The 222740-nt window shown below is 66.0% G+C and carries 207 protein-coding genes, 2 tRNA genes and 5 pseudogenes (2 of these 214 running past the window's edge); 100 read left to right on the top strand and 114 right to left on the bottom strand.

The genetic code is table 11. The features are described 5' to 3' along the window. On the bottom strand, positions 1-853 hold the 5' portion of the coding sequence (locus AC1Q7Q_RS09400; protein WP_492370594.1) for an MFS transporter. 302 nt of this gene lie to the left of the window's left edge; the window shows 853 of its 1155 coding nt (coding positions 1-853); its start codon is at positions 851-853; the stop codon falls past the left edge of the window. Between the two features lie 313 nt (positions 854-1166). Here AC1Q7Q_RS09400 and AC1Q7Q_RS09395 point away from each other — a divergent pair, with 313 nt between their 5' ends. The 3 genes from AC1Q7Q_RS09395 (at position 1167) to AC1Q7Q_RS09385 (ending at position 3763) form a co-directional block, all read left to right on the top strand. Beyond that, positions 1167-1463 carry an ArsR/SmtB family transcription factor gene (locus tag AC1Q7Q_RS09395; RefSeq protein ID WP_174427524.1) on the top strand — a complete coding sequence of 99 codons (297 nt, stop codon included), beginning with the start codon at positions 1167-1169 and terminating at the stop codon, positions 1461-1463. A gap of 72 nt (positions 1464-1535) precedes the next feature. After that, complete coding sequence (locus AC1Q7Q_RS09390; protein ID WP_174427523.1) at positions 1536-2591, top strand: alkene reductase; 1056 nt, start codon at positions 1536-1538, stop codon at positions 2589-2591. Between the two features lie 161 nt (positions 2592-2752). Continuing rightward, entirely contained in the window at positions 2753-3763 is a 1011-nt protein-coding gene (locus AC1Q7Q_RS09385) for an AraC family transcriptional regulator (RefSeq protein WP_492370458.1), read from the top strand. A 319-nt stretch (positions 3764-4082) separates the two neighbouring features. On the opposite strand, the gene AC1Q7Q_RS09380 is transcribed toward AC1Q7Q_RS09385, so the two are convergent. Further along, positions 4083-4952, bottom strand: a complete 870-nt coding sequence (locus AC1Q7Q_RS09380; protein ID WP_492370459.1) for a LysR family transcriptional regulator — start codon at positions 4950-4952, stop codon at positions 4083-4085. Positions 4953-5034: 82 nt separating this feature from the next. Between AC1Q7Q_RS09380 and AC1Q7Q_RS09375 the strand changes: the two genes are divergently transcribed. Then, positions 5035-6270, top strand: a complete 1236-nt coding sequence (locus AC1Q7Q_RS09375; RefSeq protein ID WP_492370460.1) for a multidrug effflux MFS transporter — start codon at positions 5035-5037, stop codon at positions 6268-6270. 5 nt (positions 6271-6275) lie between these two features. Here the strand turns inward: AC1Q7Q_RS09375 and AC1Q7Q_RS09370 are convergent. After that, a pseudogene (locus AC1Q7Q_RS09370) lies at positions 6276-6389 on the bottom strand (DUF2274 domain-containing protein); the annotation flags it as partial. Positions 6390-6513: 124 nt separating this feature from the next. Between AC1Q7Q_RS09370 and AC1Q7Q_RS09365 the strand changes: the two are divergent. Beyond that, positions 6514-7089: a TetR/AcrR family transcriptional regulator gene (locus AC1Q7Q_RS09365; protein ID WP_492370461.1), complete on the top strand. Its 576-nt coding sequence runs from the start codon at positions 6514-6516 to the stop codon at positions 7087-7089. Next, positions 7086-8135: a DUF418 domain-containing protein gene (locus AC1Q7Q_RS09360; RefSeq protein ID WP_492370462.1), complete on the top strand. Its 1050-nt coding sequence runs from the start codon at positions 7086-7088 to the stop codon at positions 8133-8135. The genes AC1Q7Q_RS09365 and AC1Q7Q_RS09360 overlap by 4 nt, the downstream gene beginning before the upstream one ends. A gap of 95 nt (positions 8136-8230) precedes the next feature. Here the strand turns inward: AC1Q7Q_RS09360 and AC1Q7Q_RS09355 are convergent, their stop codons facing one another. After that, positions 8231-9196, bottom strand: a complete 966-nt coding sequence (locus AC1Q7Q_RS09355) for a tripartite tricarboxylate transporter substrate binding protein (protein ID WP_492370463.1) — start codon at positions 9194-9196, stop codon at positions 8231-8233. Between the two features lie 219 nt (positions 9197-9415). Here AC1Q7Q_RS09355 and AC1Q7Q_RS09350 point away from each other — a divergent pair, with 219 nt between their 5' ends. After that, on the top strand, positions 9416-10237 hold the full coding sequence (locus AC1Q7Q_RS09350) for a class II aldolase/adducin family protein (protein WP_492370464.1): 822 nt from the start codon (positions 9416-9418) through the stop codon (positions 10235-10237). Positions 10238-10310: 73 nt separating this feature from the next. Here AC1Q7Q_RS09350 and AC1Q7Q_RS09345 read toward each other — a convergent pair whose 3' ends face one another. From AC1Q7Q_RS09345 to AC1Q7Q_RS09335, 3 genes are all read right to left on the bottom strand, one after another. Next, positions 10311-10967 carry a methionine ABC transporter permease gene (locus tag AC1Q7Q_RS09345; protein ID WP_150984309.1) on the bottom strand — a complete coding sequence of 219 codons (657 nt, stop codon included), beginning with the start codon at positions 10965-10967 and terminating at the stop codon, positions 10311-10313. Next, entirely contained in the window at positions 10948-11841 is an 894-nt protein-coding gene (locus tag AC1Q7Q_RS09340) for a methionine ABC transporter ATP-binding protein (RefSeq protein ID WP_492370465.1), read from the bottom strand. The genes AC1Q7Q_RS09345 and AC1Q7Q_RS09340 overlap by 20 nt, the downstream gene beginning before the upstream one ends. 63 nt (positions 11842-11904) lie before the next feature. Next, positions 11905-12717 (bottom strand): MetQ/NlpA family ABC transporter substrate-binding protein, encoded by an 813-nt coding sequence (locus AC1Q7Q_RS09335; protein ID WP_492370466.1) that lies wholly within the window; start codon positions 12715-12717, stop codon positions 11905-11907. Positions 12718-13009: 292 nt separating this feature from the next. Here AC1Q7Q_RS09335 and AC1Q7Q_RS09330 point away from each other — a divergent pair, with 292 nt between their 5' ends. Both AC1Q7Q_RS09330 and AC1Q7Q_RS09325 read left to right on the top strand, forming a co-directional pair. Beyond that, positions 13010-14029, top strand: a complete 1020-nt coding sequence (locus tag AC1Q7Q_RS09330) for a succinylglutamate desuccinylase/aspartoacylase family protein (protein ID WP_492370467.1) — start codon at positions 13010-13012, stop codon at positions 14027-14029. A 74-nt stretch (positions 14030-14103) separates the two neighbouring features. Beyond that, positions 14104-14946, top strand: a complete 843-nt coding sequence (locus AC1Q7Q_RS09325) for a transporter substrate-binding domain-containing protein (RefSeq protein WP_492370468.1) — start codon at positions 14104-14106, stop codon at positions 14944-14946. A gap of 124 nt (positions 14947-15070) precedes the next feature. On the opposite strand, the gene AC1Q7Q_RS09320 is transcribed toward AC1Q7Q_RS09325, so the two are convergent. The 3 genes from AC1Q7Q_RS09320 to AC1Q7Q_RS09310 form a co-directional block, all read right to left on the bottom strand. Then, positions 15071-16228 (bottom strand): ABC transporter substrate-binding protein, encoded by a 1158-nt coding sequence (locus AC1Q7Q_RS09320; protein WP_492370469.1) that lies wholly within the window; start codon positions 16226-16228, stop codon positions 15071-15073. An 84-nt stretch (positions 16229-16312) separates the two neighbouring features. Continuing rightward, the gene (locus tag AC1Q7Q_RS09315; RefSeq protein ID WP_492370470.1) at positions 16313-17272 is read right to left on the bottom strand and encodes a PDR/VanB family oxidoreductase; all 960 of its coding nucleotides are present in this window, start codon (positions 17270-17272) and stop codon (positions 16313-16315) included. Between the two features lie 6 nt (positions 17273-17278). Further along, the gene (locus AC1Q7Q_RS09310; RefSeq protein ID WP_492370471.1) at positions 17279-18316 is read right to left on the bottom strand and encodes an aromatic ring-hydroxylating dioxygenase subunit alpha; all 1038 of its coding nucleotides are present in this window, start codon (positions 18314-18316) and stop codon (positions 17279-17281) included. Positions 18317-18606: 290 nt separating this feature from the next. Here AC1Q7Q_RS09310 and AC1Q7Q_RS09305 point away from each other — a divergent pair, with 290 nt between their 5' ends. Beyond that, complete coding sequence (locus tag AC1Q7Q_RS09305) at positions 18607-19602, top strand: LysR family transcriptional regulator (RefSeq protein ID WP_492370472.1); 996 nt, start codon at positions 18607-18609, stop codon at positions 19600-19602. A gap of 7 nt (positions 19603-19609) precedes the next feature. On the opposite strand, the gene AC1Q7Q_RS09300 is transcribed toward AC1Q7Q_RS09305, so the two are convergent. Continuing rightward, the gene (locus AC1Q7Q_RS09300) at positions 19610-20482 is read right to left on the bottom strand and encodes an IclR family transcriptional regulator (RefSeq protein WP_492370473.1); all 873 of its coding nucleotides are present in this window, start codon (positions 20480-20482) and stop codon (positions 19610-19612) included. 11 nt (positions 20483-20493) lie between these two features. After that, a complete protein-coding gene (locus tag AC1Q7Q_RS09295) occupies positions 20494-21282 on the bottom strand; it encodes an IclR family transcriptional regulator (protein ID WP_492370474.1) in 789 nt (262 codons plus the stop codon). Between the two features lie 359 nt (positions 21283-21641). On the opposite strand from AC1Q7Q_RS09295, the gene AC1Q7Q_RS09290 reads away from it, so the two are divergent. The 5 genes from AC1Q7Q_RS09290 to AC1Q7Q_RS09270 all read left to right on the top strand — a co-directional run bounded on the left by AC1Q7Q_RS09290 (position 21642) and on the right by AC1Q7Q_RS09270 (position 28353). Next, complete coding sequence (locus AC1Q7Q_RS09290) at positions 21642-22601, top strand: MBL fold metallo-hydrolase (protein WP_492370475.1); 960 nt, start codon at positions 21642-21644, stop codon at positions 22599-22601. Positions 22602-22655: 54 nt separating this feature from the next. Continuing rightward, positions 22656-24389 carry an FAD-dependent oxidoreductase gene (locus AC1Q7Q_RS09285; protein ID WP_492370476.1) on the top strand — a complete coding sequence of 578 codons (1734 nt, stop codon included), beginning with the start codon at positions 22656-22658 and terminating at the stop codon, positions 24387-24389. A gap of 35 nt (positions 24390-24424) precedes the next feature. Then, on the top strand, positions 24425-24640 hold the full coding sequence (locus AC1Q7Q_RS09280) for a DUF2783 domain-containing protein (protein ID WP_492370477.1): 216 nt from the start codon (positions 24425-24427) through the stop codon (positions 24638-24640). Positions 24641-24741: 101 nt separating this feature from the next. Beyond that, positions 24742-26067, top strand: a complete 1326-nt coding sequence (locus AC1Q7Q_RS09275) for an MFS transporter (protein WP_492370478.1) — start codon at positions 24742-24744, stop codon at positions 26065-26067. 201 nt (positions 26068-26268) lie between these two features. Next, entirely contained in the window at positions 26269-28353 is a 2085-nt protein-coding gene (locus tag AC1Q7Q_RS09270) for a putative bifunctional diguanylate cyclase/phosphodiesterase (protein ID WP_492370479.1), read from the top strand. A gap of 38 nt (positions 28354-28391) precedes the next feature. Here AC1Q7Q_RS09270 and AC1Q7Q_RS09265 read toward each other — a convergent pair whose 3' ends face one another. The 10 genes from AC1Q7Q_RS09265 to AC1Q7Q_RS09220 all read right to left on the bottom strand — a co-directional run bounded on the left by AC1Q7Q_RS09265 (position 28392) and on the right by AC1Q7Q_RS09220 (position 40621). Then, a complete protein-coding gene (locus AC1Q7Q_RS09265; RefSeq protein WP_492370595.1) occupies positions 28392-28904 on the bottom strand; it encodes an MlaC/ttg2D family ABC transporter substrate-binding protein in 513 nt (170 codons plus the stop codon). A gap of 318 nt (positions 28905-29222) precedes the next feature. After that, positions 29223-30287 (bottom strand): 2-aminoethylphosphonate aminotransferase, encoded by a 1065-nt coding sequence (locus AC1Q7Q_RS09260; RefSeq protein WP_492370480.1) that lies wholly within the window; start codon positions 30285-30287, stop codon positions 29223-29225. Then, on the bottom strand, positions 30288-31469 hold the full coding sequence (gene aepY, locus AC1Q7Q_RS09255; protein ID WP_492370481.1) for a phosphonopyruvate decarboxylase: 1182 nt from the start codon (positions 31467-31469) through the stop codon (positions 30288-30290). It abuts the gene before it with no gap. Beyond that, entirely contained in the window at positions 31466-33115 is a 1650-nt protein-coding gene (gene aepX / locus AC1Q7Q_RS09250; protein WP_492370596.1) for a phosphoenolpyruvate mutase, read from the bottom strand. The genes aepY and aepX overlap by 4 nt, the downstream gene beginning before the upstream one ends. 53 nt (positions 33116-33168) lie before the next feature. Next, the gene (locus AC1Q7Q_RS09245; RefSeq protein WP_492370482.1) at positions 33169-33933 is read right to left on the bottom strand and encodes a phosphocholine cytidylyltransferase family protein; all 765 of its coding nucleotides are present in this window, start codon (positions 33931-33933) and stop codon (positions 33169-33171) included. A gap of 32 nt (positions 33934-33965) precedes the next feature. Beyond that, entirely contained in the window at positions 33966-34973 is a 1008-nt protein-coding gene (locus AC1Q7Q_RS09240; protein WP_492370483.1) for an HpnL family protein, read from the bottom strand. Further along, positions 34970-35812 carry a HalD/BesD family halogenase gene (locus AC1Q7Q_RS09235; protein WP_492370484.1) on the bottom strand — a complete coding sequence of 281 codons (843 nt, stop codon included), beginning with the start codon at positions 35810-35812 and terminating at the stop codon, positions 34970-34972. Before AC1Q7Q_RS09235 ends, AC1Q7Q_RS09240 begins: the two co-directional genes overlap by 4 nt. An 8-nt stretch (positions 35813-35820) precedes the next feature. Further along, positions 35821-36489, bottom strand: a complete 669-nt coding sequence (locus tag AC1Q7Q_RS09230; protein WP_492370485.1) for a CDP-alcohol phosphatidyltransferase family protein — start codon at positions 36487-36489, stop codon at positions 35821-35823. Between the two features lie 305 nt (positions 36490-36794). After that, the gene (locus AC1Q7Q_RS09225; protein ID WP_492370486.1) at positions 36795-39215 is read right to left on the bottom strand and encodes a penicillin-binding protein 1A; all 2421 of its coding nucleotides are present in this window, start codon (positions 39213-39215) and stop codon (positions 36795-36797) included. A gap of 125 nt (positions 39216-39340) precedes the next feature. After that, positions 39341-40621: a S1 family peptidase gene (locus AC1Q7Q_RS09220; RefSeq protein ID WP_492370487.1), complete on the bottom strand. Its 1281-nt coding sequence runs from the start codon at positions 40619-40621 to the stop codon at positions 39341-39343. Between the two features lie 344 nt (positions 40622-40965). Here AC1Q7Q_RS09220 and AC1Q7Q_RS09215 point away from each other — a divergent pair, with 344 nt between their 5' ends. The 7 genes from AC1Q7Q_RS09215 (at position 40966) to AC1Q7Q_RS09185 (ending at position 46679) form a co-directional block, all read left to right on the top strand. Then, positions 40966-41517, top strand: coding sequence for a P-loop nucleotide/nucleoside kinase family protein (locus tag AC1Q7Q_RS09215; protein WP_492370488.1), 552 nt, complete (start codon positions 40966-40968; stop codon positions 41515-41517). Between the two features lie 83 nt (positions 41518-41600). Continuing rightward, positions 41601-42128 (top strand): Rv1443c family protein, encoded by a 528-nt coding sequence (locus AC1Q7Q_RS09210; RefSeq protein ID WP_492370489.1) that lies wholly within the window; start codon positions 41601-41603, stop codon positions 42126-42128. Between the two features lie 132 nt (positions 42129-42260). Continuing rightward, the gene (locus AC1Q7Q_RS09205; RefSeq protein WP_441636324.1) at positions 42261-42881 is read left to right on the top strand and encodes a flavodoxin family protein; all 621 of its coding nucleotides are present in this window, start codon (positions 42261-42263) and stop codon (positions 42879-42881) included. 92 nt (positions 42882-42973) lie between these two features. After that, positions 42974-44071 carry a LacI family DNA-binding transcriptional regulator gene (locus tag AC1Q7Q_RS09200; protein ID WP_492370490.1) on the top strand — a complete coding sequence of 366 codons (1098 nt, stop codon included), beginning with the start codon at positions 42974-42976 and terminating at the stop codon, positions 44069-44071. Between the two features lie 224 nt (positions 44072-44295). Next, the gene (locus AC1Q7Q_RS09195; protein ID WP_492370491.1) at positions 44296-45102 is read left to right on the top strand and encodes an SDR family NAD(P)-dependent oxidoreductase; all 807 of its coding nucleotides are present in this window, start codon (positions 44296-44298) and stop codon (positions 45100-45102) included. A gap of 63 nt (positions 45103-45165) precedes the next feature. Further along, positions 45166-46143 (top strand): Bug family tripartite tricarboxylate transporter substrate binding protein, encoded by a 978-nt coding sequence (locus AC1Q7Q_RS09190; protein WP_492370492.1) that lies wholly within the window; start codon positions 45166-45168, stop codon positions 46141-46143. Positions 46144-46241: 98 nt separating this feature from the next. Beyond that, a complete protein-coding gene (locus tag AC1Q7Q_RS09185; RefSeq protein ID WP_492370493.1) occupies positions 46242-46679 on the top strand; it encodes an ester cyclase in 438 nt (145 codons plus the stop codon). Between the two features lie 50 nt (positions 46680-46729). Here the strand turns inward: AC1Q7Q_RS09185 and arsH are convergent, their stop codons facing one another. The 7 genes from arsH to AC1Q7Q_RS09150 all read right to left on the bottom strand — a co-directional run bounded on the left by arsH (position 46730) and on the right by AC1Q7Q_RS09150 (position 50939). Continuing rightward, positions 46730-47512, bottom strand: a complete 783-nt coding sequence (arsH, locus tag AC1Q7Q_RS09180; protein WP_492370494.1) for an arsenical resistance protein ArsH — start codon at positions 47510-47512, stop codon at positions 46730-46732. Then, positions 47509-47934, bottom strand: coding sequence for an arsenate reductase (glutaredoxin) (gene arsC / locus AC1Q7Q_RS09175; RefSeq protein WP_492370495.1), 426 nt, complete (start codon positions 47932-47934; stop codon positions 47509-47511). The genes arsH and arsC overlap by 4 nt, the downstream gene beginning before the upstream one ends. Positions 47935-47940: 6 nt before the next feature. After that, positions 47941-49035, bottom strand: a complete 1095-nt coding sequence (gene arsB, locus AC1Q7Q_RS09170; RefSeq protein ID WP_492370496.1) for an ACR3 family arsenite efflux transporter — start codon at positions 49033-49035, stop codon at positions 47941-47943. Next, complete coding sequence (locus AC1Q7Q_RS09165; protein ID WP_492370497.1) at positions 49022-49375, bottom strand: ArsR/SmtB family transcription factor; 354 nt, start codon at positions 49373-49375, stop codon at positions 49022-49024. The genes arsB and AC1Q7Q_RS09165 overlap by 14 nt, the downstream gene beginning before the upstream one ends. Before the next feature lie 105 nt (positions 49376-49480). After that, on the bottom strand, positions 49481-49861 hold the full coding sequence (locus AC1Q7Q_RS09160; RefSeq protein ID WP_416051034.1) for a VOC family protein: 381 nt from the start codon (positions 49859-49861) through the stop codon (positions 49481-49483). 147 nt (positions 49862-50008) lie between these two features. Further along, positions 50009-50404 carry a hypothetical protein gene (locus tag AC1Q7Q_RS09155; RefSeq protein WP_492370498.1) on the bottom strand — a complete coding sequence of 132 codons (396 nt, stop codon included), beginning with the start codon at positions 50402-50404 and terminating at the stop codon, positions 50009-50011. Positions 50405-50435: 31 nt separating this feature from the next. Next, the gene (locus AC1Q7Q_RS09150; protein ID WP_492370499.1) at positions 50436-50939 is read right to left on the bottom strand and encodes a GyrI-like domain-containing protein; all 504 of its coding nucleotides are present in this window, start codon (positions 50937-50939) and stop codon (positions 50436-50438) included. A gap of 188 nt (positions 50940-51127) precedes the next feature. Here AC1Q7Q_RS09150 and AC1Q7Q_RS09145 point away from each other — a divergent pair, with 188 nt between their 5' ends. After that, positions 51128-51625, top strand: coding sequence for a hypothetical protein (locus AC1Q7Q_RS09145; RefSeq protein ID WP_492370500.1), 498 nt, complete (start codon positions 51128-51130; stop codon positions 51623-51625). 23 nt (positions 51626-51648) lie between these two features. On the opposite strand, the gene AC1Q7Q_RS09140 is transcribed toward AC1Q7Q_RS09145, so the two are convergent. The 3 genes from AC1Q7Q_RS09140 to AC1Q7Q_RS09130 form a co-directional block, all read right to left on the bottom strand. Continuing rightward, positions 51649-51975, bottom strand: coding sequence for a winged helix-turn-helix domain-containing protein (locus tag AC1Q7Q_RS09140; RefSeq protein ID WP_043357615.1), 327 nt, complete (start codon positions 51973-51975; stop codon positions 51649-51651). Positions 51976-52186: 211 nt separating this feature from the next. Next, positions 52187-52615, bottom strand: a complete 429-nt coding sequence (locus tag AC1Q7Q_RS09135) for a TOBE domain-containing protein (RefSeq protein WP_492370501.1) — start codon at positions 52613-52615, stop codon at positions 52187-52189. A 138-nt stretch (positions 52616-52753) separates the two neighbouring features. Beyond that, positions 52754-53110: a gamma-glutamylcyclotransferase family protein gene (locus AC1Q7Q_RS09130; RefSeq protein ID WP_459374363.1), complete on the bottom strand. Its 357-nt coding sequence runs from the start codon at positions 53108-53110 to the stop codon at positions 52754-52756. Between the two features lie 223 nt (positions 53111-53333). Here AC1Q7Q_RS09130 and AC1Q7Q_RS09125 point away from each other — a divergent pair, with 223 nt between their 5' ends. Beyond that, the gene (locus AC1Q7Q_RS09125) at positions 53334-54653 is read left to right on the top strand and encodes a DUF2325 domain-containing protein (protein ID WP_492370502.1); all 1320 of its coding nucleotides are present in this window, start codon (positions 53334-53336) and stop codon (positions 54651-54653) included. A 236-nt stretch (positions 54654-54889) separates the two neighbouring features. Here the strand turns inward: AC1Q7Q_RS09125 and AC1Q7Q_RS09120 are convergent, their stop codons facing one another. Further along, entirely contained in the window at positions 54890-56065 is a 1176-nt protein-coding gene (locus tag AC1Q7Q_RS09120) for a collagen-like triple helix repeat-containing protein (protein ID WP_492370503.1), read from the bottom strand. Between the two features lie 413 nt (positions 56066-56478). Here AC1Q7Q_RS09120 and AC1Q7Q_RS09115 point away from each other — a divergent pair, with 413 nt between their 5' ends. Genes AC1Q7Q_RS09115 through AC1Q7Q_RS09105 form a run of 3 tightly spaced genes read left to right on the top strand, consistent with a single transcriptional unit; the run spans position 56479 to position 59451 of the window. Then, positions 56479-56982, top strand: coding sequence for an ester cyclase (locus tag AC1Q7Q_RS09115; protein WP_492370504.1), 504 nt, complete (start codon positions 56479-56481; stop codon positions 56980-56982). 31 nt (positions 56983-57013) lie between these two features. Next, positions 57014-58111 carry an MBL fold metallo-hydrolase gene (locus tag AC1Q7Q_RS09110; RefSeq protein ID WP_492370505.1) on the top strand — a complete coding sequence of 366 codons (1098 nt, stop codon included), beginning with the start codon at positions 57014-57016 and terminating at the stop codon, positions 58109-58111. Continuing rightward, positions 58108-59451, top strand: coding sequence for an MFS transporter (locus AC1Q7Q_RS09105; protein WP_492370506.1), 1344 nt, complete (start codon positions 58108-58110; stop codon positions 59449-59451). The genes AC1Q7Q_RS09110 and AC1Q7Q_RS09105 overlap by 4 nt, the downstream gene beginning before the upstream one ends. On the opposite strand, the gene AC1Q7Q_RS09100 is transcribed toward AC1Q7Q_RS09105, so the two are convergent. Next, a complete protein-coding gene (locus AC1Q7Q_RS09100; protein ID WP_492370507.1) occupies positions 59448-59900 on the bottom strand; it encodes a DoxX family protein in 453 nt (150 codons plus the stop codon). The two genes, AC1Q7Q_RS09105 and AC1Q7Q_RS09100, sit on opposite strands and share 4 nt — an antisense overlap. 189 nt (positions 59901-60089) lie before the next feature. On the opposite strand from AC1Q7Q_RS09100, the gene AC1Q7Q_RS09095 reads away from it, so the two are divergent. Beyond that, on the top strand, positions 60090-60989 hold the full coding sequence (locus AC1Q7Q_RS09095; RefSeq protein ID WP_492370508.1) for a LysR family transcriptional regulator: 900 nt from the start codon (positions 60090-60092) through the stop codon (positions 60987-60989). 12 nt (positions 60990-61001) lie between these two features. Here AC1Q7Q_RS09095 and AC1Q7Q_RS09090 read toward each other — a convergent pair whose 3' ends face one another. Further along, on the bottom strand, positions 61002-62519 hold the full coding sequence (locus tag AC1Q7Q_RS09090) for a sensor histidine kinase (RefSeq protein ID WP_492370509.1): 1518 nt from the start codon (positions 62517-62519) through the stop codon (positions 61002-61004). Beyond that, a complete protein-coding gene (locus AC1Q7Q_RS09085; RefSeq protein ID WP_492370597.1) occupies positions 62516-63238 on the bottom strand; it encodes a response regulator transcription factor in 723 nt (240 codons plus the stop codon). Before AC1Q7Q_RS09085 ends, AC1Q7Q_RS09090 begins: the two co-directional genes overlap by 4 nt. Before the next feature lie 225 nt (positions 63239-63463). Between AC1Q7Q_RS09085 and msrB the strand changes: the two genes are divergently transcribed. From msrB to msrA, 3 genes are all read left to right on the top strand, one after another. Continuing rightward, positions 63464-63976, top strand: a complete 513-nt coding sequence (gene msrB / locus AC1Q7Q_RS09080) for a peptide-methionine (R)-S-oxide reductase MsrB (protein ID WP_492370510.1) — start codon at positions 63464-63466, stop codon at positions 63974-63976. 47 nt (positions 63977-64023) lie between these two features. Continuing rightward, complete coding sequence (locus AC1Q7Q_RS09075; RefSeq protein ID WP_492370511.1) at positions 64024-65841, top strand: cytochrome c biogenesis protein DipZ; 1818 nt, start codon at positions 64024-64026, stop codon at positions 65839-65841. An 88-nt stretch (positions 65842-65929) separates the two neighbouring features. Then, positions 65930-66670, top strand: coding sequence for a peptide-methionine (S)-S-oxide reductase MsrA (msrA, locus tag AC1Q7Q_RS09070; RefSeq protein WP_492370512.1), 741 nt, complete (start codon positions 65930-65932; stop codon positions 66668-66670). A 42-nt stretch (positions 66671-66712) separates the two neighbouring features. On the opposite strand, the pseudogene eno reads toward msrA, so the two are convergent. Next, positions 66713-67012: pseudogene (eno, locus tag AC1Q7Q_RS09065) on the bottom strand (phosphopyruvate hydratase); the annotation flags it as partial. Positions 67013-67088: 76 nt separating this feature from the next. Between eno and AC1Q7Q_RS09060 the strand changes: the two are divergent. Further along, positions 67089-67589 carry a GAF domain-containing protein gene (locus AC1Q7Q_RS09060; protein WP_492370513.1) on the top strand — a complete coding sequence of 167 codons (501 nt, stop codon included), beginning with the start codon at positions 67089-67091 and terminating at the stop codon, positions 67587-67589. Here the strand turns inward: AC1Q7Q_RS09060 and AC1Q7Q_RS09055 are convergent. Continuing rightward, on the bottom strand, positions 67586-68071 hold the full coding sequence (locus AC1Q7Q_RS09055) for a cupin domain-containing protein (protein WP_492370514.1): 486 nt from the start codon (positions 68069-68071) through the stop codon (positions 67586-67588). The genes AC1Q7Q_RS09060 and AC1Q7Q_RS09055 overlap by 4 nt on opposite strands. A gap of 213 nt (positions 68072-68284) precedes the next feature. On the opposite strand from AC1Q7Q_RS09055, the gene AC1Q7Q_RS09050 reads away from it, so the two are divergent. Then, positions 68285-69466 carry an MFS transporter gene (locus AC1Q7Q_RS09050; protein WP_492370515.1) on the top strand — a complete coding sequence of 394 codons (1182 nt, stop codon included), beginning with the start codon at positions 68285-68287 and terminating at the stop codon, positions 69464-69466. A 69-nt stretch (positions 69467-69535) separates the two neighbouring features. On the opposite strand, the gene AC1Q7Q_RS09045 is transcribed toward AC1Q7Q_RS09050, so the two are convergent. The 3 genes from AC1Q7Q_RS09045 to AC1Q7Q_RS09035 form a co-directional block, all read right to left on the bottom strand. After that, entirely contained in the window at positions 69536-70537 is a 1002-nt protein-coding gene (locus AC1Q7Q_RS09045; RefSeq protein WP_492370516.1) for a tripartite tricarboxylate transporter substrate binding protein, read from the bottom strand. A gap of 164 nt (positions 70538-70701) precedes the next feature. Further along, entirely contained in the window at positions 70702-71019 is a 318-nt protein-coding gene (locus AC1Q7Q_RS09040) for a chaperone modulator CbpM (protein ID WP_492370517.1), read from the bottom strand. Positions 71020-71023: 4 nt separating this feature from the next. After that, the gene (locus tag AC1Q7Q_RS09035) at positions 71024-71971 is read right to left on the bottom strand and encodes a DnaJ C-terminal domain-containing protein (protein WP_492370518.1); all 948 of its coding nucleotides are present in this window, start codon (positions 71969-71971) and stop codon (positions 71024-71026) included. 186 nt (positions 71972-72157) lie between these two features. On the opposite strand from AC1Q7Q_RS09035, the gene AC1Q7Q_RS09030 reads away from it, so the two are divergent. Both AC1Q7Q_RS09030 and AC1Q7Q_RS09025 read left to right on the top strand, forming a co-directional pair. Further along, the gene (locus AC1Q7Q_RS09030; protein ID WP_492370598.1) at positions 72158-73453 is read left to right on the top strand and encodes an NRAMP family divalent metal transporter; all 1296 of its coding nucleotides are present in this window, start codon (positions 72158-72160) and stop codon (positions 73451-73453) included. A gap of 164 nt (positions 73454-73617) precedes the next feature. Then, positions 73618-73818: pseudogene (locus AC1Q7Q_RS09025) on the top strand (PRC-barrel domain-containing protein); the annotation flags it as partial. A 108-nt stretch (positions 73819-73926) separates the two neighbouring features. On the opposite strand, the gene AC1Q7Q_RS09020 reads toward AC1Q7Q_RS09025, so the two are convergent. Beyond that, positions 73927-74142, bottom strand: a complete 216-nt coding sequence (locus AC1Q7Q_RS09020) for a hypothetical protein (protein ID WP_492370519.1) — start codon at positions 74140-74142, stop codon at positions 73927-73929. Between the two features lie 97 nt (positions 74143-74239). Here AC1Q7Q_RS09020 and AC1Q7Q_RS09015 point away from each other — a divergent pair, with 97 nt between their 5' ends. Together AC1Q7Q_RS09015 and AC1Q7Q_RS09010 are read left to right on the top strand one after the other, a co-directional pair. Then, positions 74240-74590, top strand: a complete 351-nt coding sequence (locus AC1Q7Q_RS09015) for a hypothetical protein (RefSeq protein ID WP_492370520.1) — start codon at positions 74240-74242, stop codon at positions 74588-74590. Positions 74591-74800: 210 nt separating this feature from the next. Next, positions 74801-75520, top strand: coding sequence for a Crp/Fnr family transcriptional regulator (locus AC1Q7Q_RS09010; protein ID WP_492370599.1), 720 nt, complete (start codon positions 74801-74803; stop codon positions 75518-75520). Between the two features lie 72 nt (positions 75521-75592). Here the strand turns inward: AC1Q7Q_RS09010 and AC1Q7Q_RS09005 are convergent, their stop codons facing one another. From AC1Q7Q_RS09005 to AC1Q7Q_RS08995, 3 genes are all read right to left on the bottom strand, one after another. Continuing rightward, positions 75593-76894: a UDP-N-acetylglucosamine 1-carboxyvinyltransferase gene (locus tag AC1Q7Q_RS09005; RefSeq protein ID WP_492370521.1), complete on the bottom strand. Its 1302-nt coding sequence runs from the start codon at positions 76892-76894 to the stop codon at positions 75593-75595. Between the two features lie 215 nt (positions 76895-77109). Then, entirely contained in the window at positions 77110-77286 is a 177-nt protein-coding gene (locus AC1Q7Q_RS09000) for a hypothetical protein (RefSeq protein WP_492370522.1), read from the bottom strand. A gap of 137 nt (positions 77287-77423) precedes the next feature. Beyond that, positions 77424-77633: a DUF2188 domain-containing protein gene (locus AC1Q7Q_RS08995; RefSeq protein WP_492370523.1), complete on the bottom strand. Its 210-nt coding sequence runs from the start codon at positions 77631-77633 to the stop codon at positions 77424-77426. Positions 77634-77773: 140 nt separating this feature from the next. On the opposite strand from AC1Q7Q_RS08995, the gene AC1Q7Q_RS08990 reads away from it, so the two are divergent. Then, complete coding sequence (locus AC1Q7Q_RS08990) at positions 77774-78976, top strand: dipeptidase (RefSeq protein WP_492370524.1); 1203 nt, start codon at positions 77774-77776, stop codon at positions 78974-78976. Positions 78977-78991: 15 nt separating this feature from the next. Here the strand turns inward: AC1Q7Q_RS08990 and AC1Q7Q_RS08985 are convergent, their stop codons facing one another. From AC1Q7Q_RS08985 to cyoA, 5 genes are all read right to left on the bottom strand, one after another. Continuing rightward, positions 78992-79819, bottom strand: a complete 828-nt coding sequence (locus tag AC1Q7Q_RS08985; RefSeq protein WP_492370525.1) for an SURF1 family protein — start codon at positions 79817-79819, stop codon at positions 78992-78994. Next, complete coding sequence (cyoD, locus tag AC1Q7Q_RS08980; RefSeq protein ID WP_492370526.1) at positions 79816-80229, bottom strand: cytochrome o ubiquinol oxidase subunit IV; 414 nt, start codon at positions 80227-80229, stop codon at positions 79816-79818. Before cyoD ends, AC1Q7Q_RS08985 begins: the two co-directional genes overlap by 4 nt. Then, complete coding sequence (cyoC, locus tag AC1Q7Q_RS08975; protein WP_492370527.1) at positions 80226-80882, bottom strand: cytochrome o ubiquinol oxidase subunit III; 657 nt, start codon at positions 80880-80882, stop codon at positions 80226-80228. The genes cyoD and cyoC overlap by 4 nt, the downstream gene beginning before the upstream one ends. Beyond that, positions 80875-82878 carry a cytochrome o ubiquinol oxidase subunit I gene (gene cyoB, locus AC1Q7Q_RS08970; protein WP_492370528.1) on the bottom strand — a complete coding sequence of 668 codons (2004 nt, stop codon included), beginning with the start codon at positions 82876-82878 and terminating at the stop codon, positions 80875-80877. The genes cyoC and cyoB overlap by 8 nt, the downstream gene beginning before the upstream one ends. Positions 82879-82956: 78 nt before the next feature. Next, positions 82957-84036 (bottom strand): ubiquinol oxidase subunit II, encoded by a 1080-nt coding sequence (gene cyoA / locus AC1Q7Q_RS08965; protein ID WP_492370529.1) that lies wholly within the window; start codon positions 84034-84036, stop codon positions 82957-82959. A 147-nt stretch (positions 84037-84183) separates the two neighbouring features. Between cyoA and AC1Q7Q_RS08960 the strand changes: the two genes are divergently transcribed. After that, on the top strand, positions 84184-85530 hold the full coding sequence (locus AC1Q7Q_RS08960; protein WP_492370530.1) for an MFS transporter: 1347 nt from the start codon (positions 84184-84186) through the stop codon (positions 85528-85530). Positions 85531-85600: 70 nt separating this feature from the next. Here AC1Q7Q_RS08960 and AC1Q7Q_RS08955 read toward each other — a convergent pair whose 3' ends face one another. From AC1Q7Q_RS08955 to AC1Q7Q_RS08945, 3 genes are all read right to left on the bottom strand, one after another. Next, positions 85601-87208, bottom strand: coding sequence for an alpha/beta hydrolase family protein (locus AC1Q7Q_RS08955; RefSeq protein WP_492370531.1), 1608 nt, complete (start codon positions 87206-87208; stop codon positions 85601-85603). 196 nt (positions 87209-87404) lie between these two features. Further along, complete coding sequence (locus AC1Q7Q_RS08950; RefSeq protein ID WP_492370532.1) at positions 87405-88517, bottom strand: CaiB/BaiF CoA transferase family protein; 1113 nt, start codon at positions 88515-88517, stop codon at positions 87405-87407. A 7-nt stretch (positions 88518-88524) separates the two neighbouring features. Then, entirely contained in the window at positions 88525-89529 is a 1005-nt protein-coding gene (locus AC1Q7Q_RS08945) for a Bug family tripartite tricarboxylate transporter substrate binding protein (protein ID WP_492370533.1), read from the bottom strand. A 91-nt stretch (positions 89530-89620) separates the two neighbouring features. Here AC1Q7Q_RS08945 and AC1Q7Q_RS08940 point away from each other — a divergent pair, with 91 nt between their 5' ends. From AC1Q7Q_RS08940 to AC1Q7Q_RS08925, 4 genes and pseudogenes are all read left to right on the top strand, one after another. Then, positions 89621-90586, top strand: coding sequence for a LysR family transcriptional regulator (locus AC1Q7Q_RS08940; RefSeq protein ID WP_492370534.1), 966 nt, complete (start codon positions 89621-89623; stop codon positions 90584-90586). 158 nt (positions 90587-90744) lie between these two features. Continuing rightward, positions 90745-91443 carry a YceH family protein gene (locus AC1Q7Q_RS08935; protein ID WP_492370535.1) on the top strand — a complete coding sequence of 233 codons (699 nt, stop codon included), beginning with the start codon at positions 90745-90747 and terminating at the stop codon, positions 91441-91443. A gap of 882 nt (positions 91444-92325) precedes the next feature. Next, a pseudogene (locus tag AC1Q7Q_RS08930) lies at positions 92326-92945 on the top strand (isocitrate lyase/PEP mutase family protein). 131 nt (positions 92946-93076) lie between these two features. Beyond that, entirely contained in the window at positions 93077-93439 is a 363-nt protein-coding gene (locus AC1Q7Q_RS08925) for a translation initiation factor Sui1 (RefSeq protein WP_492370536.1), read from the top strand. 62 nt (positions 93440-93501) lie between these two features. Here the strand turns inward: AC1Q7Q_RS08925 and AC1Q7Q_RS08920 are convergent, their stop codons facing one another. Beyond that, on the bottom strand, positions 93502-93678 hold the full coding sequence (locus tag AC1Q7Q_RS08920) for a hypothetical protein (RefSeq protein WP_170301757.1): 177 nt from the start codon (positions 93676-93678) through the stop codon (positions 93502-93504). A gap of 446 nt (positions 93679-94124) precedes the next feature. Here AC1Q7Q_RS08920 and AC1Q7Q_RS08915 point away from each other — a divergent pair, with 446 nt between their 5' ends. From AC1Q7Q_RS08915 to AC1Q7Q_RS08885, 7 genes are all read left to right on the top strand, one after another. Beyond that, positions 94125-95342, top strand: coding sequence for an amine dehydrogenase large subunit (locus AC1Q7Q_RS08915; RefSeq protein ID WP_492370537.1), 1218 nt, complete (start codon positions 94125-94127; stop codon positions 95340-95342). Then, positions 95339-95962 carry a MauE/DoxX family redox-associated membrane protein gene (locus AC1Q7Q_RS08910; protein ID WP_492370538.1) on the top strand — a complete coding sequence of 208 codons (624 nt, stop codon included), beginning with the start codon at positions 95339-95341 and terminating at the stop codon, positions 95960-95962. The genes AC1Q7Q_RS08915 and AC1Q7Q_RS08910 overlap by 4 nt, the downstream gene beginning before the upstream one ends. A gap of 7 nt (positions 95963-95969) precedes the next feature. Beyond that, the gene (gene mauD, locus AC1Q7Q_RS08905; protein WP_492370539.1) at positions 95970-96557 is read left to right on the top strand and encodes a methylamine dehydrogenase accessory protein MauD; all 588 of its coding nucleotides are present in this window, start codon (positions 95970-95972) and stop codon (positions 96555-96557) included. A gap of 19 nt (positions 96558-96576) precedes the next feature. Beyond that, the gene (locus AC1Q7Q_RS08900; RefSeq protein WP_492370540.1) at positions 96577-97098 is read left to right on the top strand and encodes a methylamine dehydrogenase light chain; all 522 of its coding nucleotides are present in this window, start codon (positions 96577-96579) and stop codon (positions 97096-97098) included. Further along, positions 97095-97550 (top strand): c-type cytochrome, encoded by a 456-nt coding sequence (locus tag AC1Q7Q_RS08895; RefSeq protein ID WP_492370541.1) that lies wholly within the window; start codon positions 97095-97097, stop codon positions 97548-97550. The genes AC1Q7Q_RS08900 and AC1Q7Q_RS08895 overlap by 4 nt, the downstream gene beginning before the upstream one ends. Position 97551: 1 nt before the next feature. Then, positions 97552-98037 (top strand): cytochrome C, encoded by a 486-nt coding sequence (locus AC1Q7Q_RS08890; protein WP_492370542.1) that lies wholly within the window; start codon positions 97552-97554, stop codon positions 98035-98037. Between the two features lie 300 nt (positions 98038-98337). Next, a complete protein-coding gene (locus AC1Q7Q_RS08885; protein ID WP_492370600.1) occupies positions 98338-99795 on the top strand; it encodes an amidase in 1458 nt (485 codons plus the stop codon). Between the two features lie 66 nt (positions 99796-99861). Here AC1Q7Q_RS08885 and AC1Q7Q_RS08880 read toward each other — a convergent pair whose 3' ends face one another. Together AC1Q7Q_RS08880 and AC1Q7Q_RS08875 are read right to left on the bottom strand one after the other, a co-directional pair. Further along, complete coding sequence (locus AC1Q7Q_RS08880; protein ID WP_492370543.1) at positions 99862-101043, bottom strand: XAC2610-related protein; 1182 nt, start codon at positions 101041-101043, stop codon at positions 99862-99864. 108 nt (positions 101044-101151) lie between these two features. Further along, a complete protein-coding gene (locus AC1Q7Q_RS08875) occupies positions 101152-101421 on the bottom strand; it encodes a type VI secretion lipoprotein TssJ (RefSeq protein ID WP_492370544.1) in 270 nt (89 codons plus the stop codon). Positions 101422-101492: 71 nt separating this feature from the next. Between AC1Q7Q_RS08875 and AC1Q7Q_RS08870 the strand changes: the two are divergent. Next, positions 101493-101729: pseudogene (locus AC1Q7Q_RS08870) on the top strand (GPW/gp25 family protein); the annotation flags it as partial. Between the two features lie 141 nt (positions 101730-101870). On the opposite strand, the gene AC1Q7Q_RS08865 reads toward AC1Q7Q_RS08870, so the two are convergent. Further along, positions 101871-102848 (bottom strand): helix-turn-helix domain-containing protein, encoded by a 978-nt coding sequence (locus AC1Q7Q_RS08865; protein WP_492370545.1) that lies wholly within the window; start codon positions 102846-102848, stop codon positions 101871-101873. A gap of 229 nt (positions 102849-103077) precedes the next feature. Here AC1Q7Q_RS08865 and AC1Q7Q_RS08860 point away from each other — a divergent pair, with 229 nt between their 5' ends. After that, positions 103078-103290: a hypothetical protein gene (locus AC1Q7Q_RS08860; RefSeq protein ID WP_492370546.1), complete on the top strand. Its 213-nt coding sequence runs from the start codon at positions 103078-103080 to the stop codon at positions 103288-103290. 15 nt (positions 103291-103305) lie between these two features. On the opposite strand, the gene AC1Q7Q_RS08855 is transcribed toward AC1Q7Q_RS08860, so the two are convergent. The 10 genes from AC1Q7Q_RS08855 to AC1Q7Q_RS08810 form a co-directional block, all read right to left on the bottom strand. Further along, positions 103306-105687 carry a CHASE2 domain-containing protein gene (locus AC1Q7Q_RS08855; protein ID WP_492370601.1) on the bottom strand — a complete coding sequence of 794 codons (2382 nt, stop codon included), beginning with the start codon at positions 105685-105687 and terminating at the stop codon, positions 103306-103308. 52 nt (positions 105688-105739) lie between these two features. Then, on the bottom strand, positions 105740-107482 hold the full coding sequence (locus AC1Q7Q_RS08850; RefSeq protein WP_492370547.1) for a FecR domain-containing protein: 1743 nt from the start codon (positions 107480-107482) through the stop codon (positions 105740-105742). A 4-nt stretch (positions 107483-107486) separates the two neighbouring features. Then, entirely contained in the window at positions 107487-108233 is a 747-nt protein-coding gene (locus tag AC1Q7Q_RS08845) for a response regulator transcription factor (RefSeq protein ID WP_492370548.1), read from the bottom strand. A gap of 202 nt (positions 108234-108435) precedes the next feature. Next, positions 108436-109806, bottom strand: coding sequence for an exopolysaccharide Pel transporter PelG (pelG, locus tag AC1Q7Q_RS08840; RefSeq protein ID WP_492370549.1), 1371 nt, complete (start codon positions 109804-109806; stop codon positions 108436-108438). Between the two features lies 1 nt (position 109807). Beyond that, positions 109808-111409, bottom strand: a complete 1602-nt coding sequence (gene pelF, locus AC1Q7Q_RS08835) for a GT4 family glycosyltransferase PelF (protein ID WP_492370550.1) — start codon at positions 111407-111409, stop codon at positions 109808-109810. Beyond that, the gene (locus tag AC1Q7Q_RS08830) at positions 111406-112392 is read right to left on the bottom strand and encodes a tetratricopeptide repeat protein (RefSeq protein ID WP_492370551.1); all 987 of its coding nucleotides are present in this window, start codon (positions 112390-112392) and stop codon (positions 111406-111408) included. Before AC1Q7Q_RS08830 ends, pelF begins: the two co-directional genes overlap by 4 nt. Beyond that, the gene (locus tag AC1Q7Q_RS08825) at positions 112385-113830 is read right to left on the bottom strand and encodes a PelD GGDEF domain-containing protein (protein WP_492370552.1); all 1446 of its coding nucleotides are present in this window, start codon (positions 113828-113830) and stop codon (positions 112385-112387) included. The genes AC1Q7Q_RS08830 and AC1Q7Q_RS08825 overlap by 8 nt, the downstream gene beginning before the upstream one ends. Before the next feature lie 13 nt (positions 113831-113843). Further along, positions 113844-114401 carry a penicillin-binding protein activator LpoB gene (locus AC1Q7Q_RS08820; protein WP_150984411.1) on the bottom strand — a complete coding sequence of 186 codons (558 nt, stop codon included), beginning with the start codon at positions 114399-114401 and terminating at the stop codon, positions 113844-113846. Between the two features lie 59 nt (positions 114402-114460). Further along, positions 114461-118699 (bottom strand): tetratricopeptide repeat protein, encoded by a 4239-nt coding sequence (locus AC1Q7Q_RS08815; protein WP_492370553.1) that lies wholly within the window; start codon positions 118697-118699, stop codon positions 114461-114463. After that, positions 118662-121529 carry a bifunctional glycoside hydrolase/polysaccharide deacetylase family protein gene (locus AC1Q7Q_RS08810; protein ID WP_492370554.1) on the bottom strand — a complete coding sequence of 956 codons (2868 nt, stop codon included), beginning with the start codon at positions 121527-121529 and terminating at the stop codon, positions 118662-118664. The genes AC1Q7Q_RS08815 and AC1Q7Q_RS08810 overlap by 38 nt, the downstream gene beginning before the upstream one ends. A 927-nt stretch (positions 121530-122456) precedes the next feature. On the opposite strand from AC1Q7Q_RS08810, the gene AC1Q7Q_RS08805 reads away from it, so the two are divergent. The 3 genes from AC1Q7Q_RS08805 (at position 122457) to AC1Q7Q_RS08795 (ending at position 125114) form a co-directional block, all read left to right on the top strand. Further along, complete coding sequence (locus tag AC1Q7Q_RS08805; RefSeq protein WP_492370555.1) at positions 122457-123674, top strand: GGDEF domain-containing protein; 1218 nt, start codon at positions 122457-122459, stop codon at positions 123672-123674. Between the two features lie 126 nt (positions 123675-123800). Continuing rightward, positions 123801-124718: a cysteine synthase A gene (cysK, locus tag AC1Q7Q_RS08800; RefSeq protein ID WP_441636112.1), complete on the top strand. Its 918-nt coding sequence runs from the start codon at positions 123801-123803 to the stop codon at positions 124716-124718. A gap of 195 nt (positions 124719-124913) precedes the next feature. Next, entirely contained in the window at positions 124914-125114 is a 201-nt protein-coding gene (locus AC1Q7Q_RS08795; RefSeq protein ID WP_492370556.1) for a hypothetical protein, read from the top strand. A gap of 19 nt (positions 125115-125133) precedes the next feature. Here the strand turns inward: AC1Q7Q_RS08795 and AC1Q7Q_RS08790 are convergent, their stop codons facing one another. Further along, positions 125134-126867, bottom strand: coding sequence for a M14 family metallopeptidase (locus AC1Q7Q_RS08790; RefSeq protein ID WP_492370557.1), 1734 nt, complete (start codon positions 126865-126867; stop codon positions 125134-125136). Positions 126868-127483: 616 nt separating this feature from the next. On the opposite strand from AC1Q7Q_RS08790, the gene AC1Q7Q_RS08785 reads away from it, so the two are divergent. The 4 genes from AC1Q7Q_RS08785 (at position 127484) to AC1Q7Q_RS08770 (ending at position 131836) form a co-directional block, all read left to right on the top strand. Next, on the top strand, positions 127484-127774 hold the full coding sequence (locus tag AC1Q7Q_RS08785) for a hypothetical protein (protein WP_492370558.1): 291 nt from the start codon (positions 127484-127486) through the stop codon (positions 127772-127774). A gap of 289 nt (positions 127775-128063) precedes the next feature. Beyond that, positions 128064-129233, top strand: coding sequence for a 4-hydroxybenzoate 3-monooxygenase (gene pobA / locus AC1Q7Q_RS08780; protein WP_492370559.1), 1170 nt, complete (start codon positions 128064-128066; stop codon positions 129231-129233). Positions 129234-129333: 100 nt separating this feature from the next. Next, the gene (locus AC1Q7Q_RS08775) at positions 129334-130740 is read left to right on the top strand and encodes an MFS transporter (RefSeq protein ID WP_492370560.1); all 1407 of its coding nucleotides are present in this window, start codon (positions 129334-129336) and stop codon (positions 130738-130740) included. A gap of 265 nt (positions 130741-131005) precedes the next feature. Beyond that, complete coding sequence (locus tag AC1Q7Q_RS08770) at positions 131006-131836, top strand: hypothetical protein (protein WP_492370561.1); 831 nt, start codon at positions 131006-131008, stop codon at positions 131834-131836. Positions 131837-132012: 176 nt separating this feature from the next. Here the strand turns inward: AC1Q7Q_RS08770 and AC1Q7Q_RS08765 are convergent, their stop codons facing one another. Continuing rightward, the gene (locus tag AC1Q7Q_RS08765) at positions 132013-132540 is read right to left on the bottom strand and encodes a metal-dependent hydrolase (RefSeq protein WP_492370562.1); all 528 of its coding nucleotides are present in this window, start codon (positions 132538-132540) and stop codon (positions 132013-132015) included. A 161-nt stretch (positions 132541-132701) separates the two neighbouring features. Here AC1Q7Q_RS08765 and AC1Q7Q_RS08760 point away from each other — a divergent pair, with 161 nt between their 5' ends. Further along, positions 132702-133103, top strand: a complete 402-nt coding sequence (locus AC1Q7Q_RS08760) for a hypothetical protein (protein WP_183037134.1) — start codon at positions 132702-132704, stop codon at positions 133101-133103. Positions 133104-133115: 12 nt separating this feature from the next. Here the strand turns inward: AC1Q7Q_RS08760 and AC1Q7Q_RS08755 are convergent, their stop codons facing one another. Further along, positions 133116-134126, bottom strand: coding sequence for a DMT family transporter (locus tag AC1Q7Q_RS08755; protein ID WP_492370563.1), 1011 nt, complete (start codon positions 134124-134126; stop codon positions 133116-133118). Between the two features lie 158 nt (positions 134127-134284). On the opposite strand from AC1Q7Q_RS08755, the gene AC1Q7Q_RS08750 reads away from it, so the two are divergent. Then, positions 134285-134360: transfer RNA gene (locus AC1Q7Q_RS08750), tRNA-Glu, on the top strand. A 78-nt stretch (positions 134361-134438) separates the two neighbouring features. Then, positions 134439-134515 (top strand) — tRNA-Asp (locus AC1Q7Q_RS08745). Positions 134516-134663: 148 nt separating this feature from the next. Here the strand turns inward: AC1Q7Q_RS08745 and AC1Q7Q_RS08740 are convergent. Both AC1Q7Q_RS08740 and AC1Q7Q_RS08735 read right to left on the bottom strand, forming a co-directional pair. Beyond that, the gene (locus tag AC1Q7Q_RS08740; protein ID WP_492370564.1) at positions 134664-135371 is read right to left on the bottom strand and encodes a GntR family transcriptional regulator; all 708 of its coding nucleotides are present in this window, start codon (positions 135369-135371) and stop codon (positions 134664-134666) included. After that, positions 135368-136396, bottom strand: a complete 1029-nt coding sequence (locus AC1Q7Q_RS08735; protein WP_492370565.1) for an asparaginase — start codon at positions 136394-136396, stop codon at positions 135368-135370. Before AC1Q7Q_RS08735 ends, AC1Q7Q_RS08740 begins: the two co-directional genes overlap by 4 nt. Positions 136397-136513: 117 nt before the next feature. Here AC1Q7Q_RS08735 and AC1Q7Q_RS08730 point away from each other — a divergent pair, with 117 nt between their 5' ends. Beyond that, positions 136514-137854 (top strand): MFS transporter, encoded by a 1341-nt coding sequence (locus tag AC1Q7Q_RS08730; RefSeq protein WP_492370566.1) that lies wholly within the window; start codon positions 136514-136516, stop codon positions 137852-137854. A gap of 54 nt (positions 137855-137908) precedes the next feature. Here the strand turns inward: AC1Q7Q_RS08730 and AC1Q7Q_RS08725 are convergent, their stop codons facing one another. Next, positions 137909-139546 carry a sensor histidine kinase gene (locus tag AC1Q7Q_RS08725; RefSeq protein WP_492370567.1) on the bottom strand — a complete coding sequence of 546 codons (1638 nt, stop codon included), beginning with the start codon at positions 139544-139546 and terminating at the stop codon, positions 137909-137911. 80 nt (positions 139547-139626) lie between these two features. On the opposite strand from AC1Q7Q_RS08725, the gene AC1Q7Q_RS08720 reads away from it, so the two are divergent. The 6 genes from AC1Q7Q_RS08720 (at position 139627) to AC1Q7Q_RS08695 (ending at position 147536) form a co-directional block, all read left to right on the top strand. Beyond that, positions 139627-140232 carry a response regulator transcription factor gene (locus tag AC1Q7Q_RS08720; protein ID WP_492370568.1) on the top strand — a complete coding sequence of 202 codons (606 nt, stop codon included), beginning with the start codon at positions 139627-139629 and terminating at the stop codon, positions 140230-140232. Between the two features lie 173 nt (positions 140233-140405). Then, on the top strand, positions 140406-141098 hold the full coding sequence (locus tag AC1Q7Q_RS08715; RefSeq protein WP_492370569.1) for a DUF746 domain-containing protein: 693 nt from the start codon (positions 140406-140408) through the stop codon (positions 141096-141098). Between the two features lie 625 nt (positions 141099-141723). Continuing rightward, on the top strand, positions 141724-142974 hold the full coding sequence (locus tag AC1Q7Q_RS08710; protein WP_492370570.1) for a TolC family protein: 1251 nt from the start codon (positions 141724-141726) through the stop codon (positions 142972-142974). 21 nt (positions 142975-142995) lie between these two features. Then, positions 142996-144177 (top strand): efflux RND transporter periplasmic adaptor subunit, encoded by a 1182-nt coding sequence (locus AC1Q7Q_RS08705; RefSeq protein WP_492370571.1) that lies wholly within the window; start codon positions 142996-142998, stop codon positions 144175-144177. Position 144178: 1 nt separating this feature from the next. Next, positions 144179-147274: an efflux RND transporter permease subunit gene (locus tag AC1Q7Q_RS08700; RefSeq protein WP_492370572.1), complete on the top strand. Its 3096-nt coding sequence runs from the start codon at positions 144179-144181 to the stop codon at positions 147272-147274. 79 nt (positions 147275-147353) lie between these two features. After that, a complete protein-coding gene (locus AC1Q7Q_RS08695) occupies positions 147354-147536 on the top strand; it encodes a hypothetical protein (protein WP_174423480.1) in 183 nt (60 codons plus the stop codon). Between the two features lie 31 nt (positions 147537-147567). Here the strand turns inward: AC1Q7Q_RS08695 and AC1Q7Q_RS08690 are convergent, their stop codons facing one another. Continuing rightward, on the bottom strand, positions 147568-148473 hold the full coding sequence (locus AC1Q7Q_RS08690; RefSeq protein ID WP_492370573.1) for a LysR family transcriptional regulator: 906 nt from the start codon (positions 148471-148473) through the stop codon (positions 147568-147570). A gap of 157 nt (positions 148474-148630) precedes the next feature. Here AC1Q7Q_RS08690 and AC1Q7Q_RS08685 point away from each other — a divergent pair, with 157 nt between their 5' ends. Beyond that, entirely contained in the window at positions 148631-149374 is a 744-nt protein-coding gene (locus tag AC1Q7Q_RS08685; RefSeq protein WP_492370574.1) for an SDR family oxidoreductase, read from the top strand. 150 nt (positions 149375-149524) lie between these two features. Continuing rightward, on the top strand, positions 149525-150328 hold the full coding sequence (locus tag AC1Q7Q_RS08680; RefSeq protein WP_492370575.1) for a DUF3047 domain-containing protein: 804 nt from the start codon (positions 149525-149527) through the stop codon (positions 150326-150328). 118 nt (positions 150329-150446) lie between these two features. On the opposite strand, the gene pcaD is transcribed toward AC1Q7Q_RS08680, so the two are convergent. The 4 genes from pcaD to AC1Q7Q_RS08660 all read right to left on the bottom strand — a co-directional run bounded on the left by pcaD (position 150447) and on the right by AC1Q7Q_RS08660 (position 153756). Then, positions 150447-151235 (bottom strand): 3-oxoadipate enol-lactonase, encoded by a 789-nt coding sequence (pcaD, locus tag AC1Q7Q_RS08675; protein ID WP_492370576.1) that lies wholly within the window; start codon positions 151233-151235, stop codon positions 150447-150449. Between the two features lie 7 nt (positions 151236-151242). Further along, a complete protein-coding gene (locus AC1Q7Q_RS08670; RefSeq protein WP_492370577.1) occupies positions 151243-152229 on the bottom strand; it encodes a tripartite tricarboxylate transporter substrate binding protein in 987 nt (328 codons plus the stop codon). 90 nt (positions 152230-152319) lie between these two features. Next, entirely contained in the window at positions 152320-152598 is a 279-nt protein-coding gene (gene catC, locus AC1Q7Q_RS08665) for a muconolactone Delta-isomerase (protein ID WP_492370578.1), read from the bottom strand. A 36-nt stretch (positions 152599-152634) separates the two neighbouring features. After that, positions 152635-153756 (bottom strand): muconate/chloromuconate family cycloisomerase, encoded by a 1122-nt coding sequence (locus tag AC1Q7Q_RS08660; RefSeq protein ID WP_043352961.1) that lies wholly within the window; start codon positions 153754-153756, stop codon positions 152635-152637. 116 nt (positions 153757-153872) lie between these two features. Here AC1Q7Q_RS08660 and AC1Q7Q_RS08655 point away from each other — a divergent pair, with 116 nt between their 5' ends. Together AC1Q7Q_RS08655 and AC1Q7Q_RS08650 are read left to right on the top strand one after the other, a co-directional pair. Beyond that, complete coding sequence (locus AC1Q7Q_RS08655; RefSeq protein ID WP_174423471.1) at positions 153873-154769, top strand: LysR family transcriptional regulator; 897 nt, start codon at positions 153873-153875, stop codon at positions 154767-154769. A gap of 106 nt (positions 154770-154875) precedes the next feature. Further along, a complete protein-coding gene (locus AC1Q7Q_RS08650; protein ID WP_492370579.1) occupies positions 154876-155433 on the top strand; it encodes a hypothetical protein in 558 nt (185 codons plus the stop codon). 76 nt (positions 155434-155509) lie between these two features. Here AC1Q7Q_RS08650 and AC1Q7Q_RS08645 read toward each other — a convergent pair whose 3' ends face one another. Then, positions 155510-156214 (bottom strand): FadR/GntR family transcriptional regulator, encoded by a 705-nt coding sequence (locus AC1Q7Q_RS08645; RefSeq protein WP_416053329.1) that lies wholly within the window; start codon positions 156212-156214, stop codon positions 155510-155512. Between the two features lie 426 nt (positions 156215-156640). Between AC1Q7Q_RS08645 and AC1Q7Q_RS08640 the strand changes: the two genes are divergently transcribed. The 13 genes from AC1Q7Q_RS08640 to AC1Q7Q_RS08580 all read left to right on the top strand — a co-directional run bounded on the left by AC1Q7Q_RS08640 (position 156641) and on the right by AC1Q7Q_RS08580 (position 171235). Further along, complete coding sequence (locus AC1Q7Q_RS08640) at positions 156641-157888, top strand: branched-chain amino acid ABC transporter substrate-binding protein (RefSeq protein ID WP_492370580.1); 1248 nt, start codon at positions 156641-156643, stop codon at positions 157886-157888. Between the two features lie 116 nt (positions 157889-158004). Further along, the gene (locus AC1Q7Q_RS08635) at positions 158005-158946 is read left to right on the top strand and encodes a branched-chain amino acid ABC transporter permease (RefSeq protein ID WP_150984437.1); all 942 of its coding nucleotides are present in this window, start codon (positions 158005-158007) and stop codon (positions 158944-158946) included. Positions 158947-158948: 2 nt separating this feature from the next. Further along, positions 158949-160244 (top strand): branched-chain amino acid ABC transporter permease, encoded by a 1296-nt coding sequence (locus AC1Q7Q_RS08630; protein WP_492370581.1) that lies wholly within the window; start codon positions 158949-158951, stop codon positions 160242-160244. Continuing rightward, positions 160241-160999, top strand: coding sequence for an ABC transporter ATP-binding protein (locus AC1Q7Q_RS08625; protein WP_492370582.1), 759 nt, complete (start codon positions 160241-160243; stop codon positions 160997-160999). Before AC1Q7Q_RS08630 ends, AC1Q7Q_RS08625 begins: the two co-directional genes overlap by 4 nt. Continuing rightward, complete coding sequence (locus AC1Q7Q_RS08620) at positions 160996-161730, top strand: ABC transporter ATP-binding protein (RefSeq protein WP_492370583.1); 735 nt, start codon at positions 160996-160998, stop codon at positions 161728-161730. Before AC1Q7Q_RS08625 ends, AC1Q7Q_RS08620 begins: the two co-directional genes overlap by 4 nt. Beyond that, on the top strand, positions 161727-162551 hold the full coding sequence (locus AC1Q7Q_RS08615; RefSeq protein WP_492370584.1) for an SDR family NAD(P)-dependent oxidoreductase: 825 nt from the start codon (positions 161727-161729) through the stop codon (positions 162549-162551). Before AC1Q7Q_RS08620 ends, AC1Q7Q_RS08615 begins: the two co-directional genes overlap by 4 nt. Positions 162552-162609: 58 nt before the next feature. Further along, positions 162610-164799, top strand: a complete 2190-nt coding sequence (locus tag AC1Q7Q_RS08610) for an alpha-ketoacid dehydrogenase subunit alpha/beta (RefSeq protein WP_492370585.1) — start codon at positions 162610-162612, stop codon at positions 164797-164799. Between the two features lie 45 nt (positions 164800-164844). Beyond that, the gene (locus AC1Q7Q_RS08605) at positions 164845-165333 is read left to right on the top strand and encodes a VOC family protein (protein ID WP_492370586.1); all 489 of its coding nucleotides are present in this window, start codon (positions 164845-164847) and stop codon (positions 165331-165333) included. A gap of 1 nt (position 165334) precedes the next feature. Next, a complete protein-coding gene (locus AC1Q7Q_RS08600) occupies positions 165335-166567 on the top strand; it encodes a pyruvate dehydrogenase complex dihydrolipoamide acetyltransferase (protein ID WP_492370587.1) in 1233 nt (410 codons plus the stop codon). A 10-nt stretch (positions 166568-166577) separates the two neighbouring features. Continuing rightward, the gene (gene lpdA, locus AC1Q7Q_RS08595; RefSeq protein WP_492370588.1) at positions 166578-167978 is read left to right on the top strand and encodes a dihydrolipoyl dehydrogenase; all 1401 of its coding nucleotides are present in this window, start codon (positions 166578-166580) and stop codon (positions 167976-167978) included. Between the two features lie 14 nt (positions 167979-167992). Further along, entirely contained in the window at positions 167993-168733 is a 741-nt protein-coding gene (locus AC1Q7Q_RS08590) for an SDR family NAD(P)-dependent oxidoreductase (protein WP_492370589.1), read from the top strand. Positions 168734-168861: 128 nt separating this feature from the next. Further along, positions 168862-170310: an NADP-dependent succinate-semialdehyde dehydrogenase gene (gene gabD / locus AC1Q7Q_RS08585; RefSeq protein WP_492370590.1), complete on the top strand. Its 1449-nt coding sequence runs from the start codon at positions 168862-168864 to the stop codon at positions 170308-170310. Between the two features lie 88 nt (positions 170311-170398). After that, positions 170399-171235, top strand: coding sequence for a shikimate dehydrogenase family protein (locus tag AC1Q7Q_RS08580; protein WP_492370591.1), 837 nt, complete (start codon positions 170399-170401; stop codon positions 171233-171235). Positions 171236-171762: 527 nt separating this feature from the next. On the opposite strand, the gene AC1Q7Q_RS08575 is transcribed toward AC1Q7Q_RS08580, so the two are convergent. From AC1Q7Q_RS08575 to AC1Q7Q_RS08530, 10 genes are all read right to left on the bottom strand, one after another. Further along, a complete protein-coding gene (locus AC1Q7Q_RS08575; protein WP_492387146.1) occupies positions 171763-172920 on the bottom strand; it encodes a CaiB/BaiF CoA transferase family protein in 1158 nt (385 codons plus the stop codon). A 125-nt stretch (positions 172921-173045) separates the two neighbouring features. After that, positions 173046-173801 (bottom strand): lipoyl protein ligase domain-containing protein, encoded by a 756-nt coding sequence (locus AC1Q7Q_RS08570; RefSeq protein ID WP_492376762.1) that lies wholly within the window; start codon positions 173799-173801, stop codon positions 173046-173048. Between the two features lie 77 nt (positions 173802-173878). After that, the gene (locus AC1Q7Q_RS08565) at positions 173879-174655 is read right to left on the bottom strand and encodes an SDR family NAD(P)-dependent oxidoreductase (protein WP_492376761.1); all 777 of its coding nucleotides are present in this window, start codon (positions 174653-174655) and stop codon (positions 173879-173881) included. A gap of 133 nt (positions 174656-174788) precedes the next feature. After that, positions 174789-175901, bottom strand: a complete 1113-nt coding sequence (locus tag AC1Q7Q_RS08560; RefSeq protein WP_253932168.1) for an acetoin dehydrogenase dihydrolipoyllysine-residue acetyltransferase subunit — start codon at positions 175899-175901, stop codon at positions 174789-174791. After that, complete coding sequence (locus tag AC1Q7Q_RS08555; RefSeq protein ID WP_006157630.1) at positions 175901-176917, bottom strand: alpha-ketoacid dehydrogenase subunit beta; 1017 nt, start codon at positions 176915-176917, stop codon at positions 175901-175903. The genes AC1Q7Q_RS08560 and AC1Q7Q_RS08555 overlap by 1 nt, the downstream gene beginning before the upstream one ends. Positions 176918-176977: 60 nt before the next feature. After that, a complete protein-coding gene (locus AC1Q7Q_RS08550; RefSeq protein ID WP_492376760.1) occupies positions 176978-177982 on the bottom strand; it encodes a thiamine pyrophosphate-dependent dehydrogenase E1 component subunit alpha in 1005 nt (334 codons plus the stop codon). Positions 177983-177993: 11 nt separating this feature from the next. Further along, positions 177994-179118: an ATP-NAD kinase family protein gene (locus AC1Q7Q_RS08545; RefSeq protein ID WP_492387145.1), complete on the bottom strand. Its 1125-nt coding sequence runs from the start codon at positions 179116-179118 to the stop codon at positions 177994-177996. A 260-nt stretch (positions 179119-179378) separates the two neighbouring features. Then, complete coding sequence (locus AC1Q7Q_RS08540) at positions 179379-181403, bottom strand: sigma-54-dependent Fis family transcriptional regulator (protein ID WP_492374821.1); 2025 nt, start codon at positions 181401-181403, stop codon at positions 179379-179381. A 263-nt stretch (positions 181404-181666) separates the two neighbouring features. After that, positions 181667-182428, bottom strand: coding sequence for a haloacid dehalogenase type II (locus AC1Q7Q_RS08535; RefSeq protein WP_416051164.1), 762 nt, complete (start codon positions 182426-182428; stop codon positions 181667-181669). Positions 182429-182455: 27 nt separating this feature from the next. Continuing rightward, positions 182456-183421, bottom strand: coding sequence for an aldo/keto reductase (locus tag AC1Q7Q_RS08530; RefSeq protein ID WP_150992316.1), 966 nt, complete (start codon positions 183419-183421; stop codon positions 182456-182458). Between the two features lie 284 nt (positions 183422-183705). Here AC1Q7Q_RS08530 and AC1Q7Q_RS08525 point away from each other — a divergent pair, with 284 nt between their 5' ends. After that, positions 183706-185277: a methyl-accepting chemotaxis protein gene (locus AC1Q7Q_RS08525; RefSeq protein WP_253932172.1), complete on the top strand. Its 1572-nt coding sequence runs from the start codon at positions 183706-183708 to the stop codon at positions 185275-185277. A gap of 380 nt (positions 185278-185657) precedes the next feature. Here the strand turns inward: AC1Q7Q_RS08525 and AC1Q7Q_RS08520 are convergent, their stop codons facing one another. The 11 genes from AC1Q7Q_RS08520 to kce form a co-directional block, all read right to left on the bottom strand. Continuing rightward, positions 185658-186344, bottom strand: coding sequence for a DAPG hydrolase family protein (locus AC1Q7Q_RS08520; RefSeq protein WP_492374820.1), 687 nt, complete (start codon positions 186342-186344; stop codon positions 185658-185660). Between the two features lie 41 nt (positions 186345-186385). Continuing rightward, positions 186386-187504, bottom strand: coding sequence for a porin (locus AC1Q7Q_RS08515; protein ID WP_492374819.1), 1119 nt, complete (start codon positions 187502-187504; stop codon positions 186386-186388). Positions 187505-187594: 90 nt separating this feature from the next. Continuing rightward, positions 187595-188677, bottom strand: a complete 1083-nt coding sequence (locus AC1Q7Q_RS08510) for a branched-chain amino acid ABC transporter permease (RefSeq protein WP_492374818.1) — start codon at positions 188675-188677, stop codon at positions 187595-187597. Further along, positions 188674-189546, bottom strand: a complete 873-nt coding sequence (locus AC1Q7Q_RS08505) for a branched-chain amino acid ABC transporter permease (RefSeq protein ID WP_492374817.1) — start codon at positions 189544-189546, stop codon at positions 188674-188676. The genes AC1Q7Q_RS08510 and AC1Q7Q_RS08505 overlap by 4 nt, the downstream gene beginning before the upstream one ends. Continuing rightward, positions 189543-190241, bottom strand: coding sequence for an ABC transporter ATP-binding protein (locus AC1Q7Q_RS08500; protein WP_492374816.1), 699 nt, complete (start codon positions 190239-190241; stop codon positions 189543-189545). Before AC1Q7Q_RS08500 ends, AC1Q7Q_RS08505 begins: the two co-directional genes overlap by 4 nt. Next, entirely contained in the window at positions 190234-190971 is a 738-nt protein-coding gene (locus tag AC1Q7Q_RS08495) for an ABC transporter ATP-binding protein (protein WP_492374815.1), read from the bottom strand. Before AC1Q7Q_RS08495 ends, AC1Q7Q_RS08500 begins: the two co-directional genes overlap by 8 nt. 8 nt (positions 190972-190979) lie before the next feature. Then, positions 190980-192191 (bottom strand): ABC transporter substrate-binding protein, encoded by a 1212-nt coding sequence (locus AC1Q7Q_RS08490; protein ID WP_492374814.1) that lies wholly within the window; start codon positions 192189-192191, stop codon positions 190980-190982. 190 nt (positions 192192-192381) lie between these two features. Then, positions 192382-193170: an SDR family NAD(P)-dependent oxidoreductase gene (locus AC1Q7Q_RS08485; RefSeq protein ID WP_492374813.1), complete on the bottom strand. Its 789-nt coding sequence runs from the start codon at positions 193168-193170 to the stop codon at positions 192382-192384. Next, a complete protein-coding gene (locus AC1Q7Q_RS08480) occupies positions 193163-193537 on the bottom strand; it encodes a cupin domain-containing protein (RefSeq protein WP_492374812.1) in 375 nt (124 codons plus the stop codon). The genes AC1Q7Q_RS08485 and AC1Q7Q_RS08480 overlap by 8 nt, the downstream gene beginning before the upstream one ends. Before the next feature lie 11 nt (positions 193538-193548). After that, positions 193549-194370, bottom strand: a complete 822-nt coding sequence (locus AC1Q7Q_RS08475) for a cyclase family protein (RefSeq protein WP_492374811.1) — start codon at positions 194368-194370, stop codon at positions 193549-193551. Positions 194371-194411: 41 nt separating this feature from the next. Further along, positions 194412-195344 carry a 3,5-dioxohexanoate:acetyl-CoA acetone transferase gene (gene kce / locus AC1Q7Q_RS08470; protein WP_492374810.1) on the bottom strand — a complete coding sequence of 311 codons (933 nt, stop codon included), beginning with the start codon at positions 195342-195344 and terminating at the stop codon, positions 194412-194414. A 289-nt stretch (positions 195345-195633) separates the two neighbouring features. On the opposite strand from kce, the gene AC1Q7Q_RS08465 reads away from it, so the two are divergent. Beyond that, positions 195634-196548, top strand: a complete 915-nt coding sequence (locus tag AC1Q7Q_RS08465; protein ID WP_492374809.1) for a 3-hydroxyacyl-CoA dehydrogenase family protein — start codon at positions 195634-195636, stop codon at positions 196546-196548. 37 nt (positions 196549-196585) lie between these two features. Here the strand turns inward: AC1Q7Q_RS08465 and AC1Q7Q_RS08460 are convergent, their stop codons facing one another. From AC1Q7Q_RS08460 to AC1Q7Q_RS08445, 4 genes are all read right to left on the bottom strand, one after another. Then, complete coding sequence (locus tag AC1Q7Q_RS08460) at positions 196586-197419, bottom strand: IclR family transcriptional regulator (protein WP_492374808.1); 834 nt, start codon at positions 197417-197419, stop codon at positions 196586-196588. Between the two features lie 689 nt (positions 197420-198108). Continuing rightward, complete coding sequence (locus tag AC1Q7Q_RS08455; RefSeq protein ID WP_492374807.1) at positions 198109-198705, bottom strand: nucleotidyl transferase AbiEii/AbiGii toxin family protein; 597 nt, start codon at positions 198703-198705, stop codon at positions 198109-198111. Next, the gene (locus tag AC1Q7Q_RS08450; protein WP_492374806.1) at positions 198702-199205 is read right to left on the bottom strand and encodes a helix-turn-helix transcriptional regulator; all 504 of its coding nucleotides are present in this window, start codon (positions 199203-199205) and stop codon (positions 198702-198704) included. The genes AC1Q7Q_RS08455 and AC1Q7Q_RS08450 overlap by 4 nt, the downstream gene beginning before the upstream one ends. A 319-nt stretch (positions 199206-199524) precedes the next feature. Then, positions 199525-200307, bottom strand: coding sequence for an AraC family transcriptional regulator (locus AC1Q7Q_RS08445; RefSeq protein WP_492374805.1), 783 nt, complete (start codon positions 200305-200307; stop codon positions 199525-199527). Between the two features lie 115 nt (positions 200308-200422). Between AC1Q7Q_RS08445 and AC1Q7Q_RS08440 the strand changes: the two genes are divergently transcribed. From AC1Q7Q_RS08440 to AC1Q7Q_RS08430, 3 genes are all read left to right on the top strand, one after another. Next, entirely contained in the window at positions 200423-201343 is a 921-nt protein-coding gene (locus AC1Q7Q_RS08440) for an EamA family transporter (protein WP_492374804.1), read from the top strand. A 152-nt stretch (positions 201344-201495) separates the two neighbouring features. Further along, positions 201496-202083 (top strand): helix-turn-helix domain-containing protein, encoded by a 588-nt coding sequence (locus AC1Q7Q_RS08435; protein ID WP_492374803.1) that lies wholly within the window; start codon positions 201496-201498, stop codon positions 202081-202083. Between the two features lie 14 nt (positions 202084-202097). Beyond that, positions 202098-202625 carry a GNAT family N-acetyltransferase gene (locus tag AC1Q7Q_RS08430; protein WP_492374826.1) on the top strand — a complete coding sequence of 176 codons (528 nt, stop codon included), beginning with the start codon at positions 202098-202100 and terminating at the stop codon, positions 202623-202625. Between the two features lie 31 nt (positions 202626-202656). Here AC1Q7Q_RS08430 and AC1Q7Q_RS08425 read toward each other — a convergent pair whose 3' ends face one another. Further along, on the bottom strand, positions 202657-203673 hold the full coding sequence (locus tag AC1Q7Q_RS08425; RefSeq protein ID WP_492374802.1) for an LLM class flavin-dependent oxidoreductase: 1017 nt from the start codon (positions 203671-203673) through the stop codon (positions 202657-202659). Positions 203674-203754: 81 nt separating this feature from the next. Here AC1Q7Q_RS08425 and AC1Q7Q_RS08420 point away from each other — a divergent pair, with 81 nt between their 5' ends. Next, positions 203755-204414 (top strand): TetR/AcrR family transcriptional regulator, encoded by a 660-nt coding sequence (locus tag AC1Q7Q_RS08420; RefSeq protein ID WP_492374801.1) that lies wholly within the window; start codon positions 203755-203757, stop codon positions 204412-204414. A gap of 15 nt (positions 204415-204429) precedes the next feature. On the opposite strand, the gene AC1Q7Q_RS08415 is transcribed toward AC1Q7Q_RS08420, so the two are convergent. From AC1Q7Q_RS08415 to AC1Q7Q_RS08395, 5 genes are all read right to left on the bottom strand, one after another. Next, complete coding sequence (locus AC1Q7Q_RS08415; protein ID WP_492374800.1) at positions 204430-204873, bottom strand: YbaN family protein; 444 nt, start codon at positions 204871-204873, stop codon at positions 204430-204432. Positions 204874-205070: 197 nt separating this feature from the next. Then, positions 205071-206015 (bottom strand): CopD family protein, encoded by a 945-nt coding sequence (locus AC1Q7Q_RS08410; RefSeq protein WP_492374799.1) that lies wholly within the window; start codon positions 206013-206015, stop codon positions 205071-205073. Next, positions 206012-206389 carry a copper resistance CopC family protein gene (locus tag AC1Q7Q_RS08405; protein ID WP_492374798.1) on the bottom strand — a complete coding sequence of 126 codons (378 nt, stop codon included), beginning with the start codon at positions 206387-206389 and terminating at the stop codon, positions 206012-206014. The genes AC1Q7Q_RS08410 and AC1Q7Q_RS08405 overlap by 4 nt, the downstream gene beginning before the upstream one ends. 643 nt (positions 206390-207032) lie before the next feature. Beyond that, entirely contained in the window at positions 207033-208385 is a 1353-nt protein-coding gene (locus AC1Q7Q_RS08400; RefSeq protein ID WP_492374797.1) for a sensor histidine kinase, read from the bottom strand. Then, entirely contained in the window at positions 208361-209023 is a 663-nt protein-coding gene (locus AC1Q7Q_RS08395; protein WP_492374825.1) for a response regulator transcription factor, read from the bottom strand. Before AC1Q7Q_RS08395 ends, AC1Q7Q_RS08400 begins: the two co-directional genes overlap by 25 nt. Before the next feature lie 243 nt (positions 209024-209266). Here AC1Q7Q_RS08395 and AC1Q7Q_RS08390 point away from each other — a divergent pair, with 243 nt between their 5' ends. The 7 genes from AC1Q7Q_RS08390 (at position 209267) to AC1Q7Q_RS08360 (ending at position 217748) form a co-directional block, all read left to right on the top strand. After that, the gene (locus AC1Q7Q_RS08390) at positions 209267-210724 is read left to right on the top strand and encodes a TolC family protein (RefSeq protein ID WP_492374796.1); all 1458 of its coding nucleotides are present in this window, start codon (positions 209267-209269) and stop codon (positions 210722-210724) included. A 2-nt stretch (positions 210725-210726) separates the two neighbouring features. Next, positions 210727-211788 (top strand): metal transporter, encoded by a 1062-nt coding sequence (locus AC1Q7Q_RS08385; RefSeq protein WP_492374795.1) that lies wholly within the window; start codon positions 210727-210729, stop codon positions 211786-211788. 6 nt (positions 211789-211794) lie between these two features. Beyond that, the gene (locus tag AC1Q7Q_RS08380; protein WP_492374794.1) at positions 211795-214899 is read left to right on the top strand and encodes an efflux RND transporter permease subunit; all 3105 of its coding nucleotides are present in this window, start codon (positions 211795-211797) and stop codon (positions 214897-214899) included. 111 nt (positions 214900-215010) lie between these two features. Next, positions 215011-215289, top strand: a complete 279-nt coding sequence (locus AC1Q7Q_RS08375; RefSeq protein WP_492374793.1) for a metal/formaldehyde-sensitive transcriptional repressor — start codon at positions 215011-215013, stop codon at positions 215287-215289. Positions 215290-215296: 7 nt separating this feature from the next. Beyond that, complete coding sequence (gene dmeF / locus AC1Q7Q_RS08370; RefSeq protein WP_492374824.1) at positions 215297-216580, top strand: CDF family Co(II)/Ni(II) efflux transporter DmeF; 1284 nt, start codon at positions 215297-215299, stop codon at positions 216578-216580. A gap of 143 nt (positions 216581-216723) precedes the next feature. Beyond that, positions 216724-217086, top strand: a complete 363-nt coding sequence (locus AC1Q7Q_RS08365; protein ID WP_492374792.1) for a hypothetical protein — start codon at positions 216724-216726, stop codon at positions 217084-217086. Between the two features lie 149 nt (positions 217087-217235). Beyond that, a complete protein-coding gene (locus AC1Q7Q_RS08360) occupies positions 217236-217748 on the top strand; it encodes a MarR family winged helix-turn-helix transcriptional regulator (protein ID WP_477109347.1) in 513 nt (170 codons plus the stop codon). A gap of 7 nt (positions 217749-217755) precedes the next feature. On the opposite strand, the gene AC1Q7Q_RS08355 is transcribed toward AC1Q7Q_RS08360, so the two are convergent. Further along, entirely contained in the window at positions 217756-220020 is a 2265-nt protein-coding gene (locus AC1Q7Q_RS08355; RefSeq protein ID WP_492374823.1) for a xanthine dehydrogenase family protein molybdopterin-binding subunit, read from the bottom strand. 162 nt (positions 220021-220182) lie between these two features. On the opposite strand from AC1Q7Q_RS08355, the gene AC1Q7Q_RS08350 reads away from it, so the two are divergent. Then, positions 220183-220935 carry a TetR/AcrR family transcriptional regulator gene (locus AC1Q7Q_RS08350; RefSeq protein WP_183033307.1) on the top strand — a complete coding sequence of 251 codons (753 nt, stop codon included), beginning with the start codon at positions 220183-220185 and terminating at the stop codon, positions 220933-220935. A 44-nt stretch (positions 220936-220979) separates the two neighbouring features. Here AC1Q7Q_RS08350 and AC1Q7Q_RS08345 read toward each other — a convergent pair whose 3' ends face one another. The 3 genes in view from AC1Q7Q_RS08345 to AC1Q7Q_RS08335 are tightly spaced (at most 29 nt apart) and all read right to left on the bottom strand, a layout consistent with a single transcriptional unit that may run on beyond the window. After that, complete coding sequence (locus AC1Q7Q_RS08345; RefSeq protein ID WP_492374791.1) at positions 220980-221633, bottom strand: N-carbamoylsarcosine amidohydrolase; 654 nt, start codon at positions 221631-221633, stop codon at positions 220980-220982. After that, on the bottom strand, positions 221626-222684 hold the full coding sequence (locus AC1Q7Q_RS08340) for a 2,5-dihydroxypyridine 5,6-dioxygenase NicX family protein (protein ID WP_492374790.1): 1059 nt from the start codon (positions 222682-222684) through the stop codon (positions 221626-221628). Before AC1Q7Q_RS08340 ends, AC1Q7Q_RS08345 begins: the two co-directional genes overlap by 8 nt. A gap of 29 nt (positions 222685-222713) precedes the next feature. Then, a protein-coding gene (locus tag AC1Q7Q_RS08335) for an alpha/beta fold hydrolase (protein WP_492374789.1) crosses the window boundary here: on the bottom strand, positions 222714-222740 show its end. It continues 816 nt past the right edge of the window; only the last 27 of its 843 coding nucleotides appear in the window; its start codon lies beyond the right edge, outside the window — the gene reads right to left on this strand; the stop codon is at positions 222714-222716.

Raw genomic sequence — 222740 nt, 5'->3', positions numbered from 1 at the left:
ACGCCACCAGCAGCACCAGCGCGATGCCGGTGGTCCACTGTCCCAGCCCGCGATCCGCGAGGCGCCCGGCACGCGCGGCCGCCAGCGCGCCCACGGCGCCAACCAGCCCAAAGGCACCGATAGCGGTATGCGACATCGAATACGGCGGCGCGCTCAGCGGCAGCACCAGCGCGGTCCAGAACACGCTGAACGCGGCGAACATCAGCATGGCGAGCACGCCACGGACCTGCAGCGCGCGCTCCTGCGCCAGCAGCATGAACATCGACGCGAGCAGGCTGATGTAGCGCATCTTCACCGGCGCGCTGGCCTGCCGCGGCAAACGGCGCGCCAGTAGCGCGATCATCAGCAACGCCAGCACGCCCGAGACCACGTACACCGCGCGCCAGCCGGCTAGATCCGCCAGCGCGCCCGCCATAGCCCGCGCCATCAGCAAGCCGATCACCACGCCGCCCTGCGCGGCGCCCACCACGCGCCCGCGCTCGGCCGGCGCGGCGAGCGTGGCCGCGAACGCAATCAGTCCCTGGGTCATCGCCGTGCCCAGCAGACCCACGGCGAGCATGCCTGCCAGCAATGCCGTGCGCGTCGAAGCCGCCGCCACAAGCGCCAGGGCGACGGCGAGCAACAGCAACTGCAGCAGGATCAGGCGGCGCCGGTCCACCAGGTCGCCCACCGGCACCAGCAGCAGCAGCGCCAGCGCGCAGCCCACCTGCGTGGCCGTGACGACGATGCCGACCGAGCCATAGCCGAAGCCGAACTCGCGCGCCATCGCATCCAGCAAGGGCTGCGCGTAGTAGACGTTGGCCACGCTGAGCCCACACGCCAATGCGAACAGCCAGACCAGCGACGACGGCATGGCAGACGGCGCGTCCGAGGTCTGCGCCAACGGTGCGGTGGCCAGGGTGGCGGCGGTGGCTGGGTTAGGCGTCATCATGGATCCATTTGGTTTTATAAAGAAACTGAACGGAGTCTAAGTCACATTGGTTTCTTTAAGCAACCAGATAGAAATAACCATACGTCGAGTAGGCACTACCAGGTGGCGCAAAGACCACTCCAGCAGAGCCGCGACGTATATCGTATAGTCGCGATATTAATTTTGTGAGAAGCGGATATATGTTTCGCCAAAACGCGAAACAGCCCGCGCCTCCGATACCGGACAAACCCACGCAATGGACATCGACGCCATCCACAAGGCCCTGGCCAATCCCGTACGGCGCAGCATCCTCGCCTGGCTGAAAGCCCCGCAGGAGAATTTCGCCGTGCAGGACTATCCGCTCGAGCTGGGCGTCTGCGCGGGCCTGATCGACGCGCGCACCGGACTGTCGCAATCCACCGTGTCGGCACATCTCGCCACGTTGCAACGCGCCGGGCTGGTGACTTCCAAGCGGGTTGGCCAATGGATTTTTTTCAAGCGTGACGAGCAGACCATCCAGGCCTTTCTCGATCACATGCACAGCGATCTTTGATACCCGCGGCGCGCGAGCGCCTACTTACGCACCCACGGTGCGCCACTCTCCTCGACACCCAGACAAACTGACATGACCTCTCTCTTCGACCCCATCCGCATCGGCGACCTCGACCTCCCCAACCGCGTCATCATGGCGCCGCTGACGCGCTCGCGCGCAGTGGGCGGCGGCCGCGTGCCCAACGCCCTGATGGCCGAGTACTACGTGCAGCGCGCCTCCGCAGGCCTGATCCTCAGCGAAGCCACCTCGGTCACCCCGCAAGGCGTGGGCTATGCCGACACCCCGGGCATCTGGTCCGACGAGCAAGTCGCTGGCTGGAAGGTGGTGACCGATGCCGTGCACGCCGCCGGCGGCCGCATCTTCCTGCAGCTGTGGCACGTGGGCCGTATTTCCGATCCGGTCTTCCTGGACGGCGAACTACCGGTGGCGCCCAGCGCCATTGCCGCCGCGGGCAATGTCAGCCTGGTGCGCCCCAAGCGCGCGTTTGTCACGCCGCGCGCGCTGGAAACCGATGAAATCCCCGGCATCGTCGCGGCCTACCGCCACGGCGCCGAGAATGCCAAGGCCGCCGGCTTCGACGGCGTGGAAGTGCACGGCGCCAACGGCTACCTGCTCGACCAGTTCCTGCAGGACAGCACCAACAAGCGCACCGACGCCTACGGCGGCTCGCTCGAAAACCGCGCCCGCCTGCTGCTGGAAGTGACCGACGCCTGCATCGACGTGTGGGGCGCATCGCGCGTGGGCGTTCACCTGGCACCGCGTGCCGATGCGCACGACATGGGCGACTCGGACCTGCCGGCCACCTTCGGCTACGTGGCGCGCGAACTCGGCAAGCGCGGCATTGCCTTCATCTGCTCACGTGAAGCGCTGGGCGAGCCCCGCCTCGGCCCCGCGCTGAAGAAGGCATTTGGCGGCACCTATATCGCCAACGAGAAGATGACCAAGGAAACCGCCGAGCACGTGCTGCAAGCCGGTGAAGCCGACGCGGTGGCCTTTGGCCAGCTGTTCATCGCCAACCCGGACCTGCCGCGCCGCCTGCAGATCGACGCGCCGCTGAACGCGCCGCAGCCGGAGACTTACTACCACTCGGGCGCAGAAGGATATATCGACTACCCCGCGCTTGCCTGAGCACGGCTGCCGGCCCGCGCTGGCTTGCATGAGCGCGCGCGGCCGGGCGAACTGGTCGATTAGTCGAACGGTTGAACGGTTGAACGCCCCGCCCAGCGCGGGGCGTTTTCCGTTGGTCGGGACGGTTTGCGCTTGTCGCCGTCATGCCATAATCCGCAGCCATGGCACCCACCGACCAAGCAGAAGGCCCGCAGTCAGACCCATCGCAACTGCGCATCCATCGCGCGGAGTACACGCGGCGCATGAACCGCGTGCTCGACTATATCGACCAGCATCTGGACAGACCGCTCGACCTGGCCCAACTGGCGGACGTCGCGAACTTTTCCCGCTTCCATTTTCATCGCTTGTTCGCGGCCTGGATGGGCGAGACGCTGGGCGACTACGCACGCCGGCGCCGGCTCGAGTCCGCCGCATTTCAGCTGGCTTGCAAACCCGGCGCCTCGGTGCTGGAAATCGCACTAGCCACCGGATTCGGCTCCGGCGAGGCATTCGCGCGCGCCTTCAAGCTCAAGTTTGGCTGCACGCCCTCTGCCTGGCGCGCCGGCGCAGCCGAACACCGGGCCACGCAGGCCGCGGCGGCGCGCGCGCGCCTGGCCAACCGCCATAGCAATCCGGATCAGGTCCTGCGCAATGCCGATCAGGTGGATGGCGGTGCTTTCATCGACCATGGCCTCTCCTGCCAAACAGATGGAGAGAGCAATATGGAAGTCCGCGTCATCGATCTACCCGAAGCACGTGTCGCCTACCAACGCCACATCGGCCCCTACGGTCCGGCCATCGGCACCTTCTGGCGTGAAGCTGTCGCGCCATGGATGCACGCCAACGGCCTGGCCGGGCAAACGTGTTACGGCATCGGGCACGACGCCCCCGGCATCACGCCGCCGGACAAGTGCCGTTACGACGCCTGCGTGGAGATACCTGAGACCTTCCAGCCCAGCGGCCAGGCCAGCATCTCCGTCCTGCCGGGCGGACGTTACGCCGTGGCGCAATTCAGCGGCGCCCCTGCCACCATCGTCCAGGCATGGACCTGGCTGACCCGCGAATGGCTGCCGTCCAGCGGTCTGCAATGCGACGAGCGTCCGTGCTTCGAACGGTTCTCGGCAGTGTCGGCGCTGGACGCGCGAACGGGTTCACTGACCTGCGAGTTGTGTATTCCCGTGCGTGCGCTATAGCGCTGCGGAACTACCAACAGGATGAGAAGACCCACGAGACGATCTGCGCGGCGTTAAAGAGCAGGCGGGCATAGCGGACGGCCCCCCCCCCCGGACTCAAAAGAACGGCCGGAGCCGCCATGCGGCGCCCGGCCATTCTTTTCCTTACGCCACGCGCTTAGAGTGGCTTATGTGGACGCCGCCCTCAAGGAATTGGGTGGGAGAAACTACATGAAACTGTCAACTGAACCAAACCAATCCCGATTGACACGGGGAGTCATATCAGCCTCTCGACCATCGCTCCCCAAAAGCGAATACGTGGCTCGCCCATGCCTGACGTTCAATCGGCGAAAGCCGATGTGATCGCCTCCACGACGACACGCACTCTGGCCGTGCGCGCCAAGTCTTGGTGCAACACCAGCCACGCCTCGTAGGGCTTGGCCCGCCGGCACTCCGGCCATAGCCGCACCAGCGCGGGATCGCGCCGGGCCAGGTACTCGGGTAACTCGCCTATCGCCAAGCCGGCGCGCACGAAGGTCGTGAGCATCAGGCTCGAATCCAGCTCGGCAACCACGCGACCCTGTGCCCTGGATTCACCCACCAGCGTGTCGTCCTGCCGGCCGGTCACACCCTCCTGGTAGAGCGCAATGTCGTGGCTCGCAAAGCCTTTTCCGGGCTGCGGTTCACCATGCTTGGCCAGATAGCCTCGGGTTGCGTACAGGCCAACTTCCCAGCAGCCGAGTTGGCGGACGATCAAGTCCGGTTGCTCCGGCCGCAGGGTACGTACAGCAATGTCGGCCTCCCGCCGCGCCAGGTCGAGCAGCCGCGTCGTGGTGCTCAGGATCACCCGCACCTCGGGATGGCTGGCGCGCAGGCGTTCAATGGCCGGAACCACGAAGTCCACCGCCAACGCGTCGGTGGTGGTCACGCGCACCTCTCCGGCCACGCGCGCGTCGGCACCTTCGCTGCGGCGCTCGAAGGAGACGGCCATGCGTTCCATGTCCTCGGCTATGCGCAGCACTTGCTGGCCGGTGTCGGTCAGCACCAAGCCGCCCGTGGTGCGCAGGAACAGCCGGCTGCCCAGCGCCTGCTCCAATCCGCTCAGACGCCGACCCACCGTGGTCTGGTCGATGGCCAGTTGCTGCGCAGCCCCGCGCAAGGTGCTGGCGCGCTGAATGGCCAGGAATATCCGCACGTCGTCCCAGTTCATCACTACTCCATTGTCAATACTGCAAATATGCAGCCATAGGCTGCTGTTTCGTGCATTTTCACATGGAAGGCATCTCCGTAACATGGCGCCCATTCCTTCTGAACCTTTGACGCGCAGCCGGCCCGCCTGGCTGCCGGGAGCTGCCATGCCTCGCTTACCGTTCATTCTGACCGTCGCCATGCTGAGTGCCTTCGGCCTGATTGCTTCGGACGTTTATCTGCCCGCCATGCCGAGCATGACCACGGAATTCGGCGTCGCCGACTGGCAGATGCCGCAGACAATCTCGTTCTACCTGCTGGCACTAGCAATTGCCCAGTTGGCCTACGGGCCACTGTCGGACCGCAATGGCCGCAAGCCCGTACTGCTGACCGGCATCGCCTTCTACATCGTCGGCTCGGTGGGCTGTGCCACCTCGGCCACCTACAACGGGTTCCTGGCGTGGCGCATGCTTGAAGCGGTCGGCGCGGCTGCAGGCCTTGTCGTTGGCCGCGCCCTGATCGCCGACACTTGCGACAGGCGCACCTCTGCCAAGGTCTATGCGGTGATCTACCCGCTGGTGTCGCTGTCGCCAGCCCTGGCACCGGCCATAGGCGGGCACCTGGCAGCGGCCTTCGGCTGGCGGTCAGACTTCTTGTTCGTCGCCGCGTTCGGTGTCGTGGCACTACTGATGGTGATGACGCTGTTACCGGAAACGCTACCCATTGCTGCCCGCACCCGGACCTCTCCCTTTGCCGGCTTCAGTCATGTCCTGCGCGACCGAACTTTTCGCCGCTATACATTGGTGGTCTGCGCGATCTATTGCGCTTGGTTCGTCTACTTGACCCAATCGCCGTTTCTTTTCGCGCGCCAAGGCTTAAGTGAGGAACAAAGCGGCTGGCTGTACCTGCCGCTGACGGCCGGCATCATCGGTGCCAACCTGCTGGCCAAGCGGTTGCTTGATCGCTGGCTCTACGACCGCATCCTCGCTGCCGGCATCATGTGCTTCGTGCTTGGCGGTGTGGCATTCCTGGCCGTGGCGGCGCTGGGGCTCCATGGCGCGACCGCAGTGGTGCTACCGATGTGCCTGGTCAGTCTCGCCAATGGTTCGTCGCTGTCGCTGGCGGTGTCCGGGGCCATTGCAAGCGAGCACGGGTATGCGGCCACCGCGTCGGGACTGGTAGGGTTCTGTCAGATCGGCAGCGCCGCGCTGGTGGCAATGGGTGTCAGCGCGGCCTTCGGCACCGGCCTTGGCGTGCTGAGCGGCGCGGTGCTGGTGCTCGGCCTGATCGCGCTGTCCACCTGTCTGCCACGGCCTGGACGCCGGACGGGCGTGGTCTGAGGCCATCAGGTACGCCTCTTGAATCCCCGATCCCCAGCCATGAACGCCTCCAGCATGTGGGGGCTCAGTTTCGTCACATCGACGGCTTCGCCGTAGGTCTGCGTGTGGTCCAGTGCGTAGCAGGCATCGATCAGCTTTCTGCTTGCCTTGCTACCAGCACGATGCGTAAAATGAACAAACGTTCGTTCATATTATTCCGTTGTGAGCCAAAATAGACATCAGACGGATCGTCGTACCGTCATCATGCAGGCCGCCATCGACTGCTTCATAGACAAAGGCTTTCACGCGACCAGCATGCGCGATATAGCTTTGGCTGCGTCAGTCAGCCTGGGCAACCTGTACAACTACTTTCCCGGCAAACAGGCTCTTATTGCCGAAGTTGCAAATCAGGAGCAGGCCGAACTAGCGCCGCTGCTACGCACACTCGAAAGAACCACCAATCCATCAACGGAACAGGTAAAGCAGTTCCTTGCAGCATACTGGGCGCTTTGCCGGCAGCGCGAATGGGCGATACTGGGCGTTGAATGCCTGGCGGAAATCGCGCGAAGTCCTGCTCTTATGCCTGCGTTCGAGAACAATCGCAGGCAGTTGCTCGATACCCTGACAAATGCCATCGAACGTGCCACGAAGCGCGGCGTGTTCAAACCGACTGCGCCCGCGCGGCTAGTGGCACAGGCGATGCTAGATATCGTTGAGAACGATGCCTTGCGCCAGGCGTTGATGGCGCAGGCAGAAACCGCCGGCTATCAAGACAATCCCTCTGTCCAGGCAATGGATGCGCTCCATCCAGGACTCCTGCACGGCTTGCTTGGAACATGACGTCTGCTCCCCCTGCAAAACCGCGCCTGGATGGTCTGGATCTGGCTCGCTATCTGGCGCTGGCCGGAATGATACTGGTCAACTTCCGGTTAGCGATGCAGCCTGCCGCCCGTGGGCCGGCGTGGCTGGACGGACTATTGGGCTTCCTTGAAGGCAAGGCGTCAGCCACCTTTGTCGTCCTGGCTGGCTTGGGCTTGGTGCTAGCCACACGCAATCTGGAGTCGACAACGGCACGCATATGGACGCTACGCCGTTCGCTATTCCTGCTATGTGCAGGATTACTTAATCTGCTGATATTTCCCGCCGACATCATCCACTACTACGCAATGTATTTCCTGCTGGTATTGCCGTTGCTGCGAGCTAGAACAGCGCCGTTGCTCGCCACCATGTTGGCCGTGGCAACTGTTTCATTGTGGGCTTTGCTGAACTCCGACTACAGTCAAGGTTGGGAATGGGCAGCGTTACACTACACCGACCTGTGGACGCCGGCCGGCTTCGCTCGTAACCTGCTGTTCAACGGATTCCATCCGGTGCTGCCATGGTTGGCGCTGTTTCTATATGGCATGTTGCTGGCACATTTACCACTGCAATGCGCCAGTACGCAATGGGCGTTGGCAGGAGCCGGATTGTCGATGGCCTTGCTGGCTGGTGTAATCTCACACCTGTGCCAGGACAGCGCCTTTGCCTGGCTGCTAGGCATCACACCTATGCCACCGGGCCCGCTATATCTGCTCATGGGCATTGGCTCCGCCAGCGCTGCCATTGGCGTTTGCCTGCGAATTTCCAGCCAGTGGCCCGGTCGGCCGTTGAGATTCGTGCTACCCGCCGGGCGCATGACCCTCAGCATCTATCTGGCACACATTTTCATCGGCATGGGCCTGCTGGAAACACTTGGGGCGCTGGATGGCAACTGTACTCTGACCGACGCCGCGCTGGCCGCATCAGCTTTTCTGGCATTTGCAACAATCGTGGCCTGGGTTTGGAGCTTCAAGATGAGGCAAGGCCCTGTCGAACGCCTGATGCGATGGCTGACAGCTGTGCGTTAGACGCATGGATTCCGGTCACTTGCAAGCCGCTGCGCCATCGCCTCATGGCTACGCTCAACAGGCATGTGGCGATGACATGGTTTTGTTAGCCGCGCTTAATCAGCCTGCGCGCCCGAACGTTTCACCACCGCGCCCCACTTGCGGATCTCGCTGTCGACGAACTTGCCGGTTTCCTCCGGGCCCATCGGCATCGGCTCCGAGCCGCGGTCAGTGATGAACTTCGACAGCTCGGGCGACTGCAGCGCCTTCACCGTTTCCGCGTTGAGCTGGCTCACGAGCGCGGGTGGCAGGCCCTTGGGTGCCATCAGGATGGCCCAGCCCAGCGCTTCGAAGCCGGGAACGCCTTCCTCGCGCACCGTGGGCACCGACGGCAGCTGCGGCGTGCGCTTGGCCACCGTGACCGCCAGCGGCACGGCCTTCTTCGACTGGATCAGGGGCAGCGCCGCCGTCACCGAATCCACCATCAGCGGGATCTGGTTGCCGAGAAAGTCGGACTGCGCCGGGCCGCTGCCCTTGTAGGGGATGTGCACCATGAAGATGCCGGCCTGGGCCTTGAGCATTTCGGCCGACAGATGCTGGGTCCCCCCCACGCCCGCGCTGGCGTAGCTGTACTTGCCTGGCGCGGCCTTGGCCTTGGCGATCAGGTCGCGCAGCGAGACGATGCCGGAAGCCGGCGTGGCGAGAAACACCAGCGGCACCGAGAACACGCCGGAGATCGGCTGGAAATCCTGGCGCGGATTGTAGTTCAGCTTCTTGTACAGCGTCTGGTTAACTGCCATCGCGCTGCCGGCCATCACCAGCGTGTAGCCATCGGGCGCGGCGTGGGAAGCGATCTCCATGCCGAGGTTGCTGCCCGCCCCGGCACGGTTGTCCACCACCACCGGCTGGCCAAGCTGCTTGCCCAGCCGCTCGGCCAGCGCGCGCGCAAAGATGTCGGTGGCCTGCCCCGGCGGGAAGGGCACGATCAGCTTGATGGGCCGCTCGGGATAAGCGGCGTGGGCAAAGGTGGCAGCCGTCGTCAATGCGGCTGCGGCGGCGATGAGGGAAAAGGGCTTCTTCAAGGGGGGGCTCCTGCGTTATTGGTTTTATGTGTGGTGCTGGGTATGTGCATGGCGTGCGGCGCATGAGAGCGGCCGCGCAGGGGAGGATTCTACGGGATGGCGCATCGCCGCCGCATCGCCACCTGCCGCCCTTGCATTTCCATATGCCGATTGCGGCGTTGGCAAGCCCGAGAGGCAGCCGTATGATGTTCCGCTCCCCCCCTTCTTCCGGAGCGCCGCATGAACGCCGTCACCGAACCGCCGCTTGCCTTGTCGGACCCGAGCGTCTCCCTCCCCGCGCTGCACTTCCCCGCCGTCCAGAGCGAGGTCTCGCCCGCCGAGTGGGCCGTGCGCGTGGAGCTGGCGGCGGCCTACCGGCTGGCGGCGCAGTTCCGCTGGACCGATCACATCTACACGCACTTCTCCGCGCGCGTGCCGGGCCCCGATGCGCATTTCCTGATCAACGCCTATGGCCTGACCTTCGAAGAGATCACCGCGTCCAACCTGGTCAAGGTCGATATCGACGGCGAGATCCTGCGCGACGACACCGGCCTTGGCATCAACCCGGCCGGCTACGTGATCCACAGCGCCATCCACGCCGCTCGCCACGACGTGGGCTGCGTGCTCCATACCCACACCGCCGCCGGCATCGGCGTGTCCGCGCAGCGCGATGGCCTGCTGATGATTTCGCAGCACGCCATGCGCTTCTTCGACAGGGTGGCCTATCACGACTACGAAGGCATCGCCATCGACCTGGACGAACGCTCCCGGCTGGTGGCGGACCTGGGCGAGCGCGACATCTTCATCCTGCGCAACCACGGTCTGCTGACCTGCGCGCCCACCATTGCGCAAGCCTTCCAGGAACTGCATATGCTGGAGCGCGCCTGCGTAGCGCAGCTGGCCGCGCAGTCCGGCGGTGCGCCCCTGGTGATCGCGCCGGATGCCGTGGCGCGCAAGGTGGCGGAGCTGGTGGTGAGCAATGCCGGCGGCCCCGTCACGCGCAAGCACTGGGCCGCCCTGCTGCGGCAGCTCGATCGCAGCGATCCGTCGTATCGCCAGTGACCGGCAGTAATCGCCAATAACCGCCAGTCACTGTCAGTGCGGCGGTAACGACGGCGCGCGCTCCGTGGCCGACTCAGCGCCGGTGGTCGAAGCGCCGCGCCAGCCGCTCGCCGCCGAACTGCACCAGCGTGACCAGCGCGACCAGGATCACGATCACGTTGAACATCACCGCGGTCTCGTAACGCTCGTAGCCGTAGCGGATGGCCAGGTCGCCCAGGCCGCCGGCGCCCACCGCGCCGGCCATGGCCGACGAGCCGATCATGGCGATCACGCTGACGGTTGCGCCGCCAACGATGCCGGGCAGCGCTTCGGGCAGCAGCACGTGGCGCACGATGTGCCAGCGCCGGCAGCCCATGGCGCGCGCGGCCTCGATCAGGCCCGGATCGATCTCGTTCAGGCTGACCTGCGCAATGCGCGCAAAGAAGGGAATCAGGTGCACGCTCAGCGGCACCACCGCCGCCCACGTGCCCATGGTGGTGCCGACGATCAGCCGCGTCACGGGCAGCATCGCCACCAGCAGGATGATGAACGGGATCGAGCGGAAGGTGTTGACCAGCGCCGACAGCGTACGGTGCAGCCGCGGACGCGGGCGCAAGCCGCCCGGCGCGCTCAACGTCAGCACGATGGCCAGCGCCATGCCGCACACGAACACCACCAGGCAGGCGGCGCTCACCATCAGCAAGGTCTCGCCCAGCGCCTTCACGTACTTGTCAGCCATTGGCGGGAACATAAGCCTGTATCTCGATATTGGCGCGCGCACGCGCGTACGACGCGTTGGCCGCATTGGCGGCATGCATGGCATTGGCAAACTCGCCGCCGGCCGGCACTGGCAAATCCAGCCGCAGCGGGCGCAGCAGCGCCAGCGTGGCGGCGGCCTGCGGCTCGGCAAACACCTGCCACACCGTGCCTAGTTCCACCGCACGGCCTTGATCGAGCACCAGCACGCGGTCGCAAGCCTGGCGGATCACCGCCATGTCGTGCGTGATCAGCACCACGGTCAGTCCAAGCGTGCGGTTGATATCCCGCAGCAGGGCCAGGATCGATTCGGTGGTCTCCGGGTCCAGCGCCGAGGTAGCCTCGTCGCACAGCAGGATCTCCGGGCGGTGCACCAGCGCGCGCGCAATGCCCACGCGCTGCTTCTGCCCGCCGGACAGCGTGGCCGGATAAACCTGCGCCTTGTCGGCCAGGCCCACCAGTTCCAGCAACGCCATCACGCGCGGCACAATCTCCGCGCGCGGCACGCCGGCCACGCGCAACGGCAAGGCCACGTTATCGAACACGGTCTTGGCCGACAGTAAATTGAAATGCTGGAAGATCATGCCGATGCGCCGGCGCAGCGCCACCAGGCCATCTTCATCCAGCGTGCCCACGTCCACGCCATCCACGCGCACCCGCCCAGCGCTGGGGCGCTCCAGCATGTTGATGGTGCGCAACAGCGTGGACTTGCCCGCGCCGCTACGCCCGATGATGCCGAAGACCTCCGCGCGCGCCACCGTGAACGACACTTCCTGCAAAGCGGCCGCGGGCGCGCCCGGGTAGTGCTTGCCAAGCTGCTCGAAGACGATGTGCGGCGGACTTGATTGCAGCGGGGGCGCCTGTGACACGATGAAAATCCTCCGGGAACGACATGAACAGCATGAACAGCGTGAACAACGACATCCACCACATCAGAACGCCGGGATCACCGAGCCCTGGTACTTGGTCAGGATGAACTTGCGCACCTCGTCCGAGTGGTACGCCTTGATCAGCGGTGCCACCCACGGCGCGGCCTTGTCACGCTCGCGCACGGCGATCACGTTCACGTATGGGTTGTGCTCCTTCTTCTCCACCGCAATGCCATCGCGTGTGGCGATCAGCCCAGCCTGGTAGGCAAAGGTGTTGACCACGGCGGCGGCATCCACGTCCGGCAGCGAGCGCGCCAGCACCACCGAGGCGCTTTCCACCAGGTCCAGCTTCTTCGGGTTGGCGGTGATATCGCCCAGCGTGGCCGTGCCGGTGTATGGGTCGAAACCCTCGCGCAGCTTGATCAGGCCATGATCGCGCAGGATCACCAGCGCCCGGGTCTGGTTGCTCGGATCATTGGGAATGCCCAGCCGCGCGCCCTGCGGCAGCGACTCCAGCGACTTGTATTTGCGCGAGTAAAAGGCGATCGGCGAGATCAGCGTATCCGCCACCGCCACGATCTTGTAGCCGCGCTGGTTGATCTGGTCACGCAGGAACGGCTTGTGCTGGAACGCGTTGGCGTCGAGATCGCCATTGTTCAGCGCCTCGTTGGGGCTGGCGGTGCCGGTAATCACGATCGGCTCCACGTTGAGGCCCTGCTTCCTGGCCACCTTGGTCACCACTTCCCATATCTCTTCGTCCACGCCGCCGCGCACGCCGACCTTGATGGGCTTGTCGGCGGCCAGCGCCGGGGCCGCGCCGATGGCGAGCGCCGTCGTGGCGGCGAGGACCGTGGAGAAAATTGCACGCAGGTTCATAAGCCGTTCACCTTGAAGACGTTGCTGGCATTGATTGAGCTGGCGAGATGCCAGGCAACCAGTCTAGGTAAGCGACGGCATGCCGGTCCAAGAATAAAACCGCAGTAGCAAATCCGGAAAACCTGCCAGCATGGCAGCCGTGGCGACCGGAAGTCAAAGCGTGCGCGCGCCGTACGCATATCCATGCGCCGAATTGTTCCTTCCGCACGCCGGGCCGGCTGCGTACAGTGACGTGTTTCCGTACGCCGCGCGAGCTGCACGGCTCGCGCGGCCATCACCCGAAGGCTTCTCCATGGCTTCCTCCCCGGGGCACGCGCCCGCCTCCCCCATCCACAGCGAAGTCGATTTCGGCGCGCCGGGCAAGCACACCGGCTACCTGCGCCTGCCGCACTCCGCGCATCGCTCCGCCTATGGCTGGCTGCCCATCCCGATCGCCTCGGTACGCAACGGCGAAGGCCCCGCCGTGCTGGTGATGGCAGGCAACCACGGCGACGAATACGAAGGCCAGATCCTGGTCTCGCGGCTGATCCGCGCGCTCACGCCGGAGATGGTGCAGGGCCAGGTGATCCTGCTGCCGATGGCCAACTATCCGGCCGCGCAAGCGGGCCTGCGCGCCTCGCCGCTGGACGGGGGAAACCTCAACCGCAGCTTCCCCGGCGATGCGCGCGGCACGCCGACGCAGGTCATCGCGGACTATATCGAGCGTTCGCTGCTCACGCGCGTGAGCCTGGCTATCGACCTGCACTCCGGCGGCAGTTCACTGCAATACCACGGCGCCACCTTGTTTGCCCAGGCTGCGCAAGACGCTGCCGCCAAGGCGCGACTGCTCGACGCGGTGCATGCCTTCGGCCTGCCGCACACCTTCATCAATGAGGTTCCCAACCCGGTCGGCTTGCTGGCGGCGGCGCGCCGCCAGGGCGTGCTGGCACTACTGACCGAACTCGGTGGCGCGGGCATGGTGGATGCCGTGGCCCTGCAAGATGCGTGGCAAGGCCTGCTGCATCTGCTCGGGCACCTTGGCGTTGTGCGCGGCCCGCTGGTGCCTGCCGCGGCGCCGCACACCACCCGCCTGCTGCGCGTGGACCGGGAGCGCCATTATGTTTACGCGCGGGAAGACGGCATCTTCGAGCCACTAGTGCAGCTTGGCGATCGCGTGGTCGCCGGCCAGCCTGCGGCGCTGCTGCATACGCCGCACAGCCTCGCGCGCGAGCCGGCGATCGCCCGCTTCCCGGCAAGCGGGCAGGTGATCTGCAAGCGCGTGCCCGCGCTCACGCAGCGCGGCGATTGCCTGTTCCAGCTGGCCGACGATTGACAAGCGCTTGCTCCGCACAAGGCGCGCATGCCGGCATCACGCCGTCGCTCTACACCTCACCAGTATGCATTCCCATGTCCAGGCTATCTGACTCACCACGCCGCGCCCTCCTTGCGCTAGTGCTCACCGCCCTGCTCGGCAGCGCCGCCGCCCACGCCGACCCCACGCTGGATCGCATCCACCAGCGCAATAAAGTCAGCATCGGCGTCATCGTCAACGGCACGGGCGGCTTCGGCTCGATCGATCCGGCCAGCGGCGAGATGATCGGCTTCAACCCGGATCTGGCCAGGCAGATCGCCAGGGACCTGGGCGTGCAAGCCGAACTGGTACCCGTGCTGCCAGCCAACCGCGTACAGTTCCTGCAGCAAGGCAAGGTGGACCTGCTGGTTGCCAGCATGCTGCTCACGCCAGAGCGTGCCACGCAGATGGATTACGCACCCACTCCGTACTATCGCAACGGCGGCACCGCGGTCTTTCTCAAGCGCAGCGGCATCAAGCGCTGGGAGGATCTGCGCGGCAAGCCGGTCTGCCTTTCGCAGGGCAGCAGCTATGCCAAGCCGCTGAGCGCGCAATACGGCGCCGAGCTCAAAGGCTTCAAAGGCATGTCCGAATCGCTGCTGGCGCTGCGCGGCGGCGCCTCATGCGTGGCAGCCGTGCATGAGAGCGTGACACTGAACACGCTGGTGGCGCGCGATCCGGAATGGCGCGACTACGCGGTGCTGCCCGACGAGGTCGATCCCGCCCCGCAGGTGGCCTGGGTGCGCAAGGGCGAGAAAGACACGGCGGCGGCGGTGGACCGCATCATCCAAGACCTGCACCGCTCCGGCCGGCTGATCGAACTGGAGAGCAAGGCCGATCTGCTGCCGCGCTCGCCGCTGCTGGCGCAATTGCACCGCAAGTTCAGCGGCAAGCCTTAGAGGCCGTTTCAAAGAGATTCTGGCGTCGTTGCGCGGCCTTGGCCGTACCGCTTGTACTGTCTGCGGCCGCGCGCCTTGCCAGAACCGCTTCGCTTCATGTTGAAACAGCCACTTTGGCAACGATCTACTTCAGGTATTTCCATACGCCATTCTGGATCTGGACCAGCACCGCGGCCCGCTTGTCGTAGCCAACATGGTCGGTCCGGGACATCGTCGTCACGCCTTGGGTCGTCACGACGCCGCTGGTGCTCTCCAGCGCGTCGCGCAGCGCAATGCGGAACGCCTCGGTGCCCGGTTTGCCCTTGCCAAGGGCGGCGGGAATCGCCGCGCGCAGCACCAGGCCCGCATCCCAGACATTAGCCGAGAAAATCGAGGCTGAGTTAGGGCCGTACGCGGCCTCGTAGCGCTTGACGAAATCCTGCGCCACGGGTCGCATCGGGCTGCCTGGCTCAAGCTGGTCCGCTACCAGCACCGGCCCAACCGCGAAGATTGCGCCCTCCGCATCCTTTCCGGCAACGCGCAGGAAGTCCCGGTTGGCGATGCCGTAGGTCTGGTAGACGCTTCCTTTGTACCCGCGCTCGGTGAGCGCCTTCTGTGGCAGGGCGCCGGGTGTGCCGGAAGCGGCGACAAGGACGGCGTCCGGCTTCGCGGCGATGATCTTCAGTGTCTGCGCAACGATGCTGGTGTCCGTGCGGACATAACGCTCCGTCGCCACAAGCTTGATGCCGGCCTTGTCCGCCAGCGGCTGGAGTGCGGACAGCCACGCGTCGCCATAGGCATCCGAGAAGCCCATGAATGCCAGCGTCTTCGTCCCGGCCTGTTGCATATGGTCAAGCGTGGCGCCGATCATCAGGTTCTCATTCTGGATCGCCTTGAATGCCCACCGTCGTTTCTCGTCCTGCGGCTCGACGATCTTGGCGCTGGCGGCCAGGCTCATCAACGGCACCTTGGTCTCGGCGGCAACGTCGACCAGCGCAATGGTGGACGGCGTGACCGAGGAGCCCATCACCACATCCACCTTGTGCTCATCCACCAGGCGGCGAAAGTTACGCACGCTGACGCTCGGATCCGAGGTGTCATCGAGGAGGATGAAGTTCAGCTTCTGCCCGGCGACCTCCTTTGGCAGAAGGTCGATCGCGCGCTTTGCCGGCATGCCGAGCGACGCCGCCGGACCGGTCAGCGACAGGGTGACGCCGACGTTGATATCGGCACGCGCGGGGGTTGCTGCCAGGCCGGCCATGGCGAGCACGGCAGCCAGTACTGAGCGAGTGGGATGGAACATGGTCTTGTCTCCTTGGATGATCGCGGCCATCTGGGTGGCGCGTGTTGTGGTGCTTTTTCCAGGCGGCGGGGCTGCGCGGCGTGCTCAGATATCCAGTTCCAGCTCGGGAGTCAGCGCCCGGGAAACGCAGATCATGATGGCGGTGTTGGCCTCGCGCTCTGCGTCGCTCAGCACGTAGTCCCTGTGGTCCGCGTTGCCGGACAGCAGGGGCACCTCGCAACTGCGGCACAGCCCCTCGCGGCAGGAAAACGGCAACGGCAAACCGTTGTGCTCAAGCGTTTCGAGAATGGTGGAACCGGCGGGCACGGTGAAACGGCCGCCGTGCCGGTGCAGGACAACCGTGAAAGCCTCGTCGGCATCGGCATCGGCGCTGGCCTGCTGCGGAGCCGCGCTGAAGCGCTCGAAGTGCGTGGCAGCGCGTGGCACACCTGCCGCCTCCGCCTTGGCAGCCACCGCATCCATCAGTGGCGAAGGCCCACAGCAATACACGTGACCGCCCTCGTGCAGCCCGCCAAGAAAAGAGGCAAGGTCCGCCAGCGCACCCTGGCTCTCGTCATCGACATGCAGTTGCACCCTTTCCCCGTAGCGCGACAGCGTATCCAGGTAAGCCGCGCGCTGGCGCGAGCGCATGCAGTAGAGCAGTTTCCACGGCCGGCCGTTGGCCTCGCACCAACGGATCATGCTGAGAATCGGCGTAATGCCGATGCCGCCGGCGATGAACAGATGCGCCGAGGCAGCCGCGTCGATGCCGAAGAGCGAACGCGGCGCGCTCACGGCGAGCGCGTCGCCCTCCTTGAGTCCTTCGTGGACATACTGCGAGCCCCCGCGCGACGACGGCGCGAGCCCCACGCCAAGGCAGTAGCGGTCGGTTTCCGCGGAGTCGTTGCACAGCGAGTATTGCCTGACGATATTGCCGGGAAGGTGCACATCGATGTGCGCGCCCGCGGTGAACGCCGGCAAGGCGCCGCCGCAGGGGCGCCGCAGCTCGATGCCGAGTATGCCCTCGGCCTCCGCGGTCACCCTGGATACGATCAGTTCGAGCATGCCGGGCTACCTCTGCGCGGACGCCGCCGCTTCCTCTTCGAGCTTCTGGTTCACCGCCCAACGGAATTGCGAAAGCGCGGCGTCGATGGAAAACGGCATCATCTTGAAGCTGGGCTCAAGCTCAAGGCTTCGCTGCTGCGCCGAGATGATCTCGCGGTCTTCGTCGAACGCGGTGACCACGCTTTGGTGAATCGACGCGGTGACTTCCGGCTTGTCGATGGCAAAGTTGTGCGGATGGGCGAAAAAGTAGTGCGTGGAGTTTTCTGTCTCGGGGGTGATGGCCTGGCAGCCACGGAATTCGGCGGCATCGACGCGCACGCCCGCCGGTGCGCCCGTGCCCGTGGGAGACATGCCGGAATCCATTAACAGGATGGCGGGGATCGTGAAGTTGTAGATATTCCAGCGATCGACCTTCCCCGGATAATCCTTGACGGCCTTGGCGAAGGCGGGCGCTTCGGTATTGATGGCCCAGCGCGTGATCCGCACGCCGCCATCGATACGCTCCACCTTGGGCCGCACCGCGGCATAGTCCTCGCTGCCGCCCAGGGTGGTGGGGTGAACGAACGGCAGGTGCGAGAAGTCCAGCAGGTTGTCGCAGATCAGCAGGTAATTCACGTCGTAGTGGATGTAGCCGTCCAGGCTGCGCCATTCCGGATGGTCCAGCCACTGCGTATCCGGGATCAGCGATGGATCGGCATTGTCCGGGTCTCCCATCCAGATCCACACCCAGCGGTGTTGCTCGACGATGGGGAACTTGCGCACCTTGGCCTGCGGCGGAATGCGCTCCTGCGCGGGCGCCTCGATGCATCTACCCGCGCTGTCGAACTTCAGGCCGTGATACATGCAGCGGATGCAATCGCCTTCCCTGCGGCCGACCGACAGCGGCGCGCCACGATGGCAACAGCGATCCTCCAGCGCGACGATGCTGCCGTCTTCCTTGCGGTACATCACGACAGGCACGCCGATGATGGTGCGGGAGAACATGCCTTCGCCAGGGATTTCCTTATCCCAGCCGGCTACATACCAGGTGTTTTTGATGAACATGCGGGGTTCCTTGGAGCGTTCACTTTGCGCCCGGCGCGCAGATTCAGGGCGCACGTTGCCATGCACGCATTGCTTGCAAGCGATGCGTGTCGCGGGCGTTAAAAAAAAGCGGGGAGTCAGGATGGCGGCAATGCGCCTAGCAGGCCGGGACGCAGGTGGCGTCGCGTGCGAGCGTGGGGTGTCATGTCTTGTCTCCAGTGCGGCGACCCATCTCCGGGGTCCTTGACTGCAGAATAGATTTGGAGGAAACATGCGTCAACGTCATCCACCTAATAGCGAGAATGTACGCCATGCATGCAGATGAGCTGGACCTCAACCTCCTTACGGTGTTCGATGCGATGCTGCGCGAGCGCAGCGTGACCAAGGCCGCGCAAGAGCTGGCCCTGACGCAAAGCGCGATGAGCCACGCGTTGAACCGGCTGCGCGCCTTCTTCGACGACCAGTTGTTCGTCAAGACACCAGCAGGCATGATGCCCACGCACAAGGCGCAGGAGCTGACCGAGGCCATTGTGGGCGTGATGGCCACTGTGCGGCAGCAAGTTCTATCGCAGTCCCGCTTCGATCCGCTAGCGGCACGGCGCACGTTCAACCTGTGCATGACCGACATGGGCGAGCTGGTCTTCCTGCCGCCGCTGATCAGCAGGCTGCGCCGCGAGGCACCGCACTGCAAGCTGCGCACGTTGCAGGTTCCACTACAGCAGATCGAGGGCATGCTCGGCACGGGCGAGGCCGACCTGGCTCTGGGATCGATTCGCGCCGCGCCGGAAGGCTTGTTCCAGCAGCGCTTGTTCATGCACTCGTTCGTGACCATCGTGAGCGCGCGCAACCAGGAGGTTGGCGACGCCCTGACGCTCGAGCAGTTCCAGCGCATGCCGCAGATTGTGGTCACGCTGTCCGGGCGCGCCAGCGCGGCGTATGACAGCGCGTTTGACGACCATGGCATCCAGCGCAATATCTACCTGTCGACGCCGCACTTCCTGGTAGTGCCGCTGCTGATGGAGCAGCAGCCGGACCTGATCGCCACGGTACCGCTGGAGCTCGCCAACGTCTTTGCCCGCTACGGCACGGTGCGCGTGATGCAGCCGCCGGTGGCACTGCCGGAATTCGCCATCAAGCAGCATTGGCATCCGCGTTTCCACCATGACCCGGCAATCATCTGGCTGCGCGAGCTGGTGAAGCGGACCTTCGAACACTATCCACGGGTCGACGATGGCGAGGATGAGGCGGCGGCGGCGGCGCCTGCGCCGCAACCCAAGCGGCCCCGGCGCGTGGCAAAAGGAAAGTAAGCGGCGGCTATCCGTTCGCGGCGGCTGCCTCTACCGGCTCCATCGGCTCCATCGGCTCCATCGCGCCGAACCGCCACGACAATCGCCGCGCCGCCTGCAACAGGGTCCCGGCCGTTGCGCTATCCGTACCGCTGTCGAAGCTGCCCGATGTGCCAATCAGGGCGATGACGAGCGCAATGCTGCCGGTGTGGTCGAACACGGCCGCCGCAAGAGTGTCGATGCCGGGCACGGGCCGGCTCAGCGCATTGTCGATCCGCTGCGCGCGGATTTGCGCCAGCCGGGCCGCGTACGCTGGCGCAAGCGCTTCGCCCGCGCCGCCGTCCGCTTCGACGACTTCCGATTTCCGTACACCTGCGAGCCGCAGCGCGTCCTGGCCCAGCAGGCCAATCAGCACAGGCTCCGGCAGGTGCGCCGCGAACAGCCGGCCGATCGCCGTATTGACCAGCGACAGCACAGTGCCGACCCGCAGGCTGACGTGCTGCGGCCGCGCGGCTTCCTCCAGGCGGACCACGGTCGGCCCCAGCGGGCCAAGCACTGCCATTGCCACGCTCAGGCTGGTCGCGCCCGCCAGTTCGATCACTTCCGGCTCGGCCTCGCGGGTTGGCGAGAGCCGCTGCAAGGCGATCAGCCCGAGTTCAAGGCCCAGCGAGCCGGACAGGAAATTGCCCGCCGCGTCGCGCGCCAGCAAGCCGATCTTCTGCAGGCTGACCAGATGCGGGAACGCTTTAGCGGGCGGCATGCCGGCCGCGCGTGCAAGGTCGCGCAAGGGCAGCGGCCGCCCGGCCGCGACCAGCGCGGCAAGCAACTGGCCGGTGTTGTCCAGCGACTGGATGCCGCGTTGCGGCTTGGCGGCTTCGCCCAGGATGTCGTCGATTGGCATGGGGGCGGGTGTCATTCGGCTTCGGTAGTGGCGGCGATCGCGTCACGGATGGCGGCGGCGGTGTCTAGCAATGCGACAGCCACGGGGCCGCGCCAGGCCACATCGATGGCGCCGGTCGATCCCACCACGGTCAGCGCCAGGCGCAGCCGCCCGCTGGCGTCCAGCACCGGCACGCACAGACTGCTGACGGCGGGGCTTGGCGCGTCGATGCTGCGCTCGATGCCGCGCTCGCGGATGGCGGCAAGATCCGCAGCGAACGCGGTGGCGTCCACGGCAGGCGTGTCGCCCGCGTGCTGTTGCGCCCAGATCGCCTGCCACTGGCCGGGCGGGAGAAACGCGCAGAACACGCGGCCGGTCGCCGTTGCCGACAGCGACATCACCGTGCCAACGTGCAGGTTCACGTGCAAGGGCGAGCCCGCGTGCGCATAGCGCACGATGGTGGGGCCCTGCGGGCCGTCGGCGCAGATCGCCACACTGAACCCGCACGAGCCAGCCAGCGCGGCCACCAGCGGCACCGCCGCCCGGTAGGCCGGATCGTGATCCAGATACAGCATGCCGAGCTGCAGCGCCAGCGGGCCTGGCTCGTAGCGCCCGGACAGGTGGTCGCGCTTGATCAGGCCAAGCCGCACCAGGCTGACCAGGTAAGTGTGTGCTTGCGCGGGCGCAATCTGCGCGCTGGCCGCAAGCTCGGCCAGGGCCATCGGCGCACGGACATCGGCCAGCGCGCGCAGGAAGCGGCCGCCGACTTCCACGCTCTGGATGCCGCGCTGCGCCTTCTCCTCGCCGCCGGCGTCCGCCATGTGGTCCTCGGATCGCGCTGATCGTGCTGATCGTGCTGATCGTGCTGGTCGTGGCATTCGGCCCCCGCTTGAAAACCCAGATAGTAATCGACCCGACGCCATCCACCTGGCGAGACCAAGGGTTTCCCCTCGGATTTCTGCGTCTTGCTTGTGCCTTACCCGCCTCGCCATGCAAGTTAGTCAAAAACAATACGATTTGTTATTGACTAATTTAACTGAGATTCCTAAGATGGCCTTACCCCGATACCGGTGCAGCTATAGAGTGAATACGGGGCGAGACAGTCCCCGCTATGCAGTGATCCGCTCCGGCGCCTGCTGTCTCGTCTTTTCCCCACGCAAGACAAAGAGATGAGGCAAGCATGAGCAAGGCATTCGCATCCCAGGCCGACCTGGAAGCCAAGAAAGTCACCTTCACCCAGCTCTCCGAGAACGCTTACGCGTACACCGCCGAGGGCGACCCCAACTCCGGCGTGATCATTGGCGACGACGGCGTGCTGATCGTCGACACCACCGCCACGCCCGCCATGGCGCAAGACCTGATCGCCAGGATCCGCTCGGTGACGGACAAGCCCATCAAGTATGTCGTGCTCTCGCACTACCACGCGGTGCGCGTGCTGGGTGCTTCGGCCTATTTCGCCGAAGGCGCGCAGCAGATCATCGCCAGCCGCGGCACCTACGAGATGATCGTGGAGCGCGGCGAGGCCGACATGAAGTCGGAGATCGAACGCTTCCCGCGCCTGTTCGCCGGCGTGGAAACCGTGCCGGGCCTGACCTGGCCGACGCTGGTGTTCGAGAAAGAAATCACCCTGTACCTCGGCAAGCTCGAAGTGCGCATCGCCCATCTGGGCTCGGGCCACACCAAGGGCGATACCGTGGTCTGGCTGCCGTCGCAGAAGGTGCTGTTCTCCGGCGACCTGGTGGAGTACGACGCGGCCTGCTACTGCGGCGACGCGCAACTCGAGCAATGGCCCGCCACGCTCGACGCCCTGCAGGCGCTGGGCGCCGAGAAGCTCGTCCCCGGCCGCGGCCCGGCCCTGACCAATCCGCAAGAGGTCAAGAAGGGCATCGAGTACACCAAGGATTTCGTCACCACGCTGTTCCAGGCTGGCAAGCAAGCCGTGGTGGACCGCCTGGACCTGAAGAGCGCGATGGCCCATACGCGCAAATCGATGGACCCGAAATTCGGCCACGTCTTCATTTACGAGCACTGCCTGCCGTTCGACGTGTCGCGCGCCTTCGATGAGGCCAGCGGCATCCAGCATCCGCGCATCTGGACCGCGCAGCGCGACAAGGAAATGTGGGCCGCGCTGCAAAACTGAAGGCCAATCGCCGCATAGATGGAATGGCCGTACAGAGTGGATGGAGACACAAGCATGAGCAACGATTACCAGAACCAGTCATTTGAGTACCAGCCCTGCCCCGAGCAAAGGCAGGCGCAAGCAGGCAAGCCGCACCCGGTGATCGTCGTCGGCGCCGGGCCCGTCGGCCTGGCCACCGCGATCGACCTGGCCCAGCACGGCGTGCCGGTCGTGCTGGTGGACGATGACTGCACGCTGTCGAGCGGATCCCGCGCGATCTGCTTTGCCAAGCGCACGCTGGATGTCTTCGACCGGCTCGGCTGCGGCGAACCCATGGTGGACAAGGGCGTGCGCTGGCACGTCGGCAAGGTCTTCGTGCGCGACGAGCAGGTCTACACCTTCGACCTGCTGCCGGAGGCCGGCCATCAACGGCCGGCCTTCATCAACCTGCAGCAGTATTACGTCGAAGGCTTCCTGCTCGACCGCGCGCGCCAGTTGCCGAACCTGGAGATCCGCTGGAAGCATAAGGTGACGGGCATCGATCAGCGTCACGCCGGCACGCCGGACGCGACCGTGGTGCTGACCGTCGACACGCCGGACGGCCCCTATGCGCTCACCGGACGCTACGTGGTGGCGGCAGATGGCTCGCGCAGCCCGCTGCGCAACCTGCTGGGCCTGGACAGCAAGGGCCGCACGTTCAAGGATCGCTTCCTGATCGCTGACGTGAAGATGGAAGCCGAATTCCCCACGGAGCGCTGGTTCTGGTTCGACCCGCCTTTCCATCCGAACCAGTCGGTGCTGCTGCACCGCCAGCCCGACAATGTCTGGCGCATCGACTTCCAGCTCGGCTGGGACGCCGATCCCGTGCTGGAGAAAACGCCGGAGCGCGTGATTCCGCGCGTGCAGGCGCTGCTCGGGCCGGACGCGAAGTTCGAGCTGGAATGGGTCAGCGTCTATACCTTCTCCTGCCTGCGCATGGACAGCTTCCGCCATGGCAACGTGCTGTTTGCCGGCGACTCCGCGCATGGCGTCTCGCCATTCGGCGCGCGCGGCGCCAACAGCGGCGTGCAGGACGCGGAGAACCTTGCGTGGAAGCTGGCGTACGTGATCCAGGGCCGCGCGCCGGACAGCCTGCTCGACACCTACGCGAGCGAGCGCGAATACGCCGCCGACGAGAACATCCGCAACTCGACGCGCTCGACGGATTTCATCACGCCGAAGAGTGCGGTCAGCAAGGTGTTTCGCGATGCCGTGCTGGCACTTTCGAAGAAGCATGCGTTCGCCCGGCAGCTGGTGAATAGCGGGCGGCTGTCATTGCCATCGGTGCTGCGCGATTCGACGCTCAATACGCCTGACACCGGCGACTTTGCCGGCACCATGGAGCCGGGCACGGCCTGCGTGGATGCACCGGTCCGCGGTAGGCAAGGCCAAGGATGGCTGCTGGCGCAACTAGGCGGGCAATTCACCGCGTTGCTGTTCGGCACACCCGACGCCGACAGCCTGGCCGCCTTGCAACGGCTGCAGCAAGGCACGCTGCCGCTCAGGCTGGTTGTGGTCAGTGCGGATGCACCGTCCGCAGCATCGCCCGGCATATCGGTGTGGCATGACGCCGAGGGACTCGCGGCACAGCGCTACGACGCGCGGCCCGGCACGCTGTACCTGATCCGCCCCGACCAGCATGTCTGCGCGCGCTGGCGGCAGGTCGACATCGCCGCCGTCCAGCAGGCCATGTCACGCGCGACCGGTAACGCGCAGGGCACGCTAGCCCGCGCTCCGGCAGCGAAGGCGGCCGCCCCGATGCCCGCATGAATCCCACTGGGACATTCCGAGTCAGAGAGACAGCAATGGCACTCAACACCCAACCCAACCTGGCGCGCGCCGACGACTTCTACGAAGCCCTGATCGACATGCATCGCAATCTCGACGACGGCCAGAGCCAGGCGGCCAATGCGCAACTGATCCTGTTGCTCGCCAATCATATCGGCGACCACGACACGCTCGCCGCCGCCCTGCAGCTCGCGCGGCAGGGCGCGGGCGAGGAGATCAGCGCGCAAGCCTGATTGCAGCGGGCGCGGCCCGCTGCCCGCTTCCACTCATTGCCAATACGCGCCAGACGTCGGCATCCAGGGCCCAGCCGGGCCCGCGTTCCCGGAGACAATCCATGACCTATCCCTCTGCAGGGGCCATTGCGCCCCCGGCTTGTGCTGCCCGCGACGAAGACGCGCTCTATCGAAAGATCTGGCTGCGCATCATTCCTTTCCTCTTTGTCTGCTACGTCATCTCCTTCCTGGACCGCATCAATATCGGCTTTGCCCAGTTGCAGATGAAGCAGGACCTGGGCTTCAGCGATGCGATGTACGGGCTGGGCGCCGCAGTGTTCTACCTGGGCTACGTGCTGTGCGAGGTGCCTAGCAACATGCTGCTGGCCCGCTTTGGCGCCCGCAGCACCTTCACCCGCATCATGTTGCTGTGGGGCCTGGCATCGGTCGGCATGATGTGGGTGTCAACGCCCACGCACTTCTATACGCTGCGCTTCCTGCTGGGCGTGTTCGAAGCCGGCTTCTTCCCCGGCATCGTGCTCTACCTGACATACTGGTTCCCGGCGCGGCGGCGCGCGGCCGTGATGGCCATCTTCTTCGCGGGCGTTGCCGTGGCCGGCGTGCTGGGCGGGCTGGTGTCGGGCTGGATCATGCGCGACATGGCCGGCGTGCTCGGCCTCTATGGCTGGAAGTGGATGTTTGCCATCGAGGGTGCGCCCGCCATCGTGCTCGGGCTCGCCGCCTCGGTGTTCCTGGTCGATGGCCCGCAGCAGGCGCGCTGGCTCACTGACCCGGAGAAGGCATTGCTCGCCGCGCATAACGGGCCAGCCGGACAAGCCACGCGCGCGCACTCGTTTGGCGCGCTCATCGAGGCGTTGCACAACCCGCGCATCTACCTCTTTGCCTTCATTTACTTCGCGCTGACCTGCGGCTCGCTGACGCTGAGTTTCTGGATGCCCCTGATGATCCGGGACTTCGGCATCACCGATGTGATGTCCATCAGTCTTTACTCCGTCATCCCGAACGCCGTCGGCGCCGTCGGCCTGATCCTGATTGCCCGCCACTCCGACCGGCACGGCGAACGGCATCGCCCTTTCGTAGCCTGCACGGGAGGCGGCGCGCTGGCACTGGCGCTGCTGACCCTGCACCTGCCCAGCTTCGCGGCGATGCTCGCGTTGCTGTGCGCCGCGTGCGTGCTGATCTTTGCCGCGCTACCGATCTTCTGGTCCTTGCCGCCAAGCCACCTGCCAGCCCACACCGCCGCCACCGGCATTGCCTTTATCAGCAGCATCGGCATTACCAGCGGCATCGTCAGCCCGTGGGTGATCGGGCAGATCAAGACGCACACAGGCAGCATGGACAACGCGCTGTACCTGCTCGCGGGGTTGCTGCTGGCCAGCGGCGTCGCCATGTGGGTGGGCGTGCCGAAGGCCGAGCCACGGCACTGATTGCCGGCCAGCGGCTGGCCAGCATTAGCCCGGGGGCCGGTTGGCCCCCGGGGCGCCCATCTTTTTGGGGTTTCGACTAAACTTGCCCCCCATCTTGTCGATATGAGGGGCGTACTGGCGCTTTCCTAAGCGCGCTCGCTTGGCGCGTGCGCGCCGGGCGGCCTCCAGGTAGTTCCAAGTCAATATCCAGAAAGGTCTTCCATGCACGCCGGTAGCTACAACAGTTTGCTTGTGCTGTTCTCACTGCTTGTGGCGATGCTGGCCTCCTACACTGCCCTGGACATGGCCGGGCGCATTGCCACCGCGCAAGGGCGCGCGGCCCACTGGTGGCTGGCGGGCGGCGCCTGCGCCATGGGCACCGGCATCTGGTCGATGCACTTCATCGCCATGCTGGCGTTCCACCTGCCGATTCCGCTGGGCTACGACCTGCCCATCACCGTAGCCTCGCTGCTGATCGCCATCGCGTCATCCGCGCTCGCGCTCTGGCTGGTGGGCCGGGAAACCTTGCCGTGGCGGCGCCTGGCAGGCGGCGCCTTGTTGATCGGCAGCGGCGTTGCCGGCATGCACTACACCGGCATGGCTGCACTGCGCATGGTGCCGGGCATCCACTACATCCCATCGTTGTTCGTCCTGTCCGTGGTCATTGCGGTCGCGGCATCGGGCACGGCGCTGTGGATCGCGTTCAACCTGCGGCGCGAGTCCGTCTGGGTGCGGCCCTTGCGGGCGGGCGCATCGGTGGTGATGGGCTTTGCCATCGCCGGGATGCACTACACCGGCATGGCGGCTGCGGAATTTCCGATCGGCGCCGTCTGCGGCGCGGCGCGCGACGGCATGGACACCGGCTGGCTGGCCGTGGTGATCATCATCGTCACGCTGGCCGTACTGGCGATTGCCCTGATCACCTCGGTGCTCGACATGCGCCTGGAAGCCCGCACCTCCATGCTGGCCATCTCGCTCGCCGAAGCCAACCAGGAGCTGACCTACCTGGCGCTGCACGACAACCTCACCAAGCTCCCCAACCGCGTGCTGCTGGAAGACCGGCTCGAGCAGGCCATCCAGGGGGCCACGCGGGAGAAGAGCCGCTTCGCCCTGATGTTCATGGACCTGGACGGCTTCAAGGCGGTCAACGACGCCTACGGCCATCCCATTGGTGATCAGTTGCTGGTGGAAGTCGCGCGGCGCATCGGCGCCAATGTCCGCTCGCAAGACACCATCGCACGGCTGGGCGGCGACGAGTTCGTGCTGCTGGCCAGCGTCAGCGAGCCGGCGGATGCCGCCACCCTTGCCGAGAAGGTGCTGAGCGCCATCCGCGAGCCCTTCCAGGTAGCCGGCCGCGAGTTGCGCGTCTCCACCAGCATCGGCATTGCCATGTACCCTGGCGATGGCGAACTCCAGCACGACTTGCTGACCAACGCCGACGCGGCGATGTATCACGCCAAAGCGCTGGGCCGCAACACCATCTGCTTCTTCGAAGCATCGATGAACGCCAACGTGCACGAGCAGCTTCAACTGGTGCAGGACATGCGCATGGCGCTGGAGCGCCGTGAGCTGATCCTGCAGTACCAGCCCAAGCTCACCGCCCCCAACGGCCCGATAGTCGGCGTGGAAGCCCTGGTGCGCTGGGTGCATCCCACGCGTGGCCTGATCGCCCCGGACCAGTTCATCCCCCTCGCGGAAAAAACCGGCCTGATCGTGCCGATCGGGGACTGGATCCTGGACGAAGCCTGCCGGCAGATGCGGGCGTGGCGCAACGAGGGCCGCCCCGAGTGGACCATGGCGGTCAATCTCTCGGCGCTGCAGTTCCGGCACGCCAGCCTGATCGCGACCGTGCGCGACACCCTGGCCCGGCATGCGCTGGAGCCGTGCTGCCTGACGCTGGAGGTCACCGAATCCACCGCCATGCGCGACGCGGACGCCAGCCTGCAGATCCTGCAGCAGCTCCACGACATGGGCGTGCGCATCTCGATCGACGACTTCGGTACCGGCTACTCGAGCCTGCTGTATCTCAAGCGGCTGCCTGCGAGCGAGCTGAAGATCGATCGCGGGTTCATCCGGGACCTGTCACGCGATACCGAGGATGCGGCGATTGTCTCGGCCATTGTGGCGCTGGGGCGCACGCTGAATTTGAATATCGTTGCGGAAGGGGTCGAAACGGCGAAGCAGCAGGAGTTCCTGACGCGGCTTGGATGCAATTCGCTGCAAGGATTCCTGCTCGGACGACCGATGTCCGCGGAGAACCTGATTGAATCGCTGTCCAACGACAGTCTGCTATCGGATGCCAGATGAAGAAGGCTCCATAAGGTCATTCAATGACGCGGGGTATCTCACGCCGCATTATGACTAGCCAAATACTTGACCAACCCCTCAATCCCCCCCTTAGCCACAATATCCGCAAACTGCTTGCGATAAACCTCAATCAGCCAAGCCCCGCTCATATTGATATCGTAAATCGACCACCCCGCCGCGCCCTTCTGCAGCCGATAATCGATCTGCACCACATCCCCGTTGTTCAGCACGCTGGTCTCCACCACCACATCCTTTCCCGCGGTCCGCGGCGCCTTGTAGCGAAACTTCAGCGTCTGCTCGCGCACTTGTGAAAGGGACAAGGCGTAGCTGCGCACCAGCAGTGTCTGGAATTGCTCGTAAAGCTGCTTCTGCTGCTCAGGTGTGGCACTGCGCCAGGCGCTGCCGACCGCAAGCCGGGTAGTGCGCTGGAAGTCGGTATAAGGCAGGAACTGCCGGCGCACCACGGCCGTGATCTTGTCCAGATCGCCGTTGCGGGTGTCGGGGTTGGCCTGGATGGTGGTGAGTACGCCTTCGACGGCGGCGCGGACCATGCGGTCCGGTGAGGAGCGGTCAACGCTCACGGCTGCGGGACTCTCGCCAGGTGTCGCTGCCGGCGCGGTGATAGGCAAGGATGCGCCAAGGACAAAGGCAAAGCCGGCGGAAACCGTGAGCACGGCGGCGTTGCATCCCGTACGGGCAAAGCGAAGGCGCAAACGGCGAGGCATCGCAATGATCCTCCACGAACAAGATGCGCTCGCCCGGGGCCCGGGGTACCCGCATCTCTTGCCTAATGCTAGTGCTTTGCCGCCAAAAATAAAATGACGAAAACGACAGTGGCCGGCACGCACCGCGCACCGGCCAACAGGCAATTACTGCGTCAGCGCCTTGAAACCCTGCAGCAAGCGCTCGATGTCATCCATCTGGATATTGCCCATCGTGGAAATGCGGAACAACTCGGCCGACAGCCCGCCCTGCCCCGCATAGATGACAAACCCGCGTTCCTTCAGGCCGTCGTGCAGCTGGGGATACGACAAACCGGCCGGCAAGCGGTAGGCCCGCAGCACCACCGAAGACTGGTCCGACGGCCACAGGGCCGGCATGCCCAGGGCCTCAAGCCCGGCACGCGCGCGTTCCGCAAGGGCCGCATAGCGCGCATGGCGGGCGCGCCAGCCACCCTCCTCTGCCAGTTCGCGCAGCGCTTCCACCAGTGCGTAATAGGCATGCACCGACGGCGTGAACGGTGTATTGCGCTGGTCCTGCAAGCGCGCGAGCCGTCCCAGGTCCAGGTAGTACGTCCGGCTGGCGGCTTGCTCCAGCGCGCTGCGCCGCACAATGACGAACGATGCGCCCGGCACGCCATGCAGGCACTTGTTGGCCGTGGCCGCCACCGCGGCAATGCTGCCGCCGAAATCGATCGCCTCGGCGCCGAAGCTGCTCACGCCATCCACCAGCAGGCGCACATCCCGCGCGCGGCACAGTGCGTCCAGTGCCCGGAGATCATTCAGGCGGCCGGTGGTGGTTTCATGATGGATCACCGCCACGTGCGTGATCGCGCGGTCGGCGTCGAGCGCGGCGGCAATGCGGGCAAGATCGGGCGCCTGCATCCAGTCGTGCGCAACGACCTCATGGGCGATGCGGTACTGCGTGGCGATCTGCGTGATGCGCTCGCCGTACACGCCGTTCTGGACGATCAGCAGCTTGCCTTGCTCGGGCACCAGCGCGGCGATCATGCTCTCCACGGCCGCCGTGCCGGAGCCGGTCATCAGGACCGCGGCCCACTCGGCGGGATCCAGTTCGTAGATGTCCAGCAGGCGTGCGCGGGCTTCGTCCTGCAGGTCGAAGAACTCGCTTTCGCGGTGGCACAGGTCGGGCTGCAGCAAGCTTTGGCGAACACGTTCCGACAGGGTAACGGGGCCCGGATTGAGTAGCAGCATTTACTTCCCTCCTTGGTCGGCACCGATGTGTCGCGCCAGGCGCGTCTTCACATCGACCGGGGTAATGGTCGGGCGCGGCAAGCCATCCGGCGTGCCGGCGCTGATCGTCAGCGCGACAAAGCGCGGGCCGGCGGCGCTCGCAGGCGCGGCCGTGAGCGTCTGGTCGAGCAGGTCGAGCTGGTCGCCTTCGGCCGCCGACGCATAGCCGCAGGCGGACGCCACGCCAGCAAACGAGACATGATGCGAGACGGTCGCCTGTCCGCCGGTGGAGTCATGGGCGCCGTTGTCGAGCAGCACATGCGTGAGGTTGCCCGGGCCATAGGCGCCGAGCGTGGCGAACACGCCCATGCGCATGAGCGCCGCGCCGTCGCCGTCCACGGCGACCACGTTGAGGTCCGGACGCGCGAGCGCAAGGCCCAGCGCGAAGGGCGTGAGGCAGCCCATCGAACCCACCATGTAGAGCTGGTTGGCGCGGTCGTCGAGCGCATACAGCTCACGCCCGCAGAAGCCGGTCGATGCCAGCACCACGGTATTGTCCATCGGCGTATGCGCGATCACGCGTTGCAGCGCGTCGCGGCGCGTAGGCAGGCCATCGCGCGAAGCACCCTGCCCCCCCGACTGCGGCGTGCACTTCGGGCGCGGGATGGGCCGCTCCTGCTGCTTCAGCGCATACGGCGCGACGCTGCCCTTTTGCATCACCAGCGCGTACGGACGGCCGGTGGCATCCATATGCGCCACCGCGCGATCCAGCGCCGGGCCAACCTCGGCCGGGTCGGTCGGAAAGGTTTCCCACGGGATTTCCATGGTGTCGAGCATCGTCGGGGTGACCGGGCCCATCAGCGCGTGCTGCGGTTCGTCAGCCACGCCCGGCTGCCCGCGCCAGGTCACGATCAGCAACTGCGGCAGGCGAAACGTCCACGTGAGCGAGGTCAACGGGCTGACCGCATTGCCCAGGCCGGAGTTCTGCATCATGGTGACGCCACGGCGGCCACCCTGCGCGCCAAGCGTCACGCCGGCGATCAGCGCCACCGCATCGCCTTCGTTTGCCGCTGACACGTAGTGCAGCGACGGATCCTGCATCACGTAGTTGATGAACGGCGTGAGATACGAGCAGGGCACCCCGGCATACCAGTCGAAGCCGCGCACGCGCGCGGCCTCGACAAACTGTGCCGCTTCGATCATCGGGCTTCCTCTGCGTCCGTGCCGCCGACTGCGAACGGGGTCTGCGTATGCGCGAAATCGCCCGCGCGGCGGAAGTCGTCGAGGTCGTTCACGCCGCGCCAGTGGCCATGCACATACTTCACTTCGATCTCTTCGCCGGCTTCGACCAGCGCGTTGAGCAGCGCGGGCATGTCCAGCGTGTTGAAGTCGTCGCGCTTGCGCAGTTCGGCCATCAGCTTCTGCAGGCGCACGCGGCCCTCGCCGCGCACGTTCAGCAGGCCGATCCAGCGGCCGTGCGGCGCCTGGGCCTGGGCGGCGCCCGGCTCCTGGCCCTTGCTCGACACATGGCGCAGCAGGATCTTCTGGCCGAACAGGTCGCGGTCGTCGGGCGCGGAGCAATAGGCGAAATCGCGCACGCTCTGGTTCGACTCCGTGGTCAGCGACGAGTCCACCACCACGCTGAACAGCGCGTCGCTCTCCAGCAGGTCGCGCAGGATATAGCTGCGGAACAGCAGGTCGCCATAGGCGATCACGGCATCCGTCTGCAAGCCGTCGACGGCGCATGCCAGCGAGGCCAGCTCGCCGGTCTGGGCGTACTGCTCGTTGACCACCAGCTTGATGCCGGCCGTGTCGATGGCCTTGGCCTGGTAGCCGCCCACCACGGTGATGTCGTTGATCGACTGCTTCTTGAACGCGTCCACCAGCCAGCGCAGCAGCGGCTTGCCGGCCACGGGCAGCATGACCTTGGGACGGTCCTCGGTGAGGGGCTCCAGGCCGGTGCCGCGGCCAGCCGCCAGCACCACCGCCGCGCCCGGCGCTTGCGAGCCGGACAGGTAGATCTTCTCGGCGGTCGAGTATTCGTCGGCGTCCTGCAGGCGGAAGATCTCGTTGACGGTGGCGATGCGGTCTTCCACGTTGACCAGCGTCTCGCTGTCGTGGATTTCCTTGGCCACGGCCTGCATCGAGGATGCCGCCACGCGGATCAGGTGGTTGGCCCAGATCACCACGCTGATGCCGGCCTTGCGGAAGGCTTCGGTCGGGGTGCTGTAGTACTTGGTCGGCACGATCACCAGCGGGCCTCGGCCCGCCCACTCGCGCGCGAACTGCAGGATCTCGTCCGGGCGCGAGAGCTTGCTGTGGATCAGGATGGCGTCGGCGCCGGCCTGGCGATAGGCCTCGGCGCGGCGCAGGGCTTCGTCCATGCCCCAGCCTGCGATCAGGGCTTCCACGCGGGCGACGATGGAGAAGTTGTCGTCCGACTGCGAATCCTTGCCGGCCTTGATCTTGCCGCAGAACTCATCGATCTCGGCCAGCGGCTGGCGCTCGCCGTCGATGAAGCTGTTGGTCTTGGGAAACTGCTTGTCCTCGATGCACACGCCGGCAATGCCGCGCTGCTCGAGCTTGCGCACCAGGCGGCGCACATTGTTGAAGTTGCCGTAGCCGGTGTCGCCGTCCAGCAGGATCGGCAGGTCGCTGGCGTCGGCCATGAACTCCAGCGTGTCGACCACCTGGGTCCAGCTGGCTTCGTTGTTGTCGCGCACGCCGTACTGGGCGGAGATCGCCAGGCCCGAACCCCAGATGGCCTTGAAACCGGCCTCGCGCACGATGCGCGCGGACAGCCCGTTATGGGCTTCCATCATGAATTCCAGCTCGTTGCCGACAATCATCTGGCGCAGCCGGGCGCTGCGCGAGGCAGTCGAGAAAATCGGGTCAATCGCGTTCACTGTGCTACTCCCACAATCGGCTGAAGTTCGGGCAGGACTTCGTCGCGCGCGCGCGCCACGTCGTTCGGGAAATCGATCTCGATCCACGGTGCGCCGCTCACATCGGCGACATCGAATACGTGGCCGCCTTCGAGCAGCAGGTCGCGCACCGCTTCTTCGTGCGGCATGTTCGAGCGGCCGCTGTCGACATAGCCCTGGACGATCTGCGCCAGGCGGCGCGCGGTTTGCTCTTGAAAGCGGAAGAAACCGACCGACTCGCCAATGGTGTCGTACTCCAGGCCAACCGCGAGCTGCTTGCGCAGCTCCACCGGCACACCGTCCTTCAGGCACAGCTTGACGGGTTCGTCGCCGGCTTCGAAATCGCGGTCGATCAAGAGGCGGTTGGTGGTGGTGCCCGCCACCAGCGCGCTGAGGATGCGCTCGTCGTAGAGCACGTCCGCATCCATCAGCAGCACGTCGCCACCGCGCGTGAGCGCATCGGCCACCGTGTGCACGGTCAGCACGCTGCCCAGGTCGTAACGCGGGTTCAGCACGATCTCCGGATAGGGGTCGCGCCCCAGCCGCACCAGTTCGGCCTCGACGTGTTCCGGCTGAAAGCCCAGCGCCAGCACGATCTCGTCCACCCCGGCCGCGTCGAGCATGCGCAGATGCCGCTCCAGCAGGGTGATGCCCTCAAAACGCAGCAGGCACTTGGGGAATTGCGCCCCGGGTTGTTGCTGAAGTCGCAGGCCTAGGCCCGCGGCAAGGATGATTGCTCGCATTCGTTCTCCGCACCCATGCAAATTGCCATCGATCAATCGGCGGCCTGCTGCACACCTGCTGCACGCCGCCGTTGGAATTTTCGTTCACTCAAATGTAAATACAGCAGCCCCGGCGCGCCGAGCCCGATCTCGCGGGCGCGCTTTGCCAGGGACAGTGCCAGCGCCGCATCGGGCGGCAGGCCGACGATGGGCGCCAGCAGCAGGTAGCCGCCTTCCTGCGCGCCCAGCGAGCCGGGAATGGCAAACGCCGCGCCACGGATAGCCTGCCCCACGCTCTCCAGCAGCAAGGCGTCGAGCCAGCTGACGGGATGCCCGAGGAAATGCAGGGCCAGCCAGACCTCGCCCGTGCCGACCAGCCAGCCCACCAGGCTCAGCGCGAAGGTGGACGCCACCTTGCGGCGGTCGCGGTACATGCCTTGCACGGCCGCGTCCACGGCATCGGCGCGCATGGTCAACCCCGACCAGTCGCGCTTGCCGAATACCTTCGACAGCAGGCGCAGCACCCGGCCGAACAGGCCACGCTTCTGCACCACGTAGAAGCCCGCTATGCACAGCGCAAGCACGGCGGTAGCGACCAGGGTCGGCGTGCGCAGGTCCGCAAGCGCGTCGTGGCCGCCATACAGGCCAAACAGCGCCAGGCCGATAAAGGCGAACACCATCTGCGCCAGCGCCTGCATGGTGGTGCTCACCGTGATGGCCGCGGCGGCGTCGCGCATGCGCGTGCCGCGCTGCGCCAGGTAGCGCACCATCAGGACCGGGCCGCCGATCTGCCCCGCCGGCAGCAGGCTGTTGACGGACTCGCCGGCCCAGCGCGCCAGCAGCGCGTCGCGCATGGTGCCGTGGCCGGCCCGGCGGTCGAACAACACGTAGATGGCGCCGGCGTCCAGCACCAGCGGCAGCAGGTGGAACGCGGCGACCAGCACCAGGCCCCAGCCGGCCGACATGAACGTCGACGCGACGGAGCCGAATCCCTGCCAGGCGAGCAGCGCGACAAAGAGCGCCGCGCCGATCGACAGGAAAAGCATGGCAGCACGGGTCATGGGCGGGGCTTCTGGCCCGGCACCAGTCTCTTGAACACTTGCCGGAAGCCGAAATAGGCGACCGCATCCTTCATATTGGAGATGAAGCGCAGCCACGGACGCATGCCCGGATCGGTCACGTATTCGAACGTCAGCGACACGCGCATTTCGTTGGCGCCGGCCGGCGTGATGCGGTGGCGCAGCTTGTCGCCATCGAAGAACACCAGCCCGCCGGGCGTGGTCTGCACCGAGCCGGGCTCATCGGGCACTTGCGCGTCGCGCGTGTGCAGTTCGTAGTCCAGGCGGCATGACGATTCCTCGATCACGCCCAGCAGCAGCGTGTAGCGGCGGCCGTCGTAATAAGAGGTGTCGTAGTGCCAGCCAATGTGGTCACCCTGGCGCGTGTAGTAATACAGCGCGTAGGCATGGGGATCGGAGTCGGGGGAGAGCAGCAGCTTCTCGCCGCACATCTGCTCCAGCCAGCCGATCAGCGCCTTCGACCGGTACAGCTCGGCGATAAACGGCGCGAGCTCGTCGATGGTGTGCCGGCTGACACTGCCGCCCTGCTTGTGGCCGGGCAGGTAATTGCGGTTGATCTGCGGCACCAGCGCGCGGGCGCTGGCCACCAGTTGCGCGGTGACTTCCGGCGCCAGGAAATCCTCCAGGTGCAGGAAAGCGCCCTGGCGCACGAAATCGGCGCGCAGCTGCTTGCTGTCGAGCCGGGCGGTGCGCTCGGCCACGCAGGCATCGGGGTTGGGCAGCATGGCGCCGGGGGCGGGTTCCGCGGCCGGCCTTTGGCGGGAGGGAACTGAAGCGGGGGACGGGTCGTCCAGCGTGATGTCGTTGGCTTGCTCGCTCATCGGGTTTCTCAGATCTCCGTCGAAGCCGTGGCCGGCAGGGGCCGCCGCATCACACGCCAGTAATCGATGATGACCCAGGACGCGAACAGGGGAGCGCCGATCGACGCCGCCATCAGGAAGGGCGCGATGCCGCTGGTCAGCGTAACGAGCGGAAGCAGGTAAAGCACGTCTTCTGTCTCGAAACCGCCGGCAGAGGCTTGCTTCGTCCCGCTTTTCCCCACACGCGACTCGATCCGCATGCGCAGGAAGAAGATCAGCGCCACCGCCACGCCTGCCAGCGTGCCTTGCAGCACCGGCGACATCGTATCTGCCGCGGCCTGCCCGGAAATGGCTGCGCCCATGCCCACGAAGAGCAGGACGGTAATCAGCGCATCGCTCGCCAGGTCATAAAAATGGCCTATCTTGCTCGATTTACCGCTAATTCTCGCCAACTCTCCGTCAGTGTGGTCAACGAAGTTGGACACCACGATCAGGAGCGCACCGGCGTTGGTCCACGCGAAACCGCCCTGCATCAGGCACGCTACCCCGGCAAGGCCGATCACGAGCCGCAGGGTGGTCAAGTGGTTCGGAGTGATCCAGGAGTCCTTGAGCGGGCGGACAAGCGCGCGCGCCAGACGGGCGTCCCAGGTACGCGGAGCGGGAGGCTCGCCACGAGAATTCTTTGGATTTTTGTTCATCTGGAAAAAGGTCCACCGGCAGGAAAGCTGCCGCACGGCTCGCATACTAGCGCTGGTTTGCGCACCTTGCATTGCGCGGGCGCAACGCCGAAAGGCCGGCCGGGCCGCTTTTGGGGGCATACGCCAGTCAAACCGCTATGTTAAGCGATGTGACCCGCAACGGTAAGCGCGCATGCACGGCGGCGACCTGGAAGTGGCCTCCACGCCGTCGCAGACGCGTTTTACCTTCCGCATACCGGCAGGCCGAACCTGGCGCAGGGGAGCCCGGGGTTGCGGCGGTCAGCGTCGCGTCGGGCCCGGCCCGGTCAGGGCTGGCTACCTTCGCTGGCCCGTGCCCTGGCATCGTCTTGCGTGAAGGATGGCGCCGCCGCGGCTGGCGGCGCGCTGGCCGGCACCTGCGCCGGCGCACTGGCCGGTGCCACATCGACGGCGCCTTGCTCAACGGCCGGGCTGCTCACGCCCGGCAACGCGGGCGGCACCGCCGATGCCGCCACGCTGGTGTCTGGCTCGGCAGCCGCCGCCGGCTCCGGTGCGGGGCGCGCGGCCCGCTTGGGCGCGGGCGGGGCTTCCGGCTTGGCCGCCGGCCCGAACCACCGCTGGTACCAGCCGCGTATCGTCCAGCCCAAGGCTTCAAAGAGGCCAGTCTCCTTTTGCTCCACGAAGCGGACGTTCGCATCGATCATGCGGGACCGGAGCGAACGCTGGAAAAAGTCGCCCACCATCGGCAGCGCGCTGTGCGCGCCCTGGCCCCAGTAGTCGCTGCGCAGCGTCACCCGGCTGTCGTTGAACCCGACCCAGGCGCCGGCAACCAGTTGCGGATGCATCAGGATGAACCAGCCATCGGCGTTGTCCTGCGTGGTGCCGGTCTTGCCGGCGACGTCCGCGCGAATGCCGAAGCGCGTGCGAATGCTCGCGCCGGTGCCGCGGTCGATCACGCCGCGCATCACGCCGAGCAGCGTCTGCACGGTGGCAACCGGCAGTGCCTGCTCGGGTGACGCGGGACGGAACGTCTCCAGCACCTCGCCCTTGCGGTCTTCGATGCGCGATACCATCACCGGCTCCAGGTAGGCGCCCTGATTGGCGATGGTGCCGTAGGCGCTGACCATTTCCTTCAAGGTGACCGGGCTGGTGCCCAGCGCCAGCGAGGGCACGGGATCGAGCCGGCTTTGCCGCACGCCCATGGCGCGCGCCAGCTTGGCCACCTTGGCCGGGCCAACGCTCTGCATCAGTTGCGCGGTGATGGTGTTCTTGGAATACACCAGGCCATCGCGCAGGCTCATGGCGCGCCCGCTCGGGGGGCCATCGTCGGAGGGCCGCCAGACCTCGCCGCCGGCGAGCGGGATTTCCACAGCCTGGTCGACGAAGGTGTCGTCGGGCTTGGCACCTTGCTCGAACGCAGCGCCATACACGAACGGCTTGAACGTGGAACCCGGCTGGCGCTGCGCCTGCTGGACGTGGTCGAAGGCATCCAGGGTGAAGTCGCGACTGCCTACCCATGCCTTGATCTCGCCGGTGCGCGGGTCCAGCGCGAGGAAGCCGGCCTGGATGCGGGTCTTGGACTGGCGCAGCGCCTGCATGAAAGCGGTGTCCGCCAGCAGCTGCTTCATGGCCGCCTCGGGCGTCTGCCCCGCTTCCCTGGCCGCGCGGTACGCCGGCGTCTCGCGCACAAAGGCCTGTACCAGGTCCTTGTTGGCCGCCCAGCCGGAGCGCGGCGCCCACGCCGCGTCGGCAATCCCTTGCAGCTGGTTGCCCTGGCGCGCCACCGCCTGGTTGGCCAGCGCCTGCAGGCGTGAATCGATGGTGGTGCGCACCACCAGCCCGTCGGTGTAGATGTTGTAGTCGTTGCGGTCCGCCCAGGCGATCAGCCATTTGCGCAACTGCTGGGCGAAATGCGGCGCCGGACCGGGCGGCTCGGTCTGCCGCTCGAAGTCGATGCGCAGCGGGCGCTTCTTCAGCAACTCGTACTTCGCCGGCTCCAGCTTCTGGTACTTGACCATCTGCGCCAGCACGGTATTGCGCCGCTGCACGGCGCGCTCGGGGTTGATGACCGGGTTGTAGTAGCTGTTGCCCTTGAGCATGCCGATCAGCGTGGCGCTTTCCAGCACGTCCAGCCGGCCCGCGGATTTATCGAAGTAGGTACGCGCCGCCATCTCGATGCCGTAAGCGTTGTACAGGAACGGCACGGTGTTGAGATAGGTCTCGAGAATCTCGTCCTTGGTGTAGAGCGCCTCGATCTTCAGCGCCGTGATGGCTTCCTTGAGCTTGCGCGTGAGCGTAGGCGCGCGGCCAATCTCGTCGGGATAGAGATTGCGGGCCAGCTGCTGCGTGATGGTGGAGCCACCTTGCCGGTCGCCGGAGAAGGTATGCAGCGCGGCCGAGCCCATGCGGCGCCAGTCCAGGCCGAAGTGCTGGTAAAAGCGGTGATCCTCGGTGGCGATCAGCGCGGTCGTCACATTGGGCGAGATATCGGCCAGGCGGACCCATTCGCGGTTGGCCCACTTGAACACGGCCAGCGGCTTGCCATCGGCAGAGAGGATCTGCGCGGGCTGGTCGGACTTGGCCTTGCGGATATCGCTGATGCCCGGGGTGAACGGAATCAGCACCAGCACATAGAGCAGGAACAGCACCGGCACGGCGGCCACGGCCTTGGCCACGCCGCGGCGCGTGGGGCGCCGCAGGCGGGCAAGCCGCTCGGCGGCCAGGGTTTTGATCTGGGCCAGATTCATGAAGCAAGCAGCATGGGGCGGAGTCACATTCCGGCACGAAGAAAGGCCTGCATCCTACCAAAATCGCTTGCCGCACCCCGGCATATCGTCCCGCGCCTGGCAATCAAGGCCGGATCGGGCCCACTTCAGTCGAAGCGGTGCTCCTTCAGCACCAGGCTCTCGTCCAGGCGCTCGTACTTGGACGCGAAGCTGGCATCGAATCGCACCACGCGCTTGAGCTCCGGGGCATACCACGCCACCGCCGTGTAAGGCACGGAGGATGGTGCGCCATACGAGACGCCGTAGAACGGTCGCGCCACATAGCCCTTGTAGGCCAGGCGCAAGACGCGGAAGCTGCCGGCGGGCACCGTGATGGTGGACTCCCCGGTCACCTCGCCGGTGAGTTCCGTGCGCAAGTCGGTGCCGGCCTGCTTGTAACTGGTTTTCCACCGGGCGCCCGGCTTGACGTCTTCCGGCACCCAGCCGCGCGGCGGCGATGCGCCATCGAACTCGCCGCCGCTGGGCGTGCTGATCCGCTCGACGCGGCCGTCCAGCGTCTCGACACGGGCGCCCTGGTTGAACGTGATGCGCTCACCTTCGACGCGGTCGACACGGTAGACCACATCGCGCCGCTTGCGCGTCAGCTTGTCGACCAGCTCGTAGCGCCAGACCTCGCCAACACGGGGCGACTCGCCGCCAGCCGGGGCAGCGCCGGCCTCGTCCACCACCGGCGCTGCAGCCACTGGCGCTGGCGCGGACGAGCGATAGCTGGCCATCGCCGCCACGCCGCGCTCCTTGATCTGAGCGATCCAGCTGGCGGGCAACGCCTTGAGCTTTTCGCCGGGCGCGCGCCGTGCCGACAGGATGCCCACGAGCCGGCCCGTCTCATCGAACAGGCCGCCACCGCTGGCCGCCGCCGGGAAATCAAGCGTGAGCTCGATGCGGTCCAGCTTGCCGTCCAAGCCCGCGCGCAACCCGGACACGCTGCCGTCCAGCACGACCACGCCCGTGGCCTCCGGGCTGGCTGCCGCAAGCACCTTCTGCCCGAACGACGGTGCCGCCGCCGCCGACACGCTGACGGCCGGCGCATTGAAGTTCGCCACCCGCAGCAGGCACAGGTCGCGATCCACGTCCGGCGCGTCCAGCGTGGCGTCGTAGCTCACGTTGTCGCGCCGCACGGCAATCGCGCGCGCACCGGCCAGCACGTGGCAAGCCGTGACCAGTTGTCCCGGGCCGATCACCACGGCGGAGCCCGACGCCAGCGGCGCATTGTTGGCGCCCATTGCCCGCACGGCATAGATGCTTGGCGTGAGCTTGGCGAGCAGCTGCGGGGCATCGAGCGCGCTGGCATTGGCGGCGGCGAGCGCCAGGAAGACAGGAGTAGCGATCAGGGCGAAGCGGCGCATCGGTTGCGGTGACGTTGTCATGAGCAGGAAGCCGGGAGGGGTTGCCTGTCCGCGTGGCGAGGCGGACCGGCTGCGCGCAAACGCGCGGCGGCGGTAGAAGGTATATCTGTTCTGGTGTGGCCGTATTCTGCAATGGCCGGACCGATAGGACAAGGGCGGCGGCGCCGCGCGAACGCGATTGCGGGCAAGCCGGCAATCCGCTAACATCTGCGCCATGACCCGCGCGCAAAACCCGTCGATTATTCGCACCGTCCCTGGGATGGTGGGTTAGCGCACGTGGACTGAGCACACAAAGCGACCCGCCCAACGAGGCGGGTTTTTTGTGCCCGCCTCCTTGGGGCCTGCAAACACCAAGGAGCCTGAAGATGCAGCCAACCCGTCCCGCAGAAGCAGAAGCAGCACAAGCAGCGGCACCCGCCGTCCTCTATATGGTCTGCGGCAAGATCGGCTCCGGCAAATCGACACTGGCCAGGCAGCTCGCTGCCCGGCCAGCCACCGTGCGGATCAGCGAGGACGACTGGCTGTCACGCCTGTATCCCGGCGAGATCCGGGAGGTCGCCGACTATGCCCGCTGTGCCGGAAGATTGCGTGACGCCATGGCCAGCCACATCGACGCGCTGCTGCTGGCGGGCATGTCGGTCGTGCTTGATTTCCCTGCCAACACGCCGGCCACCCGAACCTGGGCCAGGGCCATCTTCGAGCAGGCGGGCGTGGCGCATCAACTCCACTACCTCGACGTGCCTGACGCCGTGTGCAAGGCCCGCCTGCGCGCGCGCAACGCCAGCGGCACGCATCCGTTCGAGACGACTGATGCGCAGTTCGATGCCATCACGCGTTACTTCGTGGCGCCCTCGGCGGACGAGGGTTTCAATGTGATTCGGCATGTGCCATGCGAGGCCAGCGCGGCGACAACCTGACAGGCAAAGCCGGGGAGGCAGCGGAGCGCATGGCTCGGCTCGCTATCATGGCGAACACGCTCACCCGCTAATCGAAATCCGCCATGTCCCTGATGTTCGAGCTTGCATCCACCCTGCCGATCAGTGCCTGCCAGGCATGGCAGCGCGCGACCACGTCTGAAGGCATCAACGACGAGCTGTTTCCCTGGCTGCGCATGACGGCGCCGCCCGCCATGCGCGGCAAGGCGATCAGCGAGCTGCCGCTTGGCGAGCGGCTTGGCCGCAGCTGGCTACTGGCGTTCGGCGTGTTTCCCGTGGACGCGGACGACATCATGCTGGCGGAGGTAGGGCCGGGCTACCGCTTCAAGGAAACGTCGCGGATGCTGAGCATGCGCAGTTGGGTGCACGAACGAACGGTTCGAGACACCCCCGGCGGCTGCGAGGTGCGCGACCGGCTCACCTTTGCCTTGCGCGGACCCGCGGCCTGGCTGCCAGGCGGTGGCTGCGCGATGGCAGCCGTCGTGAAATGGCTGTTTCGCCACCGGCATCGGCGCCTGGCACGGTGGGCACGAAATGCCAGGCGAACCGAATCTCCCGCCTCGCCCGATAATTCAAAATATTTCAATGAATAATTGAGATTTCAGTCACCAACGCGATTGCCCGGCGCCTAGACTTGCTTCACCGGCCCAGCAATCAAGCAGATCCAGTGATCCACGCGATGCGAGCCAAATTCAAATATTTCCAATTTTTCGAGGCACCGCATCATGAACCCCAACGCTACCCAAATCGCTATCGTCTACCACAGCGGCTACGGCCACACCGCCAGGCAGGCACAGGCCGTTGCACGCGGCGCCGCCAGCGTCGATGGCGTGGAGAGCCTGTTGATCAGCGTCGACGACATCGACCAGCACTGGGACACGCTCGAAAACGTGGACGGCATCATCTTCGGCGCGCCCACCTACATGGGCAGCGCGTCGGCGCAGTTCAAAGGCTTTATGGACGCCACCTCGCGCAACGTGTTCGCCAAGGGCGGCAAATGGGCCAACAAGGTGGCGGCAGGCTTCACCAACTCGGCCTCGCGTTCGGGCGACAAGCTTGCCACGCTGCAGCAGATCGCAATCTTCTCCGCGCAACACGGCATGCACTGGGTCAACCTTGGCCTGCCCCCGGGCCACAACAACTCGAAGTCGACCGAGGATTCGCTCAATCGCCACGGCTTCTTCCTGGGTGCGGCAGCGCAGTCGAATGCGGACGAAAGCGCTGATGTGGTGCCGCCGCTGGCAGACCTGCGCACGGCCGAGCATCTGGGTGCGCGCGTGGCGGAAGTGGCGCAGCAACTGGCGGCTGGCCGCGCGGCATTGGCGTCGCTGAAGAAGGCCGCCTGAGGGCTTGCGCACCCATGCGCTCCATGTGATTGAAACGTTTCATAGCGTGCTACACTGCATGCCACAGGAAACGACGATATCCGTGGAGTGCCATGCAGAAAAAAGCCGCAGCGCAGCGCAAGCCGACCCTGAAGGACCTGGCCGAGCAAGCGGGCGTCTCGGTTGGCACCGCCTCCAACGTGATGGCGGGGCGAGGCGGCCCGTCCGCCGAGACCGTCACCCACGTGTTCGAGGTGGCGCGCAAGATCGGCTATGTCACCAACGCCGCGGCCCGCAGCCTGCGCTCGCGGCGCTCGCGCCTGGTGGCCTGCCTGGTGCCGGACATCACCAACCGCTTCTACGGCGTGATCGTGCGCGCGGCCGAACATGTGCTGCGCGAAGCCGGCTACACCTTGCTGCTGGTCGACACCCATAACGACACCGAACGCGAATGCGAGCTGCTGCTGGACGTGACCCGCGTCGGCGTTGACGGCGTGCTGTTCGCGCCCGGCTCCGAGAGCTCCGGAAAGCTGCAGCAGCAGATCGCGCAGGTGGATGTGCCGCTGGTGATCCTGGACCGCGATATCGCCCCGGATCGGCCCAGCGTCAAGGTGGACCACTTCAGCGGCGCGCTGAAGACCGCCAACTATCTGCTCGATCTTGGCCACCGCCACATTGCCCTGCTCTTCCCCAGCTCGCACCTGCGCCCCGCGCGCGAGCGCTGGCACGCCTTCGAAACGGCTGCCGCCGCGCGCGGCATCGGCGATGCGCTGGAGCTTGTGCGCATCGACACCAGCTCGATGGACGTCGCCTTTTCGCAATGCCTGGCGCTGTTCCAGCAGGCCGCGCCGCCGACCGCCATCTTTGGGCTGGGCACCACCCTGCTCGCCGGCGCGCTCAAGGCGGCACGCCAGACCGGCAGGGACATTCCAGGCGACCTGTCGGTGGTGTGCGTGGGCGATACCGAACTGGCCCAGGTGCACACACCCGAGCTGACCACGCTCACCTGGAATCTGCAGGACCTGGGGCGCCATGCCGCCCGCCTGCTCCTTGCCGAGATGGAGCCCGGCATCGATCCGCAAGGCAGCCCTGGCGCAACCGGGCACCTGATGCTGACCTGCGAGCTGATCCTGCGCGAGTCCTGCGCCGCCGTCGACACGGGGGCAGGCAGAAAACCGGCGCGAGGCCGAGCGAAGAGCCTCGCCAGCTAAGACTGCAGCGTTATCGCCAGACCCATCGCGCAAGCACCTGCCGGGCGGCGCAATGCCGCCCTTGCAGCATCCCCTCCCCAAGCTCATGCCCCTTGCAGCCGGTCGTTTACCCTTTATATGAAACGTTTCAATTCCATGCTATATTTTTCCCATCCCTCGTAGCGGGGACCATAAGAACGATCACCCAAAGATCACCATAAGATCACCACGGAGACAGCCATCGCATGCCGGACAGCAATCGCAAAGGAATGAGCCGGCTTGCCGGCAAGGCAGCCATCGTCGTAGGCGCGGGATCGATCGGCGCCGAGACCAGCAACGGCGCAGCGGCCGCCATCGTCTACGCCCGCGAAGGCGCGCGGGTGCTGTGCGTGGACCGCGACCTGGCGCTGGCCCGCAGGACCGCGAGCCAGATCGAGGACGCGGGCGGAAGCGCCAGCGCCTTCGAGGCCGACGTACGCGACGGCGCGCGACTGGCGGCCATGGTGGCGGCCTGCCGCGAGCGCTATGGCCGCATCGACGTGCTGCACAACAACGTGGGCATCGAGGAAATCGGCGAACTCGAGGACATCACGGAGCAATCCTGGGACCGGGTGTTCGACATCAACCTGAAAGGCGCCATGCTCGCCTGCCAGAAGGCGATGCCGCACATGATCGCGCAGGGCGGCGGCTCGATCATCAACATCTCGTCGATCGCCAGCCGCAAATGGGGCCCGATGCCCTTTCTCTCCTACAACGCATCGAAGGCCGCGCTCAACCACATGACGCGGATCCTCGCGCGCCGCTACGCCGCGGACCAGGTGCGCTGCAACGTGATCCTGCCCGGCCTGATCGATACGCCGCATGCGGCCCACCTGACCGATGGCGACGAAGCCGCCGTGCAGGCCGCGCGCGAGTTTCGCAACAGCCGCTGCCCCATGGGCCGGCAAGGCACGCCGTGGGATATCGCCTACGCGGCGTTGTTCCTTGCCTCCGATGAGTCGCGTTATGTGACGGGGCTGGAGATGGTGGTAGATGGCGGACTGGGGCTTTGACGGAAACAGACAGCGAATCAAAGGCCGCGCCGCGGCACATAACAATGAATCAGGAGACGCCCCATGCCCCGCCACCTAGCCGCCGCCACGCTCGTCGTCGCGCTTGCCGCGCCCGCAATCGCAGCGCAGGCCAGTGAATCCCCCGCCGACTATCCCTCCCACCCCATCCGCCTGTTGCTGCCGATCTCGGCCGGCTCCGGCGGCGACATCCTTGGCCGCGTGCTCGCGCAGCGCATGTCGGCCATCCTGAAGCAGCCCATCGTGGTGGAGAACAAGGGTGGCGCCTCCGGCATCATCGGCACGCAAGCGGTCGCGCGCGCGGCGCCCGACGGCTACACCTTCACGCTCGGCGGCGCCACCACGCATATGCTGAACGCCGCGGTCTACACCAAGCTGCCGTATGACCCGGTGAAGGACTTCACCGCCATCGGTCAGGTCGGCACGGCCGCCATCCTGCTGGTGGCCAGCAATAATTTTCCCGCGAACGACATCAAGGAGCTGGTGGCGTACACCAGGAGCCATCCCAACGAAGTGCAGTACGCCAGTTGGGGCTCCGGCTCCACGGGGCAATTCTGCGGCGAGGTGCTCAAGCAACTGGCCGGCGCCTCGATGACGCATATCCCCTACAAGACCGTGCCGCAGGTGCTCAACGACATCGTTGCCGGGCATATCAAGCTGGGCTATGTGGACATGACTTCGGGCACGCCCTTCGTCAAGTCCGGCAAGGTCAAGGCGATCGGCACCTGCACCTCGCGCTCGCCGAGCCTGCCCGGGGTGAAGAGCTATGTCGACGAAGGCATCGATTTTGACCGCGTATTCCGCTGGGGCCTGTATGTGCCCGCCGGCACGCCCAGGCCGATCGTACAGAAGCTGTCGGACGCCTTGAACCAGGTGCTGGCCACGCCGGAGATCAAGGCCCGCCTGCTGGAGATGGGCATCGCGGCCACGCCGATGAGCGGCGAGGAACTCGGCAAGCTGAATGCACGCGATATCCCGGCGTGGAAGGAAGTGGCAAAAAACGCCGGCGTGACGCAGGACTAAGCGCCTTATGCACGCGTCAATGCACGCTTCAATGCATCAATCACTCGACAAACCTGCAAACCCCAAAACCACAGAACCCAAATCACGGAGCCCTGAACATGGATAGTCTGTCTCTCGCCCGCATCCAGACCGTACGCGACCATATGGCCCTGGAGTGCACCCAGGAATGGGACGCCGTCATCGCCACCTTTGCCCATCCGCGCTACGAGATGCACGGAGGCGGCGCGGTCTTCGACGGCGAGCAAGCGGTGCGCGGCTACTTCGCGTCTTCGCGCACGCCCTTCCCCGACCAGGCCAACGAGATCATCAGCATCGCCGCGGCCGGCGACACGGTGCTGGTGGAGTTCTGGCTCACCGGCACCCACCTTGGGCCCTTGAAGGCGAACGGCACCGTCTACCCGCCCACGGGCCGCGCGTTTCGCGTGCGCATGGCCGCGTCGTTCGAGTTCGCGCCCGACAGCGACAAGATCGTTTGCGAGCGGCCGTACTTCGACCAGGGGGCAAAGCTGCGCTCGCTCGGGCTGGTCGCCGCCTAGCGCATGGCGCCTCAGGCCATGTTTCCCGCGCAGCAGCCACATCGGCGACGCTACTCGACTTCGCTGTCGCTGCCGTCGTTGCTATCGTTGCTTCCCAGCGCTTGCGCAGCGCGCTCGTGATCCATCGCGGCCTGGGCAAGCGCCGCCGCAACCGGCGGCGCGCTCTCCTTGCGCTCGCTGTACCGGTCCGTCAGGTAAGCGGAACGGTCACGCACGAGCAAGGTGAACTTGACCAGTTCCTCCATCACGTCGACCACGCGGTCATAGAACGCGGAAGGTGCCATGCGGCCATCCGTGTCGAATTCCTGGTAGGCCTTCGGCACGGATGACTGGTTCGGGATCGTCACCATGCGCATCCAGCGCCCGAGCACACGCAACGCATTGACGGCATTGAAGGACTGCGAGCCGCCGCAAACCTGCATGACGGCCAGCGTGCGGCCCTGCGTGGGACGAATGCCGCCGATCTCCAGCGGCAACCAGTCGATCTGGTTCTTGAACACCGCGGTCAGCGTGCCGTGCCGCTCGGGGCTGCACCAGACCTGGCCCTCCGACCATGCGGACAGCGCGCGCAGCTCGGCCACCTTCGGATGATCCGCCGGCACACTGTCCGTGATGGGAAGGCCATGCGGATCGAAGACCTTGGTTTGCGCGCCGAGGTGCCGAAGGATCCGCTCGGCTTCGAGCGTAAGCAGGCGGCTATAGGAGTTCGGGCGTAGCGAGCCGTAGAGCAGGAGAATGCGCGGCGCATGCGTTGAGACGCTGCGCGGCTCCAGCTTTTGCTCGGTGGGTATGTCCAGCAGCGGCAGCGCGACGTTACGCAACGCATCCGTCATCGGCCGACCCTCCGGCCGTCGGCATCGATCACGCGCTCGCCGTCTTCCTTGGCAAAGGCACCGCGCTGCGGCGATGGCAGGATGTCCAGCACCAGTTCGGATGGCCGGCACAGCCGCACGCCGAGCGGCGTCACCACAAACGGCCGGTTGATCAGGATCGGGTGCGCCTGCATGGCGTCGAGCAACTGGTCGTCAGTGAGCGCCGGATCGCCCAGGCCGAGTTCGGCGTAGGGTGTCCCCTTCTCACGAAGCGCTTCGCGTACCGTCAGCCCGGCACTGGCAATCATCGCCTTGAGCACCGCGCGCTCCGGCGGTTGCGCGAGGTACGCGATGACTTCGGGCTCGATCCCGGCGTTGCGAATCATCGCGAGCGTATTGCGCGACGTGCCGCAGTCGGGGTTGTGATAGATCTGGACGTGCATGCTTGACTACCTTGATGGATGCTTCTGGATGCCGGCTTCGTACCAGGGCTGCGAGCGGTTGACGATACGCACCACCAGCAACATGACGGGTACCTCGATCAGCACGCCCACCACGGTAGCGAGCGCCGCGCCCGACTGGAAGCCAAACAGGCTGATGGCCGTGGCAACGGCCAGCTCGAAGAAATTGCTCGCGCCGATCAGGCTGGACGGGCCGGCCACGCAATGCGCGACGCCAAGCTTGCGATTGAGCAGATAGGCCAGCCCCGAGTTGAGGAACACCTGGATCAGGATCGGCACGGCCAGCATCGCGATCACCAGGGGTTGGTTGACGATGGCCTGCCCCTGGAAGCCGAACAGCAGCACCAGCGTGGCCAGCAGCGCGCAGATGGCGTAAGGGCCGAGCGCCGCCACCGCCCGCTGATACGCCGCGTCTCCTCGTGCGAGAAGCGCCCGGCGGATGACCTGCGCCACGGCCACGGGAACGATGATGTAGAGCGCGACGGAGGTGACCAGGGTGTCCCACGGCACCGCGATGGACGACAGGCCCAGCAGCAGCGCCACCACCGGCGCGAAGGCGACCACCATGATGGCATCGTTCAACGCGACCTGCGACAGCGTGAAATACGGATCGCCCTTGCAGAGCTGCGACCACACGAACACCATCGCCGTGCACGGCGCGGCCGCCAGCAGGATCAACCCGGCGACGTAGCTGTCGAGCTGGCCGGCGGGCAGCCATCCGGCAAAGACGTGCCGCACGAACAGCCAGCCCAGCAGCGCCATCGAGAACGGCTTCACCAGCCAGTTCACGAACAGCGTCACGCCAATGCCACGCCAAACGCCGGCCACCTGGCCCATCGCCCCGAAATCGATCCGGATCAGCATCGGGATAATCATCACCCAGATCAGCGCGCCAACCGGCAGGTTGACCTGCGCCACCTCCATGCTGGCCACGGCGGCGAAAAAGCCGGGCATGGCCTGCCCCAGCACGATCCCCGCGACGATGCACAACGCCACCCACAGCGTCAGGTAGCGCTCGAAAAAACCAATGGCCTGGGCGGGCGCATCCGCCACAGCGAGCCGCGCGGATTCAGCGTGCCGCATCGGAGGCCTCCGGCTTGGCGTCGCAGCACGCCGGCGCGGCGGGCACCTCGCATGGCGCCCCGCCACAGCAGTTCTCGGTCAGGAAGGCAACGAGGCCGCTCATGGCGGCGAAGTTGGCCGAATAGATCACGAAGCGGCCGTCCTGGCGGGAAGCCACCAGTTCCGCGTGGGACAGGTCCTTCAGGTGAAACGAGAGGCTGGAGGGCGAAATGCCGACCTGTTGGGCGATGTCGCCGGCGGCGATGCCCCTGGGGCCTGCCACCACCAGCGCGCGGAAGATGGCAAGACGGGATTCGTGGGCAAGGGCGCCAAGGGCGCGTACGACCAGGTTCGGGTTCATGCCCCGGATCATAACGCCATCATTTCAATATTTCAACAATCATTGAAATAATGCGGATAGCACATTAGGCGGCCCGCGAGCCGCCCGGTGCCCGGCCAAAACAGCCTATGTCGCCTCAAGCACAGAGAGAATATTGCCGGCCGGGTCCTTGAACCAGGCGATGACGGGGCCGCCCTCGCTGCGGCAGATGCCCCGCTCGTCGGTCTTCAGCCCGGGCAGGTCGTAGGTCTCGAAGCGCACGCCGAGCTTGCCGAGTGCCTCCACGGCCTTGTCCACGCTCTTCACCGGGAAATTCAGCACCGTGAACGTCGCAGGCACGTGGTTCGGCTTGGGATAAAGCAGCACGTTGTTGCCGCCGGCGATATACAGGGTCAGCAAGCCCCCGCTCGCGGACACTTCCAGCCCCAGCGTACCGCCATAGAAATTCGTGGCCTTGGCGATGTCGTCGACGGAGAATCCGCTGAATGCATGACTGTCGCGCAACATGGCTTACTCCTTGAAATCACTTCCGCGCATGCGGAAACAAAACCGGCCCGCTCGCGCCGCAGCGGCCTACGGGCCAGTATTGTTCATCGCGGCGGGGGACTCAAGGCGGGCGAGGTAACAAAGCACGGCGCGCAATCCTGCCTGCGCTCACTTCGGGCTTGCCGGCTCCGCCGCCTCGGTGCGCTGGAGCGCACGGCTGCATTTGCGCAGAAGCCGCGCAGGCGATTGCTCTGCCTCAAGCGCCTTTGACGCGGAGATCAGCATTGCGGGCAAGGCAGGATCGCGTCTTGCCTCATCCATGGCCGCCTGATCGTCGGCACCCAGCTTGCCAAGCTCCGCCGACAAGGCTGCCTCGTAGCGCGGCGCGTTCGCGGGATCCAGCTTCGCGCAAGCCATCGGGAAGGCAACGATGGAGGCGTACATCGCCACCTTGAATTCCGGCGGCAACGGGCCGCACGGCGCATCGGGCGGGCACGGCGTGGTGGAAAAACTGCTCGCGGAAAACAATGCGAGGATCAATGCGTTGACGGTCTTTATATGCATGGTGGTGTTCGCGCCCGTGACGGGTACCGCCTCAGGCCGCCGCGTCCGCCCCACCCCTGACCGGCAGCCAGATTTCCACGGTGCCCGTTCCCGCCACCGGATCGAAGTCCACGCTGTAGCGCTCAAACTCAGGCGCATGCCCGGCCTGGAACCCGGACGCGGGCAGCCATTGATGCCAGATGCGGTGAAACGTCTCATGCAGCGTCGAGACATCGCCTGCATGCACGAATACGGCGTAGCGCTGCGGCTCGACCTTGATGCAGCGAAACGATGACGGCAGTCCGTCCGGGCTGCTCACTTCCACGCCAGCCACATACTCGAAGCTGCCATCGTCCCTGGGATTGCAGCACAGGCCGTAGGTCAAACCGCCCACCTGGCCAGGGACTTCGCCAATGGAGGGGCCGAACGCTTCCCAAAGCGCGGGGATGCCGCCGTTCGTTTCCAGCGTGAAGCGCCCGCCGAGGCCCGCTATCCAGAATGTGCGGCCGGCTTCAAAACGTGGGGTGGGCAGAGCGGTGGAGTTCGGTTCTTGCATGCGTTGGGGCTCGGAGAAACAGCAGTCCATGGGAGATGTGCGGCGTGCGCGGCGCCAAGCATAGCGCAAACGCCGCCGGCACTTGATACGCCTATTCGAACCTCGTACCATGCCTCGGTTAGCGAAATATAGCGATGTATATAACGCGGATCAAAACAGGCGCCCTGCCCACCTAAGGAGAGAGTTCCGTGAATGAAGCGCTGCCCGCCAGAACTGGCGACGAGAGCAAGGTGCGGCAATACCAGTCCGATGCACTGACGATTTCTGGGCTGGCGCAAACGCTCAGCCTGGACGCGGCAGCCCTGGCGGGATGCGCTGATGTGGTGGGCGGGCCGGCAACCATCCAATGCTATTCGGGGCGCCATGTCCGCGAAGTGCGGCACTGGCGCGGCGTGCGCGTGACGCAGTTGCTTGACCTCGCCGGCATGCAGGCGCTGCCCATCGGGCGGCGCAAGCAGAGCGTGGTCGCCGTGGTCGCGAAAGACGGCTACCGATGCCTGTTCACCTGGCACGAGCTGTACAACACGGCCGTGGGCAGCGGCGTGATCCTGGTGGTGGAAAAGGACGGCATGGCATTCGATCCCGACCTTGGCGGCCTGCACCTGGTGTCATTGCGCGACCTCAAGCTTGGCCCGCGCCAGGCGCTGGCGGTCAGTGGCATCGAGGTCCGGCAGTGGCAGGATTAGGGCTCAGGACTTGGGCCGCAAGCTCAAGGCTTGGCCAGCAGCTTGATCAGGCCGTTGATCTCGGCCTCGCAGGCCTTGGCCGCGCGTAGCTCCGCGGCGCGGTAGAGCCGGATCGCTTCCTCGCCCACCGGCGTGAGCACGGTGCCGCCGCCCTGCGCGCCGCCATGCTCGGAATCGACCGCCGGCCTGGCCAGCGAGCGGTTGATTTCGTTGAGCAGATCCCAGGCCCGCTTGTAGGACATGTCAAGGTGTTTCGCCGCGGCGGAAATGGAGCCGCATTCGCGGATCGCTTCCAGCAGCGCAATCTTGCCGGGGCCAATAGCGATGGTATCGCCCAGCATCACGCGCATGCGAAACAGCGCCTGCGGCGTATCCGGGCTGACCGAGGTTCGGGAGCGAGCAAGTTTGACCATGGCGGCATGGTACCCCGGCGGCATCCCCAGCGGAATATGCGCGCTTTGCAATAGCGCTAGCGCCTATGCGGGTAGCACCATACGATCCGCAAAGCGTTACAAGTGTTCGCGGCGCCTGCCGCCCAATAGGCACCATTGCGCGGCAGGCTTATGCGCGCGCAGCCAGCAAGACGCTGGAGGCCTTGAAGATGGCGACGGCCGCGCCACCTTGCACCAGCCCGAGGCTGGTCACGCTGTCATTGGTGATGATGGCCACGATCTCGCCGCCCTGCGCCAGGCCGATGGAAACCTCCGCATTCACCGCCCCGATCTTGATGCCCGATACCGTGCCGGCAAGCTGGTTGCGCGCGGAGAGCAGGATGTCCGGGTCGGGCACACCCACGATCACGGACGATGCCTTGATCAGCGCAACGGCTTCCTTGCCGACAGCCAGTCCGAGACGCTTCGTGCTCTCGGCGGTGATGGTCGCCACGATCCGCACGCCGCCGGCAATCTCCAGCTCGATTTCGTCGTTCACCGCGCCTTTGTGGACTGCGCTGACCTTGCCGCTCAATTGGTTTCTTGCGCTGGTATTCATCTTGTCCTCGCCTCGTCATGTCCGCGGCCATCGCCCGGCCGCATGGGTCCCGGCCTGTGGCGCCCGGGTGGCTGATCGGCAGATCATAGCGCGTTCACATCCCTTCGCCATGCCGTCCTTCCTGATAACCACTCTGGCTCAGGCCCGGACGTAGACCCACGCCTGAACGCCCGATTTCAGCGTCACCGCGACGCGCTTGTAGTCCGAGACTTCATAGGCATCGGCGGATGCCAATTCCTGCGCGGTGATCTCGAAGACCATGCCGGCCACCTCATCGTTGGGATCCGGGCTGGGCTGGACAATCGGATGATGCGTCTTTCCGCTGGTAGCAACCACGGCAGGGTCATCGATGGCGACCATCGATTGCGAGTAGCCGGGGATGGCGTCATGGCGACCAGCCAGTTCGCGGCCGAAGTTGGCGATCTGCACCGCCTTGTCTTGCAGCGTCCCGTAGGAAAAAAGCAGTACAGCCGTATCTTTCGCATCCACCATCATTGCCGCTCCTTTTGATCTGCCTGTCTGGCGCTGCAATTCTAGGGCATACCCGGTGGTTGCCGGCAGCGCGGCCTTGGTGCCTTGGTGCCTTACGCGCCTGCGCCGCCGCACACCCGTTATATTCAATGATATATTTCGCTGACCAAACGGGAATCCCGACGTTGCCCCTCCTCGAGGCATGGCAACGCGCCACCCTGTCCGTCTTCTCCCACGCGAGGTCCGCATGCACACGCCACCGTTTCGCCTTGCTCGCGCCAATGGCATTGGGGCCGCGCTTGGCCACGAGCAGCCACCGGCCTCCGGTTGCCGCTCGCCAGCCGAACCGCAGGGCCGCGCAGTCCGGCGGCGCACGCGCCTTGCCGAACTGGACTCGCACCTGCACTGCTCGGTGATCGGCACCTGCATGACCACCAGCGAGCTGCGCAAGCTGGTACCGCGCTTCACCACGCTGGACCGGCAACGCGCCACCGACCTCGAAATCCACCACGAAGCGGTCAAGCTTTCCAGCGCGGGCGGCGAGGGTTGCAAGGCGTTCCAGAAAGCGCTCGATGAGCGCTACGCGAGCACATTGAAGCGTTTCGGCGCAGCCAAGGATGCGGATGCCGTGCGCAAGCTCTGGGACGACGCCGTCAGCAGCGGCGACATCCCGCCGGCTTACTGGGCGGTGATGACGCACCCTGAAGCCAGCACCGCGGTTCGCCAGGCGGCGTTTGGCGAGGTGCACATGCTGTCGCACCTGGTGGGTGCGGCGAATCGCGCCGACATCCGCCGGCTGATCGCGCTGGAAGAAGAAAACGCCACGCTGCGGGACAAGCTCGAGCGCCAGCAGGAGCGCCTGCAGACGTTGAGCACACGGCATGAAATGGCGATCCGCCAGATGAGCGATCAGCTCAGCCAGCTGAACGTGCGCGCGGACCGGCAAGCGGGGCCGCGCGACACGGATACGGATACGGCATTGCAGATGCTGCGAGAGAGCTTGGCGGCACGCGACGCGGAACTCGCACTGCAGGCAAGCCGCCGCGAAGCCGCGGAGCAACGCGCCATGCGCGAACACGAGCAGATGCAAGCGGTGCGCGCGCAGCTTGACGACGCACTGGCCCAGCTGAAGATCAGCCGCGCCGAATCCGAAGCCATGGAACGCGCCGTGCTCCCCGCCGCGGCACAAGGGGAGGAGCGCCACGCCGGGCTGCGCCAGCTACAGGGAAAACGCATTGTCTATGTCGGCGGACGCCCTGGCTCCAACCACACCCTGAAATCGCTGGTGGAATCCACCGGCGGCCAGCTCGTGCTGCACGACGGCGGCATCGAGGACAGGAAGGGCCTGCTGGCGGCAACCGTGGCCCGCGCGGACATGGTGGTGTTTCCCGTCGACTGCATCGACCATGACTCCATGAGCATGCTCAAGCGCGTCTGCGAGCGCCATCAGGTGGCCTACTATCCCTTGCGAACCGCCAGCGTGGCCAGCTTTGTCGAGCTGACCACGCGCGTCAGCACAACGGCGTGGCAAGAAGCCGGCGCCATGGTATCGGCTTCGGGGGGCTGACAAACCTGAAGCTTTAGCCGAAGCCGCCGAACGGGCAAACGCCGCGCGCCATGACGACGGATGTCTCTCCCTCGCCCCTCAGGGGGAGAGGGCCGGGGAGAGGGGTGGCTTAGCTAGGAGCCACTTGAAGCGAAGCCTTTGGTGTTTTCCAGCACGCAGGCGTAACGAGCGCCCACCCGCTCCCCCACGCGGGAGCGGGAAGCACGGCAAGGCAGATCCGGCTTTGTCGGCAAGTATCAGGGCTTGGTGCCACCCAACCCGCCAAGCAGTCCGCCGAGCAGGCCACCCGTGCCCGCGTTGCCACCGCCCGCCGCGCCAGTTGCACCAGTGGCGCCTGTCAGCACGTTGGTGACCGGAGCCAATGCACTGGTCAGCGAGCCAGGCAAGGCACCAGGCAGCGCGCCGCTGCCACTGCCCGTGGCATGCGTCACTGTGCCGAGGGTGTTGTTGAGCAGGCTGGTCACTGGCGCGAGCAGGCCCGACGCCGGCGTATTGCCCGGTGCCAGGCCACCCGTCAGCCCGCCAAGCAGGTTCGTGACCGGAGCCAGCGGGTTATTGCCAGTGCCAGTGCCAGTGCCACCCGTGGGGGCGTTGACCAGTCCGCCCAGCGCGGAGACCGTATTGCCGGTGGACGTCACGATGCCCCCCAGGCCGGATACCACCGGCGCGTTGGTCTGCGTGACCGTAGTGCCAACGGTGCCCACCGTACCGCCAACCGTGCGCAGCAAATTGTCGACGACGGAACCCAGCCCGGTCGCTGCGCCCAGGGTCTGCGTGGCGCCGGTCAGCGTGGAGGTCAGCGGCACGATCGCCTGGCCTAGCGTGCCAGTGATCTGTGTCACCGGATTGGTGATGGCCTGCGGTCCCGCGCCACCCACGATCTGGCCAACCTGGCTGACGATGGATCCCACAGGCGTGGTGACGGCAGCCAGCGGGCCGGTGCCCACCGCGCCGACGGCACTGCCCACGCCGCTGATTGCCGTGCCGAGCTGATTCAGTGCCGAGGGGCCAGTCGCGCCGGTGAGCCCCGTGCCGCCAGTGGCGCCCGTGGACCCCGCAGGCCCGGTAGCGCCAGTGGCGCCCGAGGGGCCGTTGGCACCCGTCGTGCCAGTTGCCCCTGTGGCTCCCGTAGCGCCGCCCGCTCCGTTCGTGCCAGTGGCGCCGGTGGCGCCTGTAGCTCCCGCTGCGCCCACCGATCCGTTGGTCCCCGTGGCGCCGGTAGCCCCGGCATCGCCCTTGGCACCTGCGCTACCGGCCGCCCCCGTGACACCGGCATTGCCAGCCGCTCCCGTATTGCCCGTCGGGCCTGTGGCGCCTGTCTTGCCCATGGCGCCGTCGGATCCGTTGGCACAGCCGCCAAGCAGCACCAACGCGCCCAATGTGATACCAACGAAATATTGCTGATTGCGCACGGTCAGACCTCTCTGGTTATTGCGTTGAATCGTCAAGTAGTGGCCTGGACGCAATAGTTATGCCCGAGATGAAAGGCGCTTTTTCCCGCGCCGTTCGCGACCGTGCCCATAGCCCTGTAACCCGCTTGTGGATTGGCTTTGCGGGAAATGGATGAAGCCGGGATCGTGCGTTTGAAGCGCGCCCTGCGCGTGGCCGTTCCGTTACGCGTTACGTAACGCCCCCCGGCTCCACCGCCAATCAAACAGAAGAAATGGGCGCCTGGCACGCGCGCGCCAAACCCGGGGTTTATCCGGATCGGCAACTGCCAAGCGGCGACAGTCTTGCGCCGGCACGCTGCAGATAATCGCTCCAGGCAACGGACTGCGGCATCGGCCGCAGTGTTCCGCAGATTGCCCGCCACGGAGCTTTCAGCATGACCACACCCCTCTCCCCCGATCTCAAGGCGCGCCGCGAGCGCCTGGTGCTTGACCACTTCGCCGATGAAACCCGCCAGGATTTCGACGCCGTGCTCGCCACCTTCCCGCACCCGCACTACGAGCTGATTCCCAGTGGCGAAGTGCATGACGGCATCGACACCGTGCGCCAGTACTACCTCGACAGCCGCCTGGCCTTCCCCGACCAGCGCCACGAGATCATCCAGTTGCGCCACACGGACGATGCCGTGATCGTGGAGTTCTGGCTGCTGGGCACGCACCGTGGCCCGTTGCGCGGCTTGCCGCCGACGGGCAGTGCGTTTCGCTGCCGCATGATCGCGCTGTTCATCTTCGAGGGCGAGCGCCTGGTTTGCGAGCGCGTGTATTTCGACACGCTGACGATGCTGCGCCAGTTGCTGGCCGGCACGCCGCCGGACATGCTGCCCCAGCTGATCGGCAGCCTGCTGGGCCAGCCAGAAGCGCGCCAGGCCGAAGCCGCATAAAAAGAAAAACAAGAACCACAGGAGACAACCCATGAAACGCGAACCCGATCCGACAGGCCTGCTGCCGATCTCCGACTTTGACGGCGCCCGCAGCGCCAGCGCGCCACAGGACCGCCTGCGCGCGCTGCGCCGCGGCGCAGTGCGCTTCCGCGAGCAGTTCCTGGAAGCGCCGCCGGTTCGGTTCGCGCGCAGCTTCAACCTGCTGCGGGTTCCCTACCCCGCCTGGTATGCCTTTAACGGCGTGTACTCGCAGCAGATGCTCAAGCCGCACCTGATCCACCTGCTGTCGCGCATGGCGCTGATCCAGTACGAGGACTTCGCGGGGTGCCTGCGCACGCTGCTGTTCACCCCCGCGGACTTCGAGGCCGGCGCCGAGACGCCCTACTTCAAACGCATGAGCGCGCAGACGCCGCGGTTCCTGCACAGCACCATCGCCCCCGTCTACAGCACGGTGCTGCAAGCACTGGCACGCTGCGGCGTGGCGCCCGAGCAGATCGACTACATCACCTACGATCACCTGCACACGCAGGACGTGCGCCGCTGGCTCGGCAGCGGCGCGAGCCGCGGATTGCTGCCCAACGCGAGGCTTCTGGTGCACCGGCAGGAACTGGCCAGCCTGCACGGCCTGCTGCCGGTGCAGGCCGACTGGTACTGCCCCAATGGCCTCGCGGACGTGCCGCGGGAGCGCATCGTCGCTTTCGACGGCAGCGTGCACCTGGGCCACGGCCTGGCGCTGGTGCACACGCCGGGGCACACCGAAGGCAATCACTCGCTGGTCTATCGCACGCCCGACGGCATCCGCGTGAGTAGCGAGAACGGTGTCAGCGCGGACAGCTGGTCGCCAGAGCATTCGCGCCACAACGGCATCCGGCGCTTTGCGCGCGCCACCGGCGCCGAGGTGATCCTGAATGGCAATACGCAGGAGGGCAGCAACGACCAGTACCTGTCCATGGTGCTGGAGAAAACCATCGCGGGCGCCTCCGAAGCGCATCCGTTTTGCAACGTCGTGCCGTCGTCCGAGTGCACGCCGTACTGGCTGTTCCCAGGCGCGCCATCCAGCCACTTGTGGGGCGAGACCGAGTTCGGCCACCCGACCAGCACGCGGGCAGACCGGGGGTCCGCGCAATGAACACCGCCACCCTCACCAAGCCCGCCGGCACGGCCGCCGCCGATCCGGCCAGCGACGCCGAACTGTTCCGCAAGATCACATGGCGGCTGCTGCCGCTGCTATGCGTGTGCTATGTCTTCAATTACCTGGACCGGACCAACGTTGGCTATGCGCAGCTGCAGATGCGCGAGGACCTCGGCTTTGGCGATGCCGTCTTTGGCCTGGGCGCGAGCATCTTCTTTCTCGGCTATGCGCTGTTCGAGGTGCCCAGCAACCTGATGCTGGCAAAGATCGGCGTGCGGGCCACGCTGCTGCGCATCATGGGGCTGTGGGGACTGGCGTGCGCGGCCATGATCTTCGTGAGCACGCCCACACAGTTCTATGCGTTGCGGTTCCTGATCGGGGTGCTGGAGGCCGGGTTCGCGCCGGGGGTGCTGTTCTACTTCACGCTCTGGTACCCGTCGCGCCGCCGGGCACAGGTGACGGCGCTGTTTTTCATGGCTTATGGCGCCGCGCCAATCGTGGCCGGGCCGCTGGCGGGCCTGGTGATGACGTTCCTCAATGGCGCGTGGTCCTTGCAGGGATGGCAGTGGCTGTTCCTGCTGGAGGGGATACCGAGCGCGCTGCTGGGCATCCTGGCCTTCTTCATCCTGTCGGACGGCCCTGCGCAGGCACGGTGGCTCAGCGCCCCTGAGCGGCAACGCGTCGCCCGGCTGCTGGAGGAGGACCAGGCCGCCAACGGCATCCGCGCGACCCACGGCTTTGGCGCCGCGATGCGCGACCGGCGCGTGTGGATGCTCGGCCTGATCTCGTTTCTCGCCATCCTGGGCATCTATGCTTTGTCGTTCTGGCAGCCCACGCTGTTGAAGATGATGGGGCTGAGCGTGCTGCAGGTGGGGTTTTACGCGGTGGTGCCGGCGGTCACCGGGATTGTGGCGTCCATCGTCGTGGGGCGCCATTCAGACCGCACGGGGGAGCGGCGCTGGCATTTTGCCGTGGCGGCGCTGGTTGGCGCGCTGGGCTTGTCGCTCACCACGCTGTTCATGCACAACCCGCTGGCGGCGGTGCTGTGCCTGGCGCTGTCGTCGGCGGGCATCTCCAGCGCCTTCACGATTCTCTGGTCCGTGCCGGGCAGCATCCTCGCGGACCGGGGCGCGGCTGCCGGCATCGCCATGATCAGCACGATCGGCAGTAGCGCGGGCCTGGTGGCGCCGGTCATGGTGGGCACCATCAAGGCGGCCACCGGCGGCTTCACGGATAGCCTGTACATCCTCAGCGCGGCCCTGATGCTGGCCGCGCTGCTCTTCGTGCTGGCGTTTCCCATGCGCATGGCTGCGCTTGAAACCCGCCCCGCGCGTTAAGCGTTCCCGCGGCGAGCATCCAGGCTGAAGCGGCCTGCACCGTAGACCACAATCTGCAGCAGGCCGCCGGCCATCGCAATGTTCTTGAAGAAGTGGATGAACTGGTTCTGGTCCGCCAGGTTGGCATGGAAGGCCAGCGCGGTCGCCACGCTAAAGACAGCCAGGATGGCAGCCACCAGGCGGGTGCGGTATCCCAACACCAGGGCGATGCCGCCCACCACTTCCACGACGATGGCAATGGCCAGCGCCACCTGCGGCAGCGGCAGGCCGACCGACTGAATGTAGCCGATCATGGCGGCCGGCGCGGCCAGCTTGGACGCGCCGGAGAGTAAGAAGATGGCGCTGATCAGAACACGGCCCAGCACTGCCACGCCGGCTGCGGCGGGTGTGTCGGCACGGGAGTTGGCCTGGGAGTTGGCCTGGGCGTTGAGTTGGGCGGCTTGGGACATGGTGGTTCTCCATTTGATACGGCCGCACGGTCATGGCAGGCCGGTTGAGTCAGGGGATCAGGGTTCGGGTTCAGGTTCGGGTTCAGGGTCTGAATCGGGTACTGCAACCGATGGGCCTAAATGTAGGCGGATTTTTACGTCCGCGAAACTGGGATAATATGGATCGAAACGTTCGATAAAATCGATAAGATGCCAAATCCCGGTACGCCCACGCTGGATCAACTGAAGGTGTTCCTGACCGTGGTGGACGTCGGCAGCTTTGCCGGCGCGGCCCGCAAGCTCAGCCGGGCGACCTCGGTCATCAGCTATACGATCGCCAACCTGGAGAATCAGCTCGGCGTGGCGCTGTTCGACCGCAAGACCACCAAAAAACCGCAACTGACCGAGGCGGGCCGCACCGTGCTGGCCGAGGCGCGCACAGTCACCATGGGCATCGACGGGCTGCGCGCGAAGGTCAAGGGCTTGCTGCAAGGCCTGGAGGCCGAGGTCCACCTGACGCTGGACGTGATGCTGCCGGCATCCCGGGTGGTGGACGCGCTGAAGGCCTTTCGAGAGACATTTCCCACGGTAGCGCTGCACCTGCACATGGAGGCACTTGGCGCCGTGACGCAGATGGTGCTGGACCGCGCCGCCACCATTGGCGTTAGCGGGCCGCTCAGCTCGGGCGTAGCGGGAATCGAGCGCATCCGGATCGGCAATGTGATGCTATGGCCGGTTGCGGCGCCGGGCCATCCGCTGGGCAGCGGCAACCCGAATCCACCGGGCGCCGCGCGCCATCATGTGCAACTGGTGCTGTCGGACCGCTCGGCGTTGACGCGCGGCATGGATTTCGCGGTGGTCAGCACGCATACCTGGCGGCTGGCCGATCTTGGCGCCAAGCACATGCTGCTGCGAGAAGGCATAGGCTGGGGCAATATGCCGATGCCCATGGTGCAGGAAGACCTAGACGCGGGCCGTCTGGTGCTGCTCGACCTGCCCGACAATCACGGCAACTTCTACCCCTTCGATGCGATCTACCGGACCGACACGCCACCCGGCCCCGCTGCCGCATGGCTGATCGAACGCTTCTCCGGCCAGGCAGCGGGCTGAACCTGCCCGCCGCTAGCGGGCATTGCCGGCAGCGACGCTGGACACCGGCAACTCAAAGCTGAACACCGTACCGCTGCCGGCGCGCTCCACCAGCCGAATCTGGCTGTGATGCAGCTGCAGCATGCGCTGCACGATCAGCAGCCCCAGCCCGCCGCCGCGATGCGCGCCGCCGGCGCTGAACGGCCGCTGGAACAGGCTCTCGCGCAGTTCCGCCGGAATGCCGGGGCCGGTATCGCTGACGGTGACCGCCACCTTGCCGTCGCGCAGGGCGAGATCGACATCGATGGCGCCTTCGGCGGGTGTATGGCGGATCGCGTTGTCCAGCAGGTTGGTCAGCACGCGCTCGATCATGCCGAGATCGGCCGTGACGGCGGGCAGGCGCTGCGGGATGCCGGCGCGCAGCCGCACATGGCGCGCCTCGGCCGGCAGCTCGAACTTCTGGAACACGTCCTGCACCAGGTCCACCAGCGAAAAATCCTCCAGCGCCGGCTGCACAATGCCGTGCTCCAGCCGCGCCAACTCAAAGAGCGATTGCGCCAGCCGCCCCACCTTGACGCTTTGCGCCAGCGCGATGGCCAGGTAGCGCTGGCGCTCGGCCTCGCTAAGCGTATCGGCCTTGAGCGACAGCGTTTCCAGGTAGCCGTGCAGCGAGGTCAGCGGCGTGCGCAGGTCATGGGAAATATTGGCAACCAGCTCGCGCCGCTCCTGGTCCTGCTTGGTCAGCGCGCGCCATTGCTCGGCGATGCGGTCCGCCATTTGCGCGAAGGCCGCTTCCAGCGCGACGATTTCATCGCGCGCATTGCCGCACGGCGAGCGCGGCACGCGCGGCTGCGTCTCGGGCGCACCATCGGCATCAAACCGCCGCATCGCCTCGGTCAGGCGGCGCAGCGGCCGCGTGATGAGGCCAAACGCCATCAACCCGGCCAGCAATCCCAGCAGCGCCACCAGCCCCATCGACCACAGCGTGGTGCGCAGCACCGAGTTGGCGGAGGCGCGCGCCGCCAGTTCGTCATGCGCCTCGCCCAGCAGCACCACGTAGATGTAGCCGGCGGGCTCGGCACCGCCCACGCGCAGCGGCGCGGCGCTGAACACCTTGCGCCCGCCCGCGCTGCGCGGATCGTCCCCAAGGATAGGCAGCGGCTCGCCGGCCAGCAGGCGCTGCACCGGCTTGAGGTCTACTTGCTGGCGCTGCAGGTGCCCGGCCGGCGCATCGTGCCCCTGGATCCGGCCCTGGCTGTCCAGCAGGTACACCTCCACGCTCGGGTTCACCACCATCAACTGGCCGAACAGGCGGCGCAACGCATCCGGCTTGAGCCCGTTGGCGTCCATCAGCGACGCATTGCGCGCAATATGGCCGGCCAGCCCGCGCGACAGGTCCTGGATGACTTCCTTCTCGCGCATGTCGTTGGAGCGGACCTGCAGCCACGCGGAGGCGCCGCAGCAGGCCAGCAGCAGCACGGAAAACACCAGGGACAGCCGCTGCGTCAGGGTCAGGCGGCGGCTCAGGTTCAGTCCAAGGTCAAGGCTCACGGCGCGCCTCCTTGGGCTCCCGCCGCGAGCTTGTAGCCATGCCCCCATACGGTCAGGATGCGGCTGGGCTGTGCCGGGTCGGCTTCGATCTTGGTGCGCAGCCGGTTGATATGGGTGTTGACGGTATGTTCGTAGCCCTCGTGCTGATAGCCCCAGACGGCGTTGAGCAGGTCCATGCGGGAGAAGACCTTGCCGGGATGCCTGGCGAAGAAATACAGCAGGTCGAACTCGCGCGGGGTGAGCTCGATGCGCCGGCCGTCCACGCTGGCCTCGCGCGTGAGCGGATCGATCGACAGGCCGCCCAGCTCCAGGCTGCCCGCATCGATCCGCAGGTCCTTGGCCATCGCATCCACGCGGCGCAGCAGCGCCTTCACGCGGGCCACCAGCTCGAGCACCGAGAACGGCTTGGCCAGGTAGTCGTCGGCGCCAAGTTCCAGGCCAAGGATGCGGTGGACTTCGCTTGCGCGCGCGCTGGTGATGATGATCGGCGTGTAGCGCGTCATGGCGCGGGCGCGCCGGCAGATCTCCAGCCCGTCCACGCCGGGCAGCATCAGGTCGAGGATCAGCGCGTCCCAGTTGCCCTGCGCCAGCAGCCGCAGGCCTTCGTTGCCGTCGGCGCTGTGCACGACTTCATAGCGCTCGTCGCGCAGGTGCAGGCTCAGTACGTTGGCGATGTCGACGTCGTCTTCGACGATCAGGATGCGCTTGGGGTGATCCATGTTCAGCCTAGAGGCGCGAGCCGGCTCGCGCGTGACAGGGGGGCACAGGAAAAGCGCCGGCCTGGCTATTGTGCAAAATTTTGAGGCGGCGAGTTATCACATTTAATTTAACCTTTGGTGAGGACTCCGGGATGGTGCCAGCCATACGATGCGGCCAACGATCCATGGCAGCGATCGACGGCAAGTCGGTCGCAGCGATCGATACATTGAGGCAAGGAGCACATCATGGGAAGCAGAAGGCGCTTTTTGGTATCGGGCAGTGCCGCCGTGGCGGCGCTCGCGGCCGTTAGCGGCTGGCGCGCGCTGGCCGCCGGCACGGCGAACGCGGGCAAGCCCGCCGAAACCTTCGAGGTAGTACGCTCCGACGCCCAGTGGCGCCAGATGCTCAGCGCAAGCCAGTACAACGTGCTGCGCCAGGAAGGCACGGAGCGGCCCTACAGCAGCCCGCTGAACGATGAGCATCGCGCCGGCATCTTCGCCTGCGCCGGATGCCAGCTCGACCTGTTCTCGTCGCGCACCAAGTTCGACAGCCGCACCGGCTGGCCCAGCTTCTGGGCGCCGCTGGACAACGCCGTGCGCACGAACGAGGACCGGTCCTTCGGCATATCGCGCACGGAGGTGCACTGCCGGCGCTGCGGCGGCCACCTGGGCCATGTGTTCGACGACGGCCCCAAGCCGACCGGGCTGCGCTACTGCATGAACGGCGTGGCGATGACGTTCAAGCCGCAAGCCGCCTGAGCCCGCGCGGGCCTCCAACGCCGACAACAACCAGACTGAAACATTCCATGTTCCTTCTTATCCTCGCCTACCTTGGTGGCGCGCTCACCATCCTCAGCCCGTGCATCCTGCCCGTGCTGCCCTTCGTGTTCTCGCGGGCCGACCAGCCCTTTGTGCGCAGCGGCCTGCCGCTGCTGGCCGGCATGGCGCTGACCTTCGCGGCGGTGGCAACGCTGGCGGCGGTGGGCGGCGGCTGGGTAACCCAGGCCAACCAGTACGGACGCTGGCTGGCCATTGCCTTGCTGGCCGTGTTCGGCCTGACGCTGCTGCTGCCGCGCCTGGCCGAGCGGCTGATGCAGCCGCTGGTAAGCGCGGGCAGCCGGCTCTCCGCGTTTGCGCAGGCCGAAGGCGGGCAGGTCCGGCCCGGCTCGTCGTTCCTGCTCGGCATTGCCACCGGCCTGCTGTGGGCGCCTTGCGCTGGCCCGATCCTCGGCCTTGTGCTGACCGGTGCGGCGCTGCGCGGCGCCAGCGTCGGCACCACGCTGCTGCTAGTGGCCTACGCGGCCGGCGCGGCCACGTCGCTGGCCGTGGCCTTGCTGATCGGCGGCCGGGTCTTTACCGCGATGAAGCGCTCGCTGGGCGCGGGGGAATGGGTCCGGCGCGGCCTTGGCGCGGCCATGTTGCTCGGCGTGGTTGCCATCGGGCTGGGGCTGGACACAGGTGTGCTGGCCCGCGTCTCGACCGTGGCCACGGGCGGCATCGAGCAGCAGTTGGTCGACAAGCTTTCCGCTAAACAGGCCGAAGCCGGCAATGGCGCGGCCATGGCCACGTCGTCCGGCGCGATGATGCGCGCCACCAGCCTCAAGACCGGCAAGACCAGCGAGAGCGCCGCCGCGGCACTCCCCGTGGAAGGCCAGCTGCCCGGGCTGGGCGGCGCCGTGGCGTGGCTGAACTCGCCGCCGCTCACGGCCGAGGCGCTGCGCGGCAAGGTGGTGCTGGTCGATTTCTGGACCTACTCGTGCATCAACTGCCTGCGCACCCTGCCCTACGTGAAGGCCTGGGCGCAGAAGTACCGCGACCAGGGGCTGGTGGTGATCGGCGTGCATGCGCCGGAGTTTGCCTTCGAGCGCAACTTCGACAACGTGAAGAAGGCCACGCGCGACCTCGGCATCGACTATCCCGTGGCGGTCGACAACAACTACGCGATCTGGCGCGCCTTCAACAACCAGTACTGGCCGGCGCACTATTTCATCGACGCGCAGGGGCAGATCCGCTTTCACCACTTCGGCGAGGGCGAGTACGCGAAATCCGAGCAGGTGATCCAGCAACTGCTGGCGCAAGCGGGCCATGCCGATGCGGCGAAAGTGGCGATGGGCGTCAGCCATGCCGATGCGCAAAGCATACAAGGCGTGCAGATGGCTGCCGACAAAGCGGAAATCCAGTCCGGCGAAACCTACCTTGGCTATGAGCGGGCGCAAAACTTCGCCTCGCCCGGCGGCGAGGCGCAAGACAAGGCGCACACTTATACCGCGCCCGCCAGCCCTGCGCTCAACGACTGGGGCCTGGCCGGCACTTGGCAGGTGGGTGCGGAGCACGCCACGCTGGCCGGCGCTTCCGGGCGGATCGTCTACCGCTTTCACGCGCGCGACCTGCATCTGGTGCTGGGGCCGGGCAAGGACGGCAAGCCAGTGCGGTTCCGGGTAAGCGTGGACGGCGGCGCGCCAGGCAGCGCGCACGGCACCGATGTGGCGGCGGATGGCAGCGGCACGGTGACCGAGCAGCGGCTATATCAACTGGTACGGCAGACGGGCAAGGTGGCCGACCGCACGTTCACGATCGAATTCCTGGACCCCGGCGTGGAGGCTTATGCCTTTACCTTCGGTTGATGCGCGCGCAAGCCGCCCTATTCCACCCATATTCCACCCATATTCCACGCATTGATTACGACACTGCAACGTTCAAGGACAGGCAATCATGACCACGCAAACATCAACCGGTTTCTCCTGGTGGACGCGCTCGTCCGCCGCAAAAATCGCTGGCCTCGTCATGCTGGCGGCGGGCCTGCTGGCCTGGCAGCGCGTGGCCAACTCGGCTGAAGACGCCGTCAAGATCCCCCCGCCCGCGCTCGATGAAAAAGCCAGCGCGGCGCCAACGGAAACGGCCGTGTTCGCCGGCGGCTGCTTCTGGGGCGTGCAAGGCGTGTTCCAGCACGTGCGCGGCGTGAAGCAGGTCACGTCCGGCTATGCCGGCGGCGCAGCCAGCACTGCCCAGTACGAGACCGTCAGCGGCGGCGGCACCGGCCATGCGGAATCGGTGCAGGTCACGTTCGACCCGGCTCAGATCAGCTACGGCCGCCTGCTGCAGATCTTCTTCTCGGTCGCGCACAACCCTACGCAGCTCAACTTCCAGGGCCCGGACCACGGCACGCAGTACCGCTCGGCGGTGTTCCCGCTCAACGCCGAGCAGCGCAGCGTGGCGCAGGCCTATATCGCGCAACTGGGCAAAGCCAACGCGTTCAAGGCACCCATCGTTACCCGCATCGAGGACTACAAAGCCTTCTACCCGGCGGAGAGCTATCACCAGAATTTCCTGACCCTCCATCCTTCGCACCCGTACATCGTCATCAACGACATGCCCAAGATCGGCTACCTGAAGCAGATGTTCCCCGACCTGTATCGCAACGACCCGGTGCTGCTGAAGGTGGCGGGCTCGTGATGGCCACGCGCTGCGCCGTATTGCGCGGTGCAGCGCCGCCGCTCAGCCCCGGCCCTTGAGGATTGCGCTGCCGGCGTAGCGCGCCTGCGCCCCCAGCGTGCGCTCGATGCGGATCAACTGGTTGTACTTCGCGGTGCGATCCGCGCGGGAGATGGACCCCGTCTTGATCTGGCCGCACCGGGTCGCCACCGCAAGGTCCGCGATGCTCAAGTCCTCGGTCTCGCCCGAGCGATGCGACATCACCGCCCTGTACCCGGCCGCGTGCGCCACGCCCACGGTATCGAGCATCTCGCTCAGGGTGCCGATCTGGTTGGGCTTGACCAGGATGGCGTTGGCGATGCCACCCGCGCGCAGGTTTCGGTTTGGGATTAGGATCTCGGCTTCGACCCCGCAATGACAAGGCCACCGGACCCGCACCATGTTTCAGCTATCCAGCGACACCGCCCCACTCTCCAAGGCCGCGCAATATGAAGAACTGGCCGCACAGGCACGCTCCCTGCTGGCGGACGAGACTGACCGCATCGCCAATGCCGCCAACTTTTCGGCGCTGGTTTACCACGCGCTGAAGGATCTCAACTGGGCGGGCTTCTACTTCTACGACGGCACCGAACTGGTAGTGGGGCCATTCCAGGGCAAGCCCGCCTGCGTGCGGATCGGCCTGGGCAAGGGTGTCTGCGGCACTGCGGCGCAAACCCGCAGCACGCAGGTCGTGCGGGACGTGCATGCATTTGCCGGCCATATCGCCTGCGACGCGGCCTCCGAATCGGAAATCGTCGTGCCGCTGATCGCTGCTGACGGCACGCTCATCGGCGTGTGGGACGTGGACAGCCCCGTGATTGCCCGCTTCGATGACGAAGACGCGGCGGGCATGGAAGCACTGTGCCGGGTGTTTGTGGAGATGGGCTGGACGCAGGCCTAGGCAATGGATTGCGCTTGACCCGGTGCCGCCGGTGGTGCCGCCGGTGGTGCCGCCGGTATGAGCCCGTAGCGGGACATGACCGCAACCAGCGCCGCGCGGTCGGGTGGCGCGCCGGCATTGACAACATCGGCGACGTCGCGGAAGTACTGGGCCCCGATGTCCGGCGTGAGAACAACCAGTGCGCGAGCCACATCGCCGTGCGGGTTACTGAACTGATGCACCGATCCGCGCGGGGTATGCACCCACTCTCCCGGCGCCAGGTCTCGGGCCACCCCGTCGACAGCGTACCGAAGCCTGCCCGCCAGCACATAGACGCACTCTTCGTTGTGCGTGTGGCTGTGCGCTGGCGGCACCTGCGAGCCGGGCGGCACCGTCAATTCGAATACGCCCATCCCACCCGTTGCGGCGCCATCGATCAGGTATTGGATGTGCAATTGACCCACCTGGATCGAATCGCCCGGGGTCCCGCCATCAAGCGCCATTTTCAGTCTCCCACCAATTCAAAGAACCGCTCGCCCGTGCCGCTATTGCGATTCTAGGTCAGCGTGGATGCTTGCGACAGGACCATCGCCGAACGGGAAGCGGGAGGCGGGCGGCGCAATGGCTTGCACTGCGCCCACTCTGGCACGATGATGCATGCTGCGCATTCCCCCGACCTATCGCAGCTTTCCCTCCAAGCCACCCGGCCTTTACCCGTGACCGCCCACGCCCAACCCTCCCGGAACGCCATCGCGTCGTTCTATTTCTACTACGTCGCGCTGTATGCCCCGGTTGCGATCACCATCAGCTTCTTCCCCCTCTGGATCCGAGCCCAGGGCCTGAGCGAGCAGCAGACCGGGATGGTGCTGGCGCTCGGCGCCGCGCTGGCAGTGCTGGTCAATCCGGCCGTGGGCGCCATGGCGGACCAGTACCGCAGTCGCAAGGTGATCCTGCTGGCGCTGGTGGCCAGTTCCGCGCTGAGCGCCGGGCTGCTGTTCAGCGCGCAGGGCTTCATCGGCGTGCTGCTGGTCTTCCTGGCCGTCAAGGCCTGCTCGGCGGGCCTGATACCGCTGAGCGAATCCATGGCGCTGGCCGGCATGCCGCGCTATGGCTTTGACTTTGGCCGCTTGCGCAGCGCCGGGTCGATGTCGGTGGTGGCCATGTCGATCGTGCTTGGCTGGCTGGTGGATCGCGCGGGGACCGAGGTGATCGCGATCGTGTTCGTGGCGGCGTACCTGGCACAGGGCCTGCTGGCGCTGGCGCTGCCCAACGACACGCTGGCGGCGCGCCATGCGGTGAAAGCGCCGTTGCAACAGGTGCTGCGGCTGCCCGGCTTCTCGCTGTTCCTGGCCAGCGCCGCGCTGTCGCAAGCGTGCCACGGCTTCTTCTACAGCTACAGCGCGCTGTACTGGAAAAGCGTGGGGTTCCCGGCATCGACCATCGGCTACCTGTGGGCGCTGGGCGTGATCGCGGAGATCACGGCGTTCGCCTTCGGCTCGCGGCTGCTGGCGCGGGTATCGGCGCCAGCGCTGATCGCGCTGGCCTGCGCGGCGGGCATCCTGCGCTGGTCGATGATCGGCCTGGCCGAGAGCGCCGGGGTGGCCATGCTGGCGCAACTGCTGCAGGGCGCCACGCTAGGCTTCACGCAACTGGGCGCGGCGCAGTACATCCGCACCCGCGTGCCGGCGCAGGTCATCTCCAGCGGCACGGGCCTTTACTCGGCCTGTGCCGGCTTGCTGACGGCGGTCTGCGTGTTCCTGGGCAGCTACCTGTTTGCCAGCGTGGGCGGCCGCGCCTTCTTGCTCACGGCTGCGCTTTGCGGCGCGGGCCTTGCGGCGGCGCTTGCCCTGCAAGCGCATGAGGCACGCCAGGCGAGCATGGCGCAATGGCGTACGTAATGGCGCACGTAATGGCGTACGTAATGGAGCACGTAACGGCGGGCATAACGCCGCGATGCGCGCCGGCGCCTACTCGGCCCGGATGTCCGCCACCTTGGCGACCTTCCTCCAGCGCTCCACCTCGGACGCAATGAAAGCGGCGAACTCAGCCGGCTTCATCACCGCCGGCTCCGCGCCTTCCTTGAGCAGGAACGCCTTCATGTCCTGCGACTGGACGATCTTGCCGATCTCACCATTGAGCTTGTCCACCAGGGCTTGCGGCGTGCCGGCAGGCGCCAGTATGCCCCACCACAATTCCACGGCACTGCCTTTGTAGCCGGCCTGCTCCAGCGGCACCAGATCCGGCGCCACGGGCGAGCGCTCGGCCGTGGTAACGGCCAGCGCCCTGACCCGCCCGCTCTTGACCTGTGAGAGGATGGATGGCGCGCTGGCCACCATCATCTGGATCTGGCCGCCTACCATGTCGGTCACAGCCGGCGAGATACCCTTGTATGGGACATGGGTCAGCTTGATATCGGCCGCGTCCGCGAACAGTTCGCTGGCGAACTGGTTGATGCTGCCCGCCCCCGAAGTCCCGTAGTTGAGCTTGCCCGGATTGGCCTTTGCGTTGGCCACCAGATCGGCCACCGACTTGAACGGCGAATTGGCGGACACCGTCACCAGCAAGGGGCCTTTGGCGAGCATACCCACGGGCTTGAAGCTCTTCACTGCGTCATAAGGCAGGTTGGTCCGGATGGCCGCCCCTGTCGTGAAGGTCGACGTCACCATCAGCAAGGCGTAGCCGTCCGCCGGCGCCCTCGCGACATAGGTACCCGCAATGACCCCGCCACCCGCTGGCTTGTTCTCGACCAGCACGGGTTGCCCCAATGCGTCCTGCAGATGCTTGCCGATGGCACGCGCGAAGAGATCGACAGAGCCGCCCGGCGCACTGCCGACGACGAGGCTGATCGGCTTGGAGGGGTAAGGAGCGGCTTGCGCAAGGGCCGGTGCGGGAAGGCAAACGGTTGCCAACGCCGCCAGTACGAACCTGCTGCGGTTGGCCGCGCGCGTGGTCAATGTAGTAAATGACATCCATGTCTCCTCGGTTGATGCCTGTTGGTATGGCCGCGGGAACCTGAACGCCACGTGCCGCGTGGGCGGATTCTTCTCTGCCGGACCGATTGCGTCCAGCTTATTTTTTCTATCCTTTCAGAAGAAAAAGTAATCAATTAACTGGGAGTGCGAAGCACTCCTCTTCAAGCCAGGTTCGCCCGCCGCAGCTTTGCCCTTAACGTCTCGATCTCGTCCAGCAGGTCGAGCACGACGGCCGCGCCGGCCACCCCGAGCTCCAGGTCGCGCGCGAGCCGCAGCGCCGTGCGGGCACGCTTGAGCGTGGCGCCGTCGAAACGCCAGTGCGGCGCGTCCTCTCCGCGCGGCGTGAGCACGCCCTCCTCCACCAGCGCCACCACCTGTCCAATGTCGGCATGACAGGCCACGCTCAGCTCCACCAGAGTAAACTGCACCTCTTCTTCGACAAGGACGCCATGCAGCATCGATATGCCTTGATCGCTCATCGCATCAAGCCTCCAGTGAACGGCGCGGGGCAAAACCGCTAAAGGTCTTGGCCATTTCCCGGTACGCGTCATTGGCCTTTTCCGTGTCCGCGGGCGGCAAGACGATCGACAGCACCGCGTACAGGTCGCCGGGCGGCGTGCTGGGCAGGCCCTTGCCCTTGAGGCGCAGCTTGCGGCCTGCCGACGAGCCCGGCGGCACGCTGAGTTGCACGCTGCCGTCCGGCGTGGGGATGCCGACGCTGGCGCCCAAGGCGGCTTCCCATGGGGCCACGGGCAGGTCGAGGTAGACGTCGCGATCGACTACGCGGAACAGCGGGTGCGGCGCGATCTCGATTTCGAGATAGAGGTCGCCGGCGGGAGCGTCTCCAAGTCCGGGGCCGCCCTGGCCTGCAAGCCGAAGATGCTGTCCACTGCGAATGCCTTTGGGAATATTGACTTCCAGCTGCCGCTCCTGCAGTCGCACGTGCCCGCTGGCGTCTGCCTGGGGCGCGCGCAGCGTGATGGTGCGGCGCCCGCCCCGGTAGACGTCCTGCAGATCGATCTGCACCTTGGCATGGTGATCGCCCCCTGCCATGCGGGCAGCGCCTCGCCCGCCGCGAGACTGCGCATGCCTGGCGCCGAAGAGCGACTCGAAGAAGTCGCTGCGATCCAGGTCTTGCTCGAAATCCGCCTCGCCGCCGCTGTATTCGAAGCCGCTATCCCATCCCGGCGGCGGGGTGAACTCGCGGCCGCTCTTGTACCGCGCCCCCACGTCGTCGTAAGCGGCGCGCTTCTCCTCGTCTTTCAGTGCCACATACGCCTCGGCCACATCCTTGAAGCGAGCCTCCGCATCCGGCTCCTTGCTGACGTCCGGGTGATACTTGCGCGCCAGCTTGCGGTAGGCGCGCTTGATGTCATCCTGCGTGGCCGTGGGCTCCACCCCGAGCATCGCGTAGTAATCCTTGTACTCCATGAATGCCCCCGGGCAACTGGCGTGCGGAACGCGCACGGCGCTTGGCGAATGATGCGCTCGACCTGCGGCTCTCAGTATAGGCAAAGGCACGGGCATGCGGTTCGCCCTGCGCGCGCTGTCCGCACACGTATCCATAACGTGGCGTGCGCAACTGCGGAACCTGCTATGTTAGCGGCAAGCCAGCTAATGGAGGCATCGGTGAAAGATGTGGCATCCGCCCCGCAAGACGCTGAACAATCATGGCTCGGCAAGCTCGGCCCGGGCTTGATCACCGGCGCGGCGGACGACGATCCCAGCGGCATCGCCACTTATTCGCAAGCGGGCGCGCAGTTTGGCTTCAACATGTTGTGGACGGTGCTGCTCACCTACCCGTTGATGGTGGGCATCCAGGTGGTGAGCGCCAGGATCGGGCGGGTGAGCGGCCATGGGCTGGCCACCAATATCCGCAGGCATTACCCCGCGTGGCTCCTGTATGCCGTGGTCAGCCTCTTGCTGGTTGCCAACACGATCAATATTGCGGCCGACGTCTCGGCCATGGGCGAGGCGCTGCGGCTGATCGTGGGCGGGCCGGCCCAGCTTTATGCCGTGGTGTTCGGCATGATCTCATTGCTGCTGCAGGTGTTCGTGCCCTACCGGCGCTATGTCCGCTTGCTGAAATGGCTCACGCTGGCCTTGCTGGCCTACGTGGCCACGGCGTTTGTCGTGCATATCCCGTGGTCGCAGGTGCTGTCGAAGGCGCTGCTGCCGCATATGTCCTGGAAGCCCGAGTATGTCACGACCGTGGTGGCGGTGTTCGGCACCACCATCAGCCCCTACCTGTTCTTCTGGCAGGCATCGCAGGAAGTCGAGGATCAGCTCGCCAACCCCCAGGCCCGGCCCCTGATCAATGCGCCCTGGCAGGCGCAATCCAATTTGCGGCGCATCAAGATCGATACCTATGTCGGCATGGGTTTCTCGAACCTGGTGGCGTTTTTCATCATCCTGACGACAGCGGTGACGCTCAACCTGCATGGCGTCACCGATATCCAGACCTCGGCACAGGCAGCCACCGCGCTGCGCCCGATTGCCGGCGATTTCGCCTTCATGCTGTTCAGTGCCGGCATCATCGGCACCGGCTTGCTGGCGATTCCCGTGCTGGGCGGATCCTCCGCCTATGCCATGGCGGGCGCCTTCAAATGGAAAAACAGCCTGGAGCGCACGCCGATGACGGCAAAGGCCTTCTACGGCATCATCGCCGTCTCCACCCTGATCGGCATCGCGCTGGGCTTTACCGCGATCGACCCGATCAAGGCGTTGTACTGGAGCGCCGTCATCAACGGCGTGATCTCCGTGCCGATCATGGCGGTGACGATGCTGATGGCGGCGCGCACCGACATCATGGGCGAGTTCGTCGTCAGCACAAGGCTGAAGGTGCTGGGGTGGCTCGCCACGCTGATGATGGCCTTGGCTGTCTGCGCGATGCTGGTGACCATGCGCGCCTGAGCCACGCTTGAGCGGCGCCTGTCCAGCAAGTGCTTGCGCAAAGCGAAGTGCGATGAAAGACATCTCCGTGTCCGCCATCGTACCGACGCCATGGCCGATCCATGTCGTTGATCAATCCCACCCATGAGCCGGTTGGCGATGCTATGAGCGACATCGGCCGCGGCGGCGACAAGCTTGGCAAAGTTGACCACATCATGCTGGACGTACCGGGCGGGCGCATCGCCTATGCGGTGCTGTCCTTTGGCGGATTCCTCGGCATGGGCGGAAAGCTCTTCGCCGTGCCCTGGTCCGCGCTCACGCTCGACGTCCAGTGCAAGAGCTTTGTGCTGGGCATCGAGAAAGAAGTGCTAGAGGCCGGGCCGGGCCGCAAGGCGCCATGGATTGAACGCGGAAAGCGCATCGCTGCGCGCGGGAACTTCCAGCACGCAGCGAGGGCGGTGCCAGGCGACATTCAGCCTTGGATCCAGCCTTGATTACGGCGGCTGAACAAGACTCGCCAGGAAGCGCCAGCGGAGAAAGCCAACTGCATTTGCGCCGGCTCGATCGGCCATGCGCCGGACGTCGCGGACAGATTTGGCGGCCTGGATGTGGATCTGGACTGGGGAAAGGTGCTGTCCGTGGGAGTCGCGAAGCAGGATCGCATCGAAAAGAAGAATGCCGACCTGATCTTCCGGAACCGGCAGCAGCATGCGTCGATGAAGAACTGAAGCCCCGGGCCCGGACGGCAGGCGCAGGTACAAGCAACGCGGCAAGGTTCGGGCTTTCGCTCAAGAACAGGAGAGCAAGATGAACACCTCAACAACGCGCTCGCGCTGGATGCGCGCGGCGACCATGAAGGCCACCGCGGCATTCGGCCTGGCGCTGGCACTCGGCGTCGTGTCGACGGCACCGGCCCTCGGCGACGACCACCATTTCGGCCGGAACCAAGGCAACCAGCATGCTTCGTCCCATCAGGGACACAACGGCAACGGGCAGGGCAACCAACACTACGATCACTCCCGTGACCATCACAACTATCGCGGCTATCGCGGCAACTACCATGACAACCAGCGCTATATCTACGCGCCACCGCCGGTAGCTTACGTGCCCCAGCCGGCGCCCGGCATCAGCCTGTTCTTCCCCCTGCAAATCCGCTAGCCAGGCAAGGCACGGGCAAGCGGCAAACCTCCCGGGCAACGAATACGTTGCCCGGACGCCCGCTGCCAGCGCCTTTGATCTCCCACATTGCTGACCTATATTTTTTTTGCAGGTGGCTCCGGGATCGTCCCGGGGTTCTCACTTGCGCGGCTGGCGCAAATTGCCTGGCACATAACCCTCATAACCCAACTCAGCATTGGGAGGCAAAAGATGACATCCACCCACGATCCGAGGGCCAATCATCTCCTTGCCGTATTGCCCGAAGGGGAGTGGTTGCGTCTTGCACCACACCTGATCCTGACCGAGCTGCCCCTGGGCCATGTGGTGTATGAGTCGGGTGACCAGCTCGGCTATGTGTATTTCCCGACCACGTCGATCGTCTCCCTGCTCTACGTGATGGAGGACGGCGCCTCCGCCGAGATCGCCGTCGTCGGCAATGAGGGCATTGTCGGCATTGCCTTGTTCATGGGCGGCGAGACAACGCCCAGCCGGGCCATCGTGCAAAGTGCCGGCCATGGCTATCGCCTGAGTGCCAAAGTGCTGAAGCAGGAATTCACGCGCGGCGGCCCCATCCAGCATTTGCTGCTGCGATACACGCAGGCGCTGATCACCCAGATGGCCCAGACCGCGGTTTGCAACCGGCATCACTCCATTGAGCAGCAACTCTGCCGCTGGCTGCTGTTGAGCATCGACCGGCTGCCGTCCAATGAACTGACGATGACGCAGGAGCTGATTTCGAACATGCTTGGCGTGCGCCGTTCCGGCGTGACCGAAGCGGCCTTGAAACTCCAGAGCGCCGGCCTGATCCAATACAGCCATGGCCATATCGCGGTGCTCGACCGGCCAGCGCTGGAAAAGCATGCTTGCGAATGCTACGCGGTGGTCAAGCGTGAGTTCGACCGCCTGTTGCCTGCCACGCCGGCGACCTGAACCTCGCCACACCAGCGGTTGGCAGCCATTAGTAGTCGCTGCCAGCCGCCGGTAGCCGGAAGCTGGTAGCCGTTACTCCTCGCTGGTCCACTCCACCTCGACGCCAAGGCTGCGCAGGTTCTCGACAAAGCGCGGATGGGCCCGGCGGATGGGCGCGGCGTTGCGGATCTCCGAGCGGCCGTCGATGCTCGCGGCCACCATGAGCAAGGCGATGGCCACGCGGATGATGTACGGGCTTTCCACCACCGCCGGCGTCAGGGGATTGCCACCAAAGGTGATGAGCCGGTGCGGGTCGGACGAGAACACATGGGCGCCGAACTTCGACAGCTCGCCGGTCCAGCCCAGCGCGCCGTCGTACACCTTGTTCCAGAACATGGCGTTGCCCTGCGCGCGCACGCCCAGCGCGATGAAGATGGGCAGCAGGTCAACCGGGAAGTAAGGCCACGGCGCAGCCTCGACCTTGGTCAGCACGTTGCTGGTAAACGGCGTCTGCACTTTCAGGGGGCCAGCGCTGGTGGCGCGGGACCAGCCATCTTCGTGCGTGATCTGCACCCCAAACTTGGCGAAGGTGCGGTCGATCAGCGGGAAATTCCCCGGCGCGCTGTTGCGCACCACGACATCGCCGCCGGTGATGGCGCCCAGCGCCAGGAAGGTGGTGATCTCGTGAAAATCCTCGTCGAAGGTAAAGTCGCCCCCCTTGAGCTTGTTGCCGCCATGCACCGTCAGGCGCGAGGTGCCCATGCCTTCGATGCGCGCGCCCATCATCGCCATGAAGCGGCAGAATTCCTGCACATGGGGCTCCGATGCAGCATTGGTGAGCGTGGAGGTGCCACCCGCGGCGGCGGCGCACAGCACGAAGTTCTCCGTGGTGGTGACCGATGCATAGTCGAGCCAGTGGTCGATGGGCGTCAGCTGGCCGGCGCTGCGCACCAGCAGCGATCCGTCGGCGCGCTCCACCTCGCCACCAAAGCGGCGGAAGACATCGACGTGCGGATCGATCTCGCGCACGCCAAGCGTGCAACCCTTGACGTTGTCCTCCAGCCGGGCCACGCCGAAGCGGGCAAGCAGCGGCGGCACCAGCATGATGGACGAGCGCATCTCTTCCGGCAGGCGATGGCGGGCCGCGTCGAACACGGTCTCCTGATGGTGCAGCGACAGCGTGCCGCTTGCGTCATCCATATGCACCTTGCTGCCCAGCGCGCGGAAGATGTCGAGAATCTTGCGCACATCGGTGATGTCGGGCACGCCGTGCAGGCGCAAGGGCTCATCGGTCAGAAGCGTGGCGCAGAGCACAGGAAGCACTGCATTCTTGTTGGCGGAAGGGGTAATACGCCCCCGGAGCGGCTTGCCGCCGTGCACGATGAGATTGGACATGGGATGGGATATTGCGAGACGAGCCCGGACAGGATGGAACAACGCCCAGCATTGTACTTGCACTGCGAAGGGCAAGGATGCCGCCCTGGCAGCGCTCACAGATGACGTTCTCGGAAAAAGACCCGGTTCGAGAAACTGCCGCAGTGAAAAGTCCTCACGTGTTTCTTATCCTGGCAAAGCGTATTGACAAGGTGACGAGGCCTGCGCCAGTGCCACTAGTGCGCCAGCAGCGGCTGGCCGGACGTGTTCGCCAGATCGGCGGGTTGCTGGCTCTGCGGGTCGCGTTCGCCCGGCTGCGTGGTCTTGCGGCCTTCTCCCTGCTGCTCGATATGGCCGCGGGCGCGGGGCTTGGCCTGCTGTCTGGCATCAGGCCCGGCGTTCTCAACTGTCATCGTCGATCTCCTGTGTTGTGAAGGCCGCGGACCCTCTGGGCAATGCATATCCCCGCAAAATATGTGCCCGGCGTGGCGCAACGGCACAGAGAGCGTTCGGGAAAATGCGGCACTAGCCGGGCGAGTACTTCATCCCGCTATGGGAACGTGGGAGCGCAGGCTTGTACGCATGCGCAGACGCCGTCTTCGTCCCGAATCACCAGAGACACCCCTCGCCTGGCGGCCATCAGGGCGCCGATGCTTGCTGCTTCCTCCCGCGTTTCATACTCAAGGATCGCGGTGGCGGCGCCGTCGACCTTCAATGCCCAGCCCCCGCGTGCGGGGAGCACTACAAAATCGCCAAGCATCTGTTTCTCCGGCTGCGGGCGTTACACCAAGGTTAGGCAGCGCGCAGGCCCTGGGCAATGGGATGGCGTCCTACAAGCGGCGCGCCTGGGGCACTTGGCGCCGCGATATCATGGTGGGTGCAAAAACGCGTGGAGCGACAATGCAGATTGACTGGACGACGATCCGTCGGGGCGATGCCGATGCGCCGCCTGGGCAGGCACCGGGCAGCATCAGCCGCCGCGCGTTCCTGGCGTCAGGTGCTGCACTGGCGCTAGCCGCCTGTGCACAGGGACGCTTTGCCGGCGACACCCAGCTGCAGGGTTCAGCCGGCACCAAGGCCGCAAAAGACGCTAACAACGTCAAAGACGCCGCCCCCTGGAAGCCCTCCCCTACCGCGCTGGTCATCGACATGCACAGCCATGCCGGGCGCGTGATCGTGTCGCGCGATCCCGCCATCGGCGCGGACCGGCCCTTTCTTCCGCTGGCCGCGCCGATGCGCGCGGGCGGCGTGAACGTGATCTGCCTGGCAATCGTGACGGATACCATCGTCACGCGCGTGTCCGCCGATCGCACGCGCTTCGAATCCTGGCGAACCCCATCCGAAGGCGAGCTCTACGCGCTTGGCGTGGCCGAATTCGCGCGCGCGCACAAGCTGGTGGAGCGTGAGCAGATGCAAGTGGTGACCGACGCGGCTACGCTGGCCACACGGTGGCCGGCCGGGCCGTGCGTGATCATCGCGTCGGAAGGCGCGGACTTTCTGGAAGGCAGGCTGGAGCGCGTGGACGAAGCGTACGGCATGCACCAGTTGCGGCACCTGCAGCTCACGCACTACCGCGTCAACGAGCTGGGCGACATCCAGACGGAGGCGCCGGTGCACGGGGGCCTGACGGATTTCGGCGCGGATGTAGTGCGGCGCTGCAATGCCTTGGGCATCGTCGTCGATGTCGCGCACGGCACCTATGACCTCGTCAAGCGTGCCGCCGCCATCTCCACCAAGCCACTGGTGATTTCGCACTCCGCGCTGGCCACGCGCCCCGGCTTGCGCAGCCGGCTGATCACGCCCGACCACGCGCGCGTGATCGCGGGCACCGGTGGCGTGATCGGGGTCTGGCCCAGCGCGGGCACCTTCCGCGACCTGACCGCAATGGCGCTTGGCTTCAAGCGGATGGCCGACGTGGTTGGCGTGGATCATGTGGGCTTGGGCACGGACATGCTCGGTTTCATCACGCCGCCGGTATTGCGCGCCTACGACCAGTTGCCAGCGCTAGCCGCCGCGCTGCTGGCGGCGGGCTTCACGCACGAGGAAGTGGGCAAGCTACTCGGCGGCAATTACCGCCGGGTATTCGAAGCATCCGTCGGCTAGCGCCGGCGTGCGCGCCTACCGCGTACGCTGTCCCGGCTTGCCTTCACCCTGCGTATCACCGGCGCGCGACCGGCGATACGCCTCCCGCCCGGCGTAGACGGCACCAGCGGCAAACATCAGCGCCAGTGCAAACCAGGTGATCGCATAAACGAGGTGGTTGTTGTTGAACGTGATTACAGTCAGCCCGCCCACCGGCCAGGTGCGCTTGCTGGCGTCCCCGAGCGGCACAGCCGCGTCTGCATCGATGAAGTAAGGCGCCACGTTGCGCAGGCCGCGCGCGGCAGCAATGGCCGGCACATCGCGCGCGTACCAGCGCCCGGCCGCCGGATCGTTGGTGCGCAGAAAGCCGTTGCCTGGCTCGCTAAAGCGCAACAGGCCAGTGACGGTGGTCTCGCCGGTGGGGTCGCCCCCGCCGCGCTTGGCGCGCTCGCTCAGCTCAGGCGGCACAAAGCCACGGTTGACCAGCACCACATTGCCGTCCGCCGTGCGCAACGGCGTCACCACCCAGAAGCCGCCACCCAGCTCTGTGACGGCCTGCACCAGGGTCTCGCTGTCGTTCAGGAAGGTGCCGGTGAGCCGCACGCGGCGGTACTCGTCGGCGGCCTTGGTGAGCCGCGGCCACTGATCGGCGCTGGGCGCGGCCGTGGCGGGAGCATGCACACGCGCGTTCACGCGTTCGATGAGGTCGAGCTTCCACGCGCGGCGTTCGACTTGCCAGACGCCAAGCGAAAGCAGCCCGGCTACCGCCACGATGGCGAGCAGGGCAAACGCCACAAGCGCGCCGGTGGCGCGCTTGCGGGAAGGCGGGTTGGATTGGGCTACGCCCTGCTGCCGGGCCGTCAAGGCAGGTTCTTCATGTCGTGCATTGGCATCATGTTCTGGTCGAGGTGGAACATTACCCAAAGCGAGCCGCTCAGCGCGATGACCACCAGCACGATCGTGAAGATCAACGCCAGCATGGTCCATCCGCCCTCGGATCTCGCATTCATATGCAGGAAATATATCATGTGGACGACGATCTGCACCGCGGCGCAGCCCAGCAGGAACAACGCTGTGGTGCTGGATTTATCGAAAACCTTGGCCATCACCAGCCAGAACGGGATCGCCGTGAGGACCACCGCGAGCACGAAGCCCGTCATGTAACCCTTGAAGGTGCTATGGCTGACCTCGCCATCGTGTCCGTGGCCATGGTCGTCATGGCCATGGCCGTGGCCATGGGGATCGCCTGCAAGGGCATTGTCATGCGCGTTCATGGCAGCACTCCCATCAGGTAGACGAAGGTAAACACACCGATCCAGACCACATCCAGAAAGTGCCAGAACATGGACAGGCACATCAGGCGGCGCTTGTTCTCGGGGATCAGCCCGTGCTGCCCCACCTGCACCATCAGCGTGATGAGCCAGACGATGCCGACCGTCACGTGCAGCCCGTGGGTGCCCACCAGCGTGAAGAACGAGGACAAAAAGGCGCTGCGCTGCGGCCCCGCGCCGTCGTGGACGAGGTGCGCGAACTCGTAGAGCTCCAGGCTGATGAACGCCGCGCCCAGCAGGCCAGTGATGCCGAGCCAGATCAGGGTGGTGCGCACCTGCGCCTTCTGCATCTCCAGCACGGCAAAGCCGTAGGTGATCGACGACAAAAGCAGCATGGTGGTGTTCAGCGCCACCAGCGGCAGCTCGAACAGCTCGGCGCCCGTGGGGCCGCCGGCGTAGCGCCGCCCCACCACGCCGTACACGGCAAACAGGCTGGCGAAGATGAGGCAGTCGCTCATCAGGTACAGCCAGAATCCGAGCAACGTGCCGTTCTGCGCATGCACCTCGCTGGTCGCGTAGAAACGCAGCTCGCTCTGGCGCGTGGTGTCCGGCATGCGCACGTCGCCGGGGCCGTAGGGGGCGGTGGTATCAACCATGGCTGGCAAGCAGGCGTGTGCGCTCTGCCTCGGTGCGGACGACGTCGTCGGCTGGGACGTAGTAATCGCGCTTGTAGTTGAAGGTATGGCCGATCGCCACGACCAGGATGGCAGCGAAGGACACGATCACAAACAGCCACATGTGCCAGATCAAGGCGAAGCCGAGCACGGTGCTTAACCCAGCCAGGATGATGCCCGCGCTGGTGTTCTTCGGCATGTGGATCGGGATAAAGCCGTGCTGTGGCCGCTGGTATTGGTGCTCTTTCATCTGCCACCACGCGTCGTTGTCATGGATGATCGGGGTAAAGGCAAAGTTGTATTGCGGCGGTGGCGAGGAGGTCGACCACTCCAGCGTGCGGCCGTCCCACGGATCGCCCGTGGTGTCGCGCAGGGCTTCGCGCCGGCGGTAGCTGACCACCAGCTGGATCAGGAAGCAGCCGATGCCTAGCGCGATCAGGAACGCGCCGAATGCCGCCAGCTGGAACCAGATCTGCAGGGACGCATCCTCGAAGTGGCTCATGCGGCGGGTCACGCCCATCAGCCCGAGCACATAGAGCGGCATGAAGGCAACGTAGAAGCCAACCAGCCAGAACCAGAACGAGCATTTTCCCCAGAACGGATCCAGCCGGTAGCCGAAGGCCTTGGGAAACCAGTAGGTGATGCCGGCCATCAACCCGAACAGCACGCCGCCAATGATCACGTTATGGAAGTGCGCAATCAGGAAGAGGCTGTTGTGCAAGGAGAAATCCGCCGGCGGCACGGCGAGCAGCACGCCGGTCATGCCGCCGATCACGAAGGTGACCATGAAGCCGATGGTCCAGAGCATCGGCACCTCGAAGCGGATGCGCCCGTGGTACATGGTGAACAGCCAGTTGAACATCTTGGCCCCGGTCGGGATCGAGATGATCATGGTGGTGATGCCGAAGAACGAATTGACGCTGGCGCCCGAGCCCATGGTGAAGAAATGGTGCAGCCAGACCAGGTAGGAGAGCACCGTGATCACCACCGTGGCGTACACCATCGACGCGTAGCCGAACAAGCGCTTGCGGCAGAACGTGGAAACCACTTCCGAGAAGATGCCGAACGCGGGCAGCACAAGGATGTACACCTCCGGGTGGCCCCAGATCCAGATCAGGTTCACGTACATCATGGCGTTGCCGCCAAGATCGTTGGTGAAGAAGTTGGTGCCTGCGTAGCGGTCGAGCGCCAGCAGGGCCAGCACGGCGGTGAGCACCGGGAAAGCGGCGATGATCAGCACGTTGGTGCACAGCGCGGTCCAGGTGAACACCGGCATCTTCATCATGGTCATGCCGGGCGCGCGCATCTTGACGATGGTCACGAGCAGGTTGATGCCCGATAACAACGTGCCCAGCCCGGCAACCTGCAAGGACCAGATGTAATAGTCCACGCCCACGTCCGGACTCTGCAGCACGCCCGACAGCGGTGGATACGCCAGCCAGCCGGTGCGCGCGAACTCGCCGACGAACAACGACATCATCACCAGCACGGCGCCGCCAACCGTCATCCAGAAGCTGAAGTTGTTGAGAAAGGGAAAGGCAACGTCGCGCGCGCCGATCTGCAACGGCACGACAAAATTCATGAGCCCGGTGACCAGCGGCATGGCCACGAAGAAGATCATGATCACGCCGTGCGCGGTAAAGACCTGGTCATAGTGGTGCGGCGGCAGGTAGCCCAGCGAATCGCCAAAGGAAACCGATTGCTGCAACCGCATCATGACCGCATCGGCAAAGCCGCGCAGCAGCATGACGATGCCTAGCACGACATACATGATGCCGATCTTCTTGTGGTCGATGCTGGTGAACCACTCGCGCCAGAGGTAGCCCCACGCTCGCAGGTAGGTCAGTGCGCCAACCAGCGCCAGCCCCCCGATCGCGACGGCCGCGAAGGTCGCCAGCAGGATGGGCTCGTGATAGGGGATTGCCTCCCAGGTGAGGCGGCCGAATACCAGTTGCGTCAGGTCGAGGTGCTCGGGCATTGTGTCACCAGGGCCGCAAGGGCGTTGTTTCAGGAATCGGGGAGCAGCGGGTCATTGTTGCCACATCATTGGGCAATGTCATTGCGGCAACGTCCTGGCGGACGCCACACGGGGACCGTTGCCAATGCCGGCAGGGTCGCCTGCCGTGCAGATGGCGCCCAGGCTCGCGCCAGCAGCGCCGCGTTCGAGCGCCGCCACGTTGAGGGTCCGCGGCTTGTCCTTGCCCTGGCCCTGCCTCGCACTCATGGCCATGTCCTTGATGCAAGGCCGGTTGGCTTGCACGCAGCGGTTCAGGATCGCGTCGTACAAACCCGACGCCACGCTGGCGTAGCGCCTCACCGGCTCAAGCTCGCTGGGTTGCTCCAGCTGCAGGTAAGCGTCGCGCGTCAGGGCCCCGCCGCCGGCCTTGGCTTGCTGCACCCATCGCGCGAATTCCTCCGCGCTCATGCCATGGAACTTGAAACGCATGCCGGAGAAGCCCGCGCCGCTGTAGTTGGCGGAGAAGCCCTCGTAGACACCCGGCTGGTTGATCACCGCGTGCAGCTTGGTCTCCATGCCCGGCATGGCATAGACCTGCCCCGCCAGCGCAGGAATGAAGAAGGAGTTCATCACGGTGGACGCCGTGATCTTGAAGCGGATCGGCTGATCCACCGGCGCCGCCAGCTCGTTGACGGTGGCGATGCCTTGCTCGGGGTAGAAGAAAAGCCACTTCCAGTCCAGCGCCACCACCTCCACGGTGAGTGGCTCCATGGCCATGGGCACCGGGCGCCCGGCATCGATGCGGCTCAAGGACTGGTAGGGATCGAGCTTGTGCGTGCTGACCCAGGTCAACGCGCCCAGGGCGATGATGATCAAGAGCGGCGCGGCCCAGATCACCAGCTCCAGCAAGGTCGAATGGTCCCAGTCGGGCTCGTAGATGGCCTCCCTGTTGGCCTCGCGGTAGCGCCAGGCGAAGAGCAGCGTCAGCGCGATCACCGGCACGATGATCAACAGCATCAGCCCGGTTGAAATGATGATTAGATCACGCTGCCGGATCGCGAGATCCCCGGCCGGGGCTAGCAAGACAGCATTGCAGCCCGTCAGCAGCAGGATGGCAGCGAACAACAGACACCCGCGCGTCGCGTAGCGGGATGGCACTATCCGAATGCGAAATTGCATAGCCGTGGAAGTGATCGTTGGAACTACGCCGGTGGGCTGGCCGCGGAAACTCAACATTTCCTATGGCACTGTAGTCAAAGAAGTGCCATTCTTAAAGGAGTGACACAAAACGCCACCCCGAACAACGAGAGACGAGAGGGCCTGACGATGTCCAGCAGCAGCAGCAGCAGCGGCGTTGCGCACCAGCACCAGCCGTCACCGTCTTCCCCCACGCCCGCGCAAGACGCGGCGCACCGGGCGCAGGTGGCGCCAGCCGAGATCGCCGCCGGCGTCGTCATCGGGCGAGCGTCCGAGTATTTCGACTTCTTCGTCTACGGCATCGCCTCGGTGCTGATCTTCCCCAGCGTGTTCTTCCCGTTCGTCAGGCAACTGGAAGGGCTGCTGCTCTCCTTCACCATCTTTTCCTTCGCCTTCATCGCCCGGCCATTCGGGACCACCTTGTTCATGGCGATCCAGCACCGCTGGGGACGCAGCATCAAGCTGACGGCCGCGTTGTTCCTGCTGGGCACCGCCACGGCGGGCATGGCGTTCCTGCCGGGCTACGATGCGCTCGGCAACCACGCCATCGTCATCCTGGCGGCGCTGCGCATCCTGCAGGGCATTGCGCTGGGCGGCTCATGGGACGGGCTGCCATCGCTGCTGGCACTGAACGCCCCGGCGCACCGCCGCGGCTGGTACTCGATGCTGGGCCAGCTCGGCGCGCCGATCGGCTTTCTCCTTGCCGGCTCGCTGTTCCTCTACCTGCGCGCCAACCTGGATTTCGATGAGTTCCTGGACTGGGGCTGGCGCTATCCGTTCTACGTGGCGTTCGCCATCAACGTGGTCGCGCTATTCGCGCGCCTGCGGCTGGTGGTGACCCAGGAGTACACGCAGTTGCTTGAAGAAGGCGAGCTGGAGCCGATCAGCCCGGTGCAGATAATGCGCGCCCAGGGCTACAACCTGTTCATCGGTGCCTTCGCCGCACTGGCCAGCTACGCGCTGTTCCACCTGGTCACGGTGTTCCCGCTGTCGTGGGTCGCGCTGCACGCCACGCAGGACATCAATGACGTGCTGATCATCCAGATCATCGGCGCGGGGATCGCCATGGCGGCCACCATCGCCTCCGGCTGGATCGCCGACCGCATCGGGCGGCGCACCACGCTGGCGCTGATGGCAGTCCTGATCGGCATCTTCGGCCTGTTCGCGCCGTACCTGATGAACGGTACCCCGGCGCGGCAAGACCTGTTCATCCTGATCGGCTTCGGCTTGCTGGGCTTGTCGTACGGGCAGGCCGCGGGCGCTGTCACGGCAAACTTCGGATCGCGCTTTCGCTATACCGGCGCGGCGCTGACTTCCGATTTTGCGTGGCTGTTCGGCGCCGCCTTTGCGCCGCTGGTGGCGTTGGGACTGTCGGCGGAGTTCGGCTTGTTTGCCGTCAGCGGCTACCTGCTGTCCGGCGTGGCGTGCACGTTGCTGGCGCTGTGGATCAATCGCAAGATGGAAGCGCGCGACTGACCCGGCCACGACAAAACAAACGGCCAGTCATGCGCAATGACTGGCCGCTGTCTTTTCCGCGCCGCTTTGCTCAGAAATTCCCGAAGAACCCGCGCGCGGCGACCATGCAGAACGGCGCCACCAGGCTCCCGTGGTAGGCCTCGATCACCGCCGACGCACCGCCATCGGTCGCGCCCGCCGCCACCGCCTGCGCGGCGAGCGTTGCCTTGGCCAGCGCAAAGCCCTGCTTGATCGGCGCATAAGGATCGGCAGGCCCCGCCACCGGCGCATCCACATCCAGCACCGAAGTCAGCCCCACCGGCACCTTGGCGTTGCGCCAGTAAGCCTGCTGCACGGTCGCGTTGAAGAAGAACACCGTCGGGTCGAAGCGACCGCCGCAAAGCTGCACCGGGGCACGCGGGATCCAGTTGCGCAAGTCATTGCGCTTGAACGCCTGGCGCAGCGGCGCAACCGGGTTGGCCGCCGGCGCCATCGCCACCGTGGTGTACGGGAACGCGCCATCCGGATTGACCAGCGCGTCTTCCAGCAGGCCGAGGCGGAAGCTGTTGCGCACCAGGTTGCCTTTGCCAAACCCGAGGGCAAAGATCGGCGTCAGCTCAGGCGGCGCCAGCGGGGGCGAAGTCGGCGGCGTCAGCGAGGCAAACTGCGCAGCCGGCGGATCGGGGTTGAAGAGCGCCGTGGCGGGCAATTTTCCGTTGCCGATCAGCGTGTCGATTGGTGTCACGCTCGGCAGGAGATCCTCGATGCCACGCGCGTAGGTTGCCTCAAACAGGTCGCCCGGCCAGCGGTAGATGTTGCCGTAGGCGTTCTGGTAGCTGGTCGCCACCAAGGTCGTGAAGATGGTGGAACCCAGATCCACCTCACCCGCGATCAGCGCGTCCCCGGTGGCCGCCATGGCATAGGGCCCCGAACCTGTGGAAGCCGCCGTCACGTTGATGCCCGCCGCCTGAAGCGCGCGATGCGTGGCCATGGCAACGTGGCCGCCCTGCGAATATCCGGTGACAAAGAGCTTGCCATTCTCCCGCGCCGCCTTGCCCGAGTCCGCCCGGGCCAGCGCAACCCGTGCGGCCCGCAGCGAGTCGATCATGTCCGCCGATTGCTGCTGGGCATTCAGGTAGGGATGATAGGAAAGCTCGGAGCCGGCGTAACCCGCATAGTTGCTCGCCACCACGATATAGCCCTGCGCGGCATACATGGCCGCAACGCTGATGCCCTCCGAGGCGCCATCACCATTGCCCGGGTCCTTCTGCGTCAGGTCCGCAAGGTTGTACTTGCGGTAGGTGGTGGTGCCATGCGCGTACATCAACGCCGGGCGTGGCCCACTGCATGCGCGCCCGCCGCTTGGAATCATCAGCGCGCCGCTCGCGGTGGTGGGCTCATTGGCGCCGCCGATGGTGCGGTAGCGGAAATAGACGATCTCCAGGTCGCACGCAGGGGTGCCAGCGACCTGCAATAGCTGGCGGCCTGAATCGCTCGCGTTGAGAACGCCGGCCAGCGCGGCCGCGCTCAGGCGCAGCGTGGTCCTGTGATCGAGAAGCTGGCCGCGACTACTGTTGTAGTTGTCGTTGCCATTACAACTGCCCCCGCTGCAAGAACTCGCCGATTGCGCATAAGCCCCCGCGCTCAGCGCCAGACACGTCAAGGCCGCAAAGCCCGCCTTCGCCATGGTCAATCGCATCTTCCATCCCCCCGCCTGTGGACTATGTCAGTTAGCCTGATCCACACAATTAGCGGAGTGTAGGTAAACGGATCAACCACCCGCCAGCCTTATAGCGCACGATCTCGTATTGTGAAAAAGGGATGAACTGGTCATGATGCCCATTCATCCCGAGGGTCAAGACCGGTAACGCGCGGTTGCAGCCAAGCGGCCCGGCCTAGTGCCCGGTGCGCACCCGGAAGCCCAGCCCCGGCGACACCACGGCGGCATCGCCATCGCGCAGTTCGATGGTTTCCAGGCTGCCGTTGTCCCGGGATTCAGCGGCAAACTCTGCGATGTTGCGCAGGCGCGCGGCCGGAATGCCGCACGCGCTAAGCCGCGCTTCCAGCTCCGCGGCCAGGCCATCGGCCAGCGCGGCGGCGAGCGCCGCCTTGAGCGCGCCCGGATCGAGCGAGCGCACAAAGGCAGGCAGGCCGTTGCGTTCCAGCGGCGGATTGAACAAGGCGGGATCCCGCGCCAGATGGCCAAGGCCCAGCGCTTCGAGCAATGCCAGCAACTGGCCTGGCGTGTTCGCGCCGATGGCCAGCCAGCCATCGCGCGTGCGGAAGAAATCGGCGGAGGGGCTGCCGGAATAACCCTGGTTGCCCTGCCGGGGCGGCGTGGCCCCGCGTGTGAGCGCGTCGCAGGCCATGGGGTACATCAGCTGCATGCCGGCGCTGGCCATGGAGATATCGAGCAGCATGCCGCGCCCGGTGCGCTCGCTGTCGCGTACACCGGCAAGGATGGCGAAGGCGGCGAGCAGCCCCGTGGCGGAGTCGATGACCGGGAACCCCGTCTTGATGGGCGGGTCGCCCTCGTTGCCCGCCATGTAGGCCATGCCGGTGGCGGCCTGCACCACGTGGTCATAAGCGGGCCGGCCGCGCCATGCCGGCGCGCCGCGCCCAAAGCCGGAGATGCTGCAATAGACCACGCGCGGATTCAGCGCAAGCACGGCCTCGAAGCCGAGCCCGAAGCGCTCCAGCACGCCCGGCCGCAGGTTGTCGACGAAGACATCGCAGGTGGTGGCGAGCTCCAGCGCATGCTGGCGCCCTTGCTCGCTGCCAAGGTCGAGGGCAAGCGACGACTTGCCAGCGTTGAGCGCCACGAAGCCCTCGCGGCCCCGTCCGGCGCGGCGCATGACATCGCCGCCGTTGGCGTTTTCCACCTTGGTCACGTCGGCCCCGAGCTGCGCCAGCAGGAAGGTGGCGAAGGGACCGGCGATGACGTGCGAGAAATCGAGCACGCGGATGCCCGCGAGCGGGGTGAATGAATGGGTAGCGGTGACAGGCATGGCAAGCTCACTCGATCGTGATGTGGTTTTTCTCGATCACCTGCCGCATCCTGGCGGTTTCCTCGGCGACAAGGCGGGTGAAGGATTCGGGCGTGGGGCTCGGTTCGATGAGCGCCCCCGTCTCGGCATAGAAGCGGCGCAGCCCGGGATCCGCCAGTGCCTTCAGCATGGCGGCATGCAAGCGCGCCACCAGGGGCTTCGGCAGGTTTGCCGGGGCCCAGATGCCACTCCAGGAATCCAGCGTGAGATCGCTGCGCCCAAGCGCCTCGTTCAGGGTCGGCACGTCTGGCAGCCCGGGGATCCGCTGCGCCGAGGTCACGGCGAGCGCGCGCACCTTGCCGTTGCCGATCTGCGGCACGGCGGTGGCCGCTACCGGAAAGCCGAATTGCGTGTCGCCCTTGATCAGCGACGGCACGATCTCCACCGAGCCCTTGTAGGGGATATGGACCACGTTGATGCCTGTCGCCGATGCAAAGGCCGCGCCGCAGATATGCGCGGCCGAGCCGATGCCGCCCGATGCATAGTTCAGCGAGCCGGGCGAGCGCCGCGCGGCGGCCACCAGTTCGCCCACGGTGCGGTACGGCGAATTCGCCACCACCACCAGCACGGCGGGGCTGACGCCGATGCGGATCACATGGGTGAACGCCGCCGGATCGAACTTGACGGATGGCTGCAAGAGTTTCTGCGCGACATGGGTGGAGGCGCCCAGCAGCAAGGTGTAGCCATCGGCCGGCTGCTGCGCCACGGATTCGGCGGCAAGGATGCCTGCCGCGCCCACCTTGTTCTCCACCACGACGGGCTGGCCAAGCTCCCTGCCCAGCACTTCGGCCAGCTTGCGCGCCTGGATATCCGGGCCGCCGCCAGCGGCATACGGCACCACCAGGCGAATCGGGCGGCTGGGGTAGTTGTCCGCGGCAAACGCCGAAGCCGGCAGGCCGGATGCTGCCGCAACGGGCAACGTCAGCAGGGTCCGCAGCATCAGGCGACGCGTGCGGCGGGTGGATGCAGGCATCTCAGGTCTCCTTTCTGGTTTTGCCCGATTGTCACGCCGCGCCATCATTCGAGACAATGATCCAGTTCTTATGAATCCATCAGGATTGGTTATGGCAACGGTTTCCCCTTCGCGCGTGGCTGCGGCGCGCGCCGCCCATCCGAACCGGATCGACCGCCTGCGTATCCGCCATCTGCGGCTGCTGGACCTGGTGGCGCGAACCGGCTCCCTGACCGCTGCCGCCGAGGTCATGCACATCAGCCAGCCGGCGGTGACCAAGATGCTGCAGGAGCTGGAGCAAGCCTTCGGCTGCACGCTGATCGAGCGCACTACGCGAGGCGGCCGCCTGAGCCCGGCGGGCGAGCGCGCGCTGGAGCGCCTGCGCATTGCGCTGGGCGCCCTGGATGCGGCCAGCGAAGCCCTGGCGGCCCGGCCGGAGATCCCGCTGGTGCGCATGGGCGTGCTGCCGCTGGTCGGGGTCAACGTGCTGCCAAGGCTGGTCGCCACGCTGAGCCAGCAAGGTGTGCTGCCGCGCTTGCAGGTTAGGGAGCACACCGTCAGCGGCCTGCTCGGGCTGCTCGCCAGTGGCGAGCTCGACTGCGTCATAGGGCGGCTGGAAACCGATCATCCCGCGCCATCGCGGGAACGGCTGGACATCACGCCGCTATGGGATGAACACCTGGCCATTGCCTGCGCGCGGGACCACCCCCTGGCCAGGCGCCGCGAGGTAAGCCTGCCGGCGCTGCATGAAGGGCCTTGGATCCTGCCGCCGCGCGGCACTCACACGCGTGAGATCTTCGAGCAGCCGTTTCTCGATAGCGGCCGGTTGCCGCCCGTGCCGCATATCGAATCGATCTCATTTCACAGCAGCTTGTCGATGGTTGCCGCGAGTGGCTTCCTGACGGTTGCGCCGGCCAGCGCCGTGCGCCACTACGGCGAGACGTCCATGGTGCGCCAGGTGCGCTTGCGCACGCCGTTCGCCTCCGGGCGGATGGTGTTCATTACCCAACGGGATGCAGCAGTTGCGCCGGCGGTCACCTTGATCGCCAACGCCCTGCGGCAAGCCGGCAACCCTTAGGGGCGCGCCGGATGGGCGCCAGGTTCGCGCAAACTCACATTGCCCCGCCCCCTGACCGGATATCATATGCCCACCAAACAAGGCGCTCCCGGCCGGCCCACGATCAGCGGATCCGCGCATCGGCCCGGGGCAAGCAGCTTCACCTAGCGATACCACTCATGAATCCCAATCCCGACACCCCCGCACGCCCGGCCATCCGCTCCCTGACGCAGCTTGAAGGGCGCGTGCTGGCCGTGCTGGTCGAAAAGCAGCACACGGTGCCGGACACCTATCCGCTGTCGCTCAACGCGCTGACATCCGGCTGCAACCAGAAGACCGCGCGCTCACCGGTGATGAATGCCTCCGAGGCCGAGATCCTCACCGCCATCGATGGCCTGAAACGCCTGAGCCTGGCCATGGAAGGCAGCAGCAGCCGCGTGCCGCGATTCGAGCAGAACATGAAACGCGTGCTGGGCGTGCCGAGCCAGTCGGTCGCGTTGCTCACCACGCTGCTGCTGCGCGGGCCCCAGACGGCCGCGGAGCTGAGGCTGAACTCCGCGCGCCTGCACGCCTTTGCCGACATCTCGTCGGTCGAGGTGTTCCTGGAAGAGCTGGCCGCCGCCGAGCCACCCTTTGTCGTCAAGCTGCCGCGTGCTCCCGGCGGACGCGAAAACCGCTGGATGCACCTGCTGTGCGGGGAAGTCAGCGTCGATGACATCGCCGAGCGCGGCGGTGCCGACGACAACATCTCGCCCTCCGAATTCGAGTCGCTCAAAGCCGAGCAAAAGGAACTGGCGGAAAAGGTGAACCGGCTTCAGGCGCTGGTGGAGCGCATGGCGGGCGAACTCGGCATTGCGATCGACAAAGCGGCGCTTTAGTCGCGAGCGCAGGCGCGGGGAGAGCGCATTCTGCAGCCAGTGGAAATGTGCCGGGTAATCTATTTTTCGCCCAGACCGGCCGCGAACCCGCTGGAGCCTGAAACCGAATGGCCGCGGTGCCCGCCGCGCGCGGTTCCCAGCCTGTCGACGCGCCACAACAGATGTCGTTGGCCCGATTAGTGCTTGCGCGTATGATCGGGCATGGATGCTCCCTATTCACCGCGAGGCCGCAAACCAGATTGTCACGGCTTCGCCAAGCTCCCATGGCGCAGCCTTCCAGGGCAGACCAGGACACTACGCTGTCACAAATCTGTCCTTGAATGGCAGCCATACTTTGCAGTCCAAACACGTTGAGGCCTTTGACGATGCGCGTGACGATTCGCACCATTACCATCCCAGGAAGCCAAGGCCGGGCCGCCCTTCACCAGGCCGTTGTGTATGCCACGACGGAACAGGAGGCTGCACCACTCATGACGAGTGACTGGAGCCAGCGCGAGCCTGAAGTCTTCATGGCTGCCCAGACTTGGGCAAGACGCAATACCTACATCGTTTCGAATCCCCGCACTGGTGCGTTTTACGGGAGCCCTGCCGGGCGCTAGGCAGCGCCATCGACAGTGCGCAAGGGGGCGCCGCACAAGCGCCCCACCGTCAAGCACCCGGGCCCGATGCAGACATTGCGTGCCTTGCGAGCGCCTTCAACGAAGGCCCGGGCATCTTTCGCTCTGACACTTTCGCCCCCTAATGTATGGACATGGCGCACATCGCGCCAGTGGCTGAGCGCTCGCTCGTTATTCGCTATCATGCCGCACCACATCCCCTCGAAGGGCAAGCACCATGCCGGCGTTTTCCACGCCGGCCATGGGCCGCCACACCGCAAAAAAAATGACAACTCCATCCCTCGCCGAGCGCCTGCGCCAACCGCGCGTGCTGCTGGTGCCCGGCGTCTACGACGCGTTCTCGGCGCTGGTCGCCGCGCAAGCGGGATTTGAAGCGCTCTACCTGTCTGGCGCCGCCGTGGCCTACACGCAGCTCGGGCGCTCGGACGTGGGCCTGACCACCGCCACCGAGACGGTGGTACCCTGATCCTGGCCCGCACCGATGCGGTGGCCATCGAGGGACTGGACGCGGCGATCGAGCGCGCCGAGGCCTATGTGGCATGCGGAGTCGACGCGCTGTTTATCGAGGCCTTGCGCACCGAGCAAGACATGGCTCGCGTCTGCGCGCACTTTGCCGGGCGCATTCCCTTGCTGGCCAATATGGTGGAGGGCGGCAAGACGCCAGTGCAGAGCGCCGCCGAACTCGCCGGCCGGGGCTTTCGCATCGTGATTTTCCCCGGTGGCGTGGTGCGCTTCATCGGCGCGCAGATGAAGCGCTACTACGGCAGCCTGCTCGAACATGGCACCACCGCGCCGATGCGCGATGCCATGCTGGATTTCGACGGGCTGAACGGCGTCATCGGTACGCCGGAGCTGATCGCGCAGGGGCAGAGCTACGGTGAGTGAGCCACGGCTGTTGGCGAGGGCAGCAAGCGGCACCTGAAATGCGCCGTCACCCTCTTGCAGGCGCCGCGCGCTTGTCGTACGCTGCCTGCCCCGGGGCTGCGCCAGCCAGCCCGTCACCCGGAACGCCTGTCATGTCTCACCCGAAACCCGCCAGCTCGCTGGTCTACTCCACCGAACACGGCCGCATGTGCCCCGGCTGCGGCCATGCGCTGGCGGCCTGCACCTGCGGCAAGGCGCGGCCGGTCGTGCAAGGCGACGGCATCGTGCGGGTGTCGCGGGAGACCAAGGGCCGCAAGGGCAAGGGAGTGACGCTGGTGCGCGGCGCGGCGCTGGACGCGCTGTCGCTGGCGCAATTGGGCAAGGAACTGAAGGCCGCCTGTGGCTCGGGTGGCACCGTCAAGGACGGTGTGATCGAAATCCAGGGCGACCACTGCGACACGGTAGTGGAGAAACTCAAGCAGCGCGGGATGACCGTCAAGCGGGCCGGCGGCTAAGCGCCCCTGGGCCGCGCGTCAACAGGCCGTGAAAGGCCTTGATCAGCCTCTTAGCCAGCCTCCTAGCGGGTGCGCTGCTTGTAGACGATGGTGCCGTCGGACTTGCGCTGGGGCACGACCGGGTTGCGGGAGTTGCACACCGGACAGCGAAACAGCGGGCCCTGGCCTTCGTCCTTGACCGTGACGTCCTTGGGGTCCCAACGCGTCTGGCACGACTGGTTCTGGCAGGTATAAAACATCTTCATTCTCCGTATTAGGCGCGGATCGTAGCATGGTGGCAGCCTCAGCCCGTTCTGGCGCCGCTGCGCAGCCGCTTTTGCTGCCGCTTTTGCCGCCCCGGCTGCACCGCCTTCGCCCTCTTCATCCCCACTGGCCATTCTGCTCCGTTTCCGAAAACGGATAAGCCTGCGCCTTGGCGTTTACCCCCCTGGCATGGCGCTGCGTGCACAGCAGCAGTGCAGGTTCGCCCTGAAGCCGGATGGCGCGCACCGCCGGCAGGCGCACCCGCCGTGGCATGTGAGCGCCAGGCACCGCAAGCCGCCATGACGGCACACGCCGGCGTGCCGCGCAGCCCGGCCGGCATTGGTGAATATCCCCGTGCCGCCGTTGCCGATTTCGGATAACGCCCGCGCGCCCCCGTTCGTAGACTGGCCCCATTGCAAAGCGCATCCCAAGGAGCCATCCAGTGAACGAGGTAAGCACCAGGGCCATCACCCGACGGCCCGGCGTGGTACGCAGAGTAGCCGCAGCGACGATGTTGAGCGTGCTAGCCTTGCCAGCGGCCGCCGCCCCCAATGCCAGCGATGCCGCCAGCACCGCCGAACTGCAGCCGGAAACCCTCTCCGTGCAACCGCTCGCGCCAGCCGACGATGGCCGGCTCTATATCTCCGATGTGGCGTTCAAGCATATGGTGGACGGGCGCCTGCACGTGGTGGACGGCAAGCGCATGCGCTACCTCGGGCTGGTGCCCACCGCGTTCGGCGGCCAGAGCGTGCTGTCCCCGGACAAGCGCACGCTGTATGTGATCTCCACGTTCTACACGCGGCTCGCGCGCGGCGAGCGGGCTGATGTGGTGAGCCTGTATGACACCGCCACGCTGGCCTACCGCAGCGAGATCGTGATCCCGCCCAAGCACGCACAGTCCCTGAACTACCGGGGCATCGCCGCGGTATCCGCCGACGGCCATTTTCTTTATGTGCAGAATGCCACGCCCGCCACCTCGGTCAGCATCGTCGACCTGCAGGCTGGCAAGTTCGTGGCGGAGGCACAAACCCCGGGCTGCTGGGGCATATTTGCCACCGAGGCGTCCAGCCAGCGTTTTCGCACCCTGTGCAGCGACGGCACGCTGCTGACGGTGACGCATGACGCCGCCGGCCAGCCCAGCGGGCAAAAGCGCAGTGCGCGCATGTTCGATCCCGATGCTGATCCGGTCTTCCTGCACAGCGAGCGCGTGGGCAACACGCTGACCTTCGTGTCCTTCAACGGCAACGTCTATAGCGCGGATCTCGCGGGTGAGACGCCAGTCTTCGCGCAGCCCTGGCCCGTGGTGGACGCGGCGGACCGCAAGGCGGGCTGGAAGCCGGGCGGCTACCAGTTGTTCGCGCTGCACGCGGCCACGGGCCGCCTGTACCTGGGCATGCATCCGCGCAGCAAGGAGGGATCGCACAAGACCCCCGCCGCCGAGATCTGGACCATCGACCTGGCGCAGCACAAGCGCATCGCCCGCGCGCCGGGGCAGAACGCGCTGGCGCTCACCATCACGCAAGGGCCGCAGCCGACGCTGTATGTGCTGGACGCCGCCAGGGCCGGCGTGGTGTCGCTGGACCCGGCCCGGGGCCTCAAGCCCGTGGCGCGCCTGGACCAGGTGGCGGAGAACGCGGTGCAGCTGGAGCTGCATCAATGAGCGCCGCCGCCGTGGTCTCCGACGTGCTGCGCGATCCGGTCGTGGCAGCGGCATGTTCCGCCGCTGCCGCACTGGTACTGGCGCACGCCCTGTGGCCCAAGCTGCGCGACTTCTCCGGCTTCTGGGGCGCCGTCAGCGCCTACCGGCTGGTGCCCGACGCATGGTCGCGCCCGGTTGCGCTTGCCTACCTGGGCGCCGAGACGGCCAGCGTGGCGGCGCTGGTTGCCGCGCCGCTGCACCCGGGCGCGGCGCTGCTGGCGGCATGCGTGGTGGCAGCAGCCAGCGGTGCAGTGGGCATCAACCTGCTGCGCGGGCGGCGCGACATCCGCTGCGGCTGCGGCAGCGACGCCGACAACCTGCGGCTATCCCACGGCCTGCTGCTGCGCAACCTTGGCTTGCTCGCGGTGCTGGTGCTGGCCGCGATCGCTGCTGCCGGACTGGCGGCGGGCACGGCACCCCGGGCGCTCAACCTGCTCGACACCCTCGCCGCCGGCTTCTGCGCGCTCGCGCTGTTGCTGCTCTGGCTCGGCGCCACGCAATTGCTGGTCAATGCCGACCGCGCTGCCCACCGCACCGGCCACCGGGCTTCCAGCCACCCTACGCATTCCCCCCTCTCGTGAGACTCCCATGACTGCCCTTGTGATTGCCAATTTCGTGCTGTGGATCGCCGTGCTGGCGCTGCTCTTCGGTTTCTATGCCCTGGCCCGCCAGGTCGGCATCCTGTTCGAGCGCGTCGCGCCGATGGGCGCGCTGGTGATCGACGCCGGCCCACGCGTGGGCGAGGCGCTGCCGCCCTTTGCCTTGCAGGATGTGCGCGGCGGCCCGGTGGCGGTGGGCGGCGCGCAGCCGCGCAGCACGCTGCTGTTCTTTCTCTCGCCGACCTGCCCGGTCTGCAAGAAGCTGCTGCCGGTACTCAAGTCGATGCAGGCCAGCGAGGCTGGCTGGCTGCGCGTGGTGCTCGCCTCCGACGGCGAACAGCCCGAGCACCTGGCCTTCCTGCGCCAGGCAGGGCTGGAAGCCTTCCCCTATGTGCTATCGCCCGAGCTCGGCATGCACCTGCAGATCGGCAAGCTGCCGTACGGCGTGCTGATGGACGAGCGCGGCACGCTGCGCGCCAAGGGCCTGGTGAATTCGCGCGAGCAGCTGGAGAGCCTGTTCACCGCGATGGACCTTAACGTGGGCTCGGTGCAGCAGTTCCTGGAAACGCGTGCCTGAAGGCAGGGAGAGAAAACCCATGTGGATTGACCGATTTTTCGAACACCAGAGCCGGCGCGCGGCGCAGCGCACGGGCCGGCGCAGCGTGCTGGCCACGCTCGGCAAGGTCATGGTGGGGACGATGGCGCTGCCGGTGCTGCCCTTCGACCGCAGCGCGCACGCGGCGGGAGCACACAGCAGCAAGGCCGCCGGCGCGCAAGCGCAGGACGAAACCGCCTGCGACTACTGGAAGTACTGCGCGGTGGATGGCTTTCTGTGCGCATGCTGCGGCGGCACTTCCACCTCCTGCCCGCCCGGCACCGAGCCCTCGCGCGTGTCGTGGGTCGGCACCTGCCACAACCCGGCCGACGGCAGGAACTACATGGTCAGCTACAACGATTGCTGCGGCAAGACCACGTGCGGGCGCTGCGAGTGCAACACCAACGAGCGCGAACGGCCGGGCTACCGGCTGGGCGTGCACAACGATGTGAACTGGTGCATGAGCAACGACAGCACCATGTTCCATTGCACCACCTCGATCATTCTCGGAGTCCAGGAATGAAGCGGTCTCTCTCACACCTAGCGCTGTGCCTGGCATGCGTGGCGCCTGCAAGCATCGCCCTTGCCGAGTCGCTGGCTGACCAGGGCAAGGCCTTGTTCGGCACGCACTGCGCCGCTTGCCACAATGCCGATGCCTCCGGCATCGCCGGCGTGGCGCCGCCACTGGCCGGCGCGCTGCGCGAGCGGCTCGCCACGCCGGCGGGCCAGGACTACCTGGCCAATGTGCTGACCCACGGCCTCGCTGGCCCGATCCAGTCGCAGGGCCAGTCGTTCAACGGCGTCATGCCCAGCTTCGCCACACTGCCGGATGCATCGCTGGCCGCCGTGCTGTCGTGGCTGGCGGCGAGCAACGGCGCGCCCGAGCAGGCCGTGAACACCGATACGCTGGCCCGCGCACGCGCCGAGCGCAAGACCCCGGGCGCCGTGCGCAAGCTGCGCGAGGCGGGGCAGTAGCATGGCATCGCGCAGAGCACGCACCTTGCGCGCGGCCGCGCGGCGCGGGCTGTGCCTGCTGGCGCTGGCCACGCTGGCCACGACCGCAAGCGCACAGGCCGAGCTGCGCCACGCGCGCGACAACTACCTGCTGCACTGCTCCGGCTGCCACCAGCCCGATGCGCGCGGCAAGCCCTCGGCCGGCATCCCCGACATGCGCGAGACCGTGCCCTTGCTGCTTGCCACGCCGGCCGGGCGCGCGTTCCTGATCCAGGTGCCGGGCACCTCCGCCTCAGCCCTGAGCGACGCAGAGATCGCAGGGCTGATGAACTGGCTGATGCCCGCGCTCACCGGCCACAACGACGTGCAGGCGTTCAGCACCGAGGAGGTGGGCCGCTATCGCCGCCAGCCGCTCGACGACGTGAGCGCGCACCGCGCGGCGATCCTGGGCAGTGGCGCAACGCCGACGCCGGACAAGACCGCCCGCGCGAGCCCCGGGCCAATGTGACAAACTCACGCAAACAAATACGCGAGACAAAAAACCGGAACGAGGAACGACACGATGAACCCCACAGGCAACACAGACCGTGACCGTGATAGCGACAATGCGCGCAACGCCGTCAATGGCCCCGCCCCCGGACAACCTTCGCGGCGCCATTTGCTGGGCCACCTGGCAGGCGCCACGCTAGCCGGCATCGCCGCTAGCGTCACTGCCAGCAGCGCCAGCGCGGCGCCCCCCGCCGGCAAGAACGGCGCACCGGACGCATCCGGCCCCGCCACCACGGCTGGCGGCCCGAATCCCATCGTCATGATGCCGGCCTGGCAACTCTCTCGCGAGATCCATGCCCGCAAGCTGTCGGCCCGCGAAGTCATGGCGGCCTACCTGGACCACATCGCACGGGTGAATCCCGGCGCCAACGCCATCGTCGCGCTGCGTGAGCCCGAAGTGCTGCTGCAGGAAGCCACCGCCTGCGACCAGGCCCTCGCCGCCGGCCGCTCAGCCGGCTGGATGCACGGCATGCCGCAAGCCCCCAAGGACCTGGCGCTCACGCGCGGCATCCGCACCACCTTCGGCTCACCCATCTTTCGGGACAACGTGCCCACGACGGACGCCATCATCGTGGAGCGCGCCCGCGCCGCCGGCGCCGTGCTGCTCGGCAAGACCAACACGCCGGAGTTCGGCCTGGGCTCGCAAACCTTCAACCCTGTCTACGGCGCCACCCGCAATCCCTATGACGCCAGCCGCACCGTCGGCGGCAGCAGCGGCGGCGCTGCCGCCGCGCTGGCGCTGCGCATGCTGCCGGTAGCGGATGGGAGCGACTTCGGCGGCTCGCTGCGCAACCCGGCCGGCTTCTGCAACGTCTATGGCATGCGCCCCAGCGCCGGGCGCGTGCCCTACGGCCCGGCCCCGGAAGTCTTTATCCAGCAACTCGGCTACGAAGGGCCCATGGCACGCACCGTCGCCGACGTGGCCCTGCTGCTGGCCACACAGGCCGGCCCCGATGCGCGCACGCCGCAGGCACTCGCGCAGGACCCGGTGCTGGCCACGCTCACCCCGGCCAATGTGGCCGACGTGCTGAAGAGCAACCTCAAGGGCAAGCGCGTGGCATGGCTGGGCGACTGGGACGGCTACCTGCCCATGGAAGCCGGCATCCTGCCGCTGTGCGAGGATGCCCTCAACGCCTTCCCGGCCTTTGGCGTGCAGGTGGAAGCCATCAAGCCTCCGTTCTCGCCGGAACGGCTCTGGAAGACCTGGCTGGTGCACCGTCATTTCCTGGTCGGCAACGGCATGCTGCCCTTCTACCAGGACCCGGCCAAGCGCGCGCTGCTCAAGGACTCCGCGATCTGGGAGATCGAAGGCATGCTCAAGCTCAGCGCCAGCGACGTCTATGCCGCCAGCATGGAGCGCAGCGCCTGGTATCAAGCGCTGCTAGGCGTGTTCAAGCAGTTCGACTACATCGCGGTGCCGACGGCGCAAGTCTTCCCATTCGATGTGAACCAGCCCTGGCCGAAGCAGATCGCCGGCCGCGAGATGGATACCTATCACCGCTGGATGGAAGTGGTGTTTCCCTGGACGCTGTCGGGATGTCCGGCAATCAGCGTGCCGGTGGGATTTGGGCCGCAGGGGTTGCCAATGGGGATGCAGTTGATTGGGCGGCCGCGGGACGACTTGTCGGTGTTGCGCCTGGCGCGGGCCTATGAAGAAGAGCGGGATTGGGTGGGCAAGCGGTTGCCGTCGGCGATGATGGGGTCAAGGACCGCTTGAGGATTGCGTATTCAACTGGCCATCCCGCAAACCACAGGCGGGATGCGCCACGCCGCCTCTGCTGTATCAGCGCTCCGGCTTTGTTCGTCGTGTCTGGTAATTCGGCTTCCCATTGCGCGAGCGGGAGTCGGTGACGATCTGCGACAGTCCCGACAAGGTCTCATCAAAAACGAACCGTCGCCGGGCGGCGTCGAACAAGAAGAAGTTCTCGGTGCTGTTCGGCCCGGCGCCTCCCGACATGCCAAAAATCGCAATGTCCGGATAGCCGTCGAAATTGGCGTCGACCACGCGCAAGGCGTCCGCGGGCGCCGCAAAGCCGGGATCGGAATCGAAGTCACGAATGACCTGAGTACGAACGCCGGATTTCCGATCGATGATTTCAATGGCGACCGCGTGCGGAGAGTCGGATGTGAGCTCGCCTTCGATAAATGCGACGCGAAACAGGAAATTGCGCGTTCTGGCGCGTTGCGCAACCCAATTCACCGCGACAGCATCGTCCCGGTCGACCCAGCCGTGGGTGATCGAGCCGTCCCGCCCGACGCGCTCGATTTCGTACCATTGCGCATCCGTGGAGAGGACAGGAACATAAGTCCCCGCGTCGAGACGGGTCAGGATCGTCTCACGATCGGCTCGGGCAAACAGTGGCACCGCCTTGGTGAGATACAAGATTGTCTGGTAAGGCCGGACCCTGTCGAGGGCAAAGCGATCCGCGTAGTAAGCCATCTCATAATGGTTGACCCCCTTGCCATACGCCTCGGGGCTGCATACGCCAAGCGCGCAAGCGCCGACCTCGTCGGCCGTTGGCTTGCGTTGCGGCCGAATGGTCTCGGTGCTCAGGTACGTCTTCCTGGGCTGCCAGGTCACGGTGAACGCCGCCGCCATCCGCTGTTTCAGCAGTGCCTCGGACTCGTTACTGATGTTGGTTCGGCAGAACGGCTGGGATGCCGAGTAGTCGTTCCAGCCGGGAAAGGCGTAGGCCACGCATAGCCTGTTCGCGGAGTTCACGTCGGTCCTGTAGCTTCTGTAGTCCTTGTCTACAAGGAAGTGCACCCTGTTGCCGTCCGAACCGGCTTCGTGCGACACCACCGCATAGGTGATATCCGCCGACTTGGGCAAGGCGTGCTCGAAGCGTTCCTTGAAGCGGCTTGTCTCGTCTTCCGGCACTCTGTTGGGCGGGCTCAGATGGGAGTCTGGCTCGACACGATAAATGCCTGGCGCCAGGAAGCCGGTCGCGAAAGCCGAATGCATGCACGCGAGAGCAAGGGCCAGAGCGGCGGAGGCGGCAGAAGTGGCCTTATAGCGAATGGGGAGTAGCACAGCGATATGTCAGGAAATTGCAGGAATGCAAGCCGCAGCTTAACTTACATGTGGTGCAACGTACTCACTATTGCGGAGCGTGCTGGCGAAACGCACAATGACAGCGCCATCCACGGCGCCGGGACCGTCAAAGCTGGCCCCCACCAGCTCCAGCGTGCTGCCGCGCACCTCGATCCTCACCGGATCGGTCTTCTTCCACTGCTTCTTGGGCACCACCAGCTTCCAGACCGTCTCCTTGCCGGGACTGCGGAAGAGCGCGATGACCCCGACATACTCCGCCTCGGCATGCATCGGCTCGCTCAGGCTCACGCTCGCATCGGGACGCAGGACGACCTGATGTTCGGCGGCGAGCGTTCACTTGTCACCATCAACCTGTCCGAATACCAGGAAGCCCACACCGTCTCGCGGCTGAATGGTTCGAAACGACGCTGCTGCGCTATGAGCCGAGGCTGAAATCCATCGACATCGCGATCGAAGAAACCGAACCGGGCATGTTGCTCAGCTTTACCATGAGTTGTCAGCTGCATCAGGCCGGGCTGGTGCGATTCGGCACCCACTTCACGCCCGATGGGCAGACGCGCCTCAAGCTGCTGAAAGCCGAACGTGACCGTGAGTGACCGAGGCATAGCGGCCTGTCATGGAATCCTGGCCACGAACATGACGGCCGTCAGAGGCAATCGCGCCACAACCGATGGCATCGTGCGGTTCCAGTTCCAGTTCCAGTTCCAGTTCCGGCTCCCTCAACCCCTATCAACGACTCACCTCCCCCTGCCCGCGGTCTCCGATGGCAACTCCCCAAAAAACGCCCGATACTGCGCAGCAAACCGCGGCAGATGGTTAAACCCCCACCGTGCCGCCACCACGCCCACCGGCTCCTGCGCCTGCCGTCCACCCAACGCCTGCCTCACCCCATTCATCCGCAAGGCCCGAACAAACTCCAGCGGTGCCAACCCGGTCACTTCATTGAAGCTGTATTGCAGCGTGCGCCTTGAAACCCCAAGCCGTTCGCACAGAGCCAGAACACTCCAGGGTGCCTCGGGCGCAGCGCGCACCATCTCATACGCCTGTGCGACCAACCGCCGCCGCGCAGGCGGCGTAGGCAGCAGGGCATCCCCAATGTCATGGGTCAGCGTGGACACCACCGCCATCAGCAACGCATCGCGCATGGCGCTCTCGACAAAGCGCTGGTTGAATACTTCGCTCTGCATGGCTGACGCAGCCAGCACGGCCAGCATCGCCGCCCGGAAATCATCGGACGCGGCGCGCCGCACCTCCGTGGCCGGCTGCAAGCGCGCGATCAGCTCCGGAACCCCCTCGCGCTCCATCACGCGTTGCAGCGCGGGCAGCGGCAACGTCACGCCGAGCAGGTCCAGCGACGGCGGGGTGCGCATGGCCAGCGGCTGGCCGTTGCCGGCGCGCAGCACGGTGTCGCCGCTCATCCGGTAGCCGGAGAACCAGCCATCGGCACACTCGCGGTGGGGCAAGGCGATGGAAAGATAGCCGCGCCGTGCCTCGCCTTCCTCCAGCAACGCCTGGTTGGTGCGTTCGCGGAAGACGTGGACGTCGCCATAGGTAGCCTGCTGCACTTGCGCAAGAAAATGCCCGGGCGTGAGCTGCTGGTAGCGTTGCTGCCAGCCGTCCAGGCCCGCTGCCGCCATGGCGGCCTCGGTGGCGACCAAGTGGCGTACCGGGCGCCCGCTGGCGCCTGTGTCGAGGGGCTCGGTGTTGCTATGCATCGGTGGCAGCCTGTTGGGGCGATTGACGCCATCGGCGGCGGGTGGGCGTGGCCCGGCGCGCAAGGGCTCTTGTGCAGGCACTGCGCGCTGATTGTATCGCCAGGCCTGGCCAGCGTCGATGCGCGGCGCAGCAGGTCCGGCGGACCTTGGGTGAGCGTCCTTGCATTTGTTGACAGTAGCCGACGCGGCCTCGCCATAGAATGCTGCGCTATTCATTGCAGGCTTAGATATGGGATCGCGATCCGAACGGTACAGGTTGCTGGGCTACGTTGCGCTTTGCATGGTGGCGTTCGCGCTCATCACCGTGCTATGCGTGACGCTGCAGGAAGACAACGAGCAGCGCGCGGCGCGCAAGGTCCGCCAGATGGACAGCCGCGCCACGGCCACCGTCACCACAGCAGGTCACGCTGGACAACCAGCGGCCACGCGCGCATCACGCTGAGCGCCAGCGAGCGGATCAGCAGGGCAGGAAGATCGTGAAGGTGGCGCCGGCACCCGCGGCGCTGGTCAGCTTGATTTCTCCGCCATGACGCTCCACCACGGTCTTGACGAACACCAGCCCCAGCCCGCTGCCGGCGGGCGCATCCTGCTCGGTGTCGCGCAGGCGCGCGAAGGGCTGGAACAGGCGGCCCTGGTCTTCCTCGGCGATGCCCCGGCCCTGGTCCGCCACATCGATCGCCAGCCCCTGCGGCACGCGATACAGGCGCACCGTCACGGTCGTTTGCGGCGGACTGAACTTGATGGCATTGCTCACCAGGTTGGCAATCGCCCGCACCAGCAGCACCGGCTCGGCCAGGAGTTGCGACCGCTCCTCTTCCACGTCGACTTCCACCTTCAGTTCGATCCGTGCGGCGCTGGCCAACGCCCATAGCTCGTCGGTGGCATCCAGCACCACGCCGGCCAGGTCGACCTCGATGAAGTTGAGGTGCGTCGCTTCCGCACGGGCCAGCCGGATAAAGTCGTCCGCGAGGTCCAGCGTGCGGTTGGCATGCTCGCCGATGCGGGCCAGCAGGGCTGCCTCCGGCAGCGCCCGGCCAGGCTCGTTCTGCAGGTCGATCAGGGCAAGGATGGAGGACTGTGGGGACCGCATGTCGTGCGAGATGAAGCGCAGGGACTCCTCGCGGCGCCGCTCGGCCATGCGCACCTGGGTGATATCGATGACGCTGACGATCAGGCCGGCGACACCGCCGGTGTCGCTGCGCAGCGGCGCGCCGCGCAGCAGCATCGGGTGTTCGTCGCGCGCTTCGAGCTCCACCCCGGGCGGTGCCTGCACCGGGTGCGCGGCGTCGGCCTCGCCCTCGGCATAGACACTGCGCAACTGGTCCCAATAGTCCAGCCCGGCCTTGGGCTGGACGAATACTTCGTTGATCAGTTCGCGAATGCCGGGGCGCGGTGCGTTCATGTCGCCCAGCGACCCGAGCGTGCGCGGCGCCAGCAGCAGGCCGCGCCGATTGGCCAGCAGCACGCGGCCGCCGGGGTCGCAGATCACGGTGGCTTCGGGCAAGCCTTCGAGCCCGTCCGCCAGGAATTGCCGCAAGTCCCGCAGGCGCGTGGTCATGCGGTAGACCGCACGCATGCGGGTATCGAGGTTGCGGCCCGATTTGCGGCCCGAATTGCGGCCCGAATTGCGGCCCGACTCGCCCTCGCCTGCAGGCATGGCCAGCAGGCCGGGCTCTTGCTCGAGCTGTGCGAGCTCGTCGGTGAGGAACTGCAGCGCCGCTTCCTGGCGCCGCCAGCTCCACAGCGGATAGAGCAGGCTGCAACCCAGCACGGCGCTGGCCGGCGCGAACCAGAAGTGGCCAAACACGACCAGCAGCAGGCTGGCGGCCAGCGTGCCGGCCAGCAGCACCACCGTGACCAACAGCGCGTTGCGCGGCGTCAGCATCAGCGAGGCCAGGCTCGCCAGCAACACCGGCAGCAACGTGCACAGCCAGAACCAGGGCGCCGGCAGGGTGACGATGGCCGTGTCGCGCTGCAGCGTCTGCATGGTGTTGGCGATGATTTCCACGCCGCTCATGCCATGGCCGTTGCGCGATACCGGCGTGGGGAACACGTCGCCCAGCCCGCTCGCCGTGGCGCCTACCAGCACGGATTTGCCGCGGAAGAAGTCGCGCGGCAACGTGCCGCCCAGCACGTCGAGTACCGAGACCTGCCGGAACGTCCCCGGTGGCCCGGCAAACGGAATGCGCAACCGGTAGTCCCGGGTCCAGCCGTCGGCGCCGCTGTCATCCGCGGGACCGTCGTGACGGTAGGCGGACACCGGCCGCGGCGGCTTGCCGAAGCCGACCATCGCAGCCGAGAAATGGTTGAGCTGGCGGCCCGGCAGCCCTTCCTGCAGGAACACCTGGCGGGCAATGCCGTCGAGGTCCACCGCGATATTGATGTGCCCCACCTCGCTGCCCAGGCCCGTCAGCGGATAGCGCACCAGCAAGCCGCCCCGCCCCGCTTCGGCCAGCGCGGGCAGCACGACGTTGCCGGCGCGCGCCATGCTGCCTGCCAGCGCGCGGTCGTCCTCGGGATGCAAGGCGTCCGGCTCGGAGAGAATCACGTCAACCCCGATCACGCGCGGCGCGTCGGCGGCAATGCGATCGATCAGGTCGGCCAGCACCCAGCGGCGCCAGGGCCAGCGGCCAATGGCGGAGATGCTGGGGTCGTCGATAGCGACGATCACGATCTCGTCGCTGGGCGCGTGATGCTGGGCCGCGACCGACAGGTCGTAGACCGCCTTGTCGGCGCGTTCGCTCCAACCCAGCACGGCGCACGCCGCCACCAGCGCCAGCACGGCGGCCGTCAACAGGCCCCATTCGACCAGCGTACGGCGCTGGTAGCCGGCCATCATGCGTCCGGGCACCCGGCGCAACGAGCGAGCGCGCGCGGCGAATTGCGCCAGGCTAGTTGGCACGATTGAGCCAGCGTGAGCCGGCGCTCACGGGCTGGCCCTGCGAATCGCGGATGTACTGCACCACCTCGATGCGCTGGGGCGCTGAGAAATGCGGCTCGCGGGCCGCGTCCTGGCGAGCCACCCGCACAAAATACGTGCCGCTGCCGGGCCGCGGCAGGCGGGCCGCATTGGTCTCGGTGCTGACGTCGGCCACGATCTGCGTAAAGGCGGCGTCGGATGCCATCTGCACGCGGTAGGCTTGCGCCGCGCCATTGGCGCTGGCTGCGCCGGCGGCCGGCCATGCGAGCCGCAAGGCGTCGCCGCCATCGTCCTCCAGGCGCGGCTGCGGCGGTGCCGGCTCGAGCGCGAACGCCACCGGTTCACTCCAGGGGCCCGGCTGCCCGCCGGCGTCAACCGAGCGCACACGCCACCACCAGCGGCCGGGCGCAAGCGCCTGGCTGGCCGAGGGCGCCGCACCGCGCACTTGCATGAGGCCTTGCGTGAAATCCGCATTGGCCGCCACTTCGAATTCATATTGCGCCGCGGTTGCGACTTCGGCCCAGGTGAACATCGGCGTCTCGCCGTAGGCGGTGCCATCGCGCTCGGGCGCCAGCGTAAAAGGCGCGGGCGGATTCAAGCGCACCACCAACGGCATCACCGCGCCCGCGCCACCAATGTGCCGGGCATCGAGCGCGCTCACGCCCACGTAGAGCTCGCCCTCGGGCAGGTCTTGCAGCGCGGCCTGCGTGCCGCCTACGGCCTGGGAGGACAGCAACTCCGTCTGGGCTGCATCGCGCGAGACCACCACGCGGTAGCTGGCGGCCCGTGCAACCGGCCCCCAGCTCACGGTGGCATGGCTTGCCAGCAGCGGCTGGGGCAGCGGCACCAGCGCCGGCGCCGGCAGCAGCGCGGCGGGCCGCGTCAGGGCGCCCGTGGCCGATGCGCTGACGCCGTAGCCGGCATGCACTACCGCTTGCTGGCCGCGGCGCGAGCGGGCCTGCACCTGGCCTTCGAGCACGGCGCTCTGGCTGGCGCCGTCCTCGGTGCCCACGCGAAAGCGCGTGCCGCGCACGCCGGTCACCAGCGACGGGGTCCGGATCTCGAACCGCCCTACGCCGGTGCCGCGCGGCGCCACGCGGGACTCCACCTCGCCCTGGCCGATGCCGATCACGGCATCGGTCAGGCCCGTGCGGGCAAACGCGCGCAGCCGCTTGACTTCCACGGCTGTCACCGGCGGCAACGTCACGCGTGAGCCGTCACCCAGTTCCATGGTGACGGTGCTGCCGGCGCCGGTCTCGATGCGGGCGCCTTCGCGCAGCTCCATGCCAGCCTGCAACGTGCGGCCATCGGCGCTCGCCTGCCCCGTCACGAAGACCACGCGGGCGGTGCCTTCGGTCACCGGGATGCGCGCCAGCGGGATGCGCAGGCGCATGCCGGGCGGCAGCCGGTAAGGATCGGCCACCTTGTTCAGTGCCTGCAGTTCGCGCCAGCCGGCGGGATTGGCCATGAAGCGGTCCGCCACGCCAATCAGCGTGTCGCCCGGGCGCACCTGGTAGATGAAGTTGGCGCCCTCGGCGCCTGCAGCCTGCGCCACAGCGCTGGCGGACCATGCGGCACCCAGCACGCCAACCAATCCGGCCATGCCGATCGTGCCGGCCACACCCATCGCACCCCTCGCGCCCCTCGTGCATGCCGCGCGCGAGTGCGCTCCAACGCCTGCCTTCCTGCCTGCCGCCATGTCGAACCGCTTCATAAACTCAGTCTTCCTTCTTGTCCTGCAGATCCTGCGAATCCTGCTGGCCCTGCATATCCCCGTCGCCCGCGGCTTCGAACCGGTAACCGTGCGCATACACGGAAGTCAGGCGCACACCATTCTCGGGCCGCAATGCCAGCTTGATCCGCAGCCGCGAGATATGGGTATCGAGCGTGCGCGAGCCGATTCCGATGGCGCGGCCCCACACGGCTTGCTCGACCACCTCGCGCGACACCAGGCGCCCCAGGTTGCGGAACAGGAACAACGCCAGGTCGAACTCGCGCGGCGACACGTCCACCCGGCTCTCGCCGCAGGTCACGGTGCGCGCCTGCGGATCGACAGCGTAGTTGCCCGCCCGGATCAGCGCGCTGTCCTGCTGCGCCTGCGGATACGTGCGGCGCAGCAACGCGGATACGCGCGCCACCAGCTCGGCGCGGCGGATCGGCTTGATCATGTAGTCGTCGGCGCCCGCGCCCAGCCCGGCGACAATGTCCTCTTCCTGTGAGCGGCTGGTCAGGAACAGGATGGGGGGATTGCGGCCGGAGTTCTGGCGCACCCAGGTCACCACCTCAAGCCCGCTGGTATCGGGCAGTTGCCAGTCCACCACCAGCAGGTCGAACGCTTGCTCGCGCAGGGCCCGCAGGAACGTGCTGCCACTGGCGAAGCACTCGCACTCATGGCCGGCCGAGACCAGGATCTGCTGGATCAGCTCGGACTGGCTCTTGTCGTCTTCCACCGAAGCGATTCTCATACTTACCTCTTGCTTGCCACGTCTTCTCTTCCAGATGCCACCGCGCGCTTCCTGCGCCGCCGCAAAGGCAACGCGCAATAACCCGGGCAGGCCGGGCGCCAGGTACGCAAAAGGGGAATGGTACAGAATCCGGCGTCGCCGCGCCAAGGACGGCGCGGGAGGGTATTGCAGCGCGCCGGCGCAAAAGCCGGCGCGCGCGCCTTTACTGCAGCATGTAGGTTTCGTACTCGAGGCGGTCCAGCTTGCGGTCCAGCAGGTAGATCGCCAGGGCCACGACGATCAACAATGATACCGCGAATCCGTAGCCATACCAGGCCGGCCCCAGTTGCAGGGTCACGGCAGTGAACACCAGGTTGAGGATCACAAACAAGCCGCTGAGCAGCAGCACTTCACGCCGGCGGTCCAGGTAGAAGTAGATATTGAGCACCCCCAGCAGCACCACCTGCAGGCTGGCGCCGATCACGTCCACATACAGGAGCGGCAGGTAGAGCTCCGAAATGCCGAGCGCCGCCAACACGAACCTGCCCAGGACAAACAGCACCAGCGCCGCAATGGCCTGCACCTTGACGATCTCGTACAGTCCCAGGCGGATCGTCTGCACCATGGTGTTGCGCATATCCTCGATATGCTCGAGCGAGCTGCCGCCGCGCACGGCGTTGTAGAAGGCGTCGTAGTACTCGACGAAGTCGGTCTCGATACGCACCAGGAACACCGCCATGCCCGGGATGATTGCCAGGTAGGCCAGGAACACCGGGATGTCGTAGATGATCGACGCGTGCAGCGGCCCGATGACTTGCTGCCCCGTGGACGGCGAGTACCAGAACATGAACTTGTCGAGCCAGATGCCAAGGTTGTACAGCAGCCCGATCAGCATCAGGCTCGGATAGGCATAGCGCCGCTGGAACACCTCGAACGAAATGAACCGCTGGCTGGTGTAGTTGCGGTAAATGAGTACCACCATGGCTGTCAGCAAGCACAGCTGGCCGGCAACAAACCCCAGCAGCAGGCCCTCCAGGCCATAGTTGCGCAGCGCCAGCGCCGCCACCACCGTCAGCGTATAGCCCAGCAGGAAGGTCCAGACGATGGCCTTGTACTGCTTCATGCCCGTGAGGAAAATCACCGCGATCCAGATATTGCTCATGACCACGAAGCCCGCGGTCATCAACAACCGATACAGCACCGACTGCGCCGGGAACGCAAAGAGCGCGCAGCCGATGCCGATGGTGCCCGCGAGCGCGGTGACCAGCAGGGCCACCGCGTGGTAGTTCGACAGCACCAGGCCATCGCGCTTCTCGAACAGGCGGTCCGACGTAAAGCGGGTAAAGGCCAGCTGCATCGGCCCGGTCAGGATCAGGCTGACCGCAATCAGGTAGGTCACCGAGACCTGGAACTGCGTCACCAGGCTGCCCGGCACCACGAACGGCAGGCTGAGCACACCGATCAGCAAGATGCCGACGATCGACAGGACCCAAGGCCCGGAGCTGATGATGCCCGCATAGGCGTACGCGCCGAGCATGCCCGACAGGTTGTCCCGCCGCAACATCTTGCGAAGTTCGAATCCAATCCCCGCCATCTCAGCGACCTCCCTTCATGGGGCAGCCCGCTGCCTGCGCCGCCCTGGCGGGGGATCCGCCGGCGGACGATTCCACCCGTGGCTGCGCCATCAGGCGCGTGTACAGGTCACGGTAGCTACCCACCATCATCTCCTGCGTGTAATACCGCTCCACGCGCCGGATGCCGGCCTGCTGCGCGGCATGCCATGCGTCGGGCGAGCCCAGCAGGCCGATAGCCTTCTCGGCCAGCGCGGCCGGGTCGGCGATGCGCACCACGTCGCCCGCCGCGCCCAGCGCCGCATCCTCGCCAGGCAGGCCGAAGATCAGTTGCCGGCACGAGCCGACATCGGTGGTCACGCACGGCACGCCGGCGGCAAAGCCTTCCAGCACCACCAGCGGCAATGCCTCGCTGATGGAGCTGAGCACCAGCACGCCCACCTTGGGCAGCAGTTCATCGATGCGCTGGAAGCCCAGGAACTTCACCTTGTCGGCGAGGCCCAGGCTTTCGGCCAGGCTGCGGCATTCCCGCGCGTATTCCGGATCTTCGTCCTCCGGACCGGCGATCCAGCCTTGGGCATCGGGGTATTGCCGCACCACGGTCAGCATGGCACGGATAAAGGTCTTGATATCCTTGATCGGCACCACGCGGCCGATCAGGCACAGCACCGGCGGCACGCCGGGTGCGCGCTGCGCGCGCAGCGCGGCCAGCCGTGGCAGGTTGATGCCGTTGGGAATATTGCGGGTCCGCTCGGCGCGGGCACCGTCAGTAACCTGGCGCAGGCGGTTGCCTTCGTAGAGCGCGACGATGGTGTCGCCGGCGTCGTAGCAGACGCGGCCCAGCGTTTCAAAGAAGCGCACCCACAGCTCGCGGAAATAGCTGATCTGCGAGATGTCGCGCTCGAACACGTTGCGGTTGTCGCGGATCCACTGGCTCTGGAACAGGTCGATCTTGCGTTCCTTGGTATAGATGCCGTGCTCGGACACCAGCAAGGGGCGTCCCGTGCGGTAGTGCAGCATGGCGCCGAGGAAACCGGCATAGCCGGTGGACACCGTGTGGTAGACCTTGGCCGGGATCAGCCCCTCGGCAATGCGCGCGAGCTGCCACAGGGGCTTATGCATGATGCGCACGGTCCAGAAGTAATCGGTGAAGGACGGGTCCGTGCAGTACTGGCGGTACTGCTCGGTGATGGTCCGCCACGCGTTGCGGCTGTAGAGGAACGCGTCTTCCGACAGGCTGCCGCCATCGGTCAACTCGGGCATCAGCTCGCGGATCAGCTCGCCGGCTTCCTGCTCACGGCCAGGCTGGCGCAGCACCTCGTGCAACTGCGCCGAGGCGGCGAAGGTGACGGGATCGCCGTCGCTGCCATGCACCAGCGGAGGCGGCGGGAAATCGTAGAGAAAATGCGTTTCCAGGTGCACGACGTTGTCGGGCAGCGCGTAGACCATGTCGCCGTAATCTTCGCGGCGGCTGCCGATGAAGACGATGGCGAAGCGGACGTCCGGAAACGCCCGGATCATCTGGTTGACCCAGCTCGACACCCCACCGCTCACATACGGAAAGGTGCCCTCTAGCAGCAGGGCCACATCGGCGGAGTCGGCGCGGGGCAAAGGGGTATCGCTCATGATTGCCAGTAACGCAGCAGGGGCCGTACCAATGGCAGCGGCGATGGGCTGTCGAATGACAGCAAGATGGCGCGCACGGCGGCGTAGTCGCGCTCCAGATAGGCGGCTTCGGCCAGCAGCGGCAGCGTGCGCTCGCGCGCAAAACCAAGCGCCTCGGCCCGCTGCAGCCACCCGCGCGCTTGCGCGGGCTCGTCGCGGGTCAGGGCCAGGCGGCCACGCATGTACCACAAGCCGGCCTGGTCGGCGTCAACCTCCAGCGCGGCGCGCGCATGGCGCTCCACCTGGTCGGCGGTGTAGCGATAGACGTCGCCTTGCACCAGGTTCTGGTAGATCAATTCCCAGTACAGGTCGGCCAGGCGCTTGTTGATCTCGCCGCGCTCGCGATCGTCCTGCGCGGCTTCCAGGCGCGGCAGCTCGAGAAGGATCTTCTGCGTCAGTTGCTTCTCCGCGCCGTCCAGCATGCCGTAGGCCAGCAGGCGCACGTCGTCGGCGCTGTCGGCCAGCAGGTCGCGCAGCACCGGGCTGGAGGTGCGCGCCGGCATCGACTGCATGGCCACCAGCGCGGTCATGCGCTCGGGCAACGGCGCGCGCGTGTTGCCCAACTGGGCGCGCAAGCGCGCGCCGCCGCCGTGGGTCACGCGCGAGATCAGGTGGGTGACGAACACCGGCAGCCCGACCAGGCCGATGCCGGCCGTGGGACGGCGCCCCGGAAAGAAGCGCGCGATCAGCAGGCTGCCGACGCAGATCATGCCGCCGGCCAGCGGCACCAGGAAGCAGAATACGAAGAGGTAGCCATAGCTCCACGCGAACGGCACGCGAAAGCGCCGGGGCAGCAGGCGCCACAGCACCATCGCGATCATCGCCGCGGCGAGCCCCTGCATCATCAGGAAGGTCAGCAGCAGCGCGGTGCTGTTCCCGGCGCGGGCCAGCAGCGCCAGGGCGGCGATTTGCGCGGCGACGCCGCCGATGCCGAGCTTACCCACGGCCAACCTCGCCTAGTGCCACCGGCACCGGTACCGGCGCCGGCTGAACATCCACATGGCAGCGATGCAGCAGGCGGATCAACGGCTCCACCGGCGCGTTGGCAGGCACGGCCAGCGTATGCACGCCAATGCGCGCCGCTTCGAAATCGGTACCGAACTGGGCCCGCAGCATGTCTTCGATACGCACCAGGTAGGCCGAGGCCGCCTCGTTGCCCGACAGCGGCATCAAGGTAAGCAGGGCACGCTGGTGCGCGCTGGTCAGCGGCCAGGCCACGTCGAGCGCGCGGCGGCTGCGGATGACCTGGTCGAACAGCGCATCGCGCGATTCGTCGAGATCGAACACCAGCGCCACGATCGTGCTGTCGATGCCGCTGTCGCGGCGCAGGCGCGACAGGCGGGCGTAGTCCAGCGAGAAGTCGTAAGGGCAGCCGGGAATCGCGGCAGCGATGGCGCGCGTGGACACGGCGTGCTCGACGCCATCGGCGTAATAGCCCATCAGCACCATCAGCAACTGGAGGTTCTCGTAGCTGAGCGACAGGAACGGCATGCGCTCGACCACCAGCAGGCCCACCAGCTTGTCGGCCCCGGACAGCACCGGCGCCACCGCCACGTAGCGGGTCTGCGGATAGTCCGGCGACTGGCGCGACAATCCGTCGGCCTGCAGGTGCGCCAGCTGGCGCGTCTCCAGGCAGTGGCGCACCAGCACATCGTCGGGATCGAACTCGAATGCCGGGCCGATCTGCGCCGACGCCGTGGAGGATACCGTCTCGCCATCGACAGCGTAGAGCGCGGCCGCTTCGAGCTGGCACGCCTGCGCCACCACTTGCAGCATGGGGCGCGCGCCCACCAGCACGCCACCCGGTGCGGCATCTTCCAGCGTCACCGCCCGCATTTGCGACAGCGTGTCGCGTAGCGTGGTGGGCTTGGCCAGCAGGTCGTTCTCCAGCCGCGCATGCGACACGCGCAGCAGGTAGTGGTTCTTGGTCAGGGCCGCAAGGCGCTCTTCCAGGTAGCGGTTGACGGCGCGCGCGCGCGCCAGCCTCGTGCCCCAGACATCGCCGAACTGCCCGGCAACCAGCACCATGAGCAGCCCGCCCAGGAAGAACAGGCGCGGGAACTCACCCGGCTGCGCACCGATCTGGTGGAAGAAGAACCAGCCGCCCAGCATCATCAGCACGCTGCCCACGCCAATCAACGTGCCATAGCGCAGCGCCAGGATGACCGGCAGCAGCCATGCCCAGGGAAAGCCCAGTCCCAGCAGCAGGGGGTTGTTGGGCAGGAGCAGGTATCCCAGCCCCATCGCCAGCGCCATCGTCACCACCAGCTCGACCGCAGAGACCGGTCCGCTCGTGGCGGGCGCAAGCAACCGCAAATAGCGGCCGCCCGCGCCAATGCCCTGTCCTTCCCGAATCTTGTCGGCTGTATTGGCCACGATCATGCTCTCCTGCGGTTCAACCCTGGCGCAGCGGCGCCAGCAGGCGGCGCAGCAACTTTTGCGCGGTGCCCGACAGCGACTCGCGGCTCCAGCCACTGTCGCTGCCGGTGGCGGACCAGACGGCTTCGCCCGTGCTCACGTCCAGCAGTTGCAGCGAGATGCCCACGGCCGGCTCGCCATCCACGCCCACCTTGTAGCGCCATTCCTGCACCGCGCCGGTGAGGGCGTAGCGCATCTTCTGCGTACGTGCCCACTCCAGCGCCTTGCCCACCGACTCGCGCTCGGCGGGCTCGAACAGCGTTTCCGGGTTCAGGTTGGCGGGATAGCGCTTGACGTTGGCAATGCCGCCGGTCTTCAGCAGGCTTTCCGCGATCGCCTCGGCGCGCAGGCCTGCCTGCGGCGTCTCGGTGTAGTTGACGATCGGCAGTATCGCCACCGACTCACCGGCCGGCAGCGCGGGCGCGCGACCAATATCGGTCACCGCGCATCCGGCCAGCCACAGCGCTGCGCCCAGCGCACCGCACCAGCCCAGCAGTCGTGCTGCGCGGTTCTGCTTCGTGCTAGTTGTTTCCATGACTCTCTCCCCTTCTCGATTGCATACAGTGAACCGGCACGCCCGCGTGCCTGCCCGGATTAAAAAAGCCATCTGTACCGAACACCCACTTCGGTCAGCGGCGTGCCGCCATTGCGCGCCGCGGTTTCGTGCTGCACATACATGGACAGGTGATCGTTGCCTAACACCTTGCCGGCCACGCCCAGTTGCGCCCGGAAGTTCTGCCCGGCGCGGGTGTCGTGCAGCAGGCCGATTTCGGCAAACGGCCGCCACTTGTGCGTGTAGTCGTCGATCAGCTCGGTGCCGAAGCCGAATGTCACGCCGGCCTGGGTAAAGCCCTGGGGCATGTAGAACCCCGGCGTGGCTTCGTCGTCGGCAGGCACCAGCGTGGCCAGCTTGTTGCTGAGCGTGCCGCCGCGCGCGTTGTAGGTGGCATGGGTGCCCACCAGGCGCACCGTGTAGTCCGGGTACGCGGTACGGATGCGGTAGCCCAGCTCCAGGTCGTACACCAGGCCGTGGCCCAGCTGCGAGCCGTCCTGGCCGCGGAAGCGGTCGTACTCGATGCGAGCGCCGGCAAATTCGCGCAGGCTGAAGTTGTAGGTCGCACCCAGGCCGAGCACATCCTTGACGCCGCCGACCCGCAGCGCCGCCGATTCGTCGGCGCTCTGGTTGATGCCGGCCAGCGTGGTGAAGCTCAAGCGGCTGCTCTCGCGCCACTCGCCGGTGAAGCGCGCGGTGGTCACGCTATCCAGGCCGTCGCGCCGGCCCACGCCGAGGCGCCAGCGCAGGTGCTGGTCGCGGTAGCCGAGCGACAGCTCGCCGCGCTTGTCGGACGAAGGCACGCCGGTGAGCTGGGTCTGGTCCACGCTGCGCTGGGTGCGCCAGGCACCGCGCAGGTTAAGGTCGTAGCCATCCCACAGGCGCACGCCGCCAGCCAGGCTGTAGTCGAAATAGCTCAGCGGGCTTTGGCGCTGGTACGTCACGCGTGGCTCGATGGCTTGCGCGTTGAACAGCAGCGTGTCCCGCAGGGTTTCCTGCAGGCTGTCGTCGGTACGGGTGGTCTCCTGGGTTTCATAGGCCAGCGTCTGCGCGGCACCGAGCCGGTCGAGCTGCACGTTGGCTTCGATCTGGTTGTCCACCGGAATGCGGCCAGCCTGGCGCTCCAGCACGCGGTCGAGCGCGGCCAGGTCCTGGTTGGCCAGCGCCAGCGTGATCTCGGCATACGCCGGGCGCAGCAACTGGCGGGCATATTGGCGGGCCAGCCAGGCACGCGCCAGTTCGTTGGATTCGTTCGACAGGGCCCAGGCCAGCGCCACTTCCTTGGAAGCGGACGAGACCACGGCCTGCTGGCGCGCCTCGCGTTGCGCCACGCCCGGCGGCGTCTTGGGATCGAGCGCCGGCAGGCCGGGAATCTCGCCCAGCCGCGACGCCGGATTGGTGGGACCGGTCCAGTTCGCGGCATTGGTGCCGGCCATCACGGTGCGGTCAGCGCGCAGCATCTCGATCACCAGGCGCTGGGACACATCGCCCGAGGCAAAGATCTGCCCGAGCGCCACGGTCTGGCGGCGCAGCTCGGCCGGGGCGGGGCCGCCCTGCGCGTCCTCCTCCTCGGCGGCCGGATCCACGCTGCGGGGATCCGAGGCGCGGCGCCCGGCCGCGGACTGGTCCTTGTGCAGGTCGACCCAGGCCTGGCGGCGCAGGCGCCACCCGGTGCTGGTCTGGCCAATGGCGTCGTAGGCATCGGCGGCAAGACCCAGCCAGAGCGGATCGGCGTTCTTGCCGTCGGCCATCTTGCGCAGGTAATGCAGCGCGGCGCGGCCGTCCTGGAAGCGCATGCTGCCGGCGGCAAAGGCACCCCACAAGTCCGGGTTGCCCTCGGCCTCGCCCTTCAGGCGCAGCATCATGGCGCGCACTTCGGTATCCGAGCCGAGATCGACCAGCGCCCACATCAGCGCGGCCAGCGTCTCGCTGCCGGCGTCGGGCATGCCGGCGGCACGGCGCAGGTCGGCCAGGGCCAGTTCGCGCTCGCCACGGGCGCGCTGGTACTCGGCGCGCATGGCCAGGAAGCGGCTGGATTGCTCGGCCTGCTTCAGCTGGGCAGGGGTCATGCCTTGCAGCAGCGTGGCGACGCGGCCGTAGGCGCGCGCGCGGGTGTAGTAATTGATGGCGAGCTCAAGCGACACGAGCTTGCCGCCCTTGCGCCAGCTGGCTTCGGCGATGCGCCCGGCATCGATGGGCGAGCTGTCGTAGAAGTCCATCAGGTTCGAGAAATCCGATTCCTCGGTATCGCGCACTTCGGCCAGGCAGTCGTTGCGGCCGGCGCCGGGGGGCATGGCCATGCAGTGGTCGTCATGCGACTCGGCCATGGCCAGCATCAATTGCCGGTAGCCTTGCTCGAGCAGGTCGCTGCGCTGGTTCAGGCGCGCCAGCTCGGTCAGCGTGCGCCAGAATTCGATGTCGGTGGAACGCGCGGTGCGCATGGACGGCACCATGGCCTGCAGGGCTTCGGCCAGCTTGCCGCGCACATAGAGCAGGTTGGCTTGCTTGAGCGCGTATTGCGGGCGCGGGCCAAAGCGCTGCTGCAATTCGGTGTAAAGCTCGAAGGCGCGGGCATCCTTGCCGGCGCGCTCGGCCAGCTCCGCCTGGCGCTCCATGATCGGGCGCGCGTTCGGGCCGTGGCTCAGGCTTTGCAGGAAGGCCAGGCCTTGCTCGGGCTCGCCCAGCCGTTCGTAGGTGGCGACCACCTGGTCGACGGTAGCGAGATCACCCGTGCCGGCGCGGTGGCGCAGCGCGGCCAGGTAGGCGCGGTCGTCGTTCAGGCCGGGCGCCAGACGCAGCACGGCCTTCCAGGCGGTCTCGTCATTGCTGGCCTGGGCATATTCCAGCCAGCTCTTGAGCGCTACCGTGGGCTGGCGATTCCACTCGGCGACCTGGGCCAGGCGTTCGCGCCAGCGCGCCGCGCCGGGCTGGCGCCGCACCGCGGTCTCGGCAACGCGCTGGGCGTCGTCGAGCTTGCCGGCGGCCAGGAAGACCTGGAACGCGAGTTCGTAGTCGTCGGCATTGAAGCCACGCTCGGCCGCGGTGGGTGCGCCGGTAGGGACGCCGGCAGGGGCTGCTGCTGGTGCTGGTGCTGCCGAAGCTGCAGAGGCAGCGCGGGCTTGGCCCGCCGCCGCGGAAGCGGACGTGCCGGCGCCTGAGGTATCCGCCACGCGGCGCAGGTGCGGCATCGCGGCGTCGCCCATGGCGCGGCGCAAGGCCAGGCCACGCGGGCCATCAAGGAAGATCACACCCCGTGCGGCCCATGGCTGGGTGGCCGCCACGCGGCGCACTTCGGCGCGTTGCAGCGAGGCGCCTTCGGGCACGGGCTGCAAGCTCGGCGGCAGGCGCAGCAGCCGCTGCACATAGCGCGCGGCCTGCTCGGGGCGGTTGGCGGCCAGCGCCAGCTTGGTCAGGTAACGCAGGACTTCGGCGTTCTCCAGCAGCTTGCCGCCGTGCTGCTCGGCCTGGGCCAGCGCCTTGTCGAGCTCGTTGCCGGACTGCAGCGTCTTGAGCGCGGCCAGGTAGAGGCGGCGCTGCTCGGCCGGATCGGTGGCACGGGACTGCGCGGCAAACAGCGCGTCGGCCGCCTGCTGGTAGTCGCCGCCCGCGAGCGCCGCCGACGCAGCCTGCGCGTTCCACAGCGCCGCGCGGGCGGGGTCGCTCTTGGCCAGCGCCTGGTAGAACACCTGTGCCGGCTTGAGCGCGTTGATCGAGCGCGCAGTGGTGGCCAGCTCTTCCAGGTCGGCCCGGTCCCACTTCATGGTCACCGCCTGGTCGAGCAGGCCGCCGAGCTTTTCAACGTAGTGCTCGCGCTCGGGGGTGTTCGGCAACGCCGCGAACGCGCGCTGCTGCGCGATCTCGATGCGGGTACGCAGGATCTGGCTGGGCAGCTCGGCGTCGGCGGCATTGGCCTCAGCGTTGCGCACCGGCCCTTGCAGGCTGGCCGCGGAACTGGCCGCAGAACTGGCCGCATAGCGCGCCTCCAGCCGGGACAGCATGGCCTCGGCCTCATCCAGCCGGCCCGTGCGCGCATATTGCTCGGCCAGCACCGCCGCGAAGCCGCTGTCGCCGGGCGTGGCCCGCCACCAGGCTTCCAGGTAGGCCATGCTGAGGCCGTCCACTGCCCGGCCATCGCCCAGCAGGCGTTCGCGCAAGGTTTCGCGCGGGAACATCAACGCCAGGCCGATCCCCACCATGGCGGTGAAGGTCAGCACGAACGCTGGCGGCAGGAGCCGCTCGCGCTCAGGCGGCGCAGGTGATTTCGACGCTTTGCTTGGCATTGTTGGGATTGGGAACGGGAGTGGTATCGAAACGCAGCGTGCCGCGCTCCTGCACGCCCTGCACCGGCTTGCCATCGATGGCAATCCGGCAACGGTCCGCGCCTGCGAGGCGGAAGAATGGCTTGAAGTAGCCGCTGAAGTCAAAACGGATGCGCTGCGCGCTGCCCTGGCCGGTGCGCTGCCAGTTGCGCACGAAGCCGCTGGCCTCGGCGATCTCGGGGCCGGAGGGAGCCGCGGCATTGGCTGCGCTCGGGGCGCGCATCACGATGCGCGAGGCACCATCGGCCAGGTGCACGTAGACGCCGCCGCCGGGCGCCGGCGAGGTGCCGGTGACGCCTTGCGAGTTCGCCACGTCGGGCACGTCCGCGCCGGTCCAGCGCACGTTGCGCAGGTTGGCGTCGCCGCGCACGATCCAGGCGGCCGGCTGCGTGGCGTCGCCGCCCAGCTCGCGGGCCACCGCCATGCCTTGCCAGTCGATCACCTTGCGCACGTAGTCAGTGGCATGCACCGGCATCAGCGGCTGGCTCAGCACGTAGTCATAGACCTTGCGCAACGCCTTGAGCGAAGCCGCCTTGGTGCCGGAGTAGTTGTGATAGTAGATGTTGACCGACTTGAAGCGGTACGGCCGGTCGGTTAGCTCAAACGTTTCGATCACGCGTTCGAAGCCGTAGTACGGGCCATGCCAGAGATTCGTGTAGACGTTCTCGTTCTGGTTTGGCGCGAAGATCTGGAACGTGCCGTCGGCCTTGTTCACGCCGATGGGCGAGATCGCGGTCCAGGTCGGGTTGCTGCGCGTGATCAGCGTATCGCCGCCGTTCATGTTGAGCACGCCGGCCTGGTCGGTCAGCTTGATGGCCTCGGCGGGCGGCTGGCAGTCGCCCGACCACAGCAGCATGCTGACCGGCTTGCCAGGGGGCGCCAGGGTACGGTTGATATAGTCGATCGAGCCGCCGATCTCGCGCTTGAGGTCCATCGTGTAGCCGGGAATCGCCAGGTGAAAGTCGTCGTCGCCTTCGGTGGCGTTCTCCGAGTGCGTGCCGCCGGGCACCGTGCGGCCCCACTCGAAGGGATGCGAGAAGGTGTGGCTCGCCACCTCGACATAGGGCTGCGCGAAAATCTTGCGGGCGATCGGCTCGAGCTGCGCGGTCAGCTTGGGATACATGCCGTCGCTGGCCACTTCGCCCTGGATGATCGACATCGTCATCGGCAGGCGATAGCGGTCCCATATCTCGCGAAACAGGACTTCACCGGAATAACCGCCGCCGGGAATCTCGGCACGGGAGGCAAAGCCGTCGCCGTCCACGTGCACGGTCAGCAGGCGACGTCCGTTTTCGGTCGTGACATCCGGCACCGGCATGGCCGGCAGGCGCAGCGCTTCGCGCAGGAAGGACAACGGCTGCACCACCCAGCGGTCCTGGTCGTTGGCGCTTTGCCGCACCGCGTAAGGCCCGAGCACGTAGCCGCCCCAGGGAGTGATCGCGGCAGCGTCGTAGGTCAGCGTGCCTGAATTCAGGCGCAGCAGGGAGCGAAAGCCCGGGCCATTGCCCACCTGAACCGGCGCTGCCTGCGTGCGGTCCGGCGCCACAGGCATCTCGAAGCCCATCATCGGGTCCTTCGACACTACGTCCGCCTTGACGCCGATCTTGCCCTTGACCGAATTGAGCTGCAGGCTCGATGCCAGCGCTGCGTTCATGCGCGCGCCGAAATCGTTCAGGAACACCACCGGCACGCCCTGGTCGATATTGCGCTGCACCCAGCTGAAGAAACGCCCGGGCTGGTCGCGCACGTTGCCAGCCATCCAGATCACCACGCCAGCGTAGCGGTCCGGGCCGATCTCCGGCAGCGGCTGGCTGGCTTCGGCGAAGTCCACGCGATAGCCCAGGTAGTTCAGCGGCATGGAGACGAAGCGCACGCCCGCGGAGTCGTCGATCGATACGCCCGGCTCGCGGTCCTGCACCACCAGCACCCGGCGCGGCATCACCTCAATGTTGCCGATCCCAACCGTCTGCAAACCGGGGTCAGCCACGTAAGGGATGATGCCGAGCGCGCGGATCTGCGCGGCGGTGTCGCGCGCGCACTTGCGGTCGGCGGGCGGGCAGTAATCGATCGAGATCACCGGCAGGTGGTACTGCTCGCGGATCGTTCGGGCCTGGCCGAGCAGCCAGTTGCGATCCGCTTCGCTCACTTCGGTGTAGCGCTTGCCGCCTTGGTCCCAGCCGCGGTACAGCGATTCAAACGCGACCGCGTACGCCAGCTGGTTGACCTGCGGCAGGATCTCGAAGCCGCGGTTGAAGATCAGCTTGGCCTCGGGATAGCGTGCCTTGATGGCGCGGATCACCGCCACCATGCCAGCTTCCTGGCGGGCGCGCTCGGCATCCGTCTTGGCTTTGAGCTGGTAGGAGTCGAGCGTGTCGAGGAAAAAGCCGCGATAGCCGCGCTGCCACAGTGGGGCGATGACCTTTTCCACGTAGAAGGCGGGCCAGCCCTCGGCGGCCTGGTCGACCACGCGAGCGCCCCAGGCGTCGTTATTGCCGATCAGCCAGGCCTTGGGAATGTCTTTCAGGTAGGCGCGCGACGGTGCGACCTCGCCAATGCTGACGTAGGAGAACCATTGCGTATTGGGCGTGGTGGCGGTGCGCGGATCGAAGCCGCTGTCGGGCTCGACCACGGCGACATCGAACGCCTGCAGAGCGTCCACCGGCGGCTTGCTGCCGTAGTGGAAGACGATGTTCGGGGCGCGAGAGCCGGTGGTTGCCAGTGCCTGTGCCTGCGCCGGGCACAGCCAGGATGCAAACACGGCCAGCAGTGCGCCAAGCCAGGCTCTTGTCATCGGCGCGCCCCGGCTTGCTTGACGCAGGCCTGCCACGCGGCGCGTGACACCGTCCAATCCCAACAGAATCACTTGCTGACCCCTATTTTCTTCATATTTTTATAGTCCCGAAAGAGCTCGCTTGGCTTGCTGCCAACATGCTGGTCGCGCTTGATGCCACCAGACGATGCATTCCGGGTATGGCTGATCCCATCCACTTCTACCTGCGCTGCCCGATCTCTCAGGCAGTCCCCTGCAGGCCAAACTAAAAGTGCTTATTCAAGCACTACGGGCGAGAATTCTGAGGCATGCGCTTAATTGTGCATATAAGCATTTAGGACTAGGGAATATGCACTAGTGCAAATGCATGCCAGTGTCACAGAGGCTGGCTAGCGCCAATTCCCGGGTTTCGAACGCTGCGAAGGCGCGCTGAAACGGAAGCCGCCGGATCCGGTCGCGCAAGGGGTTTTGGTGCCTGGCAAGCTGATTGCTGTCTCGGTACTTTCTGCATTTTTGTAGTTTTCCGGATCGACAAAGTATCACAGTACGTGGCGCAAACTCGACGCTGTTGTGCTCTGAGGTGACGAAAATAGGGAATCACGCGATAGCTTGGGCCGGAATACAACGGTCCGTGGCGACCAGCGCAGCAAGCGAAGCGAATGGTAGATCACGCGCTTTGAGGCCAATGTCAACAATTGTCACGCGCCGCGAATACGGGGCACTTCCAGCGCGGCGCTGTGTAGAATTTTCTCAAACAAAAAAACATCTTCACATCGGCAGGAATGGACCCGGACAAGCACCGGCCGGACGCCGCATTCGGGAATGTCGCAAGTCACGAGCTGGCTCACGCACGGGCTCCACGCAGTACGCGATACGCAATACGCGCGAACCCACCTTCGAAGGCAAACTCCTGCGCAGCGATGCTGCGCCGAACTCGATGGGGATCTCATGCAGTCAGATGAGGGCACTGCCGTGATGGCACTGCTTGTCCTGTTCACCGCCACGCAAATCATCCTCGCGGCCCTGATGCTGGCTTTGCGCCAGAGCGCCGTAGGCCGCGCATGGGTCGCAGGCCAGGTGCTGGCCTGCGCCGCGGGCCTGTTGGTGATCGACGCGCGCGGCGGGCCCGCATGGTTCCTGCTGGTGGCGCCCGCCCTGGGCGTGGCCGCCCAGTTGCTGATCCATCGCGGCATATCGCTGACCGGCGACCGCCCTTCGGCCCCCGTGCCGCTCGCTGCCGGCGTGCTTGCCATCTTTGCGGTGCTGGCTGCCGGCGCTCTGGACAGCGGCAGCCGCCTGGCCGAAGTCACCGGCTACGTGGTAGCCGCCATTACCGCCTGCTTCACCCTGGCCTGCCTGCTGCGGCGCCCGCTTGCGCTGACCCGCCGCAGCCGCCCGCTGGTGCTTGCCGCGTGCGGCCTGCAACTGCTGGCGCAATGCTGCGGGCTGTATGCGATGCTGGAAGCCGGTGCCCCCGTGCCAGCCCTGAGTGCCGAAGCCTTGCTCCTGCTGCGGCTGCTGCCCGCTTTTGTCGCGATCCTCGCTGGCCTGGCGGGCTTCACGCTGATGACCATGGAAGCCATGCTGGCCGAGCAGGAGAAGCAGGCACGCCTCGATGCATTGACGGGGCTGCTGAACCGCGGTGCCGTGGATGGCGCGGCGATGGTGCTGGCCGCTGAATTCAACCGCCACGGCCATCCGCTGAGCTGCCTGGTGATCGACATCGACCGCTTCAAGTACATCAACGACAGCAGCGGCCACCGCGCCGGCGACCGCATCCTGCAGCAGATCGGCCGCGTCCTGAAGGAAACGCACCGCGGCGCGGACCTCGCGGGCCGCTACGGCGGTGAGGAGTTCTGCGTGCTTTGCCCGCATACCACTGAAGCCGATGCCCTCCTGCTGGCCAACCGCATCCTGCGTGGCATCCGCGCCATCGCGTTGCCCCACGAGCTTGGCGGGTTCGCCAGCGCCAGCATCGGCGTTGCGCAGATCCGCGAGCGCGAGGACGGTGGGGCCGCCACCTGGGACAAGCTGTTTGGCAGCGCGGACCGCGCCTTGTATGAAGCCAAGCGGCGTGGCCGCAGCCGGGTCGTGCTCGCCTCCGAGCTGGAAGCGCTGCCGGCGCCTAAGCGCTGCCTGCCCACGCGCACCGAGGCCTGCCACTAGGCGCTGGCGCGCGCCAATATGACGGCGAAATCGCATTGCCGACGCGCCGCCCGCTAGAATCCTCCAGTGCATGCTTGTCCGGACCCGTTTGCTAGTCCGGTTCGAAACCATTCCTGGAGATCCTAAATGAAGGCCGACAATATCCTGCAGACCATTGGCAATACGCCCCATATCCGTGTTCAGCGGCTCTTTGGCGATACCCATCAGGTCTGGATCAAGTCCGAGCGCGCCAACCCGGGAGGCTCCATCAAGGACCGCATCGCGCTGTCGATGGTCGAGGCGGCCGAGCAATCCGGCGTGCTCAAGCCGGGCGGCACCATCATCGAGCCCACCTCGGGCAATACCGGGATCGGCCTGGCCATGGTGGCGGCGGTCAAGGGCTACAAGCTGGTGCTGGTGATGCCGGACAGCATGTCGGTGGAACGCCGCCGCCTGATGCTGGCCTACGGCGCCACCTTCGACCTGACCCCGCGCGAAAAGGGCATGAAGGGCGCCATCGCCCGTGCCGAGGAGCTGGTGGCGGCCACACCGGGCGCCTGGATGCCGCAGCAGTTCGAGAACCCCGCCAATATCGAGGTCCACGTCAACACCACCGCGCTGGAGATCCTTGCGGACTTCCCGCAGGGCATCGATGCCCTGATCACTGGCGTGGGCACGGGCGGCCATATCACCGGCTGCGCCCGCGTGCTCAAGCAAAAATGGCCCGCGCTGAAGGTCTATGCCGTCGAGCCGGTCGCCTCACCGGTCATTTCCGGCGGCGCGCCCGCGCCCCACCCGATCCAGGGCATCGGCGCTGGCTTCATTCCCCGCAACCTGGATACCGTCCTGCTTGATGGCGTGATCCAGGTCGACGCCGAGCCGGCGCGCGAAATGGCGCGCCGCGCCGCGCGCGAGGAAGGCATGCTGGTGGGCATTTCGTCAGGCGCCACCCTGGCCGCGATCGCGCAGAAGCTGCCGGACCTGCCGGCCGGCGCCACCGTGCTGGGCTTCAACTACGACACCGGCGAGCGCTATCTCACCGTGGAAGGCTTCCTGCCCGCCTGAGGCGACGCAGCATTGCTGGATTCTCTTCAGGCGGCGAAGCTCGCCGTGAACCATACTGGAGATTGACAGGCGCCGGCGCGAGCATGCGCGGGCGGCCGAATATGCCGATATGGCGCGCCGGCGCCCCTGCCGCCCGGCGCGGCAGGGCTTGCCATGGCGTTGACACAAGCATTGACACAAGGACAAGGAGCTGAGATGAGCATCCCGAGTTATGAAGTTGCCCGACTGGCGTCCCTGGCGGTGCGGCTTGCGCTATCTTCCGGCCTGTCGCACGAAGAGATGCAGGCTGCGCTCAGCCTCGCGGCCACCATGATCGAGCAGGACGAAGGCGCAACGCCTGAAAGCACGGCGGCGGCAGAGGTGCCGCACGCCAAGGTGACACGCACGATCCACTAACGGCGCGCAACGCGCCCCGTCAACCCAGCAAACCCGCCCAATACAGCTCCGCCGCCGCCAGCACCGCCCGCATCTGGGTGGTGTGCGCCAGGCGAAACGCATCGCCATAGACCGTCTGGTCGGGGAATTCGGTGACCAGCGTGAACGGCACCGTTGACCGGGAATCCTCGAAGATCATGCAGGGAATGCCGTTTAGCACCGGGAACGGCACCTCACCGGCGTGGTTGCCCCACGTCGCCAGCTGGCGGGCATTGAACGCAGCCAGATCCGGCGAAGCCGCCAGTTGCGCAGTCAGCGCCTGCATGAACGCCATGCCATCGCGCCCGGCGTGGTGGCGCAAGATCAGGAAAAAGCCCTTGGGAATGGTCCAGGTCTCGAAGCCCGGCGGCACGTAGCCGGTAAGCGGCCGCGTCCATTCGTGGGCGGGGTAGCCGTGCAGGCTCATGTGCAACCCGGCACCGGTGCGCTCGATGGCTTCCAGCCGGGCCGCTTTCTCCACGAAGGGCGGCGCTGTGCGTGCCTCCAGGTCGTCGCCCAGCGCGGTGTAGCGCGCGGCATGCGACATATGGCGCGGATTGTCCTCGCGCAACTGCACATGCAAGGCTGCGCCATCCGGGTTCTCCAAAGCGATCAGGGCAAAGTGCGCATGCGGGCGCTGCTTGAGCGCCTGTGCCGCGCGCAGCGCCCCGACCACGCCGGACGTTTCGTTGGCATGCTGGCCACCGGAAATCACCAGCCCGGGCAGCGCGCCTTGGATGTGGGTGCCGTGGACCACGCGCCCCTGCGTGGAAAGCACGCTGAAGCGCTTTCCGCCCAGGGCATGCATCTCGACGGCGGCCTCCTCCGGCGTCAGGGGCTGCGAGAGCGCGGCGAGCGCACTCGGGGACAGAGGGGCCGCAGCCGCGTCGGCCGGCGTCGCGGCCGCGACGCGCGGGTGCGGCAACAATGCCACCCGCACCCGCGTGGCACCCTGCGCGTGGCGGATCTCGGGCACGATCTGGCCGGGTTGCAAGGTGCGATCGCCGCGCGGCAAGCCGGCGCGATCCTGGAAGAACTCCAGAACGGAGAAATACAGGTCCTCGTGCAGGGCCTCGCGCGTACTGATGCACTCGTCCTGGTAGGACAGCCGGCATTCGATGCCGCCCGTGTCGATGGCAATGCGAAGCACATCGAAATAGGGCCCCTGCCGGCCCCAGGCATGGCCGCGGATCGCATCCATGGCTGCGGCGAATGCCAGTTCGTACTCGGTGGCGAGCGGGCCGTCCTCCAGCACGGCGCCATCACGCGACAGGCGCAGCCACCCGCACGGCGCGCCAGACTCCGCGAGCGGCACGAACACACGGTGGGCGATGCCGTCCAGTTCGACGACATAGTGGCCTTCGTCGTCTCCGTCGCTCAGGCGAAGGCTGCCTTGCGGCAGCATGCCGGCGAGCGGATAGGTTTCGAGCCGGAAGCGCTGCGACTGTCCCGCCGTTGTAGCCGCGGGCAGGCGCACGGAGATCTCGCCCGCGGCGGCGAGGCGGCCGCCGTCGTGTTCCAGCGCCAACGCCTCGAGGAAGAAATGCAGCAGCGGCTTGTAAGCGCTGTGGATCGCCGCCTGCACGCCAGCGGCGGCAAGCCGCTGCTCGGCCGCGCGGCGCGTGGCGATGTCGTCGAAGACCCAGGCTTGCACGCGTACGCCGGGCATCGCCGCGACGCGCTCAACCAGGGTATCCAGTGTGTGCGAAATGGAGGTATCGAGCAGGATCGTCATGGCTGGCCTTGGCGCCGTGCGCGGTGGGCTGGGTGTCGGATCCGGCATTATAGGCAGGCTCCCGATTGCCCGGGAAGGCGCCTTCCCAGGCGCTGGCCTCGCGCGTTCCCGTAGTGGGTCCAGGCGGCAAAGGTGTTCGTAGGCAATGCCGGGGCGCGGCACATTTGCGCGTGCACATTTCCTTACAACCCGGACATACATTGACACCGCAGGATCGCTAAGCTGCCCCCCTTGAGCAAGCCTGGTCTTGCCATTCCAAGGAAAGTACGCATGAGCCGCTCCCTTTCTCACGCAACCCGACTTCCTGCCGCGCAAGCGCGGCGGCCCCGATGAAGTGGTCCACCATCGTGTTGGTGCTGCTCGGCTGGCTGGGCGGATGTACCGCCATCGGATGGCTGCTGATGGCCTGCGCGGGCATGTTGCCCCAGTAAGCCACAACAGCACGCAGGCGGGCATCTCATCGCTCCGTCATCGATTCACCGAGCTATCGGACAGCTATCGGACCATCAACCACACGCCATTTCGTAACGGGGTATTTCAGCGGCGCGGCCGGATCCGGCTGCGCACCCCAATCATCACTGGCCCATTTCCGCCATTTCCAAGGCAAGGAGAGACCATGTACGATCACGCCGCCATGCCGCGCGAGAGCCACGGCGCCCTCACCACAGGCGCCATGCAAGACACGCCCCCACCGCGCACGAGCCCCACGCGCCGTGCTCGCGCCGTGCGAGCGAACGTTGCCTGCGGCGACGTCCTGATGTCCGATATCGGCCTGCTCAAGCTGTGCCGTCACTGCGCAGAGCACTGGCCGGCTGACGGCGAGTTCTTCGCGCGGGACACGCGCCGCCAGGACGGCCTTGAACACATTTGCAAGGCTTGCCGCAAGGAACAGCGCTCGGGCCGTTGAAGCGCGGCGACATGTATGAAATGTGAAGGCTGTCGCGCGCGGCCGGCGCGCTCGGACGCGTCGCCGCGCACACCGGCGAATATCACAATTCCGGCTAAATTCAACCCATAATCTAGGGTTTTCCCCAGCATCGACAGGACATCTCGGCACATTCCGCGCCAGATGCGGATGTTCGTTTTGTCCTGTTGATGGTTCGTTCCGTCTATTCCCTCCCGTCCCTGGCGCCGCTATTGTTACGTTCAATAGTTACGTGCAATAACAATCCCCATCCCGCACCAGGAGACACGCGATGCGCACACAAGTCGCCATCATCGGCGCCGGCCCCGCCGGCTTGCTGCTCGGGCAGCTGCTCGCCAAGGCCGGCATCGATGCAGTTATCATCGAGCAACGCAGCCCCGACTACATCCTCGGCCGTATCCGCGCCGGCATCCTTGAAGGCGTGACCGCCGATGCGCTGGAGCGCGCTGGCGTGGCGCAGCGCCTGCAGCACGACGGCCTGGTTCACCATGGCATCGAACTGTCCTATGGCGGCGAGCGCCACCACATCGACTTCCACGCGTTGATTGGCCGCTCGGTCACGGTCTACGGTCAGACTGAAGTCACGCGCGATCTGATGGTCGCCCGCGCGGCCGTAAATGCCGTCACGGTGTACGACGCGCAAGACGTCAGCGTGCACGATTTCGATACAGCCTCGCCCGTGGTGCGGTATTTCAAGGACGGCCAGCAGCATGCGTTGCGTTGCGACTTCATCGCTGGCTGCGACGGCTTTCATGGCGTCACGCGGCGCAGCGTGCCCGAGCCATCCAAGCGCATCTTCGAGCGGGTCTATCCCTTCGGCTGGCTCGGCGTGCTCGCCGACACGCCGCCGGTGGCCGATGAGCTGATCTATGCCAGCCACGAGCGCGGCTTCGCGCTGTGCAGCATGCGCTCGCTCACGCGTAGCCGCTATTACGTGCAGGTAAGCGCCGACGAACGGGTCGAGGACTGGTCCGATCGACGCTTCTGGGACGAACTGCGCAGCCGGCTGGACGCCAGCGCCGCCGAGGCGCTGGTGACGGGCGCAAGCATCGAAAAGAGCATCGCGCCGTTACGCAGCTTTGTGTGCGAGCCGATGCGCTTCGGCAACCTGTTCCTGGCGGGCGACGCCGCGCATATCGTGCCACCAACCGGCGCCAAGGGCCTGAACCTGGCCGCCAGCGATGTCCTCTACCTGGCCGACGGCCTGATCGCGCGCTACCTGCACGACGATGCCAGCGAGCTGGACGCGTACTCGCAGAAATGCCTGCGCCGGGTCTGGAAGGCAGAGCGCTTCTCGTGGTGGATGACATCGCTCCTGCATCGCTTCCCCGATGCCGATGACTTCGCGCTGCGCATCCAGCAAGCCGAACTGGACTACCTCACAGGCTCGCGTGCCGCCCAGATGTCGCTGGCGGAGAACTACGTCGGCCTGCCGTATTGAATACGCCGAATACGCGCGCGATGCCACGCGGCACGCCTTGAGATACCAAGAAAACCAGTGCATTCGCCGCCAACGAGCGGCATAGCAGGAGACCCGCACCATGACGCCCCCAACCAGCGGCCAGCCGGCCGCCTCCCCTGACCGTGCGCGCCATCCCGGCGCCGGCATCGACGTCCAGCAGTTCATCGACAGCCAGCCGTTCTCGCGCTTCCAGTGGATCATCCTGATCCTGTGCTTCCTGATTGTCGCGGCCGATGGCTTCGACACCGCGGCGATCGGCTTTATCGCGCCGATGCTGGCCAAGGAATGGGGCGTCAGCCGCGCCCATCTCGGGCCGGTGATGAGCGCGGCCTTGTTCGGCCTGGCTGCCGGCGCGCTGGTGGCGGGGCCGCTGGCCGACCGCTTTGGCCGCAAGGGCGTGCTGGTCGGCTCGGTCCTGTGCTTCGGCGGCTGGAGCGTGGCATCGGCTTTTTCGACCTCGCTCGAAGCGCTCACGGTCCTGCGTTTCCTGACCGGCCTTGGCCTGGGCGCGGCCATGCCGAACGCGGTCACGCTGATGTCGGAGTACGCGCCCACGCGGCGGCGCTCGCTGGCGGTCAACGCCATGTTCTGCGGTTTTACGCTGGGCTCCTCGGCCGGGGGTTTTGCCGCGGCCTGGCTGATTCCGCACTATGGCTGGCATTCGGTGCTGCTGGTGGGCGGCGTAGCGCCGCTGCTGCTGGCCGTGCTGCTGATCTTCTTGCTGCCAGAGTCCGTGCGTTTCCTGGTGGCACGCAAGGCCCCGGACGCGCGCATCGCTGCCGCGTTGTCCAAGGTCCACCCGGGTGTGCTGCGCGCCGACGAACGCTTTCATGTGCAAGAGGCCGCGCCCACCGGCGCTTCCTCGCTGCGCACCATCCTGATGCCCCAGTTCCGCACCGGCACCGTGTTGCTGTGGACCACATACTTTATGGGACTGCTGATCTTCTACCTGCTGACGAGCTGGCTGCCGACGCTGTTCGCCGACGCGGGCTACCCGATCGAGAAGGCCGCGCTCATCACCGCGCTGTTCCCGCTGGGCGGTGGCATCGGTACGCTGACCGTGGGCTGGCTGATGGACCGTGGCCATCCGTGGCGCATCGTGGCCGGCACCTACGCGCTGACTGGCGCGCTGGTCTATGCGGTGGGCCACGGCGCCGGGGACGTGTTCCTGCTCGGCGTGCTGGTGTTTGCCGCCGGCACCTGCATGAACGGCGCGCAATCCTCCATGCCCACGCTGGCCGCCGGCTTCTATCCCACGCAATGCCGGGCCACCGGCGTGGCCTGGATGCTGGGCATTGGGCGCTTTGGCGGCATCGTCGGCGCGCTGCTGGGCGCGCAGATCCTGGGCTTGGGATGGAGCTTCGGCAAGATCTTCGGCCTGCTCTCGCTGCCCGCCTTTGTCGCCACCGCCGCGCTGCTGATCGCTTCGGCGCGGCCGCGCACCGCGGCGCGGCATGCCGTTGGCCAGCACGATGCCGCGCACTGATCCCCGCGCCAGCCTTCAAACCATCGATCCAGCGTTCGCCATGAGTTCGCCACCGATGCCCGGGTAACCCGGTCGCGTCCATCCTTCATTGGGATGGTGTACCCGCGCGATTGGTTCGCTGGCCCACACACCCTGTGTTGCCACAGGCAGGAAGCGGCACCGCCCGCTTTGCCTGCCGTCCGGCCGCCGCCTACCATGCTAGCAAAGGTAAGCCCGGCTACAGGGCGGCTGTACCAGAGAGAAATCGTGGTGAGGCGGGGACATTTTGGCGAATTACCTGGAAGAGTACTGCGCGCGCATCCGGCGCGCAGCGGCGACAGCCGTGATCGACAAGCCGGTGCTGGTGGATCGCGATGGCATCTACGCGATGTGCTACGTGCCGTTCGAGCACAGCCATGAGCGCGCTCGGCTGGTATTGGTGAGCACCACGCCCGGGCACACCCACGTGCAGCTAGCGGCGGAGCTGACCGAGAGCCTGCTGCAGCGGCATGCGCCCGGGCGCACCATCCAGCGCGAGAACAAACGGCGCGTGGAACTCGGCGGCCCGCTCGTGCGGCCCAACCTGATTCGCATGCTGGATCATTTCGGCATCGCGCAACTGGTCGGGCTGTCCGATGCCGCATCGCTCTGGGATGATGGTTTCGAGCGGCTGCAGCCGATGGCCTTGCTGCCCTATGCCACCACGCGGCGCGGCCTGGCTTTCGATGGCGACCTGGAAGAGCTGATGGCGGTGCCGATGCTGCGCAGGGTGTTCGAGAACCTGTTCCTCGGCGCGCTCAGGCAGATGGATGACCAGGCGCTCTACCTGGCGCTGGGGCGCACTCCGTGGGCCGCGCTGGGCCATGCCGTCGACCGCGGCCTGCTGCAGCGCCGGCAACTGCTGGGCATGATGCCCGTGCCCGCGCGCGCGGGCAGCATGGTGAAGTACTTCCTGCGCGAGGTCAGCGTCGATGCACTCTCCCCGCGAGACCCTGTGCGCCATCGCACCACATGGCTCGACGCCGCGCATGACGAACTGGTGGCGGCAGTGCGCCGGCAAAGGCGTGACGCGGACGCGAGCCAGCCCGGCACGGCGGCGACCTGCCTGGAGGCTTGAAGCTGGCCGCCGGCCACTTCCCGATATGCCGAGGCCATCACCCCACGTCGGTGGGGTTCATGTGGCACTTGGGCGCGCCGTTAGCCTTCTCTGAGGGAATTGCCTCCCTCGACATTCCCGATCGGCGGCCCCTTGTGGCCGCCTCTTTTTTTGTGCGGGCGCTCGCGCCCAGGCATTCAAACCCGCAAGTGCCAGGCCCGCAAGTATTGGAACAGGTCCAGCCCGTGCGCGCCGTGGAACCATACGTGGCGTGACAACGCCAGTGCGCCCATCCACGAGGCCGCGACCACCAGCAGGTCGCATCGTCCGCTCTTCCACCAGTTCAGCGAATGCCGCCCGAGAATCCAGGGCACGCCGAGTGGGTTGGGCCAATCGGCCAGCAAGTGCATCAGCCCGCCACAGGCAAACCCGAATGCCGGCGCGGCCAGCGCATGCGCGCCCAGGGCGCGGTGCGCAAACACCAGCAGCGCCAGCCAGGCGATGCCCCAGTGCGTCCAGGTACGGTGAGTGATCCACAGCCGGCGGGATCTGGACCACCAGGCGACCTCCAGCCAGTCGGGCGCGCCGCCGCCGGCCGCGCCCGCAAAAAAGGCAAGCACCGCGGCCATGTGATACGGGCCGCCGGCACCGGACTGGGCGACCACCGCGGCGGCGGCGAGGCCTGCCGCCCATCCGGTGGCATGGTGTGCTTTGCTGGAAGCCATGACGTAGATGCGCTCATCGGGAGCCGTGAAATGAAGGGGCGCAATGGTGGCAGATCGCACCGCAAAAGAACAGGGCTCGGAGCGCGGCTTGCACCTATCCGCCGCGCGCGCTAACTTGGAAGCTGCTTGCGGCAAATGCGCCGCGCACCTTGGGAGGTGTCATGAGATCGCAAATTGCCCGGCAGGCCCGCGCAATCCTGGCGGCATCCCTGTGGCTAGCCGCGGCGGCACATGGCCAGCCGGTGGAATCCGGGCCGCTCACCATCGGCGGCTCGCTGGTGGTGGAAGGCCCCCTCACCGTCCATGGCACGCTGACCGTGGACGGCAGCGTCCTTGCGCACGGCCCGCTGACCGCAGCCTGGTTTGCCAATCGCCCACCGGTCTATGGACAGCCGCCTGGCGCAGGGCGGCAGAAGGTGTTTCACGGCCCGCTCACCGTGCACGGGCCCTTGGTGGTGGAAGGCAACATGCTGGTCAACGGGCCGGTCAACGTCGATGGGCCGCTTAGCGCGGGAGGCAGCATCGACGCCGACGGCCCCATGCGCGAGCGGCGGCGCCAATGACGTGCCTGTCGATCAGGCCGATTGCCGGCGCGCGGACGTGCGCCGGCCAGTCATCGCGAGCGCCGCGCCGCCGATGATGAGTGCGGCCGCGCCTGCCAGCGTCCACGTCAGCGTGGCAAAGCCGAACCACACCAGCAGCAGCGTAGCCATCAGCGGCGTGCCATATGACAACACCCCCAGCAACGCCAGGCGACCGTGCTTGGTGCCGTGGTCCCACGCTGCGAAGGCCACGCCGGTCGGCCCCACGCCCAGCAGCAGCGCCGCGAGCCATTCGCCGGCGCTCGGCATCACGGTGGATTCCAGCGCAAGGTGGCACAACACACCGCACAGGGCCACTGCCCCGCACACGCTGACCATGGTGGTGCTTGGCACCTCGCCGTAGCGCCGGTTGGCAACCGAGTAGCCCGACCAGATCAGGGCGCATGCGAGCGCGGCCAGGTAGCCCGTCGCCGCGCCGGCCTGCGCGCCTGCCGGCAAGGCTGCCGGCGCGGCTTGCGGCGTGCCCTTGACGATCAGCAAGGTGCCGAGGAACCCCAGCATCGCGGCAGCGACCTGCCGCCTGCCCAAGGCGCCACCCGGCGCCAGCGCGCAGAACAGCACCATCAGCAAGGGCCAGAGATAGGCCAGCAAGCTGGCCTCGGCCGGCGGGATCACCGCGAACGCGTAGAAATACAGGGCGTGATAGAGAAAGATGGCGCCGAAGGCGAAGAGCCATGCCCGGGCCCGGCTGCCTGGCGGTTCGCATGGCGCAGCGGTGCGCCGATGCAGCGCCAGCCACGGCAGCCCCAACAGGAATGCCACGCCGAAGCTCAGCGCCAGCAATTCGAATGGCGGCAAGCGGCGGGCCTGGGCGGTCAACAGGGGAAGCGTGGCCCACAGCAGCAGCGCGAAGGCGCCGATGGCGGTGGGGCCGATCAGGCGGCCGGCAGGATGGGATTGGGTCGGCATGGCAATGGCGTCGAGAGTCAGTGCGAGAGTCAACGTGAGACGCAGGCAATCCCGCATGGACAGCATCGTGGCCATGCCCCTGCCGCCTGTCTTGGCAAATACGGCTATGCGATGCGCGCGCCGTTTGACGATTTGCGGGGGAGAATAAACAGGGGCTTCCCATCGCGAAAAAAGGGCGCTATAATCGCGCCCCTCGCGACACGAAATGTACATGACGTAGCGAGCAAGTCTCAGTCCCCATCGTCTAGAGGCCTAGGACATCACCCTTTCACGGTGAGTACAGGGGTTCGAATCCCCTTGGGGACGCCAGTTTCGAGAGCAACGCCACCAAGCGCAGCCTCAACACGAGCGTCGGAAACCGCAACAAGCGGGTTCCACAGCCACTGCGGAGTGGTAGTTCAGTTGGTTAGAATACCGGCCTGTCACGCCGGGGGTCGCGGGTTCGAGTCCCGTCCACTCCGCCAGCATTGCCTGGATACTGCTCGAATGCCGCATATCCAGGAAAAAATATAGCCCGCCATCAGGTGGGCTATTTTTTTGCCTGCCACCTGCCTGCCACCTGCCTGCCACCACCCGGCGGGCTCGCAGCGAACGCCCGCTGGTGCGCCTGCGCTATGCCCCGCCGTTGTCCACAGCATCGGAACTATCGATCGCCCGCACGATGATCTTCAGCGTGTCGTCCAGGTGATGGATGGTCTGGCGCTTGGCGGTCTCGGCATCGCGCTGCCTGTACTGGGACAGGATTTCGGCATGCTCGGCATTGCTCTGCGCAATATGTTCCGGGCTCATGTAGAGCGACAGCGAGATATACGGCGCAGCCGAATCGCGCAGCGTCTTGACCAGGTGGGCCAGCCTGCTGTGTTCCTGGGATGCCCAGAGTGCCGCGTGGAACTCCAGGTTCAGCTCGGTCCAGCGCGTGACATCCTGCGTCTGCAGCATCTCCGCATGGAACGCCTCGGCCCGGGCGATATCTTCCGGCGTGATGCCCCGGACCGCCTCTTCGACCATCATCGGCTCCAGCACCTTGCGCAGCCGGTAGATTTCCTGCACATCATCCAGCGTCAGGCCGCGCACGACCGCGCCACGATGCGCGTCGAAGAACACCAGCCCTTCGGAGATCAGCGTGCGCAATGCTTCCCGAACGGGCGTAGTGCTCATCTCCAGCCGCTTGGCGAGGTCATCCTGGCGCAAGCGCTCGCCCGCGGTCATGCGGCCTTGCAGGATGTCGGCGCGCAACGTCTGCACCGCATACTGGTAGGCAGTCAGCCGGCGCGAAGGCGCGGCTTGCACTCTGGACGGGGGATTCGGCGAAGTCTTCAAGGAACGGGCTGCTGTTGGATGGGCGAATGGCGTGGCAGTGTACCCCACTTCGCAAACGCGTCCGGGATCTGCTCGCGCGGCGTGCCGGCAGCCAGCAACGCACCTAGCAACAGCCGCGCCTTCAACGGATGGAGCCACTTCGAAAGCAAGGCGCCGCGCCGTGCCAGATCGACTTCGGAGCCGGCGAAACCATAGGTTCGGGAGGCCGTTGCCCCAGCCCCGGTGCGGCTAGCGATCACCACCGGCACCACCTTGGACAGGCGAGCGACATGCTCGGCGAAGCCGAAGGAGACGTGCCCGGCGCCGAACGCGGCAACCACGATTGCCTCGTAGCCGAGATCAAGCGCAGCCACGGCCAGATCGCCATCGTCGCCCAGGAGCGCCGGCACCACCGCCACCTTTGGAAAGCGCCGCGTGGGCGGGCTTGCCAGCGGCCTGTCGACCGGCGGATGAAAGTACTCGGGCTGCCCCTCGACCACCCGCCCCGCGGGCCCGCCGTCAGGCGAGACGAAGGTCTGGACCGACAGGGAATCCGACTTGCAGACCCAGCGCGCCCTGTGAATGGTGTCGTTCATGACAACCAGCACGCCGCGCCCGCGGCTCTGGTCGTCCATGGCGACCTGCACGGCGGCCAGCAGGTTGGCGGGGCCATCCGCTCCCGCGGCCAGCGGCGTGCGCATCGCACCGGTAATGATCAAGGGCTCGGGGTGGCGCCAATACAGATCGAGGAAAAAGGCGGTCTCCTCGATCGTGTCCGTGCCCTGGGTCAGGACGACGCCGCGCGCCCCGCCGGCAACCTTGCCCTCGGCCCATGCCAGGCAGGCCAGCAACTGTTCGGGGCCCAGCGAAGCGCTCGGCAACTGGAAGAGCGGCTCGGCGGAGATATCGGCCAGTTCTCCCAGGCCCGGCACGGCCGCGACCAGCTGGGCGGCGTCCAGCTTGGGGACAACCCCGCCGGCAGCATCCGACGGCGTCATGCTGATGGTGCCTCCTAGCGAGGCGATGGCAACTGATGGGCGAGACATATGGTTTTCCCGTAGCGTTAAGGTATGCATTATGCATTATGCATTATATATACTATACAATCCGCAAGACAACCTGAGGCTCCTAAGCCAACTCCCAACCCGTTACGGAGACGCACGATGCACCAACACCCGCCGCCCACCCGGTATCGCTTCACCATCTTCTTGCTGATCGTCGTGATTGCGCTGGTCAACTACATTGACCGGGGCGCCATCGCCTATTCGGCCGGGCAGATCATCGGGGAGTACGGCTTCGACCGCGCCGGCTGGGGCGCGGTGCTGGGCTACTTCGGCTACGGTTATATGTTTGGCGCGCTGATCGGCGGTGCGCTGGCAGACCGCCTCGGCGCGAAGCGGGTCTGGGTGATCGCAGGCGTGGCCTGGTCACTGTTCGCGATCTGCATGGTCTGGGCGGGCGACATCGGCCTCGCGGTGTTCGGCGGCTCGGCCCTGAGCGGATTTGCCATGGTGCGCATCCTCTTCGGCTTCTCGGAGGGGCCCGCCTACTCGATCATCAACAAGACCATGTCCGCCTGGGCATCGCCGGCCGAGCGCGGCTTCGCGGTATCCATCGGCCTGCTGAGCACGCCGCTGGGCGCGCTGCTTACCGCGCCGGTAGCGGTCGGCCTGCTGCTGCTCACCGACAGCTGGCGCGCCATGTATGTGGTGCTCGGCGTCCTGGGCCTGGTGCTGATCGCCCTATTCTCGCGCGTCTACACCAACCGGCCCGAGGATCACCCGAAGGTGAATGCGGCAGAACTCGCCCAGATTCAGGCCGGACGGGGTGAAGCCCCCAAAGGCACCGCAAGCGCAAGCGCCGCCTTGCCTTGGTGGGCGTTCTTCAAGAGCCGCACGCTGGTTTTCAACTCCATCGGCTATTTCTCCTTTATCTACGTCAACTTCATGCTGCTGACGTGGACACCGAAGTACCTGCACGACGAGTTCAACTTCACCCTTTCCTCCCTCTGGTACATCGGGATGATTCCCTGGGTTGGCGCGTGCTTTACGGTATTGCTGGGCGGGCGCATCTCCGACTGGCTGCTAAAGCGCACGGGCAAGCTGGTCATTGCAAGAAGCTGGTTTGCCGCCGCCTCGCTGTTGCTGACAACCCTGTGCTTCCTGATGGTGTCGCAGGCGCACAGCGTGTGGACCGTCATCGCCCTGATGACTTTGGGCAACGCCTTGAACGCCTTGCCGAACTCCGTCTACTGGGCGGTGGTGATCGATACCGCGCCCTCGCGCGTCGGCACGTTCAGCGGCATCATGCATTTCATCGCCAACATCGCTGCGGTCCTGGCGCCCACGCTGGCCGGCATCCTGTCGGCACGCTACGGCTATTCGTCCATGTTCATCGCCACTTCGGTTGCGACGGCGCTGGGCGTGTTCGCCATGCTCCAGGTCCGTCCGGGCGTGGGTCCCCGCCTCGAGCGCGATGCGGGAATCGTTGCCTCGGCAGAATGATCCAAGAGGTCGATGCCCTGGCCCGGGCGTCTGTCTCAAATCCAGCCCAAGCCTTCAGCCCGATGCCGCCGCGCGCGGCAGGCTGACCACGAAGCTCGACCCCTGCCCTTCCTTGCTGGTGACCACGACCTCGCCCTGGTGCAGATCGACCGCCAGCCTGACCAGGTAGAGGCCAACGCCTGCGCCTGCCGTGCCGGCGACATTGCCGCCGCGCACAAAGCGCTCGAAGATATGCTCGCGGTCCTTGTCCGGGATGCCCAGGCCGCGATCGGACACGGACACGCGGATCATGTCGGCGCCGCCGGAAATATGCACAGTGACCGGGGTGCCTGCGGGCGAATACTTGATCGCGTTGCCAACCAGGTTGCTGAAGGCCTGGAACAGCAGCTTGGCGTCGCCATGGAAGATCTCATTCAAGCCAGGGTCGATGATCTCCTCGATGACGGCCGTGGGAGAACTCTCGCGGTGCATCTCGCAGACTTCGTGCACCAGCAGGGTCAGCGAGAAGTCGACGCCTTGCAGCGTGGCAAGGCGCCCGCCGTCCAGCAGTTGCGAGGAATCGAGCAGGTGGTCGATCAGGTTGGTCATGCGCCGCACGGCAACCCGGATCCGCCCGCAGCGCTCGCCGAGGACTTCGGCGCTCGGCGCCTCCTTCATGCGCATGAGCCGCTGCGCGTGGCCGTCGATCACATTGAGCGGCGTGCGAAACTCGTGCGAGGCCATCGAGACGAAATTGCGCTGGAGCACCGCAAGGCGCCGCTCGTTTTCCAGCGTATCCAGCAGCATCGTCGTCTGGGCGGCCAACGCCGCCTTGCTGCGCTCCAGTTCGATCGTATTGTCGCGAAAGCGCACCACGGCGCGGGCGATTTCACCGATCTCATCCTTGCGCCCGGCCCCGGGGATCTCCACGTGAGGATCGTTGTCCATGATGCGGTGCATGCGCTCGACCAGCCCCGCAATGGGGTTCGATACCGCCCTGACCAGATAGATCACCGCCGCGATCACGAGCAAGCCCGACACCAGGATGACGCCGGCAATCAGTTGCCGGGCCTCGTGATAGGCGTCCGCCTCGCGCTCGGTTGCCTGCGCGGCGCCAACCACGTTGCGCTCGGTCAGCACGCCCAGCGTGCCGTTGGCCTGCTCGAAGGCGCTGCGCGACTCGCCGCGATAGAGCGCCACGGCCTGTGTGGTGTCTTTCTGGTGGGCCAGCGAGACCACGCGATCGACCAGTTGCCGGTAAGCCGACCATTGCGTCATGAACTGCTCGTAGAGCGCCAGCTCGGCAGGATCGTGCTCGATCTTGCCATAGCGGGCCTCGACCTCCTTGATCACATCGTCTAGCCGGCTGATCTGCCCCTCGGCCGCGCGCAGGTCGGCGCGCGTCGTCGCGATCAGCGCGTCGCCCTCGAACGCGCGGTAGTCCGAAATATAATTGTTGAGGTCACCCAGGATACGGTTGCTCAGCAGCCAGCGGCCGCTGATCTGCGCCGACACGCTGTGAAAGTTGCTGAGCCGGTTGATGCCAAACAGGCCCACGCCCACCACCAGCAGCAGGAACAGCACGAACACAAGCGACAGCCGGACACGAATCGGCCTGAGCATGGGCACTGAATCGGGCAGCCCGACCAGGCGCCGCCCCAGGCCGCGACGCACTCGCCGGCTGGCGGGCGCCGGACGAATCGAGTGATTCATAAGACTTTTATCCAGAATTTCGCTACGCTGTACGTTGGCGGGCCGCAAGACGCGGCTCGCCGCCGCCACCAAGGACCAGCATGACCGATGCCCGCCGGAAAATCCTCTGCATCGAGGACGATGCCGAAACGGCCGCACTGATCGCCGAAGAGTTGATCGAGCGGGGCTTTGCCGTGAGCATCGCGCACGACGGCCAGCAAGGTTTTGCCGCCATTCTGCGCGACACGCCGGACCTCGTCCTTTGCGACGTGAGTATGCCAGTGATGACCGGCTTCGAACTGCTGGAGAAGATCACTTCGCTGGCGCCGCGCTTTGCCGACATGCCCTTCGTGTTCCTCACGGCACTGGCGCAGCGCGAGGCCGAGCTCAGGGGGCGCAGGCTCGGGGCCGACGACTACGTGACCAAGCCGGTCGATTTCGACATATTGTCCAGCATTGTCGAGGCTCGCCTTGCGCGGATTGCGCGCACGCGGCCGGGCCTGCCAGCCGTGCAGCTCAGCGAGCGCGAGGTGGAAGCACTGGTTTGGTCGGCACGGGGCAAGACCTCGGGCGAGATCGCCACCATCCTGGGCCTGTCCAAGCGCACGGTCGACTTCCACATTGACAACGCACGCCAGAAACTCGGCGTGGCCACCCGCATCGAAGCGGTCGTCAAGGCCGCGTCCGCCGGCATCATCAAGCCCTAGCGGCGCGGCGCCGCCCGGCTTACTGTGATCAATCACAGTACTCGGCGGCGGCCAATCCACATAGAATCGGCGCAATTTCATCGCTCCCGGAGCACGGGTTAGCGGGATTTTACGACCAGGGCGCCAGCCCCGGGGTCCACGGCGTCATGGCCGGATCCACCCGCGCCGACGATATGAGCAGATTTCAGCAGCAACGACCCACGCGAGCCGAGGTCGATCCCACCGCCAGCCGCGCGAGCGCGAACGTGCATCTCCATGCGGATGACCTGCGCCGTGCCACGACGCTGATCCATGTGCGTGCGAGCGGGGCGGCGGACGTCTCCGATGCCGACCTGACCGCCTTCCTGCTGTCCGCATGGCGCAAGCTGCACAGCGCCAGCCACCGGCCGCCGCAATGCCCGCGTTGCCGGGCCCGCAAGTCGACCTATGACGGTACCGATGGCAGTAGCCTGCCGCTCTTTCATTGCGCCGGCTGCCGCCAGCGCTTCAGCCGGCTGACCGGCACACCCATGGCGCGGCTCAGGCTGGAGGACAAGGCGGAAGCCTTCTTCAACCTGGCCTCCCAGCAAGTATCGGTCGCCGAAGCGGCACGCCGCCTGGGGATCAAAAGCGAAACCGTCAGGCATTGGTCGATCCAGACCCGCTTGTGGCTGCTGACGCTGGATCCGCAAGGCGACTGGGAGCGGCGCATGCAGCTCGGCGTTCGTTACGCGGTACTGCCGGCGAACTCCCGCGGCGAGCCCGCAAGCGCGGCGCGCGAGTGCAAGTGCACCGTCGCCTCCGACGATAGCGATGCGCTCGCCGAAATGGAAAACGCGCCCCTGTTGATCCGGGTGTGCCCGCTATGCGAACGGACGACGCACTAGCATGGAATAAACCAGATAAAGGAAAGGCAGGATCCTTTTTTTCACGGCCCCAGACCTGATTTAATCAGCAATACCATCGATCAATCCATATTGATTTCGATGTAAATATCCTATTGCCTTTAAATACGGCCACCTATTTCTTTCGCACGCCGGATACAGAGCGTCCCGCGGAATAGATAGTCCTGGCCACTTCCTGCATTTCCCCCATTTCATGGGACAGCGCGTGCCAACCGGCTTGCGGCGTGACATGGCAATCCTAAGGGTTTCAATAGCGATTCTGCTATCGCTCTGCGGAATAGTCGATGCTGGATTCCAATTTTCAATTCCCCATGCGGGTAATCCCCTAAATTTCCGAAAGCCATTTGCAATGTTCTGGAAGGGCAATTGAAAGCTTGCCCTGTCATAACTGTTACAAGTAGCGATGGGAGTGTTTATGATTAAAAAACCAACCAACAGAAAAGTTGGAGCAGCCGTCATCCTGGTCTTTTCGGCTCGGGTCGCATGGGGTGTTCAACTAAGCGGAGATACCGATCCGGTCCCGCTTGTTCCGCCTGTGCAGAAAGCGCCTGCTGCCGGCAAAGCGCCAGCCAGCGGGTGGGATCAGGCAGCGCCGCGCGGCGCCGGGGTGAGCGCCACGCCAGCGGCCACGCTCAGTGCCGAAGAAAAGACAAAGGGCCTCGTTGGCCCCGGGTTCTCATTGTGGGAGCTGTCGGAGGAGCTGCGCGCCAACAACCCGCAACTGATCCAGGCGCGCTCGCTCTATATGGCGGCCAAGGCCACCGTGCCGCAGATCGCCGCGCCAAACAACCCGCAGGTGGGCTTTATCTGGGGCAACCTGCCCAAGAACAGCCCGCTGGCGCTGGCGCGCGCCGAGAGCTTCAGCTATACGCTCACGCAGTCGATCCCGTTTCCGGGCAAGAAGGCGCTGGCCGCCGATATCGCCAACACGCAAGCCGAATCGATCGACGCGCAGCGCGACGCGCTGTACCTGCAGCTCTACGCGCAATTGAGCACGACCTACTTCCAGGCGCTGGCGCAGAAGGCGCAGCTCGATGTGCTGCGCCTGAACCTCAAGCGGCTGGAGCAGGTCAAGCAGGTCGCGCGCATCCGCTACGCCAACAACGCGGCGGGCTATGTGGACTACCTCAACGCCCAGGTGGCGCAGAGCAGCGCGCAGAACGATATGTTTGGCCTGGAGCGCCAGCATGACAACGCGCTCAAGACCATCAACACGCTGATCGGCAAGAATCCCGAGTTCCCGCTGGAGCTGCGCCCGGACGCCAGCGCGGCGCGCCTGCCGCCCACGCCGTTGCCTGAGCTGGAAGACATGGCGCTGCGCGATCATCCTAATGTGCGGACATCGCGCTTCCTGGTGGAAGCGGCCGAGAAGGGCGTGCGCCTGGCCCGCAAGGCCTACCTGCCGGACTTCCAGATCATCGGCACCTTCAACGGTAGCAACCCGCCCCTGGGCTTCAAGCCGGCCAGCTACGGCATCGAGTTCGACGTGATCATCCCGCTGTTCTTCTTCACCAAGGAGAAGTACGGCGTGGATGAAGCCGTGGCCAACAAGGTGGCGTCCGATGCCAATGACCAGTCGGTGCGCCAGCAGACGCTGCTGGCGGTGGATACCGCGCACAACAACCTGCGCCAGTCGGTGAACCAGGCCGAGTTCCTGCGCCAGCGGCAACTGCCGGAGGCCATGACCGCCTACAAGATGGCCTTCACCAACTACGCCAACAACAATGCCGACTTCACCGACCTGCTGACCGCCAGCTCCGCGCTCAAGAACGCGGAACTGGCGGTGACGCAGGCCGAGTCCGAGGCGCGCCAGGCTTACTACACGCTCGCCGCCGCGGTGGGCCGGGACAAATTCTGATGGCCGCAAGGCCTTGAACCTATGAACAAGAATCTGATGATCGGCGCTGGCTTTGTGGTGGTCCTGGCCGGCGGTATCTGGGGCGGGAAGTACTGGGCCCAGTCCCAACAGCCTGAACAGGCACAACAGGCACAACAGGCGGAGCAAGCCGGCAAGGCCGGCATGGCCGCGCCCTACGCCAAGCCCGAGGCGGCGAAACCCCGCAACGTGCCGTCGCTGCTGACGCTGCCCGAAGGCGGCTTCGACCCGAACGCGGTCAAGTCCGCGGTGTTCAGCACGCAAGCCGTGACGGTCGACACGCCCACGCCCGGCAAGCTGGCCTACAACGTGCAGCAGGCCAAGCTGGCCTCGGCCCGCGTGGCCGGCCGCGTCGAGCGCATCCTGGTGTTCGAGGGCGCCGTGGTGCATGCCGGGCAGCCGCTGGCCGAGCTGTACTCGCCCGAGTACATCTCCGCGCAGAACGAATTCCTGCTCTCGCATAACGCCTTCAAGACGCTCAACAACAGCGACCTGAAGGAACTGGTGGACGATGCCCGCCTGACCATGCAATCGTCCGAGAACAAGCTGCGCGTGCTGGGCGCGACCACCGAGGACATCGCCCGCATCCGCGAGCGCGGCGTGGCCTCCGACACGCTGACCATCCGCGCGCCGATCGGCGGCACCATCGTCAAGCGCGACATGGACCCCGGCTCCTACCTCAATGTCGGCGACTCGCTGATGAGCATCATCGACACCCGCTCGATCTGGTTCACCGGCAACCTGTACGAGAACGACATCAAGAACGTGCGCCTGGGTCAGGTCATCGAGATCGAGACCCCGGCCTACCCGGGCCGGCACTACCGCGGGCGCGTCAGCTTTATCGCGCCCAATGTCGACGCCGATACGCACACGCTGCAGGTACGCTGCGATGTGCCCAACCCGGACGGCACGCTCAAGCCGGAGATGTACGCCACCGCGCGCATCGTCACCGGCAGCGCGCAGGCGCTGGTGGTGCCGCAATCGGCCATCGTCAAGGACCAGGGCAAGCTCTACCTGATGACGCAGCCGGACGACAAGCACATCGAGCGCGTGACCGTGCAGGGCACGCCGCGCAGCGACGGTACCTTCCAGGTCACCGAAGGCGTGCCGGCCGGCGCGTCGGTGCGGGTGGTGACGCAGGGCGGCATGCTGCTCAACGAAATGCTGCTCAAGCAGGAGGCCTGAGATGGTCTTCTCGCCAATCAAGAGCATCCTCAAGCGGCGCCTGGTGATCGTCTTCCTGGCCGTTGGCCTGCTGGCGGCCGGCGTGCTGAGCTTCCTGCAGCTGCCGCTGCAGGCGTACCCAGGCGTGGCGCCGGTCACGGTGCAGGCCATTACGCAGTGGCCTGGCCGCAGCACGGTGGAGGTCGAGCAGCAGATCACGATTCCGGTGGAGAACGCGCTGGCCAGCGTGCCGGACGTGCAGTCCTTCCGCTCGGTCTCGCTGTTCGGGCTGTCTGTTGTGACCGTCAAGTTCAAGGAGGGCGTGGATAACTTCAAGGCCCGCCAGAACTTCGTCACCTACCTGTCGCAAGCCAACCTGCCGCCGGGCGTGCAGCCCAACCTGTCGCCGGACGGCGACGCCACCGGCGAAATCCTGCGCTACCGGATCGAGGCCGACGGCATCGACGTGACCACGCTGAAGACCTACCAGGACTACAACGTCTACAAGGAGATCAAGCACGTCCCGGGCGTGGCCGATATCACGGCCTTTGGCGGCAAGGTCAAGCAATACCAGATCGTGCCGACGCCCGAGAAGCTGCAGGCCTATGGGCTCTCGCTCAAGCAGGTGGTGGATGCGGTGTCGAATGCCAACGCCAATACTGGCGGCGGCCTGATGAAGGCCGGCGAGCAGCAGTTCGTGGTACGCGGCGTGGGCCTGCTGCAAACGCTCGATGACATCCGCAACGTCACCGTGTCGGTGTCCAGCGGCGTGCCGGTGCGGGTGCGCGATATCGCCGAGGTGCGGGTGGGCAACACGCCGCGCCTGGGCATGGTGCAGTTCGACCAGCACGACGATATCGTCGAAGGCATCGTGCTGATGAAGCGCGACGAGAACGCCACCGAGGTGCTGGCGCGGGTGCGCGACAAGATCGCCGACATCAACCAGAACGTGCTGCCCAAGGGTATCCAGGTCAAGACGTTCTATGACCGCCAGAACCTGCTCGACATCACCATGGGTACCGTCGAGCATGCGCTGTTCGTCGGCATCTCGCTGGTGCTGATCGTGCTGTTCATCTTCCTCGGCAGCTTCCGCGCCGCAGCGGTGGTGGCGGCGGTGATCCCGCTGGCGCTGTGCGTGTCGTTCATCAACATGGCCCACTTCAAGGTGCCGGCCAACCTGATCTCGCTAGGGGCGATCGACTTCGGGCTGATCGTGGATGCGGCGGTGATCGTGATGGAGAACATCATGCGCCACCTGGAGGAGGGCGAGACCAACGTGGAGGATGGCATCGTCAAGGCCACCAGCGAGGTCCAGCGCGCCATGATCTTCTCCACCGGCATCATCATCGTGGCCTACTCGCCGCTGTTCTTCATGGGCGGGGTGGAAGGCATCATCTTCAAGCCGATGGCCTTCACCATGGGCTTCGCGCTGCTGGCCTCGATCGTGCTGGCGCTGACCTTCGTGCCGGCGGTGACGTCCTTTGTGTTCCGTGGCTCGCTGCGGCCGCACTCGCCGAAATTCATCGCGGTGATCCTGCGCGCCTACAAGCCCCTGCTGCGCAAGCTGCTGAAGAAGCCCGGCCTGGTGTTCCTGGCTGCGTTCATCGGCCTGGCCGGCACGCTGTACAGCTCGCGCTACCTCGGCACCGAGTTCCTGCCCACGCTGGAGGAGAACAACCTGTGGCTGCGCATCACGTTGCCCAACACCGTGGACCTCGACTACTCGGCCTCCGTCGCGCGCGACCTGCGCGGCTTCTTCCGCCAGCAGCCCGAGGTGAAAACCGTGTCGGTGCAGATTGGCCGCCCGGATGATGGCACCGACTCCACCGGCGTGTTCAACCAGGAATACGCGCTGTACTTCAAGCCCCCGGCCGACTGGCCCAAGGGTGCGACCAAGCAGCAGGTGGTGGAACGCCTGTCCAAGCACCTGGATCGTATCCCGGGCATCGAGTACAACTTCTCGCAGTACATCCAGGACAACGTGAACGAGGCGCTGTCCGGGGTCAAGGGCGAGAACTCGGTGAAGATCTACGGCTCCGACCTGGTGACGCTGCAGGACAAGGCCAAGGAGGTCGAGTCCATCCTGAAGAAGGTGCCGGGCCTGGCTGACGTCGGCATCTTCAAGGAACTCGGCCAGCCCACGCTGAACATCACGGTGGACCGCGAGAAGAGCGCGCGCTTCGGCATGAACGTGAGCGACATCCAGTCCGCCGTGCAGTTTGCGATTGGCGGCGATGCGGTCACCAACATCCTGGAGGGCGAGAAGACCTTCGGGCTGTCGGTGCGGCTCAACGACCAGGCGCGCAACAACCCGGATGTCATCAACCGCTTGCTGGTGGATACGCCGGACGGCCAGCGCATTCCGCTGTCGATGGTGGCCAAGGTGGAGGCGACCGATGGGCCGTTCTTCGTCTATCGCGAGACCGGCAAGCGCTATATCGCCATCAAGTTCGGCGTGCGCGGACGAGATCTTGGCAGCGCGGTGGCCGAGGCGCAGGACAAGGTCGGCAAGGCGGTGACGCTGCCGGCAGGCTACAGCATCTTCTGGGATGGCCAGTTCAACCAGATGAAGATCGCGCAGAAGAAGCTGGCGGTGATCGTGCCGCTGACCATCCTGGTGATCTTCCTGCTGCTGTACAGCACCTTCGGCAACTTCAAGGATGCGCTGATGGTGGTGCTGAACGTGCCGTTCGCGGCCATCGGTGGCTTGCTGGCGCTGCATATCGCAGGAGAGACCTTATCGATCTCGGCGGGCATCGGCTTCTTGTCGCTGTTCGGCATCGCGATCCAGGACGGGGTGATCCTGATCTCCTACGTCAACCGGCTGGCGCAGTCCGACGATCTGCATGCAGCCGTGGTCGAGGGCGCGGCGCTGCGCCTGCGCCCGGTGGTGATGACGGCCATGCTGGCGGGCCTGGGGCTGTTGCCCGCAGCGCTGTCGCACGGCATCGGCTCGGAAGCGCAACGCCCGCTGGCGCTGGTGATCGTGGGCGGCATGGTGACCACCACGCTGCTGACGCTGCTGGTGCTGCCGGTGGTGTTCTCCTGGGTCAACCGCCATCGCGGGCGCAAGGGCGGCCCGGACGCGGCCTCGCTGACGCCGGCCGAAGGCATTTGAGCCGGAATTTGAACCTGAACCTGAACCAACCAGTGGCCGGCACGCCCCGGGCGGACCGGCCACGCAACGGGAGTCCATCATGAGCATGCGAAAGAATGCACCGGCGGCACTGCTCGCCATCCTGCTTTGTGCCGGCGTCGGAGTAGCCGGCGCCGCGTCGCCGAAGTCGTCGGCCAGCGGCAAGGGGCAGTCGGCGCAGTCAGGGCAATCCGCCAAGCAGTCCAGCCGGAACTCGGTGCTGCCGTCCAACGTGCGGAAATAACCGGCCGGCGAGCCTCAGGCGCCGATTGGAATCAAGCCTTGGTTCCCTCGGCGCCTGCCTCGAACACATCACGCAGCCACTGCACGAACACCCGCACCCGCATTGATAGCTGGCGGTTCTGCGAATACAGCACGGACACCGGCATCGGCGGCGGCGGCAGGTCCGCCAGCACGACCTGCAAGCGGCCCTCCCGCAGCTCCCTTGCCACCCGATAGCGCGGCACCTGAACCAGCCCCAGCCCGGCCACCGAGGCGCCGGTGTAGAGATCGGCGCCAGTGACCGAAATGGCAGCCGCCAGTTGCACGGCCGTCACGCGGCCAGCTACCGTAAATTCCAGCGGCACCGCCTTGCCGGTGCCGCTGGAGATGTAGTTGACCGCGCGATGCGCCAGCAATGCATCAAGATCCGCCGGTTCGCCATAGCGAGCCAGGTAGGCCGGGCTGGCCACGGTCACCTGCTCCAGCAGCGCAACCCGGCGCCCCACCATCGACGAATCCTGCAGGTTGCCCGCGCGCAGCACGCAATCGATTCCCTCGCGCACCAGGTCGACCAGCCGGTCGTCCTCGCCGATATGGATTTCCAGCTCGGGATAGCGCGCCAGGAAATCCGGCAGCGCCGGCACCACGAAATGCCGGGCCAGCGTCCCCTGCAGGTTCACGCGCAGCAGGCCCTTGGGCGCGGTATCCCGGAATGACCCCTCCGCTTCTTCCAGGTCGGCTATCAGGCGTACGCAGCGCCGGTAGTGCGCTTCGCCATCGTGCGTCAGCCGCACCGTGCGGGTGGTGCGCTCCAGCAGCCGGGCGCCGAGCCGCTGTTCCATGCGCTTGATCAGGTTGGTGATGGTGGCACGCGGGATCTGGAGATCCTCGGAGGCCTGGGTAAAGCTCTGGCGCTCGGCGATGCGCACGAAGGCCTGCATTTCCTGGAATCGGTCCATGCGTAGCTGAACGGGGCCGGCGTGGGCAATGAAAGACCCTGGGGCGCCCTATTGTTAATATAAACGGAGCAATGATATCAAAATACCACCAATTATCTTTACACAGGAATGATCCATGATCTGTTTCACCAACCCACCACCTGAAAGGAAACGGATCATGAACAACACCAACCCCGCCCAAGTCGCCATCGTCACGGGCGCATCCCGCGGCATCGGTGCCGCCATTGCCAGGCGCCTGGCGCAGGACGGTTTTGCCGTCGCCATCAACTACGCGGCCGGCGCGGCCCAGGCCGATGCCCTCGTGGCCGAACTGAAGGCCGCTGGCGCGTCGGCCATCGCAGTGCAGGCCGATGTGTCCAAGGCCGACGATGTGCGCCGCCTGTTCGAGATCACCGAGCAGCAACTGGGCAAGGTGAACGTGCTGGTCAACAACGCTGGCATGCTCAAGACGGTGCCGCTGGCCGACACCAGCGACGCGCTCTATGACCAGACCTTCGACATCAATGTGCGCGGCACCTTCAACACCCTGCGCGAAGCCGCCGCGCGGCTTGCCGACGGCGGGCGCATCGTCAATGTCTCCAGCACCACGCTGGCGCTGAACATGCCCGGCTATGCCGTCTACAACGCCACCAAGGCAGCAGTGGAGGCATTCACGCACGTGTTCGCCAAGGAACTGCGCGGCCGCAACATCACGGTCAATGCGGTGGCCCCCGGCCCGATCGCGACCTCGCTGTTCCTCGACGGCAAGACCGAAGAGCAGATCCAGGCCTTCGCCAAGATGCCCCCGCTGCAACGCCTGGGCCAGCCGGAAGACATCGCCTGCGTCGTCGCCTTCCTCGCCAGCCCCGATGCCGGCTGGGTCAACGGCCAGATCCTGCGCGCCAACGGCGGCGTGGCCTGAGCGCTTGCGCGGCACGGCATCTGGACGCGGGCTACCGCTACTACACCAAGATCTTCGGCAATGCGCTGGCCGGCGCGCACACAAAGGCCCGGGCCGCTGCCTACAATGGAGACAATAAGAACAATGACGGCGAGCATCGGGCAATCGATCATGACCCCCCATCTGGCTTTGACGCATTCCACCCGCTCGGTGGCGCCCCGCGCGCACGTGCTGGCCACCCTGCTAGCCTGCGGCCTGCTGCTGGCGCACGCTGCGCCGGCCCAAGCGCAGGCATCGGCAGCATCGGCGCCGCCCCCCGGCGCCGCCTTCTCCACCGGCACGCCCGGCGGCCCGTTGCCGCCCGGGTGGAAGAACCTGCCGGTGGCGCACGGCAAGGCGTCGACCCACTACAGCCTGGTGGCGCAGGACCACGCCACGGTACTGGAAGCCGACGCGACCGCCTCCGCCTCCGCGCTGATGCACAAGGGCGCCAACCTGGACCTGGAGGCGACCCCGCAGGTCAACTGGCGCTGGAAGGTGGAACACCCGATCGACGAAGCCGACAACAGCGTCGCCGCCAAGGAAGACGCGCCGGCGCGCCTGGTGTTCATGTTCGATGGAGATACGGACAAGCTATCGCTGGGCGAGCGCACCGCCATCAAGCTGGCCAAGACGCTGGCGGGCGAGGAGCTGCCCTATGCCACGCTGATGTACATCTGGTCCAATACCGCGCCGGTCGGCACGGTCATCGACAACCCCCACACCTCGCGGGTCAAGATGATCGTGGTGTCAGGCGGAGCCGACGCCGCCGGCAAGTGGCTCACGCTGAGCCGCAACGTGGAGCAGGACTTCGAGCATGCCTTCAAGGAAAAGCCCGGCAAGCTGAGCGCCTACGGCCTGCTCACCGATACCGACAACACGGGCGGCAACGCGCGTGCCTGGTATGGGGATATCCGCTTCGGGGCGGCGAAGTAGCGTCGCGTGCCACGGCAAACGCGGATTGCGGTCGTCGCTTGCCAATCATTCAAAGGGGTTCAGAACACGCGGGATCGCATCGCAATGATGCCTGCGCAGGACGGGTGAGCAATCCGCCTCAGCCTGCCAAAAACCCGCAAACCGCCTGCGCAAACCCCTCCGGCTGCTCCCAGTTCGACAAGTGGGCTCCGTCCAGCTCCACGTAGCGCGCCCCGGCAATCCCTTGCGCCACTTCGCGGCCTTGCGCCGGCGTGGTGGCCAGGTCATGCGTGCCGGCAATCACCAGCACCGGGCAGGAGATGCGCTGCAGCTGCGCGCGCAGGTCGGCGTCGCGCACGGCGGCGCAGTTGGCCGTGTAGCCTTCGGGCGATGCCTCCAGCAGCATCTGGCGCACCGGCGCGATGCGCGCGGCGTTGCCGGCCAGCCAGGCGGCGCTGAACCAGCGCGCCAGCACCGCATCGACGATGGCGGCCATGCCCTGGCTGCGTACCGTCTGGATGCGCATGTCCCAGCCGCTGGCCGGGCCGATGAGGGCGGCGGTATTGGCCAGCACGAAGCGGTCGAAACGCTCGGGGTGATTGGCCGCCAGCCACATGCCGGTCATGCCGCCCATCGACAGCCCGCAAAAATGCGCGCGCCCGATGCCGGCGTGATCCATGATGGCCAGCACGTCCTGGCCGAGTTCCGCAAACCCGAACGGCGCCGCAGCCGGGGACGGCAGGCCGGAGCCCCCGTGGCCGCGGGTGTCGTAGCGCAGCACGCGAAAGCGCGGCAGCAGGCTTTCCATCTGCGGCGCCCACATCTGCATGTCGGTACCCAGCGAGTTGGACATGACCAGCACGGGCGCGTGGGGCGCCCCCTCGATCTCGTAGTGCAGCGCGATGCCTTGGTGCAATGCAGTGGTCATGGCGTTCTCAGTCCGCGCGGATGCCGCGTTCGCGGATCAGCTTGCCCCATTTATCGGTTTCAGCAGCAAGGTGCTTGCCCAGCTGCGCGGGCGTGCTGCCGATCGGCTCGGCGCCGATGGCGGCCAGGCGGGTACGCACCGACGGCTTGGCCAGCGCGTCCACCATGGCCTGGTTCAGCCGTGCGACCACGGCGGGCGGCGTCTTGGCCGGAACGAAAGCGGCGAACCATGGCGACAGGTCATAGCCCTTGACGCCGGCTTCGGCCAGGGTCGGCACGTTCGGCAGCGTCGACGAGCGCTTGGCGGTGGTCACCGCGATGGGCGTGAGCTTGCCGGAGTCGATATGCGGCTTGGCCGAGGTGATGCTGTCGAACATATAGTCGACCTGGCCGCCCAGCAGGTCCGTCATGGCCGGGCCGCTGCCCTTGTAGGGCACGTGGAGCATCTTGACGCCCGTGAGCGAGGTGAACAGCTCGCCGGCCAGGTGGATCGAGGTGCCGTTGCCGGCGGAGGCATAGGTGTACTTGTCCGGCGTGGCGCGCGCCGCGGCGATCAGGTCGGGCACCGTGGCGGGCAGCTTCTTGGCCTTGCTGGTGACCAGCACGTTAGGTACCACCGCCAGGAGCGAGACTGGCGCGAAATCCTTCACCGGGTCGTAGCTGAGGCGGCCGTACAGCGCGGGGTTCACCGCCATGCCGTTGGCGACGATGATCAGCGTGTAGCCATCCGCGGGCGAGCGCGCCACCATCTCGGCGCCGATATTGCCGCCGGCGCCGGGGCGGTTTTCCACCACGATGGACTGCCCCAGGCTCCTCGACATTTCCTCGCCCAGCGTGCGGGCGATATTGTCCATCGCGCCGCCCGCGGGGAATGGCACGACCCAGCGGATCGGGTGATCGGGATAGCTGTCGGCGTGGGCGGCGGACGGCAGCACGGCCAGGGTGGCCAGCGCGCAGGCGCAGGCGGCCCACGCGCGCAGGAATGGCAAGCGCATCAGAGTCTCCTCCAAATGGATTCGGAGTTGGTGTTGGAACGCGGCCATCGGGGCCGCGGCGGTATTCAGGGTAACGGCGAGCCGGCCGGCTTACTTGATCGACGACGGGTGCTTGGCCAGCGGCGTGACATGGATTTCCATGTACGGGAACAGCGGCAGGCTGGAGAGCATGGTGTGCAGTTCGTCGTTGGACTCGGCATCGAACACGCTGTAGTTGGCGTACTCGCCCACCACGCGCCACAGATGCGGCCACTTGCCCTGGCGCTGCAGGTCCTGCGAGTACGCCTTCTCGCGCGCCTTGATCTCGTCGGCCAGCGCGGCCGGCATGTCCACCGGCATCTTTACGTCCATTCTCACCAGAAACAACATGCTTGAATCCTCGGTTATGTTTGCTTGGGCAGCGCCTCAGGCGGCGCGGCGGTAATGGGCCAGCTTGTCTTCGTCCAGCGTCAGGCCAAGCCCCGGGCCTACCGGCAGGTGCAAGGCAAAGTCACGGTACTCGGGGCGCGCCGTCACCACATCATCCTTGAGAAGCAGCGGGCCGAACAGCTCGGTGCCCCAGGCCAGCCGCGGCAGCGTGGCAAAGCCGTGGGCAGCGGCAATGGTGCCCACGCTGCCTTCCAGCATGGTGCCGCCGTACAGCGCGATGCCGGCCGCGTCGCCTACCGCCGCTGTGCGCAGCATCTCGAAGATGCCGCCGGACTTGGAGATCTTCAGCGCAAACACGTCCGCGCCTGCAATGCGCGCCAGTTCCATCGCATCCTCGGGACCGCACACGGCCTCATCGGCCATTACCGGCACCACGAAGCGCGCCGCCAGCCGGGCCAGCGCGCCACGCTGCTCGCGCGGCACGGGCTGCTCGACGAGATCGATGCCGGCGGCTTCCAGCATGGCGATGCCGGTGGCGGCATCGGCTTCGTTCCAGGCCTGGTTGACGTCCACGGTCACGCGGGCACGGTCGCCCAGCGCGCGCTTGATGGCGGACACATGGGCCACGTCATCGCGCACGCTGCGACGGCCGATCTTGAGCTTGAAGGTGTTGTGGCGGCGCTCGGCCAGCAGGGTTTCGGCTTCTTCGATATCGCGGCCGGTGTCTCCGCTGGCGAGCGTCCACAGGCAGGCCAGGTTCGGCCGCACCGCGCCGCCCAGCAACTCGGACAGGGGCAGGCCCAGGCGCTTGCCCTGCGCATCGAGCAGCGCGGACTCCAGCGCCGACTTGGCGAAGCGATTCCCCCGCGCCACCGAAGCCAGGCGCTGCATGGCGGCGTGGATATTGCACGCGTCGATGCCGGCCAATGCAGGCGCCAGGTAGGTATCGATGGTCAGCTTGATGCCCTCGGGGCTTTCGTCGCCGTAGCTCAGGCCGCCGATGGTGGTGGCTTCGCCAATCCCCTCGATGCCGTCGCTGCAACGCAGCCGCACGATCACCAGGGTCTGGCGCTGCATGGTGGTCATGGCAAGCTGGTGCGCCCGGATGGTGGGCAGGTCGACCAGGATGGCTTCGACGGAGGTGACGGTTGCTTTCATGCTGGGTGTCTGCCAAGTATGGAATACGTTGAGAAGCAGTATGTGGCTTGACATCCTGGGTGTCCAAGACCGAGTATGTCCCGATCAATACCTTTAAAGTATGAAAGGACGGGGTCATGGAGCTACGTCACCTGCGTTATTTCCAGGCCGTTGCGGCCGAACTCAACTTCACCCGCGCGGCTGAGCGCCTGCATATCGCCCAGCCGCCGTTGTCGCGCCAGATCCGCCAGCTGGAGGACGAAATCGGCACCGTGCTGCTCGACCGTTCCTCGCGCGCGGTGCGGCTGACCGAGGCCGGCCGCTTCCTGCTGGAGCAATCGCTGCAGCTCAACCAGCGCATCGACGAGATCGTGGAAGGCACGCGGCGCATTGGCCGCAACGAAAAGCGCTGGTTCGGCATCGGCTTCGTGCCATCAGTGCTCTATGGCTTCCTGCCGGAACTGATCCGGCTGGTGCGGGGGTCCGATGCGGCGCTGGAGGTGGGCTTGTCGGAGCTGACCACCGTACAGCAGATGGAAGCGCTGAAAGCCGGCCGCATCGATATCGGCTTCGGCCGCATCGTGCTGGACGACCCGGCCATCACCCGCACGGTGGTAATGGCCGAAACGCTGGTGGCCGCCGTGCCCAGCGGCCACCCGGCGCTTAAAGGCCCGCCCATGACGCCGGCGCAGCTGGCGGCCCACCCCTTCGTGCTCTACCCGGCGCGGCCCCGCCCCAGCTACGCCGACCACGTGCTGGCGCTGTTCCGCACGCAGGGCCTGCAGTTGCGCGTGGCGCAGGAGGCCAATGAGCTGCAGACCGCCATCGGCCTCGTGGCTGCGGGGCTTGGCATCTGCCTGGTGCCGGCATCGGTGCAGCGCCTGCACCGCGACGACGTGGCCTACGTGCCGATTGACGCACCCGGCTTTACCTCGCCGGTGATGATGAGCTATCGCAGCGACGACAGCTCGGCGCTACTGGCAGAGGTGGTCAGGCGCGTCGGCGAACTGGCCGGGACACCGCCTTCGGCCTGAAATCCCGCGCCGGCCGTGAGAAAACCCGGCGGCATCCCATGAATGGGTGATGCGCGAAGGCCGCTCGGTTTGTAGAGTGCCTTTATAAAAAGGATACGGGGAAATCGTGCCATCGATGCACTCAGGGTCACTATCGGGCCACGCCGCGCCACGGCCAGGCGGCCTGCTCATTGCGCTGCTAAAAGCGTGCGGGGACACGCTGCGCAAGGTCTGGCGCGGCGAGCAAGGTGAGGTAGCACTCACCTTGCTCCAACCGCCCACGGCGCGCAACGCCACCTCCGCCCTGGCGCCGGACTGCGCCTTGCGCCTGCAACTCACCTACGCCGACACGCCGCTGACGCCCGGTGTGCCCCGGGTCACCGCCACCGCTGCGGTGCTGCGGGGCGACGGCACCGACATTACCGCCTCTGTGCCCCCGTCCGCATGGACCTGGCGCCAGGCTTCCGGCCTGTCGATGCGGGCCGGCTACGGCGCGGTCACGGTCGATACCGAGGGCCAGGGGCATGCCGTGTGCGTTTGCCCGCAGGGTGCCAGCGTGTCGGTCTCCGGCACCAGCCGCGCGGCCTGCCAGACGATGGCATCGGGGGTGGAAGTGAGCGTTTTGCTAGCCAGCGGCGAGCGGTTGAGCCAACGCTTCCAACTGGGCCTAGCCGGGCTGGAATAAGCCAGGCAAGCCCGACGGGACAAGAACGCGGACAGCCCATCGGCGGTTGCCGGCCACCCCGCCGGTCAGCCGCCAGTCACCCCTTGAGGTACATGTTCAGCCGCTTGGCGGCGTTGCGAAGGTGGGTTTCCGCCGCCTCCGCCGCCCGCTCGGGATCGCCCGCCACGATCGCGTCGTAGATGGTCTTGTGCTCTTCCTGCACGGCCTCGACCATGTCCGCGTGATGGCTCTTGGTATTGCTCCTCGCCTGCCGGATCACGCGCCGCGCGCCGTGCTCCAGGTGTTCGCTCAAGGCCTGGAAGTGCGGGTTGTGCGTCGCCTCGACAATGGCCTGGTGAAAGGCGAAGTCCTCTTCATCGCCCAACCTGTCGTTGGCGATCTCGTACTCCATGCCGATCAGCGCGCGCCGGATCCGCTTGAGGTCTTCCGGCGTGCGCCGCATGGCCGCGAACCTGGTGGCCGCCACTTCGATCGTCACCAGCAGCTCCATCACCATGGCCAGCGAATCTTTCTCGTCGATGGCCACATCCTGCATGCGAAACGCCTGGCGCTGGCTGCGCTCGGTCACGAACACACCGCTGCCCGCCTTGGGCGCAACCAGCCCCTCTGACTTGAGCTGCGACAGGGCCTCGCGCACGACCGCGCGGCTGACCGAGAACTGCTCGCACAGCAAGCGCTCGCTGGGCAGGCGGTCGCCCACGGCGAACTCGCCCGCCTGGATCGCCTGGATCAGGCGCCTGGCGATCTCGTCCGGCAAGTGTTTGGGCTCGGGATGGAACATGGTTCCCTCCGGGCGCTGGGTGGGCGGCGGCGCCGCGGCACCGGGCACGGTCTTGTTCAATACGGGCTCCCTGGCGCCAGACAGCTTCTGGTTGGCGCTCGATTTTAAATTGGTCTTACAGGTCAATGTAGCACGTCTTCGCGCGCATGAAACGTGTGGAATGTACCAGCACGAAGCGGTGCCGGCTCCCGTTATTCGCCCGTAAGCCAATCCCTGCAAGGGCACGCACCCCTCGTTCCGCTACGCGGATACACGTCCGATCGGACTCTCAGTAGAAACCCGCATGGCGCGCAAGTCGCCGTTGACGATCGCCTCCCATCTCCCTATAGTAAACCTGTCAGACCACTTTAACCACAGGTCAGACCACTATGACGGGCCAGTTTCGGCGCCCGCCAGATGAATCCAAACAATAGCCAGGAGACACCCATGAGCGGTAGCCGCATTACCCGTCCTTTGTTCGCAGCCGCGGCACTCTCCGTGCTGGCGGGCACGGCATCGGCGGCGCCGGTGAAGATTGCGCTGGTCGAGACGCTGTCCGGCCCGCAGGCATCCACCGGCCTGATGTTCCGCGCAGCGGCGCGCTATGCGATCGACAAGATCAACGCCACCGGTGGCTGGAACGGCGAGCCGCTCCAGCTGGTCGAGTACGACAACCAGGGCGGCCCGGCAGGTGCTGCGGACAAGCTGAAGGCGGCCGTTGCCGATGGCGCCCAGATTGTCATGCAAGGCTCGTCGTCGGCCGTGTCCGGCCAGATCACCGAGGACGTGCGCAAGTTCAACCTGCGCAATCCGGGCAAGGAAATCCTGTTCATGAACGTCGGCGGCGAGGCAATGGAGCTGACCGGCGAGAAGTGCCACTTCTACCATTTCAAGTTCGCCACCAATGCGCAGATCCGCGTCAAGGCGCTGGTCGGCGCGATGAAGCCGCTCCATGCGCTGGGCACCCGCGTGTATTCGATCAACCAGAACTACTCCTGGGGCGTCGACATGGAAAAGGCCATCGGCGACTACGCCAGCGCCGGCGGCTACACGGTGGTGGAAAAGACGCTGCATGACGTGAACAAGGTGCAGGACTTCTCGCCTTATGTGGCCAAGATCGCTGCCGCCAAGGCGGACAGCGTGATCACCGGCAACTGGTCCAACGACCTGCTGCTGTTGATGAAGGCCAGCAAGGCGGCCGGCCTGAAGACGCGCTTCGCCACCGTGTTCCTCGACCAGCCGGGCAATATCGGCAACGCCGCCGACGTGGCGCTGGGCCACTATGTTGCCCACCCCTTCAATGCCGAGGCGGGTGGCGCCGACAGTGAGCGCTTCGCCAACGACTTCAAGGCCCGGCAGGGCCATATGCCCGCCTACATCGAGCCACAGACGGTGTTCGCGGTGGAGATGCTGGGCGAGGCGCTGAAGACCGTGAAGCCGGAAGGCGGCAAGCTCAACACCAGCGCACTGGCCAAGGCGCTCGAAACCGCCAAGGTCAGATCGCCGCTGGGCGAGATGAGCATGCGCGCCGCCGATCACCAGGTGCTGCTGCCGATGGTGGTGTCCGTGGTCGCCAAGGATGCGAAGTTCAAGGTCGACGGCACCGACATGGGCTTCAAGCCGGTCAAGACCTTCTCCGCCGCCGAGGCCGCCACGCCGGCCCAGGCCAGCTGCAAGATGCAGCGCCCCAGCTGATCCCCTGTCCACAACACCCTAGCAACATCAGCCAGCGCCCGCGCCGCTGCGGCGCGGGCGCCGGCAAGTACGGCCATGCGCCAGTTGGCCGCACAGGCTCGTTCCAAGGAAGCCTCATGGAATACCTCGTCGTCTCATTGCTTAACGGCACCATCTACGGCCTGCTGCTGTTCATGGTTTCCGCTGGCCTGACCCTCATCTTCGGCATGATGGGCGTGCTCAACTTTGCCCATGCGTCGTTCTACATGCTGGGCGCCTACTTTGCCTATACGTTGCAAGGCACGATCGGCTTCTGGCCGGCCATCGTGGTTTCGCCGATCCTGGTGGGACTGGTCGGGGTGGCGGTGGAGCGTTTCTTCCTGCGCCGAGTCCATCACCACGGCCACGCGCACGAACTGCTGCTGACCTTTGGCCTGTCTTTCATCATTGCCGAGCTGATCAAGCTGTTCTTCGGCAACTTCCCGGTGGATTACCGCATCCCGGCATCGCTGGACTTCGCGGCCTTCCACCTGGGCGTGTCCTCCTATCCCTTCTATCGCGTGTTCATGGGCGGCATCGCCGTGGCCATGTTCGCCGTGATCTACCTGCTGCTCACGCGCACCCGGGTCGGCATCGTGGTGCGCTCGGCGATCTACAAGCCGCGCATGGCCGAGGCGCTGGGCCACAACGTGCCGCTGGTCTTCATGGGTGTGTTCGGCATCGGCGCGGCGCTGGCGGGCCTGGCCGGCGCGGTGGCGGGCGCGTTCTACACCACCAACCCGAACATGGCGCTGGAACTCGGCGTGATGGTCTTCGTCGTGGTGGTAGTGGGCGGCCTGGGATCGCTGGAGGGCGCCATGCTCGCCTCGCTGCTGATCGGGCTGATCACGTCGTTCTCGGTCGGCATCGATCGCAGCCTAGCCGACCTGCTGGCCTTGGCCGGAGCGGGCGCCTGGGCCGAGCAAGCCGGAGGGCTGATGACCCTGAAACTCTCCAGCCTGGCCGGGACGATCCCGTTCGCGCTGATGCTGTTGATCTTGCTGGTCCGTCCGTCAGGCTTGATGGGCGAGAAGGAGTAACCATGACCCACCTCTCCAACACGCAGAAGACCTTGCTGCTGCTCGGCACTGGCGCACTGCTGGCGCTGCCGATGGTGCTGTCGCAATCGCTGGTCAACGCGTCCATCCAGATGCTGATCGCGGTGCTGTTCGCGGCCTCGTTCAACCTGCTCAGCGGCCAGGGCGGCATGCTGTCGTTTGGCCATGCGGCGTACTTCGGCATTGGCAGCTTTGCCACCGTGCACGCCATGAACGCCTTTGGCGGCAACGGCCTGCTGCCCACGCCGCTGCTGCCGCTGGCCGGCGGCGCCATGGGCCTGGTCGCCGGCCTGGCCGCCGGCTGGTTCGCCACCAAGCGTACCGGCGTCTACTTCGCCATGATCACGCTGGCGCTGGCCGAACTGCTGCACTCGCTGGCGCCGCACCTGAAGGGCTGGTTCGGCGGCGAAGCGGGCCTGTCCACCATGCGCATGCCGGCGTGGGGCCTCGCCTTCGGCGACAGCAACCAGGTCTACTACCTGACACTGTTCTGGGTGCTGCTGTCGCTGGCGCTGCTGTACCTGTTCACGCTGACGCCGGTGGGCCGCCTGACCCTGGGCCTGCGGGAGAACGCCAACCGCCTGCGCTTTCTCGGCTATGACACGCACCGCCTCGGCGTGCTGGTGTTCGCCGTCTCGGCCATGTTCGCTGGCATCGCTGGCGCGCTGCAGGCACTCAACATGGAAGCGGCCAACTACGTGGTGTTCGAGTCATCCGCCTCCGCGGCGGTGGTGCTCAACAGCTATATCGGCGGCGTGAAGCTCTTCCTCGGCCCGGCGCTGGGCGCGGCGGTGATGACCTTCTTCGGCTATGCGGTATCGGACCTGACGCGCTCGTGGCTGCTGTACCAGGGCATCGTGTTCGTGCTGGTGATGATGTTCATGCCGACGGGCCTGGCCGGGCTGATCAAGTCCTTCGCCACGCACAGCAAGACCTATGGCCTGCGTGCGCTGCTGCCCATGGCGCTGGCATTTGTCGTCGGCACGTTGCTGCTCGCAGGCGGCACGGTGTTCACGGTGGAGATGCTGCAGCGCTTCTTCTCGCAAGACTACCGCTCCATGGCTGCCCTGAATGGTGGTGGCTGGCCCGCGATTGCACTGTTTGGCCGCGAATGGGATCCCATCTCGCCACTGACCTGGCTGGTGCCCGCGGCGCTGCTGGTGGCAGGCATCGCCACGGCCCGCCTGGCCAACGGCCGCTGGCTGCGCCTGAAGGACACCACCCCCGCCACCGACGCGCCCGCCACCGCGGCCACCAACGTCCGGAGGAACCCGGCATGAACACGCAAGCGATGCTCTCCCTGCGCGGACTGCGCAAATCCTTCGGCGACGTCGACATCATCCGTGGCGTGGACCTCGATCTCGTCAGTGGTGAACGCCACGCGCTGATCGGCCCGAACGGCGCCGGCAAGTCCACGCTGTTCCACCTGATCTCCGGGCGCCTGCCCCTGACCCAAGGCGAGATCATGCTCAACGGCGAGCCGATCCACGGGCTGTCGCCGCAGAGCATCAACCATCGCGGCCTGGCGCGCTCGTTCCAGATCACCAATATCTTCGCGGGCCTCACCGTTTTCGAGAACCTGCGCCTCGCCGTCATGCGGCGCCACGGCCTGCAATACACGCTGTGGAAGTTCGCCCACAAGGTGCGTGCCGTGCGCGACGAGACCCAGCACCTGCTCGAACAGGTGCGGCTGGCCGGGCGCGCACAAGCCATCGCCGGCGAGCTGTCGTATTCGGAGCAGCGCTCGCTGGAGATCGCCATGACGCTGGCCTCGGACCCGAAGGTCATCATGCTCGACGAGCCGATGGCGGGCATGTCGCAGGAGGAAACCGACTACACCGCCGGCCTGATCCGCGAGATCGCGCAGGGCCGCACGCTGCTGATCGTGGAGCACGACATGGACGTGGTGTTCTCGCTCAGCGACCGCATCAGCGTGCTGGTCTACGGCGAGATCGTCGCCACCGGCACGCCCGACGAGATCCGCAACAACGCACGCGTCAAGGAAGCCTATCTGGGCGAGGAGGTCACGGTATGAGCGCGCAGTCCGTACAAGACGCCGATCCGCTGCTGAGCGTGCAAGGACTGCACGCGCACTACGGCAAGAGCCACATCCTGCACGGCGTGGATTTCCGCGTTGGGCGGGCCGAAGTGGTAAGCCTGCTGGGCCGCAACGGCTCGGGCCGCTCCACCACGCTCAAGGCCATCATGGGCCTGGTGCCGCCAAGCGCTGGCCACATCAGGCTGCGCGGGCGCGATCTGACCGGCGCGCAATCGTATGCGATCTGCCGGCGCGGCATTGCCTATGTGCCGGAAGAGCGCGAGGTCTTCGCCAACCTGACCGTGGACGAAAACCTGCGCATGGGCGAGCAGCGCGCCACCGAAGGCGCGCCGCAATGGACGTTCGAGCAGATGTTCGACTACTTCCCGCGCCTGAAGGAGCGCCGCAACACCAAGGCCGGCAGCCTTTCCGGCGGCGAGCAGCAGATGCTGACCATGTGCCGCTCGCTGCTGGGCAACCCCTTGGTGATCCTGATCGACGAGCCCACCGAAGGCCTCGCGCCAAAGATCGTGACGGTGGTTGGCGAGGCCATCCAGGACATTCACCGCCGGGGCGTCTCGGTGGTGCTGGTGGAGCAAAAGCTCGCCATCGCGCTGAAGGTATCGAGCCGCGTCTGCGTGATGGGCCACGGTCGCATCGTCTTCGAAGGCACGCCCGAACAACTCACCTCCAATACCCAACTTCTGAAGGACTGGTTAGCCGTATGAGCACCTCTTTGCCTATTGGATACCCGAACGCGCAGCCGTTTGCGCGCGCCAGCTACCCCGGCCTGGCCGGCAAGGTCGTGCTCAACACCGGCGGCGCCAGCGGCATCGGCCGCGCGATGGCGCATGGCTTTGCCCGGCACGGCGCGCGCCTGATGCTGCTGGACCTGGATGCGCAAGGACTCGCCAGCGCCAAGGCGGAACTGGAAGCGGCTTACCCGGAAATGCAGGTCGAAGTCGTGAAGGCTTCGATCACCGACCCCGAGGCCGTAGAGCAAGCCTGCGCCGCCACCGAGGCCCGCTTTGGCCGCATCGACATCCTGCTCAATAACGCCGGCATCTCGATGAACAAGCCGTCGCTGGAACTGACGCCCGACGACTGGCGCCGCGCCATCGATATCGACCTCTCCGGCGTGTTCTTCTGCACGCAAGCGGCGGCGCGCCGCATGGTGCGCCAGGGCGGCGGCGCCATCCTGAGCACCGCGTCGATGTGGGGCCTGGCCTCGTCCGCACGTCGCCTGGCGTACTGCGCCGCCAAGGCAGGCGTGGTGTCGCTGACCAAGTCGCTGGCGGCGGAATGGGCCGAGTACAACATCCGCGTGAACGCGGTCTGCCCGGGCTACACCAGCACCGCGCTGATGGAAACGCTGCTGGCCAGCAAGGCCATCGACGGCGAGGCGCTGCTGGCGCGCACGCCGCTGCGCCGCTTTGGCGCGCCGGAAGAGATGGCGGAAGTCGCCCTCTTCCTGGCCTCGGACTCGGCCGCGTTCATCACCGGCCATGCGCTGGTCTCCGATGGCGGCTGGACCGCCGACGGCTTCTGAGTACGTAGTCCTCCAACACGATTGAAAGCACCATCGAACGGTAATCAAGGATTCTCCAATGTCTGAACGTAACGCCCTGCGCCCCGCCGCCGAATGGGTGGAACTGCGCACCACCGATGAAGACTGGGCCAAGGCCGACCCGGCCCTGCTCGGCACGCTGCTGAGCCACCTGCACCTGATCCGCGGCTTCGAGGAAGCTGTGCTCGAACTCGCCGCCGAAGGCCTGGTCCACGGCCCGGCGCACTCCAGCATCGGGCAGGAAGGCGGCGCCGCCGGCTCCATCGTGCCGCTGACCGGCGCGGACCAGATCAATGGCTCGCATCGCGGGCATCACCAGTTCGTCTCCAAGGCGCTGGGCTACCTCGCGCCCAACGGCATCGACCCGCGCGCGCCGCTGCCGGCGGACGTGCAAACGCTGCTGCAACGCACGCTGGCGGAAATCCTGGGGTTGGCGCAGGGCTATTGCAAAGGCCGTGGCGGCTCCATGCACCTGCAATGGGCCGAGGCCGGCGCGCTGGGCACCAATGCCATCGTGGGCGGCGGCGTGCCGATGGCCGCGGGCGCGGCGTGGTCGCACCGGCATGCCGGCACGGATGCGGTCGCCATCACCTACTTCGGCGACGGCGCGGTCAATATCGGCTCGGTGCTGGAGACCATGAACCTGGCCGCCGCATGGAAGCTGCCGCTGTGCTTCTTTATCGAGAACAACCGCTACGCCGTCTCCACCACGGTGGAAGAGTCCACCGCCGAGCCGCGCCTGTCCGCGCGCGGCATGGGCTTCAATATCCCGAGCTGGAAGGTCGATGGCATGGACCCGCTGGCGGTGTACCTGGCCACGCAGGAAGCGCTCGCGCATATGCGCGCCGGCAAGGGCCCCACGATCATCGAAGCCGATCTGTACCGCTTCTTCCACCAGAACGGCCCCTTCCCCGGGAGCGCCTTCGGCTACCGCAGCAAGGAAGAAGAGCAGCAATGGCGCGCGCGCGACCCGCTCGAACTGATGGCGCGCCGCATGCAGGTGCGCGGCCTGATCAGCGCCGACGAGATCGCCGCGCTGCGTGAGCGCATCAAGCAAGCCATGCGCGACGCGATGGCCGCACTGACCGAAGCCGATCCGTCCGGCAAGCCGGGCAAGCGCCGCATTCGTCCCGAGCTGTGGCCGAGCCCGGACTTCCGCGATGTGGGCATCCGTGGCGACCTGAGCGAACTGGCGGGCCTGCGCTGCGAGGAGGAGGCCGGCTTCTCCGGCAAGCTGGACAAGCGCAAGTTCATCGACGTGGTGGCGGACGTCATGCAACGGCGCATGGAGACCGATCCGTCGGTGGTGGTGATGGGCGAGGACGTGCACCGCCTCAAGGGTGGCACCAACGGCGCCACGCGCGGCCTGCGCGACAACTTCCCGGACCGCGTGCTGGGCACGCCGATCAGCGAGAACGCGTTCGTGGGCCTGGGTGGCGGGCTGGCGCTGGATGGCCGCTACAAGCCGGTCGTGGAATTCATGTACCCGGACTTCATGTGGGTGGCGGCCGACCAGGTCTTCAACCAGATCGGCAAGGCGCGCCACATGTTCGGCGGCGAGAGCGACGTGCCGCTGGTGCTGCGCACCAAGGTGGCGATGGGCACGGGCTATGGCTCGCAGCACTCGATGGACCCGGCCGGCATCTTCGCCACCAACCCGGGCTGGCGCATCGTGGCGCCGTCCACGCCGTTCGACTACGTGGGCCTGATGAACACCGCGCTGGCGTGCAAGGACCCGGTGCTGGTGATCGAGCACGTGGACCTGTACAACGCCTCGGGCGTGGGCCCCGTGGATGACTTCGACTATCACCTGCCGGTGGGCAAGGCGGCGGTACGCCGCGGCGGCAGCGACGTCACTGTCATCACGTACCTGTCGATGGTCGGCCACTCGCTCGAAGCAGTGGAGCAGACCGGTATCGACGCCGAGGTGATCGACCTGCGCTGGCTGGACCGCGCCAGCATTGACTGGGACACCATCGCGCAGAGCGTAAAGAAGACCAACAACGTACTGATCGTGGAACAAGGCGCGCGGGGCACCTCCTACGGCGGATGGCTGGCCGACGAGATCCAGCGCCGCTACTTCGACTGGCTGGACCAGCCCGTGCAGCGCGTGACCGGCGCGGAGGCCGCGCCGAGCATCTCCAAGGTGCTGGAGCGCGCCGCCGCCGCCCGCACCGAGGAAGTGGCCGAGGGCCTGCGCCAGGTGATGCGAGACAAGGGCGCGGCGTGAGACCGGATGCCTGCCTGGCCAACTGAACGAACCCAAGGAATACCAATGACACTGAACATGATTGTTCCACTGGAGGTCGGCATCGCCGTGCGCGACCTGCCGCGCATGCGCCGCTTCTACGAGCAGGTGCTTGGCTTCGCCTTTGTCAGCGAAGTGGCCGTGCCTGCGGCAAGCGCCGTGCAGGCTGCCATGCACGCCGGCGGCTATACCGCCGTGCGCCTGCAAACCAGCTACGGAGAGCGCATCAAGCTGCTGGCCCCGGTGCAAGCGCCCGCACCTGCGGCAGCGCCCGAGTACATCCTCGACAAGGCCAACGCCACCTACCTCACGTTTATCGTGGACGACATCCAGGCCGCCGTCGACAAGCTGCTCGCGGCAGACGTGGAATTCCTGACCGGCCCGCAGCGCATCGAAGTGCGCCCCGGCACGTACCTCGCGTTCTGCCGCGACCCCGAAGGCAACGTGCTCGAGATCGTGCAGTACGCGGATATCGCGGCTTATCGCCCCGACCTGCAACAGCCGAGGACTGCCTGACATGGCCACCCTGCTACGCATGCCCGAGGTGGCGGCCAATGCCACCCAGGCCACGCTGCAAGCGTGGACCAAGAACGAAGGCGATACGATTGCCGTGGGCGACTGCATCGCCGAAATCGAAACCGACAAGGCCGTGGTCGAGCTCAATGCCGATTCGGCCGGCGTGCTCGCCCGCCGCCTGGTGGCGGCCGGCCAGGACGTGGAAGTGGGCGCGCCCATCGGCGTGCTGCTGGTCAATGGCGAAACCAGCGTGGATGTCGATGCGCTGATCGCCGCAGCCGGTGGCAGCGCGCAAGCGCCGCGGGCCGAGGCGGCATCCGCCGGCGAAGCGGTTGCTGCTGCCACGACTGCCACGCCGCAGGCCGCGCGCATCTTCGCCAGCCCGCTGGCGCGCCGCCTGGCGGCGCAGCGCGGGCTGGACCTCGCGGCATTGCGCGGCAGCGGCCCCAATGGCCGCATCGTCAAGCGCGATATCGAGCAGGCCGCCGCGGCTCCCGCCGTTGCCAGCGCACCTGCCGTTGCGCGCCCCGCCGCACCGCAAGCCCGGGCCAGCGATGCGTTCACCGAAATCCCGCACAGCAATATGCGCCGCACCATCGCGCGCCGGCTGAGCGAGAGCAAGACCACCATCCCGCATTTCTACCTCACGGCGGATTGCCGCATGGAGCAGTTGCTGGCGCTGCGCGCGCAGATCAACGCCAATGCGCCGCGCAAGATCTCGGTCAACGACTTCATCGTGCGCGCCGTGGCGGTCGCCTTGCGCGAGGTGCCGGCGGCCAACGTGGGCTGGACCGACACGGCGATGCGCCAGTATCGGCAGGCCGATATCGCGGTAGCGGTATCCACGGACGCCGGCCTGATCACCCCCATCGTGCGCGCTGCCGATACCAAGCCGCTGTCCGTCATCAGCGCCGAAATCGCCGACCTGGCCACGCGTGCGCGCGCTTCGCAACTGCGCCCCGAGGAGTACCAGGGGGGCAGCTTCAGCGTGAGCAACCTGGGCATGTTCGGCGTGTCCGAGTTCTCCGCCATCATCAATCCGCCGCAGGCCGCCATCCTTGCCGTGGGCGCCACGCAAGCGGTGCCGGTGGTGGAAGACGGCGAGCTGAAGGCCGGGCAGGTCATGCGCTGCACGCTCTCGGTAGACCACCGCGCCATCGACGGCGCACTGGCCGCGCAATGGCTGGCCGCGTTCAAGCGCCTGCTTGAAAACCCCTTGTCGATGCTGATCTAAGGACCATGACGTGGCGAACTCCTCATTTGACCTGATCGTCGTGGGCGGCGGCCCGGGCGGCTACGTGGCCGCCATCCGCGCCACACAGCTAGGCATGAAGACCGCGCTGGTCGAGAAAGCGCACCTGGGCGGGATCTGCCTGAACTGGGGCTGCATTCCCACCAAGGCGCTGTTGCGCTCCGCCGATGTGCTGCGGCTGGTCAAGGACGCAGCGGCCTACGGTGTGCATGCCGCGCCGCCTACCGCCGACCTGCCGGCCATGGTGGCCCGCTCCCGCGCGGTGGCCGCGCAACTCAACAAGGGCGTGGCCCACCTGATGAAGAAGAACGGGGTGACCGTGCTCAACGGCCACGGACGGCTGGCGGGCAGGGGCACGCTGGAAGTCACCGCAACGGATGGCACGATCAGTACCGTTTCATCCGCCCACATCCTGCTCGCCACCGGCGCACGCGCCCGCCAGCTGCCCGCGCTGCCGGCGGACGGCAAGACGGTCTGGACCTATCGCGAGGCGCTGGCGCCGCCCGTGGTGCCAAAGCGCATGCTGATCGTCGGCGCCGGTGCCATCGGCATCGAGTTCGCCAGCTTCTATCACGCGGTGGGTGTCGAGGTGACGGTAGTGGAGATGGCGGAGCGCATCCTGCCGGTGGAGGATGCCGACATTTGCGCGCAGGTGGCAAGCAGCCTGACCCGGGAAGGCATCGTGCTGCATACGGGCACCGGCATCAAGAGCGCTGAGCGCAAGGGGCAGGGCTGGTCCGTCGAGCTGCAAGGCGGCAAGTCCGGCGGCGCGAGAGTCGACGTCGACGTCGTGCTGGTGGCGGCAGGCATTGTCGGCAACGTGGAAGGCCTCGGCCTGGAGCAGACCGCCGTCAAGGTCGAGAAGACGCATATCGTGACCGACGGCTTCGGCCGCACCGATGAGCCCGGCGTGTACGCCATTGGCGACGTGGCGGGCCCGCCATGGCTGGCGCACAAGGCCAGCCACGAAGGCGTGATCTGCGTGGAGCGGATCGCCGGGCTGCATCCGCATGCGCTCGATGCCACACGTATTCCGGCCTGCACTTACAGCCATCCGCAAGTGGCGAGCGTGGGGCTCACCGAGGCACAGGCCAGGGAGCGCGGCCATCCCGTCAAGGTCGGCAAGTTTCCTTTCGTCGGCAATGGCAAGGCCATTGCCATGGGCAGCACCGCCGGCCTGGTGAAAGTGGTATTCGACGCTGGCAGCGGCGAACTGCTCGGCGCCCATATGGTGGGCGACGAGGTCACCGAGATGATCCAGGGCTACGCCATCGCGCAGACGCTGGAGACCACCGAGGCCGACCTGATGGCCGCCGTCCTGCCGCACCCGACCATGTCCGAGGCCATGCACGAAGCCGTGCTCGCGGCCTACGGGCGCGCACTGCATATCTGAACACGGGAGACAACATGTACAACTTCGATCAACGCACGCTGCTGCTGACCGGCGCCAACGGCGGCATCGGCCGTGAGACGGCCAAACTGTTCCTGGCGCACGGCGCCAACCTGGTACTGACGGATCTGGACGAAGCCGGTGTCGCCGGATTTGCCCGCGAACTGGACCCGAGCGGCGAGCGCATCGCCACGCTGCGCATGGACGCCGCCAGCCCCGACGATTGCGAGCGCGCCGTGGCGCTCGCGCAGGCGCGCTTCGGTGGCATCGATTTCCTGGTGCCGTCGGCAGGCTTGTACCAGGCCCAGCCAGTGGCCGAGATGAGCGACGCGCAATGGCGGCAGACGCTGTCGATCAATCTCGATGGCGTGTTCTATCTTGTGCGCCGCGCCATTCCCGCGCTGCGCGAGAACAGCGCCATCGTCAACCTGACGTCGGTGGCGGCACACCGGGGCGCTTACTACAATGCGCACTATTCGGCCTCCAAGGGTGGCCTGCTCAGCCTCACCCGCAGCCTGGCGCGGGAACTCGGGCCGCGCACCCGCGTCAATGCTGTATCGCCGGGCGTGATCGAAACCCCCATGACCACCGAGCTGATCCAGAAACGCGGCGCCGATTCCGTTGAGCAGACACCGCTCAAGCGCCTCGGCCAGCCGCGCGAGATCGCCACCGCCATCGGCTTCCTGTGCAGCGACGCGGCCAGCTTTGTCACCGGCGAGGTGCTGCACGTCAATGGCGGGCTATACATCGCGGGTTGAATCGCGGGTTGAATCGCGGCTTGATCATCCCTCCGGCGGCCAAACGAGATCGCCGGATCCTGCTAACCTGCCGTCAGCGGCGCTGCGCCGAATCCCCCCCCACATCGCTACGGAACCGGAACCAGACCATGTTGCAACTCCAAGACCCCTCCCTGCTGCGCCAGCAGTGCTATATCGATGGCCGCTGGACCGATGCGCAGCGTCATATCGACGTGACCAATCCCGCCACCGGTGAGCGCGTCGGCCAGGTGCCGCTGCTGGGCGCCGACGAGACGCGCCAGGCCATCGAGGCCGCCAACCGCGCCCTGCCGGCCTGGCGCGCGCGCACCGCCAAGGAACGCTCCGCGCTGCTGCGCAAGTGGTTCGAACTGCTGCTGGCGAACCAGGACGACCTCGCCCGCATCATGACCGCCGAGCAAGGCAAGCCCTTTGCCGAAGCCCGCGGCGAGATCGGCTACGCGGCCTCGTTCATCGAGTGGTTCGCCGAGGAAGGCAAGCGCGTCTACGGCGAGACCATTCCCGCACCGGTCAGCAACCAGCGCATCGTCGTCACCAAGGAACCGGTAGGCGTGTGCGCGGCCATCACGCCGTGGAATTTCCCCGCGGCCATGATCACGCGCAAGGCCGGCCCGGCGCTGGCGGCAGGTTGCACGATGGTGGTCAAGCCCGCCTCGCAAACCCCGCTGACCGCGCTGGCGATGGTGGTGCTGGCGCAACGCGCCGGCATTCCCGCAGGCGTGCTGTCGGTCGTCACCGGCTCGGCTGCCGCCATCGGCGGCGAACTCAGCAGCAACCCGCTGGTGCGCAAGCTCACCTTTACCGGCTCGACGGAAGTCGGCCGTACGCTGATGGCGCAGACGGCGTCCACCATCAAGAAGGTCTCGATGGAGCTGGGCGGCAACGCGCCCTTCATCGTGTTCGAGGATGCCGACCTGGATGCCGCCGTCGAAGGCGCCATCGTGTCCAAGTACCGCAACGCGGGACAGACCTGCGTCTGCGCCAACCGCCTCTATGTGCACAGCAAGGTCTATGACGCGTTCGCCGAAAAACTGGTCGCGGCGGTACGTGCGCTGAAGGTGGGCAACGGCATGGAAGACGGCGTGCGCATCGGACCGCTGATCGACGGCAAGGCCGTGATCAAGGTCGAGGAACATATCACCGACGCGATCTCCAAGGGCGCGCGTGTGCTGCAAGGCGGCAAGCGCCACGCGCTCGGGCAATCGTTCTTCGAGCCTACCGTGCTGGCCGACGTGACGCCCGGCATGCTGGTCGCGCGTGAAGAAACCTTCGGGCCGCTCGCGCCGCTGTTCCGCTTCGAAACCGAGGACGAAGTCGTCGCCATGGCCAACGACACGGAATTCGGCCTGGCGAGCTATTTCTACGCCCGCGATCTCGGCCGCGTGTGGCGCGTTTCCGAGCGGCTGGAGTACGGCATGGTCGGCGTCAACACCGGCCTGATCTCGAACGAGGTAGCGCCCTTCGGCGGCGTCAAGCAATCGGGCGTGGGCCGCGAAGGCTCGCACTACGGCATCGAGGACTACCTGGTCATCAAGTACACCTGCATGGCCGGCATCTGAACCATCGCCATGCCCGCGGGACGGCGCTGCCGTCCCGCCTCCCACGCCCTTCTTCCTCTCCCTCTTCCACGTTACCCAGAATCCCGCAATGCAGATCGATGGCAATACCCAGCTTGTCGGCATCATCGCCGCCCCCATCGCGCACGTGCGCACGCCGCAACTCTTCAATGCCTCGGTCGCCCGCCAAGGCCTGAACGCCGTCTGTGTGCCCTTCCATGTGGATGCGGCGCAATTGCAGGCATTCCTCGCCGGCGCGCCGGCCGCGCAAAACCTGCAAGGCCTCGTCGTCACCATGCCGCACAAGGAGGCGGTGGTGGCCATCTGTGGCGAACTGACCGATGCCGCGCGCCTGCTCGGCTCCGTCAATGCGATGCGCTTTGACCGCCAGAAGGGCTTTTGGGTCGGCGGCAATTTTGATGGCGACGGCTTCGTCGCCGGCCTGCGCGAACGCGGCCACAGCCTGTCTGGCAAGCGCGTGCTGCAGCTTGGCGCCGGCGGCGCCGGCAAGTCGATGGCCTACGCCATGGCTCGTGAGAACCCGGCCGAACTGGTCATCTACAACCGCTCCGCCGACAAGGCGCAAGAGCTGGCGGCAAGCCTGAAAGCGGTGCTGCCGACCGTCTCGATTCGTGCCGGCGACCACAATCCCACCGGCTTCGACGTGGTTGTCAACGCCACCGCGCTCGGCTTGCGCGATACCGACGCCACGCCGCTCCCCACTGCGCAACTAGGCGCAGGCACGCTGGTCTGCGAGGCCGTGATCCGCGATGGCGACACCCCGCTGCTGAAGGCCGCGCGCGAACGCGGCTGCGCGGTGCATCACGGCCAATGGATGCTGTATGGACAGATCGTGGAGATCTCGCGCTTCCTGGGCGTTGCGCTGGCGCCGGAGTTTGTCGAGCGGATCCTGGGGCCGGCGGACTGAGCGCGAGCACGGCGGTGCAGCGAACGCCCGCCCTCTCCCCCACCCCTCTCCCGCAAGCGGGAGAGGGGAGCAAACCGGTGGATGGCAAACGGTAGCGCGCCGGCCGATGCCGCCCCGCGCGAAAGCCCAAACGCGCGATATCCGAGGACGAAAGCAAGAGCGCTGCCGCCAGACGCCGATTCGGTGTAGCCGTGCGGAGCGCCCCCACGGGCGGGCCGCACCAACCCGCGATGCGAAGCGAGCCGTCAAGGTGTACCAGGCCGTATGGGGCGCCTCGTCGGCAGGCAAAAAGAGCGGAAAAGAGGGACCCATGTCTGAGTATCGCCCTAAGGCGATGCGAGTTTGGGTCCCGGCCGCTCTTTTTGCCTGCCGACGAGGGGAAGTCGCCCCATCCGGCGCGCCTTCTTTGCCTACTTTCTTGGCAAGACAAGAAAGTAGCCGCCCCGCAGGGGTGGTGAAACTGCCTTTGACTTTAAGCCTTTGACGTTGACGTTGAACGGCAAGCAGTCCCAACAGCAATATCAAATTCAAATCACCCCATCCCTGCGCAATCCCCCAATCACCTCCCCCGTCACCCCCCAATCCCGCAACACCGCCTCGCTATCCGCACCAGGCTCCGCAGGCGCCTGAGGCACCCCCGCCGGCGTGCGGCTGAAACGCGGCGCCGGCGCCGGCTGCATCACCCCGTCGATCTCGATAAATGTCTCGCGCGCCCGGTTATGCGGATGTTGCGGCGCCTCGTCCCAGTCCAGGATCGGGGCAAAGCAGGCGTCGCTGCCTTCCAGCAGCTCGCACCACTGCGCGCGCGTGCGGGTGAGGAACAGCGTGGTCATGCGGGCCTTGAGCTCGGGCCAGTGGCGTTTGTCAAGCTGCTTGTCGAAGAGCGGATCGTCCAGGCCGCAGCGCTCGCGCAACAGCGCGTAGAACTGTGGCTCGATGGCCCCCACCGCGACGTACTTGCCATCCGCGCAGGCATAGGTGTCGTAGAAATGCGCCGCCCCATCGAGCAGGTTGTCGCCGCGCTGGTTGGTCCAGCGCCCGGCGGCCTTGAAGCCGTACATCATGGCCGACAGCAAGGCCGTGCCGTCGGTCATGGCGGCGTCCACCACCTGCCCCTTGCCGGAGTTGCGGGCTTCGTTGATGGCGCACATCACGCCAAACGCCAGCAGCATGCCGCCGCCGCCAAAGTCGCCAACGTAATTGAGCGGCACCACGGGCGGCTCCCCCGCCCGGCCAATGGCGTGCAGGGCACCGCCGATGGCGATGTAGTTGATATCGTGGCCGGCGGCCTGGGCCAGCGGGCCGTGCTGGCCCCAGCCGGTCATACGGCCGTACACCAGCGCCGGATTGCGCGCCAGGCAAGGCTGCGGCCCCAGGCCCAGGCGTTCCATCACGCCGGGGCGGAAGCCTTCGATCAGCACGTCGGCCTTGGCGATCAGGTCCAGCACGACCTCGGCCGCGCCGGGCTTGCGCAGGTCGATGGCCAGGGAGCGCCGGCCGCGCGCGGTCACGTCGCAGCGCGCGCGGCCGGCGCCGGTGGCCGGCGCCTCGCCGGGATTGGCCGGGCGAGGGCGGTCGATGCGAATCACTTCGGCGCCCTGGTCGGCCAGCATCATCGCGCAGAACGGCGCCGGGCCGATCCCAACCATTTCCACCACTTTCAGTCCAGCCAACGGTCCCGCCATGTCCTGTCTCCGGTTGTGTGCTCCCGCAAGGGAAGCGTCTTGCCGGTCAGTTTGCCACGCTCGCCGGGATGTGGAATCGTCAATAACGACGAATACGCGAACACGCGCGCAACAACGGCCCGGGCCTAGGCCGGGACCGTTGCCGCGAAAGCCGGCGGCGTCGCGGCAAGCGCCTCGGCGAGCGCTTGGGACGTGCGCTCGCCGAGGTCGCCGGGTACCGGCTGCCCGCTGTCGGCCAGTGCCTGGGCCACGCTGACCACCTTGTCGGCACGGTAGTGGCGCCCGCTACCAATGGCGGCCTCGAAATCGTTGGCGCGGCCATTGATCTCCTGAGGATCGGCGCTGACCAGCAGCACGGCGTGCGCCAGCACCACGTGCAGGCTGGCGTCATCCGCGCCCGCCACGCGGCGCCAGTATTGCGCCGTGCCGGCAATCTTGCGGGCCCGCTCCGGCGGGCCCCAGGCCAGGTTGAAGCGGCCGTCGCAAAACGACCCATCCACCGCTTGCCAGTGCGTCTGCAACCCAAGGCGGCTCAATGCGGCGGCCAGCACCTCGCACAGATGCAGATAGGCCGGCTCGGCATGGGTCCCGGCGCCGCCGCGCACCGGATAGGCCAGGCTCAGGTTGACGATGCCCGGGCCCTGCGGCACCAGCCCGCCACCTGACAGGCGCAGCCAGACCGGGCAGCCACGCGCGGCAAAGTCGGCGCGCGCGGCCTCCAGTTGCGCATGCCGCAGGTAGCTGCGCGGCACCACCAGCGAAACCGGCGCCTGCCACAGGTGCGCCAGCCAGCGGCCGGCGGATGCCTGCTCCAGCAGCGCCTGCTCGGCGTGCAAGGGATCGAGGTCGGTGGGATCGGGATCGAGGAATTCAAATCGCATGGCATGACCGGTAAGCGCCGGGGCGGAACGCGCAACGGCACGCGCACACGCCGGGCCGCACCGCGGCCCGGTGCCGGTCAATGGAAGGTGAAGCCACCGTCGACGTTGACCGACTGCCCGGTCACATTGTCCATGGTCGCGAAGAACAGCGCCATCCGGCCCATGTCTTCCGGCGTCTGCGCCCGCCCCTGCGGGATCAGCGTGAGCTGGTGGCGGGCCCAGGAATCCTCCACCGATTCGCCTTGCGCCTTCCATTCGTCGGAGAGGCGATCCCACATATATGTGCGCACGATGCCGGGGCAGATCGCGTTGACGGTAATGCCGTCGCGCGCCACTTCCTTGGCCAGGGCGTTGGTGAAGCCAACCACCGCGAACTTGGAGGCGCTGTAGTGGGCAAGGTTGGGGAAGCCTTCCTTGCCGGCGATCGAGGCGACGTTGATGATCCGGCCCTTGTGCTGGGCTTTCATGTGTTCCAGCGCGGCCTGGCAACCGAGGAAGGTGCCTTTGGCGTTGACGTCCATGACAAAGTCCCAGTCGCGCTCGCTGAGTGCGTCGACAGGGTGGATACTGATGACGCCTGCGCAGTTGACCAGGATATCCAGGCCGCCGAGCTGGTCGAGTGCTTGCCTGACCATGGCGCGGTGCATCTCGGGTTTTGTCACATCGACCTTGAGGGTGCTCACCCGGCGGCCGAGCGCGCGCACGTCTTGCGCGGTTTCGCGCATGGCGTCTTCGAGCAGGTCGGCGATCAGGATATCAGCGCCGGCTTTGGCGAGTGTCAGGGCGATGCCGCGGCCGATGCCGCGCGCGCCGCCGGTGATGACGGCGACTTGTCCCTTCAGGGGTTCGTTCATGGGTGGTCTCCTAGCCTTGTTTTGTTGATTTTCTTCAGTGCATGCAGCCACGCAATGCGTCGCGCGACGCGCTGGCCTTCTCCCCTCTCCCGCTTCATGGGGGAGGGGAGCAAACCAGCGGGACTCCGCTTCGTCAGCCGCCGATATGCCGCTTGAGCAGCGCGTTGACTTCGTTGGCTTTCTCCATCTGGCTCATATGGCCGGCATCGTCGAACACCTTCACCGTCGCGCCGGCTGGCGCGTTGGCCGCATGCGACGCGGGGATGATCTGATCCTGCGCGCCCCAGATCACCAGCACAGGCTTGCCGGTATCGCCCAGCCTGTGACCGGGCAGTTCGGTTTGCCGGCCGCCACCGAACAGGCTGGCACCTAGTGTGCCGAGCGCTTCCGTAATGCCGTCCAGCCGCTTGTACTTGAGCAGGTCGTCCAGCATCTGGCGGCTGACCAGCCCGGCATCGGCGAACAACAGTTCCACCACCGGCTTGAGGTCGCGGCGGGATTGCGCGTTGACGAAGCCTTCGGTGTACTGGCTGTTGACCTCCTCGCCAAGGCCCGCCGGCGATACAAGCGCGACCGAGCGCACGCGTTGCGGCGCGTCCACCGCCAGCTGCGCGGCTACGCCGCCGCCCATCGAATGGCCCACCAGGTGGGCCTGGCCGATGTCGAGTGCATCCATGAAATGCGCGACGAACCCTGCCAGCGATGCGAGCGTGGTGCCGGGCAGCCTGGGGGTGGCGTGTCCGTGCGCCGGCAGGTCCAGCGCGATGACGGTGTGCGCATCGGCCAGCGCATCGAGGTTGAACAGCCAGTTGTCCAGGTCCCCGCCGAAGCCATGGATGAACAACACGGTGTCCGCACCCTCGCCGCGCTTTGCGTAGCGCGTGCGGATGCCGTCGACTTCAATGAACTGATAGGCCGAGGCGGCAGCGCCCTCCTCTTCCTCATCGGCCGCCGGCGTTTCATAGGCGGCGACAAAAGCGTCGATGTCCGCGTCGCTGACCTCGGGCGGCGCCAGCACGCCCAGCAGTGCCTTGACCGGCAGGATGTCGCCCACGGCCGCCACCTTGCGGCGCAGGGTGCCGGCGTCCGGCGCTTCCACCGCGTTGGCGATCTTGTCGGTCTCCACGTCGAGGATCGGCATGCCGACCGTGATCTGCGCGCCCTCCTCGACCAGCCAGTCGTTGATCGTGCCTTCTTTCATCGACAAGCCCCATTTGGGCATGACGATCGGGGTGATCTCGGCCATCAGTGTTTCCCTCCTTTCACGGTCTTGCGCGCGGCATCGGCGATGTGCGCCGCGCTGGGGATGTAGAGATCTTCCAGCGCGGGCGAGAACGGCACCGGCGTATGCGGCGGGCAGACCATCTCGATGCCGGCCTTGAGCGCGCCGAACGCGCGCTGCGCCACCTGTGCCGAGATGTCGGTGGCGATGTTGCAGCGCGGGCTGGCTTCATCCACCACCACCAGGCGGCCGGTGTGTTCCACCGACTCCAGTACCGTGTCGATATCCAGCGGCGAGAGCGTGCGCAGGTCCACGATCTCCGCTTCGATGCCCTCCTTGGCCAGTGTCGCCGCCGCCTCCAGCGCGCGGTGCACCATCAGGCCATAGGTGACGATGGAAACGTCCTTGCCGTCGCGCACGATGTTGGCCTCGCCAAAGGGGATCGCGTACGAGTTCTCCGGCACCTCGCCTTCGAAGCCATAGAGATTCTTGTGCTCGCAGAAGATGACGGGGTCGTTGTCGCGGATCGCCTGGATCAGCAGGCCTTTGGTGTCATATGGCGTGCTGGGGCACACCACCTTGAGGCCGGGGATATGCGTGAACAGCGGCGTGAGCATCTGGCTGTGCTGGGCGGCTGCGCGAAAGCCCGCGCCCACCATGGCGCGGATCACCACCGGCGTCTCGGCCTTGCCGCCGAACATGTAGCGGAACTTGGCCGCCTGGTTGAAGATCTGGTCGAAGCACACGCCCATGAAGTCGATGAACATCAGCTCGGCAATCGGGCGCATGCCGCAAGCCGCGGCGCCGATGGCCGCGCCCACATAGGCGGATTCGGACAGTGGCGTGTCCAGCAGGCGGTCGCCGTGCTTGGCGTACAGGCCCTTGGTCACGCCGAGCACGCCGCCCCAGGCGTCCTTCTCGCCGTCCGCGCCGGCGCCGCCGACGATGTCTTCGCCGAGCATGATCACGCTCGGGTCACGGGTCATTTCCTGGTCGATCGCTTCGTTGATCGCCAGCTTCATGCTTAATTTGCGGGACATGGTGTGGTCTCCTGATCGTGCTTGCTGTCGTTATGTCTCGGAATGGCTGAGGGCGCGCGCTTAGTAGCTGACGTACACATCGGTCAGCAGGTCGGCGGGCGTGGGGAACGGCGCCGCCTTGGCCTGCTGCACGGCGTCCTCGATCAGCGCGGCAACCTGCTCGTCGATGGCCTTGAGTTCGTCCGGCGCGATCACCCCTGCCTGGGTCACGGTGGCGGTGAACTTCTTCAGGCAGTCCTTGTTGGCGCGGATGTCGTCGAGCTCGCCGGAGGCGCGATAGGTTTGCGCGTCGCCTTCGAAGTGGCCGTAGAAGCGGACCATCTTGCATTCCAGCAGGGCCGGGCCACCGCCTTCGCGGGCTCGCTTGATGACTTCGCCCGCCGCCTCATGCACCGCGAAGAAATCCGTGCCATCCACCGTCACGCCGGGAATGCCGAAGCCGGCGGCGCGGTCCACGTAGCTGTCCACCGCGGTGCCGTAGTCGCGCGCGGTGGATTCGGCGTAGCCGTTGTTCTCGATCACGAAAATCACCGGCAGGTTCCACACCGCGGCCAGGTTCAGGCTTTCCAGGAACGTGCCCTGGTTGGACGCGCCGTCACCCGCAAAGGTGATGCCGATCTCGCCCTTGCCGCGAAACTTGGCGGCCAGCGCGGCGCCGCAGACCAGCGGTGCGCCCGCGCCCAGGATGCCATTGGCGCCCATCATGCCCTTGGACAGATCGGCGATATGCATGGAGCCGCCCTTGCCATTGCAGGAGCCACCCTTGCGCCCGTAGATCTCCTTCATCATCGCCACCGGGTCGACGCCCTTGGCGATGCAGTGGCCGTGGCCGCGGTGGGTGCTGGCGATGCGGTCGCCGTCGCCCAGATGGTGCAGGATGCCGACCCCGGCGGCTTCCTCGCCGGCGTAGAGGTGGACGAAGCCCGGGATGTCGCCGCGCCCGAAGTCCACGTGCAGGCGCTCTTCGAAATCGCGGATGGTGCGCATCCTGCAATAAACGGCGAGCAGTTCCTGCTTGTCGAGGGGCAGCGTGTTCCCGGTGGTACCGGATGCGTTGGCTGTCATGTCTGTCTCCTTCATGGTTTTGTGGTGGCGGTAGAAAGCTCGGTGAGTGGCTGGGGTGGGGAATGCTGTGGTGGCGGGGGCGGCGGCGCGCGCCCGCTGCGCATCAATCCGGCGGCGGCGGCGTAGCGCATGCAGGCCGCCACGTCGATGCTCAGGAAGGCGTGCTCGCGCAGCGTCACGGTGACTTCGTCCTGCGGGCCGAACACCAGCTCGCGCTCGCCGTCGAGCGCGACGATGCCGGCGCGCTGGCGCACGCGGTGCGCAACACCGTCGGTCAGGCGTTCCCAGCCCGCGATGGGCACCGCGCGCAGCAGACCGGGCGCAATCGGCGCGTGCAGCGCGAAGCGGCCTTCGCCGCGCGCGGCCAGCTCGATCGCCAGGCCGCCGGGCTCATGCCTGCCCACGGGTTCCAGCAAGCCGCCGATGGCGGACAGCCCAATCGCCTGCGGATCGGCGAAGGACACGTAGACCGCGCCCAGCGTTTCGGTCTTCCACAAGGCGCGCGCGCCGATGAAATGCTCGTGGGAAATCACGGCGTCGACCAGCGCGATGTCGTGGCGCACCTCGCCCTCGCCGGCAATCGTGATATCGAGCCGCTTGTTGCCGGCCAGCGCATGCGCGGCGGGAATGCGGCCGCTGGCAAACAGCCCCGTGGCCAGCCCGGTGATGGTGGGCTCGCGCATTTCGGGGTAGGCGTTGTTGGTGCCGGTGGAGATGCCGGCAATCGGCACGTTGCCGCATTCGCGCACCACCGCGCGGTGGGTGCCATCGCCACCGAGCACGATAATGGCGGCAACGCCCGCCTCGCGCAGCATGCGTGCGGCCAGGAAGGTGTCGTCGACGCGCGCGGTGACCGGCATGTCAAGGTATTCCACCTCCGGCAGCGCGGCGTCCGGCCCCTGGCGGCGCGACAGGTGGCGCGCCAGCAGCACGCGCATGCCCTCGCGGTCCGGCATCATCAGCACGCGCCCAACCCCGCAGGCAGCCAGCGCGGCCAGCAAACGCAGCACGATATTGACGCGATCGGCCAGTTGCAGCGTGTTGGCGTTGGCGATTACGCGGCGGATATCGCGTGCGGAAATCGGGTTGGCGATGATGCCGACCAGTGGCCGGCCGGCCAGCGCTTGCTCACCCATGCCTGTCTCCTGTCTTTCTGGTTATGACAGGCATATCGCAACGGCCGTGCCACCCCGCATCGGCACGCCGGAGACGGCAAAAACTCGGGATTACCCCAGGTAAATGCGGGGCGCGCAGGGACTTTGCGGGCCATGCGCACGCCGCAGCGTGACAGGTGTCACAGCATCATGTGTAAAGGGGGTGAACAGGTGTAGCGGGGATCTTGCGCCGGGCAGGGAGGGCGGCGCGGGCGAGCCGCGCCGCCATGCTCGCTGGCTGGCTAATGCGCCGCGTCGCGCTGGTTGGGCGATGCGATGCCGTAGCGCGCCATGCGGCGGTACAGCGTCATCCTGCTCACGCCAATCTGGCGCGCCACCGCGCTCAGGTTCCAGCCAGCCGCGCGCAGGTATTGCATCAGCAGCATGCCTTCCGGCGGCAACTGATGCGGGTCGAAGCCGGGGGCCGGCAAGGCCGGCGCGCTGGCGGCTTCGGTGGCCGCGCTGCCCGGCGGGACGCTGGCGGAAACCGGAAGCAAGCCCTGCTGCGGCATCCCCTCGCCAATCCCTTCCGGGAGATCCTCCACCTCGATGTGGCCGTCGTCGCAGACCGCCCGCGCGTACTCCAGCGCATTGCGCAGCTCCCGCAGGTTGCCGGGCCAGCGGTGCGCGTGCAGCCGCGCGCGCGCCGCGGGCGACAGGCTCACGGTAGCTGGCTTGCCGCCCGCGTCCAGCATCTTGGCGATCAGCCAGTCCAGGTCCGTGCGCTCACGCAGCGGCGGCAGCATCAGCCGCGCGCCGTTGAGCCGGTAGTACAAGTCCTCGCGAAAGCGCCCGCTGCTCACCAGCTGGTCCAGCGGATGGTGCGTGGCGGAAATCACGCGCAGGTTGACCGGCACCGGGCGCGCCGCACCGATGGCAAGCACCTCGCCCTCGGCCAGCACACGCAGCAGGCGCGATTGCAGCTCGCGCGGCATGTCGCCGATCTCGTCGAGAAACAGCGTGCCGCCGTCAGCCTCCTGGATCAGCCCGCGCTTGGGCCGCGAGCCCGCACCCGAAAAGCTGTTGGGCAGGTGGCCAAACAGTTCGCTCTCGATCAGGGATTCGGGAATCGCCGCGCAGTTCACCGCCACAAAGGGGCCGTCGCGGCGCGCGCTGGCCTGGTGCAGGGCCTTGGCCAGGTACTCCTTGCCGCTGCCAGTCTCGCCGTTGATCAGCAGGTTGATGGGCGAATCCACCAGCTTTGCGGCCCGCAGCAATTGCTGCTGCAATGCGGCATCGCCACCGCACAGCGCGGCCAGCGGCGCCTGCAGCGGCGTGGCCCGCTCGGCGGTATCACGCGCGCGCTGCCAGCGCAGCGCCGGCGGCATCACGCTCAGGTAAAGCCGCGCGCCGGTGCGGGCCAGCGCCAGCGCGCGCTGCTCGCTGGGGCGCGAATGCATGAAGCGGCCCAGCTCATCGAGCCGCGCCTCGAACAGCGACTCGAACGGCATGCCAAGCAGCGGCGCGCCACCCGGGGCCACGCCCAGCTCGGCCTCCAGCATCTGCTGCGCGCGGCGGTTATGGCCAACGATGCGGCCCGACGCATCGAGCGCGAGCAGGTATTCCGGGTTGACGTCGACAAACTCCGGCGCGGCATTGAGCTTGAGGATCCAGTCCTCGCGGTGGCTGCGCACGAAGCTGGCGTTCTCGATCCGGCTGGCGTAGATGCGCACCATCTGCAGCGCCAGGCCCTGGCTGTCCTTGGCCTGCGGCGAGGTCAGCGCGGATATGTCGAGGATGGCGCAGAGGCTGCCGTGCGAGTCGAACAGCGGCGCGGCCGTGCAGGTGAGCGGAATATGGGTGGCGTCGAAATGATCCGCCTGGTGCACGGTCAGCGCCTGGCCGGTGGCCAGCGCGGTGCCCACCGCGCAGGTGCCGGCGCCGGATTCGCTCCATTGCGCGCCCAGGTACAGGCCGGCGTGGCGCAGGCGGGCATCGGCGTTGGCGTCGCCCAGGTAATCCACCGTCACGCCCTGCGCGTCGGTCAGCAGCACCACGTAGCCCATGCCCGCCACCTGGCTATAGAGCGTCTGCAACCCGTGGCGGGCAATCCGCGCAAAATCGTCGATGCGCTGCTGGTGCTCGCGCAGCCGGGTCTGCGGCAGGATGCGCGCCTCTTGCATGCGCGCCGGATCCAGCCCGTACTGATGCACGCAGCGCCGCCACGAATTCTGGATGATGGTCTCCGGCGCACGCACCATCGGCGCGCCGGCGCGGGTGGTGAGCTGGACTACCGTGTCGATGTGCTCGCGTTGCCGCAGGTCCATCGTGGTCTCCTTGTCGTCTCCTGGCGCGCTGCCGTGCCGGCGCGTGCCCACTCCCGGCTCTCGCATGGCCTCTGTGGCGCCGCAGGGTTGCAGCGTGGGCGGCCGGGAGTCCTAATGTATCCGACAGGGAGCGGCTTGGGCAAACCCGATCGCGCTGGCCGGGCACGCGAGACGCGCGCCAAGTGCAGCCAGCGCTTCACGGCGGGAGGCCGCAATGGCAGGCTTTCCCAAGCCGGTGTGCGCTGGTTGGCGCACGCGCGCGCTCAAGCGCCGAGCCGCTGCGCCAGTTCCGTCAAGCTATCCACCACCACATCCCAGTCCGACTCGGCCGCCAGATCCTTCGCCTGGTTCGGCCCGTACTCCGTAGGCCGGTTCACATAAGCGGTCCGCATGCCATGCGAGCGGCCATGCCGCAGGTCATTGTTGTGCGCCGCAACCAGCATCACCTCCGATGGCTGCAGGTCGAAGAAGGCAATCACGCCTTGATAGATCTCCGCCTCCGGCTTGAAGTGGCGCACGATGTCCGCGCTGAACACCGCGTCCCACGGCAGGCCGGCATGCTTGGCCGTGTCGACCAGGCACTGCACGCTGCCGTTGGAGAAGGTGGAAATGATGTAGTGTTGCTTTAGCCGCGTGAGGCCGGGCACGGTATCCGGCCAGCCTCGGAGGCGGTGCCAGGCACGGTTGAGGTAGTCCTTCTCCGCTTCGCTCAGGTCTTCGATGCCGAACTGGTCGAGCAGCGCGTCGAGCCGTTCGCGGTGCAGCACGTCGATATTGGCCCATGGCCGCTCGCCCTTGCGCACGCGCTCCATGCCGGGCACGTAGCCGGCGCGCCAGGCGTCGGCAAAGGCGGTCCAGTCGGCCTCGATGCCCTTGTTCCGCCCGAATGCGGACAGGTCCGCAATCACGCTGGTACGCCAGTCCACCACGGTACCGAAGACGTCGAACACCAGCGCCTTGACCGCGCTCAGGTCCGCCGCCTTGCTACCGGCGCTGTTGCCGTGGCTCAATCTGTTCTCATGCATCCCTTATCTCCTCCGGGGTAGGCCAGCTCACGCGCTGGCTTGGTCCAGCAGCGCGATATCGCCGGCGCTCAGTGGCAGGCGCGTGGCGGCAATCAGGTCGTCCAGCTGCGCCAGCGAGGTGGCGCTGGCAATCGGCGCGGTAATGCTGGGGCGCGCGATCTGCCAGGCCAGCGCTACCTGCGTCGGGTTGGTGGCGGTGCGCGCCGCGACGTCGTCCAGCGCCGCCAGGATGCGCAGGCCGCGCGCATCGAGATAGGCCTTGACGCGCTGGCCGCGCGCGCCGCTCTTGGCCAGGTCAGCCTCGGAGCGGTACTTGCCGCTGAGAAAACCGCTGGCCAGCGCATAGTAGTTGAATACACCCAGGCCTTCGCGCAGCACCAGCGGCTCAAGCTCGGCCTCATACTCGCTGCGGGTATAGAGGTTGTAGTGCGGCTGCAGGCTCTCGTAGCGCGGCAGGTTGTGGCGGCGGCTGGTTTCCAGCGCCTCGGCCAGGCGCGCGGCGCTGTAGTTGGAGGCGCCGATGGCGCGCACCTTGCCGGCCTTGATCAGGCGGGCGTAGGCGTCCAGGGTTTCCTCGAGCGGCGTGTCCCGGTCTTCGTCGTCATGCGACTGGTAGAGATCGATGTAGTCAGTCTGCAGGCGCTGCAACGACGCGTCGACGGCGCGTTCAATATAGGCGCGCGACAAACCCTTGCGGCCCTCGCCCATGTCCTTGCCCACCTTGGTGGCCAGCACCACCTCGGCACGCTTGCCGCTGCGCTTGAACCACTTGCCGATGATGGCCTCGGACTCGCCGCCCTGATTGCCCGGCACCCAGCGCGAGTACACGTCGGCGGTATCGATGAAGTTGAGCCCGGCGCCGACAAAGGCATCGAGCAACTTGAAGGAGGTGGCCTCGTCGGCGCTCCAGCCGAACACGTTGCCACCAAATGCCAGGGGCGAGACTTCCAGCCCGGACCTGCCCAGTTTGCGTGTGGTGATGCTTGAGGTCATGCGTTTTGCTCCGCGGGTTGCGTCGAGCCGCCCGTCATCCAGGCGCGGCGAAAGTCACATTGTAGGCAGGGATCGGAAAGCTTGCCGGCCCGGGCAAAAGCATCCCTTTCTTCACTTCTCTTTCCGCCATTCAAGTCCCAACGGTGATGGGTCGTTAACCGGCTGTGGCCAGGCTATGCGCGGCGCGCGGATTCGTCTCGCCTGCGCCTCTCTGTCAACACCAAGGTCAGGCCGATGCCGCGCCGCCGGCGCAAACCGGCTGCCCATACCCGGTAAGCATGATCATGAATCGAATCTCGTTGAACGCCAAACTCTGGGCCGCGCTGGTGGCGATGTGGCTGGCCCTGCTGGCGCTGGGCACCTGGAGCGCCGTGCACACGCGCGCCACCATGATGGCCGAGCGCCGCGAGAGCCTGCAGTCGCTGGTGGCAACCGCCGAAGGCATCATCAAGCTCTACGTGGACCGCGCCGCCAAGGGCACCATGAGCATCGAGGACGCCCAGGCCGCGGCCAAGGATGCACTGCGCGTGATGCGCTTCGGCGACAAGGGCTACCTGTTCCTGCTCAACTCCAAGCCGCAGGTGGTGCTCAACCCCGGCCTGCCGGATACGGAAGGCAAGATCGTGGGCGACTTCAAGGACCCCGACGGCAAGCTGGTCTACCAGAGCATCGTCGATGCGGGCAAGGCGAGCGCGCGCGCCGGCGCGAGCCCCGATGACAGCTTCGTCACCTACCGTGGCCGCCTCCCGGGCACCGAAACACCCGCGCGCAAGCTGACCTATGTACGCTATGTGCCGGCCTGGGACTGGCACGTGGCCACCGGCGTGTTCCTCAAGGACATCGAAAGCAGCTTCCGCGACGACCTGATCTCCGCCGCAATCAGCACCTTGCTGATCGGCGCGCTGGTATCGGCATTCATGCTGGCCATCATGCGCACCGTGCGCAAGAGCCTGGGCGGCGAGCCGGCCTACGCCACCGAGGTGGTCACGCGCATCGCCGACGGCGACTTCACCGTTCCCGTGCGCATCCACGCCGGCGACCAGACCAGCCTGCTGGCGGCCATGCAGCGCATGCAGCAGCGCCTGTCCGGCACGCTCGGCGAGATCCGCGGCGCCGCGGATTCGATCGCCTCGGCCACGCAGCAGATTTCCGCGGGCAATACGGACCTGTCGCAACGCACCGAGGAACAAGCCTCGGCGCTGGAGCAAACCGCTTCGAGCATGGAAGAGCTGACGGGCATCGTGCGCCAGAACGCGGACAATGCGCGCCAGGCCAGCTCGCTGGCGGTCAACGCTTCCGATATCGCGCAACGCGGCGGGCAGGTGGTCAACCAGGTGGTGAGCACCATGGGCGAGATCAACGGCGCCTCGCGCCAGATCGTCGACATCATCGGCGTGATCGAAGGCATCGCCTTCCAGACCAACATCCTGGCGCTGAACGCCGCGGTGGAAGCGGCGCGCGCCGGCGAACAAGGCCGCGGCTTTGCCGTGGTGGCGGGCGAGGTGCGCAGCCTGGCCCAGCGCTCGGCCACCGCCGCCAAGGAGATCAAGGGCCTGATCGACAACTCGGTGGCCCAGGTGGACAACGGCTCGGCGCTGGTTGCCAAGGCCGGCCAGACCATGGAGGACATCGTTGGCGCGGTCAAGCGCGTGACCGACATCATGGGCGAGATCAGCGCAGCATCGAACGAGCAGAGCGCCGGCATCGAGCAGGTCGGGCAAGCGGTGAACCAGATGGACACCGTGACCCAGCAGAACGCGGCGCTGGTGGAACAGGCCGCCGCCGCGGCCCAAGCGCTGGCCGAGCAGGCGCAATCGATGATGCGCTCGGTGGCGTCGTTCCGGCTGGCGGCTTAGGGAGCGGGGCCGGGACAGCGACCGGGAAGAGGGAGAAGGGAGCAAGCCAGACAGCAAAAATGAGCCCGCGCCACACCGGCAGCGGGCTCATTTCATTTCCTGCTGGCGTCCAACGTCCGTCCGGGATTGGAAGCCTAAGAGGCACCCCTTTCAAGGTGATTAAACGACACGTCCAGCCTTGATGACACGAGCGGTAGAAACATGCCGCCGTGCTACGCATCCGGCCACATAGCCTTTCTTCTTCGGCGCTTTCGGTCCCCGCGTATGCTTGCGCATCGCGCGGGAATCAACGTGTGTCGCCATCTTGATCAACTCGCGCCCTTAGCTTACGACACAGCAAAATGAAGGAAATGGTTTGGCCGAGAGAGGTCCCCTGTCCCTCACCACGGAAGCCGAACCTTGACGCTATCCCGATGCTCGGCGATATAGAGCGAGGGCAGGAAGCGAGAAAGGAAGGTGAATTCGTTGTAGCAATGCATAAGCAGTGCCTGTCCGAACGCATCGGGAAAAGCCGCCTTGATCTCCTCGGCGCTATGCCCTTGCGCGGGCATATCCTCGCCAAGGTAGAAATGACTCCTCAGCGTCATTCCCGATGGCGTATCGCGTCCCATGTGCAACAGCCGGCCGCCAAGTATTTCACCGCTACCGGTGCGTTCAGGCGCATCCCCCATGCCTACCCGGCCGCAAACCGCCGCGCTGATGGCGCCCCGATCCCTGGCATCGTCGTACGCCGCAGCATCGAAATACTCATGGGGATGACGAAACTGAATGGCGAGCTTTTCCGCTGGCGATCCGGAGAAATGCTCCTCGACCAGATGAATGGACCCGATATGTGTCCCGTCTTGAGCCTCTGCCCACTCGCTGGAGACATGGTCGGCCGGATGCCACCAGATGTACTGCTGCGTATTTGGGCGAAAGCGGAACCACCATTCAAACATTTCCCCCGTACAGCCCTGTAGTTCCGTGCGGCAGGCCACGTGCAAGACGCCGCTTGCGAGACGTTCATAGCCGGTCTCCAGGGCAAGCGGAGCCGGATCGAGCAAGGCGTGCGCTTCAGACAAATCCATCCCAATCTCCTTCAAAAAAAGAACACCAACTGACTGTCACCTTAGAACCGCGTGGCCATCCCTATACGCCCGATGGCCTGACTGGATCCGGACGACGCCGCGTCTGGCCCGAAGAGTCCGTTGATCCATGCCTGTGCGCCGTGGTCGCCGACAGCATGCTGGTAGACGCCTTCCAGGTAGACCGAGGTACGCTTCGACAGCGCATACATCAAGGTCGACGTGACCTGTTGCGCTTTGTTGTGGCTGAGCTGTGCATTTCCCTTCATCCACTGGTAGTTGGCGCCAAGTGTCAGGCCGCCTGAGAGGGTCCAGCTTGCGCCCGCCTGCACGACGTTCACCATTGCACCGGAGAATGTGTTGCGCGTGTTCGTGTAAAGAATGTGGGCCAGCACCGAAGGGAATCCATAGTGCGCGCCCACGCCGATGTTGCGTATGCCGTCCCGGCCATTGTTGATCGCGCTATAGCGCGCGTCCGTGACGGCAGCGCCAAGCGCCAGCGGGCCGCGCTCATAGTTCACTCCGGCGCTGGCGGTCCGCCCAGAGGTTGTAGAGCCTGCGATCTCACCGAAACCATACAAGGCGCCAAGAGTGAAGCCTCCAGTTGACGGTGTCACATACTTGACGGAATTTGCTACGCGTGTGGAGGCGCCGACGCGATCGAAGTCGGTCGCTCCGGTTGGATTATTCGGAATGCTGAGGCCAGTGAACGGACCATTCCGGAAATTGTAGAAGCCGCCATATAGCAGGCCGCCGTCAAGACCGGAGAACAATAGGGATTCAGTCATGAAGTCGTACTGGTTCCCCAGGGAAATTCTCCCCCAGGATATATTGCCAAGACCGACTAATGCCTGCCTGGCGAAGAGCGAACCGTTCGACGGAATCGTTGCTCCATTGTCATTGCTGAACTGGCTGGCCAGTTCAAAGAATACCTTGCTGCCTCCGCCAATGTCCTCGTTTCCGCGCAGCCCGAAAATGCTTGGCACATACACCCCGGTATCGAGCAATACGCCCCGTTTGCCGGCTTGATTGCTTACATACGTCACACCGGCATCGAGCATGCCGAACAGGGCTACGCTGCTCTGGGCGCAAGCGCCGGCACCGAATCCAAGACACGGCAGCGCCAACAGCCATGTTGCCTTTACGGTCTTCGTTGTTTTCATTGTCGTCTCCTCGTTATATTCTTGTACGCTGCGCTGCGGGCGCGAACTGCGGAGCGCCCTAAGGAACGTGGCGCCATCACGCATCAGTCATCACCGGTTGCCAGCAACGTCCGCTGCCCGCCGTTCACCCTCCCGCGCAGGCCGGGCACCTGGGTTGGCGGCGGCCGGAAGGTGCCAGCGTGTGGGCAGAAATGCAATGCCATGGCGCGCGGCGAGTTCCCCCCAGATTCCCTTGGGATAGAAACGCATCACGACGATGCCGATCAATCCCAGAAGAATCAGGTAGGTGCTACCGGTATCGGCAAGGTACTGCCGCATCACGAAATAGACGATGCAGCCAATGATCGGGCCCTCAAGCGTGCCGATTCCGCCAATCACCACGATGAAGATGATGTAGCCGGTCCAGTTGATGTCGAACGCGGAAGCCGGCGAAATACGCAGCTTGGTCAGGAAGATAAACGCGCCCAGCATGCCGTAGGCAGCGCTGACCACGACATAGACAGCGAACTTGAGGTGCCGCTGATGAATCCCCATGGTGGACGCCGCGCTCTCATTGTCTCGAATCGCGCAGAGGGCGAGACCATACTTCGACCTGAGCATGCGGTAGGCGCCATAGTTCACCGCGACGGCAAGCAGCAGGGCGATGAGATAGAGCAGCATGTCGCGGCTCATCCAGCCGAGGTCAAGGGAGCGCACCGCATCCAGGGGAATGCTGATTCCCGACCCGGCACCAAGCGCGCTCGCTTGCGAGAATGCCAACCGGAACACCTCGGCGATTACCCAGGTCCCGATCGCCAGGTATGGTCCGGCCAGGCGAAAGACCGCAAATGCGACGATGCACGCCATGCCGGCAGCGAATAACCCGGCCAGGACGATCGACGCCAGTGGCGGCATCTTGAAGAAGATCGCCAAGGCAAAAAGAACATACCCCCCGCTGCCAAGGTAGGCCTGCTGTCCGAGCGACATGAATCCGCCATAGCCAGCCAGGATATTCCAGAGCTGTGCGAGCGCGACGAAATAGAAGAACTCGACGAGCATGGACTGCTGTCCCGCATCGAGGACGAAAGCCAGTGCGGCCAGCGCAACGGCCGTGGCCGCAAAGGCGCCGTCGGTGCGCGAAAGCCTCGGCGCGCTGGCAGGCAGCGCCGAGGGGGATGTCAGGTGTGCGCTCATTGGTTGCCTCGTTGGGGAAATAGTCCGTTGGGCGCGATCAACAGCACCACGAGAAACAGCAGATGGCCGGCAAGGAGTTGCCAGTCGGGGTCAAGTGATGCGCCGATGCTCTGAGCGACGCCGAGCGCGATGCCGCCGGCAAGGGTGCCCCACAGCGAACCCAGGCCGCCGATGACCACCGCTTCAAACGCAAAGATCAACCGGTCCGGTCCACTGGCCGGATCGAAACTCGCCCGCGTCCCCATAAAGACGGCGGCGATGCCAACGACGGCCATCGATATGCCGGTCGCCAGCGCGAAGAGGTTGCGGTGATTGATACCCATCCAGCCAGCCGCCTCAGCGTCATCGGAAGTTGCCCTGAATGCCCGCCCGATGGCGGTGCGTCGCAGCATGAACTGGAGCGCGCCAAGAACGGCAATTGCCGCCAGTAACGTGATCACCGGGAGGATGCCGACGGCGATGCCGCCGCCGAGGGGCACGCTCATTGTCTCGATCGAGCCGCCAGGAAGCTTCCTGGAGTCCGCCGAGAACATATCAAGGAGACCATTCTGCAGGACGATGGACAGCCCGAACGTCAGCAGCATCGGACGCAGCACGTTGGCGCCCATGGCGCCGTTCAGTAGGGCGCGCTGCAAGACATAGCCGATCGCAAACATGACCGGGACGGTTAGCAGCAGCGAGGCAAATGAAGTCTCCGCCCCTGGGATGCGAATGGCAAAAGCAAGGAATGCCGCCAGCACGATCAGGTCGCCGTGCGCGACGTTGACTAACCGCATGACACCGAAAATGAGCGACAGCCCGCTGGCATACAAGGCGTAGAGGCCGCCCAGAAGAATGCCCTGAACAACCACATCGATCCAGCCCGTCATTGTTCTTCTCCAAAATACGCGCGTCCGATCTCTTCCTTGCTGGCCGATGCGGATTTGCCGGATAGCGTGACCCGCCCCTTCTGCATGCAGTAGTAGCGGTCCGAGAAGCGAAGCGCCTGATGAATATCCTGCTCGACGATCAGCAGAGTCGTGCCTTCCTCCTTGAGGGTTGCGAGGTGGCCATACATCTCTCGAATGATCTTGGGCGCTAGGCCCAGCGACAGCTCATCGCACATCAGCATGGAGGGGTTCGACATGAGCGCGCGCCCGATGGCGACCATCTGCTGCTCGCCACCGCTCAGGGACGTCACGTTCTGCCGGCGCCGCTCTGCGAGTCGGGGAAACATCGTGTAAACGCGCCCAAGATTCCACGGGCCCGGCCGCCTGGCGTATGCCCCGATCTGCAGGTTTTCCTCCACGCTCAGGCTCGGAAACATGCGGCGCCCCTCGGGAACGAGCGCAATGCCCTTGCGCACCACTTGCGCTGCACTGTCGTGTCCGAGACTGTGTTCGCGTAGGCGGATCGCGTCGTGCCTGACAGGGAGCGCTCCAGAGATCGCCTTGAGCAAGGTCGATTTCCCAGCCCCATTTGCACCGATGATCGCCACCGACTCGCCTTGCCGGATCGTCAGGCTCAGGGCGAACAGCGCCTGAAAGTCACCGTAGTACGCATCGAGTTCATGAATGCTAAGCATGGGCTTCCACCTCAATACCCAAATACACATCCCGCACCGCGGCGCTGTGCATCACAGCCGACGGCTCGCCTTCCATGAGCTTCTTGCCGAAGCTCAGCACCATCAGCCGGGAGACAACTGCCAGGAGCGCATGCACGACGTGCTCGATCCAGATGATGGCGGTGCCTTGGGCGTGGATGCATTGAATGGTTGCAACCAGTTCCGCCGCCTCGCCCTCCGTCAGGCCGCCTGCAATTTCGTCGAGCAACAGGACCTTCGGGCGGGTCGCCAGCGCTCGCGCCAGTTCCAGTCGCTTGCGTTCGAGCAGCGACAGCGCAGCCGCCGGCTTGTCGGCATGGCGGAGCAACCCGGTCAGTGCCAGCGTTTCGTAGCAGTGCTGCTGAGCTCGGCGCGCGTCCAACCTGGCGCCAAAGAATGCGCCCACGAGCAGGTTTTCAAATACCGTCAGCTGGGAAAAGGGCCGGGGGATCTGGTACGTTCGCCCGATCCCGGCAATCGCCCGCTCGTTTGGGGATGCACTGGTGACGTCCCGCCCTTCCAGCAGGATACGGCCGCTGTCCGCGCTGATGTTGCCGCTCAGCAGATTGAAGAAACTGCTCTTTCCGGCACCGTTGGGGCCAATGACGCCCAGCGCTTCGCCGTCACCGAGCGCAACGGACAAATTGTCGGCGACCGTCACCGCGCCGAATCGCTTCACCAGCATTTCGGCGGAAAGGACACAATGATCCATACGACCCCTCAGGTGAGAATTGCCAGGCGCTTCTGCACGCCGATATCCTTCGCAAGCGTTGCGCTCACGATCTGCAGATCCAGTGGATGCCTGTTGCCCGCGGTCCATTGCGCGCCTACCAGCGGCGTCTTGGTGACGTTCTTGACCGGGCTCCCAGTCCACTTGACGGGACCGACGGCCGACGCGTAGTCGGTAGCGCGGATCGACGTGACAATCGCCTGTGGCGTCAGCGCGGCGCTCCGCTTGAGCACGTCAAGTGCGACCTCGAACAAGGACAGCGTTGCGCCAAGGGGTTGCACCCACTGCCGGCCGGTAGCCGCTTCATAGGCAGCGGCAAACTGTGCGCTGGTTTCGCCGGTCAGTGTGGAGCGATAAGGATAGGCGGGCGACCACGCCACCTCCGTGGACAAGCCGACGCCTCGTGGCCCGAGTCCTGCAACCGCGGAAGGAAAGAGCAGCGCCTTGGCAAAGGTCACGATCTTCGGCTTGAAACCCTGCTGGGCTGCCTGGCTCCAGAATGTAGCGAACGCTGCGGGCGGCAGGACGCCCGTCACGATCTCCACGTTCGCCGCCTTGAACGCGCGGATCTGCGCTGAGAAGTCATTGGCGGTCGGCTGAAACCGGCCAAGGTCGACGAGCTTGTAGCCTTTCGCGGCAAGCGCCGCCGGAAAGCCAAATGCCTTGTCACTGAACGCGTTGCCTTCTGCATCGTTCGGCCAGAGCGCTCCGACGGTGCGATTGGTGGCGGCGCCGGCGCTGTCCCAGATGGCCGTATATACCGCGATCAGGTCTTCCAGTCCCCAGCAAAAGTGATACGTGTACTCGAAGCCCTTCGCCGGCGAACCGCCTCGCCCGAAGTAGTAAGGTTGCCACGGGCAGTTCGTGGTGATGCAGGGGATCCGGCCCAGTTCGCATTGATCGGATACGGGGTTGACGGTGTCCGCAGTGCACGCGGACACAATCATGTCCACCTTGTCGTCCTTGATCAGGCTTGCCGTGACTTCGGCAGCGCGATTCGGATTCGACTGGCTATCCTTTTCGATGATCAGTACAGGATGCACATTGCCCGCTACAGAGATGCCGTTCGCAATCGCTGCGCGCACGCGCTGCAGGATGAATCCATCGGTCTCTGCGAACGGGGCGAGCGGCCCTGTTCGAGGGCTCACATAGCCAATCTTCAGCGGCCGCGCGGCCGCTGAAGCGGGCCGGATCGATTGCACGCCGACCGTGGACGCGCCCAGTGCTACCAGGCCGCGCAAGGTGGCGCGGCGCCCGGCGGAGTGCATTTGGTGGGCAGTGCCACCTTCCATTTCCTTCTTCATGTCTTGTCTCCTGTCATGCTTATGTCGGCGCGGCTCTTCTTTGGAACCGCTTGCCTTTCGTACCTGCCGCTCCGGGCAGGGCGAATCACTATCCGGCTGTATAGCCTCCGTCGATGTATAGCGTCTGGCCGGTGCAAAACTCCGACGCCCTGGAAAGCAGGAACTGCAACGCCCCGACGAGATCCTCGGGTTCCCCCAGGCGCCCGAGCGGAATTCGCGCGAGCATCCCTTCGCGCGCCGCGCGGCCGCGATCGTCATCGGCGAACATCCATGCCGTGAGCTCGGATCGGAACACCGTCGGCGCGATGGCGTTGACGTTGATGCCGTAGCGGCCCAGCTCGCATGCCAGTGTCCGCGTCAAGCCATCGATCGCCGCCTTCGAGGGGCAGTACGCCGAGTAACCGGCGGCAAGCCCGAGCTTGCCGCGCGTGGACGACAGCAGGACAACCCTGCCGCGCTGCGCCATCTCGATACAGTGGGTGGCGAAGGCCTTGCAGACCAGCCACGATCCGCGCACGTTGGCTGCCATTACGTGGTCCCACTGTTCCGTGGTCATATCCTGGATCGGCGCGGGATCGTTGGTACCCGAGCCGACGACGACGAAATCGATGGCACCGAACTGCGCAACCGCTTCGTCGATCAGGTTGCGGGCATTGGCTTCCGTGTCGGGCCTGCATGCCTTGGCCTTGACCCGGATGCCGTCGGCATTCAATTGCAATTCGAGTTCGCGCAGCGCCTGCGCATTCGCCCCCGCGATCACGAGTCTCGCGCCGGCATCGGCCAGGCTGTGTGCCGCAGCCCGTCCGAACGCGCCGGTGGCACCGGTGATCACGCCGACCTTGCCTGACAAGCCAAAGGTGGCACTGGTACTAGCCATTGTTTCCTTCTCCTGTAGATTGGCTCCCGGGCAAGGCCGAAGCCAGGATCACGAGCATCGAGGCCGGCAACCTGGAATCGTTCCTGATGCTTCGCCCTTCGCCGGCCGGAATCACGCACGAGTCCAACGCCTTGAGCACGACGTCCCCGCCGGCGGTGGTGAGCGTGATCTCACCGCTCAGCACCACGTAGACCTTCTCTGTCGGCCCTGTGTCCCATTGCGCACCGCCCTCGGGCAAAAAGTGCGACAGGCCTACCCAAAAATGCTCCACGTGCGTGGCATCGAGCCCCTGCAAGCGCAGGGACCGCATGTCGAAATGCCTGGCCGCGTCATAGCGAGCGGCGGCATGCAGTCGTTTGACTTCCATGGCCGCGTCCGTTACAGACCGCTTTCGATACGGAAGGACTGGCTCTTGTCCTGCATCGCCACCACGCGCACGATGCATCCGTCGCCCTTTACCCAGCGCCAGGGGAACGCCGCTATGGTCACCCGCTTCCCGGTCACCTTGTCGAGATCGCCCCCGACATTCTCGATACCAGGGATACCCGCCTCGAGCAGTGCACGATGCGCCGGCTCCCAATACGGAAAGTCCTGCTCGACGGAGCGGCCCATTTCACGCTCATACTCCTCGCATACCCGCGGCAAGAGCGGGCCGACACCGTGGCGCCCGATAGCAGTGCCCAGCGGATGATCAAGGGCTTGCTGGTCGACGCCCACCATCTTCACGCCTTTTTCGGCCAGCCATTCGCCCGCTTCCTTGTACAGGCCAGGAGAGTAGGCGTAGTACTGGCTGTTGTCGCCATAGTGATGGTGCCAGCCGGTGTTGATCATGACGATGTCGCCCCTCTGGATCTTCGGATAGGCATTCTCCAGGTCCTTGGCCGTGATCACCTCCCACTTTTTCTTGGGAATGCTGACCACCACGCCTGTGCCGAAGAAACGGTCCAGCGGGATCTCGTCGAGGAACGGCGTGCCTTCGATCACGTGCGCAGGCGCATCGATATGCGTACCGCTGTGCATGACGGTGGTAATGCGTTGCGTCAGCACCCCGGACTTCGCCATGTAATGGATCCGCTCGATCTTCACGTCTTCGAAGTACGGCCAGTTAGGTACGCCGTGACCCCAGGGGTGGCTCAGTTCGACGAATTCGACGCCGTCGGTATTGGAAGGGGGCGTGGCGGGGTATGCGGATATCGACATGATGTCTCCGTTGTGGAAAGGATGGCGTAATTTCAATGGGTTCAGAACGCGACGTTGTCGCGCCCTTTGAGTTGCAGCATGGATCGCACTTCGGCGGGCGATGCGATATCGAAACCGAGTTCTTCCAGGATGTGGCGGATCTTCCTGACCTGGTCGGCATTGGACTGCGCCAGCTTGCCGCGCCCGAGGTACAGGCTGTCTTCGAGGCCGACCCGCACGTTCGCCCCCATGATCGATGCGTAGGTCAGCAACGGCATCTGGTGGCGCCCGGCCCCCAGCACGGACCAGTAGTAGTCGCGGCCGAACAGCCGGTTGGCCGTCTCGCGCATGAACGTCACGTTCTCGGCGGCAGGCCCGATACCGCCCAGGATCCCGAAGATCGTCTGGACGAAAAACGGCGGCTTCACCAAGCCGGCATCGACGAAGTGGGCCAGGTTGTACAGGTGCCCAACGTCATAGCACTCGAACTCGAACCGGGTCCCGCATCCTTCGCCAAGCTCCATGAGGATGCGTCGGATGTCCTTGAAGGTATTGCGAAAGATCGTATCTTCCGTGCCCTCCACGTATGGCTTCTCCCAATCGTGCTCCCACTGGGCAATCTTCGAAGCGACTGGGTGGATCGAGAAGTTCATCGAGCCCATGTTGAGCGAGGCCATCTCGGGCCGCGCGCGCAATGGGGGCGCGAGCCGCTCCTCCAGCGTCATCTTCGTGCTGCCGCCGCTCGTGATGTTGATCACGGCGTCGGTCTGCCGCTTGATCTCCGGAAGGAACTGCATAAAGACGTCGGGATCGGCACTCGGGCGGCCGTCCAGCGGATCGCGCGCATGCAGATGCAGGATCGACGCTCCCGCCCGCGCGGCGTCGACCGCCTGCTGCGCGATGTCTTGGGGCGTGATTGGCAGATAGGGCGACATCGACGGCGTGTGGATCGCCCCCGTCACCGCACATGAAATGATGACCTTCTCAGCTGCCATGGCTGTCTCCTGTTTGTGTGTACCGCAATATGGTTATTATGTATCGCTCTGCGGTTACTTTATGGATCGACGTCAGGGTTGTCAAGGGTGCCGGCAACGGCTTTCCCTGTGACGCGTCCAACGGGAGACATGCAATTCCCTCGCAGCCCATGCCAGGACTGGGAATCCGGATGTTCGGCAGCGTTTACCCTTGGTTGACCGATGCCGTTTTGCTGCTTATTGTGTGTCGTTTTGCGGTACAGATGTATCGTATAACGGTTAAATTAAGAGGGAGAGGACATTGAATTCAATGTGTATCGGTGTCGTCGGTGCCGGGCTGATGGGCCACGGCATCGCGCAGGTATTCCTGGAGGACGGCCGGTTCGATGTGTGCGTCTACGATGCCGCGCCAGGCTTGATTGAAACCGTGCAGGAACGTATCGTTTCCAATCTGAAGACGCTGGGACGTCCTGCTGTGTCTTTTGCAAAGCTCAGGCTGAGCGACGACATCTGCGAAGCCTTATCCGGCTGTCAGATCGTGTTCGAAGCTGTGCCTGAGAAGCTCGAGATCAAGCATCACGTCATGCGCCAGATCGAGGCGGTCGTATCTGGCGAGTGCATCATCGCGTCGAACACTTCCGTCATACCCATCGGCCATATCGGCGAAGCTGTCAGCAAAAAAGATCGCCTCGTGGGAACGCACTGGTGGAATCCGCCCTTCCTCATCCCGCTGGTTGAAGTCGTGCAGGCGACGGCAACGGACCAGCAGGTCGTCGAACGCACGATCTCGCTGCTGGAATCGGTCGGCAAGGTGGCGGTACACGTCAAGAAGGATGTTCCCGGCTTCGTCGGCAATCGCTTGCAGCATGCGCTCTGGCGCGAGGCAATCGCTCTTGTGTCGCAAGGCATTTGCGATGCGCGGACGGTCGATCTGGTCGTCAAGAACTCGTTCGGCCTGCGGCTGCCGGTATTGGGGCCGCTGGAGAATGCCGACCTGGTTGGGCTGGACCTGACGCAGGACATTCACGCCGTCATCCTGCCGACGTTGGATAGCACCTCGTGGCCGAACCGTATCGTGACGAACAGCGTGCGCGACGGCAACCTCGGCATGAAGTCCGGAAAGGGATTCTACGAATGGACGCATTCGAGTGCGCAGGGCGTCAGGGATCAGCTCCTGGCGTATCTTGCCGCCGCGCTAAAGGAACGCGGCGATGCCCAGGCGTAAGGCGTAACCTTGGGGGGGAACAGGGCTGGAACCTGGGTCAGGCCCTGCGCAGCGGTCCAGCCAGGAGCCGCGCCCTGCATTCCACAAGCTTCTCAGTGAGAAGCGCTTCGCTTTGCACGAAACGGTGGGTCGGGGTCGGCACCGAGATAGCGATGCGCTGGTCCATTGGCCCGAGCAAGCCGATTGCGACGGCGCAAATCCCCAATGAGTTCTCCTCGCGGTCCACGGCGACATGGGTGGCCCGCGTCGACTCAATATCCTTTGCGAGATCGTCCCAGCTGCGAAGGGTATGCGGTGTCAGCTGCTCGAACTTCAGCTTGCCTTTTACCTTGGCCAGGGCTGCGTCGTCCAGCATGGCGAGCAGGGCCTTGCCATTTGCCGAGCAATGCAACGGGAACGCGGCTCCGACAGCGGAAACGGCCCGCAGCACATGCGTGCCCTGTACCTGATCGATAAACACCGCCTTGTTCTGATCCAGTATCGACAAGTCCACAGTTTCTCCCGTCGCTTTCGACAAGTCGACAAGCGCGTCGCGGACCAGATCCGCGATCTCGAACTTCGTCGCGTTGGCCAGCGAGAGGATAGCCGGACCAAGCCGCACGCCACTGCCGCCCGAAGCGGACATTGTCAGACCCTCCGCGCCCAGGGCATCGACAATCCGCTGCACGGTCGAGCGCGGCAAATCCACATCTTTTGCAATGGCGCCAAGACTCAGGCCGCCTGGGTGGCTGCTCAACGTGCGCAGTATTTCCGCCGCCCGCGCAATGACCTGGATGCCTGCCCTCGCGGCGCGGGGGTCCTCTCCGGGGTATTCGGAGTGTGGGGTGGGGGACGGTGCCGCGGCGGCGACCGATGATTCTGACTTCCGCATTCTTCAATACTCAAATGGTTGCACGGATGTAGGACGGCGGAAGAGAAAAAGTCTGCCAACTGCCATGCTGAGGTAGATCCTTCGTCCTCAGTGCGCCGGTCCCAGGGCAGAATCTTATTGCAGCAGCGTTATGCATGGAGCCCTATGGATGCATCAAGGACGCCTGCTGCCCCGAAACACGGGTTCAGGAAAGCCGATGCGAATTATAGATCAGCGTAGATTGCGCGCCTCACTTGACCGTCGCGCAAGAACCGTGCGGCTCCACCTCGCATTGGAATGCAGCAGCCTTGCAGCCTGCGGCGACTTATTATTTCGATCGCATTGGTAGGGGGGGCATGAACGCTTTCTCTACTCAGTCACCCGAGGCCGAAGTGTCCACCGAAACCATCGACGGATTGATCATCCTTTCCGGAAGGCAGCGACGGCAGGTCCACGCGGATCATATCGCCCACCAGGCGCCAGAACTGATAAGAACGATGCGGCCGATGCCGCGTCTTTCAGTGAGGCGGTGAACTTGATCCCGAGGGCCAGGCCAACTTGGCCGCGCAGGAGCGGGCTAGCGCTACCGAGCGCCGCGCACTTCGAGAGATCTACGGGCGCTGTCGTTCCCGCGCCCTCCGCGGAGCGTCATCGGTTTTCGGCAGCGAATTGAGAAAATCCCGCGCCAGCGCGACACACTCATCAAAGCTTCAGTCGAAGCTGATCCGCTGGATCCTGGCGAACTGCTCGCGCATGATCGGCGGGCCCGCCTCGATTTTGCCCAGGAAGGCTGCTGCATGCCTAAGCAGAAACGGCGCGGCATGCGCGAGGGCAGTTGGTTCTCGCTCGACCACGACGGCCAGGTCGAAGAGATCCCGTGCGGTGGCGCGGTCGCCCCGATGGTAAAGCTTCTTGGCAACGATTTCGGCTGCAGTCTCCACTTTGACTGGCTGCCCCATGATCTCCCAGACCTCGAATGGCTCGTCGGTCAGGTTGGGCGAGGCCACGACGTCGACTTCGCCGGCATCGAGGACTAGCTTCACGAAGTTCCCCTGCTCCACATAGTCGCTCGTGATGCCCTCTGCAGCCTCGCTCAGACGGGGCGTCATGAACCCTAGATATTGCGGGTCCGGCACAAAGAGATCGATATCGCGTGAAAAGCGATGGCGGTACCGGAGCATCAGGACCGTCCCGCCTCCGAAGGTCCAGAACGGCTCGATACCCCCGTGCTTCCTGACCTCCTCCATCAGCGTGAAGGCGTGAGGGAACAGGCTTTCCCAGATGTCACCCTGGAGCCCAATCTTCATGCCCACAGCCCTGCGCGTGTCGCCATCAATGACTGCGCGAGCCGTCTGAGGTTCTTCCAGATGTCGGCCGGTTTCCGGTGCTGCTTCGCCGCCACCTCGGCCACTACCTTGGTGACGAGTTGCAGTGGCGCCTCATCCAGAACCTGGGCTACTTGCGGACGAAACTCCGCCGGCACCTCGCCAGTGGCCAGCGCCCACTCAAGCTGGTCAGGCGTGAGCTCGCCGGTGTAACTGACGTTTGCGCCCTTCACGGCCATCCATAGCGCGCGGGTCGGCATGCCTCTGGCCTGGCGGTCGGCTTCGGGATCGTACACATCAAGCGCCAGGCCGAGGACGTCCATCAGCCGGCCCAGCGTTTCGAGCGTGGCGTTCACGGTTCCATGCTCGATGCCGTTTAGGGACTGGCGTGACAGTTTGGCCATATCCGCCAGTTGCTGCTGGGTCAGGCCGAGGGCGATCCGCTTGTGTTGAATCGTATTACCCAGGAGTGCAGGGTTCATGGCGACAACCTCCAATCTATTTGTCAAGTATAGACGACATAAACGGACAAATGTTCCTTCGGCAATTGGCGTGCTATGTGCCGCACACGGCTACATCGGAGCCGGAGATGTCGACCACATCGATACGCGCGACCTTGTCCGCCAGGTGCCGCAGCGTCTTGGCGAGCTCGCCGCGTGCGACCATGGTCTTGCCCAGGCCAAGCGCTTTGCGCGCTTCAATCCGGGCTTCAAGGCCGCCCCGGCAACGCGCGCGGCCGCAGATAGTACAAGTGGTACGGCAATGCCGCGCCACGACGCCAGAATCTTTTTTAAACGGACTCTAAGCCCTATGCGCTGCGAAGTATCGACTGGGCACCTCACCCAGGACATGCTTGAAGACGGTCGCGAATGCACTTGCGCTGCTGTAACCCAGCTCCATGGCAACGCGCGTGACAGGTTCGCCATTGCCGAGCCGAACCACGGCTGCGAGCAGGCAGGCTTGTTGCCGCCACTCGATATAGCTGACGCCGGTATGCAGCCGAAACTGACGGGTAAAGGTGCGGCGGCTCATGCCGGTGCGCCGCGCCATGTCGTCGATGCCGATTTCCAGCGAGGGGAACGCCAGGAACTCGCGGCAAGCGCGATCAAGACGCGGCTCCGCGGGCAATGGCGCATTGAGAGATAGCGCGGGCATGGCGGCGATCTCGTGCAACAGCAAACCCATCAGATAGCCGTCGCGCCCGCCAGCTGCATAGTGCGTGGGCACCGCCAGCGCCTGCTCCAGCAATTGCCTCAACAGCGGCGACACGTCGCAGACCTGGCAATGCGCAGGCAAGCCAAGCCGTTGCACGGCCTGCTCGCGGATGTAGGTGTTGAGCATGGTGACCGGGCCGCGCATCTGCATGGCGTGTGGCAGCCGGGACGGCACCCAGACGGCGCGCTGGGGCGGCACCACCCAGTTGCCCTCGTCGGTGAGCACCGTGATGACACCACGCGCGGCGTAGGCGAATTGCCCGCGCTGATGGCGGTGCGATGGGAAGAGCTCGCCGTCCGCGTAGTCTCGCGCCGTCACGACAGCATCGCGCAGCGTGTTCTCGTAGGGATCGATCGTGGTTTTCCGCATGGCCTGATTTTATTGTTTTTTTACCTGCAATCGAAAGCAGGCCATACGGATTTCCGGCAAATTTCCGTCGATGCCAGCGCTTTACGCCTTGCAGCCAGGAAGAGACACACCGACCATGCAGAGAAAACACCTGTTGCTGGCCGTCGTCGTGACGGCCATCTGGGGATGCAACTTCCCCATCACCAAACTCGGGCTTGCCGGGATCGATCCGCTGCTGTTGACGGCCGTCCGTTTTACGCTGGCCGCTTTGCCGTGGGTGTTCTTCGTGAAACGACCGCAGGTGGCCTTCCATTGGCTAGCGGTCTATGGCTTGATCTTCGGCGTGGCGATGTGGGCGTTGATCAACCTGGGGATCGCGATGGGCGTACCGCCCGGCAGCGCTTCCTTGTTGATCCAGTTCAGCGCATTCTTCACGCTGGGCTGGGGCGTGCTGTTGTTCCGTGAACGCCTGGCATTGCCCCAGTTGATCGGCATGGTGCTGGCTGCCATCGGGCTGGTGGGCATCCTGCTGGGCAGTCCCGGCAAGGCCACTACAATCGGTTTTATATTGGTGATGGTCAGCGCCGTGGCCTGGAGCATCGGCAACATCGTCATCAAGGTGTCCAAGGTGCGCGAGATCTTCGCCTTCGTGGTGTGGGCCAGCCTGTTCCCGCCGATTCCGCTGTTTCTGTTGACCTGGCTGCTGCATGGGCCGGGGCCATTTGCCGCGTTGCCCTTGCATTTGAGGGGGGCCGCCATGTTTTCACTGGCGTTCCAGGCCTACGGCGCGACGCACTTCTGCTACTGGGGATGGAACCTGCTTTTGCGCGAGTACCCGGTGTCGCGGGTTGCGCCGCTGTCGCTGCTGATTCCGGTGTTCGGCATCGTCAGTTCCCTGTTCATCATCGGCCAACGTCCCAGCGCCTCGGATGGGGTCTGCATCGCGCTGATCCTGCTGGCACTCGCCGTCGGCATGAACAAGGGCCGCATCCTGGCGGCAAGGCAGCCCGTTGAGCGCCGGCCCCTTGAAAGCCGAGTCGCTATGAGGGAGCCTTGAGCGGCACCGACCCGGCCCCAGGCCCGAAACGCGCTCCGGTCTTCTGACTCCTGAGGTCTGAGACGCGCTATGCGCATTGGCAAGTTCCAGTTGCTTTGCATTGCGATGTGTGTCAGTTTACAGGATACTTTCATCCAGAATACTGGACATCAATGGACATCAACGATCTCATCGCCCGGCGCGTGCGAACGCTGCGCGACGCCCAGGGCTTCTCGCTGGCCGCGCTGGCTGAGCGCAGCGGCGTGAGCCGCTCCAACATCTCCTTGATCGAGCGCGGCCAGAGCAGCGCCACGGCCACGGTGCTCGACAAGCTGTCCGCTGCGCTGGGCGTCACCGTGGCGTCGCTGTTCGAGGACAGCGCTCCGCAGGCCGAGCCGTCGCCCATGGCCCGTGCGGCGGAGCAGCCGGTGTGGACCGATCCCGCCTCCGGCTATATCCGCCGCAACCTCTCCCCGGCGGCACCCTCGCCGATCCAACTGGTCGACGTGGTCTTCCCGGCAGGCAAGCGCGTGGCTTATGAGACCGGCGCGCGCGAAGCCGATATCCATCAGCAGGTCTGGATGATCGACGGCGTCATGGAAATGACGGTGGGCGACCAGCACTGGCGCCTGGAAACCGGCGACTGCCTGTCCATGCGGCTGGACCGCCCCATCGTCTACAAGAATCCCACCCGCAAGCCCGCGCGCTACGTTGTGGCGCTGGCCACAATGCCATTCACGCCAACCAGGAGAAACGCATGACCGAGATGCCCGGGATGACCGAACCTATCACCGTGCGGCGCGTCGGCGCCAGTGAAGCCGCCGCTTGCATCGAGGCGCTGACCGATGTGCTGATCGATTGCGTGGAGGGGGGCGCGTCGGTGAGCTTCATGCTGCCGCTGCCACGCGAGAAGGCCATGCAGTTCTGGCGCGGCGTGGCCGATGGCGTCGCGCGCGCAGAGCGCGTGCTGCTGATCGCGCAGGACGGCGAAGGGCAGATCCTTGGCACCGTCCAGATCATCCTGTCGATGCCTGACAACCAGCCCCACCGCGGCGACGTGGCCAAGATGCTGGTGCACCGCAAGGCCCGTCGCCGCGGCGTAGCACAGCGGCTGCTGGCGGCCCTGGACGATGCCGCGCGCGAGGCGGGCAAATCGGTGCTGGTGCTCGACACGGTGACCGGCGGCGATGCCGAACGCCTGTACCAGCGCGCGGGATGGCAGCGCGCCGGCGTGGTGCCGAAGTACGCGCTGATGCCGGATGGCGCATTCTGCGGGACGACGTTCTTCTACAAGCACCTCTGAGCGCGTCGGCGCCATCCGCACGACCGGCGCTTCAGATCATGACCTTGGCTGGCGGCGCCACCGCCCGCATGGCCTGCGCCGCGATCTCGAAGGAGCGCAGGCGGGCCTCGTGATCGTGGATCTGCGCAGTAAGCATCAGCTCGTCCGGTTGCAGGTCCTCGATGAAGGCGCGCAGGCCGTTGCGCACCCCGTCCGGATCGCCCACCACCGAGCACGCCAGCGAGCGCCGGATATGCGTGGCCTCGGTCTCCGTCCACATCAGCTCGATGTTATCCACCGGGGGCCGGATCGGGCCGGGGTTGCCGCGCACCAGCGCCAGGAACTGCTGCTGCAGCGAGCTGAACAGCCGGCGCGCCTGCGCGTCCGAATCCGCCGCGAACACATTGAGCCCGAGCATCACATGCGGCTTGGAAAGCTGCACCGACGGCTGGAAGGTCGTGCGGTACAGGTCCACCGCCTGGCGCATGAAGCCCGGCGCGAAGTGCGAGGCAAACGCGAAGGGCAGGCCCATCGCCGCCGACAACTGCGCGCTGAACAAGCTGGAGCCGAGCAGCCACAGCGGCACCTTCAGGCCTGCGCCGGGCACCGCCCGCAGGCGCTGGCCGGGACGCGGGTCGTCGAAGTAGGCCTGCAACTCCTCCACATCCTGCGGGAAGGCATCGGCGGCATCTTGCGTGGCGCTGCGGCGCAGCGCGCGAGCGGTGGATTGGTCGGTGCCAGGCGCGCGGCCCAGGCCGAGATCGATACGGCCGGGAAAAAGCGAGGCCAGCGTGCCGAACTGCTCGGCCACCACCAGCGGCGAATGGTTGGGCAGCATGATGCCGCCGGAACCGACGCGGATAGTGGACGTGCCGTTGGCAACGTAGCCGATCAGCACCGCCGTGGCGGCGCTGGCGATGCCAGGCATGTTGTGATGCTCTGCCAGCCAGAAGCGCTGGTAGCCCAACCGCTCGGCGTGCTGGGCAAGCGCGAGCGAATTGCGCATGGCCTGGCCGGCGTCACCGCCTTCCACGATGGGCGACAGGTCAAGCAGGGAATAGGGGATCATGGCGAGCGACTGCGGCGCAGCAATTTATTGAACGATCACTATACTAATCACCACTGGCGTCACTGGCAACGGAAAAATATAATGACCACTATGAAAAAGAGTGTTTCCGGTGCGGGCCGCGGGCGGCCCAGGCAGTTCGATCGCGACGAGGCGCTGGGCCAGGCCCTGTCGCTGTTCTGGCGCTATGGCTATAGCTCCACTTCGATCTCCGCGCTCACCGAGGCCATGGCCATCACCGCGCCCAGCCTGTACGCCGCGTTCGGCAGCAAGGAGCAATTGTTCTACGAAGCCGTGGACCGCTATGCGGATACCCACGGCGCGATGCTCTACGCGCCGCTGCAAGGCGCTGGCAGCGCGCATGACGCCGTGCAGGGCCTGCTCGCCGGCGCGGCCGCCTTGTTCAGCGCCAAGGGCAACCCCGCCGGTTGCTTCCTGATGACGGGCACCAGCTGCTCGGCCGACTGCGCCTATATCGAAGACACGCTGCGCCAGCGCCGCAAGGAAAAGGAGCAAGCCCTGCAGGCCTGCATCCAGCAGGGCATCCGGCGCGGCGAACTGCCGGCCGGCACTGATGCAGCAGCACTGGCCAAGTTCTTCAACACGGTCATGCAGGGGATGTCGATGCAGGCGCGCGATGGCGCGTCGCGCGCCGCGCTGGAAGCCTTGGCGGCTAGCGCGATGCTGGCGTGGCCGGCAAAGGCGGCAAAGAAGGCCAGGCCGCGGGAAACCCAGACAGCGTAACTTGCGGATGCGGCATCAGGCCGGCGGCTCGGGCCGGCGCCACAGCCACGCCAGCACGCACGCCATGCAGGCAATTGCCCCGTAGGCCAGCCAGGGCCGATGCATGCCGAACAGCAGCACGGCGCTGCAGATGCTCATGGCCGCCGTGGCGCTCCACTTGGCGCGGCGGCTCACCATGCGGCCGTTGTGCCAGTTGTAGAGCATCGGTCCGAACACGCGATGGCCAAGCAACCAGGCATGCAGGCGCGGCGATCCCTTGGCCGCGGCCCAGGCGGACAGCAGGACGAATTCGGTGCTGGGCAAGCCGGGCACGAACAGCCCGAGGATGGCCACCCCGAGGCTTAGCAGCGCCAGCGCGGTCAGCAGCACGCGCGCCGTGCGGGTGCGCGCCAGCCGCAGCGGCGGATCGCTTGCGTTGGCGCCAGGCGGCATCGGCGAAGCCGTATCGGCGTCATCCAAGACCGGTCACCGCGATTGGAAGTGGCGCTGCGGCAACGGCAGAAGACATGTGGCAATTCTCTCGGTTCTGGCGGAGGGCAAGGCTGGCCCCATTGTCCACGCGGGAGACGCAGGTGGTCAACGCCTCATATGCACAGCCAGATTCCATCGCGCTCGTGGTACCCACGGGCGCTGGCACCCGTTTATGTTCGCGCATCTCAGGACATACCGGGCAACGGGCTAGCTGCCAGCACTGCAGCAACGGCCAACACCCCGGCGAGCACCCAGGACTCCACACGCAGAACGGTAGCAAAACGCCTGATGTACCGAGCCGGAGGCACTAACGACGGGTTCTTCAATGAGGCTAGCAAGCGAGGCATTTCAAAGAACCGGTTGTGCCCACCGAGGGCCACGGCAACTAACACGAGGCCAAGCTTGAGCACTAGCAGCCGACCGTACGTGGAGTCGAGCAGGTTGCCTGGCGAACCGACCCCGCGCCACCCGCTGTAGGCGCCGGTGACAAAGAGCGCGACGAGCGCGCACGTGGCCGTATCCGATAGAGATTGAATGAACGACGCGCCGTTCCGGTGGTCACCCTCGGGCGCCTCGGCCATCCCCGGCACCACCATGAATGCGGCGACGCACACAATGCCAACCCAAGCGCCAATGGCCAGAAGGTGAACCCAGTCGGCCCAAACGGGCAAGCTAAACGCCCCGGCATCTACCGGATGGCCGGCATGGCTTCGGCTCAGCGCAAAGCCTGCAAGCGCCAGCCACAGAGACAACTTGAAGCCAAGGCCGCTTCCGGTCCACCGAAAGAATGAAGCGATAGTGACGTAAAGCATCAGGGCAGCGCCGACGACCCAAGCGTGACCGAAGCCGGTTTCCATCAGCATCGAGCGCACCGCCGGCCCTGCGTGCACCAGCGAAGATTCACTCATCAGCGCGCAATGTATCCAGAAAGCGAGCACGCCGGCCAGGAGCGCAACGACAGCGCCGACTCTGAAACCCTTTGCCAGGTGCAGGCTCATGTGAGCTTGCCACGGGGACGGGGACCGAGCCAGCCAGCGGTCGCTCAGCAGGACACCGACCAGCACCGCGAAACCGAGGTTCTGCAGCGCCGTCAAAGCAAGGCGCGCAATGCCAAGGAAACCGTCGCTCATCGCTTCACCGCGAATTTGTAGTCGCCCTTGACCTTGTGGCCGTCGCGCGTCATCACGCTCCAGTGCACGGCGTAGGAACCCGGCAGCAGTTGCGGGACGGCGACCGTCAGCACGCGCGGATTCGACGAGTCGACCTTGGCCTTCTCCTTGCTAACCGCCGTGCCACTGGCGTCCACAACGCTCACATTGCTAAACGCTGGCTCAAGGTCCTCGTTGAATGTCAGTCGAAGCGGACTCGCCGGCGCATCGACTATGCTGCCTGCCGCCGGTTCTGCGCGTTCGAGCTTGCCGTGCGCGAACGCGAGTGCAGGCGTAAGTCCGATAGCGATGGCGGTCATCATGCCTAACCACGTTTTCTGAGTCATTGCTTTCATGTGTATTTGCTTCCAGATTGCTGGCGGTGAATGCAAATGCGCACATCTGCCCCACTGCCACGTCCACCGCGACTTCCGGCTACCAAGCGGGCTTTGACACCCTCCCTCCGTCGGTGCCAGTTGCCTCTAGAACATGCCCCTGCATGCGAGCAGAGACATGTCAAATCTTGCAAATGGCAAGCTTGGAGTGTCGCATTAACCAATGTTATGGCAACGCCCAGGGTATGCGCCCGAAAATAGACGCACCTAGGGCTTCAAAGGATCGAAGCGGGCGGAGGGATATGGCTGACGAATGCTTCCATCAGGCCGGAAGGAGCCTGAGCCGGTGCAGTGTCGAGGTGAACAAGAAGCGCCGAGGCGTAGGGGATGACCGAGGAGCGAAGAGTCGAACCATTGATCGCGCGTCCGAGCCGTGTGGTTGGGCGCCTAGTTTAGCGGATGAAGACCAGATCCACCACGTTGATCTCAAGCGCACCGATTCCAATCGCCCACCAAGATACCTCCTGACCCTCCCATAGTGGGAACGTGTATGGCTAAAGGGACTCGTTGCTCGCCCCGGCAGGAAGTGCTTCGCCCGAAACCGAAACCGATACGCCGTCGCACGCTCACGTTGTGAAATGCGCAGCTTCGGTACGGCTCGCCTTTAATTGTTTGCGAGGGGTTGCATGTACACAAAGAGCAAGCCTGCCTTGCCGTCCAGCGCGATGGTATGCAAACTGACCTGGCCGCGGAGTCGTGCCGCCGCGCTCCGGACAATAGCCAGCCCGAGCCCGCTTCCCGGCTGCCCCGACCCGGCAACCCGATAGAACGCGTCGAACACGCGGGGCAACTCCCCTTCCGGGATGCCCGGGCCGGAGTCTTCCACTTCGAAGATGGCGGCGTCGCCCATCCGGAACAGCCGTACATCGACCTTGCCGCCAGGTGGCGTGTAGAGGACCGCATTGTCGATGGCATTGCGGACCAGCGCGCGAAAATCCTCCTGGTCGCCGCGAATCGTCAGCGCCTCGCCAACCTCCAGGCCGAGGTCGATATCCTTGGAATCCGCGAACGGGAATATCTCCCCAAGCGCATCGATGACCACGGCCTTGGTGTCGATGTCGTGGCTGACCGTTGGGGAACCTGCCTCGTGCTCGGCCAGCATCAGCAATTGCTCAACCAGGGAGCGCATGCGCGAAATGCTTTTTCCCAGCGGCGCGAGGCGAGCCAGGACGGCTTCGGTGGTGTCCTCCACGGTCATGGCGTTCTCTAGCTGCAACGTCATCGCGGTCACCGGCGAGCGCAGTTCATGCGCCGCATCGGCTACGAACTGGCGTTGCTGCGCGATGGCCGACTGCAGCCGCCCAAGCAGCCTGTTCGTCGCACTGACAAACGGCTGGATTTCCAATGGCGCGCCCTGCACGGCGAGCGACGCCAGGTCTGTGTCGCCCTTCTTATCGACCTCCGCGGCGAGTTGCTGCACTTTCCTTAGCAGAATTCGGATCAAAATTCCCGCCAGGAGTATCAGGACAGGAATCACGAGCAACAGCGGAATCAACGTGCGCAGCGCACTGTCGCGTGCAATCTCGTCTCGCGCCGAGGTTCGCTGCGCGACCGCCAAGCCATATTCCGTGTGCAATGGCCTGACGTAAATGCGCCATGATTCGCCGTGGGATTCAATGGTATGCAGACCATCGGATAGCGCGCCCGGCAAAGTCAGCGACAGGTCTGGCGTGACCACGCGGGTGGCTAGCTTGGATACCTTCAGCACCCAGATGCGCATCCCGGGTTCATCGGCCTGCATGAATCCGCCTTGCGAGGACAACGCATTGGCATCGCCTGGCGAGACCAGCCAGGCAATCTCCCTCAGTTCGTCGTCCTGCAGGTCGCGCGCCTCCTCAAAGGCGAACCAGAACGACGCCGCCGCTGCCACGAGCCCGATGACCAGAATCGTGCCGCATATGGAGGCGGATAACATCCATAGGAGTGAACGGTTCACTCCGCCTTTGGCACCATCCATCCCACCCCCCTGATATTCTTAATGACACCCGCGTCGAGCTTTTTCCTGATCCCATGGATGAGGAATTCAATGGCGTTGCTTTCGACTTCCTCGTTCCAGCCGTAGAGGCGCTCTTCGAGTTCACTGCGGGAGCGGATGACGCCGGGTCTGAGCAGGAACTCGCGCAGGAGCGCAAATTCGCGAGCCGACAGCTGACGTTGGACGCCCTGGTACCAGACCTCGTGACTGGCCTGGTCCAGCGAGAGCGTGCCGTTGCGAAGGATGGAGGAGATCTCCTGGCCCTGGCGCCGCGTGAGTGCGCGCAGCCGGGCCAGCAATTCGCCGATATGAAACGGCTTCACCAGATAGTCATCCGCGCCGAGGTCAAGGCCAGCAATGCGGTCTTCTACTGCGCTGCGTGCCGTGATGACGAGGATCGGCACGGCATTCCCGTTCCTGCGTGCCTCGCGTAGTACCGCGAAGCCATCCTTTCCGGGAAGCCCCAGGTCCAGCAGAACCACCTCGTAGCGCTGGGTGCATAGCGCCGTAGCGGCCTGACGGCCATCCGTCGTCCAGTCCACCGCATAACCCGCGTCCCGGAGAGTCTGGCAAATGGCCTCCCCGATAAGGGGATCGTCTTCTACCAGTAGCGTTCGCATCCGCCCCCCAGATTCGGTTGCTTGCATATGCATGCCCGTGCGCAACATGCCAATGCAGACTTAGCTAAGACTTAGCAGGGCTCGCCGCATAGATCACATGTCCGGACTGGCATTGCTAAGTCCCCGCTAATTTCCCCAGCCTATTCTCGCCCCGCTTGTTGCCAGCCAACAGCCCCTGACCCGCCGCCGCTCGCCTTCACGGGATCAGCATGGGACGGCGGAATCAACGAAAGGAGCAGAGAAATGGAAAGCGCAAGTGCCACGCTGACGGCAAGACCGGGCTTGGCGTCCCGGATTCTTGCTTCGTCCCGGGCCTGGCTGCTCCCCGCCTGCTGCGCGACCTTGTCGGCATGTGCGTTCGACCATTACGACGCAAGGCCGATCTCCGCCGGCACGCTTGCCACAACCTATAACGCGCGATCGCTGGCTTCGGTGGACTTGCGTGACTTTGTCCAGCGCCATGCCATGCGCGCGGGCACAGGCTGGCCGCCACCCCGCTGGAACCTGGATACCCTGACCCTTGCTGCCCTGTACTACAACCCGGACCTGGACATCGCGCGTGCCCGGCTAGCGAGCACGGAAGCGAGCATCAAGACCGCCGCGCAGCGGCCGAATCCGTCCCTGCAGCTGCCGTTTCAACGCACCCTGGATCCCAAGGGGGGAGACTCGCCATGGACGCTCGGCATTACGCTGGACATCCCGATCCAGACTGCCGGCAAGCGCGGCTACCGCATCGACCAGGCTGCCCACTTCGCCACTGCGGCGCGCCTGGAGGTCGCGGCTACTGCCTGGAGCGTGCGAAGCCAGCTACGGACTCAGCTCCTGAATCTCTGGTCGGCGAATTCGCGGGCGAAGCTCCTCGAGCAGCAGCTGGAGCTGGACCAGCGCCTGGACGCGATGCTGGAGAAACGGGTCCGCCTTGGCGACGCCTCGGCGTGGCAGCTGAACCAGCAGCGCGTGGCTCTCATCCAGGTCCAGGCGGATCTGCTCAATGCGCGGCGGCAGGCCGCCGCCGCCAGGGTCCAGGTGGCCAACGTGCTTGGTCTGCGGTCAGCCGCGCTCGATGGCCTGGATATCGACCTGGAGGATTTCGGACGACCGTATGCCGCGATTCCCGCCCCGGAAATCCAGCTGCAGGCCTTGTTGAACCGGGCCGATGTGCTGTCGGGACTAGCGCAATATGAAGCCAGCCAGGCCGCGTTGCAACTGGAGGTGGCCAAGCAATATCCGGACATTCATCTCGGCCCGGGCTATACCTTTGACCAGGGCCTGCACAAGCTTGGCTTCGACTTCACCAATCTCGTGCTGCCCATATTCAATCGCAACGAGGGGCCCATCGCGCAGGCGCGGGCTCGGCGGCTGGCAGCGCAAGCCCAGGTCAAGCGGCTCGAAGCACAGGCCCTGGGTGAAGCCGATGGCGCCATCACTGCCTATCAAGCCACGCAGAGCATCGTGACACGGAATGAAGAGCAGGTCCGTGTGCAAGGCCTCCAATTCAGCGCGGCACGACGTTCCTTCGAAATGGGGCAAACCGACCGGATGGCATTGACGCTTGCCGAACAGACCGAGCTTGCGGCGCGACTGGCGCTGCAAGATGCCGAACTCCAGATGCAGCAGGCCATCGGCCGGCTGGAAGATGCCATCCAGCGTCCACTCTCGGACCGCGATGCGCTCGCCAATCCGAACAACTGGGTCGAATGACCATGACAAGAAAAACGATACTCAAGGGCATTCTGCTCTTGTCGCCTGCGATTTTGGCCGCGCTTGTGCTAGGCGGGTTCTTGCTGAGCAAGGGTGAGCAGGACAAGGAAGCCGAACGCGAGGCGCCGGTCCCGAGCTCGGTCCGCATCACGGTGGCGGATGGATTCACTACGCTGATGGTCGACGCCACGATGCAAGCACGCAGCGGCTTCCAGGTGGATACGCTGGCACCCGCCAGCGCAATGACCGGACCCGCTGCCTATGGCATCGTTCTCGACTTGCAACCCCTCGTGGAAATGGCGAGCCGCCATGCCTCAGGCGCTGCGGACCTGAACGCCGCCCAAGCTTCGCTCGACGCGTCGCGCGCAGACTATGAGCGGCTCCAGGCGCTCAACGCGGATGCAGGCAATGTGTCGCTCAAGACGGTGCAAGCAGCGCGCGCAGTGCTTGCTTCGGCGACGGCAAAAGTCAATGCGGCACGGGTGGGTGTCGCCGCCATTGCCAGCGCGGCCAGGCAACAGTTCGGACCGGCTCTATCGGCCTGGGCGTCGACGCCGGAATCTCCGGAGCTAGTCCCCTTTGTGGCACGCCGCGAAGTGTTGTTGCGGGTCGTGTTGCCGACCGGGCCATCCGCAACAGCGCCCGCCGTCTTGAACGTGACGACGGATGGTATCCCCGCGTTCGACGCTCTCTTGATTTCACCGTCGCCCCAGGTCGACCCCGGCATCCAGGGACAAGCCTACTTCTATCGCGCCGCTGTACCCCTGGCTACGGGCATGCGCGTAACCGCCCACCTCGGTGTGCCGTCGGGACAAGATAGCGGCCTGCTGGTGCCCGCCGGCGCCATCGTCTGGTATGGAGGTCAACCCTGGGCCTACGTCCAGTCCGACAACACGCACTTCCAGCGCCGCCCGGTCGACCCGCGCTCGCCTCAAGATGGGGATTTTGTCGTCACCGAAGGATTCAAGCCCGCCGACCGGGTCGTGGTGCGGGGCGCACAGCTATTGCTCTCCGAAGAATCCCGAGCGCAGCTGGCCAGCCAGCAAGGTAACGACGCACGCTGACCCGATATGCTGACTTCCATTGTCGACTTCTCCGTCCGCCTTCGCGGCGTCATCGTTGCGCTCGCCTGCCTGCTCCTCGGCTACGGCACCTATGCCTTGTTCCAGAGCAAGCTCGACGTCTTTCCGGAATTCACGCCACCGCTCGTTACCGTCCAGACGGAAGCCCCCGGGCTCTCCGCCGAACAGGTCGAACTGCTGGTCACACAGCGCGTTGAGAATGCCTTGGGCGGCTCGATCGGGCTCGAATCCATGCGGTCCCAATCGATACAGGGCGTATCGGTCGTTACCCTGACGTTCAATGGCAAGACCGATATTCGCCGCGCCCGGCAGTTGGTGGCAGAGCAGTTGGCGACCCTCGCGGGCGAGCTGCCGGCGGGAGTACGTGCGCCGAAAATGACCCCGCTGAGCTCGGCGACCAGCGTTGTGCTTGGCATAGGGCTGACGTCGGACACGCGTTCGCCGATGGCGCTGCGCACTTTCGCCGAATGGACGCTTAAACCCCGGCTGCTGAGCCGTGCCGGGGTCTCGGACGTGAGCATCTATGGCGGCGAAATCAAGCAATACCAGGTACAGGTCGACCCGCAAAAGCTGGTTCGGCTTGGCCTATCCCTGCATGACGTGGTCAGCGCGACGCAACGCGCGACAGGCATCCGTGGCGCAGGCGTGCTTGAAACCCCGAACCAGCGCATCGTGCTCAATACCGTCGGTCAGACCACGACCGCTGAGCAGTTGGGCCAGGTTGTCCTGCTGCAGAAGAACGGCGCCATGGTCCGGCTCGCGGATGTCGGCAAGGTCGTACTTGGCCAGGAATTGCCGGTCAGCGGCGCCAACGTCCAGGGCCAGTCGGGCGTTGTGCTGATGGTCAGCAACCAGTATGGGGCAGATACCGTGTCGGTGACCAAGAACGTCGAAGTGGCGCTCGCGGCCTTACAACCAGTGCTGGCGGCCAACGGCATCCAGTTGCACGCTGACATATTCAGACCCGCCAACTTCATCGTCGCTTCAACCGACCACCTGCGCACGGCGCTCGTCGTGGGGGCGGGGCTCGTGGTCATCGTCCTATTCCTCTTCCTCTTCAACGTACGCACCGCCTTCATCTCAGCCACTGCCATCCCGCTCTCGCTGCTCGCCGCCGTCGTGGTACTGCATCACTTCGGCGTCGCGCTGAATACGATGACGCTGGGAGGACTGGCCATCGCGCTTGGCGAGGTGGTGGACGATGCCATCATCGACGTCGAGAACATTTACCGTCACCTGCGCGAAAACCGCCACTTGGCGACGCCGCTGCCCGCCATCACGGTTGTCGTCAACGCATCCACCGAGGTGCGAAGCGCGGTGATATACGCAACATTTACCGTCGCCACCATCTTTCTGCCGGTGCTGAGCTTGTCCGGCGTTGCCGGCAAACTATTCGCGCCACTCGGGATAGCCTATATCCTGGCCATTATGTCGTCGCTGGTGGTCGCACTCACGCTGACCCCGGCGCTGTGCTACGCACTGCTGGCCAACCGTACCAGCGACGCAGAGGAGCCCCGCGTCTACCAGTGGCTCAAGAGCCGTTACGCAGCCATCCTCACCCATGTTGAGCAGCACTGGATTGCCGTCATCGTGGCATTTTGCGGCCTGGTGCTGGCGACCCTGGCAACGCTGCCCTTCTTTAGCACGGCGTTCCTGCCGGAGCTGCGCGAAGGGCATTTCATCGCCCACATGCAGGCGGCACCGGGCACATCGTTGCAAGAATCTCTGCGTATTGGGGAGCGCGTCAGCCACGCGCTACTGGAGGTGCCGAACATACGGAGCGTGGCGCAACGGGTTGGCCGGGCCGCGCGCGGCATCGATGTCTTCGGCCCGCAATATAGCGAGTTCGAAATTGACCTCAAGCCTGGCCTGGATGCGGAGGCGCAGGAACAGACGCTGGGCGATTTGCGGGCCAAAATGGCGGGCTTTCCCGGCGTAACCTTCGCCACCGAAACCTTCCTGACCGAACGGGTCCAGGAAACCATTTCCGGGTACACGGCACCGGTCATCGTCAACGTGTTCGGCAGCGACCTCGATATCCTGGACGGCCTGGCGCGGCAGGTGTCCCGCACGCTCGGCGCCGTTCCGGGCGCAACTGGAGTGACGGTGCAGTCGCCACCTGCAATCCCCCAGCTAACCATCCGTCTGCGGCAGGACCAGTTGACCCGCTGGGGCTTCGCACCCCTGGACGTCATGGAGGCCATCCAGACCGCCTACCAGAGCGCCGAAGTCGCCCAGGTCTATGAGGCGAACGCTGTGTTCAATGTGACGGTGGTGCTCGGCAGCGCATCGCGTCGCAGTCCGGCTCAGGTTGGTGAGTTGCCGCTGCGGAATGGCGACGGCGTCATGGTGCCGCTAAGCCGCCTTGCGGACATCGCGCAGACGACAGGCCGCTACCTCATCCTGCACGATGGGGGCCAACGGTTGCAGACCGTGACCGCGCATCTCAATGGTCCGTCGCTCGGCCAGTTTGTCAGTGAGGCCCAGCGACGCATTGCCGCCGACGTGAAGTTTCCGAAGGGCTATTACTTCGCCCTATCGGGCGAGGCGAAGGCCCAGGCGCAAGCACAGCGGGACTTGCTGGTCTATTTCTCCATTGCCGCCGCGGGTATCGGCCTCCTTGTCTATCTGGCACTGCGCAGCTGGCGCAGCCTGGCCCTGGTCATGGTAAATCTGCCGTTCGCGCTGGTGGGTGGTGCGCTGATGGTATTTGCCACGGGCGGACTGCTGTCGCTAGGGTCGATGGTCGGCTTCGTCACGCTGTTCGGCATTACGCTGCGCAACGCACTCATGCTCATCTCCCACTACCAGCACCTGGTGCAGGTCGAGGGCCACGCGTGGAATTTGGAAACGGCAACGCTGGGAGCGACTGAGCGGCTGACACCCATTGTGATGACAGCGCTCGTCACCGGGCTTGGCCTGTTACCACTGGCGCTCCAGTCCGGCGAGCCGGGCAACGAGGTCGAGGGGCCCATGGCGATCGTCATTCTGGGCGGCCTCGTCACCTCGACCGTGCTGAACCTGCTGGTACTACCAACCCTCGCGCTTCGCTTCGGCAGATTTGACCGCGGCGCAAGCGAGGTGGCCGGCTGATGATTCCGAAATCACTTCACCGATGCCGGCAAGACCCGGCCGCTTGCAAGGTCTTGGCATCTTGCCTGGCAAAGAATATATACTCCCCCATACTATATTCGAGGTGAAGCCGTGAGCCACACAATCCGCGAGAAACAGAAGTTGCTGAACCGGGTGCGCCGCATCCGGGGTCAGATCGATGCCATCGAACGCGCGCTCGAGGAGGAGCAAGGTTGCGTGGACGTGCTGCAGCAGATCACGAGTTGCCGCGGGGCCATGAACGGCCTCTTGGCGGTGGTACTGGAAGACCACATCCGCACGCACCTTGTCGAAGCCGAACCTGCCCACGGTGAATCCGAAGGTGACGCCAAGGAGCAACTCATCGAAATCGTGCATAGCTACTTCAAGTGAGCCAGCAATGAGCAACTTCTATGACGCCCCGTTTGGGGCAGGCCATGACCACGTGTTCCTGGGCGCCGGGCACGAGAAGAACGAGCGCAAGACCTGGGCCGTGATTGTCCTCTGCGCCCTGATGATGATTGTCGAAATCGTCGGTGGCAGCGTGTTCGGTTCACTGGCCCTGGTTGCGGACGGGCTGCATATGTCGACGCATGCCGGTGCCATGCTGATTGCCGCGCTTGCATACACCTACGCGCGCCGGCACGCCAGCGACCCCCGTTTCGTCTTTGGCACCGGCAAGCTGGGCGACCTCGCCGGCTTCACCAGCGCCATCATCCTGGCCATGATTGCCTTGCTGATTGCCTATGAAGCGGTCGCACGATTCTTCTCACCCGTTCCGATTCACTTTGACGAAGCCATTCCCATTGCAGTGGTCGGATTGCTGGTGAACATCGCGAGTGCCTGGCTGTTGAGCGGCGGCGACCATCATGGGCACAGCCATGGCCATGGCCATGGTCATGGACACGCGAACGGCGACGAGCATGACCACGACGAGGAGGTACAGCATATTTCCACGCCAGCAGGCGACTTCTCGCTATCCATCTTCGAAGATGGCGTGCCACCGGTTTTTCGCCTCACAGCAGAAACGACAAACGCGGAATTGCCGGTCGACGCAGTGACCGTGACCACCATTCGGCCAGACGACAGCCGGCAGGAATTCACGTTATTGCGCAAGGCCGACTGCCTGGAGTCCGCGATCGAGATTCCCGAGCCGCATGCCTTCACTGCGGTGGTCGACCTTGCCGGCGGTAAGCACACCGTGAAATTCGAAGAGCACGACCACGGCCACGCGGATGGGCACGGCGCGCATCACCGTGACCACAACATGCGGGCCGCCTACATCCACGTTGTCGCCGATGCAGCCGTCTCCGTTCTGGCTATCATCGGTCTGCTGCTGGCCAAGACGTTTGGCTGGCTCTGGATGGACCCGTTTGCCGGTGTCGTGGGCGCGTTGGTAATTGCCAACTGGTCGTATGGCCTTATCCGTGACACCGGCGGCATCCTGGTCGATCGCAACCCCGACCAGCGCATGGCGGGCAAGCTCAAGGCGGCAATCGAGGCCGATGGCGACAAGCTGGTCGACCTGCACGTCTGGCGGGTTGGCCCGGGCCACCTGAGTGCCGTGGTCTCCGTGGTCACCAATGCGCCCCAACGCGGGCCGCAGTATTACCACTCACGCCTAAGGCAATTCAAGAGCCTGTCGCACGTAACGGTCGAAGTGCACGCTTCGCGTACTGCATGATGAAACGCGCTCACGTGCTGCGTTCGATACCGCGAAAGCATGCATGACAATTTCGTATGACGGGCCAGCTCTTATGCGTGCATCCGCACCCTATACTTCCTGCTGAGGAGGGGGTTCTCGTGGGTTGAATGCAGGAGAACGATATGAAACCGTTGAAGAAGGCATTCGTATCCGTTGCATCGTTTGCGGCGCTTGGTGCCGCCGCAGGCATTGCAAACGCGGGGGTACGGCCGGTTGACCCATACACGGATGGCGCCAGGCTTGGGCAAATCCAGGCACATGCAGGTTCCATCTGTGCAGGCATGCACAAGCCTGACGGGTGCGCCGACGGGGCCCATATGGCCACGAGCCGGCGATCCCCTCTTACCGAGGCTAGCAACGACGCATCGGCGGTTGCTGGCCAGGTGGCCGCGACCATCCCCAAGGCGCTGGCAGCGGCCCGGCCGAAGGACTGCGCCCCATATTGTGGTGGTGAACGGCAGGTTGAGGACGCCGAAGCTACCTGAGCACGAGCGGCCCGTGGCGACAGGCCAAGGGACGCACACTGCGTGGGGGCAAAACCCGAGCGAAGCCGCGCGCGCAAAAAACCCGCCGCGCGCGGCCCCACTCGGTATACTCTGAGGCACATTTATCTCATGCCTGCAGACCGCCCATCGTGCCCAACTCCTCCGCGCGCAAGACCGCCGCGCAAAAACCCGCCGCCGCAGACTACGATTTCACCGAGCAAGTCGGGCACCTGCTGCGGCGCGCCTACCAGCGCCATGTGGCGATCTTCCAGCAGACCATCGCCGACTCGCAGCTGACCGCGGCACAGTTCGTGGTGATGTGCGCGGTCAACGAGCGCGGCTCGTGCTCGCTCAGCGAAATCGTGCGAGCCACCGCCATCGACCAGGCCACCGTGCGCGGCATCATCGAGCGTCTCAAGGCGCGCGAGCTGGTGGCCGTCTCGCACGACACCAACGACCGCCGCAAGGTGGTGGTCACGGTGACCCCGGCCGGCCATGCACTGATCGAGGAAACCGTGCCATTCGCGCACAAGATCTCCGAGCAGACTTTTGGCGACCTCAATCCCGCCGAGCGGGTGGCGATCACCTACCTGTTGCGCAAGATGAGCGAGTTCGACGACCGCGACGAGCGCGGCAACGCACCGGACGGCGAGCCGGAGTAAGCCCGCCTCAGGCGGGCTGGCCGGCCAGCGCCGCGAGCACCGTCTCCGGCGTGAAGGGCGCGCGCCGCAGCCGCACCCCCGTGGCATCGAACAGCGCATTGGCAATGGCCGGCGCGCCCGGCAGCGACGCGGATTCGCCCGCGCCCATCGGCGCTTCCTCCTGGCGCGGCATCAGCAGCACTTCGATGGGCGGCAGCTCGGGAAAGGTCAGCAGCGGATAGCTGCCCCATTCGCGGCTGGCCACGCCGTTGGCGTCAAAGCGCACCTGTTCCTTGAGCACGCGGCCAAGCGCCTGCACCACATTGCCCTGCACCTGGTGGCGCACGCCGTCGGGGTTGACCATCATGCCGGTGTCCTGCGCCACCACCAGCCGCTCCACCACGATCTGGCCGGTATCGGGCGCGACCGTCAGGTCCACCACCCAGGCGGCCCAGGCGGCGCCGAAGCCCGGGAATTTGCTGTGGATATAGCGGGCATAGGCCACGCCGCGCCCACGCAGCAGCCCATCCGCGTCCGGCTGGCCACGCGTGCCGCGCGCGCCTTCGCGCCAGCCGGCATGCGCCGCCAGCGCGCGCAGCAGGTCGGTGGCGCGCGCATCAGGCAGGTGGCGCAGGCGGTACGCCAGCGGATCGGCGCCGGCCTCATGCGCGAGCTCGTCGATAAAGGACTCGTGCGCGAACACGTTTGGCAGCGCGGACACGCCGCGCAGCCAGGAGGCGCGCACGATGGCTGGCGTGTCGTCGCAACCGATGCGCGTGGCGGCGTACTGGTAAGGCGGCACCGCGGTGCGGTCGCCCATCTGCAGCATGCGCGGCGCGTTGTCGACCACGCCGGTCAGCAACAGCGCCAGCGTGGGCGCGTCGTTGGACGGATAGCGGCTGACAAAATCGTAGGCCAGCAACTCGCCGCCGGGGCCGATGGCGCCGCGCACGTCCATCAGCTGCGCCGCCCCCTTTGGCTCCCAGAGATGTTCTTGCTCGCGGCTGAGCTGCACCCGCACCGGGCGCCCCACCGCGCGCGACAGCAGCACCGCATCGGCGCAAACGTCGTCGGCGCAGTTGCGGCCATAGCAGCCGGCGGCTTCCATCCGCACGATCTCGATGCGGCCTTCGTCCAGGCCGGTCAGGCGCGCCAGGTCGATGCGCAACACATGCGGGTTTTGCGTGCCGGACCAGACCGTGAGGCCATCTTCGCGGTAGTCCGCCACGGCGCAGGACGGGCCGATGGAGCCGTGCATCTGGTAGGGCCACGTGTAGCCGCGCGACAGTATCCGGTCGGCGGAGTCGAAGGCACCTTGGGCATCGCCCTCTTCCACCAGCGTGCGGCGTGTCGCGGGATTGGCACGCAGCGCGGCCTCGGTGTCTTCCGGCTCGCTGAGCGGGGGCAACGGCGGCGCCGGCTTCCAGTCCACGCACAGGCGGCGCGCCGCCTGCATGGCCTGCTCCTCGCGCTGCGCCACCACGCCGATGAAATCGCCCTGCACCACCACGTCAATGACACCGCGCACATCGCGGATCGACGCACGATCGACGCTGCGCAAGCTGGTGCCGACAAAGCCGCCGCTATCGCGCCCGGCGTAGGGCGGGCGCACCACGCGGCCGTGCAGCATGCCGGGCACGCGCACATCGTGCACGAAGGTGAGCTGCGCCGTGGCCTTGGCGGGAATGTCCACGCGCGGCGCGGCACGCCCGACCACGCGGTATGCGCTGACCGGCTTGGTGGCAATGGCGTCGGCCAGCGGCAGCTCGATATGCTCGCCGGCCAGCAGGTCGCCGTAGGCCAGGCCTTCGGCGTTCTCATTGCCTTCGCCGCGCAAGCGCAGGCGGCCATCTTCGGCGATCAGCGCTTCGGGCGCCACGCCAAGACGCTGCGCCGCGCGCTCGCGCAGCCAGGCCATGGCCTGCGCCGCCGCGCGGCGCAGCGGCAGCGCCGAGATCTGGATGGTGGCGCTGGCAATGGTAGGGCCCTGGTTGGGCGTTGCTTCGGTATGGCCCAGCGTCATCGCCACACGCGCCGCCGGCACCTCCAGCTCCTCGGCCACGATCTGCGCGAGCGAGGTACGGATGCCGGTGCCCAGGTCAACGTGCCCATTGAAGGCCAGGATCTCGCCGGTGTCGCGCACCGCCACGAAGATGTCGGGCTGCGCGGCGATGTAGTCGGAGGCCGCGCCGGGCTGGCCAGGTGCGGGCCGCGGCGCGGCTTGCGGCGCGCGCGTCACCAGCAGCACACCGCGCGCCTGCAGCAGGGCGTCGCGCTGCGCGCCCGGGGACATCGGCGCCGATGCGGGAAGAGAGGCGGACCGGGGTCCGGAGCCGGGTGTCGTTTCCATTCGTTCCATGTCTCAGGTAGGCACGCTGGCGGACTGCCGGATTCCGGCGCCGCCCGCCCTGGCCGTTATACTGCCAGCCTCGAACAAGCAATACGTATCAAACATATGAGCACCCCGACCGCTAAGAAAAGCGCGGCAGCCGGAACCCGGGCCCGGCAAGCTCAGGACACCCGAGCCAAGATCCTCAAGGCCGCCATCAAGGTCTTCGCCTTGCGCGGCTATGAAGGCGGGCGCGTGGAGAAGATCTCCTCGCTGGCCAAGACCTACGACCGGATGATCTATTACTACTTCGGCAGCAAGGAAAAGCTGTTCGTCGAAGTGCTCGAAACCATCTACATCCAGCTCAACGAGGCCGAGCAGGCGCTCAAGCTCGACCCCGAGGATCCGGTGCGCGCGCTGACCCAGTTGATCGACTTCGTCTGGGGCTACTACCTCGATCATCCCGAGTTCGTCGCCATCCTGTCCAGCGAGAACATGAGCCAGGGCAAGCACGCCAAGAAGTCGAGCCGGCTCAGGGAGATCTCCAGCTACGCCTTGTCAGTGCTGGACGGCATCCTGGCGCGCGGCAAGGCTGCCGGGCTGTTCCAACCCGATGTGCTCGCCCGCGACATCTACCTGGTGATCGCGTCGCTGGGCTACTTCTACAACTCGAATCATCATACGCTCAGCGCATTCCTGGGCGAGCCCATGATGAGCAAGCCCGCGCTGGAGCACTGGCGCGATGTGATCCAGCGTACGGTGCTGAGCACGGTTTGCGTGCCGGGCACTGGCATCGCCCCGGCTGGGCAGGCCCCTGCCGAAGCCGAAGCGGCGGCACCCGCCGCCCGCAAGAAGCCGGCACGCGCCAAGCGCGCCTGAGCCTCGCATCCGGCGGTCATCGCGCAGCGCCGGATGCCTTCCCCTTAAGCCGTAGCCGTAGCCGTAGCCGCCGCCGTAGCCCGCGCCAGCATCGCCAGCGCTTCGTCGCGCGGCATCACCGTCGCGTTCTTCTGCGCCATGTCGAACAGGTTGGCGTCGTGCGGCCCGATGGCGCGGTCGCCCACGCAATCGGACAGCACCAGCGGGCGGAAGCCGTACGACATGGCATCGACCACGCTGGCGCGCACGCAGCCGCTGGTCACGCAGCCCGCCACCAGCAGCGTCTGCACGCCGCGCTGGTTCAGCCACGCGGCCAGCGAGGTGCCGAAAAAGGCGGATGGCACGGTCTTGCGCACCACCAGTTCACCCGGGCGCGGCGCCAGTTGCCCGACGATGGCGCTGTTGTGGCTGTCTTCCTTCAGGGCCAGCAGGCCGGGCACCTTCTGCGTGAAGATGTTGTGGTCGCTGTCGTCGTCGGCAAACACGATGCGGCTGTGCGCCACCGGCCAGCCCTGCTCGCGCGCCGTGGCCAGCAGCGGCACGGTGCTGGCGATGGCCTGGGGGATATTGCCGCCGCCAAAGACAGCCGGGTCGGCGAAGCCGTTGACGAAATCGATGATCAGCAGGCCGTAGGGTGCCTTGGGTTCCAGCGCGGCGCCGAAGCCCTGACGCTGGTAGGTCTTCACTTCATCATGCATGGATGGCTCCCTTGGATTCGTGATCCAGCACCTTGCCTTGTTCTACCACCGCCTCGCCGTCAAGCCGCACCGTGCAATGGCGCACGGGGATATCGATATGGCAGGCCGTGGTGCGGCTGCCGCCAGCTTCGTTGTTCGGGCCGAAGGAGCACAGGAAATTGCCTTCGAATGCGCGCGCATCCATGCCGATGGTGGCCTCGCGGTCATACATGGCGAGCGTGGACCAGCGCGCGCGCGGCTGCAGGCCCCAGCCGATATGCGACATGGCGTAGGCCTCGGGGTCGTTGAACGAGGCCATGTAATCGCTCAGCAGTTCGGCATCCAGGCCGCCTTCGATGCGGGTGACGTAGCCCTTCTCCACCGTGATGTCGATCGGCTCCTGCACATAGGATTTCATCGGCAGCAGGATATCGCCGCGATCGAGCACGATGCGCCCATTGGTGCCGCCCTCGTCCGGCCAGGTCAGCACGAAGCCGCTTGGCCAGTGGTCCCAGCGGCCCGGCTCATCGACAAAGCCGTACTCGCTGATGGCGGGAAACTCGCCCAGCGCGCAGCGCAGGTCGGTGCCGGCATCCGACGTGATGTGCATCTCCCGCGCGCGCGCCAGCCGCGCGGTGGCGGCTTTCACGCGGGTGCGGTCCCCTTCGGTGGGCACCAGCCGCACCAGCACCTCGGGCGGCTCCACGGCCAGCAGGATCTTGGTGCCGCCGGAGAGGATCTCGTGCTGCTCGGGCGAGAACAGCAGCGTCATCAGGTCCAGCACCAGGTCGCTGGCCTTGAGCGCGGCGATGGCGGCCGGGTTGCCGGTCAGCGGCGTAGTGCCGAGATAAGCCAGCGCGTCGCGGCTGAGCGCCTTGTCTGCGTTGACGGGCGGCAGGTCCAGCCGGTTGACGATGGCGCCCATCGCGGTGGCCGCCATCTGCGCCGTGCGCAGCGTTTGCGGATGCGTGGCGGCGCCTGTCAGCACCGTGACCGTCTGGCCCGGCTTCAGTTTTGACAGGATGAGCACCTGGCGCCATGCCTGGGTCAGGTCGTGATCGCTTACTGGCATGTGTTCTCCTTTCTGGTGAAGCAGGCAGCTCAGGCGGCAGCCTGGTCCTGCAGCAG

The sequence above is a fragment of the Cupriavidus sp. GW823-FHT07A04 genome (genome assembly GCF_058794615.1).
The sequence above is the reverse complement of the archived record's forward strand: the minus strand, read 5'-3'. Positions and strand labels throughout refer to the sequence as shown.

Coding starts and splice junctions, on each gene's coding strand:
- AC1Q7Q_RS09205 (WP_441636324.1), top strand. CDS start 42,261: ATGAACCCCAACGCTACCCAAATCGCTATCGTCTACCACAGCGGCTAC.
- AC1Q7Q_RS09275 (WP_492370478.1), top strand. CDS start 24,742: ATGACCTATCCCTCTGCAGGGGCCATTGCGCCCCCGGCTTGTGCTGCC.
- AC1Q7Q_RS08820 (WP_150984411.1), bottom strand. CDS start 114,401: ATGGAAACAACTAGCACGAAGCAGAACCGCGCAGCACGACTGCTGGGC.
- AC1Q7Q_RS09185 (WP_492370493.1), top strand. CDS start 46,242: ATGGATAGTCTGTCTCTCGCCCGCATCCAGACCGTACGCGACCATATG.
- AC1Q7Q_RS08620 (WP_492370583.1), top strand. CDS start 160,996: ATGAGCGCGCAGTCCGTACAAGACGCCGATCCGCTGCTGAGCGTGCAA.
- AC1Q7Q_RS08480 (WP_492374812.1), bottom strand. CDS start 193,537: ATGGAAGTCAAACGACTGCATGCCGCCGCTCGCTATGACGCGGCCAGG.
- AC1Q7Q_RS08435 (WP_492374803.1), top strand. CDS start 201,496: ATGGACATCAACGATCTCATCGCCCGGCGCGTGCGAACGCTGCGCGAC.
- AC1Q7Q_RS08825 (WP_492370552.1), bottom strand. CDS start 113,830: ATGATCGTGGCCAATACAGCCGACAAGATTCGGGAAGGACAGGGCATT.
- cyoB (WP_492370528.1), bottom strand. CDS start 82,878: ATGCCCGAGCACCTCGACCTGACGCAACTGGTATTCGGCCGCCTCACC.
- AC1Q7Q_RS08910 (WP_492370538.1), top strand. CDS start 95,339: ATGAGCGCCGCCGCCGTGGTCTCCGACGTGCTGCGCGATCCGGTCGTG.
- pelG (WP_492370549.1), bottom strand. CDS start 109,806: ATGGCGGGGATTGGATTCGAACTTCGCAAGATGTTGCGGCGGGACAAC.
- AC1Q7Q_RS09125 (WP_492370502.1), top strand. CDS start 53,334: ATGCACACGCCACCGTTTCGCCTTGCTCGCGCCAATGGCATTGGGGCC.
- AC1Q7Q_RS09360 (WP_492370462.1), top strand. CDS start 7,086: ATGACGTCTGCTCCCCCTGCAAAACCGCGCCTGGATGGTCTGGATCTG.
- AC1Q7Q_RS08775 (WP_492370560.1), top strand. CDS start 129,334: ATGACGCCCCCAACCAGCGGCCAGCCGGCCGCCTCCCCTGACCGTGCG.
- AC1Q7Q_RS08955 (WP_492370531.1), bottom strand. CDS start 87,208: ATGCGATTGACCATGGCGAAGGCGGGCTTTGCGGCCTTGACGTGTCTG.
- AC1Q7Q_RS08855 (WP_492370601.1), bottom strand. CDS start 105,687: ATGATGGCCGGCTACCAGCGCCGTACGCTGGTCGAATGGGGCCTGTTG.
- AC1Q7Q_RS08640 (WP_492370580.1), top strand. CDS start 156,641: ATGAGCGGTAGCCGCATTACCCGTCCTTTGTTCGCAGCCGCGGCACTC.
- cyoA (WP_492370529.1), bottom strand. CDS start 84,036: ATGCAATTTCGCATTCGGATAGTGCCATCCCGCTACGCGACGCGCGGG.
- AC1Q7Q_RS09105 (WP_492370506.1), top strand. CDS start 58,108: ATGAACACCGCCACCCTCACCAAGCCCGCCGGCACGGCCGCCGCCGAT.
- AC1Q7Q_RS09305 (WP_492370472.1), top strand. CDS start 18,607: ATGCATGCAGATGAGCTGGACCTCAACCTCCTTACGGTGTTCGATGCG.
- AC1Q7Q_RS08815 (WP_492370553.1), bottom strand. CDS start 118,699: ATGCCAAGCAAAGCGTCGAAATCACCTGCGCCGCCTGAGCGCGAGCGG.
- AC1Q7Q_RS09020 (WP_492370519.1), bottom strand. CDS start 74,142: ATGCTGCTGCCGGTTCCGGAAGATCAGGTCGGCATTCTTCTTTTCGAT.
- AC1Q7Q_RS09220 (WP_492370487.1), bottom strand. CDS start 40,621: ATGACAACGTCACCGCAACCGATGCGCCGCTTCGCCCTGATCGCTACT.
- AC1Q7Q_RS08720 (WP_492370568.1), top strand. CDS start 139,627: ATGACCGATGCCCGCCGGAAAATCCTCTGCATCGAGGACGATGCCGAA.
- AC1Q7Q_RS09190 (WP_492370492.1), top strand. CDS start 45,166: ATGCCCCGCCACCTAGCCGCCGCCACGCTCGTCGTCGCGCTTGCCGCG.
- AC1Q7Q_RS08340 (WP_492374790.1), bottom strand. CDS start 222,684: ATGCCAGTAAGCGATCACGACCTGACCCAGGCATGGCGCCAGGTGCTC.
- AC1Q7Q_RS08385 (WP_492374795.1), top strand. CDS start 210,727: ATGACAAGAAAAACGATACTCAAGGGCATTCTGCTCTTGTCGCCTGCG.
- AC1Q7Q_RS09095 (WP_492370508.1), top strand. CDS start 60,090: ATGCCAAATCCCGGTACGCCCACGCTGGATCAACTGAAGGTGTTCCTG.
- AC1Q7Q_RS09010 (WP_492370599.1), top strand. CDS start 74,801: ATGACATCCACCCACGATCCGAGGGCCAATCATCTCCTTGCCGTATTG.
- AC1Q7Q_RS09155 (WP_492370498.1), bottom strand. CDS start 50,404: ATGCATATAAAGACCGTCAACGCATTGATCCTCGCATTGTTTTCCGCG.
- pelF (WP_492370550.1), bottom strand. CDS start 111,409: ATGAGCGATACCCCTTTGCCCCGCGCCGACTCCGCCGATGTGGCCCTG.
- AC1Q7Q_RS09315 (WP_492370470.1), bottom strand. CDS start 17,272: ATGCTCGAACTGATCGTATCCAGGGTGACCGCGGAGGCCGAGGGCATA.
- AC1Q7Q_RS08940 (WP_492370534.1), top strand. CDS start 89,621: ATGGCAACGGTTTCCCCTTCGCGCGTGGCTGCGGCGCGCGCCGCCCAT.
- AC1Q7Q_RS09165 (WP_492370497.1), bottom strand. CDS start 49,375: ATGAACCCGAACCTGGTCGTACGCGCCCTTGGCGCCCTTGCCCACGAA.
- AC1Q7Q_RS08420 (WP_492374801.1), top strand. CDS start 203,755: ATGACCACTATGAAAAAGAGTGTTTCCGGTGCGGGCCGCGGGCGGCCC.
- AC1Q7Q_RS08900 (WP_492370540.1), top strand. CDS start 96,577: ATGTGGATTGACCGATTTTTCGAACACCAGAGCCGGCGCGCGGCGCAG.
- AC1Q7Q_RS08430 (WP_492374826.1), top strand. CDS start 202,098: ATGACCGAACCTATCACCGTGCGGCGCGTCGGCGCCAGTGAAGCCGCC.
- dmeF (WP_492374824.1), top strand. CDS start 215,297: ATGAGCAACTTCTATGACGCCCCGTTTGGGGCAGGCCATGACCACGTG.
- AC1Q7Q_RS08810 (WP_492370554.1), bottom strand. CDS start 121,529: ATGACAAGAGCCTGGCTTGGCGCACTGCTGGCCGTGTTTGCATCCTGG.
- AC1Q7Q_RS08715 (WP_492370569.1), top strand. CDS start 140,406: ATGAGCAGATTTCAGCAGCAACGACCCACGCGAGCCGAGGTCGATCCC.
- AC1Q7Q_RS08590 (WP_492370589.1), top strand. CDS start 167,993: ATGTACAACTTCGATCAACGCACGCTGCTGCTGACCGGCGCCAACGGC.
- AC1Q7Q_RS08535 (WP_416051164.1), bottom strand. CDS start 182,428: ATGCATGAGAACAGATTGAGCCACGGCAACAGCGCCGGTAGCAAGGCG.
- AC1Q7Q_RS09045 (WP_492370516.1), bottom strand. CDS start 70,537: ATGTCATTTACTACATTGACCACGCGCGCGGCCAACCGCAGCAGGTTC.
- AC1Q7Q_RS08860 (WP_492370546.1), top strand. CDS start 103,078: ATGGGATCGCGATCCGAACGGTACAGGTTGCTGGGCTACGTTGCGCTT.
- AC1Q7Q_RS08850 (WP_492370547.1), bottom strand. CDS start 107,482: ATGAAGCGGTTCGACATGGCGGCAGGCAGGAAGGCAGGCGTTGGAGCG.
- AC1Q7Q_RS08550 (WP_492376760.1), bottom strand. CDS start 177,982: ATGACAGCCAACGCATCCGGTACCACCGGGAACACGCTGCCCCTCGAC.
- AC1Q7Q_RS08475 (WP_492374811.1), bottom strand. CDS start 194,370: ATGTCGATATCCGCATACCCCGCCACGCCCCCTTCCAATACCGACGGC.
- AC1Q7Q_RS09295 (WP_492370474.1), bottom strand. CDS start 21,282: ATGGCGGACGCCGGCGGCGAGGAGAAGGCGCAGCGCGGCATCCAGAGC.
- AC1Q7Q_RS08545 (WP_492387145.1), bottom strand. CDS start 179,118: ATGGGTGAGCAAGCGCTGGCCGGCCGGCCACTGGTCGGCATCATCGCC.
- AC1Q7Q_RS09285 (WP_492370476.1), top strand. CDS start 22,656: ATGAGCAACGATTACCAGAACCAGTCATTTGAGTACCAGCCCTGCCCC.
- AC1Q7Q_RS08540 (WP_492374821.1), bottom strand. CDS start 181,403: ATGGACCTGCGGCAACGCGAGCACATCGACACGGTAGTCCAGCTCACC.
- AC1Q7Q_RS08485 (WP_492374813.1), bottom strand. CDS start 193,170: ATGGCTAGTACCAGTGCCACCTTTGGCTTGTCAGGCAAGGTCGGCGTG.
- AC1Q7Q_RS09235 (WP_492370484.1), bottom strand. CDS start 35,812: ATGAGCGAGCAAGCCAACGACATCACGCTGGACGACCCGTCCCCCGCT.
- AC1Q7Q_RS08605 (WP_492370586.1), top strand. CDS start 164,845: ATGACACTGAACATGATTGTTCCACTGGAGGTCGGCATCGCCGTGCGC.
- AC1Q7Q_RS08690 (WP_492370573.1), bottom strand. CDS start 148,473: ATGGACCGATTCCAGGAAATGCAGGCCTTCGTGCGCATCGCCGAGCGC.
- AC1Q7Q_RS08405 (WP_492374798.1), bottom strand. CDS start 206,389: ATGAAAGCAATGACTCAGAAAACGTGGTTAGGCATGATGACCGCCATC.
- AC1Q7Q_RS09280 (WP_492370477.1), top strand. CDS start 24,425: ATGGCACTCAACACCCAACCCAACCTGGCGCGCGCCGACGACTTCTAC.
- AC1Q7Q_RS09385 (WP_492370458.1), top strand. CDS start 2,753: ATGGCACCCACCGACCAAGCAGAAGGCCCGCAGTCAGACCCATCGCAA.
- AC1Q7Q_RS09375 (WP_492370460.1), top strand. CDS start 5,035: ATGGCGCCCATTCCTTCTGAACCTTTGACGCGCAGCCGGCCCGCCTGG.
- AC1Q7Q_RS08465 (WP_492374809.1), top strand. CDS start 195,634: ATGTGTATCGGTGTCGTCGGTGCCGGGCTGATGGGCCACGGCATCGCG.
- AC1Q7Q_RS09195 (WP_492370491.1), top strand. CDS start 44,296: ATGCCGGACAGCAATCGCAAAGGAATGAGCCGGCTTGCCGGCAAGGCA.
- AC1Q7Q_RS08685 (WP_492370574.1), top strand. CDS start 148,631: ATGAACAACACCAACCCCGCCCAAGTCGCCATCGTCACGGGCGCATCC.
- arsH (WP_492370494.1), bottom strand. CDS start 47,512: ATGACGGATGCGTTGCGTAACGTCGCGCTGCCGCTGCTGGACATACCC.
- AC1Q7Q_RS08735 (WP_492370565.1), bottom strand. CDS start 136,396: ATGTCTCGCCCATCAGTTGCCATCGCCTCGCTAGGAGGCACCATCAGC.
- AC1Q7Q_RS08865 (WP_492370545.1), bottom strand. CDS start 102,848: ATGCATAGCAACACCGAGCCCCTCGACACAGGCGCCAGCGGGCGCCCG.
- AC1Q7Q_RS09390 (WP_174427523.1), top strand. CDS start 1,536: ATGACCTCTCTCTTCGACCCCATCCGCATCGGCGACCTCGACCTCCCC.
- AC1Q7Q_RS09215 (WP_492370488.1), top strand. CDS start 40,966: ATGCAGCCAACCCGTCCCGCAGAAGCAGAAGCAGCACAAGCAGCGGCA.
- AC1Q7Q_RS08995 (WP_492370523.1), bottom strand. CDS start 77,633: ATGCTTGGCGATTTTGTAGTGCTCCCCGCACGCGGGGGCTGGGCATTG.
- AC1Q7Q_RS09335 (WP_492370466.1), bottom strand. CDS start 12,717: ATGAACCTGCGTGCAATTTTCTCCACGGTCCTCGCCGCCACGACGGCG.
- aepX (WP_492370596.1), bottom strand. CDS start 33,115: ATGATTGTCGGCAACGAGCTGGAATTCATGATGGAAGCCCATAACGGG.
- cyoC (WP_492370527.1), bottom strand. CDS start 80,882: ATGGTTGATACCACCGCCCCCTACGGCCCCGGCGACGTGCGCATGCCG.
- AC1Q7Q_RS08460 (WP_492374808.1), bottom strand. CDS start 197,419: ATGCGGAAGTCAGAATCATCGGTCGCCGCCGCGGCACCGTCCCCCACC.
- AC1Q7Q_RS08805 (WP_492370555.1), top strand. CDS start 122,457: ATGCAGTCAGATGAGGGCACTGCCGTGATGGCACTGCTTGTCCTGTTC.
- AC1Q7Q_RS08610 (WP_492370585.1), top strand. CDS start 162,610: ATGTCTGAACGTAACGCCCTGCGCCCCGCCGCCGAATGGGTGGAACTG.
- aepY (WP_492370481.1), bottom strand. CDS start 31,469: ATGATCGAAGCGGCACAGTTTGTCGAGGCCGCGCGCGTGCGCGGCTTC.
- AC1Q7Q_RS09055 (WP_492370514.1), bottom strand. CDS start 68,071: ATGGCGCTTGATGGCGGGACCCCGGGCGATTCGATCCAGGTGGGTCAA.
- AC1Q7Q_RS08380 (WP_492374794.1), top strand. CDS start 211,795: ATGCTGACTTCCATTGTCGACTTCTCCGTCCGCCTTCGCGGCGTCATC.
- AC1Q7Q_RS08645 (WP_416053329.1), bottom strand. CDS start 156,214: ATGTTCCATCCCGAGCCCAAACACTTGCCGGACGAGATCGCCAGGCGC.
- AC1Q7Q_RS09115 (WP_492370504.1), top strand. CDS start 56,479: ATGACCACACCCCTCTCCCCCGATCTCAAGGCGCGCCGCGAGCGCCTG.
- AC1Q7Q_RS09330 (WP_492370467.1), top strand. CDS start 13,010: ATGGCTTCCTCCCCGGGGCACGCGCCCGCCTCCCCCATCCACAGCGAA.
- AC1Q7Q_RS08565 (WP_492376761.1), bottom strand. CDS start 174,655: ATGAACGAACCCCTGAAGGGACAAGTCGCCGTCATCACCGGCGGCGCG.
- arsC (WP_492370495.1), bottom strand. CDS start 47,934: ATGCACGTCCAGATCTATCACAACCCCGACTGCGGCACGTCGCGCAAT.
- AC1Q7Q_RS09350 (WP_492370464.1), top strand. CDS start 9,416: ATGAACGCCGTCACCGAACCGCCGCTTGCCTTGTCGGACCCGAGCGTC.
- AC1Q7Q_RS09015 (WP_492370520.1), top strand. CDS start 74,240: ATGAACACCTCAACAACGCGCTCGCGCTGGATGCGCGCGGCGACCATG.
- msrB (WP_492370510.1), top strand. CDS start 63,464: ATGGGAAGCAGAAGGCGCTTTTTGGTATCGGGCAGTGCCGCCGTGGCG.
- AC1Q7Q_RS08785 (WP_492370558.1), top strand. CDS start 127,484: ATGTACGATCACGCCGCCATGCCGCGCGAGAGCCACGGCGCCCTCACC.
- AC1Q7Q_RS09060 (WP_492370513.1), top strand. CDS start 67,089: ATGTTTCAGCTATCCAGCGACACCGCCCCACTCTCCAAGGCCGCGCAA.
- AC1Q7Q_RS08705 (WP_492370571.1), top strand. CDS start 142,996: ATGAACAAGAATCTGATGATCGGCGCTGGCTTTGTGGTGGTCCTGGCC.
- AC1Q7Q_RS09150 (WP_492370499.1), bottom strand. CDS start 50,939: ATGCAAGAACCGAACTCCACCGCTCTGCCCACCCCACGTTTTGAAGCC.
- AC1Q7Q_RS08950 (WP_492370532.1), bottom strand. CDS start 88,517: ATGCCTGTCACCGCTACCCATTCATTCACCCCGCTCGCGGGCATCCGC.
- AC1Q7Q_RS08580 (WP_492370591.1), top strand. CDS start 170,399: ATGCAGATCGATGGCAATACCCAGCTTGTCGGCATCATCGCCGCCCCC.
- AC1Q7Q_RS08555 (WP_006157630.1), bottom strand. CDS start 176,917: ATGTCCCGCAAATTAAGCATGAAGCTGGCGATCAACGAAGCGATCGAC.
- gabD (WP_492370590.1), top strand. CDS start 168,862: ATGTTGCAACTCCAAGACCCCTCCCTGCTGCGCCAGCAGTGCTATATC.
- AC1Q7Q_RS08570 (WP_492376762.1), bottom strand. CDS start 173,801: ATGCGATTTGAATTCCTCGATCCCGATCCCACCGACCTCGATCCCTTG.
- AC1Q7Q_RS08445 (WP_492374805.1), bottom strand. CDS start 200,307: ATGCGGAAAACCACGATCGATCCCTACGAGAACACGCTGCGCGATGCT.
- AC1Q7Q_RS09325 (WP_492370468.1), top strand. CDS start 14,104: ATGTCCAGGCTATCTGACTCACCACGCCGCGCCCTCCTTGCGCTAGTG.
- AC1Q7Q_RS08515 (WP_492374819.1), bottom strand. CDS start 187,504: ATGAAAACAACGAAGACCGTAAAGGCAACATGGCTGTTGGCGCTGCCG.
- AC1Q7Q_RS08960 (WP_492370530.1), top strand. CDS start 84,184: ATGTCCAGCAGCAGCAGCAGCAGCGGCGTTGCGCACCAGCACCAGCCG.
- AC1Q7Q_RS08530 (WP_150992316.1), bottom strand. CDS start 183,421: ATGACCTCAAGCATCACCACACGCAAACTGGGCAGGTCCGGGCTGGAA.
- AC1Q7Q_RS08600 (WP_492370587.1), top strand. CDS start 165,335: ATGGCCACCCTGCTACGCATGCCCGAGGTGGCGGCCAATGCCACCCAG.
- AC1Q7Q_RS09230 (WP_492370485.1), bottom strand. CDS start 36,489: ATGAACAAAAATCCAAAGAATTCTCGTGGCGAGCCTCCCGCTCCGCGT.
- AC1Q7Q_RS08755 (WP_492370563.1), bottom strand. CDS start 134,126: ATGGCCACGATGCTGTCCATGCGGGATTGCCTGCGTCTCACGTTGACT.
- AC1Q7Q_RS08525 (WP_253932172.1), top strand. CDS start 183,706: ATGAATCGAATCTCGTTGAACGCCAAACTCTGGGCCGCGCTGGTGGCG.
- AC1Q7Q_RS08680 (WP_492370575.1), top strand. CDS start 149,525: ATGACCCCCCATCTGGCTTTGACGCATTCCACCCGCTCGGTGGCGCCC.
- AC1Q7Q_RS09210 (WP_492370489.1), top strand. CDS start 41,601: ATGTCCCTGATGTTCGAGCTTGCATCCACCCTGCCGATCAGTGCCTGC.
- AC1Q7Q_RS08845 (WP_492370548.1), bottom strand. CDS start 108,233: ATGAGAATCGCTTCGGTGGAAGACGACAAGAGCCAGTCCGAGCTGATC.
- AC1Q7Q_RS09380 (WP_492370459.1), bottom strand. CDS start 4,952: ATGAACTGGGACGACGTGCGGATATTCCTGGCCATTCAGCGCGCCAGC.
- AC1Q7Q_RS08635 (WP_150984437.1), top strand. CDS start 158,005: ATGGAATACCTCGTCGTCTCATTGCTTAACGGCACCATCTACGGCCTG.
- AC1Q7Q_RS09395 (WP_174427524.1), top strand. CDS start 1,167: ATGGACATCGACGCCATCCACAAGGCCCTGGCCAATCCCGTACGGCGC.
- AC1Q7Q_RS09110 (WP_492370505.1), top strand. CDS start 57,014: ATGAAACGCGAACCCGATCCGACAGGCCTGCTGCCGATCTCCGACTTT.
- AC1Q7Q_RS09290 (WP_492370475.1), top strand. CDS start 21,642: ATGAGCAAGGCATTCGCATCCCAGGCCGACCTGGAAGCCAAGAAAGTC.
- AC1Q7Q_RS08520 (WP_492374820.1), bottom strand. CDS start 186,344: ATGGATTTGTCTGAAGCGCACGCCTTGCTCGATCCGGCTCCGCTTGCC.
- AC1Q7Q_RS09270 (WP_492370479.1), top strand. CDS start 26,269: ATGCACGCCGGTAGCTACAACAGTTTGCTTGTGCTGTTCTCACTGCTT.
- AC1Q7Q_RS08630 (WP_492370581.1), top strand. CDS start 158,949: ATGACCCACCTCTCCAACACGCAGAAGACCTTGCTGCTGCTCGGCACT.
- AC1Q7Q_RS08410 (WP_492374799.1), bottom strand. CDS start 206,015: ATGAGCGACGGTTTCCTTGGCATTGCGCGCCTTGCTTTGACGGCGCTG.
- cyoD (WP_492370526.1), bottom strand. CDS start 80,229: ATGAACGCGCATGACAATGCCCTTGCAGGCGATCCCCATGGCCACGGC.
- AC1Q7Q_RS09345 (WP_150984309.1), bottom strand. CDS start 10,967: ATGTTCCCGCCAATGGCTGACAAGTACGTGAAGGCGCTGGGCGAGACC.
- AC1Q7Q_RS08790 (WP_492370557.1), bottom strand. CDS start 126,867: ATGACGATCCTGCTCGATACCTCCATTTCGCACACACTGGATACCCTG.
- AC1Q7Q_RS08615 (WP_492370584.1), top strand. CDS start 161,727: ATGAGCACCTCTTTGCCTATTGGATACCCGAACGCGCAGCCGTTTGCG.
- AC1Q7Q_RS08925 (WP_492370536.1), top strand. CDS start 93,077: ATGTCTCACCCGAAACCCGCCAGCTCGCTGGTCTACTCCACCGAACAC.
- AC1Q7Q_RS09300 (WP_492370473.1), bottom strand. CDS start 20,482: ATGCCAATCGACGACATCCTGGGCGAAGCCGCCAAGCCGCAACGCGGC.
- AC1Q7Q_RS09135 (WP_492370501.1), bottom strand. CDS start 52,615: ATGAATACCAGCGCAAGAAACCAATTGAGCGGCAAGGTCAGCGCAGTC.
- AC1Q7Q_RS09200 (WP_492370490.1), top strand. CDS start 42,974: ATGCAGAAAAAAGCCGCAGCGCAGCGCAAGCCGACCCTGAAGGACCTG.
- catC (WP_492370578.1), bottom strand. CDS start 152,598: ATGTTGTTTCTGGTGAGAATGGACGTAAAGATGCCGGTGGACATGCCG.
- AC1Q7Q_RS08495 (WP_492374815.1), bottom strand. CDS start 190,971: ATGGATCATTGTGTCCTTTCCGCCGAAATGCTGGTGAAGCGATTCGGC.
- AC1Q7Q_RS09130 (WP_459374363.1), bottom strand. CDS start 53,110: ATGATGGTGGATGCGAAAGATACGGCTGTACTGCTTTTTTCCTACGGG.
- AC1Q7Q_RS08455 (WP_492374807.1), bottom strand. CDS start 198,705: ATGAAGATTGGGCTCCAGGGTGACATCTGGGAAAGCCTGTTCCCTCAC.
- AC1Q7Q_RS08560 (WP_253932168.1), bottom strand. CDS start 175,901: ATGGCCGAGATCACCCCGATCGTCATGCCCAAATGGGGCTTGTCGATG.
- AC1Q7Q_RS08505 (WP_492374817.1), bottom strand. CDS start 189,546: ATGACGGGCTGGATCGATGTGGTTGTTCAGGGCATTCTTCTGGGCGGC.
- AC1Q7Q_RS09140 (WP_043357615.1), bottom strand. CDS start 51,975: ATGCGCGTGATGCTGGGCGATACCATCGCTATTGGCCCCGGCAAGATT.
- AC1Q7Q_RS08700 (WP_492370572.1), top strand. CDS start 144,179: ATGGTCTTCTCGCCAATCAAGAGCATCCTCAAGCGGCGCCTGGTGATC.
- AC1Q7Q_RS08625 (WP_492370582.1), top strand. CDS start 160,241: ATGAACACGCAAGCGATGCTCTCCCTGCGCGGACTGCGCAAATCCTTC.
- AC1Q7Q_RS09160 (WP_416051034.1), bottom strand. CDS start 49,861: ATGTTGCGCGACAGTCATGCATTCAGCGGATTCTCCGTCGACGACATC.
- AC1Q7Q_RS08760 (WP_183037134.1), top strand. CDS start 132,702: ATGAGATCGCAAATTGCCCGGCAGGCCCGCGCAATCCTGGCGGCATCC.
- AC1Q7Q_RS09240 (WP_492370483.1), bottom strand. CDS start 34,973: ATGACCCGTGCTGCCATGCTTTTCCTGTCGATCGGCGCGGCGCTCTTT.
- AC1Q7Q_RS08670 (WP_492370577.1), bottom strand. CDS start 152,229: ATGCGCTTGCCATTCCTGCGCGCGTGGGCCGCCTGCGCCTGCGCGCTG.
- AC1Q7Q_RS09085 (WP_492370597.1), bottom strand. CDS start 63,238: ATGGATCACCCCAAGCGCATCCTGATCGTCGAAGACGACGTCGACATC.
- AC1Q7Q_RS08660 (WP_043352961.1), bottom strand. CDS start 153,756: ATGAAAGCAACCGTCACCTCCGTCGAAGCCATCCTGGTCGACCTGCCC.
- AC1Q7Q_RS09245 (WP_492370482.1), bottom strand. CDS start 33,933: ATGCGAGCAATCATCCTTGCCGCGGGCCTAGGCCTGCGACTTCAGCAA.
- AC1Q7Q_RS09225 (WP_492370486.1), bottom strand. CDS start 39,215: ATGAATCTGGCCCAGATCAAAACCCTGGCCGCCGAGCGGCTTGCCCGC.
- AC1Q7Q_RS08355 (WP_492374823.1), bottom strand. CDS start 220,020: ATGTCCCCGGGCGCGCAGCGCGACGCCCTGCTGCAGGCGCGCGGTGTG.
- AC1Q7Q_RS08730 (WP_492370566.1), top strand. CDS start 136,514: ATGCACCAACACCCGCCGCCCACCCGGTATCGCTTCACCATCTTCTTG.
- AC1Q7Q_RS09000 (WP_492370522.1), bottom strand. CDS start 77,286: ATGACAGTTGAGAACGCCGGGCCTGATGCCAGACAGCAGGCCAAGCCC.
- AC1Q7Q_RS08450 (WP_492374806.1), bottom strand. CDS start 199,205: ATGAACCCTGCACTCCTGGGTAATACGATTCAACACAAGCGGATCGCC.
- AC1Q7Q_RS08765 (WP_492370562.1), bottom strand. CDS start 132,540: ATGGCTTCCAGCAAAGCACACCATGCCACCGGATGGGCGGCAGGCCTC.
- AC1Q7Q_RS08795 (WP_492370556.1), top strand. CDS start 124,914: ATGAGCATCCCGAGTTATGAAGTTGCCCGACTGGCGTCCCTGGCGGTG.
- AC1Q7Q_RS08890 (WP_492370542.1), top strand. CDS start 97,552: ATGGCATCGCGCAGAGCACGCACCTTGCGCGCGGCCGCGCGGCGCGGG.
- AC1Q7Q_RS08510 (WP_492374818.1), bottom strand. CDS start 188,677: ATGAGCGCACACCTGACATCCCCCTCGGCGCTGCCTGCCAGCGCGCCG.
- AC1Q7Q_RS08365 (WP_492374792.1), top strand. CDS start 216,724: ATGAAACCGTTGAAGAAGGCATTCGTATCCGTTGCATCGTTTGCGGCG.
- AC1Q7Q_RS08885 (WP_492370600.1), top strand. CDS start 98,338: ATGATGCCGGCCTGGCAACTCTCTCGCGAGATCCATGCCCGCAAGCTG.
- AC1Q7Q_RS09005 (WP_492370521.1), bottom strand. CDS start 76,894: ATGTCCAATCTCATCGTGCACGGCGGCAAGCCGCTCCGGGGGCGTATT.
- AC1Q7Q_RS08440 (WP_492374804.1), top strand. CDS start 200,423: ATGCAGAGAAAACACCTGTTGCTGGCCGTCGTCGTGACGGCCATCTGG.
- pobA (WP_492370559.1), top strand. CDS start 128,064: ATGCGCACACAAGTCGCCATCATCGGCGCCGGCCCCGCCGGCTTGCTG.
- AC1Q7Q_RS09100 (WP_492370507.1), bottom strand. CDS start 59,900: ATGTCCCAAGCCGCCCAACTCAACGCCCAGGCCAACTCCCAGGCCAAC.
- AC1Q7Q_RS08990 (WP_492370524.1), top strand. CDS start 77,774: ATGCAGATTGACTGGACGACGATCCGTCGGGGCGATGCCGATGCGCCG.
- AC1Q7Q_RS08500 (WP_492374816.1), bottom strand. CDS start 190,241: ATGCTTAGCATTCATGAACTCGATGCGTACTACGGTGACTTTCAGGCG.
- AC1Q7Q_RS09265 (WP_492370595.1), bottom strand. CDS start 28,904: ATGGTCCGCGCCGCCGTCGAAGGCGTACTCACCACCATCCAGGCCAAC.
- AC1Q7Q_RS08575 (WP_492387146.1), bottom strand. CDS start 172,920: ATGGCGGGACCGTTGGCTGGACTGAAAGTGGTGGAAATGGTTGGGATC.
- AC1Q7Q_RS09035 (WP_492370518.1), bottom strand. CDS start 71,971: ATGGAGTACAAGGATTACTACGCGATGCTCGGGGTGGAGCCCACGGCC.
- AC1Q7Q_RS09310 (WP_492370471.1), bottom strand. CDS start 18,316: ATGTTCATCAAAAACACCTGGTATGTAGCCGGCTGGGATAAGGAAATC.
- AC1Q7Q_RS08390 (WP_492374796.1), top strand. CDS start 209,267: ATGGAAAGCGCAAGTGCCACGCTGACGGCAAGACCGGGCTTGGCGTCC.
- AC1Q7Q_RS08425 (WP_492374802.1), bottom strand. CDS start 203,673: ATGATCCCCTATTCCCTGCTTGACCTGTCGCCCATCGTGGAAGGCGGT.
- arsB (WP_492370496.1), bottom strand. CDS start 49,035: ATGCGGCACGCTGAATCCGCGCGGCTCGCTGTGGCGGATGCGCCCGCC.
- AC1Q7Q_RS08345 (WP_492374791.1), bottom strand. CDS start 221,633: ATGCATGATGAAGTGAAGACCTACCAGCGTCAGGGCTTCGGCGCCGCG.
- AC1Q7Q_RS08395 (WP_492374825.1), bottom strand. CDS start 209,023: ATGCGAACGCTACTGGTAGAAGACGATCCCCTTATCGGGGAGGCCATT.
- AC1Q7Q_RS08895 (WP_492370541.1), top strand. CDS start 97,095: ATGAAGCGGTCTCTCTCACACCTAGCGCTGTGCCTGGCATGCGTGGCG.
- AC1Q7Q_RS09320 (WP_492370469.1), bottom strand. CDS start 16,228: ATGTTCCATCCCACTCGCTCAGTACTGGCTGCCGTGCTCGCCATGGCC.
- AC1Q7Q_RS08725 (WP_492370567.1), bottom strand. CDS start 139,546: ATGAATCACTCGATTCGTCCGGCGCCCGCCAGCCGGCGAGTGCGTCGC.
- kce (WP_492374810.1), bottom strand. CDS start 195,344: ATGGCAGCTGAGAAGGTCATCATTTCATGTGCGGTGACGGGGGCGATC.
- cysK (WP_441636112.1), top strand. CDS start 123,801: ATGAAGGCCGACAATATCCTGCAGACCATTGGCAATACGCCCCATATC.
- AC1Q7Q_RS09260 (WP_492370480.1), bottom strand. CDS start 30,287: ATGCTGCTACTCAATCCGGGCCCCGTTACCCTGTCGGAACGTGTTCGC.
- msrA (WP_492370512.1), top strand. CDS start 65,930: ATGACCACGCAAACATCAACCGGTTTCTCCTGGTGGACGCGCTCGTCC.
- mauD (WP_492370539.1), top strand. CDS start 95,970: ATGACTGCCCTTGTGATTGCCAATTTCGTGCTGTGGATCGCCGTGCTG.
- pcaD (WP_492370576.1), bottom strand. CDS start 151,235: ATGACCACTGCATTGCACCAAGGCATCGCGCTGCACTACGAGATCGAG.
- AC1Q7Q_RS08880 (WP_492370543.1), bottom strand. CDS start 101,043: ATGCATTCGGCTTTCGCGACCGGCTTCCTGGCGCCAGGCATTTATCGT.
- AC1Q7Q_RS08350 (WP_183033307.1), top strand. CDS start 220,183: ATGAGCACCCCGACCGCTAAGAAAAGCGCGGCAGCCGGAACCCGGGCC.
- AC1Q7Q_RS09365 (WP_492370461.1), top strand. CDS start 6,514: ATGCAGGCCGCCATCGACTGCTTCATAGACAAAGGCTTTCACGCGACC.
- AC1Q7Q_RS08655 (WP_174423471.1), top strand. CDS start 153,873: ATGGAGCTACGTCACCTGCGTTATTTCCAGGCCGTTGCGGCCGAACTC.
- AC1Q7Q_RS08920 (WP_170301757.1), bottom strand. CDS start 93,678: ATGTTTTATACCTGCCAGAACCAGTCGTGCCAGACGCGTTGGGACCCC.
- AC1Q7Q_RS08945 (WP_492370533.1), bottom strand. CDS start 89,529: ATGCCTGCATCCACCCGCCGCACGCGTCGCCTGATGCTGCGGACCCTG.
- AC1Q7Q_RS09075 (WP_492370511.1), top strand. CDS start 64,024: ATGTTCCTTCTTATCCTCGCCTACCTTGGTGGCGCGCTCACCATCCTC.
- AC1Q7Q_RS08695 (WP_174423480.1), top strand. CDS start 147,354: ATGAGCATGCGAAAGAATGCACCGGCGGCACTGCTCGCCATCCTGCTT.
- AC1Q7Q_RS09040 (WP_492370517.1), bottom strand. CDS start 71,019: ATGAGCGATCAAGGCATATCGATGCTGCATGGCGTCCTTGTCGAAGAA.
- AC1Q7Q_RS09030 (WP_492370598.1), top strand. CDS start 72,158: ATGGAGGCATCGGTGAAAGATGTGGCATCCGCCCCGCAAGACGCTGAA.
- AC1Q7Q_RS08935 (WP_492370535.1), top strand. CDS start 90,745: ATGAATCCCAATCCCGACACCCCCGCACGCCCGGCCATCCGCTCCCTG.
- AC1Q7Q_RS08400 (WP_492374797.1), bottom strand. CDS start 208,385: ATGGATGGTGCCAAAGGCGGAGTGAACCGTTCACTCCTATGGATGTTA.